This is a genomic window from Actinomadura macra NBRC 14102, from assembly GCF_001552215.1.
Classification (GTDB): Bacteria; Actinomycetota; Actinomycetes; order Streptosporangiales; family Streptosporangiaceae; genus Spirillospora; species Spirillospora macra.
Genome location: NZ_BCQT01000002.1, coordinates 56428 through 283158, shown reverse-complemented (window position 1 = coordinate 283158; position 226731 = coordinate 56428). Strand labels below are relative to the sequence as shown.

General features: G+C 68.8%; 217 protein-coding genes, 5 tRNA genes, 1 other RNA gene and 6 pseudogenes (2 of these 229 cut by a window edge). 119 read left to right on the top strand and 110 right to left on the bottom strand.

All coding sequences use genetic code 11. The annotated features are described in order from the left end of the window. The 3 genes from AMA02S_RS02530 to AMA02S_RS02520 all read left to right on the top strand — a co-directional run. Positions 1–766, top strand: partial view of an amidase family protein gene (locus AMA02S_RS02530; protein WP_067450833.1) — the 3' portion only. The gene continues 644 nt to the left of window position 1, outside the view; 766 of the gene's 1410 nt are visible here — the last part of the coding sequence; the start codon falls outside the window, past its left edge; the stop codon is at positions 764–766. A 38-nt stretch (positions 767–804) separates the two neighbouring features. Continuing rightward, positions 805–1593: an enoyl-CoA hydratase-related protein gene (locus tag AMA02S_RS02525; protein ID WP_067450830.1), complete on the top strand. Its 789-nt coding sequence runs from the start codon at positions 805–807 to the stop codon at positions 1591–1593. Between the two features lie 109 nt (positions 1594–1702). Then, positions 1703–2482 carry an acyltransferase gene (locus AMA02S_RS02520; RefSeq protein WP_067450828.1) on the top strand — a complete coding sequence of 260 codons (780 nt, stop codon included), beginning with the start codon at positions 1703–1705 and terminating at the stop codon, positions 2480–2482. Between the two features lie 115 nt (positions 2483–2597). Here the strand turns inward: AMA02S_RS02520 and AMA02S_RS02515 are convergent, their stop codons facing one another. Continuing rightward, on the bottom strand, positions 2598–4109 hold the full coding sequence (locus AMA02S_RS02515) for a DEAD/DEAH box helicase (protein WP_067450825.1): 1512 nt from the start codon (positions 4107–4109) through the stop codon (positions 2598–2600). A gap of 243 nt (positions 4110–4352) precedes the next feature. After that, entirely contained in the window at positions 4353–4802 is a 450-nt protein-coding gene (locus tag AMA02S_RS02510) for a rhodanese-like domain-containing protein (RefSeq protein WP_067450822.1), read from the bottom strand. 95 nt (positions 4803–4897) lie between these two features. Between AMA02S_RS02510 and AMA02S_RS02505 the strand changes: the two genes are divergently transcribed. Further along, positions 4898–5887 (top strand): helix-turn-helix domain-containing protein, encoded by a 990-nt coding sequence (locus AMA02S_RS02505; protein WP_067450820.1) that lies wholly within the window; start codon positions 4898–4900, stop codon positions 5885–5887. Positions 5888–5933: 46 nt separating this feature from the next. Continuing rightward, entirely contained in the window at positions 5934–6872 is a 939-nt protein-coding gene (locus tag AMA02S_RS02500) for a PrsW family intramembrane metalloprotease (RefSeq protein ID WP_067450817.1), read from the top strand. Here AMA02S_RS02500 and AMA02S_RS02495 read toward each other — a convergent pair. Together AMA02S_RS02495 and AMA02S_RS02490 are read right to left on the bottom strand one after the other, a co-directional pair. Beyond that, positions 6854–7375 carry a protein-tyrosine phosphatase family protein gene (locus tag AMA02S_RS02495; protein WP_067450816.1) on the bottom strand — a complete coding sequence of 174 codons (522 nt, stop codon included), beginning with the start codon at positions 7373–7375 and terminating at the stop codon, positions 6854–6856. The genes AMA02S_RS02500 and AMA02S_RS02495 overlap by 19 nt on opposite strands. A gap of 6 nt (positions 7376–7381) precedes the next feature. Then, positions 7382–7603: a hypothetical protein gene (locus AMA02S_RS02490; RefSeq protein WP_157430330.1), complete on the bottom strand. Its 222-nt coding sequence runs from the start codon at positions 7601–7603 to the stop codon at positions 7382–7384. A gap of 294 nt (positions 7604–7897) precedes the next feature. Between AMA02S_RS02490 and AMA02S_RS02485 the strand changes: the two genes are divergently transcribed. Beyond that, complete coding sequence (locus AMA02S_RS02485; RefSeq protein WP_067450810.1) at positions 7898–8251, top strand: SH3 domain-containing protein; 354 nt, start codon at positions 7898–7900, stop codon at positions 8249–8251. Between the two features lie 141 nt (positions 8252–8392). Here the strand turns inward: AMA02S_RS02485 and AMA02S_RS43220 are convergent, their stop codons facing one another. Next, positions 8393–8671: a mycothiol transferase gene (locus AMA02S_RS43220; protein ID WP_245667314.1), complete on the bottom strand. Its 279-nt coding sequence runs from the start codon at positions 8669–8671 to the stop codon at positions 8393–8395. Here AMA02S_RS43220 and AMA02S_RS44875 point away from each other — a divergent pair. Continuing rightward, a pseudogene (locus AMA02S_RS44875) lies at positions 8553–8996 on the top strand (site-specific integrase); the annotation flags it as partial. The gene AMA02S_RS43220 and the pseudogene AMA02S_RS44875 sit on opposite strands and share 119 nt — an antisense overlap. A 211-nt stretch (positions 8997–9207) precedes the next feature. Here AMA02S_RS44875 and AMA02S_RS02480 read toward each other — a convergent pair. Beyond that, positions 9208–9280, bottom strand: a tRNA-Ala gene (locus tag AMA02S_RS02480). Between the two features lie 683 nt (positions 9281–9963). Between AMA02S_RS02480 and AMA02S_RS02475 the strand changes: the two genes are divergently transcribed. From AMA02S_RS02475 to AMA02S_RS02465, 3 genes are read left to right on the top strand one after another with little or no spacing between them, the layout of a single operon-like run. After that, positions 9964–10203, top strand: coding sequence for a hypothetical protein (locus tag AMA02S_RS02475; protein ID WP_067450807.1), 240 nt, complete (start codon positions 9964–9966; stop codon positions 10201–10203). Then, entirely contained in the window at positions 10191–10898 is a 708-nt protein-coding gene (locus AMA02S_RS02470) for a hypothetical protein (RefSeq protein WP_067450804.1), read from the top strand. Before AMA02S_RS02475 ends, AMA02S_RS02470 begins: the two co-directional genes overlap by 13 nt. Beyond that, the gene (locus AMA02S_RS02465) at positions 10895–11203 is read left to right on the top strand and encodes a hypothetical protein (protein WP_157430329.1); all 309 of its coding nucleotides are present in this window, start codon (positions 10895–10897) and stop codon (positions 11201–11203) included. The genes AMA02S_RS02470 and AMA02S_RS02465 overlap by 4 nt, the downstream gene beginning before the upstream one ends. Positions 11204–11217: 14 nt before the next feature. Here the strand turns inward: AMA02S_RS02465 and AMA02S_RS02460 are convergent, their stop codons facing one another. Both AMA02S_RS02460 and AMA02S_RS43360 read right to left on the bottom strand, forming a co-directional pair. Next, positions 11218–11943 (bottom strand): HAD family hydrolase, encoded by a 726-nt coding sequence (locus tag AMA02S_RS02460; protein WP_218004818.1) that lies wholly within the window; start codon positions 11941–11943, stop codon positions 11218–11220. Between the two features lie 57 nt (positions 11944–12000). Further along, a complete protein-coding gene (locus AMA02S_RS43360) occupies positions 12001–12120 on the bottom strand; it encodes a DLW-39 family protein (RefSeq protein ID WP_211238580.1) in 120 nt (39 codons plus the stop codon). Positions 12121–12352: 232 nt separating this feature from the next. Here AMA02S_RS43360 and AMA02S_RS02455 point away from each other — a divergent pair, with 232 nt between their 5' ends. The 3 genes from AMA02S_RS02455 (at position 12353) to AMA02S_RS02445 (ending at position 15282) form a co-directional block, all read left to right on the top strand. Continuing rightward, positions 12353–12562: a hypothetical protein gene (locus AMA02S_RS02455; protein WP_067450797.1), complete on the top strand. Its 210-nt coding sequence runs from the start codon at positions 12353–12355 to the stop codon at positions 12560–12562. An 18-nt stretch (positions 12563–12580) separates the two neighbouring features. Next, positions 12581–13372 carry an SDR family NAD(P)-dependent oxidoreductase gene (locus tag AMA02S_RS02450; RefSeq protein ID WP_067450794.1) on the top strand — a complete coding sequence of 264 codons (792 nt, stop codon included), beginning with the start codon at positions 12581–12583 and terminating at the stop codon, positions 13370–13372. Between the two features lie 116 nt (positions 13373–13488). Beyond that, the gene (locus tag AMA02S_RS02445) at positions 13489–15282 is read left to right on the top strand and encodes a M64 family metallopeptidase (protein WP_067450792.1); all 1794 of its coding nucleotides are present in this window, start codon (positions 13489–13491) and stop codon (positions 15280–15282) included. Positions 15283–15453: 171 nt separating this feature from the next. On the opposite strand, the gene AMA02S_RS02440 is transcribed toward AMA02S_RS02445, so the two are convergent. The 12 genes and pseudogenes from AMA02S_RS02440 to AMA02S_RS41250 form a co-directional block, all read right to left on the bottom strand. Then, positions 15454–16398, bottom strand: a complete 945-nt coding sequence (locus tag AMA02S_RS02440) for a DMT family transporter (RefSeq protein ID WP_067450789.1) — start codon at positions 16396–16398, stop codon at positions 15454–15456. A 73-nt stretch (positions 16399–16471) separates the two neighbouring features. Continuing rightward, on the bottom strand, positions 16472–17368 hold the full coding sequence (locus AMA02S_RS02435) for a helix-turn-helix transcriptional regulator (protein ID WP_084264452.1): 897 nt from the start codon (positions 17366–17368) through the stop codon (positions 16472–16474). Next, positions 17325–17558 (bottom strand): hypothetical protein, encoded by a 234-nt coding sequence (locus AMA02S_RS02430; protein ID WP_067450783.1) that lies wholly within the window; start codon positions 17556–17558, stop codon positions 17325–17327. The genes AMA02S_RS02435 and AMA02S_RS02430 overlap by 44 nt, the downstream gene beginning before the upstream one ends. An 845-nt stretch (positions 17559–18403) precedes the next feature. Then, positions 18404–18976: a TetR/AcrR family transcriptional regulator gene (locus tag AMA02S_RS02425; RefSeq protein ID WP_067450780.1), complete on the bottom strand. Its 573-nt coding sequence runs from the start codon at positions 18974–18976 to the stop codon at positions 18404–18406. Positions 18977–19063: 87 nt separating this feature from the next. Further along, positions 19064–19651 carry a short chain dehydrogenase gene (locus tag AMA02S_RS02420; protein ID WP_067450777.1) on the bottom strand — a complete coding sequence of 196 codons (588 nt, stop codon included), beginning with the start codon at positions 19649–19651 and terminating at the stop codon, positions 19064–19066. A gap of 10 nt (positions 19652–19661) precedes the next feature. Further along, on the bottom strand, positions 19662–20210 hold the full coding sequence (locus AMA02S_RS02415) for an NAD(P)H-dependent oxidoreductase (protein ID WP_067450774.1): 549 nt from the start codon (positions 20208–20210) through the stop codon (positions 19662–19664). Between the two features lie 246 nt (positions 20211–20456). Next, a pseudogene (locus tag AMA02S_RS02410) lies at positions 20457–21163 on the bottom strand (bleomycin resistance protein). A 71-nt stretch (positions 21164–21234) separates the two neighbouring features. Next, on the bottom strand, positions 21235–21441 hold the full coding sequence (locus tag AMA02S_RS39820) for a hypothetical protein (RefSeq protein ID WP_084264451.1): 207 nt from the start codon (positions 21439–21441) through the stop codon (positions 21235–21237). A 190-nt stretch (positions 21442–21631) separates the two neighbouring features. Next, a complete protein-coding gene (locus tag AMA02S_RS41255; protein ID WP_157430328.1) occupies positions 21632–21817 on the bottom strand; it encodes a hypothetical protein in 186 nt (61 codons plus the stop codon). 14 nt (positions 21818–21831) lie between these two features. Continuing rightward, positions 21832–22071, bottom strand: a complete 240-nt coding sequence (locus AMA02S_RS44870) for a Ca2+-dependent phosphoinositide-specific phospholipase C (protein ID WP_369688368.1) — start codon at positions 22069–22071, stop codon at positions 21832–21834. A 1046-nt stretch (positions 22072–23117) separates the two neighbouring features. Beyond that, positions 23118–23191, bottom strand: a tRNA-Ile gene (locus AMA02S_RS02405). A 163-nt stretch (positions 23192–23354) separates the two neighbouring features. Further along, entirely contained in the window at positions 23355–23771 is a 417-nt protein-coding gene (locus AMA02S_RS41250; RefSeq protein WP_067450771.1) for a DUF3566 domain-containing protein, read from the bottom strand. Between AMA02S_RS41250 and AMA02S_RS02395 the strand changes: the two genes are divergently transcribed. Next, positions 23764–24711: a hypothetical protein gene (locus tag AMA02S_RS02395; RefSeq protein WP_067450768.1), complete on the top strand. Its 948-nt coding sequence runs from the start codon at positions 23764–23766 to the stop codon at positions 24709–24711. The genes AMA02S_RS41250 and AMA02S_RS02395 overlap by 8 nt on opposite strands. A gap of 17 nt (positions 24712–24728) precedes the next feature. Here AMA02S_RS02395 and gyrA read toward each other — a convergent pair whose 3' ends face one another. The 7 genes and pseudogenes from gyrA to dnaA all read right to left on the bottom strand — a co-directional run bounded on the left by gyrA (position 24729) and on the right by dnaA (position 36866). Then, the gene (gene gyrA / locus AMA02S_RS02390; RefSeq protein ID WP_067450765.1) at positions 24729–27245 is read right to left on the bottom strand and encodes a DNA gyrase subunit A; all 2517 of its coding nucleotides are present in this window, start codon (positions 27243–27245) and stop codon (positions 24729–24731) included. 124 nt (positions 27246–27369) lie between these two features. Beyond that, positions 27370–29319: a DNA topoisomerase (ATP-hydrolyzing) subunit B gene (gene gyrB / locus AMA02S_RS02385; RefSeq protein WP_084264447.1), complete on the bottom strand. Its 1950-nt coding sequence runs from the start codon at positions 29317–29319 to the stop codon at positions 27370–27372. A gap of 418 nt (positions 29320–29737) precedes the next feature. Further along, on the bottom strand, positions 29738–30322 hold the full coding sequence (locus tag AMA02S_RS02380; RefSeq protein ID WP_067450759.1) for a DciA family protein: 585 nt from the start codon (positions 30320–30322) through the stop codon (positions 29738–29740). A gap of 30 nt (positions 30323–30352) precedes the next feature. Next, on the bottom strand, positions 30353–31477 hold the full coding sequence (recF, locus tag AMA02S_RS02375) for a DNA replication/repair protein RecF (protein ID WP_067450756.1): 1125 nt from the start codon (positions 31475–31477) through the stop codon (positions 30353–30355). 213 nt (positions 31478–31690) lie between these two features. Next, positions 31691–32656 (bottom strand): annotated as a pseudogene (gene gnd / locus AMA02S_RS02370) (phosphogluconate dehydrogenase (NAD(+)-dependent, decarboxylating)); the annotation flags it as partial. Positions 32657–32733: 77 nt separating this feature from the next. Continuing rightward, positions 32734–33876, bottom strand: coding sequence for a DNA polymerase III subunit beta (dnaN, locus tag AMA02S_RS02365; protein ID WP_067450750.1), 1143 nt, complete (start codon positions 33874–33876; stop codon positions 32734–32736). A 752-nt stretch (positions 33877–34628) separates the two neighbouring features. Further along, a complete protein-coding gene (dnaA, locus tag AMA02S_RS02360; RefSeq protein WP_067450747.1) occupies positions 34629–36866 on the bottom strand; it encodes a chromosomal replication initiator protein DnaA in 2238 nt (745 codons plus the stop codon). Positions 36867–37590: 724 nt separating this feature from the next. Here dnaA and rpmH point away from each other — a divergent pair. From rpmH to AMA02S_RS02335, 5 genes are read left to right on the top strand one after another with little or no spacing between them, the layout of a single operon-like run. Beyond that, the gene (rpmH, locus tag AMA02S_RS02355) at positions 37591–37728 is read left to right on the top strand and encodes a 50S ribosomal protein L34 (protein WP_067450744.1); all 138 of its coding nucleotides are present in this window, start codon (positions 37591–37593) and stop codon (positions 37726–37728) included. Positions 37729–37740: 12 nt separating this feature from the next. After that, positions 37741–38109, top strand: coding sequence for a ribonuclease P protein component (gene rnpA / locus AMA02S_RS02350; protein ID WP_067450738.1), 369 nt, complete (start codon positions 37741–37743; stop codon positions 38107–38109). Further along, positions 38106–38465, top strand: a complete 360-nt coding sequence (gene yidD / locus AMA02S_RS02345) for a membrane protein insertion efficiency factor YidD (RefSeq protein ID WP_067450735.1) — start codon at positions 38106–38108, stop codon at positions 38463–38465. The genes rnpA and yidD overlap by 4 nt, the downstream gene beginning before the upstream one ends. Continuing rightward, entirely contained in the window at positions 38458–39435 is a 978-nt protein-coding gene (yidC, locus tag AMA02S_RS02340; protein ID WP_067450732.1) for a membrane protein insertase YidC, read from the top strand. Before yidD ends, yidC begins: the two co-directional genes overlap by 8 nt. 37 nt (positions 39436–39472) lie before the next feature. Next, positions 39473–39958: a Jag family protein gene (locus AMA02S_RS02335; RefSeq protein WP_067450729.1), complete on the top strand. Its 486-nt coding sequence runs from the start codon at positions 39473–39475 to the stop codon at positions 39956–39958. Between the two features lie 427 nt (positions 39959–40385). Here the strand turns inward: AMA02S_RS02335 and AMA02S_RS02330 are convergent, their stop codons facing one another. Beyond that, positions 40386–40838, bottom strand: coding sequence for an Lrp/AsnC family transcriptional regulator (locus AMA02S_RS02330; protein ID WP_067450726.1), 453 nt, complete (start codon positions 40836–40838; stop codon positions 40386–40388). A gap of 111 nt (positions 40839–40949) precedes the next feature. Here AMA02S_RS02330 and AMA02S_RS43880 point away from each other — a divergent pair. Continuing rightward, a pseudogene (locus AMA02S_RS43880) lies at positions 40950–41207 on the top strand (LysE family transporter); the annotation flags it as partial. An 853-nt stretch (positions 41208–42060) separates the two neighbouring features. After that, positions 42061–43050, top strand: coding sequence for a LysE family transporter (locus AMA02S_RS44585; RefSeq protein WP_084264445.1), 990 nt, complete (start codon positions 42061–42063; stop codon positions 43048–43050). 329 nt (positions 43051–43379) lie between these two features. Here the strand turns inward: AMA02S_RS44585 and AMA02S_RS41245 are convergent, their stop codons facing one another. Next, positions 43380–43823, bottom strand: a complete 444-nt coding sequence (locus AMA02S_RS41245; protein ID WP_067450721.1) for a DUF6458 family protein — start codon at positions 43821–43823, stop codon at positions 43380–43382. A 172-nt stretch (positions 43824–43995) separates the two neighbouring features. On the opposite strand from AMA02S_RS41245, the gene rsmG reads away from it, so the two are divergent. The 3 genes from rsmG (at position 43996) to AMA02S_RS02305 (ending at position 46843) form a co-directional block, all read left to right on the top strand. Further along, positions 43996–44685 (top strand): 16S rRNA (guanine(527)-N(7))-methyltransferase RsmG, encoded by a 690-nt coding sequence (gene rsmG / locus AMA02S_RS02315; protein ID WP_067450718.1) that lies wholly within the window; start codon positions 43996–43998, stop codon positions 44683–44685. A 356-nt stretch (positions 44686–45041) separates the two neighbouring features. After that, on the top strand, positions 45042–45857 hold the full coding sequence (locus AMA02S_RS02310) for a ParA family protein (RefSeq protein ID WP_067451517.1): 816 nt from the start codon (positions 45042–45044) through the stop codon (positions 45855–45857). Then, positions 45854–46843, top strand: a complete 990-nt coding sequence (locus AMA02S_RS02305) for a ParB/RepB/Spo0J family partition protein (RefSeq protein WP_067450715.1) — start codon at positions 45854–45856, stop codon at positions 46841–46843. Before AMA02S_RS02310 ends, AMA02S_RS02305 begins: the two co-directional genes overlap by 4 nt. A 1267-nt stretch (positions 46844–48110) precedes the next feature. On the opposite strand, the gene AMA02S_RS02300 is transcribed toward AMA02S_RS02305, so the two are convergent. Together AMA02S_RS02300 and AMA02S_RS02295 are read right to left on the bottom strand one after the other, a co-directional pair. Next, a complete protein-coding gene (locus tag AMA02S_RS02300; RefSeq protein WP_067450711.1) occupies positions 48111–49049 on the bottom strand; it encodes a D-alanine--D-alanine ligase family protein in 939 nt (312 codons plus the stop codon). A 71-nt stretch (positions 49050–49120) separates the two neighbouring features. Further along, positions 49121–50353, bottom strand: coding sequence for an aminotransferase-like domain-containing protein (locus tag AMA02S_RS02295; RefSeq protein ID WP_067451514.1), 1233 nt, complete (start codon positions 50351–50353; stop codon positions 49121–49123). A gap of 1201 nt (positions 50354–51554) precedes the next feature. On the opposite strand from AMA02S_RS02295, the gene AMA02S_RS02290 reads away from it, so the two are divergent. After that, on the top strand, positions 51555–52172 hold the full coding sequence (locus tag AMA02S_RS02290; protein WP_067450708.1) for a GCN5 family acetyltransferase: 618 nt from the start codon (positions 51555–51557) through the stop codon (positions 52170–52172). Positions 52173–52326: 154 nt separating this feature from the next. Here the strand turns inward: AMA02S_RS02290 and trxB are convergent, their stop codons facing one another. Beyond that, positions 52327–53280 (bottom strand): thioredoxin-disulfide reductase, encoded by a 954-nt coding sequence (trxB, locus tag AMA02S_RS02285; protein ID WP_067450705.1) that lies wholly within the window; start codon positions 53278–53280, stop codon positions 52327–52329. 444 nt (positions 53281–53724) lie between these two features. Here trxB and AMA02S_RS02280 point away from each other — a divergent pair, with 444 nt between their 5' ends. Continuing rightward, positions 53725–54297 carry a dienelactone hydrolase family protein gene (locus AMA02S_RS02280; RefSeq protein WP_067450702.1) on the top strand — a complete coding sequence of 191 codons (573 nt, stop codon included), beginning with the start codon at positions 53725–53727 and terminating at the stop codon, positions 54295–54297. Positions 54298–54737: 440 nt separating this feature from the next. Here AMA02S_RS02280 and AMA02S_RS02275 read toward each other — a convergent pair whose 3' ends face one another. The 6 genes from AMA02S_RS02275 to AMA02S_RS02245 all read right to left on the bottom strand — a co-directional run bounded on the left by AMA02S_RS02275 (position 54738) and on the right by AMA02S_RS02245 (position 64938). Beyond that, entirely contained in the window at positions 54738–55526 is a 789-nt protein-coding gene (locus AMA02S_RS02275; RefSeq protein WP_067450699.1) for an anti-sigma factor family protein, read from the bottom strand. Beyond that, a complete protein-coding gene (gene sigM / locus AMA02S_RS02270) occupies positions 55523–56146 on the bottom strand; it encodes an RNA polymerase sigma factor SigM (RefSeq protein WP_174550924.1) in 624 nt (207 codons plus the stop codon). Before sigM ends, AMA02S_RS02275 begins: the two co-directional genes overlap by 4 nt. Positions 56147–56549: 403 nt before the next feature. Then, positions 56550–58157, bottom strand: a complete 1608-nt coding sequence (locus AMA02S_RS02265) for a protein kinase family protein (protein WP_067450693.1) — start codon at positions 58155–58157, stop codon at positions 56550–56552. Between the two features lie 595 nt (positions 58158–58752). Next, complete coding sequence (gene murJ / locus AMA02S_RS02260; protein WP_067450690.1) at positions 58753–60438, bottom strand: murein biosynthesis integral membrane protein MurJ; 1686 nt, start codon at positions 60436–60438, stop codon at positions 58753–58755. A 46-nt stretch (positions 60439–60484) separates the two neighbouring features. Further along, a complete protein-coding gene (locus AMA02S_RS02255; RefSeq protein WP_067450687.1) occupies positions 60485–63949 on the bottom strand; it encodes a DUF6049 family protein in 3465 nt (1154 codons plus the stop codon). 434 nt (positions 63950–64383) lie between these two features. Next, complete coding sequence (locus tag AMA02S_RS02245) at positions 64384–64938, bottom strand: aminoacyl-tRNA deacylase (RefSeq protein ID WP_067450681.1); 555 nt, start codon at positions 64936–64938, stop codon at positions 64384–64386. 506 nt (positions 64939–65444) lie between these two features. Between AMA02S_RS02245 and AMA02S_RS02240 the strand changes: the two genes are divergently transcribed. Beyond that, entirely contained in the window at positions 65445–67010 is a 1566-nt protein-coding gene (locus AMA02S_RS02240) for a CCA tRNA nucleotidyltransferase (RefSeq protein ID WP_084264441.1), read from the top strand. Then, positions 67007–68320, top strand: a complete 1314-nt coding sequence (locus AMA02S_RS02235) for an adenosylmethionine--8-amino-7-oxononanoate transaminase (protein WP_067450678.1) — start codon at positions 67007–67009, stop codon at positions 68318–68320. The genes AMA02S_RS02240 and AMA02S_RS02235 overlap by 4 nt, the downstream gene beginning before the upstream one ends. 12 nt (positions 68321–68332) lie before the next feature. Here AMA02S_RS02235 and AMA02S_RS02230 read toward each other — a convergent pair whose 3' ends face one another. Both AMA02S_RS02230 and AMA02S_RS02225 read right to left on the bottom strand, forming a co-directional pair. After that, a complete protein-coding gene (locus AMA02S_RS02230; RefSeq protein ID WP_067450675.1) occupies positions 68333–69709 on the bottom strand; it encodes an MFS transporter in 1377 nt (458 codons plus the stop codon). 192 nt (positions 69710–69901) lie between these two features. After that, positions 69902–70354 carry a winged helix-turn-helix transcriptional regulator gene (locus AMA02S_RS02225; protein ID WP_067450672.1) on the bottom strand — a complete coding sequence of 151 codons (453 nt, stop codon included), beginning with the start codon at positions 70352–70354 and terminating at the stop codon, positions 69902–69904. 90 nt (positions 70355–70444) lie between these two features. Here AMA02S_RS02225 and AMA02S_RS02220 point away from each other — a divergent pair, with 90 nt between their 5' ends. Next, the gene (locus AMA02S_RS02220) at positions 70445–71038 is read left to right on the top strand and encodes a dihydrofolate reductase family protein (protein ID WP_067450669.1); all 594 of its coding nucleotides are present in this window, start codon (positions 70445–70447) and stop codon (positions 71036–71038) included. Between the two features lie 164 nt (positions 71039–71202). Then, positions 71203–71583, top strand: coding sequence for a PPOX class F420-dependent oxidoreductase (locus tag AMA02S_RS02215; RefSeq protein ID WP_218004816.1), 381 nt, complete (start codon positions 71203–71205; stop codon positions 71581–71583). A 60-nt stretch (positions 71584–71643) separates the two neighbouring features. Here the strand turns inward: AMA02S_RS02215 and AMA02S_RS02210 are convergent, their stop codons facing one another. The 4 genes from AMA02S_RS02210 to AMA02S_RS02195 all read right to left on the bottom strand — a co-directional run bounded on the left by AMA02S_RS02210 (position 71644) and on the right by AMA02S_RS02195 (position 77583). Continuing rightward, entirely contained in the window at positions 71644–73419 is a 1776-nt protein-coding gene (locus tag AMA02S_RS02210) for an ABC transporter substrate-binding protein (protein WP_084264515.1), read from the bottom strand. 544 nt (positions 73420–73963) lie between these two features. Next, positions 73964–75322 (bottom strand): Pup--protein ligase, encoded by a 1359-nt coding sequence (pafA, locus tag AMA02S_RS02205; RefSeq protein WP_067451504.1) that lies wholly within the window; start codon positions 75320–75322, stop codon positions 73964–73966. A 486-nt stretch (positions 75323–75808) separates the two neighbouring features. Then, complete coding sequence (locus tag AMA02S_RS02200) at positions 75809–76888, bottom strand: inositol-3-phosphate synthase (protein WP_067450666.1); 1080 nt, start codon at positions 76886–76888, stop codon at positions 75809–75811. Between the two features lie 71 nt (positions 76889–76959). After that, positions 76960–77583 carry a PadR family transcriptional regulator gene (locus AMA02S_RS02195; protein WP_067450663.1) on the bottom strand — a complete coding sequence of 208 codons (624 nt, stop codon included), beginning with the start codon at positions 77581–77583 and terminating at the stop codon, positions 76960–76962. A gap of 496 nt (positions 77584–78079) precedes the next feature. Between AMA02S_RS02195 and AMA02S_RS02190 the strand changes: the two genes are divergently transcribed. From AMA02S_RS02190 to AMA02S_RS02165, 6 genes are all read left to right on the top strand, one after another. Beyond that, positions 78080–78442, top strand: coding sequence for a DUF5318 family protein (locus AMA02S_RS02190; protein ID WP_245667313.1), 363 nt, complete (start codon positions 78080–78082; stop codon positions 78440–78442). A 1161-nt stretch (positions 78443–79603) separates the two neighbouring features. After that, positions 79604–79807 (top strand): hypothetical protein, encoded by a 204-nt coding sequence (locus AMA02S_RS42740; RefSeq protein WP_067450657.1) that lies wholly within the window; start codon positions 79604–79606, stop codon positions 79805–79807. 287 nt (positions 79808–80094) lie between these two features. Then, entirely contained in the window at positions 80095–82305 is a 2211-nt protein-coding gene (locus tag AMA02S_RS02180; protein ID WP_067450654.1) for a transglycosylase domain-containing protein, read from the top strand. A gap of 402 nt (positions 82306–82707) precedes the next feature. Next, positions 82708–85077 carry a transglycosylase domain-containing protein gene (locus tag AMA02S_RS02175; protein WP_281181830.1) on the top strand — a complete coding sequence of 790 codons (2370 nt, stop codon included), beginning with the start codon at positions 82708–82710 and terminating at the stop codon, positions 85075–85077. A 139-nt stretch (positions 85078–85216) separates the two neighbouring features. Further along, on the top strand, positions 85217–86662 hold the full coding sequence (locus tag AMA02S_RS02170; protein ID WP_245667312.1) for a glycosyltransferase family 87 protein: 1446 nt from the start codon (positions 85217–85219) through the stop codon (positions 86660–86662). Positions 86663–86870: 208 nt separating this feature from the next. Next, entirely contained in the window at positions 86871–87551 is a 681-nt protein-coding gene (locus AMA02S_RS02165) for a hypothetical protein (protein ID WP_067450648.1), read from the top strand. Positions 87552–87629: 78 nt separating this feature from the next. On the opposite strand, the gene AMA02S_RS02160 is transcribed toward AMA02S_RS02165, so the two are convergent. After that, positions 87630–88118, bottom strand: coding sequence for a hypothetical protein (locus AMA02S_RS02160; protein WP_067450645.1), 489 nt, complete (start codon positions 88116–88118; stop codon positions 87630–87632). A gap of 224 nt (positions 88119–88342) precedes the next feature. On the opposite strand from AMA02S_RS02160, the gene AMA02S_RS02155 reads away from it, so the two are divergent. Further along, positions 88343–88804 (top strand): barstar family protein, encoded by a 462-nt coding sequence (locus tag AMA02S_RS02155; protein WP_067450643.1) that lies wholly within the window; start codon positions 88343–88345, stop codon positions 88802–88804. A gap of 100 nt (positions 88805–88904) precedes the next feature. Here the strand turns inward: AMA02S_RS02155 and AMA02S_RS02150 are convergent, their stop codons facing one another. The 3 genes from AMA02S_RS02150 to AMA02S_RS02140 form a co-directional block, all read right to left on the bottom strand. Continuing rightward, a complete protein-coding gene (locus AMA02S_RS02150; protein WP_067450641.1) occupies positions 88905–89303 on the bottom strand; it encodes a DUF4190 domain-containing protein in 399 nt (132 codons plus the stop codon). Between the two features lie 161 nt (positions 89304–89464). After that, entirely contained in the window at positions 89465–90238 is a 774-nt protein-coding gene (locus AMA02S_RS02145) for a deoxyribonuclease IV (RefSeq protein WP_067450639.1), read from the bottom strand. 45 nt (positions 90239–90283) lie between these two features. Continuing rightward, positions 90284–90583, bottom strand: coding sequence for a hypothetical protein (locus tag AMA02S_RS02140; RefSeq protein ID WP_067450637.1), 300 nt, complete (start codon positions 90581–90583; stop codon positions 90284–90286). Positions 90584–90917: 334 nt separating this feature from the next. Between AMA02S_RS02140 and AMA02S_RS42730 the strand changes: the two genes are divergently transcribed. From AMA02S_RS42730 to AMA02S_RS02115, 6 genes are all read left to right on the top strand, one after another. After that, complete coding sequence (locus AMA02S_RS42730) at positions 90918–91082, top strand: hypothetical protein (RefSeq protein WP_169806760.1); 165 nt, start codon at positions 90918–90920, stop codon at positions 91080–91082. Positions 91083–91305: 223 nt separating this feature from the next. Beyond that, on the top strand, positions 91306–91596 hold the full coding sequence (gene rpsF, locus AMA02S_RS02135) for a 30S ribosomal protein S6 (RefSeq protein ID WP_067450635.1): 291 nt from the start codon (positions 91306–91308) through the stop codon (positions 91594–91596). Between the two features lie 37 nt (positions 91597–91633). Then, positions 91634–92230: a single-stranded DNA-binding protein gene (locus AMA02S_RS02130; protein ID WP_067450633.1), complete on the top strand. Its 597-nt coding sequence runs from the start codon at positions 91634–91636 to the stop codon at positions 92228–92230. Positions 92231–92327: 97 nt separating this feature from the next. Next, a complete protein-coding gene (gene rpsR, locus AMA02S_RS02125; RefSeq protein WP_019631633.1) occupies positions 92328–92564 on the top strand; it encodes a 30S ribosomal protein S18 in 237 nt (78 codons plus the stop codon). A gap of 19 nt (positions 92565–92583) precedes the next feature. After that, complete coding sequence (gene rplI / locus AMA02S_RS02120; RefSeq protein WP_067450631.1) at positions 92584–93030, top strand: 50S ribosomal protein L9; 447 nt, start codon at positions 92584–92586, stop codon at positions 93028–93030. A 249-nt stretch (positions 93031–93279) separates the two neighbouring features. Beyond that, positions 93280–94125: a peptidoglycan recognition protein family protein gene (locus AMA02S_RS02115; protein ID WP_245667311.1), complete on the top strand. Its 846-nt coding sequence runs from the start codon at positions 93280–93282 to the stop codon at positions 94123–94125. Between the two features lie 65 nt (positions 94126–94190). On the opposite strand, the gene AMA02S_RS02110 is transcribed toward AMA02S_RS02115, so the two are convergent. Beyond that, positions 94191–94379 (bottom strand): hypothetical protein, encoded by a 189-nt coding sequence (locus AMA02S_RS02110; RefSeq protein WP_052357975.1) that lies wholly within the window; start codon positions 94377–94379, stop codon positions 94191–94193. Between the two features lie 98 nt (positions 94380–94477). On the opposite strand from AMA02S_RS02110, the gene AMA02S_RS02105 reads away from it, so the two are divergent. Then, a complete protein-coding gene (locus tag AMA02S_RS02105) occupies positions 94478–95047 on the top strand; it encodes a GNAT family N-acetyltransferase (protein ID WP_067451498.1) in 570 nt (189 codons plus the stop codon). Here the strand turns inward: AMA02S_RS02105 and AMA02S_RS02100 are convergent. Further along, positions 95044–96381 carry an MATE family efflux transporter gene (locus AMA02S_RS02100; RefSeq protein ID WP_157430324.1) on the bottom strand — a complete coding sequence of 446 codons (1338 nt, stop codon included), beginning with the start codon at positions 96379–96381 and terminating at the stop codon, positions 95044–95046. The genes AMA02S_RS02105 and AMA02S_RS02100 overlap by 4 nt on opposite strands. Positions 96382–96713: 332 nt before the next feature. Between AMA02S_RS02100 and dnaB the strand changes: the two genes are divergently transcribed. Further along, on the top strand, positions 96714–99251 hold the full coding sequence (gene dnaB, locus AMA02S_RS02095; RefSeq protein ID WP_157430323.1) for a replicative DNA helicase: 2538 nt from the start codon (positions 96714–96716) through the stop codon (positions 99249–99251). Positions 99252–99390: 139 nt separating this feature from the next. Beyond that, a complete protein-coding gene (locus AMA02S_RS02090) occupies positions 99391–99864 on the top strand; it encodes a MarR family winged helix-turn-helix transcriptional regulator (protein ID WP_245667310.1) in 474 nt (157 codons plus the stop codon). 7 nt (positions 99865–99871) lie between these two features. On the opposite strand, the gene AMA02S_RS02085 is transcribed toward AMA02S_RS02090, so the two are convergent. Next, complete coding sequence (locus tag AMA02S_RS02085) at positions 99872–100960, bottom strand: NAD(P)/FAD-dependent oxidoreductase (RefSeq protein ID WP_067450620.1); 1089 nt, start codon at positions 100958–100960, stop codon at positions 99872–99874. Positions 100961–101056: 96 nt separating this feature from the next. After that, positions 101057–101512, bottom strand: a complete 456-nt coding sequence (locus tag AMA02S_RS02080; RefSeq protein WP_067450617.1) for a MarR family winged helix-turn-helix transcriptional regulator — start codon at positions 101510–101512, stop codon at positions 101057–101059. Between the two features lie 92 nt (positions 101513–101604). Between AMA02S_RS02080 and AMA02S_RS02075 the strand changes: the two genes are divergently transcribed. Next, positions 101605–102084 (top strand): nuclear transport factor 2 family protein, encoded by a 480-nt coding sequence (locus tag AMA02S_RS02075; protein WP_067450615.1) that lies wholly within the window; start codon positions 101605–101607, stop codon positions 102082–102084. Next, a complete protein-coding gene (locus AMA02S_RS02070; protein ID WP_067450612.1) occupies positions 102077–103207 on the top strand; it encodes an epoxide hydrolase family protein in 1131 nt (376 codons plus the stop codon). The genes AMA02S_RS02075 and AMA02S_RS02070 overlap by 8 nt, the downstream gene beginning before the upstream one ends. A gap of 66 nt (positions 103208–103273) precedes the next feature. On the opposite strand, the gene AMA02S_RS02065 is transcribed toward AMA02S_RS02070, so the two are convergent. Then, on the bottom strand, positions 103274–104065 hold the full coding sequence (locus AMA02S_RS02065; protein WP_067450609.1) for an alpha/beta fold hydrolase: 792 nt from the start codon (positions 104063–104065) through the stop codon (positions 103274–103276). A 113-nt stretch (positions 104066–104178) separates the two neighbouring features. On the opposite strand from AMA02S_RS02065, the gene AMA02S_RS02060 reads away from it, so the two are divergent. Further along, positions 104179–105027, top strand: a complete 849-nt coding sequence (locus tag AMA02S_RS02060) for a helix-turn-helix transcriptional regulator (RefSeq protein WP_067450605.1) — start codon at positions 104179–104181, stop codon at positions 105025–105027. Here AMA02S_RS02060 and AMA02S_RS02055 read toward each other — a convergent pair. The 3 genes from AMA02S_RS02055 to AMA02S_RS02045 form a co-directional block, all read right to left on the bottom strand. Then, positions 104990–106210, bottom strand: coding sequence for a methyltransferase (locus AMA02S_RS02055; RefSeq protein ID WP_084264437.1), 1221 nt, complete (start codon positions 106208–106210; stop codon positions 104990–104992). The two genes, AMA02S_RS02060 and AMA02S_RS02055, sit on opposite strands and share 38 nt — an antisense overlap. A 131-nt stretch (positions 106211–106341) precedes the next feature. Then, complete coding sequence (locus AMA02S_RS02050; RefSeq protein ID WP_067450602.1) at positions 106342–107208, bottom strand: helix-turn-helix domain-containing protein; 867 nt, start codon at positions 107206–107208, stop codon at positions 106342–106344. Positions 107209–107218: 10 nt separating this feature from the next. Then, positions 107219–107950, bottom strand: coding sequence for a DUF4097 family beta strand repeat-containing protein (locus tag AMA02S_RS02045; protein ID WP_067450599.1), 732 nt, complete (start codon positions 107948–107950; stop codon positions 107219–107221). A 200-nt stretch (positions 107951–108150) separates the two neighbouring features. On the opposite strand from AMA02S_RS02045, the gene AMA02S_RS02040 reads away from it, so the two are divergent. After that, positions 108151–109536 carry an MFS transporter gene (locus AMA02S_RS02040; protein WP_067450596.1) on the top strand — a complete coding sequence of 462 codons (1386 nt, stop codon included), beginning with the start codon at positions 108151–108153 and terminating at the stop codon, positions 109534–109536. A gap of 13 nt (positions 109537–109549) precedes the next feature. After that, complete coding sequence (locus AMA02S_RS02035; RefSeq protein WP_067450593.1) at positions 109550–110341, top strand: SDR family NAD(P)-dependent oxidoreductase; 792 nt, start codon at positions 109550–109552, stop codon at positions 110339–110341. Between the two features lie 95 nt (positions 110342–110436). Here the strand turns inward: AMA02S_RS02035 and AMA02S_RS02030 are convergent, their stop codons facing one another. Next, positions 110437–110799: a nuclear transport factor 2 family protein gene (locus AMA02S_RS02030; RefSeq protein WP_067450590.1), complete on the bottom strand. Its 363-nt coding sequence runs from the start codon at positions 110797–110799 to the stop codon at positions 110437–110439. 223 nt (positions 110800–111022) lie between these two features. On the opposite strand from AMA02S_RS02030, the gene AMA02S_RS02025 reads away from it, so the two are divergent. The 3 genes from AMA02S_RS02025 to dnaN (AMA02S_RS02015) all read left to right on the top strand — a co-directional run bounded on the left by AMA02S_RS02025 (position 111023) and on the right by dnaN (AMA02S_RS02015) (position 114261). Further along, positions 111023–112492 (top strand): AlkA N-terminal domain-containing protein, encoded by a 1470-nt coding sequence (locus tag AMA02S_RS02025; protein ID WP_067450587.1) that lies wholly within the window; start codon positions 111023–111025, stop codon positions 112490–112492. A 14-nt stretch (positions 112493–112506) separates the two neighbouring features. After that, entirely contained in the window at positions 112507–113007 is a 501-nt protein-coding gene (locus tag AMA02S_RS02020; protein ID WP_067450580.1) for a methylated-DNA--[protein]-cysteine S-methyltransferase, read from the top strand. 120 nt (positions 113008–113127) lie between these two features. Then, positions 113128–114261, top strand: coding sequence for a DNA polymerase III subunit beta (dnaN, locus tag AMA02S_RS02015; protein WP_067450576.1), 1134 nt, complete (start codon positions 113128–113130; stop codon positions 114259–114261). Between the two features lie 46 nt (positions 114262–114307). Here dnaN (AMA02S_RS02015) and AMA02S_RS02010 read toward each other — a convergent pair whose 3' ends face one another. After that, positions 114308–114871, bottom strand: coding sequence for a helix-turn-helix domain-containing protein (locus AMA02S_RS02010; RefSeq protein ID WP_067450573.1), 564 nt, complete (start codon positions 114869–114871; stop codon positions 114308–114310). Positions 114872–115057: 186 nt separating this feature from the next. Between AMA02S_RS02010 and AMA02S_RS02005 the strand changes: the two genes are divergently transcribed. Beyond that, complete coding sequence (locus tag AMA02S_RS02005) at positions 115058–115720, top strand: B3/B4 domain-containing protein (protein ID WP_067450570.1); 663 nt, start codon at positions 115058–115060, stop codon at positions 115718–115720. Beyond that, on the top strand, positions 115720–116613 hold the full coding sequence (locus AMA02S_RS02000) for an EamA family transporter (protein ID WP_067450568.1): 894 nt from the start codon (positions 115720–115722) through the stop codon (positions 116611–116613). The genes AMA02S_RS02005 and AMA02S_RS02000 overlap by 1 nt, the downstream gene beginning before the upstream one ends. Positions 116614–116716: 103 nt before the next feature. Here the strand turns inward: AMA02S_RS02000 and AMA02S_RS01995 are convergent. The 5 genes from AMA02S_RS01995 to AMA02S_RS41240 all read right to left on the bottom strand — a co-directional run bounded on the left by AMA02S_RS01995 (position 116717) and on the right by AMA02S_RS41240 (position 118889). Continuing rightward, positions 116717–116801 (bottom strand) — tRNA-Ser (locus AMA02S_RS01995). A 10-nt stretch (positions 116802–116811) separates the two neighbouring features. Continuing rightward, complete coding sequence (gene tadA, locus AMA02S_RS01990; RefSeq protein ID WP_067450565.1) at positions 116812–117249, bottom strand: tRNA adenosine(34) deaminase TadA; 438 nt, start codon at positions 117247–117249, stop codon at positions 116812–116814. Positions 117250–117310: 61 nt separating this feature from the next. Then, positions 117311–117748, bottom strand: coding sequence for a tRNA adenosine deaminase-associated protein (locus AMA02S_RS01985; RefSeq protein ID WP_067451492.1), 438 nt, complete (start codon positions 117746–117748; stop codon positions 117311–117313). A 133-nt stretch (positions 117749–117881) separates the two neighbouring features. Next, positions 117882–118367, bottom strand: coding sequence for a tRNA adenosine deaminase-associated protein (locus AMA02S_RS01980; RefSeq protein ID WP_067450562.1), 486 nt, complete (start codon positions 118365–118367; stop codon positions 117882–117884). A 156-nt stretch (positions 118368–118523) separates the two neighbouring features. Next, positions 118524–118889, bottom strand: a complete 366-nt coding sequence (locus tag AMA02S_RS41240) for a hypothetical protein (RefSeq protein WP_157430322.1) — start codon at positions 118887–118889, stop codon at positions 118524–118526. An 84-nt stretch (positions 118890–118973) separates the two neighbouring features. On the opposite strand from AMA02S_RS41240, the gene upp reads away from it, so the two are divergent. From upp to AMA02S_RS01945, 7 genes are all read left to right on the top strand, one after another. Next, positions 118974–119612 (top strand): uracil phosphoribosyltransferase, encoded by a 639-nt coding sequence (upp, locus tag AMA02S_RS01970; protein WP_067450559.1) that lies wholly within the window; start codon positions 118974–118976, stop codon positions 119610–119612. A 301-nt stretch (positions 119613–119913) separates the two neighbouring features. Beyond that, entirely contained in the window at positions 119914–120174 is a 261-nt protein-coding gene (locus AMA02S_RS01965; protein WP_067450556.1) for a hypothetical protein, read from the top strand. A gap of 74 nt (positions 120175–120248) precedes the next feature. Further along, positions 120249–120407, top strand: coding sequence for a hypothetical protein (locus tag AMA02S_RS41235; RefSeq protein ID WP_157430321.1), 159 nt, complete (start codon positions 120249–120251; stop codon positions 120405–120407). Positions 120408–120414: 7 nt separating this feature from the next. Next, positions 120415–120933: a PH domain-containing protein gene (locus AMA02S_RS01960; RefSeq protein ID WP_067450553.1), complete on the top strand. Its 519-nt coding sequence runs from the start codon at positions 120415–120417 to the stop codon at positions 120931–120933. A 302-nt stretch (positions 120934–121235) separates the two neighbouring features. Continuing rightward, positions 121236–122732 (top strand): helix-turn-helix domain-containing protein, encoded by a 1497-nt coding sequence (locus AMA02S_RS01955; RefSeq protein ID WP_067450550.1) that lies wholly within the window; start codon positions 121236–121238, stop codon positions 122730–122732. A gap of 134 nt (positions 122733–122866) precedes the next feature. Next, entirely contained in the window at positions 122867–123568 is a 702-nt protein-coding gene (locus AMA02S_RS01950) for a FadR/GntR family transcriptional regulator (protein ID WP_067450547.1), read from the top strand. A 197-nt stretch (positions 123569–123765) separates the two neighbouring features. Then, complete coding sequence (locus AMA02S_RS01945) at positions 123766–125070, top strand: CynX/NimT family MFS transporter (protein WP_067450545.1); 1305 nt, start codon at positions 123766–123768, stop codon at positions 125068–125070. Between the two features lie 26 nt (positions 125071–125096). On the opposite strand, the gene AMA02S_RS01940 is transcribed toward AMA02S_RS01945, so the two are convergent. The 3 genes from AMA02S_RS01940 to AMA02S_RS01935 form a co-directional block, all read right to left on the bottom strand. Then, complete coding sequence (locus AMA02S_RS01940) at positions 125097–125408, bottom strand: type II toxin-antitoxin system VapB family antitoxin (RefSeq protein ID WP_067450543.1); 312 nt, start codon at positions 125406–125408, stop codon at positions 125097–125099. A 191-nt stretch (positions 125409–125599) separates the two neighbouring features. Then, positions 125600–125800 (bottom strand): DUF397 domain-containing protein, encoded by a 201-nt coding sequence (locus tag AMA02S_RS39795; RefSeq protein WP_084264436.1) that lies wholly within the window; start codon positions 125798–125800, stop codon positions 125600–125602. Between the two features lie 38 nt (positions 125801–125838). Further along, entirely contained in the window at positions 125839–126684 is an 846-nt protein-coding gene (locus AMA02S_RS01935; RefSeq protein ID WP_067450540.1) for a helix-turn-helix domain-containing protein, read from the bottom strand. 184 nt (positions 126685–126868) lie between these two features. Here AMA02S_RS01935 and AMA02S_RS01930 point away from each other — a divergent pair, with 184 nt between their 5' ends. After that, positions 126869–127624 carry a hypothetical protein gene (locus AMA02S_RS01930; RefSeq protein ID WP_067450536.1) on the top strand — a complete coding sequence of 252 codons (756 nt, stop codon included), beginning with the start codon at positions 126869–126871 and terminating at the stop codon, positions 127622–127624. Positions 127625–127734: 110 nt separating this feature from the next. Beyond that, the gene (locus AMA02S_RS01925; protein WP_067451486.1) at positions 127735–127935 is read left to right on the top strand and encodes a DUF397 domain-containing protein; all 201 of its coding nucleotides are present in this window, start codon (positions 127735–127737) and stop codon (positions 127933–127935) included. Positions 127936–128312: 377 nt separating this feature from the next. Here the strand turns inward: AMA02S_RS01925 and AMA02S_RS01920 are convergent. Both AMA02S_RS01920 and AMA02S_RS01915 read right to left on the bottom strand, forming a co-directional pair. Then, a tRNA-Ser gene (locus AMA02S_RS01920) sits at positions 128313–128397 on the bottom strand. A gap of 10 nt (positions 128398–128407) precedes the next feature. Next, positions 128408–128752: a DUF952 domain-containing protein gene (locus tag AMA02S_RS01915; protein ID WP_067450532.1), complete on the bottom strand. Its 345-nt coding sequence runs from the start codon at positions 128750–128752 to the stop codon at positions 128408–128410. A 264-nt stretch (positions 128753–129016) separates the two neighbouring features. Between AMA02S_RS01915 and AMA02S_RS01910 the strand changes: the two genes are divergently transcribed. Further along, positions 129017–129439, top strand: a complete 423-nt coding sequence (locus AMA02S_RS01910; RefSeq protein WP_084264435.1) for a BP74-related protein — start codon at positions 129017–129019, stop codon at positions 129437–129439. Positions 129440–129458: 19 nt separating this feature from the next. Here AMA02S_RS01910 and AMA02S_RS39790 read toward each other — a convergent pair. The 3 genes and pseudogenes from AMA02S_RS39790 to AMA02S_RS43865 all read right to left on the bottom strand — a co-directional run bounded on the left by AMA02S_RS39790 (position 129459) and on the right by AMA02S_RS43865 (position 132233). Next, positions 129459–130441, bottom strand: a pseudogene (locus AMA02S_RS39790) (IS5 family transposase). Positions 130442–130818: 377 nt separating this feature from the next. Next, positions 130819–131826, bottom strand: a complete 1008-nt coding sequence (locus AMA02S_RS01895) for an alpha/beta fold hydrolase (protein ID WP_067450526.1) — start codon at positions 131824–131826, stop codon at positions 130819–130821. 173 nt (positions 131827–131999) lie between these two features. Further along, positions 132000–132233, bottom strand: coding sequence for a TetR-like C-terminal domain-containing protein (locus AMA02S_RS43865; RefSeq protein WP_245667339.1), 234 nt, complete (start codon positions 132231–132233; stop codon positions 132000–132002). Positions 132234–132466: 233 nt separating this feature from the next. On the opposite strand from AMA02S_RS43865, the gene AMA02S_RS01885 reads away from it, so the two are divergent. The 3 genes from AMA02S_RS01885 to AMA02S_RS01875 all read left to right on the top strand — a co-directional run bounded on the left by AMA02S_RS01885 (position 132467) and on the right by AMA02S_RS01875 (position 135531). Beyond that, positions 132467–132835 carry a DUF4267 domain-containing protein gene (locus AMA02S_RS01885; protein WP_067450523.1) on the top strand — a complete coding sequence of 123 codons (369 nt, stop codon included), beginning with the start codon at positions 132467–132469 and terminating at the stop codon, positions 132833–132835. A gap of 334 nt (positions 132836–133169) precedes the next feature. After that, entirely contained in the window at positions 133170–133769 is a 600-nt protein-coding gene (locus AMA02S_RS01880) for a hypothetical protein (RefSeq protein ID WP_067450520.1), read from the top strand. Between the two features lie 493 nt (positions 133770–134262). Then, on the top strand, positions 134263–135531 hold the full coding sequence (locus AMA02S_RS01875; RefSeq protein ID WP_218004814.1) for a S8 family peptidase: 1269 nt from the start codon (positions 134263–134265) through the stop codon (positions 135529–135531). Positions 135532–135625: 94 nt separating this feature from the next. On the opposite strand, the gene AMA02S_RS01870 is transcribed toward AMA02S_RS01875, so the two are convergent. Then, the gene (locus AMA02S_RS01870) at positions 135626–136171 is read right to left on the bottom strand and encodes an RBBP9/YdeN family alpha/beta hydrolase (protein ID WP_067450514.1); all 546 of its coding nucleotides are present in this window, start codon (positions 136169–136171) and stop codon (positions 135626–135628) included. A 248-nt stretch (positions 136172–136419) separates the two neighbouring features. On the opposite strand from AMA02S_RS01870, the gene AMA02S_RS01865 reads away from it, so the two are divergent. Further along, positions 136420–137334, top strand: a complete 915-nt coding sequence (locus AMA02S_RS01865) for an LLM class flavin-dependent oxidoreductase (RefSeq protein WP_067451479.1) — start codon at positions 136420–136422, stop codon at positions 137332–137334. Positions 137335–137366: 32 nt separating this feature from the next. Here the strand turns inward: AMA02S_RS01865 and AMA02S_RS01860 are convergent, their stop codons facing one another. Further along, positions 137367–139178, bottom strand: coding sequence for a serine/threonine-protein kinase (locus tag AMA02S_RS01860; protein WP_067450511.1), 1812 nt, complete (start codon positions 139176–139178; stop codon positions 137367–137369). Between the two features lie 806 nt (positions 139179–139984). Between AMA02S_RS01860 and AMA02S_RS01855 the strand changes: the two genes are divergently transcribed. Next, positions 139985–140701: a hypothetical protein gene (locus AMA02S_RS01855; protein ID WP_067450508.1), complete on the top strand. Its 717-nt coding sequence runs from the start codon at positions 139985–139987 to the stop codon at positions 140699–140701. 198 nt (positions 140702–140899) lie between these two features. On the opposite strand, the gene AMA02S_RS01850 is transcribed toward AMA02S_RS01855, so the two are convergent. The 3 genes from AMA02S_RS01850 to AMA02S_RS01845 form a co-directional block, all read right to left on the bottom strand. Further along, complete coding sequence (locus AMA02S_RS01850) at positions 140900–141082, bottom strand: DUF397 domain-containing protein (RefSeq protein WP_067450505.1); 183 nt, start codon at positions 141080–141082, stop codon at positions 140900–140902. A 72-nt stretch (positions 141083–141154) separates the two neighbouring features. After that, positions 141155–141337, bottom strand: a complete 183-nt coding sequence (locus tag AMA02S_RS39785; RefSeq protein WP_084264433.1) for a DUF397 domain-containing protein — start codon at positions 141335–141337, stop codon at positions 141155–141157. Continuing rightward, on the bottom strand, positions 141328–141879 hold the full coding sequence (locus tag AMA02S_RS01845) for a DUF5753 domain-containing protein (RefSeq protein ID WP_245667309.1): 552 nt from the start codon (positions 141877–141879) through the stop codon (positions 141328–141330). Before AMA02S_RS01845 ends, AMA02S_RS39785 begins: the two co-directional genes overlap by 10 nt. 411 nt (positions 141880–142290) lie before the next feature. Between AMA02S_RS01845 and AMA02S_RS01840 the strand changes: the two genes are divergently transcribed. From AMA02S_RS01840 to AMA02S_RS01810, 7 genes and pseudogenes are all read left to right on the top strand, one after another. Beyond that, complete coding sequence (locus AMA02S_RS01840; RefSeq protein WP_067450500.1) at positions 142291–142686, top strand: ATP-binding protein; 396 nt, start codon at positions 142291–142293, stop codon at positions 142684–142686. Further along, the gene (locus AMA02S_RS01835; protein ID WP_067450497.1) at positions 142668–143033 is read left to right on the top strand and encodes a hypothetical protein; all 366 of its coding nucleotides are present in this window, start codon (positions 142668–142670) and stop codon (positions 143031–143033) included. The genes AMA02S_RS01840 and AMA02S_RS01835 overlap by 19 nt, the downstream gene beginning before the upstream one ends. Positions 143034–143213: 180 nt before the next feature. After that, positions 143214–143309, top strand: an RNA gene (gene ffs / locus AMA02S_RS01830) — signal recognition particle sRNA small type. A gap of 40 nt (positions 143310–143349) precedes the next feature. Then, complete coding sequence (locus tag AMA02S_RS01825) at positions 143350–145650, top strand: DNA polymerase III subunit gamma and tau (protein ID WP_067450494.1); 2301 nt, start codon at positions 143350–143352, stop codon at positions 145648–145650. 134 nt (positions 145651–145784) lie between these two features. Then, positions 145785–146165 (top strand): annotated as a pseudogene (locus tag AMA02S_RS01820) (YbaB/EbfC family nucleoid-associated protein); the annotation flags it as partial. 194 nt (positions 146166–146359) lie between these two features. Then, positions 146360–146959 (top strand): recombination mediator RecR, encoded by a 600-nt coding sequence (recR, locus tag AMA02S_RS01815; RefSeq protein ID WP_067450491.1) that lies wholly within the window; start codon positions 146360–146362, stop codon positions 146957–146959. Next, positions 146952–147497, top strand: coding sequence for a DUF5063 domain-containing protein (locus AMA02S_RS01810; RefSeq protein ID WP_067450488.1), 546 nt, complete (start codon positions 146952–146954; stop codon positions 147495–147497). The genes recR and AMA02S_RS01810 overlap by 8 nt, the downstream gene beginning before the upstream one ends. Before the next feature lie 172 nt (positions 147498–147669). Here the strand turns inward: AMA02S_RS01810 and AMA02S_RS01805 are convergent, their stop codons facing one another. Both AMA02S_RS01805 and AMA02S_RS01800 read right to left on the bottom strand, forming a co-directional pair. Continuing rightward, complete coding sequence (locus AMA02S_RS01805; protein WP_067450485.1) at positions 147670–147954, bottom strand: hypothetical protein; 285 nt, start codon at positions 147952–147954, stop codon at positions 147670–147672. Between the two features lie 320 nt (positions 147955–148274). Beyond that, positions 148275–148772, bottom strand: coding sequence for a winged helix-turn-helix transcriptional regulator (locus AMA02S_RS01800; protein ID WP_067450483.1), 498 nt, complete (start codon positions 148770–148772; stop codon positions 148275–148277). A gap of 87 nt (positions 148773–148859) precedes the next feature. Here AMA02S_RS01800 and AMA02S_RS01795 point away from each other — a divergent pair, with 87 nt between their 5' ends. Further along, entirely contained in the window at positions 148860–150308 is a 1449-nt protein-coding gene (locus tag AMA02S_RS01795) for an MFS transporter (protein WP_067450480.1), read from the top strand. Between the two features lie 81 nt (positions 150309–150389). Here the strand turns inward: AMA02S_RS01795 and AMA02S_RS01790 are convergent, their stop codons facing one another. From AMA02S_RS01790 to AMA02S_RS01765, 6 genes are all read right to left on the bottom strand, one after another. Then, the gene (locus tag AMA02S_RS01790) at positions 150390–151847 is read right to left on the bottom strand and encodes a cystathionine beta-synthase (RefSeq protein WP_067450477.1); all 1458 of its coding nucleotides are present in this window, start codon (positions 151845–151847) and stop codon (positions 150390–150392) included. Between the two features lie 11 nt (positions 151848–151858). Continuing rightward, entirely contained in the window at positions 151859–153271 is a 1413-nt protein-coding gene (locus AMA02S_RS01785) for an MFS transporter (RefSeq protein WP_067450474.1), read from the bottom strand. Beyond that, entirely contained in the window at positions 153268–154566 is a 1299-nt protein-coding gene (locus AMA02S_RS01780) for an ATP-grasp domain-containing protein (protein WP_067450471.1), read from the bottom strand. The genes AMA02S_RS01785 and AMA02S_RS01780 overlap by 4 nt, the downstream gene beginning before the upstream one ends. 81 nt (positions 154567–154647) lie before the next feature. Next, entirely contained in the window at positions 154648–155886 is a 1239-nt protein-coding gene (locus AMA02S_RS01775; RefSeq protein ID WP_067450467.1) for a hypothetical protein, read from the bottom strand. Positions 155887–155915: 29 nt separating this feature from the next. Next, positions 155916–156947 carry an iron-containing redox enzyme family protein gene (locus AMA02S_RS01770; RefSeq protein WP_067450464.1) on the bottom strand — a complete coding sequence of 344 codons (1032 nt, stop codon included), beginning with the start codon at positions 156945–156947 and terminating at the stop codon, positions 155916–155918. A 4-nt stretch (positions 156948–156951) separates the two neighbouring features. Further along, positions 156952–158307: a hydroxymethylglutaryl-CoA lyase-like TIM-barrel protein gene (locus AMA02S_RS01765; protein WP_067450461.1), complete on the bottom strand. Its 1356-nt coding sequence runs from the start codon at positions 158305–158307 to the stop codon at positions 156952–156954. Between the two features lie 670 nt (positions 158308–158977). On the opposite strand from AMA02S_RS01765, the gene AMA02S_RS01760 reads away from it, so the two are divergent. Together AMA02S_RS01760 and AMA02S_RS01755 are read left to right on the top strand one after the other, a co-directional pair. Then, positions 158978–159829, top strand: a complete 852-nt coding sequence (locus tag AMA02S_RS01760; RefSeq protein WP_067450459.1) for an LLM class flavin-dependent oxidoreductase — start codon at positions 158978–158980, stop codon at positions 159827–159829. 86 nt (positions 159830–159915) lie between these two features. Next, positions 159916–161190 (top strand): aspartate kinase, encoded by a 1275-nt coding sequence (locus AMA02S_RS01755; RefSeq protein WP_067450455.1) that lies wholly within the window; start codon positions 159916–159918, stop codon positions 161188–161190. Between the two features lie 17 nt (positions 161191–161207). Here the strand turns inward: AMA02S_RS01755 and AMA02S_RS01750 are convergent, their stop codons facing one another. Further along, positions 161208–162452, bottom strand: coding sequence for a DUF2637 domain-containing protein (locus tag AMA02S_RS01750; protein ID WP_067450452.1), 1245 nt, complete (start codon positions 162450–162452; stop codon positions 161208–161210). Positions 162453–162730: 278 nt separating this feature from the next. Here AMA02S_RS01750 and AMA02S_RS01745 point away from each other — a divergent pair, with 278 nt between their 5' ends. Together AMA02S_RS01745 and AMA02S_RS01740 are read left to right on the top strand one after the other, a co-directional pair. After that, a complete protein-coding gene (locus AMA02S_RS01745; RefSeq protein WP_067451477.1) occupies positions 162731–163831 on the top strand; it encodes an aspartate-semialdehyde dehydrogenase in 1101 nt (366 codons plus the stop codon). A gap of 88 nt (positions 163832–163919) precedes the next feature. After that, the gene (locus AMA02S_RS01740; RefSeq protein WP_067450449.1) at positions 163920–164588 is read left to right on the top strand and encodes a TetR/AcrR family transcriptional regulator; all 669 of its coding nucleotides are present in this window, start codon (positions 163920–163922) and stop codon (positions 164586–164588) included. Positions 164589–164661: 73 nt separating this feature from the next. Here AMA02S_RS01740 and AMA02S_RS01735 read toward each other — a convergent pair whose 3' ends face one another. From AMA02S_RS01735 to AMA02S_RS01720, 4 genes are all read right to left on the bottom strand, one after another. Beyond that, complete coding sequence (locus AMA02S_RS01735) at positions 164662–165318, bottom strand: hypothetical protein (protein ID WP_157430320.1); 657 nt, start codon at positions 165316–165318, stop codon at positions 164662–164664. A gap of 243 nt (positions 165319–165561) precedes the next feature. Further along, a complete protein-coding gene (locus tag AMA02S_RS01730) occupies positions 165562–167334 on the bottom strand; it encodes a S9 family peptidase (protein WP_067450447.1) in 1773 nt (590 codons plus the stop codon). A gap of 38 nt (positions 167335–167372) precedes the next feature. Then, the gene (locus tag AMA02S_RS01725) at positions 167373–168335 is read right to left on the bottom strand and encodes a serine hydrolase (protein WP_067451471.1); all 963 of its coding nucleotides are present in this window, start codon (positions 168333–168335) and stop codon (positions 167373–167375) included. A 69-nt stretch (positions 168336–168404) separates the two neighbouring features. Then, positions 168405–169166 carry a MerR family transcriptional regulator gene (locus tag AMA02S_RS01720; protein WP_245667308.1) on the bottom strand — a complete coding sequence of 254 codons (762 nt, stop codon included), beginning with the start codon at positions 169164–169166 and terminating at the stop codon, positions 168405–168407. A gap of 163 nt (positions 169167–169329) precedes the next feature. Here AMA02S_RS01720 and AMA02S_RS01715 point away from each other — a divergent pair, with 163 nt between their 5' ends. Next, complete coding sequence (locus AMA02S_RS01715) at positions 169330–169533, top strand: hypothetical protein (protein WP_067450444.1); 204 nt, start codon at positions 169330–169332, stop codon at positions 169531–169533. Positions 169534–169668: 135 nt separating this feature from the next. On the opposite strand, the gene AMA02S_RS41230 is transcribed toward AMA02S_RS01715, so the two are convergent. The 3 genes from AMA02S_RS41230 to AMA02S_RS01705 form a co-directional block, all read right to left on the bottom strand. Continuing rightward, positions 169669–169812 (bottom strand): hypothetical protein, encoded by a 144-nt coding sequence (locus AMA02S_RS41230; protein ID WP_157430319.1) that lies wholly within the window; start codon positions 169810–169812, stop codon positions 169669–169671. A 90-nt stretch (positions 169813–169902) separates the two neighbouring features. Beyond that, positions 169903–170166 (bottom strand): hypothetical protein, encoded by a 264-nt coding sequence (locus tag AMA02S_RS01710; protein WP_067450441.1) that lies wholly within the window; start codon positions 170164–170166, stop codon positions 169903–169905. Between the two features lie 511 nt (positions 170167–170677). Then, a complete protein-coding gene (locus tag AMA02S_RS01705; RefSeq protein ID WP_067450439.1) occupies positions 170678–171511 on the bottom strand; it encodes a DUF5753 domain-containing protein in 834 nt (277 codons plus the stop codon). Between the two features lie 176 nt (positions 171512–171687). Between AMA02S_RS01705 and AMA02S_RS01700 the strand changes: the two genes are divergently transcribed. Next, entirely contained in the window at positions 171688–172674 is a 987-nt protein-coding gene (locus AMA02S_RS01700) for a GlxA family transcriptional regulator (protein ID WP_067450436.1), read from the top strand. A 128-nt stretch (positions 172675–172802) separates the two neighbouring features. Here the strand turns inward: AMA02S_RS01700 and AMA02S_RS01695 are convergent, their stop codons facing one another. Continuing rightward, the gene (locus AMA02S_RS01695) at positions 172803–173381 is read right to left on the bottom strand and encodes a GNAT family N-acetyltransferase (protein WP_067451464.1); all 579 of its coding nucleotides are present in this window, start codon (positions 173379–173381) and stop codon (positions 172803–172805) included. Positions 173382–173912: 531 nt separating this feature from the next. Continuing rightward, the gene (locus AMA02S_RS01690) at positions 173913–175139 is read right to left on the bottom strand and encodes an alpha/beta hydrolase family protein (protein WP_245667306.1); all 1227 of its coding nucleotides are present in this window, start codon (positions 175137–175139) and stop codon (positions 173913–173915) included. Between the two features lie 202 nt (positions 175140–175341). Here AMA02S_RS01690 and AMA02S_RS01685 point away from each other — a divergent pair, with 202 nt between their 5' ends. Continuing rightward, positions 175342–176085, top strand: a complete 744-nt coding sequence (locus AMA02S_RS01685; protein ID WP_067450430.1) for an AraC family transcriptional regulator — start codon at positions 175342–175344, stop codon at positions 176083–176085. Here the strand turns inward: AMA02S_RS01685 and AMA02S_RS01680 are convergent. Then, the gene (locus AMA02S_RS01680) at positions 176070–177494 is read right to left on the bottom strand and encodes a pyridoxal phosphate-dependent decarboxylase family protein (RefSeq protein WP_067450427.1); all 1425 of its coding nucleotides are present in this window, start codon (positions 177492–177494) and stop codon (positions 176070–176072) included. The genes AMA02S_RS01685 and AMA02S_RS01680 overlap by 16 nt on opposite strands. A 396-nt stretch (positions 177495–177890) precedes the next feature. On the opposite strand from AMA02S_RS01680, the gene AMA02S_RS01675 reads away from it, so the two are divergent. From AMA02S_RS01675 to AMA02S_RS01655, 5 genes are all read left to right on the top strand, one after another. Continuing rightward, positions 177891–178406 carry a CHAP domain-containing protein gene (locus AMA02S_RS01675; protein WP_067450423.1) on the top strand — a complete coding sequence of 172 codons (516 nt, stop codon included), beginning with the start codon at positions 177891–177893 and terminating at the stop codon, positions 178404–178406. 1028 nt (positions 178407–179434) lie between these two features. Next, the gene (locus AMA02S_RS01670) at positions 179435–179932 is read left to right on the top strand and encodes a pyridoxamine 5'-phosphate oxidase family protein (RefSeq protein ID WP_067450420.1); all 498 of its coding nucleotides are present in this window, start codon (positions 179435–179437) and stop codon (positions 179930–179932) included. A gap of 30 nt (positions 179933–179962) precedes the next feature. Further along, positions 179963–180370, top strand: a complete 408-nt coding sequence (locus AMA02S_RS01665) for a YciI family protein (protein ID WP_067450417.1) — start codon at positions 179963–179965, stop codon at positions 180368–180370. Further along, positions 180367–181512 (top strand): RNA polymerase sigma factor, encoded by a 1146-nt coding sequence (locus AMA02S_RS01660; RefSeq protein ID WP_067450414.1) that lies wholly within the window; start codon positions 180367–180369, stop codon positions 181510–181512. The genes AMA02S_RS01665 and AMA02S_RS01660 overlap by 4 nt, the downstream gene beginning before the upstream one ends. A gap of 185 nt (positions 181513–181697) precedes the next feature. Next, complete coding sequence (locus AMA02S_RS01655) at positions 181698–182294, top strand: TetR/AcrR family transcriptional regulator (protein WP_067450411.1); 597 nt, start codon at positions 181698–181700, stop codon at positions 182292–182294. 169 nt (positions 182295–182463) lie between these two features. On the opposite strand, the gene AMA02S_RS01650 is transcribed toward AMA02S_RS01655, so the two are convergent. From AMA02S_RS01650 to AMA02S_RS01630, 5 genes are all read right to left on the bottom strand, one after another. Further along, positions 182464–183195, bottom strand: coding sequence for a hypothetical protein (locus tag AMA02S_RS01650; RefSeq protein WP_245667305.1), 732 nt, complete (start codon positions 183193–183195; stop codon positions 182464–182466). A 237-nt stretch (positions 183196–183432) separates the two neighbouring features. Beyond that, positions 183433–184605, bottom strand: coding sequence for an HNH endonuclease signature motif containing protein (locus AMA02S_RS43215; protein ID WP_174550923.1), 1173 nt, complete (start codon positions 184603–184605; stop codon positions 183433–183435). 264 nt (positions 184606–184869) lie between these two features. Continuing rightward, positions 184870–184943: transfer RNA gene (locus tag AMA02S_RS01640), tRNA-Pro, on the bottom strand. A gap of 48 nt (positions 184944–184991) precedes the next feature. Then, positions 184992–185630, bottom strand: a complete 639-nt coding sequence (locus AMA02S_RS01635) for a class I SAM-dependent methyltransferase (protein ID WP_067450403.1) — start codon at positions 185628–185630, stop codon at positions 184992–184994. Next, on the bottom strand, positions 185630–186526 hold the full coding sequence (locus AMA02S_RS01630) for a metallophosphoesterase (RefSeq protein ID WP_067450400.1): 897 nt from the start codon (positions 186524–186526) through the stop codon (positions 185630–185632). The genes AMA02S_RS01635 and AMA02S_RS01630 overlap by 1 nt, the downstream gene beginning before the upstream one ends. Before the next feature lie 93 nt (positions 186527–186619). Here AMA02S_RS01630 and AMA02S_RS01625 point away from each other — a divergent pair, with 93 nt between their 5' ends. Beyond that, on the top strand, positions 186620–187075 hold the full coding sequence (locus tag AMA02S_RS01625; protein WP_067450396.1) for a GatB/YqeY domain-containing protein: 456 nt from the start codon (positions 186620–186622) through the stop codon (positions 187073–187075). Positions 187076–187222: 147 nt separating this feature from the next. Here the strand turns inward: AMA02S_RS01625 and AMA02S_RS01620 are convergent, their stop codons facing one another. Next, a complete protein-coding gene (locus AMA02S_RS01620; RefSeq protein ID WP_084264425.1) occupies positions 187223–189547 on the bottom strand; it encodes a penicillin-binding protein in 2325 nt (774 codons plus the stop codon). 314 nt (positions 189548–189861) lie between these two features. Here AMA02S_RS01620 and AMA02S_RS01615 point away from each other — a divergent pair, with 314 nt between their 5' ends. Next, positions 189862–190173 carry a WhiB family transcriptional regulator gene (locus AMA02S_RS01615; protein WP_067450393.1) on the top strand — a complete coding sequence of 104 codons (312 nt, stop codon included), beginning with the start codon at positions 189862–189864 and terminating at the stop codon, positions 190171–190173. Between the two features lie 634 nt (positions 190174–190807). On the opposite strand, the gene bagB is transcribed toward AMA02S_RS01615, so the two are convergent. Further along, positions 190808–191965 (bottom strand): ATPase BagB, encoded by a 1158-nt coding sequence (gene bagB, locus AMA02S_RS01610; protein WP_067450390.1) that lies wholly within the window; start codon positions 191963–191965, stop codon positions 190808–190810. A gap of 142 nt (positions 191966–192107) precedes the next feature. After that, the gene (gene bagA / locus AMA02S_RS01605; RefSeq protein WP_084264502.1) at positions 192108–193103 is read right to left on the bottom strand and encodes an ATPase BagA; all 996 of its coding nucleotides are present in this window, start codon (positions 193101–193103) and stop codon (positions 192108–192110) included. Between the two features lie 207 nt (positions 193104–193310). Here bagA and AMA02S_RS01600 point away from each other — a divergent pair, with 207 nt between their 5' ends. The 6 genes from AMA02S_RS01600 (at position 193311) to AMA02S_RS01580 (ending at position 197962) form a co-directional block, all read left to right on the top strand. Then, the gene (locus AMA02S_RS01600; protein ID WP_084264424.1) at positions 193311–194414 is read left to right on the top strand and encodes a slipin family protein; all 1104 of its coding nucleotides are present in this window, start codon (positions 193311–193313) and stop codon (positions 194412–194414) included. A gap of 229 nt (positions 194415–194643) precedes the next feature. After that, complete coding sequence (locus AMA02S_RS01595; protein WP_084264423.1) at positions 194644–195213, top strand: MarR family winged helix-turn-helix transcriptional regulator; 570 nt, start codon at positions 194644–194646, stop codon at positions 195211–195213. Between the two features lie 62 nt (positions 195214–195275). Continuing rightward, the gene (sp36, locus tag AMA02S_RS41225) at positions 195276–195434 is read left to right on the top strand and encodes a Sp36 family protein (protein WP_131897152.1); all 159 of its coding nucleotides are present in this window, start codon (positions 195276–195278) and stop codon (positions 195432–195434) included. Between the two features lie 130 nt (positions 195435–195564). Then, positions 195565–196026 (top strand): RidA family protein, encoded by a 462-nt coding sequence (locus AMA02S_RS01590; RefSeq protein ID WP_067450382.1) that lies wholly within the window; start codon positions 195565–195567, stop codon positions 196024–196026. 88 nt (positions 196027–196114) lie between these two features. After that, positions 196115–196960: an NUDIX hydrolase gene (locus AMA02S_RS01585; RefSeq protein WP_067451456.1), complete on the top strand. Its 846-nt coding sequence runs from the start codon at positions 196115–196117 to the stop codon at positions 196958–196960. Positions 196961–197176: 216 nt separating this feature from the next. Then, the gene (locus AMA02S_RS01580) at positions 197177–197962 is read left to right on the top strand and encodes an MBL fold metallo-hydrolase (protein ID WP_245667304.1); all 786 of its coding nucleotides are present in this window, start codon (positions 197177–197179) and stop codon (positions 197960–197962) included. 146 nt (positions 197963–198108) lie between these two features. Here AMA02S_RS01580 and AMA02S_RS01575 read toward each other — a convergent pair whose 3' ends face one another. Further along, on the bottom strand, positions 198109–198795 hold the full coding sequence (locus AMA02S_RS01575) for a Crp/Fnr family transcriptional regulator (RefSeq protein WP_067450375.1): 687 nt from the start codon (positions 198793–198795) through the stop codon (positions 198109–198111). Between the two features lie 145 nt (positions 198796–198940). Here AMA02S_RS01575 and nth point away from each other — a divergent pair, with 145 nt between their 5' ends. From nth to AMA02S_RS01560, 3 genes are all read left to right on the top strand, one after another. Then, a complete protein-coding gene (nth, locus tag AMA02S_RS01570; RefSeq protein ID WP_067450372.1) occupies positions 198941–199663 on the top strand; it encodes an endonuclease III in 723 nt (240 codons plus the stop codon). Positions 199664–199760: 97 nt separating this feature from the next. Beyond that, positions 199761–200420 (top strand): NUDIX hydrolase, encoded by a 660-nt coding sequence (locus AMA02S_RS01565; RefSeq protein WP_439951575.1) that lies wholly within the window; start codon positions 199761–199763, stop codon positions 200418–200420. Between the two features lie 181 nt (positions 200421–200601). Beyond that, a complete protein-coding gene (locus tag AMA02S_RS01560) occupies positions 200602–201798 on the top strand; it encodes a MarP family serine protease (RefSeq protein WP_174550922.1) in 1197 nt (398 codons plus the stop codon). 27 nt (positions 201799–201825) lie between these two features. Here the strand turns inward: AMA02S_RS01560 and AMA02S_RS01555 are convergent, their stop codons facing one another. From AMA02S_RS01555 to acs, 5 genes are all read right to left on the bottom strand, one after another. Then, on the bottom strand, positions 201826–202281 hold the full coding sequence (locus AMA02S_RS01555; RefSeq protein ID WP_067450369.1) for a DUF309 domain-containing protein: 456 nt from the start codon (positions 202279–202281) through the stop codon (positions 201826–201828). A 61-nt stretch (positions 202282–202342) separates the two neighbouring features. Continuing rightward, a complete protein-coding gene (locus AMA02S_RS01550) occupies positions 202343–203266 on the bottom strand; it encodes an alpha/beta fold hydrolase (RefSeq protein ID WP_067450365.1) in 924 nt (307 codons plus the stop codon). Between the two features lie 8 nt (positions 203267–203274). Then, positions 203275–203709, bottom strand: a complete 435-nt coding sequence (locus AMA02S_RS01545) for a phage holin family protein (RefSeq protein ID WP_084264422.1) — start codon at positions 203707–203709, stop codon at positions 203275–203277. 90 nt (positions 203710–203799) lie between these two features. Beyond that, the gene (gene nhaA / locus AMA02S_RS01540; protein ID WP_067450360.1) at positions 203800–205086 is read right to left on the bottom strand and encodes a Na+/H+ antiporter NhaA; all 1287 of its coding nucleotides are present in this window, start codon (positions 205084–205086) and stop codon (positions 203800–203802) included. Between the two features lie 263 nt (positions 205087–205349). Beyond that, positions 205350–207314 (bottom strand): acetate--CoA ligase, encoded by a 1965-nt coding sequence (acs, locus tag AMA02S_RS01535; RefSeq protein ID WP_067450357.1) that lies wholly within the window; start codon positions 207312–207314, stop codon positions 205350–205352. A gap of 218 nt (positions 207315–207532) precedes the next feature. Between acs and AMA02S_RS01530 the strand changes: the two genes are divergently transcribed. From AMA02S_RS01530 to AMA02S_RS01480, 12 genes are all read left to right on the top strand, one after another. Continuing rightward, a complete protein-coding gene (locus AMA02S_RS01530) occupies positions 207533–208324 on the top strand; it encodes a Fic family protein (RefSeq protein WP_067450354.1) in 792 nt (263 codons plus the stop codon). A gap of 35 nt (positions 208325–208359) precedes the next feature. After that, the gene (locus AMA02S_RS01525) at positions 208360–208977 is read left to right on the top strand and encodes a pentapeptide repeat-containing protein (RefSeq protein ID WP_067450351.1); all 618 of its coding nucleotides are present in this window, start codon (positions 208360–208362) and stop codon (positions 208975–208977) included. An 875-nt stretch (positions 208978–209852) separates the two neighbouring features. Beyond that, on the top strand, positions 209853–210932 hold the full coding sequence (ssd, locus tag AMA02S_RS01520) for a septum site-determining protein Ssd (protein WP_067450349.1): 1080 nt from the start codon (positions 209853–209855) through the stop codon (positions 210930–210932). Positions 210933–211014: 82 nt separating this feature from the next. Then, complete coding sequence (locus AMA02S_RS01515; protein WP_067450346.1) at positions 211015–212175, top strand: TadA family conjugal transfer-associated ATPase; 1161 nt, start codon at positions 211015–211017, stop codon at positions 212173–212175. Beyond that, entirely contained in the window at positions 212172–212930 is a 759-nt protein-coding gene (locus AMA02S_RS01510; protein WP_245667303.1) for a type II secretion system F family protein, read from the top strand. The genes AMA02S_RS01515 and AMA02S_RS01510 overlap by 4 nt, the downstream gene beginning before the upstream one ends. A gap of 1442 nt (positions 212931–214372) precedes the next feature. Beyond that, a complete protein-coding gene (locus tag AMA02S_RS01505; RefSeq protein ID WP_067450343.1) occupies positions 214373–214963 on the top strand; it encodes a type II secretion system F family protein in 591 nt (196 codons plus the stop codon). 113 nt (positions 214964–215076) lie between these two features. Continuing rightward, on the top strand, positions 215077–215271 hold the full coding sequence (locus tag AMA02S_RS01500; protein WP_067450340.1) for a DUF4244 domain-containing protein: 195 nt from the start codon (positions 215077–215079) through the stop codon (positions 215269–215271). A 26-nt stretch (positions 215272–215297) separates the two neighbouring features. Further along, positions 215298–215642 carry a TadE family type IV pilus minor pilin gene (locus AMA02S_RS01495; RefSeq protein WP_067450337.1) on the top strand — a complete coding sequence of 115 codons (345 nt, stop codon included), beginning with the start codon at positions 215298–215300 and terminating at the stop codon, positions 215640–215642. Positions 215643–215927: 285 nt separating this feature from the next. After that, positions 215928–216344: an Rv3654c family TadE-like protein gene (locus tag AMA02S_RS44865; protein WP_157430316.1), complete on the top strand. Its 417-nt coding sequence runs from the start codon at positions 215928–215930 to the stop codon at positions 216342–216344. A gap of 275 nt (positions 216345–216619) precedes the next feature. Beyond that, the gene (locus tag AMA02S_RS41220; protein WP_169806757.1) at positions 216620–217816 is read left to right on the top strand and encodes a hypothetical protein; all 1197 of its coding nucleotides are present in this window, start codon (positions 216620–216622) and stop codon (positions 217814–217816) included. Between the two features lie 199 nt (positions 217817–218015). Then, positions 218016–218396 carry a VOC family protein gene (locus AMA02S_RS01485; RefSeq protein ID WP_084264420.1) on the top strand — a complete coding sequence of 127 codons (381 nt, stop codon included), beginning with the start codon at positions 218016–218018 and terminating at the stop codon, positions 218394–218396. A gap of 992 nt (positions 218397–219388) precedes the next feature. Further along, the gene (locus AMA02S_RS01480; protein ID WP_067450330.1) at positions 219389–219757 is read left to right on the top strand and encodes a hypothetical protein; all 369 of its coding nucleotides are present in this window, start codon (positions 219389–219391) and stop codon (positions 219755–219757) included. A 13-nt stretch (positions 219758–219770) separates the two neighbouring features. On the opposite strand, the gene AMA02S_RS01475 is transcribed toward AMA02S_RS01480, so the two are convergent. Continuing rightward, a complete protein-coding gene (locus tag AMA02S_RS01475) occupies positions 219771–222089 on the bottom strand; it encodes a DEAD/DEAH box helicase (RefSeq protein WP_084264419.1) in 2319 nt (772 codons plus the stop codon). A gap of 246 nt (positions 222090–222335) precedes the next feature. On the opposite strand from AMA02S_RS01475, the gene AMA02S_RS01470 reads away from it, so the two are divergent. From AMA02S_RS01470 to AMA02S_RS01455, 5 genes are all read left to right on the top strand, one after another. After that, a complete protein-coding gene (locus AMA02S_RS01470; RefSeq protein ID WP_026402937.1) occupies positions 222336–222689 on the top strand; it encodes an STAS domain-containing protein in 354 nt (117 codons plus the stop codon). 16 nt (positions 222690–222705) lie between these two features. Then, on the top strand, positions 222706–223146 hold the full coding sequence (locus AMA02S_RS01465; RefSeq protein ID WP_067450326.1) for an ATP-binding protein: 441 nt from the start codon (positions 222706–222708) through the stop codon (positions 223144–223146). Positions 223147–223884: 738 nt separating this feature from the next. Next, positions 223885–226332 carry a sodium-translocating pyrophosphatase gene (locus AMA02S_RS01460; RefSeq protein WP_084264418.1) on the top strand — a complete coding sequence of 816 codons (2448 nt, stop codon included), beginning with the start codon at positions 223885–223887 and terminating at the stop codon, positions 226330–226332. Between the two features lie 135 nt (positions 226333–226467). Continuing rightward, a complete protein-coding gene (locus AMA02S_RS41215; protein WP_157430314.1) occupies positions 226468–226641 on the top strand; it encodes a hypothetical protein in 174 nt (57 codons plus the stop codon). Between the two features lie 72 nt (positions 226642–226713). Then, a protein-coding gene (locus AMA02S_RS01455) for a SixA phosphatase family protein (protein WP_157430313.1) crosses the window boundary here: on the top strand, positions 226714–226731 show its beginning. Its footprint extends 450 nt past the window's final position; only the first 18 of its 468 coding nucleotides appear in the window; it begins with the start codon at positions 226714–226716; its stop codon lies beyond the right edge, outside the window.

Below are 226731 nucleotides of genomic sequence, written 5' to 3'. Positions count from 1 at the left end.
GGCGGACGTCCGTCTCATCGACGACATCTGCGCCCCGCTCGGCACCGACCACGGCCCGACCATCGGTCTGGCCGGGCTGCGCATCGGTGTGCCGTCCGGCTACTTCTACGAGGACCTGGACCCGGACGTCGCCACGGCGACCGAACGTGCGCTGGCCGAGCTCGCCGCTCGCGGCGCCGTCCTGGTCGAGCAGGACATTCCCCACATCGGACGGCTCACCGAGTCGGCCGACCTTCCCGTGGTGCTGTACGAGGTGGGCCGGGAGATATCGGCCTATCTCTACCAGCACAAGGCCCCCCTGACGCTGCTCGACATCGTGGACCAGGTCGCCAGTCCCGCCGTCCGGGCGACACTCCAAGCCGTCGCGGCCGAGGACCGGTTCTCCGCGGCCGACTATCGCGCGGTCATCGCCGTCCACCGTCCCGCACTGCAGGCGGCCTACGCCGCCTACTTCGCCGACCACGACGTGAGCGCCATCGTCGTCCCGACCACGCCGCTGCCGGCCCGTCCGCACCAAGCCCCGGGCGAGGACGGCACCGTCGAGCTGAACGGCCGCGGCGTCGACACCTTCCTCACCTACATCCGGAACACGAACCCGTCGAGCATCGCGGGGATCCCGTGCCTGTCGATCCCGTCCGGGATGTCCGCCGACGGCCTGCCGATCGGCCTTGAGATCGTCGGCCCCGCCTCGTCCGACGGGCGTTTGCTGGCCATCGGCGAGGCGATCGAGGGCGCGCTTGCGCCGATCCCCCGTCCTCCGCTCTGACACGGCGGCACCACCCACCACCAGGACTGGACTGACTCATGACCGCAGACGAAGGGACCGTCCACTACGAGCGGCGGGGCAAGCTGGCGCTGATCCGGCTGGACCGGCCGGGCAGTTCCAACGCCATCGATCCCCCGACGCTCCGGGCCCTCGGCGAGGCGTACCACCGAGCCGACAACGACGATTCCGTCGTCACCGTCGTCCTCCACGCCTCGGGCCCCGACTTCTCCGTCGGCCTCGATCCCCAGAGCTTTCTCCCCGTCCTCAAGGACCGGACCTTCAGCACCGACGGCCCCGGCATCGTCAACCCCTTCGGGACGACGACGCGCCTGTCCAAGCCCCTGGTCGTCGCCGTTCAGGGACAGGTCGGCGCCATGGCCCACGAACTCATGCTGGCCGCCGACATCCGGATCGCCGCGGCCGGCACACTCTTCGGCCAAGGCGAGGCCGGCCGGGGCACCACACCCGCCGGAGGCGGCGGAATCCGCATGCCGCTGGAGGTGGGCTGGGCGAACGCCATGCGCTGGATCCTCACCGGTGAGCACTGGACGGCTGAGGAGGCTCTCCGCCTCGGGCTCGTCCAGGAAGTCGTCGCGCCGGGGGAGCAGCTTCCGAAGGCCATCGAGATCGCGGAAAGGATCGCCTCGCATCCTCCGCTCGCACTCCGCGAGACACTCAGGCTCGGCCGCCGGGCGTGGGAGGGCCATGCCCAGCACGTCTACGCCGACCTGCTGCCGACACTCCACCGTTTGCTGGCAACAGAGGACTTCGCGGAACGGCTCAGCGCGCTCCACGAAGGCCGCGAGCCCGTATACGCCGGACGATAGGCCAGGGACGAACAGAGACGAACAAGCCCGGCAGGCTGGGCCCGAAGTGGCCGTACGGCATCCCAACCCTGCGTGTCCGGGCTTCTTACCAACCGGTACGGTGAACGCCATGTCGCCGAAACCGCGCCCATCGCTACGGCAGGTGCTTGCCGCCCGGGTCAAGGATCGGGCGCGCCAGGGCGTGCACACGGCCGTGCACCAAGCCTGGGAGTGGGTCCAGCGGCACGGCGAGATCACTCCGCACACGCACGGCCGTCGCAGGTTCGCCTACCTCGGCGAAGGCGCGTGCATCGGCTTCCCGGTAGGGGCCGTCTACGGCGAGCCGTGGATCTCGATCGGCGACCACACCCTCGTCGGGACGCACGTCACGATCTCCGCCGGGTTCGTCCCGGGGCTCGACCTCGGCCCGGACGTCATCGTGCGGATCGGCGGGAGCTGCTCGATCGGGCGGGGGACCCACATCGTCGGACACCGCTCGATCGAGATCGGCGATCACGTCTTTACCGGACCGAACGTCTACATCACCGACCAGAATCACACCTATGGCGATCTGGACACCCCCATCGGACGGCAGTGGCCGGAGAACAACCCGGTCGTGATCGGCGACGGCTGCTGGATCGGCACCGGCGCGATCATCCTCCCGGGGACCCGCCTCGGCCGGAACGTCGCGGTCGCGGGCGGTGCCGTCGTCCGCGGCGAGTTCCCCGACCACGCGGTCATCGGCGGCGTGCCCGCCAAGGTCCTGCGCAGCCACGACGAGGAGAACGGCTGGCAGCCGCCGCTGCGCACCGGACCCCTGATGTCGCTGGACGAGCTCGCGGCGCTGTCCGTCGACGGGCTGGAGGGCCTCCAGATCCTTCAGGACAAACTTCGCGAAGAGGCCGGCTGACCCCACGCGAGCCGCACCTGGGCCGGACCCGGCCGTGACATGCGGAAGGGCCCGGCCTCACAGCCGAGCCCTTCGCGTCTCCGTCAGCCGGAGCGTCAGTCAGCGGAAGCGTGCGTCAGTTGGAGCGTGCCGTCCAACGGTCGCCGCCCTCACGGCGCTTGCCACCGCCGTACGAGCCGCCACGCCGGTTCCCGTGCGAGGAGCCGCCGGTGCGCGGGCCGCCACCGCGGCGCTCACCACCCGAGTACGAGCCGCGGTGCTCACCGTGCCCGCCCTCAAAGGAGCCGCCCTCGCGACGCTGGCCGCCGTCCTGCCGGTCGAAGGAGCGGGGACCGCGTCCACCGCCGCCGAAGCCGCGGCCGCGCCGCCCGCCCTGCCGGCCCCGGCCGCCCTCGCGGCGGGGACGCTCGGGAATGATCGGGCCCTCGATCGGGATGCCGGACGGCATGCGGGCGCCGGTCAGCTTGACCAGCTCCGCGTCGCCGCTGGTCACCTTGACCCGGGGCGCGTTGATGCCCGCCCGGCGGGTCATGGCGGAGGTGGAGCGGACCTGGTGCGGCAGGACGAGCGTGACGACCGTGCCGCGCTCACCGGCGCGCGCCGTCCGCCCGGCACGGTGCATGTAGTCCTTGTGGTCGGCCGGCGGGTCGACGTGCATGACCAGGCTGACGTCGTCCACGTGGATGCCGCGGGCGGCGACGTCGGTGGCGACGAGCACGCTGATCGTGCCCTCGCGGAACTCGGCGAGCGTGCGGGTGCGCAGGCCCTGGCTCTTGCCTCCGTGCAGGCCCGCGGCGCGGACCCCGACCTGGACGAGCTGCTTGGCGAGCCGGTCGACACCGTGCTTGGTGCGGGCGAACAGGATCGTCCGGCCCTCACGGTTGGCGATCTCGGCGGTGATGGCGCTCTTCTCCTTGGGCGCCACCAGCAGCAGGTGGTGTTCCATCGTGTCGACGGACTCGTCGACCGGGCCGATGGCGTGCGTGACCGGGCCGTCCAGGTACCGCTTGACGAGGACGTCGACGTCCTTGTCCAGGGTGGCGGAGAACAGCAGCCGCTGCCCGCCGGTCTTGGCCTGGTCGAGGATGTCGGTGACATCGGGCAGGAAGCCCATGTCGGCCATGTGGTCGGCCTCGTCCAGCACCGCGATCTCGATGTCGGACAGGTCGCAGGCGCCCTGCCGCATCAGGTCCTTGAGCCGGCCCGGCGTCGCGACCAGGATCTCGACACCGCGACGCAGCGCGTCGATCTGCTTGAACATCGAGGTCTGGCCGATGACGGTCTTGAACCGCAGCCCGACGCCGCGTCCGAGCGGCTCCAGGTTGGTCTGCACCTGCTGGGCCAGCTCGCGGGTCGGCACGAGGATCAGGGCCAGCGGACGCTTGGGCGCGGCCTTGCGGCCCGCCAGCCGGGCGAGCAGCGGGAGGCCGAAGGCGAGGGTCTTGCCAGAGCCGGTCTTGCCCCGGCCGAGGACGTCGCAGCCCGCCATGATGTCGGGGATCGCGGCAGCCTGGATGGGGAACGGGGCCTCGATGCCCTGGCGGGACAGGGCGGACACCAGCGCCGGGGGGAGGCCCAGTTCGGCGAAGGTGGGAACCCGCTCGTCCTCGCCCGGGGTCACGGGCATGTCGGTAGAGGGGTTCTGTGCAGCAGCAGCTGTGGTCACGCAATACCTTCCGAGAGGGGGGCACGTCTCGGGAGGCACCACGATGAGTGATCAGTGGGCTGCAAGGACGAGCCTGACGCCATGGGGGCGTCGAAGAGTGATTCGTTAAGTCTAACGTCGTCCGGGTACCTCCTTATGCCCCGTCCCGGACGTCTCTCTTCAGTTCAGGCCCATCTTCTGCCCCATCCGCCCCTGTTCCCCCGGTCAGCAGTCGCAGGACGCGCCGCTCAAGGGCGCGGTCAGCGGGTCGGGGCAACGCTGCGTGACCATACCATCGCCGGCCTCCACGGGAAAGCCTTCGCGCACCCAGTATTCGAACCCGCCGATCATCTCCTTGACCGGACGGCCCAGCCTCGCGAACTCCAGCGCGGCCCTCGTCGCACCGTTACAGCCCGGCCCCCAGCAGTAGACGATCACCTTCGCGTCGGGCGGCACCACGGTCTCGGCGCGCTCGGCGATCTCCCGTGTCGGCAGGTGAACGGCCCCCACGACATGCCCCTGTTCCCAGCTGTCGAGACTTCGCGAGTCGATGACCACGATGTTCTCCATCCCGGCGGCGAGATCGGCGGCGACGTCGGAGACGTCCGTCTCGAACGACAACCGGGCGGAGAAGTGCCGAACGGCCTCGGACGCGGACTGGCTGGCTGTGGTCATTTTCACTGCTCCCTCGATTCGGACTCCTCGATCCTGCGAGCGGGACACCCTCGACCAACAGTGGCACGATCGCCGCTCATCGATAAGATCACGCCATGTTCGTGGATTCCCCCGCCCGCCGGCATACCGTTTCCGTGCTGGCACTCGACGGCATGGCGCCGTTCGAGCTCGGCTCGGTCGTCGAAGTGTTCGGGCTCCCTCGTCCGGAACTGGACGTCCCCTGGTACGACCTATGGGTCTGCTCGCCCGAACGCGGCCCGATACGGGCGGTCGGCGGGTTCACGATGACCATCGAGCACGACCTCGACGTCTTCGCGTCCGCCGACACGGTGATGGTGGTCGGGGTCCCCGACGTCCTGGAAGCCCCGCCGTCCGAGGTCGTCACGGCACTCCAGCGGGCACGCGGACGCGGCGCGCGGATCGTGTCCATCTGCTCGGGCGCGTTCGCGCTCGCGGCGGCCGGGCTCCTGGACGGACGCGAGGCCACCACCCACTGGCTGTACGCGGACCTGCTCAGGCGCCGCCACCCGAAGATCCGCGTCCGAGCCGATGTGCTGTACGTGGACGGCGACGACGTCCTCACCGGGGCGGGAAGCGCCGCCGGGCTCGACATGTGCCTGCACCTCGTCCGCAAGGACCACGGCGCCCGCATCGCGAACGCGGTGGCGCGACGGCTGGTCGTCCCCCCGCACCGCGAGGGCGGGCAGGCACAGTTCGTGGAGGCGGCGGTGGGCGCCGTCCCCCCGGCGGACGACGCGATCGGGCGGGCCATGACCTGGGCGCTCGCCCACCTCGCCGAGCCGATCACCGTCGCCGTCCTGGCCCGCGAGGCCCACCTCGCGCCCCGCACGTTCATCCGCCACTTCAACCGGCAGACCGGGACGAGCCCGCTCCGCTGGGTGCTCACCCAGCGGATCATGGCGGCGTTGCCGCTGCTGGAGGACGGCGCCGCCCCCATCGAGGAGATCGGCGCAGCGGTCGGCTTCGAGAGCCCGGTCACCTTCCGGCACCACTTCGCCCGCGCCATGAAGACCTCGCCTTCGGCCTACCGGCGGACGTTCAGAGCCTTGGCAGAGCGGCGCTGATTCGGTACCGAGACGCCCGGGTAACGATCATCGGCGAGGAGGACGAATGGTTACATCTAGGGCGCACATGGCCCGCAAGCCGCGCCCCTGGCTCAAGGTCCTGCTGAGCGGACTGGCCCTGTGGGCCGCGACGGTCCTGGTCACCGTCGCGACGGCCAACTCCAACCTGCTGCCGACGATCGTCCTGTTGGGCAGCTTCCTGGTGCCGGTCACCTTCGTCGTCTGGGCCTACGAGCACGGCACCTCTGGGGCGATCACCGTCCCGCTGCTGTTCAGGGGGTTCGTCGTCGGCGGCGTCCTCGGCGTGCTCGGCGCATCCGTGCTGGAACGCTACCTACTGCACCCGTCGCTGTGGATGTACTTCGGTGTCGGGCTCATCGAGGAGGCGGTCAAGATGGCCGCGCTCGTCTTCGTCGCCCGACAGATGCGGGTTCGGACCATGCGGGACGGTCTCGTCCTCGGCGCGACGGTCGGCTTCGGTTTCGCGGCGTTCGAATCCTCCGGATACGCGTTCAACGCGCTGTTCACCGTCCAGGGCATCAGCGTCCGCTCGATGGTGGAGACGGAGATCCTGCGCGGCCTGCTCAGCCCGCTCGGCCACGGGCTCTGGACGGCAATCATCGGCGGCGTGCTGTTCGCCGCGTCCCGCAGCCATTGGCGCCTCACGGGCGGCGTCGTCCTGACCTACCTCGGCGTATCCGTCCTCCACGCCCTCTGGGACTCCATGCACGGCATCGCCATCGCGCTCACCCTCTTCCTGACGGGAACGCCCTGGCAGTACCAGCTCCTCGACCACGGCTACCTGCCCCGCGCCACCAACGCCCAGGGACACCTCATCACGGTGATGAACTGGGCGGGCCTCATCGTGATCTCTGCGGTGGCGCTGCTGTGGCTGCGCGTACTGACGGACCGCTCCCGCGTCACGCCGCGCCCACCCGTCCCGGCGCCCGGCGTACCGGGCGCCTCCTATCCGGGGTCGTCCTGAGAGAGGGCGTCAAGCCCGGCCAGCAACCGCGCCACGTCCAACCCCGTCGTGAGGTAGTCGACGAACACCTGATTGTTCAGCGCCCACTTCGACCTGCGATACCTGATGATGTAGACGGCGTCGTCCGCCGAATAGCCCATCCCCATGAGCCCCTGAGCGACGACCAGACCCGATCGGTTGTAGCCCGACTGGCACCGGACCAGCACCCGCAGTCCCCGCCGCAGCGCCCCCACCGCCGTCTCCGCCAGCTGGCACACCGTCTCCAACTGGTCGGACGAGAGCAGCGCGTCGGGCATGTCCGCACAATGATGCTCAACGTGCCCCGCCGGCCCGTGCCCTTCCCGCCGGTAGAGGCTGATGACCACGTCGAACTCGTCGGTGACGATGGCGGGCGCGCGCTCACCACCCGCGTCCCGGTAGTAGTGACCGCCCATCCACAGCCCGGGGACGATCTCATTCCACGGCGCGTCCGCGTCCGGCGCGCCCCTGCCCCTAGTTCGCACGGACGGCTACCCCCACACGACCGGCGCCCGCCGATCGATCTCCCGCGCCAGCGTCGTGACCATGTCGTCCACCGCCCCCGCTCCGCGCAGCGTGGGGGACACACCCTCACGTGCTGCCATCCTGGACATCCCGCGCGGAACGCCCCGTCCACCCGCGACCATGTCGCGCACCTGCGGCGGGCCGACCGCCTCGGCAACGATCATGCGCCACGCGCCCGCGATCTCCATATCGGGAGTGTAGGCGCGGTACTCGCCCGAACCGCCAGAGAACACCCCGAAGCGCCCTCGATCGTCCAAGACGGCGCGACCCGCCTCCACGGCCGGAACATCCGAGGGCGTGGTCAGCGCCGTTGACCGCACGTCACGAGCCGCTCGTCGCGAACCGGACCAGCACGACGTATTGCCAGGCGCCGGGAAGGGTATCGCTGAAGCCGAACATCGGGCTTCCTGGGACTTTTAGTCAGTTCATCAGAGAAGCTCCGCTTCATTCGGGGGATATTTGTGAAACAACACCGCAAAGCAGTGATCGTCATCATGGCGGCCGTTGCCGCCGGAACCGCCGGCACGTCGACCGCACTGGCGGACTCGGTCCAGCTCAAGTCCGCACAGGTGCCCACAGTGGCCGCGCCTGTCACCGATGCCTACGCCAAGGGAAAGGTGACCTCCCGTAGCCGGCTGACGATTCGCGCCAAGCCCACCACCCATTCGCAGCGCCTCGGTTCACTCCGCCCGGGCCAGGTCGTCGACATCAAATGCTGGGCCTACGGGCAGTCTGTGAAGGGCGTCCGCAAGTGGTACCGGCTGGGAATCAGCACTCCGGAATGGGTTTCGGGCCGCTACATCAAGATCATCAAGGGCAGGGTGCACCACTGCTAATACTGCCGTGACAACCAAGAAACCCAGCTCGGAACGTCAGTCCCGAGCTGGGCTTCTTGGCAGCGATCCCAGGTGACTACTTGACACCCGATCACGACAATGGCAATTCGCCCACTTGAGCCTCCGGCGGTCACATCCCGGTCACTCGCCGGTGAGCCCGTCCACCGACTCCCGAAGAAGATCGGCGTGACCGTTGTGCCGCGCGTACTCCTCGACCAGGTGGAGCAGGATCCAACGCAGACTGGGCCTCCTGCAGTCCGGCCAGCTACGCTCGGCCAGCCTATCCAGCCCACCGTCGGCCCTGGCGAACGCCATCGACTCTCGGTACCGGGCACTCGTCCTGCTGGCGACCTTCGCGAACCTCCGATGGGGCGAGGCTGTTGCACTCCGGCACAAGGACGTGGACCTCAAGGCCGGCACGGTGCGGGTCGAGCGGACACTTGTGGAGGTGACCGGCAAGCCTCTCCACTTCGGGCCTCCTAAGACTGAGGCGGGCGTGCGGACGGCGATTCCGGCAATCGTGCTCCCTGAGCTGAGAGCACACGTCAAGGCGTTCGCTCAAGACGGTGACGAGGGCCTGATCTTCGTCGGAGGCAAAGGGGCGCTGCTACGACGGGCGAACTTCCGTCGCAACTGGATCCGCGCCTTGGACAAGGCTGGATTCGAGGGTGTGCGCTTCCACGATCTCAGGCACACGGGGAACACGCCCGCCGCGATCGCGGGTGCGACGCTTCCGGAACTCAAGGAACGCATGGGTCACGCGAGCGATCGCGCGGCCATGATCTACCTCCACGCCACGGACGAGCGGCACCGGGAGATCGCGGACACCTTGAGTGCGATGGCCAAGGCCGAACTCAGGGGTAAGAAGCGATCGGGCACGCAACGGGCACGGAAGCGGAAGAAGAGATCGAGGGCCCAGCTCGGAACATCGGTTCTGAGCTGGGCTTCTTGGTGGGTGGAGCCTAGGGGATTCGAACCCCTGACACCCGGCTTGCAAAGCCGGTGCTCTACCAACTGAGCTAAGGCCCCTCGGCAACCTGCTGTCTACCTGCGGCGACGTCAGACCGGCACGACCGGTGTCGATCGTACACCGTAGACGGAGCGTAGGCTTTCCGGCCCGGCCCGGCCGCTATTCGTCGTCGGCTCAAATCCGCCGGCTGACCGCCGGGGCTCCTTGCCCTCACGTCCGCCTCAGTGCGGTTCGCAGGCGGGCTACCAGGCGCGGCACGTCCTTGGCTTCATGAGGTCCGCCCGTCGGCGTCGTGGTTCCGGACGGAGAGCAGGGCCGAGGGATCTTTCCCTCGGCCCCGTCTGGACGGCGGGGGCACTTCCACATGCACCCGCCCGTGTTCAGTCCTCGCCCGCCCGTAGCACAGGAACAAGCATCGGACCTTGCCGGGCCGCCTTCAGACGTCCCGCGGATTATTAGATCCGCGGCGGGTCGAAGTCACCACTTCGGAAATCATCGTGCATCATTCATCAACGTTCTTGAACACCTTGACACGACCTTTCTCTTCCGGAATTGAAACCATATGACCAGCCGTCTTATACGGCGGGTCTTTCCGGGATTCACGTGACGCGACGGGCCCGATCGTGCACTATGAGCGCTTGAAGGCCGGTTACAGCAACGCGATCTTCCACTCGCGCGCGCCTTCGATCACGTTCCCGCCCGTAGCACGGTGGTTCAATTCCACAGGCATTGGAGAAAGATCATGACCTCTCTTCGGTCCCTCAGCCCATACGAGGGTGACCCCCACAACGGCGATCCGGGCCGCGACCTGATCTGGCTGGGGGCGGTGGGAATGTTCCTCACCGTTTTCCTGGCGCTGAGCGGCCGGGGTGTGCCGCCGCGGGAGGCCGCGGCAGCCACACTCATGATGGTGGGCGGCGCCGAAGCGCTGCGGCGGCTGATCGGCGGCGAGGGTCCGGGAGGCGCCGGATGGGGAAGGTGAAGGCGCGGACGGTCGAACAGCAGGATTCCGTGGAGTACTGGCGCTTCCAGATCGAGACCCTCACGGAAGCCGCGACCCGAGCCCGCCGCCGTGTCGTCCAGGAGAAGATCCTTCAGACCAAGGCCGAGCTCGGCCTGCTGATCAGCGCGTCGGTGCAGTACGAGCTGGACCGGTTGAGCGGCGCCGACGGGATCGGCGTCATCGCGTCCGTCGCGTCCGTTCCCGTCCAGGAGGTCTGGCGGTTATTGGCCGGCGGCTACCAGCCGGGGCAGGCGGTCTGGGCGCATATCCAGCAGATCCTCATGCTGTGCCGGGCCAGCCAGGCCATCGACAAGATCACCACTGCGCGGCAGCTCTTCAATCGGCTCGCCGAGTTGCACGAGGAGGACGAGTTGCTCGCCCAGCGTCTGCGGGGGCTGGACCATCGGCGGCGCGGCGTCACCCGGGGCCTGGGGCCGCATCGACCCTCCAGGGCGCACCAGACGGACATCTCGGCGCCCTCCCTGCCGTCCGTCGCGTCGCAAACGACGCCCCATGCGGATGAGCGGGACGGTAGTGGTCGGAAGGATGTACGCGAGCCTCACGATGCCCCGTCGCTCGGCTCGCCCTTCGCGGCTCCCGCCGTCATCCCATCCCGGATCTCCCGGGTGCCTGCCTTCCCGAGACCCGAAAGCCCCTGCAGCCGGACCCGATGATGGCGAACACCAAGGCGATGTTCGCCGACACGATGCGCGCCTACCGGATCTGGGCGGGCAACCCGAGTTATCGGGAGTTGGAGCGCCGTAGCGACAAGAAGATCTCCTACTCGACCTTCAGGAACGTGCTGACCAGCGCGACGATGCCCAGCAAACTCGGGCATGTGGAAGCCCTCGTCCGAGCCCTTGGCGGGACGGACGAGGATCTCCAGCGGTGGGCGACCGCCTGGCGGCGGCTCGCCATGGTGCCCGAGGCCAAGAACAGGGAGGCAGGCAGGCGGAACGTCCGCGAACTCCCTCGCTGATCAACGATGCGGGGTCAGCCGTGGTCGGCGGTCAGGGCCTTGTCGAGGGGTGCGGGGGCACCGGCGAGGATGAGGTCGGGGAACGCGGCGACGCTGGGCAGGACGTGGGTGGCGCCGGCGGCGAGCAGGCGGGGCCGGTCATGGGCGCCGGTGAGGACCCCCGCGACGATGGACGCGCCGGAGCGGCGTCCGGTCCGCATGTCGTTCGCGGTGTCGCCGCAGACGGCGATGTGGCGGACGTCGTCGGCGCCGAGCCGGAGTGCGGCGGTCAGGACGAGATCGGGCCAGGGCCGGCCGCGGGCGACGTCCTCGGGGCACAGGGTGAGGTCGGCTCGGTCCCACCAGCCGAGGGTGTCCAGGATGCGGGCCTGGGTGCTGCGGGCGAACCCGGTGAGCAGGCACACGCGGACGCCGGCGCCGCGGATGCGCTCGATGGCGCGGTCGGCGCCGGGTACGGGTCGGAGACCATGCCGGTCGACGAGCTGGTCGTAGGATTGTTGGAACGCCAGGTTCGCGGCCTGGGCGCGGGCCTCGTCGAAGAGCGAGCGGAAGATTTCGATCTTGGAGCCGCCACGCGACTCGCGGACGCGGGCCATGGAGCGCTCGTGCGCCGCCGTACCGGAGGCGATCCCCAGGGCGGCGATCGCCTCGGCGAAGGCGGTCTCGACCAGGTCACCGTCGGCGACAGTGGTCCCGGCGAGATCGAGGCAGGCGATGGTGATCGGCTCTGCTTCGCTCACGCCGGGGCCTCCCTCGAAGTTCGGACGTCCGCTCTCCGCGGGACTATCGCCGGCGTCTCAGCTGTCGGACGACGTGGCCTCGGTCCACAGGTCGAGCTCGGCACGGTCCTGCTGGAGGCGGCGCCAGACGGCGAAGCCACCGAGGGCGACGACAGCAAGGATGAGTAGCTTCTTCACGGTGGGGACCCCTTCACCTCGGTTATGAAGCCAAACCCGGGAATGTGATGGATCACAGTCTGCTCCCCCCAGGCTCTCCGCAGCCTAGCAACCGTTGACGGCCGATCCGCACCAGGTCACCGTTATCGGATTAGACGTCCAATTCGTGGGGTGCGGAGGGTGTCACGCCACCGCCACCTCGTCGGGACGCCGAGATGGCCGGATAATCCGGTGACGACCTTCGGGAGTGCCGATGGCAGAGGACGACTTCGGGCTCTGGGAGCGCGAACTCGATTCCGGCCCGCCGGACGACGAGGCGGCCGGCGGGCGCGGGATGGTGGTGGTGGCGGGCCTGACCGCGACCGGCTGCACCGCGATGATCGCGCTGGGCGAGGTGCCGCTGGGGACGGCGGGGCTGGTGCTGTCGTCGATCATCCTGTTGCTGTGGCGGATCGGGATGTGATCCGTCATCATCTGCGCCATGGAGTTGCGCGGAGCGAACGTCCTGCTGACAGGTGCCTCCGGAGGGATCGGCCAGGCGCTGGCGACGGCGCTCGCGGCGCGCGGCGCGCGGGTCGTGCTGACCGGCCGGCGGGTGGAGGTGCTGGAGCCGCTGGCCGAACGGCTCGGCGGCAGGGTCGTCGCGGCCGACCTGGCCGACCGCGACGCCGTCGAGGGCCTGCTGGACGAAGCGGGCGATGTGGACGTACTCCTCGCGAACGCCGCGCTCCCCGCCTCCGGGCTGCTGTCGAGCTTCTCGATCGGGGAGATCGACCGGGCTCTGGACGTGAACCTGCGCGCGCCGATCGTGATGGCGAAGCTCGCGGGCGAGAGAATGGCCGATCGTGGCCGCGGTCATCTGGTCTTCGTCTCGTCGCTGTCGGGGAAGGCGGCGTCCGGGCAAGCGTCTCTGTACAACGCGACGAAGTTCGGGCTGCGGGGTTTCGCGCTGGCGCTGCGTGAGGACCTGCGTCCGCACGGTGTCGGCGTGTCGACGGTGTTCCCCGGGTTCATCCGGGACGCGGGCATGTTCGCGGACGCGGGCGTCACACTGCCCCGCGGCATCGGCACCCGAACCCCGCGAGACGTGGCGAGAGCGACAATCCGGGCAATCGACAGGAACCTCGCCGAGATCGACGTCGCGCCCCTCGGCCTGCGCCTCGGCGCGCTGCTCAGTGGCACCGCCCCGGCGCTGTCGGCCGCCGTCCAGCGGCGCACCGGCGGCCACAAGGTTTCCGGCAGGCTGGCAGCCGGACAGCGCGACAAGCGTTGACACGGAGGATCATCCCGCGATACACGGGGGTCCCGCTTGATCAGCGGGACGAGCCGGGCACGCCGTCTCCCCGGGCCTACCCCGCCCGCCGTGCGTGCTCGCGAGGAGGTCCGTGCATGTTGAGAGCTCAGGCAGGCGTGATCGGGGTGATGGCCGCGGCCGTCCTGCCCCTGACGGCGGCGCCCGCGCAGGCGGCCCCGCCGGACGCGAAGGTGGTGCCGATCCAGATCACCGGCGACGCGTCCAAGCGCTTCAACCTGGTGATCATGGGTGACGGCTACACGGCGACGGACATGCCGAAGTTCCGCACGCACCTTGCCAAGCATCTGAACGACCTGTGGACGATCGAGCCGTTCAAGTCGTACCGCAGCTACATCAACGTGTACGCGGTCGAGATCCCCTCAGGCGAGTCGGGAGTGAGCTGCGACCCGCAGCTGTCATCGCCGCGCCGCAAGACTCCGTTGAGCATGGCGTTCTGGAGCGGCTGCCGGCAGGACGGCGTCCAGCGCCTCCTCGTCATGGACTCCGACGCGGCCAAGACCTACGCGGACCTCGTGCCCGGGGCGACTCTCGCGAACCGGCAGATCCTTGCCCTTGCCAACAGCGACACCTACGGCGGCGCAGGCGGCACCTACGCGACGGCCTCCGGCGGCAACGCGATGTCGGCGCTCATCGCCCCCCACGAACTCGGCCACTCACTCGGTGGGTTGGACGATGAGTACGACTACTACCAACGTGGCGTACCCGGCGGGACCTACACCGGACCGGAACCCGACTCCATCCACCACACTCTTCACACCGAGCAGGAGATGAAGGCGCAGAAGAAGAAGTGGTGGCGCTGGCTAGGCGAACGCAGTGAATCAGGTGGGACGATCGGTCGCTACGAAGGCGGGCTCTACAACAGCAAGGGCGTGTGGAGGCCGAGCCAGCACTCCATGATGAAGACGCTCGGCTACTACTTCGACCAGGTCTCGCGTGAACGGATGACCGAGCGCATCTCCGCCAAGGTCAACCTCATCCAGACGCAGACCCTCACGGACAAGCCGGTGGGCGCTGACCAGGTTCTGTGGTTGGAGACCATGCATCCGGCCAGTCATCAGCTGTCCGTCACGTGGACGGTCGATGGGAAGACCATCCGTGAGGGTGCCCGTGGTCCCAACCTGGACCTCTCCGAGATCCATCTGAAGAAGGGCACCCACAAGGTCACGGCGACGGTCACCGACCCGACCAGCTTCGTCCGCGACCCCGCCATACGGTCGTCCGCTGCCCTCACCCAGACGCGCACCTGGGATGTGGACACCAGCGTAAAGACACCACCGTCGGACGTGCCCGCCGACTTCTCGTCTACTACGCCCACCGATCAGCCGGTGGGCGCGCAGAGCGTCGTCTATGCCGAGACCACACATCCGGTAAGCACCGTCCCCAGGATCCGGTGGGAGCTTGACGGGCGCCGCGTACGCGGCGGTGAACGCGACATCGATCTGCGGCGCCTCCACCTGTCCGACGGCACGCACCAGCTCGTCGCGCGGATCGGCTCCAACAGCCGCACCTGGACGATCGACGCACACCGACCGACCGTGAAATACGAGCTCTCCAAGGCCACGCAAGCGCGCGCGGGACACACACCCGAGTATGTCTTCGACGGTCCGTTCACCATGCGGCTGACCGGCGCGGACGACCGTCCGGGCGTGGTCGTCTCAGAGTTCCGTGTGGACGGCGACGGCTGGTTCAACTACTTCGGCTGGCCGACCGATTCGGCTGATCCCTGGCGCTTCAGCGACACCGGCACGGTGATCGACAGCCTCACCTACGGCAAGCTCGGCAAGGGCCGGCACACCGTGGAGTACCGCGCGATAGACCCGGCGGGAAACATCGGCGATGCCGACAAGTTCATCGTCACCCTCCGCTGACCTCGTCCCGGCGGGCCGCCGTTCCCCTCACCGGAGACAGGCGGCCCGCCACGGCTGTGCATTAACGGCACCGCGCTCAACACCACCCCGGTCAACACCCCGCCCCGGTCAACACCCCGCCCCGGTCAACACCACCCCGGTCAAGCCAATGGCACTGTGGTCGAAGGCTCGCTATGGGGCTGGTTCGGAGGTGGGCGCGGTCGTCTCGGTCGATGTGCCGGGGGTGGTGGCCGGGGTCTCCGGGACGGCGGCGGGTTCGGCGGGCGCGCGGCGGGCGGTGGCGAGGACCGAGCCGCAGAGGATCAGCGCGAACGAGACGATGATCGTCGTGGTGAGCGGCTCGTCCAGGAAGAGGACGCCGGCGGCGACGGCCACCGCCGGGTTCACATACGTGAAGACCATGGCCCTCGATATGCCGACCTCCCGGATGAGCTCGAAGAACAGCAGGAACGCCAGCGCCGTGCACACCACCCCGAGCCCGGCCAGTGCGGCGAGAACGCGCCCGCTCGGCAGTTCGTCGGGCCACGTCGCGGCCGCCGGGACCACGTAGACGACCGCCGCCAGGGCGAGCGACGAAGCGGCGAGGTGCAGGCTCGGCAGGTCCTGGAGTCGCCGGGTCGCGATGAGCGGCGCCGTCGCGTATCCGAGCGCGACCAGCATGACCTCACCGAGCGCCCACGCGTTGCCGCCGCCGAGGTGCGGTCCGGCGAGGACCCCGACGCCGACCAGCCCGATCAGCAGCCCCGCCCATCGCACCGGGCCGAGACGCTCGGCGTCCCCGGTGAGCCTCGCCAGCAGTACTCCGATGATGGGGACGGCGGCGATCAGCAGGCCGGTCATGGAGCTGGTCAGGCGATGCTCGGCGTCCGACAGCAGCGCCCACGGTCCGAGGATCTCCAGCGCCGCGAACGCCAGCAGCGGACGCCAGTGCCGGCGGACGACGTCGAGGCCCCCCGCGCGTATCGCCAGTGGCAGCAGCAGGACGGCGCCGAGCGCGGTCCGCGCGAAGACGAGCACGGGCACCGAGACGCCCTCGACCGCCACTTTGATCATGAGATAGGGAATCCCCCACAGCACGCTCATCAGCGCGAACAGCACCCAGCCGCGGCGACTCACCACGTCCTCCGTTCGGGTTCTCTCCGCCCTGCCCGGCGGACGGGGCCCGGCCACGACGCGGGCGGGCACCAGCTCAGAGTGCAGGTCGGCGGAGGACGCTGTCTTGAACGCTGTTGCGGTACGCGCCCGGGGTGACGCCGAGGACGCGCCGGAACCAGCGGGTGAGGTGCGCCTGGTCCGCGAACCCGACGAGGGGCGCCGCTTCGGCGGGCCGGTATCCCGTGTCCAGCAACCCCCGCGCGCGCGTCACCCGGTGCTGCGCGAGCCACGCGTACGGCGGCATTCCCATGGCGTCACGGAACGCGCGCAGCAGCTGGTAGCGGGACAGCTCAAGGTCGGCCGCCATCTCGGCGAGCGTCGGCGGGTCGATGAGTTCGTCGGCGAGACGTGTCGCCACCGTCCGGGCGATTCGTCCGGCATCGGCCCGTGCACGCTCGGCGGGGCGCGAACCCTTCACGGCATGCCGCCGGACGAGGGTGCCGAGCACCCCGAGCAGCCGGTTCTCGCCTTCCAAGGGATCCTTGCCGAGCCGCAGCGCGTCATGGGCCAGCCGGAGCGCCGCACCCAGGCGCGGGTCCTCGATGACGGGGTGACGGAAGTGTGCCTCCGTCGATCCCGAAATCCCGCCCAGCAGCTCAATGCTCGGATACAACGCGACGTAGGCGAAGCCATCCGGGCCCGCCGGCCCACCCGTATGTGCCTCTCCGGGCTCGATCACGACGACACTGCCTGCGGCGGAGTACAGCCTCTCGCCGCGGTACCGCATGGTCTCCAGGCCGTCGACGCACACGCCGATGGCGAACTCGTCATGCGTGTGCGGCGCGTAGTGCTGCCGTCCGAAACGCGCGTTCAGCAGGTCGAGCGACGCGCCCTGGATCCCCTCCACCCGCGTCCAGAGGGCCCGATCCCCGTGCGCGGCGGGGCGATCAGGCGGAGAAGATGTGCCGGAGCCGCCATCGGTCCTCGTCACGACCGAGCTCCGCGACGGCCACGCCCTCGGCGCCCGTGACGCGGACCCGGTAGACCCGGCCGTCCTGGGACGACCCGTAGGTCTTGAGTACCTCGTCGACGGCGTAGCGCGACCCACGCCATTCGTACGCGGTGAGCCGTCCGGTCGGGTCCTGCTCGGCCAGGACGGGCTCGTTCAGAAGGTGGCCCATAAGTCCGCGAGCCTAGCACGCATTCGAACTGGTGTTCGCAGGTCGGAGGCCGGTCGACAGCTCTTCCGGGCCCGCTCTCGAAGGCCCTCACACCAGACCCGGCCCATCGTAGGCGGGCCGGGCCGTCCATCCCGGGCGTGGCGCGGCGATGAACGCACTCGACTTCATCCCGACATTGAGTCGCACCGAACTGGCCATGTCCAGACCAACCGAAAACACCACCTCCCTCATCCTCACCCTTGGAGGTTCCCGGCCGTTCTCGTCCTTTCGGACCCTCCAGCGCCCGTCAGCGGGCGCCGGGCACACCTCCGCGACGAAAGAGCCTTCGCACTTATCCACAGGCTGGGGGCAACCCTGCCCACATCCGCCCGACCCCAGGAGCAGGCGGGAAGGCAGGGGGATCCACACGGAAATCCCCAGGCAACAGGGATTTCGACCAGCTCGGCCCCTGCTGGTCTCACACTCGCACACCGTCGAGCGGCCGAGCAGACGATCCACAACCTGTGGATAACTTCGGTGCACAGCCTGGGTATCGCGCCCGAGAACACTGTCCACCATTCTTCCCCAGGCACGCCCTGTCATCGAGTCCGCTTATCCACGTCGTGGAAAAGCTTCTGAGCAGCAACGATGCACCTCACTGCGCCCATCCGTGCACAGCCCGTTCACACCCTGTGGGCAGTGCGCCTCCACAACCCCGCCGCGGCGGTGGACGGCTCGACCCACCGGAAATCCCCATGCGCATCCCCAGGCACATCCTGTGGACAGCTACAGAAGCGCTGATCGCGGAGGGGCACGAGCCGACCAACCGGCGCCACACCGCGAGGGCGCCGGCTCGGGCGCAAGGATCAGAAGGAGCGGTCCACGATGGCGCGCGCCGCCTCGCGGGCGGCCGGGACGATCTCCGGCACCGGCTCCACAGCCGCGGCCGACATCACGCCGTCAAGGAGGATGGTCAGCTGGCGTGCCAGGAGCTCCGGATCAGGGGCACCGGCGGCGGCGGCAAGCTCGCCCACCCAGTCACGGACGGCTCGCTTGTGCTTGACGGTGGCCTCGTGGACGGGCGTGCCGGGCAGCGACTCGCCCGCCGTGTTGATGAACGCGCAGCCCCGGTACCGGCCGTGGTCATCGCTTGCCATCTCGACGGCGTCGTACAGCCCTACCAACTGCTCGCGCGGATCGTCTCCCACGGCGGCCGCCGCCTCGCGCAGCATCGCCTGCCACTTCTCGTCGGCCTGCCGCAGGAACGCCAGGACCAGGTCGTCCTTGGATCGGAAGTGCGCGTAGAGGGTCGCCTTCGCCACGCCCGATTCCGCGATGATGCGATCGATGCCGACGCCGCGGATGCCGTGGGCGTAGAAGAGGTCGGTCGCGCTCCGCATGATCCGGTCGCGGGCCGGCTCGCGCGTCTTCGTGGTCATCGGACGGCTCCTCCCAGCTGCCGCCCATCGTACAGACAGACCTGTCGGTCTGGTCAGCCGCGGAGCACCCTGCTGACCGCGGGCAACTCAGGTGCGCTTCGGGCTGAGAGTCCGGCCTTGGGCACTACCTTCGACCGCCTCGGCGTAGGCGAGCGCGACGTCGGCGGCGGGCGTACCGTCGGCGGCGTCACGGCCCAGGATGTCCAGCGTCTCCGCAACCCAACCGGGGCTGACGACGTTCACCCGGAGTCCGCGCGGCATCTCGATCGCCGCGGCACGCACGAACGCCTCCAGGCCCGCGTTGGTCAGCGCGCCGAACGAGGCGCCACGCATCGGACGATCAAAGACACCGCTGGTCAGCGTGATCGAGCCACCGTCCCGGAGATGGTTCAGTGCCTGCCGTACAAGATGTACCTGCCCCAAGAGCTTGCCTTGCAGACCGGCAGCGACGTCGGTATCCGAGTCCAGTGGGGCGAGCGCCACGCTCGCCGCGCAGCACACGACCGCGTTGATGTCGCGGACGGTCGTGAACAGTGCGTCGATCGATGCCGGGTCGGCCAGATCGACGCGTACCGGGCCCTTCCGGGAGACCTGGACGACCTCGTGCATCTTTCCGAGCAGCCCCACGACCGCGGTGCCGATGGTGCCGGTCGCGCCGATGACGACGATCTTCATGTCGATCCTCCTAAACCAGAGCCGCGGGCCTGAGGCTCGCGGCGGTCAGCAAACGGCGGTAGAGGCGTACCTGCTCGGCGAGTTCCTCATCGGTGATGGACGAGGCGCCGTGCACGATGAACGGCGGCTCGTAGCTCATGCCGGTGAGATTCGCGGTCGCGTCCCATGGCAGCAGCAGGTCGGTCACGGGGAACCGGTTGAGGCCGGCCGGCTGGTAGAGCTTCTCGCCACCTCCCACTGTGGTGGCGAGTCGCAGCCGCTTGCCGTGGAGCGCGTCGCCGCCCGAGCCGTAGGCCCAACCGCGCTCGAAGACCTCGTCCAGCCACTTCTTCAGCAGCGGCGGGACCGAGTACCAGTAGAAGGGGAACTGCAGGATCACCCGATCGTGCTCCGTCAACAGTCGTTGCTCGTACGGCACATCGATGCGGAAGTCCGCATAGGCGGCGTAGAGGTCATGGACGGTGACGTCCGGCAGATCACGGATTCCGGTGGCCAGCGCGGCGTTGACCCGCGAGGCGTCGAGATCGGGGTGGGCTAGGACGACCAGGGTGCGCGTCATGTCACTCCTCGGAGAGATGAGGTAGACAGACAAGTCTGTCTACCAATCCTCCGACACTAGACAGACAGTTCTGTCTAGTCAAGAGCAGTGCGCATCTCGGCCATGTCAACGGACGGCCTGGAGGCTTCACCGAGACAGCCGCCGAACTGGAGAGCAGGCGAGCCGGGGACACCCCCCTGAGGCCACACTCGTCTCGATCCGGAGCAGGCCGGACGAGCACGCCCGTCCTGCACCACATCGCGTGGGCTACGGAGGCGGTTCGGCGAGTCCGGCGGCCAGATCCTCCAAACGGAGGAGTTCGTCTTTCATCTCGGCAGGGTCAGGGAGGGTGATAGTGCGGGCCTGGGCGACCAGGTCGCGTGCGTGTGTCCATTCCTCCAGGTGACAGGCCATGTCAGCGCGCAGGACGAGGGCCCTCAACCGGTCTGATGGAGTGAGCGGCTCGTCGGAGGCGAGCAGATGATCGAGGATTCTCGCGGCCGCCCGGTGGTCTTCCTTCGAGTAGCCCAGGAGTGTTGCCATGTGGAGGGTTCTGGCGACTGGTTCCTTTGAATCGGCAACTCGCCATTAGCGATCGGTTGACCGATGCGGAGCTGAACACCATCGGGGTCGGTGACGAGGAACTGCCGCACCCCGTATGACATGTCCTTCAGGACACTCACCCTGGGCAGGCCGCGCGTCGGGACTCGTCCCAGAGCCTCCTTCAGACCACTACGGAATGATTCGTAGAGCGTGTCGACGTCGGTGGTCATGATGTAGCACATGTGCATGGACGCGGCCGGGTCGTGTTTCTTCCAGCCGTAGAACTGCAGCTCGATGGTTCCGCGGCGGATCGAGAGATACGGGTTCGGACGGGTCTGCCGGCTGGCCTGCTCAAAACCCAGCGCCCGGTAGAACTCCCAGGTCTCGTCGATCGAGCGGCACGGAAAGATCGGAATCGTCGTCTCTCCCACGCCCCCAGAGTAGGCCGCTGTACATGGGTAGTCAAATTTGAATTATCACTCGGGTAGAGCCGACGGGTCGATCAGGCGGGACGGTCAAGCCACACCTGCCGTAGCGATTGATCGGCGAACCCCTGCTGCGACCAGTTCGGCCCCGAGTCCTCGTCTCCCGCTATCGGCGCCTGCGCGGCCACCCCCAGGCGACCGTCCACCTTTCCGCGGACGGGGACGCGTCGTTCACCCGTCCAGCGGCCACCGGACGGGACGATGAGGCATGAGGCGTGGGTCATTCCGGCGATCAGAGCCGCGGCGACGAGCGTCCCATAATGATCTTTATCGTGCGGGTTCCGGACGTGGGGAGATCCATATCCTTGATCCCACCGTCTCGCGGCCTGGTGATCACTAGGGTGGGGCCCACCCTAGCGCTATCCACAGATTGTGGATAAAGGCATAGTGGCGATCGAACAGGCCACCGCTTTCTCACCCTTCAGGTTGGTTGAGCGGCAGGACCGAGATGCGTTCACAGGATTGCACCGTGCCGGATCGGTTCCGGGCAGTTGGGCGACATAGTCGCGGCCACAGCGGGCCGCCATGCCGATCACGGGGAAGGTCGTCCGGCTTGAGGATCTTGCCGTCGCCGATCGCGGCACGGATCTCGGCGTCCAACTTCCATCAGCGGATCATCCCAGCACGGGCTCCGCGGTCCACCGAGCTTCTCCATGGCGGGATCGGCGGACTTGAACTCCGAGCAGCATCGGAAGCGGCACGTGCCCGCGATGAGTATCCGACCAGGCACGGGCCTGCTGTAGGCACGTGCTCAGCGTGGAACATGAGGTGCCGCAGTCGTGATCGGCCCGGGAAAGACGTCCAGCTCGATGCTGCGACGCGCTGGGCCGAGAACTGCGGCGGCAGCGACGCATGCGCGAACGCATTGAGTCGCACCCGGCCCTTGCCAACCCCGCCCACCGCTTGGGCGGAGTGGGTACCGGCGAGCGCGGCCGCAGCACGGTGGTCGTGAGAGCTGTGAGGGCGAGAAGACGGCGTCGTACCAGATCCTCAAGGGAAACGCGGGTCGGGAACGCCTCGGAGTTTGATCCAGTCCATGATCATCGGCTGACGCAGTGCGATGAGTGGCATGAACCGCGGTCGAATAACCCGTCCGTCCCAAGCCTGTGGATAACTCTCGTCCCCAGCTGTGAGCGAAAGGCGTCCCGTCGTTGTCCACTGATCGCCTTCATCGCGCTCTCCAGGGAGAACACCCATTAACGCTGGTCGGGAAGACAGTTTTGGAGTTCGACTTCACCCATCCACAGCCTGTGGACAACGAACTGCACAGCCTTGGGGAAAGCCTCGTCCCCACCTCGTCCCCACCTTGTCCGCAGGGTGGTCCCCAGGATGGCCGATCCTTCCACCGTCATCCACAGCCCACACCGACGCTGCACGGTGACGCCGAGATCGCGGGATCGACGTCGTGGAGGTAGGGCGGAAGTCGCGGCGACGACGTAGCCGATCGTCACCAACGTAGCGACGATGAGCCGCAGCCGACGCGACCGGCCCCGGACGTGGGCTCGTCACCGGGCCGGCCCACATCCGATGGCCCGGTCCGCCGGGCATGACGACCTCCGGCCATGGCCGAACGTCGTCCGTTCGGGCACGACGAGTTTTGACCGTGGCCGAACGTCGTCCGTTGTCCACGGCTCGGGTTCGGTTCGTGACCGGCCGGACAAGGATCGGTGCGCTTCTCCCGCACGTCAGCACCGCACGCACTGGCGATACAGATGACCCGGGGGGGACGGACGGGCGGACGCAGCGAGATCCAGAACCGTTCGAAGCGCAGCGTCCGAGTGGGACAGGGGCTGGTGCGAAAGCGGAAAGACCGGTGACTACAACGACCGATGGTTCACGATGCTCTGGAAAAACATGAACAAAGCCCCCATCGGTGATCCGATGAGGGCTCTGAGCTGGGTGGGCCTAGGAGGACTTGAACCTCCGGCCTCATCCTTATCAGGGATGCGCTCTAACCGACTGAGCTATAGGCCCGTACTGCCGCCCTGGCGACGCAACGAGAGATTACCCCATCTGGTGCGGCAACCGGAAATCGATTAGGGCGGCTGCGACATGCGTTCACGACAAGGATCCACTGGTCAGCACCGCCGGCCCGGGAGCGTCCCCGGACGGCGGCGAGGGACAGTGCGGGGAGGCGCTACTCGGCCTCCTTGAGCGTGACCTCGACGCCGCCCACGAGATCGGCAGCCAGGTTGTAGATGACGGAGCCGACCGTCGAAAGAGCGGTGATGAGCAGGACGTTCAGCGCGCCCACCAGGACCGTGTAGCCGAAGACGCGGAAGAACGAGAACCAGCTGCCGGCGTCGACGCCGCCGGTGGTCTCCCCCTGCTGCTTGGTGAGGCTGTTGATCGTGTCGCTGATCGCGTCGAACACGCCGAGGCCGGCAAGGATCATGTACAGGACGGTGACGGCGACCAGCAGGACGACGAAGCAGACCACCGACATCACGAAGCTGAACTTCATCACCGACCACGGTTCGAGCCTGGCCAGTTGGAGCTGCGCCTTGCGCGCCGGCTTGGCGTTCGCGGGGGTCTTGTCGCCGGATGTGTTCACGGGGGTCGTCGCAGGGGCGGGACGGTCCTTCAGGACAGTTCCGGCAAAGCTCGAAACCCTGGACTTCGCCGATCCCGAGGAGTTGCCGGAGGCCGGGCCCGCCGCGGACGTGTCGCGACGGCCGAACGGCCTGCTCCGCTTCTCGGTGCGGTCCCTGGACACCGAGCCGGACGGCTCGGAGGGCTTCGTCCAGCCCGACGGGCCCCGGGAGGGGACAGGCGAGCCTGTGGACGGCGTCGAGGAGCCTGGGGACGAGCCAGACGAGCCGGGTGAGGCCGGCAGGCCAGAGGAGCCCGGGGAACTGGACGAGGCCGGCAGACCGGACGGGCCCGGGGAACTGGACGGGCTGGACGGGTTTGCGGAGCCTGAGGAGGAGCTGGACGAACCAGGTGTTCCGGCGGAGCCGGATGAACGCGAAGAGCCAGAGGAGCTTGGGGAGCTTGAGGACGTGGCGAAGGAGCCGGACGAGCGGGAGCCGGGAGTGCTCGACGTTCCCGAGGTGCCCTTCGAGGCGTCACCGGACGCCGAGGCGGCCGGTGGACTCGACGGGCTGACCGGCGCGATGGAGTCGTCTGCCCCTCCGGCGCCCAGGACCTCCGTGGAGCCCGACGAGCCCGGAGCAGCCGAGGGAGCCGGTACCTCCGACGACGGTTTCGAGTCGGAGGGAGGCTCGACGGTGTCCTCGACCGGGGCGATCTCGGGCGCGTCGGCGTCCGTCTCGGACTCCTCCCCGACCTTGGCGAGGTCGGTCCTGGTCTCGTCCGCGGAGGTGATGTCGACGGTCGCCTCGTCCCGGCCTGGCTTGGCGGAAGCGGCGGCGACGGTCTTACCTGGTTTGCCGCCGGATCGCCCGGCGGGTCCCTTCCGGCCTGCGCCGGACCCGCCTTTGCTTTTGCCGGGCTCCGTGCTCACGTGTCCTCCTGGCCTACCGGCTCGGTGACGAGGTTGGGCGCGGCATCACTCAACGTCGCTCCCCTCGCCCTCGGCGTCTGCGTCCTCTGCGTCCACCATGGACTCTACGTTCCTCGCGATGGCGACCACGCTGTCCCCGTCGGCGAGATTCATCAGGCGAACGCCCATGGTCTGCCTGCCCGACTGCTTGATCTCCGCTGCAGTGGTGCGGATGACCCCCCCGTTGGACGTCATCGCGAACACCTCGTCGTCCTGGCCGACCATCAGGGCCCCTACCAACCTGCCGCGAGTCTGCACGATCTTAGCGGTGAGGACCCCCTTACCCCCACGACCCTGGCGGGGGTACTGGTCAGCGGCCGTGCGCTTGGCATAGCCACCCTCCGTGGCAATCAGGACATTCTGTGACGAATCCTGCACGACCAGCATGTTGAGCACTTCCTGGTCTTCCTCGAACCGCATGCCGATGACACCGGACGTGGCGCGCCCCATCGGGCGGAGCGATTCGTCGTCGGCGCGGAAGCGGATGGCCTGCGCGCCGGTGGAGACCATCAGCAGGTCGTCCTCGGACGAGACGAGACGGGCCGCGATGACCTCGTCGTCATCGACCAGGTTGATCGCGATGATCCCGCCGGTGCGCGGCGAGTCGAAGTCGCGCAGCGCGGTCTTCTTGACGCGCCCGCGCTTGGTGGCGAGGACGAGGTACGGCGCGACCTCGTAGTCGCGCAGGTCCATGACCTGGGCGATGTGCTCGTCCGGCTGGAAGGCCAGCAGGTTGGCGACGTGCTGGCCACGCGAGTCGCGGCCCGCGTCCGGCAACTCGTACGCCTTGGCGCGGTACACGCGGCCCTTGTTGGTGAAGAACAGGATCCAGTGGTGCGTCGTGGTGACGAAGAACTGGTCGACGATGTCGTCCTGCTTGAGCTGCGCACCGCGGATCCCCTTGCCACCGCGGCGCTGCGCGCGGTACAGGTCCGTCCTGGTGCGCTTGGCGTAGCCGCCGCGGGTGATGGTGACGACGACGTCCTCTTCGGCGATGAGGTCCTCGTACGACACATCGCCGTCGAACGGGATGATCTCGGTGCGCCGGTCGTCGCCGTACTTCTCGACGATCGGGGCGAGCTCATCGCCGACGATCCGGCGCTGCCGCTCAGGCGAGCCGAGGATGTCGTTGTAGTCGGCGATCTCCGCCATGAGCTTGTCGTACTCGTCTGTGATCTGCTGCCGCTCCAGGGCGGCGAGCTTGCGCAGCTGCATGTCGAGGATGGCCTGCGCCTGGATCTCGTCGATCTCCAGCAGGCTCATCAGGCCCCGCTGCGCCTCCTGGGCGGACGGCGACCGCCGGATGAGCGCGATGACCTCGTCGATGCGGTCCAGCGCCTTGAGCAGGGCGCGCAGGATGTGGGCGCGCTCCTCGGCCTTGCGGAGCAGGAACCGGGTGCGGCGGACGATGACGTCGATCTGGTGCGCGACCCAGTACCGGACGAACTGGTCGATGCGCAGGGTGCGCGGCACGCCGTCGACCAGCGCGAGCATGTTCGCGCCGAACGTCTCCTGGAGCTGGGTGTGCTTGTACAGGTTGTTCAAGACGACCTTGGCGACGGCGTCCCGCTTGAGGACGATCACCAGTCGCTGGCCGGTCCGTCCGGACGTCTCGTCGCGGACGTCGGCGACGCCGTCGAGCTTGCCGTCCTTGACCAGTTCAGCGATCTTGAGGGCGAGGTTGTCGGGGTTGACCTGGTACGGCAGCTCGGTGACGACGAGGCAGGTGCGGCCCTGGATCTCCTCGACCTCGACGACGGCCCGCATGGTGATGGAGCCGCGGCCCGTCCGGTACGCCTCCTCGATGCCCTTGCGCCCGACGATGAGGCCGGCGGTCGGGAAGTCGGGCCCCTTGACACGCTCGATCAGCGCTTCGAGGAGTTCCTCGTCGGACGCGCCGTAGTTCGCCAGGAACCACTGGACGCCCTCGGCGACCTCGCGCAGGTTGTGCGGCGGGATGTTGGTGGCCATGCCGACGGCGATGCCGGCCGAGCCGTTCACCAGCAGGTTGGGGTAGCGCGACGGGAGGACGTCGGGCTCCTGCGAGCGGCCGTCGTAGTTGGGGGAGAAGTCGACGGTCTCCTTGTCGATGTCGCGGAGCAGCTCCATCGCCAGGGGCGCCATGCGGCACTCGGTGTACCGCATGGCGGCGGCCGGGTCGTTGCCCCGCGAACCGAAGTTCCCGTTGCCGTCCACGAGCGGGTAGCGCATGGACCAGGGCTGCGCCAGCCGGACGAGGGCGTCGTAGATCGCGGAGTCGCCGTGCGGGTGGTAGTTCCCCATGACGTCGCCGACGACGCGCGCGCACTTGAAGTACCCGCGGTCGGGCCGGTACCCGCCGTCGTACATCGCGTACAGGACGCGGCGGTGCACCGGCTTGAGGCCGTCGCGAACCTCGGGCAGCGCGCGCGCGACGATGACCGACATCGCGTAGTCGAGATAGCTCTTCTGCATCTCGACCTGGATGTCGACCGGTTCGATCCGCTCGCCCGGGTGTCCACCCTCTGTGGTCACGTCCGTCACTCTCAAGACCTCTTCTGCTTGATGGGAAGGAAGTACGGTCGCCTGCGGGAGTCAGGCCGACGGGACCCGGGCCCCGTGCCCGGCCCCGCGCCCGGGCGCCCCACGGCCGGCCCGGGCCCGTACCTCAGATGTCGAGGAAGCGCACGTCCTTGGCGTTGCGCTGGATGAACTCCCGGCGGGGTTCGACCTCCTCGCCCATGAGCACACTGAACAGTTCGTCCGCCTGAGCGGCGTCGTCGAGCTGCACCTGCAGCAGGACCCGGTTGTCGGGGTCCATCGTGGTGTCCCACAGCTCGTTGGCGTTCATCTCGCCGAGACCCTTGAAGCGCTGGATGAGGTCGCGGGGACGGGGGTCGCGCTTGCCGGCCGCGATGCCCGCCTCGATGATCGCGTCCCGCTCCGCGTCGGAGTAGGCGTAGTCGGCCTCCGAGCCCCGCGCGTCCCACTTGATCTTGTAGAGCGGGGGCTGGGACAGGTAGACGTGCCCGGCCTCGATCAGCGGCTTCATGAACCGGAACAGCAGGGTCAGCAGCAGCGTGTTGATGTGGTGGCCGTCGACGTCCGCGTCCGACATCAGGATGATCTTGTGATAGCGCAGCCGGGCGAGATCGAACTCATCGTGCACGCCGGTGCCGAGGGCGGTGATGATCGCCTGCACCTCGTTGTTCTTCAGGATCTTGTCGATCCTGGCCTTCTCCACGTTCAGGATCTTGCCGCGGATCGGAAGGATCGCCTGGAAGTGCGGGTCCCGGCCGCCCTTGGCCGAGCCGCCCGCCGAGTCGCCCTCGACGATGTACAGCTCTGACCTGGACGGGTCGGTGGACTGGCAGTCCGACAGCTTGCCCGGCAGGGACGTCGACTCCAGCAGGCTCTTGCGCCGGGTCAGGTCGCGGGCCTGCCGCGCCGCCACCCGGGCCCGCGCCGCCTGCGACGCCTTGTTGATGATCTCCTTGGCCTCGCCGGGGTTCTCCTCGAACCAGTCGCGCAGGTGCTCGTTGCACGCCTTCTGCACGAACGACTTGGCCTCGGTGTTGCCGAGCTTGGTCTTGGTCTGGCCTTCGAACTGCGGATCGGCCAGCTTGATCGAGATGATCGCGGTGAGACCCTCGCGGACGTCCTCGCCGGTGAGGTTGTCGTCCTTGTCGCGCAGCAGCCCCTTGTCGCGGGCGTAGCGGTTGACGATCGTGGTCAGCGCCGCGCGGAACCCCTCCTCGTGGGTGCCGCCCTCCGCCGTGTTGATCGTGTTGGCGAAGGTGTGGACGGACTCGGCGTAGGACGAGTTCCACTGCATGGCGATCTCCACCGACATGCCGTCGGTGTCGTCGCCGAAGTAGATCACCGACTCGTGCGCGGCGTCCTTGCGCGCGTTGATGTAGCGGACGAAGTCTTCGATGCCGCCCTCGTAGTGGTACTTCACCACATGCGGGGAGCCGTCTTCCTCGTCGGCGCTGTGCTCAGGGCGCTCGTCCTGCAGCGTGATCGACAAACCACGGTTGAGGAACGCCATCTCCTGCATGCGCCGGGAGAGGGTCTCGAAGTTCCACTCAAGGGTCTCAAAGATGTCGGGGTCGGGCCAGAAGGTGATGCGGGTACCGGTCTCGCTGGTCTCCTCACCCTTGCGCAACTCCGTCTCGGGCCCCTGCCAGGTGTACGACTGGCGCCACACGTGACCGTCGACCCGTACCTCGGCCTCCAGCCGGGTGGATAGCGCGTTCACCACCGCGGAGCCGACACCGTGCAGGCCACCGGACACGGCGTAGGACTTGCCGTCGAACTTGCCGCCCGCGTGCAAAGTGGTCAGCACCAGCTCGATGGCGGGCCGCTTCTCCACAGGGTGCTCGCCCACCGGGATGCCGCGGCCGTTGTCGAGCACGCTGACACCGCCGTCCGCCATCAGCGTCACCACGATGTCGTCGGCGTAGCCGGCCAGGGCCTCGTCCACCGCGTTGTCCACGATCTCGTAGACGAGGTGGTGGAGGCCACGCTCACCGGTCGACCCGATGTACATGCCCGGGCGCTTGCGAACGGCCTCAAGCCCTTCAAGAACAGTGATCGAACTAGCGTCGTACGCCAAAGGAGATCCTCCTGCCGGGGATGACGGCCGCCCCGCGCCCGAGGGAGCGCGGTGTGCCCCGTAACACACATAGGGGCGCCCTCGTGCTCTGTACGTGTGCGGTAGAGCCCTGGGCGACCCATGGCGGCGCAGCATCCTGAACCCACAAACATTCTACCGGGTCACGCGGCGAAAAGTGGCACTCACGGGCTCTGTGTGCGCGTGTGGCGGCTTAACGGACCTGGAGATACATCCCCCCATAGCCCCAGGGGGGTTCTCTAGCCTACGGCGCGCTCGCTGCTGAACTCGTCACCTGGTGTCCCGAACAGATGTTCCCACCTGCCACTGACATCCCGTCACACCGAGCAACAACGTTTCGGCTCTGCCAAGTCGTTCCGGACGGCGTGTCAGCCAAAGCCGAGCGGAGCCATCCGCGGGCTCAGCGGACACGCCAGGCACCCTTACGGCGTGGTCCAGAAGAGGGACCGATCACCTTGACCCTGCTGACGGTGCCGTGACCAAGTTCCTCGTTCAGGCGCCGGACGAGCGTGGACGACAGGAGACGCAACTGCGTCGCCCAGGTAGTGGAATCGGCCGCGACGGTCAGCACGCCTTCCTCGAAGTGTTCCGGACGGGTGTGCTCGGCGAGTTCGGGGCCGACGATCCCCGCCCAGTTCCCGAACACGCCCCCCACGGCCGCTCGCTGCTCCCACCCACGCGCGGCCAGGAGTTCACGGATCGCGGTACTGAACAGCTTGGGATCGCCCCCACGTCCGGGCTGCGGGACACGGACGAGTTTCGTCTGCTTGCGCTTACCGCTCTGCCCGGGGAGTGTGCCGCGCTTGAGCGCGTCCGCCTTCGCCTGAGCGAGCGCTTCGCGGGCCAGTTCGATCCCCGACTTGGCCGGTGTCGTCCCTGGTTCTTCTGCCGAGGTCGCAGGGGTCTCGGGGTTCGGGGGGCCGGTTTGGTCGCCGGGATCCCTGGGTTCGGGGGAGTTATGCACATCCTGTGGATCGTCCGGCATTGTGCCCTCTCCTCCCAGGCGGGGACCGGCTCAGTCGCGAACGACCTGACCGTCCGAGACGGTATACGAGCCCCCGGTCAGTTCCGCCGGAACATCCGCCGGAACGGCCGCCGTGATCAGCACCTGCTCGGCCGGCACGACCATCTCCGCGAGACGGCTGCGGCGGCCGACGTCCAGCTCGGCGAACACATCGTCCAAGATCAGGACGGGGTCGTCACCGTCCGCGCGGAGCAGGTCGAACGCGCCGAGCCGGAGTCCGAGCGCGAACGACCACGACTCGCCATGGCTGGCATAGCCGCGAGCGGGCAACTCCCCCAGCCGCAAGACGAGCTCGTCCCGGTGTGGACCCACAAGGCTGACGCCACGCTCAAGTTCCTGCTTACGGGATTCGGCCACAGCCGCGAGCATCTGCTCGGCCAGTTGTCCACGGTCTGTGGACAACTCTTTATCGCTCAAGGAGCTTCTGTAGTGAAGGTCCACAGCGCTACTGGCGGGCGCAAGGGCCGCATACGCGCGCGCGACAAGAGGACGGAGCGCCGCCACCAGATCCAAGCGTGCGGCCAGCAACTCGGAGCCCGTACGGGCAAGGTGGGAGTCCCACACGTCCAGCGTGGCAAGGACTTCGGGACCGGGGGAGCGCCTGTGTGCCGCCGCTGACTTCAGCAGGGCGTTGCGCTGCTTGAGAACGCGATCGTAGTCGGACCTCACGCCTGCGAAACGCGGGGCGCGCGCCGTCAGCAGTTCGTCCATGAACCGCCGTCGCTCCCCCGGATCGCCCTTCACCAGTGTGAGGTCTTCCGGGGCGAACAGGACGGTCCGCAGCATCCCCAGGATCTCGCGCGGCCTGGGGATAGGGGAGCGGTTGAGCCGGGCCCGGTTCGCCTTCCCGGGGTTGATCTCAAGCTCGATCAGAGCCTTGCGGTCGTCCTTCACCACTCCGGCCCGGACGATCGCACGCGGCGCGCCGTACCGGACGAGAGGCGCGTCAGTGGCCGCCCGGTGGCTCCCATGCGTGGCGACGTAGCCGATGGCCTCGACCAGGTTCGTCTTGCCCTGCCCGTTGGGGCCCACGAACGCGGTCACCCCCGGCTCGATCGCGACCTCGGCAGTGGCGTACGAGCGGTAGTCCTGGAGGGAGAGATGGGCGACGTGCACGAAACACGAGCGTAGAGCCTCCCGCCACTCTGTCGTCCCACACACCCCCCGCCCGCACGACCGGCCTTCGCCATCAACGCCGGACGCTCTGGCGGGCAGGGGGATAACTCATCCACGCCTGTGGATAACTCTCGGGATCAGACCGATCAGACCGGGTTCGGTCGGGTCAGACCGGGTCAGGCCGAGGGTCTGGTCTGGTCAGGTCGGGTCGAGTCAGAGAGGAGGAGGCGTCACGTCGGCTCCGGGGGAGTCGGCGCCCTTCGCGGACTCGACCGCGTGGCCGCCGAACTGGTTGCGGAGCGCGGCGACCACCCTCATCGTGGGCGAGTCGTCCTGGCGGGACGCGAAGCGGGCGAAGAGGGACGCGGTGATCGCCGGCAGCGGGACACCGTGGTCGACGGCCGCCTGGACGGTCCAGCGGCCCTCACCCGAGTCGTTGGCGTATCCACGAAGGTCGTCAAGCTCTGGATCGTCGGCCAGCGATCGGTTCAACAGATCCAGCAACCAGGACCGGATGACCGTTCCCTCCTGCCAGCTGTGGAAGGTCTCCGGCACGTTCGTGACGATGTCGCTGGCCTCGATCAGCTCGTACCCCTCGCCGAACGCCTGCATCATCGCGTACTCGATGCCGTTGTGGACCATCTTCACGAAGTGGCCGGCACCGACCTTGCCGGAGTGGACGAACCCGAACTCGCCCTCGGGCTTGAGGGTCTCGAAGATCGGCATCAGCCGCTTCACGTTGTCCTCGTCACCGCCGACCATGAGGGCGTAGCCGTTCTGCAGGCCCCACACGCCGCCGCTGACACCGCAGTCGACGAAGCCGATGCCGGCGGCGGCCAGTTCCTCACCGTGCTTCCGGTCATCCACATAGTGTGAATTACCGCCGTCCACGACGAGGTCTCCCGGTTGGAGGATCTCCCCCAGCTTGTCGATGGTGTCCTGCGTGGGCTTCCCTGCGGGCACCATCACCCACACCACGCGCGGCGGGGACAGCCGTTCGACGAGCTCCTCCAGCGAGGCGACATCGCTGACATCGGGATCGCGGTCATAGCCGACGACCGTGTGGCCGCCCCGGCGCAGCCGCTCGGCCATGTTGCCGCCCATCTTGCCCAGGCCGATGATCCCAAGCTCCATTGCACACTCCCCTGCGTAGCCCTGCCGCCCGTGCGCCGGGTCCCATCTCCCGTCGCGCGGGCGCCCGCGGGGGCGGCTCCCCCGCGGGACGGTCGTCCCCTTGTATGCCCCAGGGACGGTCCTTACCCAGACAACCGCACAGGCATGATCAGATAACGGTAGTTCGGGTTCTCCCCCTCCTGCGGGCGCTTGCCGGTGAGGACAGCGGGCTTGGTCGGGGTGGTGAAGGACAGCCGGGCGACGTCCGAGCCGATCGCCGAGAGCCCGTCGAGCAGGAACCCGGGGTTGAAGGCGATGTCGATGTCCTCGCCCTCCAGCGTCGCCTCCAGGGCCTCCACGGCCTGTGCCTCGTCCCCGGTCCCGGCCTCCAGGACGACCTCGCCCTGGCTGAATGAGAGCCGCACGGGGGTGTTCCGCTCGGCGACGAGGGACACGCGCTTGACGGCCTCGATGAACGGGGCGGTCTGGATCTCGGCCAGGCCCGCGTACTCGCTCGGCAGCAGCGACCGGTACTTGACGAAGTCGCCGTCCAGCAGCCGCGAGGTCGTCCGGCGGCCGCCGCCCTCGAAACCGATCATGCCCTCCCCGGTGCCGCCCGTCCCGCCCAGCGCGATCGAGACCTCGGCGCCCGACGTCAGCGACTTGGCGGTGTCGGCCAGCGTCTTGGCCGGGACGAGCGCGACGGCGGAGAAGTCCGGACGTTCCGGCTTCCAGTGCAGTTCCCGGACGGCCAGCCGGTAGCGGTCGGTGGACGCGAGCGTGACGGTCTCGCCCTCGATCTCCACACGCACGCCGGTCAGCATGGGGATGGTGTCGTCCTTGCCGGCGGCGATGGCGACCTGCGCGACCGCCGCCGCGAACTCGTCACTGCCCACCGCGCCCGCGGCCGGCGGCATCTCCGGCAGGGTCGGGTAGTCCTCCACAGGCATGGTGAGAAGTGTGAACTTCGCGCTGCCGCAACGGAGCATCACCTTCGCCCCGTCCGTCGTCACCTCCACGGGGTGGGGAGGAAGGCTGCGCGAGATCTCGGCGAGCAGGCGGCCGGACACGAGTGCGGTGCCCGCCTCCTCCACGTCGATGTCGGTGGACACCTGGGCGGAGACCTCGTAGTCGAACGCAGAGAGCTTCAGCCGGTCGCTGTGTTCTCCACCCCCGGCGACGATGTGCATGCCCGCGAGCACCGGGACCGGGGGCCGGACCGGGAGCGTGCGCGCCGTCCAGGCGACGGCGTCGGCCAGGGCGTCTCTGTCGATGCGGAACTTCAAGGGGACCCGCCTCCTGCAGGTTTCGGACAAGGGTGAGGTGGAGAAATCTTGATCGGCGCACCCGGGGCACGTTGTCCCCAGGCCCTGACTTGAGATGGATCTTTTCTTAGGTAGAGAACTAGTGCAGTACTAGTCATAGGGGCCGTGGATAGTGTGGATATCACGCATCGTCCCAGGTGAGGGCGCGAATCTCTGTCCACGGGGGGTGTGCATGGCCGGTGGACGGCGCGACGCCGCCTGAGGACGACGAATCTGTCCCCACACGTCATCCTCATGTCTTCCCCCGGTTGTCCACGAGTTCTCCGCAGGTTCTCCCCGCCCGGTGGGGGGCCCGGCGACAATGACGGAAGATCGTCGAACTCGTCCCCAGGCCGTCCCCAGGAAGTCCCCAGGCTGTCCACGAGTTCGTCCCCATGATGCCGGGTGGCCGTCCCCAGTCGTTCCACAATCCGTCCACGAGTCGTCCTCAGGTTGTCCGCAGGTTTTCCCCTGGCTTATCCACGGGGATCCCCAGAGTTATCCCCAGGCTGTGAATTGTGCCCCCCGCGGTCCGTCGCGTTTTCCGGTATTCCTCCTGCTTTTGACGGGCGAAACGAGGTGGAGCGAGGTCGGTCTCGGCTCCCGCGGGTCGTCCACAGCCGCTGCATGGCCACTGCGAGCTTTCCACACCCGTCGGACAGGTGCCCGTGAGCCTTCCACAACCATGTGGGGAACCGTCGACGCCCCGTCGGCGCTTCGCCCCGAGTAGGGCGTCAGCGTTTACGGGCCTGGTGCTTGATGCGTCCCGTCAGCTCCGTCACCTGGTTGTAGATGGCGCGGCGCTCGGCCATCAGCGATCGGATCTTCCGTTCGGCGTGCATGACCGTCGTGTGGTCGCGCCCTCCGAACTGCTGGCCGATCTTGGGGAGGGACAGCTCCGTCAGCTCCCGGCACAGGTACATCGCGATCTGCCGGGCGGTCACCAGCATCCGCGACCGCGAGGGCCCGCATAGGTCCTCGATCGTCGTCCCGAAGTACTCGACCGTCTGCGCCATGATCATCGCAGCGGTGATCTCCGGGCCGGAGTCGTTGGGGATGAGGTCCTTCAGGACGATTTCCGCCAGCTTCATGTCCACCGACTGCCGGTTCAGGCTCGCGAACGCGGTCACCCGGATCAGCGCGCCCTCCAGCTCGCGGATGTTCGTCGCGATCTGCGAGGCGATGAACTCCAGCACGTCGGGTGGCGCGGCCAGCCCCTCCTGGCGGGCCTTCTTCTGCAGGATCGCGATGCGCGTCTCCAACTCGGGCGGCTGCACGTCGGTCGTCAGTCCCCACTCGAATCGGTTGCGGAGCCGGTCCTCCAGCGTCACCAGCTCCTTGGGCGGACGATCGCTGGAGATCACGATCTGCTTGCTCGCGTTGTGGAGCGTGTTGAAGGTGTGGAAGAACTCCTCCTGCGTCTGCTCCTTGCCCTCCAGAAACTGGATGTCGTCGACGAGGAGGATGTCCACATCCCGGTAGCGGCGTCGGAAACCGTCCGCTTTTCCATCCCGGATCGAGTTGATGAAGTCGTTCGTGAACTCTTCAGAGCTCACATAACGGACACGTGCGCCATTGAAGAGGCTCTGCGCGTAATGCCCGATCGCGTGGAGGAGGTGCGTCTTGCCGAGACCGGAGTCCCCGTAGATGAACAGCGGGTTGTACGCCTTGGCCGGCTGCTCCGCGACCGCGACGGCGGCGGCGTGCGCGAACCGGTTCGACGAACCGATGACGAACGTCTCGAACGTGTACTTCGGATTGAGACGCGCGTGCTCGGACGCCCCAGCCCCCTGCCCTCCGCCGGAGGCGCCGGAGCCCCCGCCAGGCCCACCGGGAGCACTGCCGACCGAGCCTGGACCACTGCCACCCGGTAGAGGCCCGCTTCCGCCGGATCCGCCACCGGGCCCAGGGCCTGGGCCTGGGCCGCGTGGATCGCCGGCTTCCTCGTCCCGGTAGCCGCCCTCTCCCCGATACGACTCCTCTGCGCGATACTGATCCGCGGGTCCCGCGCTCTTGTACGGGGCTTCCCCGAGGCCAAGTGGCGGCTCTCCACCGCCCAACTGGGTCTCCGACCCCTGCGGTGGCTGCTCGACTCGTCCGGCTGGCCGGAGTGGGCCGAGCGTCCGGTCGTTCAGATGCGAAGGGGCGTGTGGGGGGCGCCCTGGAAGCTCGCCCCCGTAGCCCTCTGGCCCCGGGCCGTAGCTCTCTGGGCCGTTCCCGTAGTTCTCCGGCCCGCCGTAGCCTTCCGAACCGCCGTAGCCTTCCGAACCGCCGTAGCCCTCGGAACCGCCGTAGCCTTCCGGACCTCCACCTCCGGGCGGACGTCCGCGACCGCCCGGGTATCCCTGGCCGCCACGCCCGTCGAACGGTGCGCCACGCCCCCCGCCGTACGCGGGCGGACGTGGCGCGGGCGGATAGGCACCGCCATGCTCGGCGTCCCGCTGAGGCCATCCACGATCCTCGTCCGCCTGTGGATATCCACCGGCGGACCCGGGGTTGTGGGTAACTCCCGACTGCTGCCTGTACCCCTGATCGTTGTACGGCTGCTCTGGATAGGGCCGGTCACCGTACGGCTGGTCGGTGTAGGAGCGGTCCCGATCGTGGTCCTCATGAGACCGGTCGCTATAAGAAGGTGCAGCTTCGTGCACCGGCGCAGCAAGCGGCTCGTTCCCGCCCGCGCGCGCGCCCCCAGGGCCGGGCCCTGCTCCGCCGGGTGGCTCCGGCTGGACGGTCACCGCGACGCGGATCTCCCGGCCCAGCTCATGCGAAAGCGCCTGCGTAATCAGGTTCCGCAGCCGCGTTTCCAGCGCGTCCTTGGCGAACTCATTCGGCGCCGCGAGAAGCGCGGTGCCCTCTACGAGAGCCAGTGGACGGACCATCGGCAACCATGCGCGGTAGCTAGGAGACAGGTCGCTCTCAGCCAGTGCAGTGAGGGTGCGGGCCCAGACCGATCCGAGATCCTGACCGTCCATGCGCAAGGTTCCCCTCCCCACGACTCCGCTGAACGGAGTACCTGACTGCCCAGCTCTCCCACGGGTTGCGACCCGCCTCGGTGGGCACGGCCGCGACGCGGAAGACTTACTCTCTCACGAGTTGTCCACAGAGTTGTCCACATGCTGTGTATGAGCATGGAGCCCTGTGCAAAGCCCACGGCGCGGGCTCGGACAGCTGAGATCGGATGCTCCCCGTCGGCTCGACGGCCATTGACGGGAGCAGTGACTGGGGGTGGTCCTGGAACGGAGTCTCGAACGATGAACGCCGACATCGGATGCTCAAGAAGGAGCGTCGGCTCGCCGGAGAGACCCTAACCGCTGCCTGCCCGCCCCGCAACACACCCGGCCTTCTCCACACCTCTCAGCCTCCTCCTCCAAGAGCACGAGCCCATGGACCGAAGACAGCGGAATCAGCTGTGGATACCTTGTTTCTTCTCGCCGGGCGGCAAGTCGTCCTATAGCCGCAGGTGAGTCGATCGGATGGTCGTCGTCCGCCGAAACGGCGGCGTCCGCTCCGTTTGACCGCATGCCCAGGTAACCCGTAACGTTCTGAGGTCGAGTCGCATCGACGGAGCTGACGCGTGCCCGCCGGCTGCCCCTCCTGGGAAGCACGGGTGGGCCCCCGCTGCGGGGGACCAGACGCGACCCTCGATGCGAGCTATCGAGCCTTGAAGACGAACCGACCGCAGCACTGGAGCCTCGAGTGAGCAAGCGTACTTTTCAGCCGAACAACCGTCGTCGCCACAAGAAGCACGGCTTCCGGCTGCGCATGCGCACCCGCGCCGGGCGCGCCATCCTCTCCGGGCGGCGCAGCAAGGGCCGCGCCCGCATCGCGGTCTGATCGACCCCTCTCATGCTGCCGTCCGGGCACCGGATGCGGCGGCGGGACGACTTCACGTTGGCCGTCCGGCGCGGTCGCCGCGCCGGACGGCCGAACGTCGTTGTTCACCTGCTTCACCGGGACGAGGACCCCGAAGCGGCCGATCCGCCGCTGGTCGGGTTCATCGTGGCGCGCACGGTCGGAAACGCCGTCGTCCGCAACGCGGTGCGCCGCAGGCTCCGGCACCAGGTGCGCGCGCACCTGGACCGACTCCCAGCGGGTAGCCTGCTCGTAGTGCGCGCCAACCCCGCCGCGGGGAAGGCGCGTCCTGACGAACTGGCCGCGGATCTGGAGTCGGCACTCGACCGGCTGCTGCGGCCCGCGTCCAAGGGGCGAAGATGAGGAGTCGGCAGGGGGACCCGTTCCCCTTCCAGCACACGGCGGGGGCGCCAGGCCCCGCCGCCAGGGTGCTGATCCTCCTCATCCGCGCCTACCGCCGCTTCTTGAGTCCCCTGCTCGGGCAGCAATGCCGCTTCCAGCCCAGTTGCAGCGCCTACGGTCTGGAGGCCCTCCAGACGCACGGCGCGCTGCGCGGAACGTGGCTGACCGTCCGCCGGATCGGCCGGTGCCATCCCTTCCACCCCGGGGGTCACGACCCGGTACCGCCGAAGAAGGCGTCCGCGGCGGCTTCTTCGAACTCCGGCCGCGAGGAGAGCGGCCCCGCCCTAGCAGAGCCCAAGGAGCTGCCCGGTGCTTGATTGGCTGTACGAGATCGTCGCTCAGCTCATTGTGTGGATCCACACTGCGCTGAGCACCGTCGTCCCCAAGGACAGTGGATGGGCCTGGGGCGGCTCGATCATCTTGCTGACCGTCCTGCTGCGGCTGGCCATGGTCCCCCTCTTCGTCAAGCAGATCCATGCCTCGCGCAAGATGCAAGAGCTGAACCCCAAGGTCCAGGCGCTGCGTAAGAAGTACAAGAACGACAAGCAGCGCCTCAACCAGGAGGTCATGAAGCTCTACCAGGAGAACGGCGCGAACCCGCTCTCAGGCTGTCTGCCGCTCCTGGTGCAGATGCCGGTGTTCATCGGCCTCTTCCAGACCCTCAAGCGCATCTCGGACGCCAAGGAGGGCCACGGAGTCTTCGCGCTCAAATGGGAACTCGTCGAGAGCGCCCAGAACGCGAACATCTTCGGCGCCCACATTCCGGACACCTTCCTCAACGCCTGGGGAGCCGACCCCAAGAGCTGGACGGCGATCATCGTCACCGCCATCGCGGTGGTGATCAGCTCCTGCACGACGTTCTTCACCGTCCGCGCCAGCATGAAGCGCCAGCCCGTCACTGACGACGCCAACCCGATGATGCAGGCGCAGAAGATGATGGTCTTCCTCGCTCCCCTCTTCGGCCTCTTCGGACTCGGTTTCCCCCTCGGTGTCCTCATGTACTGGGTCACGTCCAACAGTTGGACGCTCGCCCAGCAGCATTACATTTACAAGAAGTATCCGCCGCTCGAAGCGAACGGTGAGGGAAACGGCACGACGGCCGGTAAGGGCGCTCCCGCCAAGGGCAAGGCCGGTACGAAGAGCACGTCGACCTCGTCCGGGGTCAAGGCGAAGCTCAAGAAGGACACGGCGCCGGCTCCCGAGCCGGAGGACAGCAAGCCCAAGGTCGTCCGGAATCAGCCGACCCGTAAGTCGCGTAGCAAGCGCAGCGGCAGCCAGAAGCGCTAGTTTGAATCCCGAGTCCGTGCCCGATAAGGAGACCCCGTTGAGCCAGACCGACACCACCGAGGTCGACGTCCAGGCGCTCGAACAGGAAGGCGAGATCGCCGCCGACTACATCGAGGGCCTGTTGGACATCGGTGACTATGACGGCGACATCGACATGGACGTCGAGGGCGAGCGCGCGATCGTCGCCGTCGTCGGCGGCTCCCTTGACGAGCTGGTCGGCAAACGCGGTGAGGTCCTGGAGGCGATACAGGAGCTGACCCGGTTGGCCGTCCACCGCCAGACGGGCAACCGCACCCGCCTCATGCTCGACATCGGCGGCTACCGCGAGCGCCGCCGTGCCGAGCTCACCAAACTGGGCACGGATGTCGCCAACGAGGTCAAGCAGGGCGGTCAGCCCAAGCCCATGGCCCCGATGACCCCGTTCGAACGCAAGGTCGTCCACGACGCGATCGCCGCCGCAGGCCTGCGCAGCGAATCCGAAGGTGAAGAGCCCGAGCGGTACGTGGTCGTCTACCCCGCCTGACGAATTCCTGGTTCTGACGCGATAACCCGGCCCCGGTCCCCGAGGCCGGGGCAGAAGGGCCGGCGCCCTGAGACCGCTTCAGGCGTTGCCCACCGACTCGGTCCGGGCCCGCACCGCTACGACAACCACGCAGGGCCGTCCGGCATGACCATCTGATGCCGGCCGGCCGAAGCGGGATCGTCACTGGAGGCACCGGCGTGCCTCCGCGAGCTCACGGTGGCAGACACGCCGTATGTCCCCTGGAGACCGATGTGCGGCCCAGCCCCCCAGCTGATCGTTCGCACCACCACCCCTCCCGCGGCCACACCTCACGTCGGCTACTCCCGCGGCCACACCTCCCGCGCCCGCGGCCTCCTCACCGAACACGAACACGAAGCCTGGTCCCTGGTGGTATCCAGCCCTCGTCCGGTGTCTGTGTCGTGGGTCGTCAGGTGGGGAGCGGGCGATCGTTCACGACGTGCTTCATGACGAGAGTCGAGTTCAGCCGCTGCACACCCGGTAGCGCGGACAGCACGTCGTCCTCCAATTCCTGGTAGGCGGTCAGGTCGGCCGTAACGATGCGCAGCAGGTAGTCGGGGTCTCCGAAGAGCCGCTGAGCCTGGACCACCTCTGGAATCTGTGCGACTGCCCCCTCGAATCCGAGCAAGGTCTCGCGGTCCTCCTGACGCATGGTGACGAACACCAACGCCTGGAACGTCAGACCGAGGGCAGCCGGATTCACCACCGCTCGGTAGCCGCGGATGGTCCCGTCGTGTTCCAGCTCCCTCAGCCGCCGATGGCACGGCGACAGGCTCAGCCCGACCCGCGCCGCCAGCTCCGTGATCGTCAGACGACCATCCTCCTGGAGTACAGCAAGGATCTTCCTGTCGATCGCATCCATGCAGAAGATCCTTCCACAGGTTGCGCGTTATATGGCAGAAGACAGAAACACCTTCGCGCCACTTGAACGTATTCTTCTCCCATCTGCTGTATCAGAGGGGAGGATCTACTCATGGCCGTCAGCTCCCTGCTTGCTTTCTGGACGGTCGCGTTGCTGCTCATCGTTGTGCCGGGGGCGGACTGGGCATTCATCATCAACGCCGGGTTGCGAGGTCGATCGATTCTCCCGGCGGTAAGTGGACTGGTCGTCGGGTACGCCGTGGTCACCCTCGTCGTCGCGGCCGGCGTCGGTGCTCTGGTTGCCGGTTCCCCCACCCTGCTGACCGGGCTCACGGTCATCGGCGGCCTCTACCTGATATGGCACGGAGCAACGACCTTCGCTCATCCGGCTTCTCCCGGCCTCCCCCCGCTCGCCGGCTCACAGCGGATCCGGCGCATCGGGCAGTGCATCGAGATCCTGGGCCCCGTCACCCGCTGGAAAAGCGGAGGCCGGAGCCGATGTCATAGGGCCTGGACATGTCCGAAGCGAAATCGGCACATCCGCGGACGACACGAGGATGGCAGCACGACGTCGCACCCTAACTGCGGCCCCCCGATCGCTCGTTCCCTCATTGCTCCTGGGCGCCACGCGAGCGAGTGCGACTTCTCACGAGGCGTCACGCTCGATGTCGCACTCGACTTTGGGCGCCGCGTCGGCTTCGTTGTCACGCATCTCCAGTGGCGCGGGATCGTGCACAACCTCTGGCTTCATCTCCGCGGCCGACTCCGTTACCGCCGTTCTTCTCCCGATTGCCGGTCCGGCTAGACCTCCCTCCGCAACTCCCCTCGACGCACCACCCAGCGTTGCGTCCGAAGGCTCGCCCAGCGTTGCGTCTGGCGGCTCGCCCAGCGTTGCGTCCGGAGGTCCGCGCAGCATTGCGTCTGGCGGCCCGTCCGCTAGCTCACCTGATGCTTCGTTCAGCAGTCCATCCGGCAACCCGCCCGCAAGTCCATCGGGTGCCTCCCCCCGCCAGATCGCTCAACGTGTGTTCCAGACCTCGTCCGGCGCGCCGTCCAGCGCGCCGTTCGAAGGAGCGTCCTGCGCTGTGGTCGACACCGCGCCCGGCGGTTGGCCCGGCGTGTCACCCGCCGCATCACCCGCCGCTTCGCCTGGCGCGTTTCCTGCCCTGTCGAGCGCGTCGTCCAGTGCCTCCTCTGCGCGACCGCCCGGCCCTGCGGCCGACATGTCGCCTGGTGTTTGTTGGTCTGGGGTGCTCCCCGCTGTCTCGTTTGGGGCGGTGTTCTATCCCTGGTCCGGTGCATCGGTCAGGGCGCTGTTTGGAGATTCACTCGGGACTGGGGCAGGTGTTTCGTCGGCTGGTTGGTCTGGTGTCTCCCCAGCCGCTCCGTTCGGCACCTTGACCGATCCTGCGTCCAGTGGCTCGCTTCCGGGTACACCCGCAGGCTCCATCGACGCTTCGTCGGACGTGCGCGCCGAAGCGCCGGCTGTAGATGCTGAGTTCGGCACTTCACGCGACACATCGACCGGTGGAGCGGCTGTTAGCCCGGCCAGTTCCTCGGACAGGGGGATCGCCGAGCCTCTGTGTGCCACCACTTCGGGCGGCGCTTCGTTCAGCGTTTCGTGGAGTGCTCCTTCTGGTGTGCCAGCTGGTGGCATTCGCGTTGCGCTGTCAGGCGGCATCTCGACTGGTGATCTGGCTGGTGCTCCGTTCGCAATCCCAGACAGCGAGCCGTTTGGTACGCCGGGCACGGCATTGGACGACTCTCCGGTTGGCAGCTCGTTCGACGGGGCAAAGAGCGCATCAGGTGCCCGGCCCGCTGGGGCACAGGCCGGCGCTTCGCCCGGTGTGCGGTCTGACGGCGAGTGCGGTGGGCTGCTGGGTGGTTCCGCCGGGAGATGGGCAAGGGCTGACCGGAGGGCCTTTCTACGCGGGATCGGTGTCAGCGGGCTCAACCCCAAGGGGTTGCTGATCTTCCTCGCCTTGCTTCCTCAGTTCACCGATCCGGACGGCACGTGGCCTGTCGCCATGCAGATCGGTGTACTCGGCTTGGTCTTCATGGGCTCCTGCGCCCTGTTCTACCTATGTCTGGGCACGGTTACCCGAACCGCCCTGCACGCACGACCTGCGGCGGCCCGTCATATCAGCCGCTTGTCTGGGACGGCCATGGTCGGCATCGGCGTCTGGCTGCTTGCCGATCACCTGGTGGGTTGACCTCTAGGCCAGCTGTGACAACAGGGTCGGCGCTTGAGATCGAGGCAGGTTCGCGGTGTCTCGGCGTCTCCCCGGTCGGGACTGCGGACAAGGGCACCGTGGCCGTTGGCTGTAGACAGCGGGAGCCTGTGGCCGGAATCGTCGTGCTCGGTGGCCCGGGGCGAGGTCTTCTGTTTCATGTATCCATGGTCTGACCTGGCGAGGGCTTCGGGAAGTAGAACGGCATTCTGTGGACAGGGCACGAGCAGGGATCCCGCTCCTGGCAGGTGCGGGATCCCTGCGGAGCTCGGTGTGCACCGCCGCCCAAAGCACACCGAGCTGGTCTGCGTCTACCTGCGTTCGCGCGGGGAGCGGCGGGTGTTCGACGCGATGCCTGTGGTGTTCTCCTCTGCCGGGTCTTGGGCGTGTGCAGGATCCTGGGCATAGGCGGGGTCCTGGGCCAGGTGGCCGTGGGGTGTGGCCTCCTCCGCCGGATATTCGATCACCCGCTCAACGCGCTGGGCGGGGCGGCCGCCGGGAGGCGGGTCCTGAATGATGTGCTCCTCCCGGACGACGGTTCCCGGCTCGTCCCCGTATGCCGGGTCGGTCCCGACGATTCGACCGGCGCGGCGCCGGGGGCGGGTGTATTTGAGGGTGAAGCCCATGCTGATCAACCCGACCAGGATCAGGATCCAACCGACCAGGTGAATGTCAACGCCGCTGAGATCGACGCGAAGGGCGAACGCGAGGATCGCACCGAGGGCGATGAACGCGAGACTGACTCCGATTCCCATGTGCCGGAGCTCCTTCCGGGGAGGCGGGTGACACTGGTCCTCCCTCTACCCGGAGGACGCCGAGTATGCAGACGGATACATGGTCCTGGCCGTAGCGCAAGGGTTACATGGTGTTTGGGCTGGGACGTTTCGCGTGTACGCCGTCACCGGTTTTTGTGGAACGATTCGTACGGTGGGGATTGCACGCGAAGTATTCGGTGACGCGCTGCCGGTAGCGGAGCGCTATGCGGCGTTCCTCGCCGACGCCGGGGTCGAGCGAGGTCTGATCGGGCCGCGCGAGGCCGACCGGCTCTGGGAGCGGCACTTGATCAACTGTGCCGTAGTGGCCGAGGCGATCCCGATCGATGCGCAGGTCGTGGACATCGGGTCGGGCGCCGGGCTGCCGGGCGTAGTCCTCGCGATCGTCCGACCCGACCTGAAGGTCACCCTGCTGGAACCGTTGCTGCGACGCACCACGTTCCTCAACGAGTGCGTCGAGATGCTGCGTCTGCCGAACGTCGAGGTCCGTCGGGCAAGGGCGGAGGAGGTGGCCAAGGATTTCTCGATGGACGTGGCCACCGCCAGGGCCGTGGCGCCTCTCGAACGGCTAGCGAAATGGGCGCTTCCGCTGCTTCGTCCCGGCGGGGAACTGCTCGCTCTGAAAGGCGAGCGGGCCGCGACGGAGCTGGAGGAGGCTCGTCCGGTGCTGAAGCGTTTCGGGGTGCGGACCACCGAACTGCTTCAAGTCGGGCGCGGTATGGTCGATCCGCCGACAACGCTCGTCCGTGTGGTCGCCGATCGGGAGGTCGTCCGGGACGGAGCGGTCGGGCGACAACAACGCGCGCCCCGGCGCGCTAAAGGGTCGAGGAAGAGGTCTTCATGAGCACGGGACCAGGGCTGGGTTGGCCTGACCGCGCCGACGAATCCCCCGACGAACAGCCGTCCGGACAGACCGGACCGGGTGAGAGCACGGTTGGGCAAGGCGAACCGGTCCCGGACGAGGCCATCGCCGAAGCGCCGGGGGAGGCGAGCCCAGGCACCGCGCCCTCCGGACACGCGTTGTGGGGTAACACGACGTCCGGTACTGCGGAGAACGTCGGCTATGTGCCGACCCACGCCGGCGCGCAACCGCCGCCGGGTCCGCGCAAGGGACCATCTCAGGGGGAGTCAGAACTCGTGCGCGAGGCGCTCAAGGACGCCAAGGTTTCACATGAAACAGCGACCACCGGACTCAAGGTGATGTCGGGCCGCAGGGACAAGGAGTGGCCTCGGCCGGGCCACTGCCGGATCGTCACCATCGCCAACCAGAAGGGAGGCGTCGGCAAGACCACCAGCTCGGTGAACCTCGCCGCCTCCCTCGCCATGCACGGTGCCCAGGTGCTCGTGGTCGACCTCGACCCGCAGGGGAACGCCTCCACCGCCCTCGGGGTCGAGCACCATGCCGAGATCCCGTCCATCTATGACGTGTTGATCGAGGACATGGCCCTGTCCGACATCGTCGTCCCGGCCCCCGAAATCCCCAACCTCTTCTGTGCGCCGGCAACGCTCAACCTCGCCGGCGCTGAGATCGAACTCGTCTCCAAGGTGGCTCGTGAGTCCCGGCTGCGCCGCGCGCTAGAGGCTTATGAGACCGAAAAATTCGACTATGTGCTGATCGATTGCCCGCCATCCCTCGGTCTGCTCACGGTGAACGCCCTCGTCGGCGGAGATGAGCTGCTCATTCCCATCCAGTGCGAGTACTACGCGCTGGAGGGCCTCGGACAGTTGATCCGCACCGTCGACCTCGTCAAGGCGCACCTCAACCCCAAGCTGAACGTTTCGACGATCCTGCTCACGATGTATGACGCCCGGACCCGCCTCGCCGCCCAGGTTGCCGAGGATGTCCGGAACCACTTCGGTGAAGTCGTCCTCAACACCGTGATCCCCCGCAGCGTGCGGGTCTCGGAGGCGCCGAGCTACGGCCAGTCCGTCATGACCTATGACCCCGGTTCGAGCGGGGCACTCGCCTACAGTGAGGCCGCCTCGGAGATGGCTCACCGGGGAGCGGCCAAGTGAGCCAGCAGCGACGCGGCCTGGGCAAGGGGCTTGGAGCCCTTATCCCCACGGCCCCGCCTCCGCCCACGCCGGAGGAACCGGGCGCCGCGGGGGAGCCGGGATTTCCCGGTGGTCCACACGGTCCCGGGTCGGACGCCGGTCCGGACATGAAACCGGTCGCCGGCGCCCATTTTGCCGAGCTGCCCGTTCGCTCGATCACGGTCAATCCGCGTCAGCCTCGCGCGCACTTCGATGAGCAGGCCCTGGAGGAGCTGGCCGAGTCGATCGGCATCGTCGGTCTGCTCCAGCCGATCGTCGTCCGCAAGTCCGCCGACCTGGGCGAGCACGACTATGAGCTGATCATGGGCGAGCGCCGCTGGCGCGCGTCCCGGATGGCCGGGTTGGACGTCATCCCCGCCATCGTCCGCGAGACCGGTGACAACGATCTACTCCGTGACGCGCTCATGGAGAACCTTCACCGGCAACAGCTGAACCCCCTGGAGGAGGCGGCCGCCTATCAGCAGCTCCTGCAGGATTTCGGTGCCACCCACGAGCAGCTCGCCAGCCGTATCGGACGCTCACGTCCGCACATCACGAACACGCTGCGGCTGCTGAACCTGCCGCCTGCGGTGCAGCGCCGGGTGGCCGCGGGCGTTCTGTCCGCCGGTCATGCGCGCGCACTGCTCTCGCTCGACAGCACTGAGGCACAGGAGCATCTGGCTCAGCGCATCGTCCAGGAGGGACTGTCCGTCCGGGCCCTGGAAGAGCTCATCGCCCTCCGCGAGGTGGACGAGCCGAAGGCACCACGACAGGGCCGTCCTAGGCGGCCTGTCGCACCGGGCCTCAAGGAGATCGCCGACCGGCTCTCTGATCGCTACGAGACGCGGGTCCGGGTCGACATGGGGCGCAACAAGGGCAAGATCGTTGTCGAGTTCGCCACCCTGGAGGACTTGGACCGCATCATCAAGTCGATGGCTCCTGATGAGGGTGTGAGCGAGTCGGACTAGCTCTCCACAGCGCGCGAGCGTCCCGGGCTGTGTGCCTTCGGGGCGCTCTTTCGTCTCTGCCTGCACACCCTGGTGAGCCCGGCGAGCCGGTTCGTCCGGTGTCTGATGGCTCCGTGTGTGTGGGACGCGGGTGGCGTGTGGCCGGTGGCGCAGGGCGCTCTTGGGTTCGTTCAGCCGTCCAGCTCGTCCACCCAGAGGATGTCTCCCCGGATGTTTCACGGGAAACGTGCTCTGTGCCGTCCTGCTGAGGCCATCTATCGATCCTCTCCCCCTTCGATCCTCTCGCCTGCTTGCATCTGGGTGTTGGCCTCGTGGCGCCCGACGCCACTGGCGGCGATACACGCGGTATCCGCGGATCCACGGTGTGATTTTGGATCGGCAAGGCTATCCGCAGTCTCATCGCCAAGCTCGGTCCTCCGAGACCCTCGGCAGTGACTTGGTTTCACGCTTCCTGGGCGCCGAAGCGACCAGGCGGCCCGTCGACTGGTCCACGCTGCGTGCGCCCTCACGTACGTGATGCTTGCCTGGCGGCGGTTGGGGAACGAGCGCATTTTGCTCGTGCGATTCCGGCCAGCGTGACGCGGCCCTCGGCGGTGTAGTCCAGGTCGGTGGGACTCTGGCCCGCTGCCAGCCCGGCGGGTTTTCGAGACAGCGAACGGATGCGGCGACCGAGAGAGGCTCATGCGGTGCGCGCAGTGGCAGAGCGTGGGCGCGTTGACGTTTCGCGTGAAACATCGGGCCCAGCTCTCGCGCGACAACTCGGCCCCCGCATGCCTTGGTGATGCAGGAGTCGTCATCCGTGTTGATCCGCGAACGCCGGCGGCCGGATCGGGCGGCAGCAGTCTCCTTGGTGGTAGGACGAGGTGGTTGCGCGGCCTTGTGTAGACGGGTTGGCTGAGTGTCTCGTTCTGGCGAGGGCGGCGGCGAGGGGTACCGGGGGGCTTGCAGCGGCGACGTTGTTTCGCTGGTGGGGTGCGGCCGGCCGGGTGGTGAGTGGAGCAGGTGCCGGCGGTTGGGTGCTGTTACTGGGGCGACCTCAAGGGTCCAGGTGAATTGCCCCGCCTTGCGGGGTAAAGCCGCGGGGGAGTCTCAGATTGCTAGGCGCTGTCGTGCTCACGTAGGCACGATCTCGGTGAACCAGTTGGTGCCTTGAACGAAGGCCGGTCGACCTGCCGAGGGCATGGTGGTCGATCAATGCGAAGACCTCCGAGTGCGGTGGAGATGGTCGGTCCTCACCCGTCTCGGAGGTCTTCATGGCGGAGCAGCCCTAGAAGCGCGCGAGGATGAGGTCTCGGCAGACCTCGCCGAGGTCGAGACCGGCGACGCTGATGGCTCGGGGGAGAAGGCTTGTCTCCGTCATCCCTGGAGCGACGTTGACCTCGAGGAAATGCACCTCGCCTTCGTCGTCGACGATGAGGTCCGTCCGGGACAGGTCGCGGAGGCCGAGGGCGTGGTGGGCGGTCACGGCGGCGGCGGTGGCGCGTTCGGCCGCTTCGGGGGTGAGGCGCGCGGGGGTGATGAACTCGGTGTCGCCGGCGTCGTAGCGGGCGGTGTAGTCGTACTGTCCGCCTGGCGCGACGATTTCAACGGCGGGGAGGGCGGTGGCTTTGCCTTGGCGCTCGATGACGCTGACCGCGATCTCGGTACCGGGGACGTAGCGCTCGACGAGGGCAGCGTCCCCGTAGGCGAAGCAGCCGACCATGGCGGCGGAAAGCTCGGAGGCATCGTGAACGGCGGAGGCGCCGAGCGCCGAGCCGCCGCGGGTGGGTTTGACGAAGAGAGGCAACCCGAGACTCCGGACGATCTGGTCCAGGACGGACGCGGCGCCGAGGTCGTGGAAGACCTCCTTGGGCAGCGCGACGGAATCCGGGGTCTGGAGTCCCGCGCGCCGGACGACGGACTTGGCGGTCGGTTTGTCCCAGGCGACTCGGCAGGCGTCTGGGCGGGCGCCAACGTAGCGAGTGTCGAGGAGTTCCAGGACGTCGCGGATCGAGCCGTCCTCCCCCGCCGCCCCGTGCAGGACGGGGAAGACCGCGTCCGGGGGATCGTCGGTCAAAGAGTCCAGGAGAGTCGCGTCGGCATCGCGGAGCTCGACGGGGATGTCCAGGGCCCGTAGGGCGTCCGCGACTCGGCGCCCGGAGCGGAGTGAGACCTCGCGCTCGTACGACAGTCCCCCGGCGAGTACGACGACATGCCCGAGTTCCAATGCAGTTGCCCTTCAGACGAAGACGAAAAACGCGCCGGGGAGCCCGGCGCGTTTCACGTGAAACATGGGGTTCAGACGATGTCCGGCCCCGGTGTGTGGACACCGGTGGAGCCGCGCTGAGCCGCTCCACCGAAAGTGTCTCGCAGCTGGATCTCCTGTTCCACCACCGCAGCCAGACGCCGGACACCTTCGCGGATGCGGTGTGGTTCCGGGAAGCAGTAGGACAGCCGCATGTGCTGGCGTCCGCTGCCGTCGGCGTAGAAGCCGGTGCCGGGGACGTAGGCCACCCGGTCGGCGATGGCGCGTGGTGCCATCGCCTTGGAATCGAGCCCTTCGGGGAGCGTCAGCCAGACGAAGAATCCGCCGGCGGGATTCGTCCAGGTGCAGCCGTCGGGCATCAGCTGGTCAAGAGACTCCAACATCGCGTCACGTCGGGCACGGTACAGCTCGCGGAAGTCCTTGATCTGCGCGCGCCACGGCTGGGTGGCCAGATACTCGCGGACGGCGAGCTGTGAGAGGTTCGACGGGCAGAGGATCGCGGACTCGGCGGCCAGGACGAGCTTGGCGCGTATCGCGTGCGGTGCCAGCACCCAGCCCACACGGAGGCCGGAGGCGATGGTCTTGGAGAACGAGCCGAGATAGATGACGCGCTCAGCCTCGTCCGCGCGCAGGGCGCGCATCGGCTCACCATCGAAGCCGAGAAGCCCATAGGGGTTGTCCTCGACGATCAGCACGTCGTACTCGGCGCAGATCTCGAGGATCTGGGCGCGGCGGGCCTGGGTGAGAGTGACGCCCGCGGGGTTCTGGAACGTCGGGACTGTGTAGAGGAATTTGACCCGGCGGCCCTCCTGGCGGAGGCGGGCGAGGGCCTCGCGGAGTGCAGCGGGGATCAGACCTCCTTCGTCCAGGGGAACGTGGACGACATCCGCCTGATAGGCGGCGAAGGTCCCGAGCGCTCCGACGTAGGACGGCGCCTCGGCGAGGATGACGTCTCCTGGATCAATGAAGATCTTGGTGATGAGATCGAGAGCCTGCTGCGCTCCGACGGTGACGACCACATCGTCCGCGGACGCCTGGACTCCTTCGAGAGCCATCACCTCGCAGATGTGCTCGCGCAGCTGCTCGTCACCCTGGGCCGAGCCGTACTGGAGCACCTCCGCGCCCTTGCCCGCGACCAGGTCGCCGATCATCTCGCCGACCGCATCGAGGGGGAGCGCTGAGACATACGGCGCGCCGCCTGCGAGGGACACGACCTCGGGACGGGCGACCATCGCGAACAGAGCCCGAATCTCCGACGGCACCATGCCGGCGGCACGGGCGGCGTAGCGATCGGTGTAGGCATCTGTACGCGAGTGCTGTTCCACGAGGGCACCTCCGAGGTGGACTGGCTTCCATGCAAAATACGGCATCGACTTTCGGACGAGTTCGGGGAACCCCTCTGATGACGCCACACCGTTGCCTGGTGGTTGCGCCGTCGTAGGCGTTCTGTCTCCCGTCCTTCTGGTGGGCGTGCGCCGCACGAGGATCGCTTGGCGCCGGGATGATCGCGCCGCTCCCGAGAATCCTGTGTGCGGAACGGCGCCCGCTGGGGGACCCCCAGAGGCCGTCCCGCCGGCAGGCGGCGGGGTCTAGGTCGCGGTGACACCCAAGTCGCGATGTCTGGGACGTCGTGTTGGCCGGGGATGACGCCGGCGGGAAGCGCAACGACTGTGGAGGTCGTGTCGTCCGGGAAGTCTGATGACGGGGAGGGCCCGCCTTCCGGGGAGCGGCGCCTTCCGGCCGAGGTCGCGTTGTGCAGGACGCTGTAGGCGTGGCTGGGGCGCCGCGCCATCCTAGATCGCTGTGGCTGCTCCCCCGTGACGCACGCCGCCATGGTGAGGATGGCGCCCCTGTGGAGCGGCACGGCGCCGATCCTGGCCATGTGCGACGTCCGACCAGTCGAACCGCAGTAGGGATCATGGGAGTGCTTTCCGAACGTCGCGACGAGTTGGAGGCCGAGATGTCCAGCATCGGTGGTCGCGAGGCGACGTCTCGCGGCCGTGGCGTTCTGGAGGACATGTCGTCCTGGCGGGACTGGTGTCGCGCTGAGGGCCGAGTCGCTCGGAGGGACGCGTCGTGGTGAGGGGCGCGTCATGTCGGGGTGGCATGTCCGGCTGGTGGCCGTGTCGCTCGCGGCATCATGCGGGGGGTGGACGGCACTTCGGCATTCGGGATGGTGTCGTCTGGATCGCCTCGCTGTCATCACATCCCCGGCCGTTGTTGAGGGTGCGGCCCTGGAAGCTCGGCGTGGCGGGCCGGTCCGCCGCGGGCTCGTGCTGCGGGTGGCGTGCCGGGCACGGGTGGGAACTTCCCTGTCCGATACGATGCCCGAGGGACCCGGAATGTTGCCGGGAACTTCTGCGGAGTGGCGCTCCGCCCGAGAAGCCCGTGCAGCGTTCCGCATGAGTGCGGCGTTCCGTGGGCTTTGGCCGGCGAGCGAGGATCGCAACAGGGGGTGCCGACCCGGTGTCGCGTCGTCTCGTCAACATCACGCTGGATAATCTGGGTGATCTACCGCATCGCTGCCGCGGCTGCGTCTTCTGGGAACTGGACCCCGTCAGCCGCGACCGCGCGTTGGAGAGCGGGGACTCCGGCCTGGAGAAGGAGGCGTGGATCTCTTCCACGCTGCTGGAGTGGGGCAGCTGTGGCAAGATCGTTTATGTCGACAATGTCCCGGCGGGCTTCGTGATGTACGCGCCGCCGCTGTACGTCCCGCGGTCGGTGGCGTTCCCGACGAGCCCCGTGAGCGCGGACGCCGTGCTGCTGATGACGGCCCACATCCTGCCGGAGTTCACCGGTGGCGGGCTTGGCCGGATGCTCGTCCAGGGCATCGCGAAGGATCTCACCCGGCGCGCGGTCAAGGCCATCGAGGCGTTCGGTGATCTCAAGGGGGAGGAAGGCGGATGCATGGTGCCCGCCGACTACCTTCTCTCCGTCGGCTTCAAGACCGTCCGCCCGCATCACCGCTACCCGCGGCTGCGGCTGGAGCTCAAGTCCGCCCTGTCGTGGCGTGAGGACGTCGAGGTGGCACTGGAGCGGCTCCTCGGCTCCATGAGTCCGGAAGGTGCACTCCGACCCGTCTAGAGCGATCTGAGCCATTTGTGTGTGTGGCCCGCCTCCGTGTACGGAGGCGGGCCACACGCTTGTCGCGTTCGCCGCGGGATACAAGGCGGTGTTCCTCGCCTGGATGCCGCCACGCCTGTCGATGTCGTGCGGCGGTGCCGTCGGCCTTCGCGGCTCAGGACTGGGCGGGGGTCTCGGCGGCGTCCTGGTCCTGAAGCCAGTGCTCGGCGTCGATCGCGGCGGCGCAGCCACTGCCCGCGGCCGTGATCGCCTGGCGGTAGACATGGTCGACGACGTCACCACAGGCGAACACGCCGGGGATCTTCGTCCTCGTCGTCGGCGAGTCCACGAGCAGGTAGCCGTCGGTGTCGGTCTCCAACTGGCCGGCGAACAGTTCGCTCCGCGGGTCATGCCCGATCGCGATGAAGAGTCCCGTGATCTCCAGCTGGGCCTCCTCGCCGGTCACGGTGTTGCGCGTCTGGACGCCGGTCACGCGATCCTCGCCGTTGATCTCCACGACCTCGCTGTCCCACAAGAACTTGATCTTCTCGTTGGAGAACGCGCGGTCCTGCATGATCTTGGATGCGCGGAGCTCGCTGCGGCGATGGATCACCGTGACCGAGCGGGCGAACTTGGTGAGGAAGATCGCCTCTTCCATCGCGGTGTCGCCGCCGCCGACGACCGCGATGTCCTGCTCGCGGAAGAAGAAACCGTCACAGGTCGCACACCAGGAGACGCCCCGTCCGGACAGCCGCTTCTCATTCTCCAGTCCGAGCTCGCGGTATCCCGAGCCGGTCGCGACGATCACCGACTTGGCGAGATAGGTCTCGTCGCCGACCTTGACGACCTTGGGGTCGGCGGTCAGGTCGACTTCGGTGACATCGTCGGTGATGAGTTCGGCACCGAACCGTTCGGCCTGCTTGCGCAGGTTGTCCATCAGGTCGGGGCCCATGATGCCGTCCGGGAAGCCGGGGAAGTTCTCCACGTCGGTGGTGTTCATCAGTGCACCGCCGGCGGTCACCGATCCCTCGAACACCAGCGGCTTCAGGTCACCGCGGGCCGCGTAGATCGCGGCCGTGTAGCCCGCGGGGCCCGAGCCGATGACGATGACGTTACGGACGTCGCTCACTGTTCTGTGCCTCTCTTCGTTGACCTTCGGCGCCGGACGACTTCCAGTGGCCGCCACGATGTCCACCTACCGCGCTCTCATCCCCAGGGCTGTTCCGGGAGGCGCGGGTCCGGCACGGCCAGGTCTGCCAGTCGCGTCAACCGATCCTAGGCCCCGGGGATTCCCGCCGCCCGCGCCCAGCGCCCTCGCCGCTCACCCAGCCTGCGGCTCGTCCTGGTCCGTCCACGGTCGTCGGTCGTCAGGTTGCGTGCTTTCGCCCCGTATCTCCGCCCGACATGTTCTTGTTTGCTCGTCCCCCGCTAGTCGCCTCCTTCGTCTCCGTTCGGGCGGCTGAACTGTCAGCATGGCCCGTTCGGATGGCTTCCCATCTCCTCGTCGATAGGACGCGGTTCCTCGCTGGCATGCCGGAGATGGCTCGTCACTCCCCAGCTCTAAGCTGTCCGCATGGCTCGGATTCTGCTTCTCCACTCGATGTACGGGCTCCGTCCCGCCGTTCACCAAGCGGCGGACCTCATACGCGGTGCGGGGCACGACGTCCATGTCCCGGACCTCTACGACGGCCGGGTCGTGGACAGCGCGGAGGAGGGCATAGCGATCAAGGACGAGATCGGTCGGGACGAGTTGCTGCGCCGCGCAGTCGCGGCCGCCGCGCCCCTGACCGGTGAGGGTGGGCTCGTGTACGCCGGGTTCTCGCTCGGCGGCGCTCTCGCGCAGAACCTCGCGCTCGCGGACCAGAAGGCCCGCGGACTGCTCCAGATGCACGGCACCTCGGACCTGGCGGACGATGCGTCCGCCGACATCCCGGTGCAACTGCATGTCGCCGATCCCGATACCTACGAGCCCGTTGACTGGGTGAACGCCTGGTATCTGAGGATGCGCAGGGCAGGGACCGATGTCGAGGTCTTCCGGTACCGCGGTGCCGGGCACCTCTTCACCGACCCGGATCTGCCCGATCATGACCCCGAGGCCACCGAACGCGCCTGGACGATCGCCCTGGACTTCCTGGCCGACCTCTGACCGGCACCCTTCCAGCCCCGACACCCATCCCAGCCGTGCACTCCACCTCAGCCCTGGCACCGCTGCAACCACCGGGTCTGTGATCATCGATCCCGGCGCCCACCCCACCCCACGACGGACGGGACCTAGATCCCGCACGCCCGGATCCCGCAGCGAGCGAGAGCCGAGCGAAGCCACAGGTCAGGGGCGACCGAGGACGCCGACGAGTTCGTCCTACTCAGCTCGACCCAGCCCGGCCGAGCCGATGGTCACTCGCGAGGGCGGCGTAGGCACCCGCGCTCCCGTCTACCGGTGCTCCCGCGCTCTCGCGCGGGCGAAGCAGAAGGCCGCCGACGGCATTCCCACGCCGTCCGCGGCCTTCTCTATGAATCAAGCCTCGCTCAGAGGCGGTATTGATCGTGATGTGTTGATCGTGGTGTGCGGGACAATCCCTCGAACGGTCAGGCTGTCTCTTGCTTGAGAAGGTGCGGGTCCTGGGCGGTGCACTCGGGGCTGACCACCCAGACGTTCCAACTGCCCGGCTTGTCGCCGCGCACCGCGATCACCGTGGCCTGCCGACCTTCGAACTTGGCCTGGTCGACGAGGACCGGCGGCTGACCGCGGGTCACGCTGTTGACGCATCCGGCGAGTTGCTGCCCTGGCGGACCGCTGCGCGACTTCAGGGCCTCTCCCTTGCCCATCAGCCGGTCGACCTGGCCGCCCAGGTTTCCCGCCCGGTAGTCGGTGCCGCTGTGAGCGACGGTGTAGGACGGGGCGTTCAGCATGGTTCCCCCGTCGGGTGCCTGCGGAGCCGCGCCCTTCGCCGCTCCGCGTCCCTCACTCGCATCCTGCACGGGGCTCTGCGCGGCGCCCTGGTGATCGCCGCCGCTCGATTCGTCCAAGGCGATCTTGCCGACCATCGCTCCGCCGCCGAGCACGACCACCGCCGCCGCGGCGGCCGACATTATCCGCCAATGCCGCCTTCCGCGCCGTTGCTCCAGGCTCACCACGGTGGCGTTGTTCAGCGACTCCGCCGCGATGGCGGTGTCGATGCGTTCGGCCAGTTCCGCGGGCATGGACGGGACGGGTGCCTCCGCCAGGATCCGGGAGACGTCCACAAGGTCGGCGGATCGGTCCCGGCATTCGGCGCAGGTGTCGAGGTGCGCGTTGACGGAGGCGGCTTGATCGTCTTCGAGTAGCCCCTCGGCCAGATCGGCCAGGACGTCATAGTCAAGATGAGCGGGGTTCATTTGGGCATGCCACCTCCTTCCACACCTCCGACGTTCCTGGGGTCCCGTCGGTTCCGGTGATGGACGAGAAGTGGCGCCAGCCTCGCCCGGCCGCGCGCGCAGCGGCTCTTGATCGTTCCAGGTGGGACTTCCAGGACCTGCGCCGCGTCATCGACCGAGTACCCCATCATGTCGACGAGGATGAGCGCCGCCCGCTGCTCGAACGGCAGGTGCAGGAGGGCGGTGCGGACGTCGAGGGACACGCCGTGCGCGTCGGTCGGGTCGGGCATCTTCGGCGCGACGGCATCGAATGTGGCGTCGTCCCCCATCGGCGTCGCCGGCCGGACGGACTTGCGCCTGATCCTGTCGAGGCAGGCGTTCACCACGATCCGGTGCAGCCAGGTGGTGACGGCCGCGTCGCCGCGGAAGCGTCCGGCCGCCCGGAACGCCGAGAGGCATGCGTCCTGGAGGGCGTCCGCCGCCTCCTCCGGGTCGCCGAGCGTCCGCAGCGCGACGGCCCACATGCGGTCGCGGTGCCGGTGCACCAGCTCGGCGAAAGCGTGCGGGTCCCCCTCCGCGTGGCGCGCGAGGAGCTCCTTGTCGGGTACCTCGTCCACGCGACGCATGCTCACCGACGTCATGAGCGACCGCTTTCTCGTACGGGACGCCCGATCGGTGCCGGACGTCTGCGACCGGCTGCGCCTGCTGGGGTAGACACCACAGGTTCCTGGGGAGAGGGGACATTCTGTTCACAGGCACGATACCGACAAGCGCCACCCCACGTCACAGCTCGCGACCCCCGTCCGTTCCCTTGCCCGGTCGCCGAATGCCCTGCTGTTCCGGACGGCGCCCCCGCCGCCGGTTTATCCACAGAACGACGTTCTACTTCCCGTCCCGGCCCCAATATTTGACCATGAACGTAGCGGGTCCGGCGAGGTTGCGGCACCTCGTCGACGCCAGAGAAGCCCTGCCACGCAAAGCAAGAGCCTTACCAAGACAGGAGACAGCGTCCCGCGCCCGGCAGGAGCCGGGGAAGAGAGGTGATCAGCTTGTGGAACCGTAGACGGCGATCTCGCTGAGCTTGCCCTTGAGGGACGAGGGGAGCTTGGTGAACCAGACCAGCACGTACTGCCCGGAGACCTGCGGGTTCACCGGAACCGTCAGCTCGCCACCAGTGCCCTGCTGCCGGCCGACGGATTTCAGGTCGGTCGCGGACTGCGAATTGCCGATCTTGACCTGAAGGATCCCACCGACCTGGGGAGTGATGATCTTGATGTTGGACACCTTGACCGAGCGGCCCATGTCGAGGAGGACTCCGATGCCCTTTGAGTAGTTACCGAAGTCGGGGTCGGCGTAGCTCTGGGTCTCCCAACTGGTGCTGGACTTGCCATCGATGACGAGGTTGGTGTTCCGGTTGTACGCCTCGTCGTGGTGGTTGCCGATGGGCTTCTCGAAGCCGGTCACGTTCTGAACGTTCAGCTTGACGGTGGCCGGCTTCGGTGGGTTCGACTTCTTGCCCTGGTCGCTGACCCCGGTGTTGCCCGACTTCTCCTTCGAGCCGTTGTCGATCAGCGCCCAGGCTCCAAGGCCGACGATCACTGTTAGCGCCGCCGCGGCGACGCCGAGGAGAGCGCGGTTGGCGGGCCTGCGCGGCAGACCGGTGGTGCCATGGGACGAGGATCCCGGGGGAGGCGGCCCGGTGTTGCGCCGCGAGCGCGCCCGGGGCTCCGGAATCCGTGTGGTGGGCTGGCTGGCCGGCGGCTGATGCGATTGGTGTGGCTGGTGCGGTTGCGTCGCGGGACTCGTCGAATGCATCGGTGGGCGCTTCGGCGCTGGGGCCGCGGGGCGCGGGGCCGGGGCCTGGACATTGCCGAGCCCGGCGAACAGCGGCAGTGGCGTGCGGGGAACACCGCGCAGCGCCTTGGCCAACTCGGCTGGGGTGGCCAGCGCCCCCGCCTCGCCGAGGCCGAGGCAACGGCAGACGATCGCGTCGACCGCGTGGGAGATGCCGGCCTGCACCTGGCGCGGAGCGTGGGGCACGCCTGCGTTCCCGGGAGCGGGCGGTAGGTCGGAGCCCTTGTCGTCGCCCGGCCAGTGGGCTGTGAGCGCGGCGTACAGCATGCGTCCGAGCCCCCGGACGTCCTCACCGGCAGGGTCATCGGAGTAGCGGTCTCCGAGGACGGCATCGGTGGCTATGCCGAGGAGCTTCACCGTGCCGCCGGTCGTCCAGACGAGGTCGCGGGGGGTGAGGCACAGGTGGGCCAAGCCGGCGGCGTGCGCGGCGGCCATGGCTTCAGCGGCCTCATACAGCAAGGTCGCGGCACGGCCCGGCTCCAGCGGAGCCTTCCCGAGCATCTGCTCCAGGGTCTCACCGACGACCCACTCGCTCACGACGTAGGCGCTCTCGCCGCTGTCGTCGGCGTCGAACACCTGGGTGAGGCGCGGGTCGGTCAGGCGGCTGGCGGCGCGGGCCGAGGTGACGACCTCGGCGACGCGGGGGAACTCGGGGTCGAAGGTGCGGACGGCGACGGCCCGGGCGAGGATCTCGTCGATGGCCTTCCAGAGCGAAGAGCCGCCTGAGTCGCTGATGCGCTCTTCAAGCCGGTAGCGGCCGGCGAGTCGTGTGCCGGGCTCGATAACTGACGTGCTCACGGCAACGTCCTGCGCAGGTGGTCAGATCCCATGTTCGTGGCGTGGCAGCTTACGCCTCCGACCCTCCTCTTTGCGTTCCCCAGGGTGTCGCCCCGCAAGCCGTAGTCCCCCACATGGTAGTGGCTACTCGCACAAGTGGCCGCCTTATCGCCGCGCGTCCTGTGTACTTTGCCTCGCTTTACCATCGAGCTTGGAACAGGTAACTTCCTGGACACCCTCTGTAGCGCACCTGACCGTCCGCCTCCTTACGTCAACCTACGACTGTCCGTGCCGGCGTTCTGACAACCTGGCCGGTGCACAACAACGATCCGTGCCCTGCACCGCACCGGCCGCCTGGCATCGAACACCTATTGCCTGACTGTCACCAATACACCATGACAAGTGCAGCTAGGCGGTGAGGCTGGCCGCGTTGAGGTCTGTCATGTCATACCAGGCGATGTGGCTGACGGCGTGGTGATTGTCATGTCCACACCAAGTGGCGAACCCTGGCGACGGAGCGAGTTCTCCCGCGCGTGCCGCGCGGGAGAGCCTGCTGTGATGCGTCCATGGTCGTGCGTTGAGGTTCTGGAGGCGGTGCGGTGTGCTGCGCTGCTGGTCAGCGGCCGGGGATACGTCTGCTGATGGTGGTGATCATGGTTTGGACCTCGCCCACCCGGAGGAGCTTGGCGAAGAACAGGTAGAGGAGTCCGCCTCCGGCGCTGCCCACCACCAGGGCGGCCAGTCCCGGGAGGAGACCCTCGCCGAGCGCCGCGTCCACGATGGCGTGCGCGGCGTAGGCGAACCCGATCAGGGGCCAGAGCGCGATGGCCAGCTTGAGGTAGGTCACGGCGATCCGGCGGCCGTCCATGCCGCCGAGGCGACGGCGGAGGATGGCCCAGCCGACGAGCGCGCCCACGGTCTGGGCCAGAGCGAACCCGGCGGCGATCCCTACGATGATCTTCTCGGTGGGCAGTGCCTTGTAGGCGGTGAACGCCATCGCGATGTTGGTGATGACCACGGACACGCTGATGAAGGCGGGGGTCCGGGTGTCCTGCATGGCGTAGAAGACGCGGAGCATCAGCTGGTAGGCGGCGAACGGGACGAGGGCGATCGCGAACATCTCAAGGACGTTCGCGATCACCTGGGCGTTCGACACGGTGGTCTGGCCGTGGGCGAACAGGACGGTGGTGATCTCTCCGGCGAGCGTTGCCATCAGCGCGGCCGCCGGCAGGATGATCACCGAGCACAGTCGCAGCCCGCTGGAGAAGTCGTCGCGGACCTCGCCCATCCGGTTCGCGGCGGCGTGCTCGCTCATCCGGGGCAGCAACGCGGTGATCACGGAGACGCCGATGATCGCGTACGGGAGCTGGAACAGCTGGTAGGCATTGAAGTAGGGCGTGTAGCCGACGTCGCCGAGGTGTTCCTTGCGTCCGAGCACACCCGCTGCGTTGCTGAGCGAGGTCGTCACCGCGAAGCCGATCTGGGTGATGATGACGTAGCTGAGCGTCCACACGGCCATCCGGCCCATCTGGCCGAGTTCGCCCTTGCGGAAGTCGAGCCGGGGCCGCCAGCGGAACCCTGAACCGCGTAGGGACGGCCATAGCGCGATGGTCTGGAGCGCCATGCCGCCGATGGTGCCGCCCGCCAGCAGCGCGACCTCGCTGTCCGAGATGGAGCCGGGCGTCACCGCCCCGGTGCTGACCAGCAGGAAGGCGGCGGCCGTGCCGCAGATCACGATGTTGTTGAGCACCGGCGCCCACATCGGTGCCCCGAACCGCTTGCGTGTGTTGAGGATCGCGCCGGAGAAGGCGCTGACACCGAGGAAGAAGATCTGTACGGCGAACAGCCGCGCGAACAGCACCGCGAGGTCGCGCTGCGCGCCCTCCATCGCGCCGCCGTAGATCGTGATGAAGACCGGGCCGAGCAGCACCGCGGCGACGGTGATCACTGCGAGGCCCAGGACGGCGAGGGTGAACAGCCGCTGCTCGTAGCGGGCGCCGTAGGCCGCGTCGCGCTCCCGGGCCCGGACGATCAGCGGGACGACCACCGCGGTCAGCACACCGCCGAGCAGCAGGTCGTAGACGATGAAGGGGACCGTGTTCGCGGTGTTGTAGGCGTCCGCCAGCGCGCCGGTGCCGAGGGCCGCGACCAGCATGGCCGTCCGGAGGAAGCCGGTGACGCGGGACGCGAGGGTGCCCACGGCCATGATCGCACCGGAGCGCAGGATGCCGGACGCGCCCCCGGCCCCGCCCCCGGAGTCCGCACCGTCCTCGGGCGGGACGTCTCCGGACGGGAAGTCCACGGCCGTCTTGGCGGCGACTGGTGCTCCGCCTCCGGGGAGCGGGACGTCAATCGCGGTTCTCGCCGCGATGTTTGCCCCTGCGACCGGTTGGCCGCCCATCGGCTGCGGGTTCGGGTACCACTCGGCCGGATTCCCCTGTGCCGGATTCCCCTGTGCTGGGTGTCCCTGTGCTGGATTCCCTTGTACTGGGTGTCCCTGTTGTGGGGGATTCGTCGATTCCTGCCCCGGGAACAGTGGCGTTTGGGCCTGATATCCCTGGCTGGGACGGCCCGGTTCCTGAGGTCCCTGGCCCGGCGGATTCGGGCTCGGAGAGCTCTGAGGCTGTCCCTGGTGCGGGTACCCCTGGCGTTGTGGGCTGTGGCCCGGTGGGCTCTGGCTCGGGGGCTGCCCAGGCGTCGGGTAGGGCGAAGCCGGCTGTCCCTGTTGATTCGGCTGTTGGTTCGGATGCATCTGTGGGCTCGGCTGTGCCGGAGTACGAGGCGGAGCCGGGAAGTTCTGGGTACGACCCGAGGGCTGCTCCTGCGCCGGCTGTCCCGGCGTTGTCGTCCAGCCCGGTCCCGGTGGGTTCTTGCTCGTGCCAGGGTGCCTCTGGTCCTGCTGTTGGTTCGGGAGCGGTGATGAACTCTGGGGCGAGGGGGTCCCCCAGCCCGGCCCAGGGGTCTGGCCGCTGCCCGGAGGCTGACGGCGGGGCCGGTCCTGGGTCGGCGGCAGGCCCTGGTCCGAAGGGGCCGCCCAGTTCTGCCCCGGCGGTCGGTGGCTCTGCCCCCGCTCTGGACGGTCCGGAGGCGGTCCGCCATGGCTTGGCGACGGTGTCCAGCCGGGTCCAGGGGTCTGGGTCGATTGCGGCCGACTCTGGTGCAGGGGACTCTGATCCGAGCTCGGCTGATCCTGTTGTGTCGTTGGCTCCGGGTAGAACTGGTTCTGGAGCGGTGGACGGTTCGGCGGCGTATTCGGCGTTCCAGGGGGTGGGTAGGCCGGGGTCTGTGCTGGCCGGCCCTGGCTGGGGTCCTGTTTCTGATTCTGTGTGCCCGGGTTCGGCGTACCCGACGGGGGCAGCGAGGAGGGACTCTGGCTCGGCCCGCCTTGGTTCGGAGGCTGATTCTGTGTCGGCTGCTGAGCCCGTCCCGGAGGCTGCGTGGGGGGCGTGCCTTGTGGTGGCGGAGGAAATGCCTGGTAGGGACCCTGCCCAGGGTTCGGTGCCGGGGCCTCCGGGCCCGGGGATGCCGGGGCCGGGGAACCCGTTTCCTGGTCCTCCGGGTGTTGCTGGTCCCATTCCGGTCGACCCGTCACCGGCTGCCTCCGCTTTTCGGCGGCGCCTTGCTCTGATGGCCCGCACTCCGACGCCCACGAAGAGTACGGCAAGTCCGCCGCTCGTGATGAGGAGGGCAAGACGCCCGTACCCAGTGGTGCGGACGGTGATGTCCTGGCCGTTGCCGAATCGCTTGCCGCCCGAGTTCGGGATTTCCAGTTGCAGGTGGACGCCGAACTTGCCGTTGCCCGCCGCCTTCGCCGGGATCCATCGCTGCACGAGTTCGCCCGCCCGGAGACTGATTATCTCGTCTTCGGGGTCGAGACGTCCAAGCTGCAGTTTGGTGCTGTTGTCCGAGGTGGCGGTGAGCCGGACCGTGACCGACTGATTGCGCAGCTTGTTCTCGATGGTCACGGGCAGCTTTCCCGAGCTGCCCGCCATATTCACCCGTTTGCTGTTGGGGGTGACGATGCGGACCTTGTTCATCTCGCGTTCGAGCTCGAACGACAGCTCGTCCCTGGCCCGTTTGGCGAGGACGCCCCGCGAGCGCCAGGCCGTCGATTCGGTCCGGAGCAGGGCGCGCTGATAGGAGATCTTGATCGGTTTCGTCATCACGGCCTCGAAAGAGGCGGCGCGCCGGGCGATATTGCGTACCTGGGCGAGGTATGGGGAGCCGAGTTCGTACCGTAGGTAGTCGTCGGAATAGCCGTTGAACACCCGGCCCTGTGGCTGCGCGGACTCGAACCTGCTCAGCTGCGTCGGGCTCGTCCACGCGGACTTGGTGAAGGACAGCAGGTTCTTGGCGAGACCGGGAGCGGGGTTCCAGTGCCGGTCGGGGGCGATGATCACCGTGCGCTGGAGGTTCGGCGTCTCCGCGGCGATCATCGCGGTCTCGGCGAGGAAACGCTGTTCGGTCAGCACCCCGCCGCCCGCGGAGCGCGAGCCCTTGCTGACGATCTCGTTGAGCTTGTCGTCGTAGAGCAGGGCCTTCTTGGTGCCCTGGGTGGACGTGGGGAGCGCCGTGACGGCGTTCGCCGCGGCGCCCTGGACGGGCAACTGGAACTGGTTGCTGCTCATAAGGAAGGATCCGCTCGGCTTCAAGGCGAGCTTGGCGAGCAGGTCGAGCGTTCCGGGGCCGGCCGCGCCCGCCGCGGGCCAGGCGATGTGCGCGTTCGCCGGGCGGCCGAGGGTCTGCGCGGCGATGCCGGTGTTCTTGGGGTCGTAGGCGGTGACGACGTCGCGCGACATCTTGTAGCGGACGAGTGCCAGGACGTCGGGGTCGGCGTACGGGACGGTGAAGTAGGGGTCGCTCTTGGCGGCCTCCTTCAGCGCCGTCAGCCAGGCGGCGGCCGCCGCGCTCTTGCGTTTCTCGGTGGTCTTCCTCGTGCCCGGGGACTTCACCGCGTAGTTCTGACCCGCCATCTGCTGGACGTCGTCCAGAAGGGCGGGGTCGATGCCCCAGGTGATCGGGGTGTTGGTGGCCGCCGCCGCGCCGACGAGTTCGCTGAGCCGTCCGCCGGACGCCATGTCCTTGCTGAGCTGGTCGTCGAGGAAGGTCTGGTCGTCCGCCCGGTGTTGCCGGTCGATCAGGGGCCAGACCCAGCCGACCGCGACCTTCTTGAAGTTGCCGCGGGTCGGGACGAACGTCAGGAAGGTCGTCACGCCGCCGACGACCTGCTGGGCGGAGTTCAGGACCTCGACGCCCACCGGGTAGACGCCGGGGGCGCTGCCGAGGGCCCGCAGTCCGAGGGCCTTGGCGGTGGTCTTGAATCCCCAGTTCTGCTTGCCGCCCGCCGTGGTCGCCCCGGCCAGCGGTACTGGTCGGCCGACTCCGGGCAGCGCGGACGGCTGCCCGGCCGCGACCCGGTCGAGTTCGCTGCGGCTCGTGATCGGCTGCGATCGGTAGCGGAGCCGTATGGTCAGCCCAGGGAGCTGGTGTCCCGAACGGTTCTGGGCCAGGCCGGCGATGTCGATCAGCGAGTTCTCACGGACGGTCTTCGGGGTGACCCTCGTCAGGGCCAGACCCACCTGCGCGCGCGCCGACGCCTGCTGAGCTGAGCTGCCCAAGTCTGGTTGCTCTGGCGCGTCGGGTTGTGCCGGCGTGTTCGGTTGGGTCGCCGTGCCGAGCCGCGCCGTCCCGTTGGGGAGCGCGGAAATCGTGCGCGAGGCAGCCAGCACGGGAGCGGTCCCCGCCGGCGCCGTGGCCGCGATGATGCAGGGCAGCAGGGCGGCCAGCGCGGCCGCGCGTTGGACCGTCCTCACGCCATGTCCGCCCAAGGGCCGTCCGCCTGGACCGCCTCGGGACGGCAGGGTTCGATTTCCCGCACCACGGCCTCGATGGTAGTCCCGACATCGGGCCCGTCAGACCTTCCCGCCCACCTGTGGCATGGATTCTGGTCGTCCGGATGCCGAACCACCTCGCCACCGTGGCGGACGGGACGGATGAGGTCCGCAAGCATCACCGCGCGCTTGACCATGCCATGAGCGCCCGAAGGCGAGAGCGGGGACCCGCTGGGCGCATCCCCGCTTCCGCGTGGCGGCGGGCCGGTGTCGCGGGACGAGCAGGCGGGATGCCGGAAAGATTCGCCATCGGCCGGAGATGTTCGGGTCAGGGGGAGTCTGTTCGGGTATGCGGCTGGCGGAGGCCGATCGGGAGTGAAAGGCGTGCGACACGCGGGTGACCGCCGGGCACCGGGTCAGGCGACGGGGTGACGGAAATCTGGCGTATTCGGACGGCTTGTACGGTCCCTGGCGGAAGGCTGGAACAGGTTCACCGGCTTGGCTTCGCACAGCATGTACAGGGAGCGTCCTCGGATGCCCAGCGCCGTCGACGGCTCGCCTGTCGCCGTGTAGACCACATCGTCGCCAGGAAGATCGTCCACCAGGTGCTGGTCGATGAGCAGGGGCATGGAGTCGGGCAGGAGCAGCGGGCAGACGAGGTCGGCGGCGTACTCGGTGACGGCGTTGATCAGATCGGCGCGCGCCGGGCGCACCAGCCGCGCGCCGGTGGCGAGCCGTACCGCCTCGGCGGACGGCCGTGCTCCCGCCTGGACGATCACACCCGCCAGGAAGCGATGTCCCCTGAAGGCCTCGCCGCAGGAGTAGACGCGTGTCACCAGGCACCGGTCCGCCGGGAGGCCGAGCGCCTTGGGTAACTCGTCGGCGTGGCCCATCGCGATGGGTAGCCGCACGATCTCGTGCGCGGCTTCCCATCCGAGCAGCGCGCGGTGGATGGCGAGGGCGTCTTTCATGATCGGGCTCCTCCCGCGGGACCTTCCCGCTCACCCCCGTGACTGGTTACTTCCCTGTGCCCCCGTGCTGCTTGCTCTGAGATGGATATCCCCACATACCCGAGGTGTTCCACCTAATCCTCATCGTCCGGCTTTGCCGAACCGCGCGGTGTCGCACACGCCGCGGCCGCGGCCTGGCCCGTGCGCGGTCCGTCCAGATCTGTGCCGCGTCCGTCCGGGCCTGTTCCGCGCCTGTCCTTGCGGTCAGCCGCACCCGCGGCGGACCGCGAACCTGCCGGATCCCGCTACCGTTGTCGTACGGGAGGCTCACCGGAGGTCGCGCTGGCGTCATCGGGGTGTCCAGAACGTAACCCGCGGTTCGCGCCATATGAAGAGTCCGCGTCCTCCTTCCGACGGTCTCCGGGCCGCGCGAGGGTACGGGGCGTGCCCCCGCAAGGACTTTCGCGCGCGCCCCCGGGTATCACTAAAAGTCCTTTGTCAGCCTGCTTACCGAGGAAATACGCTCGATGCCCGTGCCCAACCAGAACGTGTCCCCAGAGTCCTCGCCGACGCGGCGGACCGCCATCGCCGAGCTGCTCCGCAAGATCGCACCCATCGCCGACGAGCTCGGCGGCCGGTTCGCGGCGGCCGGGCACGAGCTGGCACTGGTCGGCGGCCCGGTGCGGGACGCGCTGCTGCGCCGTCCGACCAAGGACGTCGATCTCACCACCGACGCGCCGCCCGAGCGGATCCTGGAGATCATTCGCGACTGGGCGGACGCCCTGTGGACGATCGGGATCGAGTTCGGCACGGTCGGGCTCCGCAAGGACGGCGTCGAGCTGGAGATCACCACCTACCGCAGCGAGTCGTATGACCCGAAGTCCCGCAAGCCGGCCGTGTCGTACGGCACCTCGCTGGTGGAGGATCTGCGCCGGCGCGACTTCGCGGTGAACGCCATGGCCGCGCGGCTCCCGGGTTACGAGTTCGTCGACCCGTTCGGTGGCCTCGCCGACCTGCAACGCGAGGTGCTGCGGACGCCCGGCCGCCCCGAGGACTCCTTCAGCGACGACCCGCTGCGGATGCTGCGCGCCGCCCGGTTCGCCTCGCAGCTCGGCTTCACGGTCGCGCCCGACGTCATCCAGGCGATGAAGGACATGGCGGGACGGATCGAGATCGTCTCCGCGGAGCGGGTCCGGGACGAGCTGTCCAAGCTGATCTGCGGCCGGTTCCCGCGGCAGGGGCTGGCGCTGCTCGTCGACACCGGGCTCGCGGAGCACGTCCTGCCCGAGTTGCCGAAGCTGCGGCTGGAGATCGACGAGCATCACCGGCACAAGGACGTCTACGAGCACTCGCTGATCGTTCTGGAGCAGGCGATCGCGCAGGAGGAGGACGGCCCCGACCTCGTCCTGCGGCTCGCGGCGCTGCTCCACGACATCGGCAAGCCGCGCACGCGCCGGTTCGAGTCCGGCGGGCGGGTGTCGTTCCACCACCATGAGGTCGTCGGCGCGAAGATGACCCGCAAGCGGCTGACCGCGCTCCGCTACCCCAAGGACGTCATCGCGGACGTGTCGCGCCTGGTGGAACTGCATCTGCGGTTCCACGGTTACGGCACCGGCGAGTGGACGGACTCGGCCGTCCGCCGCTACGTCCGGGACGCGGGGCCACTGCTCACACGCCTGCACAAGCTCACCCGGGCCGACTGCACCACCCGGAACAAGCGCAAGGCCGAACGGCTCAGGCGGACCTATGACGATCTGGAGGTGCGGATCGACCGGCTCGCCCAGGAGGAGGAGCTGGCCGCGATACGTCCGGAGATCGACGGGAACGAGATCCAGGAGATCCTCGGGATCAAGCCGGGGCCGCTCGTCGGTCGGGCGTACGGGTTCCTGCTGGAACTGCGCCTCGACCAAGGCATGATCGGCAAGGAGGCCGCGGCCGACGAGCTGCGCCGCTGGGCCGTCGGAGAGGGAATCCTCTCACCGGGCGGCAAGGCATCCCTCCCGCCCGAGAGCAGCCGCCCGTCCGAGGGTCGCTCGTCTGGGGGCGAACGCCCCGCCGGGGACGCCCTGACGGCAGAGGATGGTCGACCATGATCCCTCTACAGCTCGGGCGGCTGAGCCCTCACCGGACCGAGCAGATGCTGGAGTTCGACCGCGACCACATCTGGCATCCGTACGCGCCGATACCGGCGTCGGTCCCCGTCCATCCGGTCGTGTCGGCGGACGGCGTCCGGCTGACGCTCGCGGACGGGACCGAGTTGATCGACGGCATGTCGTCCTGGTGGGCCGCCCTCCACGGCTACAACCACCCGAAGCTGAACGCGGCCGTCACCGGGCAGCTCGGCAAGATGGCGCACGTGATGTTCGGTGGCCTCACGCACCCGTCCGCCGTCCGGCTCGCCGAGAAGCTCGTCGAGATCACTCCCGAGCCGCTGACGAAGGTCTTCTTCGCCGATTCGGGCTCGGTCGCGGTCGAGGTCGCGATCAAGATGGCGCTGCAGTACTGGCGTTCGCAGGGACGTCCGGAGCGGCACCGGCTGCTGACCGTCCGCGGCGGCTACCACGGCGACACCTTCGGCGACATGGCCGTCTGCGACCCGGTCAACGGGATGCACCACATCTTCAACGACGTCCTCGCCCGCCACGTGTTCGCGCCGGCTCCCCCGCTCGGCTACGCGGCCGTCCCCGACCAGGCGTATCTGGACGAGCTGTCCGCGATCGCCACCGCCCACGCGGGCGAGCTCGCCGGGATCATCGTCGAGCCGATCGTGCAGGGCGCGGGCGGCATGCGCTTCTACGCCCCCGAGTATCTGAGGGCCCTGCGCGACATCGCCGACGAACACGACATCCTCCTCATCCTGGATGAGATCGCCACCGGCTTCGGCCGGACGGGGGAGCTGTGGGGCTGCGACCACGCCGAGGTCGTCCCGGACATCATGTGCCTCGGCAAGGCGCTGACCGGCGGTTACATGACCATGGCCGTGACGCTGTGCACCGACCGGGTCGCCCATGTGATCACGTCCGGGGAGGCGGGCGTCCTCATGCACGGCCCGACCTACATGGCGAACCCCCTGGCCGCGGCCGTCGCGTCCGCCTCGATCGACCTCCTGCTGTCCCGCGACTGGCGGGACGAGGTGGACGCCATCGAGGCGATCCTCACCAGCGAACTGTCCGATGCGGCGTCGCTGCCCGGTGTCGCCGATGTCCGGGTCCTGGGCGCGATCGGCGTCATCGAGGCCCATGAACCCGTGGACGTGTCGTCCGTCCAGGACGTGGCCATGGCGCATGGCGTCTGGCTCCGCCCGTTCGGGAAGCTGATCTACGCGATGCCGCCGTACGTCTGCACCGAGGACGAGACGACCCATATCGCCGCCGCGATGAACGCCATCGCCGAGTCCCTCTAGATCCTCGGCCGGTCAGCGAGCGGCCGCGACCGGTTCGCGGGCCCGGGACGCGGCGGCGCGGTAGACGATCGCCCCGACCCCGTAGGCGATGATCACACCGATGAGGGCGAGGTGCGCGCGGCCGTCGGGCGGCAGCAGCGCCGCGGCCAGTGCCGCCGAAGCCGCGAATGTCGCGTTGAAGAGCATGTCGTACACGGCGAAGACGCGTCCGCGGTAGGCGTCGTCGATCGACTCCTGGAGCGTCGTGTCGACGCACAGCTTGACGCCCTGCGACACGACCCCGAGGGCGAACGCGCCGGCGGCCCAGGCCGGCTCGGTGTAGGGCAACCCGAAGATGAGCAGGCTCACCGCCGCCGCGCCGAGCAGGCACGCGATCCACCCCGGCTTGCTGATCCGGCGGACCACCGCCGGGGTGATGAGCGCGGCGGCGAAGTACCCGGCGCCCGACACCCCGAGCATCACCGCGAAGGTGGTGAGGCCCTGGTCGGCGTCGTCGCTGAAGTGGTTGCGGCACAGCAGCAACGTCATGATCAGGATGACGCCGTACAGGAGCCGATGGAAGGAGATCGCCCCGAGCGCCAGCGCCGCCTGCCGGCGGTGCAGGATGTGCCAGCCCCCGTCCGCGAGCCCGCTCAGCACCGTCCCGAGCGCTTCCCGGACGTGCGGCGCCGCCTCGGCCGCAGGGGCGTCCCCCACGGCATTGCGGTCCGGGCTGCTGCCGCTCTCCGGCGGGTCGGTGTTCTCGGATGAGGTGGGACTCGCGGCCGGGTAGGGCCCGAGCAGCCGCCGCGGCAGCGTCGTCGCGATGATCCCGGCGGCCAGGAACAGGCCGGCGGCGGACGCGAGGATCAGCGCCGTCCCGTCCGTCCCGCCACCGAAGAGACGCCGCAGCAGGTAGCCGAGCCCGGCGCCGGTGAACGCGATGATCGTCCCCGAGGTCACCGCGAACGCGTTGGCCGTGACGAGATGGTCGCGCCGCACCACGTGCGGAAGCGCCGCGGACAGTGCCGCGAGGAAGAACCGGTTGACGCCGAGCACGATGAGGACGCCGAGGAAGAACACCGCCCCGTCCTCGCCCGCCATGACCAGTCCCGCGACGAACAGCACCAGCACCGCGCGCAGGATCGGCGTCCACAGCAGGATCTGCCGCCGCTGCCAGCGGTCGATGAACACTCCCGCGAACGGGCCGAGCGCCGAATACGGCAGCAGCGTCACCGCGAAGGCCGCCGCGGCCTTGCCCGCCGTCGTCTGCCGTTCCGGAGAGAAGAAGACATAGCCGGCGAGCGCCACCTGGAAGACCCCGTCGGTGAGCTGCGAGGCCAGGCGCGTCGCGTACAGGCGCCGGAAGTTCCGGCCCCGCAGGATCTCCCGCAGTTCCCTAGCCCTCACCCGATCACCTTATGCGCCTTCCGGTCTCCCCAATTCCCGTGCAGGAAGGGACCAACCGGGCCCTTCGGAGCCCAGGACGAGCCACCGGGTGAGGTACGGGCGGCCTTGCGAGTTCGATCAGCGGCAGGGAGTTCACGTCCTGTGACCGTGGTTCTGGTCGGGTATGGCGGGTGCCCTGGACCCCGCCTTCGATCACGTGTCCGCGCCGGGGCCGGGCAGCAGGTCGACGTCGCCCGCGTGCATCGACTCGTCGCAGTGGGCGCAGCGCAGGTCGACGCGGCTGATCTCGCCGCAGGCGTGATGGCGGTAGAGGACCGGCGGGCCGGCGTCGCCCGCGAGCCATTTGTCGCCCCAGCCGGCCATGACCATGAGCAGGTCGACGAGCTCGGCGCCCTTCGCCGTCAGGTGGTACTCGTAGCGCGGTCGCCTGTCGTAGGGACGGCGTTCGAGTACGCCCTGGTCGATGAGGTGGCCGAGCCGCTCGGTCAGCACCTTGCGCGAGATCCCGAGGTCGGCCTGAAGGTGGTCGAACCGCCTCACCCCGGCCCACACGTCACGCAGGATCAGCGGCGACCACGGTTCCCCGATCACGTCGAGGGTGCGCGCGATGGAGCAGGCCATCTCCCCGAAGTTCGTGCGTTGCATGAGGGCAGTCTAGCAATTGGAGTTCCCTTACGGAACTCTGCATGCTACGGTCATGGAGTCTCCTGAAGGAACTCAGAAGGGATCGCAGAGATGAGCAGGGTCTTCAGCGCGATGTCGATCTCGGCGGACGGATACATCACCGGGCGCGACCCCGGCGCAGGCCGAGGGCTCGGCGACGGGGCGACGCTCTTCGACTGGTACACCGGTGGCGATGTCCCCAGCCGGGAGTTCGGCGGCTTCACGCTCAGCGAGTCCAGCGTCCGGGTCTTCGACACCCTCGCCCGCCGGGCCGGCGCCGTCGTTGCCGGCCGCACCACCTATGAGGACTCCGAAGGCTTCGGCGGCGGGAGCCCGCACCCGGCCGCGCCGGTCTTCGTCCTCAGCCACCGCCCGGCGCCGGAGATCACCGACCGCCAGACGTTGATCACGACCGGGATCGAGGACGCGGTCGCGGCAGCCCGGAAGGCCGCCGGCGACAAGGACGTCGCGCTGATGGGCGGCGCCGTCGTGACCGAGGCGCTGAAGGCGGGGCTGGTCGACGAACTGGTGCTCCACCAGGTGCCGGTCCTGCTCGGTGCAGGCCGTCCCTACTTCCGGGAACTGCCAGAGCACGTCCGGTTGCGGCTTGTCGAAGCGGTGCCCGCCCCGGGTGTCACCCACCTGCACTACGAAGTCGAGCGATGATCCTCGCCACCCGCGGCCTCGCGATGGTCGGCGTATACCGGCCCCACTCCGTGCTTCACCGGAACTGAGTCGCCGACTGTGTCGGATGGCTCGCGGCCAACCCCGCAAGAACCCCCGGAACGCTCCGGAACCCTCCAGAACCCCGCAAACTCAAGGAGATGACCATGATGCTCGACTCCGACGTGCGCCGCGTGCTCGATGGCGCCTTGCTCGCCCACGTTGCCAGCGTCCTCCCCGACGGCGCTCCGCACTCCGTTCCGGTCTGGATCGGCACGCACGGCGACCATGTCGCGATCCTCACCGGCCCGGACTCCCGCAAGGCCCGCAACCTGCGGCGCGACCCGCGGATCGCGCTGTCCCTGACACCGGCCGACAACCCGTACCAGCCGGTCATCATCCGTGGCAGGGTCGTCGGGTGGCTTGAGGGAGACGCCGCCTGGGAGATCATCGATCGCATCGCGACGAAGTACATCGGCGGTCCCTACTCGCGCGATGAGGAGCGGGTCATCCTGCTCATCGCGCCCGACCGGCAGAGCGCGGGCTGAGAAGCCCTGTCCGTGGCCTGCGACGTGCAGGTCGCGGGCCGGGACGAGTCCGTGCCCCGATCAGTCTTCGGTCAGCCAGAGGCGGGTGTAGTCGTAGCCGGCCGTGGTCGGGACGAATCTGGCGCCGCGCACGCGGGACGAGCGGAAGATCGTGTGCGCGCGGTTGAGCAGCGGCACGATCGCGGCGTCCTCCATGATCTTCTGATCGGCCAGCTGCCAGAGTTCGGCGGCACGGGACGCGTCGGGTGCCGTGAGCGCCGCGTCGATGAGGCCGTTGACCTGGACGTTGTCGTAGCCCCCATAGTTGGTGGAGTTCGGACCGTAGGTGCGCCCGTCAAAGAGCGGCTGGATCATCGAGCGGCCATTGTTGCCGTACCAGTCGGGCGTCCAGCCGGGAGCGGCGATGTCCCACCGGCCTTCGCTGGCCTTCGCGGGCGTGGCGATCGTGCTGGAGTAGAACGAGCCGCCCGTGTCGGCCGTCAACTCGGTCCTGACGCCGCAGGCGGCAAGGTTCTGCTGGATCGACTGAGTGATCAGCTTGTGCACGCTGTTGGTGCGGTAGGGGAACTTCAGCGTCAGCGCCGCGTGACCCGTCTTGCCGAGAAGCTCGCGGCATTTGGCTGGATCACCCGACTCGCCCGGTGTCGCATAGTGCTTCAACGTCGCATACCCCGCGTTCCCCGGCGGGATCACCGTGTGCAGCGGCTGCGCGACGGACGGACCGCCGACGATCTTGATGAGCGCGCTCCGGTCGACGGCGTACTCCAGTGCGCGCCTGACCTCGCGCTTGCCGAGCGCACCGCCGTTGTTGGGGCTGCGTGTGTTGAACACGAGATACGGGCTGTTGTTCGGAGTGTCCCGGATCGCGAACCGCGGATCGTCACGCAGCCGCGGGATCGCCTGCGTCGGGACGGGCTGGTCCCACGCGAGGTCGGCGGCACCCTGCTCGATCTGCCCCTGGACGGTCTCCGGCGAATCCTGCCCGAGCGTGATCCGGATCTTCTCCACATGCCGCTCGCGGAGCGGATCGGCGTCCTGACGCCACGCCGGGTTCCGAGTGAGCAGATACGACACCCCGGGCTTGTACTCGCTGATCAGGTAGGGGCCGTCGGAGATCGTGTGCTGGCGGAAATCCCGTCCGTCCGGCACATACCGGTCGTACTCCTGTGGTGCGGCCGCGGTGAACGGCAGGGACAGCAGGTTGAGGAAGTCGCTGGCCGGGCGCGCCAGCTTGAACACCAGCGTCTCGTCGTCCTTCGCGCGGACGCCCTCGATGTCCTGCTTCCGCTGATAATCGGCGATGGCACCGGCGTCCTTCGCGTCGACGCCGCCGAAACCCCGGCAGAAGCCGTCCATGCCCTTGATGGTGGAGGTGTAGTACCCCTTGCCCGCCGATGGGGAAGCAGGATTGCAGAGCCGCTCGAAACCACGCACGAAGTCCCGCGCCGTCACCGCGCGCACCGGACGCGTGTTCCACTGCACGCCCTTGCGCAGCCGCACCGTGTACGTGCGTCCGTCCTTGCTGATGTCGCCGTTCTCCCGTGTCGGAAGGCGAGCCGCGACATCCGCCCGCACCGGAACCGTCTCGTTGAAGTCGTTGGACGCGCGAGTCCCGAACAGGGTGCGTGCGTAGATCCGGGCCAAGCCGTACGCGCCGACGCTCGCCACCGACGCGGTGTCGAGATGCTCGACGTCGGACGAGCCGACGATCCGTAGCGTTCCCCCGTCGCGCGGCGGACCGTCCGCCCCCGACGCGGTCTCCCCGCCGCCGCACGCCGTCAGCCCGACCGCGAGCCCGGCGAGTCCCGCCGTCACCTTGATCAAATCGCGTGCCATCACGTCCTCCACTCGGTCCTCGGAAGCGGGCGCGCAATCACTGGCGGTGTCACAGTAGGGCCAGAGCGTGACAAAGAGCCGCTACATCACCGTTTTCCTCTGGGAGCTCTAAAGAAGTAAGGACGCACTGACAGTGGGATGTCCACTGCCCGGGCGCCCTTTTGGCATCTTGTGATCAGGCCCTCAACCTCCCATAACCTTCACCCCGCGACGAGCCCCCACGCGCCCCATCACCCTCCCCGCCCCGCTGCACACTCATCACCTGACCGACCTCGACACCGCGCTCCTCGCTGATGACCACCGCGCACGGGTTGGGGTTGATCAAGGGGATCGTGTTCATGCAGCGGGCCCCTCCGTGAGGGGAGAGTTCGGATGTCACTCAGGCGCTACACGGTGTGACACCTGGCATGGTCGGCGCCATGCCGCGTCCCGCAGCCAGCGGCTTGGCTCTGCGGCCTCGCGCGGTAACTCGGTTGCCGTCCGGTTGCCGTCCGGTTGCCGTCCGGTAGTCGTGTGGTGGCTCCGGCACCCCGTGGTGCGTGCGTCACATGTCGGCGATGAGCTTGTCGACGCGTTCGTCGACGGAGCGGAACGGGTCCTTGCACAGGATGGTGCGCTGGGCCTGGTCGTTCAGCTTCAGGTGGACCCAGTCGACGGTGAAGTCGCGCCGCTTCTCCTGCGCCTTGCGGATGAACTCGCCGCGCAGCCGGGCCCGGGTGGTCTGCGGCGGTACCGACTTGGCCTCGAAGATGTCCAGGTCCCGCGACACACGCTCGACCGAGCCGCGCTTCTCCAGCAGGTAGTACAGGCCGCGGTCGCGGTGCACGTCGTGGTAGGTCAGGTCGAGCTGCGCCACGCGCGGCGAGGACAGCGGCAGGTCGTACTTGCGGCGGTAACGCTCGATGAGCTGGTACTTGGTCACCCAGTCGATCTCCCGGGCCACCAGGTCGAGATCGCCGGTCTCCACCGCGCGCAGGGTCCGCTCCCACAACTCCAGGACGCGCAGCGCCACGGCGTCGCCGCCGCGCCGGTCGATGAAGTCCTTGGCCTTGCCGAAGTACTCCTGCTGGATCTCCAGCGAGCTGGCCTCGCGGCCATTGGCCAACCGGACCTTCCGGCGTCCGGTCGTGTCGTGGCTGACCTCGCGGATCGCCCGGATCGGGTTCTCCAGCGTGAGGTCGCGCATCACCACGCCCGCCTCGATCATCCGCAGCACCAGGTCGGTCGCCCCGACCTTGAGCAGCATCGTCGTCTCGCTCATGTTCGAGTCGCCGACGATCACGTGCAGCCTTCTGAACCGCTCGGCATCACCGTGCGGCTCATCGCGGGTATTGATGATCGGCCGCGACCGGGTCGTCGCCGACGACACGGCCTCCCAGATGTGCTCGGCTCGCTGCGACACGCAGTACACCGCTCCGCGCGGGGTCTGCAGCACCTTGCCGGCGCCGCAGATGATCTGCCGGGTGACCAGGTAGGGGATCAGAACGTCCGCGAGGCGGCCGAACTCGCCTTGGCGACCGATGCAGTAGTTCTCGTGACAGCCGTAGGAGTTGCCGGCCGAGTCGGTGTTGTTCTTGAACAGGTAGATGTCGCCGACGATGCCCTCGTCGCGGAGCCGCCGCTCGGCGTCGACCAGCAGTCCCTCCAGGATCCGCTCGCCCGCCTTGTCGTGTGTCACCAGGTCGACGACGCTGTCGCATTCGGGCGTGGAGTACTCGGGGTGGCTGCCCACGTCCAGGTAGAGCCGCGCGCCGTTGCGCAGGAACACGTTGCTGCTACGGCCCCACGACACCACCTGGCGGAACAGATAACGGGCTACCTCGTCCGGTGACAACCGCCGCTGACCACGGAAGGTGCAGGTGACGCCGTACTCGTTCTCAAGCCCGAAAATACGCCTGTCCACACTCGCGAGCGTATGCGGTTGGAAGCCCGGTTGGTGGTCCTCCAAGCCTCTGTTCACCCGCCGTGCAGCCAGTGCGCCATGGCCTGGCCGAACCTGACGGACTTCGTGCACGGCCCACGACGACGTCCTCACCCGCGTTCACGCGTCACGGCCGCCGGCGGCAGGCCCCCATGCCTGACAATCCCGTTGCGCCGGATCTGATGACCAAGAACCACACGTCCGAACCGGCATTCCCGCTGCCCGCCCACCGGCCCGGGATCTGCCTACCGGTCAGCACTCAGATGGTGGCTCTGGCGTCGGCAGTTCGGCGACTACCGGTCGACGCGGTCGAGACTTCGACGCCGTCACGGTCGAGGCGGGGTGCGGCCCTGTGTCGGCCGGACGGCCGGACGGCGCCGGAGGGGCGGCTGGTCGACGACGATCCTGGAAAGGCCAAGGGCCGCCCTGCCAGGAGGACAGGGCGGCCCTTGGGCGTGTTGTGCTCGGTCAGCGGTCGACGTCGCCGCGAATGAACCTCTCGACGGCTTCGCGGGCCTGATCGTCGTTGTACTGCTCCGGCGGGGACTTCATGAAGTAGGAGCTGGCCGACAGGATCGGGCCGCCGATGCCACGGTCCTTGGCGATCTTCGCGGCGCGGACGGCGTCGATGATCACGCCGGCGGAGTTCGGGGAGTCCCAGACCTCCAGCTTGTACTCCAGGTTGAGGGGCGTGTCGCCGAACGACTTGCCCTCCAGCCGGACGTAGGCCCACTTGCGGTCGTCCAGCCACGGCACGTGGTCGGACGGGCCGATGTGCACGTCCGCCTTGGCCATCTCGTGCGGGATCTGCGAGGTGACCGACTGGGTCTTGGAGATCTTCTTGGACTGCAGGCGCTTACGCTCCAGCATGTTCATGAAGTCCATGTTTCCGCCGAAGTTGAGCTGGTAGGTGCGCAGCAGTTCAACACCGCGGTCCTCGAACAGCTTGGCCATCACGCGGTGCGTGATGGTCGCGCCGACCTGGGACTTGATGTCGTCGCCGACGATCGGGACGCCGGCGTCGGTGAACTTCTGGGCCCATTCGGGATCGCTGGCGATGAAGACCGGCAGCGCGTTCACGAAGGCGACCTTGGCGTCGATCGCGCACTGGGCGTAGAAGCGGTCGGCCTCCTCCGAGCCCACGGGCAGGTAGGACACCAGGACGTCGACCTCGGCGTCCTTCAGCGCCTGGACCACGTCGACCGGGGTGGCGTCGGACTCCTCGACCATGTCGAGGTAGTACTCGCCGAGGCCGTCGAAGGTGTGGCCACGCTGAACGGTGATGCCGGTCGGCGGGACGTCGGCGAACTTGATGGTGTTGTTCTCGCTGGCGTGGATCGCCTCGGACAGGTCCATGCCGACCTTCTTGGCGTCAACGTCGAACGCCGCGACGAACTCGACGTCGCCTACGTGGTAGTCGCCGAACTGGACGTGCATGAGGCCGGGGACTCGCGTCTCGGGGGCCGCGTCCTTGTAGAACTCGACACCCTGGACGAGCGAAGAGGCGCAGTTGCCCACACCCACGATGGCTACGCGCACCGAACCCATCCGGTTGCTCCTTCTCTCTAGCGGAACATGTGGTGTTGCTTCACCCGACCTCGAGGGCGCCGGGCCGCGGCTCAGCGGCCCTTGTCCCGAGGCATGTCCTGATTAGCTTGCGAAGATGACTTTGCTTGTTGTTCTTGCTCAGCCCGCTCGCGTCCGATGAGCTCGTTGAGCCACCTGACCTCGCGTTCGACGGACTCCAGCCCGTGGTTCTGTAGCTCCAGCGTGTAGGAATCGACCCGTTCCCGGGTCCGCGCCAGGGCGGCGCGCACGCTTTCCAGCCGCTCCTCCAGCCGGCTGCGCCGGCCTTCGAGGATCCTTAGCCGGACGTCCGCGCGGGTGTGCGAGAAGAAGGCGAAGTGAACGCCGAACCCCTCGTCCTCCCATGACGCCGGGCCGGCCTCGGTGAGAAGCTGCTGGAGCCGCTCCTTGCCGTCGGCGGTGAGCTTATACACGATCTTTGACCGGCGGCTCTGTAGGGCCAGCGCCGTGTTCGCTTCCTCTGGCCGGTCCTCCATGATCAGCCCGTTGGTGAGGAGCTGCTTGAGGCACGGATAGAGGGAACCGTACGAGAAGGCGCGGAACATGCCCAGCAGGGTGTTGAGCCGCTTACGCAGCTCGTACCCGTGCATCGGGGACTCGTGCAGCAGGCCGAGCACGGCGAGCTCCAGCACGCCCGCGCCCTTCTTGCCCGCCATCCTGGTCCCTCTTCCGCCGAGCTGATGTCTCAATCCGATGTATCGAGCGAATGTATCGGCTCGATACATCGCAAAGATACGTACGCCCACGCCTTCTGGCAAGTCCGCCCTCACACCTCCTGGTCAGCGCCCCTCGACGAGGCCACGGCAGAGGCTTCGGCAACCGTCTGCGACCGCCCGAGCAGGGGGCGTATCCCGGCGTCGCGGGCGTGGCTGATCCGCGGCGCCTGCCACGGCGATCAGCCCCGGGCGGGCTGGACGCTGCTCGGTCCTCCGTTCGGTGCTTGGCGACATCAAAGCGAATGGGGGTCGGTACTTGTGGCCTTGGTGTCACGTTCCTCGCCTGTCTCGTCACACCATGGTGAACACCCAGGTCGGAGCACGGAAGCGGAACTGCATTCTGTGGATAACCCGACCGAGATAATTTACCAGGGCGGATTGAGGGGCTTTACGCTGCTGGCATGTGGGGTCAGGACCACCAGTGAGACCGAGGTCGGTGGTCGACTACGGACTGGCGAAGCGAGCGGCGCTCGCCGAGCTGAGGTCCGGTTCCCTGACCAGGGACGACGCGTGCGATGCCCAGCCCTATCTGCTTCGCGCAGCCAGATACCACGGCGAGCCCACCGATCAACTGTGTCCAGTATGTGGCCGTGAGCGGCTCACTCACGTGACCTATGTGTACGGGGAAGAACTGGGCCGTTACGAAGGGCGCGTGAAGGCCACAGCCGAGCTCGCCCAGATGGATCGCGAATACGGCGAATTCCGGGTGTATGTGGTGGAAGTGTGTCAAAGTTGCGGCTGGAACCATCTGGCCGTGTCCTACGTCCTCGGTCGCGGGGAGCAGAGCCCCGAGCGGTAGACAACGAGGAAGGATTTCGCCGACAGTGCCGTCGGTGAGGGCGTTGACCAGCCGGAACGGAAGGTTCGCCGTGCACTGCGCTCCCCCCGCTCACCAGCCCGCACAGTACCCTTCGGACGGCGCACGAGTCGTTTGTCCCCTGTCGATGAGGTCGCGTGAGTAATCCAAGCCAGCCCCGACCGGAGTCCGGGTCGCAGTGGCCGGGCGGGCAGCAGGTCCCCCGTCTTGGCCGCTCGAGTGATCCGGAGTCGCCGGATGCCCAGAGCGAGGAGAAGCCGGACGGCGGTCCACCACCCCTCGCCGGCGGAACAGCCGCGCCCGGGCCCTTCGGTGCTCCACCCTCCGGCCCCGTGGAGAGCAGCGGTGCGCCGGAGCCGGACGCCACCGCGATCTTTGGTCCTCCCCCGTCCTCGGGCGGAAGCCTCACCCCTGGGCCACAGTCCCCTGGCGTCCCCGCTCACCCATCTGGCACCCCACTGGCCGAGGATCCGCTTAATCCCGGCTTCATGGGCGCACCAGCGGCCCCTCCTACTTCTGGCGGTCCCAGTGCGCAGTCGGGTTCGTTTCCCAGCGGGCAAGGTGAGACGAGCGCGCCGCAGTCCAGCGTCCTGAACGGACCGGCTCCATCGTCGTCCTCCGGCCCCTCCGGCATCGCACCGGGCGGCCCGGGCGTAGACGATGCCCTGGGGAGCTTCGAAACGACTCGAACCGACTTTGGCGGCAACGCCGCGAGTGCGCCCGGTGATGGCGGTGTAGTCGGTGGGCCGACTACGTCGACCAGTTCTGCCGGTCCCGGCATCCCGCATGGGCCCGGCGGCGATGGTGGGAGCGGCGCTGTCCCGTTCTCCTCGCCGAGCGGACCTGGCGCCGGCGCATCGAGTGGACCCCCCGCAGTCGGCGGCCCAGGGCAGGGCGTTGTGCCCAGTGGGCCCGCGTCCAGTGGTCCGGGTGTGGTGGGTGGCCCCGGTGCCGTTGGCGGTGGAACCCCCATGGGCGGGCCCAGCGGGGTTGGGCCTGGTGTGCCGTTCGGCCCTGGCAGGCCCGGGATGGCTGCCGGACCGTCTCCTCTGAGGTCTCCTGAGGGGTCGGGGAGCATCCCGATCAGCGGGCCTGGACATCCGACGGGCGGACCGGGGATGGCCGCGGGGCCCGGCGGTTTCCATGCTCCTGGTGCTCCTGGTGCTCCTGGTGCTCCTGGTGCTCCTGGTGCTCCTGGTGGGTTTGGTGGGTTTGGTCCGGTTGGGATGGGTGGCGGAGCACCTGGCCCCGGACTCGGGATGCCTGGGATGCCTCCTGGACCTGGCCCTGGCCATCGAGCCGCAAGGGCGGGCGGAGCCGGGCTTGCCGGTGGTCTTGGTGCGGTGAAGGGGCGACTTGCCAATCTCGGTGTACCGGGCGTGGTCAAGAAGGCCGGAGGCAGGGGGCTGCGTGGGCCTGCCAAGCACGGTGGGCCGACATTTCCCGGTGGCCCTGGCGGACCAGGCGGACCAGGCGGACCAGGCGGACCAGGCGGACCAGGCGGACCAGGTGGGCCGAGCGGTCCCGGCGGACCGGGAGGGCCTGGAAAGCCTCCGGCGGGGAAGCGAAGCTTTGTCGATCATCTGCGGTCGCGGAGCACGGGATGGCGGCGGTTCGTCCCCTCGTGGAAGTTCGTGGCCGGTGTCTGCGCGCTGGGCTTCATCAGTTTCATCACCCTGATCTGGGTCGCGTACGCGAACACGCCGACCCCGGCCGAGCCCACCGTGGCCGGCGTCGAGGACCAGGCGTCGATCTTCTATTTCACCGACCACACCGAGATCGGACGGATCGGGAAGAAGCGGCAGAGCGTCGAGCTGAAGCAGGTGCCGCCGATCGTCCAGGACGCGGTGCTCGCGGCGGAGAACCGGAGCTTCCGTACCGACCCGGGATTCTCGGTGAAGGGGACGACGCGGGCCGTATGGGCGAACCTGACCGGCGGGTCGGGCGGTGGGTCCACGATCACGCAGCAGCTTGCGAAGAACTACTACTCCGATCCGAACAACCGGACGATGAGCAGGAAGTTCCAGGAGCTGTTCATCTCGTTGAAGCTGGAGGACAAGCACTCCAAGGACGAGATCCTCAAGCTCTACCTGAACACCATCTACTTCGGCCGTGACACCTACGGCATCCAGGCGGCGTCCCGGGAGTACTTCGGGAAGGACGTGTGGGAGCTGAAGGCGAACGAGGCGGCCGTCCTCGGCGGAATCATCCAGAACCCGAACCGGGACCCGGGCGAGAAGGCGAACCGGGCGTGGGTCAACGAGCGGTACCAGTACACGCTCAAGGGCCTGGTCTCGATGAAGAAGCTCAGCGAAGCCGACGCCAACCGGTACATGGCGAAGCTGCCCAAGATCAATGAAGCGGGTACGGGCAACCAGCTCTACAGCGGCCAGCGCGGCTACATGCTGATGCGGGCCAAGGAGGAACTGCGCCGCCTGAAGATCGACAACAAGGAGTTGACGACCAAGGGTCTGCGCGTCTACACGACGTTCGACCGGAAGAAGATGGCGCAGGCCCAGCGAGCAGCGGAGCGGACCGTCCCGCAGGTGAACCCCAAGAAGCTCGCGCGGAAGAAGATCCGTGTGGGGCTGGTGTCGGTGAACTCGGCCAACGGCGAGGTCATCGCGTTCTATGGTGGGCCGAGCTATCTGTCGCAGGCGTTCGACAACGTGTGGTCGGGGTCGGCGCAGGCGGGATCGGCGATGAAGCCGTACGTGCTGGCGACGGCGCTCAAGCAGGGCTACAGCCTGAAGAGCATGGTCGAGGGTAGATCGATGACTCCGATCGATCCGAACGGGAACGTCGTGCCGGAGGGCACGCCGAACGCCACGGTCGTCCCGAACAGCCACAACGAGGGACCGGCGATCGACCTGGTGAAGGCGACGCAGGACTCGGTGAACACCGCGTTCCTCCAGCTCATGGGCAAGGTCGGGATCCAAGAGGTGATCAAGACCGAGACGGACGCGGGCATCGCGTCCGACCTGCTCAAGCCGCACTCCTGCTGCATCAACCTGGCCCTCGGCGTCAACAACATCCGTCCGATCGAGCAGGCGGCCGGATACGCCGCGTTCGCCAACGGTGGGATCTATCACCAGCCGCACGTGATCCGTACGGTCAAGATGACCGACAACAAGACGGTGCGCCTGAAGCCGAAGTACGAGTCCCACCGCGTCTTCGACAGGAAGGTCGCGGCGGACGCGACGTACGCGATGCAGCAGGTCATCAGGGGCGGAACGGCGACGGCGGCGGCGCTGCCCGACGGCCGGGCCGCGGCCGGCAAGACCGGGACCACCGACCGCAACGTCGCGACGTGGTTCGTCGGATACGTGCCGCAGATGTCGACGGCCGTCACGCTCTACAACGACGCGGTCGGGCCGGATGGGAAGAAGAAGTCGCTCATCCTGCCGCAGATCGGTGAGGTCCAGGGTGGGACGATCCCGGCGCGCATCTGGCGGACCTACATGACGAATGCGACGCAGGGGATGAACCCTGAGGCATTCCCACCGCCGGTCTGGGACGGCATCGTGCAGAGGTGGGCCAAGCCGCCGCCCAAGAGAGAGGACGACGGCAAGCCTCCGTGGTGCAATGGCCCGATCGGTCAGTACGACCCACGGTGCCAGGACGATGACGGCGGCGGTCCCGGCGACGGTGACAGGCCGCCGTGCCAGTCGCCGTTCCCCGACGGGAACTGCGATCCGAACAAGCCGCCGAGCAACCCGCCACCACGATGGTGGTGCAGCATCCATCGCGGCGACCCGTCCTGCCGTTTCGGTGGTGGCGGCGGACGCCAGCCACAGGCGGAGGGCAGCGCGCCGCTGCTGCCGCTCACAAGGCCGCCCGAATGAGCGGGACGGCCGCCGGGGAAGGCGGTGTGAGATGAAGCGGGACCTTGCTCCTCCGGCCCCCCTGCCCCCAGGTGCGCAGTACTCTCGGACGACGCACAGCCGTACCCCAGTTGATGAGGTCGTGTGAGCAACCCAAGCCGTTACGGACCGGAATACGGAGAGAGCCCTGGCAGAAGGGGCTCGCCCCGACCCGCCTCGTCGGGCATGCCCGGCGGTGTGCCGCGTGGCGCGCCGGCAGGCTCGCCGACACCCGGCCGGGTGGCGCGTCCGGGGGCGAGACCGGGCGGACGGGGCGCGGGTCCCTCGCGGTCCGGCGCCCCTGGTGGGCCCGGCGCCCCCGCCCCTGGTGGCCCCGGCGGGCCTGGTGCGCCGGGCGCGCGACGCCGCGGAGCGCCGACGGCGGTGCGCAGCGGCCCGGGTGGACCCGGCGGTCCCGGCGGTCCGGGTGGTCCTGGCGGTCCGGGTGGTCCCGGAGGCCCGCGTGGGCGCGGTGGCCCCGGTGGTCCGGGCGGTCCCGGCGGTCCCGGTGACGGTGGTCGGGGACGGCGCGGCAAGCGGTCCGACAAGCCGCGGAAGGTCGGCTGGCGGCGGTACGTCCCGTCCTGGAAGGTCGTGCTCGGCGTCTTCACGGTGCTGGTGCTCGGCATGGCCACGCTGGTCTTCGTCGCCTACGAGAACACCCCGGTCCCGGACGAGGCGCAGCAGGACGCGATCAAGCAGGAGTCGGTGATCACTTATCGGGACGGGTCGGCGCTCGCCCGGATCGGGACGCACCGCGAGAGCCTCCCGCTGGAGAAGATCCCGGAGCATGTGCGGAACGCGGTGCTCGCCGCCGAGGACCGTAACTTCTGGAATGAGCCGGGCATCTCGCCGACGGGAGTCGCCCGCGCGCTGTTCAAGACGGCGACCGGCGGTGACGTCCAGGGCGGTTCGACGATCACCCAGCAGCTCGCCCGCAACTACTACCAGGGGCTGAGCCAGGACCGCACCATCAGCCGCAAGCTCAAGGAGATCCTGATCTCCATCCGGGCGGGGCAGGAGATCGACAAGAAGGAGATCCTGAAGCTCTACCTCAACACCGTCTATTTCGGGCGTAGTGCGTACGGCATCCAGGCGGCCTCCCGCGCCTACTTCCACACGACCGTCGACAAGATCGACGAGTCGCAGGCCGCGATGCTGGCCGCGATGATCCAGCGTCCGACCTACTTCGCGTCCTACGGCCCGGACACCAACCCGGCCAAGAAGGCGCTGATCGAGCGCTGGAACTACGTCCTGGACGGGATGGAGAAGGAGAAGTGGATCGACCCGGGGAAGCGTGCGTCGGCGAAGTTCCCGCAGACGCAGAAGCAGTGGAGTGACGTCAAGGGCGGCCCCCAGGACGGCTACCTGCAGGACCGGGTCATGCGCGAGCTGAAGGTCCTCGGCATCAGCGCGCAGGACGTCGAGACCGGCGGACTGAAGATCACCACCACCTTCGACAAGCAGCTCCAGGACTACACCGCCGCGGCGGTGAACCAGATCAAGAGGGAATCCAGCCTCGGTACGGACATCCACTTCGGGCTCACGGCGATCGACCCGAAGACCGGTGGAGTGGTGGCCTCCTACGGTGGCCGCAGTTACGCGAAGCAGCAGTTCGACGACTCCTTCCAGGGCATCGTGCAGCCGGGTTCGTCGTTCAAGCCGATCGTGCTGGCGACGGCGCTCGACCAGGGCGTCAGCCTCCAGACCACCATGGACGGCAGCTACCGCCGGACGATCGGCGGGGCGACCTTCACCAACGACAGCCGTTCCGAGAACGGTGTGTACAACCTCAAGCAGATGACGGCGATGTCGATCAACACGGCGTACGTCGAGCTGGGGCAGAAGGTCGGGCTCGACAAGGTGGCCGAGATGGCCGTCAAGATGGGCATCCCCAAGAACACCCCGAACCTGAAGAGCGGTTACGCCAGCCTTCCGCTCGGTGTCATCGACGCCAGTTCGGTCACGATGGCCTCGGTCTACTCGACGTTCGCCGCGGAGGGCGTGCACCGCGCGCCGCACGTCATCTCCAAGATCATCGACAAGGACGGCAAGCGGATCAAACTGCCGTGGGACAAGGAGGAGCGGGTCTTCTCCCAGGGCGTTGCCCGGGACGCGACGGCGGCGATGCGCGCGGTGGTCACGTCCGGTACCGGTAAGGGCGCCAGCCTGGGCGTCCGTCCGGTCGCCGGCAAGACGGGCACCACCGACCAGAACAAGTCGGCCTGGTTCGTCGGCTACACGCCGGAGCTCGCGACGTCGGTGGCGATGTGGCGCGAGGACAAGAACCGTAACCGCAAGTCGCTGATCGGTGTCGGCGGCTACAACCAGGTCTACGGTGGTACGGTTCCCGCCGACCTGTTCCAGCGCTTCATGATGAAGGCGCTGGAGGGCAAGGAGATCACGCAGTTCGGCCCGCCTGGCAACGTCGGCGGCATCGCGCCGTGGGCCGCGCCGACGCCGACGCCGACGCCCTCGAACACGCCGACCGTGACGACGTCACCGACGTGCCAGCCGAACACCCCGGGACGGCCGAACAACGGCGGCAGGCCGTGCTCCTCGCAGTCGCCGGGCCCGTCCGAGACGCCGACTTCTCCCGGGCCGGGCGGACAGCCCTGTAACCAGGCGGGTCTTCCGCTCGGCTGCAACCCCAACCTTCCCCCCGAAGGCGACGACATCAGCTGGTGGTGCCAGCAGGGCCACATGAATCACCCCAGGTGCAGGGATCAGGAACCGGGCCCGGACAAACCCTGAGTTCCCCGGTGTCCGTTGGTATGGCCCAGAACCCGCGCGGGTTCTGGGCCATGCCCGTTCTACGGCGTCCTTGTCCCCTGTGGATCTCGTTTCCCGAGCACGCGCGGGCGGTTGTGAGTGACCTTTAGTCTTGCTGTCCATGTCGTCGTCTTCGGAAAGGCTCGGTATGTCCACCGCCGGCACGAGCAGTGAGGCGGCGGACGGACGCGGGCGACTGGCCGGGCTGGCGCCGGTCCTTGCGGGCGTCACGGCCCTGGTGTGCCTTCTGGGCTGGCTACAGAAGCAACCCTGCGCAACGACGAGATTCGACTTCATCCAGACGACGACACGAGCGTGCTACACCGACGTCTACCCGCTCTACTACGTGCGCGGGTTGAACGATGGGAAAGTACCGTACTTCGACACGTTCAACGCCGAGGGCTCCAGCATCCACCATGTGGAGTACCCGGTGCTGAGCGGTGGGTTCATGCAACTCGTCGCCTGGATCGTCCGTCCGTTCGGTTTGGACGGGCGTGGGATGGCCTTTTACAACGTCACCGTCCTCATGCTCGGCCTGCTCGCGGTCGTGGCCGTGTTGGCGACGGCGTACGTGGCTGGTCGGCGATCCCTCCGGGTCGGTCTGATGGTCGCGCTCTCCCCGGCGCTGCTGCTCACCGCGTACATCAACTGGGACCTGCTGGCGGTGGCGCTGTCCGCGCTGGCGCTGGCGGCCTGGTCGGCACGCCGCCCGGCGTTGGCGGGCGCGCTTCTAGGGTTCGCGATAGCGGCGAAGTTCTACCCGCTGCTGTTCCTGGGCCCGCTCGTCCTGCTGTGCGTCCGCGCGGGACAGTGGCGCGCTTTGGGGCGGATGCTCGCCGGCACGGCGGGTGCATGGCTGCTGGTCAATCTGCCCGTCATGCTCTTCGCGTGGGACGGCTGGAAGGAGTTCTACACCTTCAGCCAGAAACGCGGCATCGACTGGGGGTCGATCTTCTTCTTCCTCCAGCACCACGGGATGACCGGGCTTGACGACACGGACCGTCTGAACATGCTTGGCACGGGGACGTTCCTAGTCCTGGCGGTCGGAATCGCTGTTCTGACGCTGACCGCACCGCGACGTCCACGAGTCCCGCAACTGATGTTCCTGGTGTTGGTCGCGTTCATGCTCCCCAACAAGGTCTGGTCACCGCAGTACGTCCTGTGGCTGCTGCCTTTGGCGGTATTGGCCCGTCCTAAGCTGCCGGCGTTCCTGGTCTGGCAGCTCGGCGAGGTCGTGTACTTCTTCGGTATCTGGTGGTACCTGCTGTCGGTGTCCAGCCAGACGCAGGGGGCCGGCCTGGGGGACACTGTCTCCGCTGTGCTGAGCCTGGACGCGCCGGACGGCGGGATCAGCCAGGACGTCTACGGCGTAGCGTTGCTGGCGCGCTTCTCCACCGTCCTGCTGTTGGCGCTGCTGGTGGTGTGGGACATCCTGCGTCCGTCTGGTGACATTGTCAGGACGGATGATGTGGACGACCCTGCCGGTGGTGTGCTGGACGGTGCGCCCGACGTGTTCTCGCTGCGTCGCTGGCGCAATCCCCGTCACGCCGCAGTGCCCGCACTCTGACTGTCTCTGTCATGCGCGGCTAGAAGGGCCCGAAGTGGCCCCGCCGCGCAATGGGTTTCGGCCCTCCTTTGTGAGGTTGATTCATGTTCGCGGGAGTTGTGGCCCCGCAGGTTTGTGAGTTCGGGAACCGCCTCGCCGGTCCCGGCGAAAGTGTCGGAGCGTCACCGCACGCGAGAAGGCGCTGGTGGCATACCCGAGGCCGAGACGGATGCGGGAACCGCGCGACACCTTCCTCTGCCGCCAGGACGTCGGGACGCCCGCACCGGCTCGCGAGTTCGAGGGGCCCCGGGTCGGATTGATCACCTCCGGGCGCGTCAACTCCGCCGGGCCGCGCCCGCATCTCACCCGGTACAGCGTGATCAAGAAGATCGCGCACCGAGTACGGGAGCGGGGACCCATGCGGAAGATCGTGATCACCGGGGTGGCGGCGGCGTTGGCGCTCGGCCTGACGGCCTGCGGCGGCGACGGCGACGGCAACTCCGCGGCGTCGTCGTCGCCCCCGCAGCCCTTGTCGCCCGTCAGCTCCGCGCCCGCGCAGGGCAACGCCACGCCGGGCGCCAGCTCCGCCCCCGGAGCCCCGGGGGGTTCGGGCGCTCCGACGGCCCAGAGGCCCGCGTCCGCGCCTCAGGGCGGCCAGCAGATCAAGTCGGCGACGGGGCGGCTGCGGTATCTGGCACCGGGCAAGTTCACCGTGGGCAACGTCGTCTTCTTCACCGCCAACGACACTGTCCTGTATGTCGCCGGGGGCAAGTGCCCGGATGGCAGCACCCCGCCCGACGTCAGCAAGTGCTCCATAGTCGGGTTCGACAACTGGGCGAAGGCCGCGCCGCACAACGTCACCGTTCGCTTCTCCGGTCAGGCCGCCACCCTCATCCGGGAGACCCAGTAGCGACCAGCAACCCGGCGAGTTCGTTCGGACGCGAAGAGCGTGCACTGCTGCTGCGGTGCACGCTCTTCAGGTATTGGGTCAGGCGACGCGTGTGGGGTCGTCCACAGTAGGGAACGTTCCGTCCTTGTGGGCGCGCCGGACATCCTTGACGTACTCGCGGGAGAACATCGCTGAGAGGGTCGCGATCCCACCCCGGTGGACGCGGATCTCGGCATGCCGCAGTTCACCGGTGATGCGGACGCGCCGCCCTTCGCCGTTGTGGCCCGTCCAGTCCTTGACGCGCCCGCGACCCGTGTAGCGCAGGTCCCAGTGGTCGACGTCGGCGTCCTCGGGCACCAGGATCTTGACCATCGAGTGGTCCAGGGCGACGTCGATCTCGATGTCGCCGTCCTCGATGTGCGGCGAGCGCAGGTCGAGGACGACCGAGCCGCGGCGGACGCGGACCTCGAACCGGCGGGCCTCCGTCCAGCAGCCGAGCTTCTTGATCGAGTTGTAGTGCGCCTGGATGCGGGTGGTGGGCGTGGCGTCGGGGTCGGGGTCGGGGGTGGTGGTCAGCGTGGTGTTCATCTCTGTGTTCCTCTCGGAATCGGGCAACTACCTCGCTCAGAGAGTTGCTCCTTGTAAGAGTCTCTCTAGTTAAGAGATTATTCAGAATAGAGAGAGACGTCAAGCGCCAGAAGACCGGCGTGATGGTCGAACAGGGAGTTCGCGGGCGCCCGCCGGGGAAGGAACGCTGCCGGGGTTCGCCCCACGAGCCCGGAACACGGACGTGCAAGAGTGCAGGAGAAGGCGTGAACGCGGACCAGGCGCTGAACGAACTGCTCGCGGATCGGCTGAAGCCGGGCGTCTATCAGTGCAGGGCGCTTCCGGACGCGGTCGCCGTCACTGACTGGGCGGAACGGGCCGAGTTGGCGGGTTGGCGCGGGTTCCATATCGACGGGCACCGCGTCCGCGACAAGGGTGCGTTCCTGCGGCTGTGCGCCGAGACCTTCCGCTTTCCCTCGTGGTTCGGGGGCAACTGGGACGCTCTAGAGGACTGCCTGACAGACCTGTCGTGGACATCCGCACGCCATGGCCGCGTGGTGCTGTACGAATCGTGGTCCGAACTGGCCGAGGCCGACCCGGAGTCGTTCCGGACGGCTGTGGGTGTCTTCGCGGACGTGGTGGAGGTGTGGCGGGACACCCCCACCCCCATGACGGTCTTCTTGCCGAGCGTGGGAATGGAGGCGGCGGGCGTCCCCCGGCTCGCGTGAGCGGTTGCCGCGCGAGGTGTCAGCCGGCATGCCTCAGCGGGTGTGCCCTGCCCTAGCGGGTGTTCTAGCGGGCAGTGGAGAAGCGGGCGCGCTGGAGACGTCAGTAGGTGGACGTTGAGGGGTCGTTGTTGATGCTCCAGATCGCCGCCCCGTAGATCCCCACGATGACGATCCAGTAGAGCAGGCCGATCACGGCGAAGATGTAGCCCAGGATCAGCCCGGCCGTGGCCATGCCGCCGCCGCCTTCCCCGCTGCGCCTGATCTGCCCCTGCGCGACGTGCCCGAAGATGATGGCGCCCACGGAGAAGACGACCCCGCCGCAGGTCACGACACCGATGATGCCGAGCACCATGGAGGCCACGGCCATGCCGTTGTTGCGGGGCACGACCGGCGGGCCGCCGCCGTAGTAGTGGTGCTGCACGGGCGGTTGCTGCTGGTACTGCTGGCCGTATGGGTCCGACCCGTAGCCGCCGTACGGGTCGTAGGGGGGTTGTGCCATGGACTTCCCGATCGGTTGGCGCGCCCGCTGCCGCCTGTGGTACCGCGCGTGCGCTGAGGGCTGAGGGTTCGGATTATGCCAGTCTGGCCGTGCCTGCGGTTTTACTGCATTCCGCACTTACGCGACGTTAGATGCGCATGGTCGAGCCCCGGTTCCCGACTTCAGGTGGCCAGGTGGGAACGGAGCCAGGCGATGTCGTCGGCATGTCCGGCGCCGGGCGTCTCCACGACCACGGGCGCCGCGGCGGCGCGCACGACGCCGAGGATCAGGTCGGTGTCGATCTGCCCGCTACCGAGGTTGGCGTGCCGGTCGGCGCCCGATCCGAACGTGTCGCGGCTGTCGTTGCAGTGGACGAGGTCGATGCGGCCGGTGATCGCCTTGATCCGGTCGACCGCGTCGATGAGCTCCTCGCCGGCCGCGTGCGCGTGGCAGGTGTCGAGACAGAAACCGAGCTTGTCGTCCAATCCGTCCACCGTCGACAGGACCTCCCACAGTCGGGCGATCCGGTCGAACTTGCGCGCCATGGCGTTGCCGCCGCCCGCGGTGTTCTCGATATAGACCGGGATCGGGCACTCGATCCTCTCGAACACCTTGCGCCAGTTCTCGAACCCCATCTCGGGGTCGTCGTCCTTCAGCACATGACCGCCGTGCACGATCAGTGCCTTCGCGCCGATCGAGGCCGCCGCCTCCAACTGCTGGGTGAGGTTCTTCCGGCTGGGGATGCGGATCCGGTTGTTGGACGTCGCCACGTTGATCGTGTACGGCGCGTGGATGTACACGTCCACGCCGGAACCGTCCAGGGCTTCGACGCCCTCGGGCAGGACGGGCTTCTTCCAGCCCTGCGGATCGCCCAGGAAGAACTGAACGACGTCCGCGCCGATGGCGCGGGCGTTGTCGAGCGGGTTGTTCTGGTCGACGTGGGCTCCGATGCGCATGACATCGAGGTTAGCCGCGCACCACGACATCCCGCGGCCGAGCCGTCAGATCGTGAATCCGCCGTGGCTCAGCGCGAAGGCCCCGCCGATGAACGCGGCCACCATCCCGACGACGTTCAGCCACCGCTCATTGGTCGTGGCGGAGATCAGCTGGGAGTACAGGGCCAGCGGCAGGCCGATCACCGCCGCGACCGCGCCGAAGAAGTGCGTCGCCGGGATCGAGCCCAGGATGAGGGCCGCGACCCCGATCGTGATGGCCGCCACCGCCAGCCCGTTCTCCAACGGGTGGCGTTCGGTGTCGACGCCGACGGCGGCCTGCTCGCCTCCGGCTGCCTCCTGTCGCATCGGACCTCCTCCGGGTCGTGGCGCCGTGCGTCCCGGCCTGGGGATGACGATGTGGCCGGACGGGCCGTGCGCGTAAGAGGGATTCCCAGCACATCCGGAGATCAACCAGCGTGCTCGTGCGGAAATTGTCGGCGCCGGCCGGTAACGTCGAACATGGTTTCGAGAACACGGTCTCGAGGCCGTCCCCGAGGGGAAGCGGGGAGAGCAGGAGGTGCAGCACCGTGAACCGACAGCACCAGCCGGCCATCGCGCGGGGGGTCGGCGGAAACCGCCGGTCAGGCCCGGTATGGCCGCTCGGAAAGGCGCCCGTGAACGGCAGAGCGGAGGCGAGGCGATGAACAGCAGTGAGTTGGGGGTCATCGGTGACGCGGAGCTCGTCGAGGAGTTGTCGTTGCTGACGACCCAGACCGCCCGGATGCGCGCCCGTATGGCCGACATCATGGCGGAACTGGAGCGGCGCCGCTGTGCCAGGCCCGCCCGCCCGACCGTCCGCCGCTGAGTACGCGCCATGACGCCTCGCGAGCCCGCCACAGCTGAGCGTGGCCGCACCGTGGCGGACTGGGGTGAAGTGGCTCGTAAGCTGCTGACAGTTGGTAGCCTGTATCGGTCTCGCGGCAGGTCCGCCCGGCGATCCGGGGCCGGTGCCGTCGCGGGAGACGCAACAACCCTCCTGTCACGGAGAGACCGTGACCGCACCAGTCCAGAGGAGGTAGGGACACAGCATGCGTCGTTACGAACTTATGGCGATCCTCGACCCCGCCATCGACGAGCGCACCGCCAACACGGCACTCGACCCGTTCCTGAAGGTCGTCAAGGACGGCGGCGGCAGCGTGGAGAAGGTCGACGTCTGGGGCCGCCGGCGCCTGGCGTACGACATTCAGAAGAAGTCCGAAGGCATCTACGCGGTGGTCGACCTGTCGGCTGAGCCTGCCACGGTCAAGGAGCTCGACCGTCAGCTCAACCTGAGCGAGTCGATTCTCCGCACCAAGGTCATCCGTCCCGAGGTCCACTGAGCCCGGCTCAGCCCTCACACCAGCCGGAGCGAGCCCCATGGCAGGCGACACCGTAATCACGATCGTCGGGAACCTCGTCGAGGACCCGAATCTGCGCTTCACCCCGAGCGGCCAGGCGGTCGCGTCGTTCCGTATCGCCTCGACTCCGCGGTTCTTCGACCGCCAGTCAAACGATTGGAAGGACGGCGAGGCACTGTTCCTGACCTGCAACGTCTGGCGGCAGGCCGCCGAGAACGTTGCCGAGAGCCTGCAGCGCGGCATGCGGGTGATCGTGCAGGGACGGCTCAAGCAGCGCTCGTACGAGACCCGCGAGGGTGAGAAGCGCACCGTCTTCGAGATCGAGGTCGACGAGGTCGGCCCGTCGCTCCGCAACGCCACCGCGAAGGTCAACAAGACCCAGCGGCAGGGCGGTGGCGGCGGCGGCTTCGGAGGCGGCGGCGGTGGCGGCGGTCAGGGCGGCGGCTTCGGCGGCGGTGGCGGCGGCCAGCAGGGCGGCGGCGGTTTCGGAGGCGCCCAGCAAGGTGGGGGCGGTTTCGGAGGCGGCCAGCAGGGTGGGGGCGGTGCCCCCGCCGAGGACCCCTGGGCCACCGGCGGCGGTGGCGGCGGCGGGTTCTCCGACGACCCGCCGTTCTAACCGTCCGTCCGCTCGACGGGCCGGCCACACACAGCAAGACCAAGACATGTACACGTCCATTCCCGCGTGAGCGGGGCTCTCATAAAGGAGCACCACGATGGCGAAGCCACCTCCCCGCAAGCCCAAGAAGAAGGTTTGCGTTTTCTGCCAGGAGAAGATCTCCTACGTCGACTACAAGGACACCGGGCTGCTGCGGAAGTTCATCTCCGACCGCGGCAAGATCCGTGCCCGGCGGGTGACCGGCAACTGCACCCAGCACCAGCGGGACGTCGCCACGGCGATCAAGAACGCCCGTGAGATGGCGCTGCTGCCGTACACCAGCACCGCGCGCTGAGTCAGGGGGACGACAGATCATGAAGCTCATCCTGACCCAGCAGGTCTCCGGGCTCGGCGAGCCCGGAGACGTCATCGAGGTCCGTGACGGCTACGGCCGCAACTACCTCGTCCCCCGCGGTTTCGCGATCAAGTGGACCCGGGGCGCCGAGAAGGAGATCGACTCGATCAAGAAGGCGCGTTCGGCCCGCGAGATCGCGACCGTCGAGCACGCCAAGGAGGTCGCCGGTCGGCTGCAGGCACTGCGGGTGACGCTGCGCACCCGGACCGGCAGCAACGGCCGCCTGTTCGGTGCGGTCACCGCCGCCGACATCGCCGAGGCGGTCAAGGCCGCCGACGGCCCCGACCTGGACCGCCGCCGCATCGAGATCGGCAATCCGATCAAGACGGTCGGCACCCACCGGGTCAGCGTCCGGCTGCACAGCGACGTCAACGCCACGATCGACGTCAACGTCGTCGAGGACTGACGCTCGTCCGTCCGAACGGCCCTCACGTCCCTTCCGGGATGTGAGGGCCGTTCGTTTTCCGAGCCGAAGGGCAGCCCAGGCGTACGGCCGGGTGGCATGGACACTCGGCGTCCCCCAGCACACCCCGTCAGGTACTGGCTTGACGGTGTTTCTTGTGAAACGTGCGTGAACCGCCCTGAGCTTGGGTGATCGGCGGAGTGACCGCTACGTTCCGTTGCAGAGATCATCGCGGGACGAAGGGGGACGGTGTTGATCGCGCAATCGGGGGACGGCGCGGCCGACCGGGAACGCGACGGCTCGCCGGGCACGCGCCGTCCGCGCGAGGACGGCCCGCACGTGACGCGCCGCTCGCTCATCAGCGGGGTGATGGGCGCGGGCCTGCTGGCCATGGGCTCGTCGGCCGACAACAGCGCCCTGGCAGAGGAGTTCCCCGCGGCCGGCCAGGAGTCGCGCTTCACGGCGGACGCCCCGCGCGTCCACACCCGTGCCGACTGGAAGGCCAGGCCACCGAGGCGGCCCGTGACGGTCCTCGACCGTCCACCGGACCGGATCATCGTCCATCACACGGACACGGCGAACTCCGACGACCGGTCGATCGCGCACGCATACGCTCTGTCGCGATACATCCAGAACTTCCACATGGACAAGCGGAACTGGGACGACACCGGCCAGCAGCTGACCATCGGCCGCGCCGGCCTCGTGATGGAGGGGCGCAACCAGTCGCTGAAGGCCATCAAATCGGGCAGGCATGCGGTCGGCGCGCAGGTGCTGCACCACAACGAGCACACGATCGGGATCGAGAACGAGGGCTCCTACATGCAGAAGGAGGTCCCGGATCTGCTGTGGGGGTCGCTCGTGGAGGTGTGCGTGTGGCTCTGCCGGGCGTACGACCTCGAACCGTCCGGCGCCATCGTGGGGCACCGGGACTACAACAAGACCGCGTGTCCGGGTGACGTCCTGTACGCGCGGCTGCCCGAACTGCGCAGGTCGGTGGCCGAGCGGTTGGCCGGCTCCCCGAAGAGTTCGCAGGTCAAGCCAGAGCCAGAGGTCGAGGACGGGATGCCCTTCTTCCCCCCGTTGGACGACTTCGGCTGAGGCGCCGCCCGTATGCCGCGCTCGTCCAGGCCCGGTCCCCGTGGGCCGGGACTTCGGAACGCAGCCTATGTCTCGGGTGTGGTGTAGCGGGTACGGCGACGGGCGATCTCGGGGTCGATGCCCTCCACCAGCGACCAGATGCCCGCCACGCGTTCCACCAGGGTCTCCGGGGGCAGCCCGGCCAGACCCTCGGCCGCCAGATCGTCGATCGCCTGGGTCAGCCGGGCCATCCGCTCGCCATGCGTGGAACACATGTTCGAATAGTAGCGAGTGTGGCTCCCGGTGCGAACGCCGATCGCCGATTTCCCCGGCCGGTTCTCACCGGTACCCGCCGCATGATGTGATCAAGGACATGAGTTCGTCGAACGCCGTCCTGCTGAGCGGGCACGGCCTCATCCTGCGCGAGTGGGGCGATGACGACCTGGAGGCGATGGCGGAGCTGTTCGACGACCCCGACATCGCCTACTGGACGCCGCTCGTCACCCCGTTCGACGTGCCGGCCGCCCGGAACTACCTCGACCGCGCCCGCCAGGGCCGGGCGCTGGGTGAGCGGGTCCACCTCGCCATCACGACCGACGGCCGCCGGCCCAAGGGCGAGGTCATGCTGAACAAGGTCAGCGGCACGATCGGCTACGGAGTCGGCGCCGCACACCGCGGGCAGCGGCTCGCGTCCAGGGCCGTCCTCCTGATGACCGACTACGCACACCACGTGGCCGGGCTGAGCAAGGTGGGCCTGGAGATCGAGCCGGGCAACGCCGCCAGCACCGCGGTCGCACGTACCGCCGGTTACCACCTGACCGACGCCGCGCCCGTGATCGTCGAGGAGAAAGGGCGCCGCGTCAGCCTGCTCACCTGGACCCACGAGATCGCCCGTGACGCTCGGGGCCGTGCACGCGAGCACGGTGTCGCGGGCGGCGGCTAACGGATGGCGCCGGTCACCATCCAGCGGTCACCGCGGGCCCGAAGGCTGAGGGTGAGCATCCGGGTCAGCATCCAGAGGCCGATGGCGGCCCAGAGACCGGCCAGTCCGGCGTCCATGCGGTACAGCACGAGTGCCGCGGGCAGGAAGGCGGCCGTCGCGACCAGGGTCGTCAGCGCGAGGTACCCACCGTCCCCCGCACCGATCAGAATCCCGTCCAGGACGAACACCACGCCCGCGACCGGTTGCAGGAGCGCGACCAGGATCAGCGAGACGAGCAGCAGGTGCCGGACGTCTTCGTCCGAGGTGAACAGGCCCGGTAGCCAGGGCCGCGCCGCGAGGATCACCAGGCCGAACACGACGCCGCAGGCCACGCCCCAGCCGACCATCCGCCGGGTCACCGCCCGGGTGGCCACGACGTCGGACGCGCCGAGGTACCGTCCGGTGATCGCCTGGCCGGCGATGGCCAGGGCGTCGAGCGCGAAGGCCAGCAACGTCCAGATCTGGAAGCCGACCTGGTACGCGGCGATCTCCGCGTCCCCCATGCGCGCCGCGATCGACGTTCCCACGATGAGGACGATCCGCAGCGCCGCCGTCCGGACGAGCAGCCCGACCCCCGCCGTCGCCGCCGTGCGCAGGCCCCCGGCATCGGGCCGCACCGGGGCGCTGTGACGTCGCGCGGCGCGGAGCACCACCGTCGCGTAGACGGCCGCGCTTGCGGTCTGGGCGAGCACGGTGCCCCAGGCCGAACCGGCGATCCCCCAGTCCAGGACGAGTACGAACACCACATTGAGCAGCAGGTTGACCGAGAAGCCGCCGATCGAGACGAGCAGGGGCGTCCGGGTGTCCTGGAGTCCGCGCAGAACCCCCGTCCCGGCAAGGACGACCAGCATCGACGGGATCCCGAACAGGCTCACGCGCAGATAGGTCTCGGCGTAGGGCGCCACGGACGGGGACGCGCCGAACGCCTCGACGATCGACGGGGTCAGCGGCCACGCGGCGACGATCAGGACGCCGCCGATGGCCAGGGCGAGCCACATCCCGTCGATGCCCTGCCGGACCGCCGCTCGCAGATCGCCGGCGCCGACCTGCCGGGCCACTCCCGCGGTCGTGCCGTACGCGAGGAACACGCACAGGTAGACGAGCGTGGTCAGCGCCTGTCCCGCGACGCCGAGGCCGCCGAGCTGTGCGGTGCCGAGATGCCCGATGATCGCCGAGTCGGACAGCAGGAAGAGGGGTTCGGCGACGAGCGCGCCGAACGCCGGGACGGCGAGCCGCAGGATCTCGCGGTCGTGGACGGTCGCGCGCCGTAGGGGTGAGCCGAGCATATCCGGCATACCCTACCAGTCTGTAAGATTCTACAGAAATTTACCCCTTACATCGGAGGAAGTGGCCGACTTTCTTCACCGCACAGCCGGTGGACGAAGTCTTCGCAGCTCAACGTGCCTCTGCCGAAGTGGCCCGCACGTTATCCCCAGAGTTGTCCACAGGTCGTGCACAACCAAACCGGCGTGTCTGCACAGGGGCTCCACATCCTTGTCCACAGCTCGCTTTGCCCGTGACGGCGCGGGCTCGGGAGAATGTCGGACGCCTCAGGTAAACGTGGGATGGACGGTCGGCGCTGGGGCGGACGGGGACGCCGGCCGGCCGGGACGAAGGGGGTGCGACCGTGAGCGTGACCGATCTCGGACCGCAAGAGCACGAGTTCGAACGCACCCCGCCGAACGACATCACCGCCGAACAGGGTGTCCTCGGCGGCATGCTGCTGTCCCCGGACGCTATCGCCGAGGTCGTCGAGGTGCTGCGCGCCGGGGACTTCTACCGTCCCGCACACCAGATCATCTACGACACCATCCTCGACCTCTACGGTCGCGGTGACCCCGCCGACGCGGTCACCATCGCCGGCGAGCTCACCAAGAACGGTGAGATCGGGCGCATCGGCGGTGCCCCCTACCTGCACACCCTGATCTCCCTGGTGCCCACGGCCGCCAACGCCGGCTACTACGCCAAGATCGTCCACGAGCGCTCGGTGCTCCGCAAGCTCGTCGAGACCGGCACCCGCATCGTCCAGATGGGTTACGCCGCCGACGGGGCGGACGCCGACGAGGTGCTCGACCGCGCCCAGGCGGAGGTCTTCGCCATCGCCGACAAGCGCGCCGGCGAGGACTACGTCCCCCTCAGCGAGATCATGCCCGGTGCCCTCGACGAGATCGAGGCGATCGGCAGCCGCGGCGGTCAGATGGTCGGCTGCCCCACCGGTTTCGCCGACCTCGACGCCCTCACCAACGGCCTGCACCCCGGCCAGATGGTGGTGGTCGCGGCGCGGCCCGCGATGGGCAAGGCGATGGAGATCAGCACACCCCTCCCGACTCCGACGGGGTGGACGACGATGGGCGAGGTCCAGGTCGGGGATCACCTGATCGGGGCCGACGGCCGGCCGACCCGCGTCGTCGCCGCGACCGAGGTGATGGACGGCCGCCCCTGCTACGAGGTCGAGTTCTCCGACGGCGAGGTGATCGTCGCCGACGCGCAGCACCAGTGGCGCACGACGACCCGTGCCGACGGCGGCCGCCATCTCGTCACCCACCGTGAGGTGTTGACCGAGGTCGGGACCGAGTTCAGCGGCGCCCTTCTCACGGTCACCCGGGAGTTGGACCGCCGCGGCGAGGCCGGCACGACCCTCGCGAGGGTGCGCCCTCGCTACGAGTGCGCGAGCCTCCACGGAGGGCTTCTGCATCGTGCGGTCCGTCCCGGGAACGCCGCGACCATCCCGCGGCACCGGCCCGTCAAGACCACCGAGGAGATCGCGGCGACCCTGCGCCACGGCGGCGCCGGAGGCCCCAACCACGCCGTCGACGTGGCCGCGCCGTTCCAGCTCCCCCCCGCGGAACTCCCCATCGATCCCTACGTTCTGGGAGCGTGGCTCGGCGCCGGAGATGACCGGTCCGAAGCGATCACCTGTGTCGACGAGGAGGTCCTCGGCCACATCGAAGCGTCGGGTCAGCCGGTCGAGCGGCGCAGGACCCCGGGGCGGTTCGGCCTCCCCGGTCTGATCGGAATGATCAAGGAGCTGGGGGTGTGGCGAAACGAGCACATCCCGGCCGGCTACCTGCGCGCCTCCGAGGCACAGCGGCGGTCGTTGCTCGCCGGGATGCTCGACACCGGCGGGCAGGTCTCCGAGGCCGGGCGGGTGCGGCTCGCCTTCGTCACCAGGCGTCTCGCCGAGACAGCTCACGAGCTCGTCCTGAGCCTCGGCCACCGCGCGACCATGACGGCCAGACCGGCCCGGGGCCGCACCGGGGAGACCTCGACGTCCTACCAGGTCGACTTCACACCGACCGAGCCGGTGTTCCGGCTCCCGCGCAAGGCGGCCCAGCAGCGTGCGGCCGTTCGCCCGAACGCGGGGCACCCCGTCCGCTACATCGTGGACGTTCGGCCGGTGGAGAGCGTGCCCGTCCGGTGCGTCCAGGTCGACAACGACGACCACATGTACCTGGCCGGGCGCTCGTGCATCCCCACGCACAACTCGACGCTCGCGCTCGACTTCGCCCGCGCGGCCTCGATCAAGCACGGCCTGACGTCGGCGTTCTTCAGCCTGGAGATGGGCCGTAACGAGATCACGATGCGGCTGCTGTCGGCCGAGGCGCGGGTGGCGCTGCACGCGATGCGGTCCGGCACCATGCAGGACGAGGACTGGACGCGGCTGGCGCGGCGGATGAGCGAGGTCGCCGAGGCGCCGCTGTTCATCGACGACTCCCCCAACATGTCGATGATGGAGATCCGCGCCAAGTGCCGCCGGCTCAAGCAGCAGCACGATCTGCGCCTGGTCATCATCGACTATCTGCAGCTGATGAGCTCGGGGAAGCGGGTGGAGAGCCGGCAGGTCGAGGTGTCGGAGTTCTCCCGCTCGCTGAAGCTCCTCGCGAAGGAGCTGGGCGTCCCGGTCATCGCGCTGTCGCAGCTCAACCGAGGTCCCGAGCAGCGCACCGACAAGAAGCCGATGGTGTCCGACCTGCGCGAGTCGGGCAGCATCGAGCAGGACGCGGACATGGTGATCCTGCTGCACCGCGAGGACGCGTACGAGAAGGAGTCCCCGCGTGCGGGGGAGGCCGACCTGATCGTCGCCAAACACCGTAACGGCCCGACCGCGACGGTGACGGTCGCCTTCCAGGGCCACTACAGCCGCTTCGTCGACATGGCCCAGTAGTCCCGGGGCGCCTGCGGCAGGGATTCCGGTGCGGCGGTGACGGTGGTGTCGATTCCGGTTCCGGACAACGGCATTGCCATGTCCTCCAGGTGGTAGTTCGTGTGACGAACTGGGGAGGGTGCTGCCGTATTCTGGAGGGGTGGGCAAGGCTGAGGAGCAAATGGGGGTCGTCTCCGCGCTGGTGCGCGCCTCTTTTCTGGTGGACGCGGTGTACGCCGGGTCGGCTCGGGATCATGGGCTGACCGAACAGCAGGGGCAGTTGCTGTGCGTGCTGATGCCGCAGCCGTACGGGATGAGCGAGCTGGGCGCGATGCTGGGGCTGGCGAAGTCGAGCCTCACCGGCCTGGTCGACCGGAGCGTCCGCAACGGCCTGGTGCGTCGCGAGCCGGACCCGCGCGACGGGAGGGCGGCGCGCGTCGCCCTCACGCGCGAGGGGGCCGCGGTCGTGGCGGAGTTCTACGCCGACACGTGCCGGCGTGTCGAAGGGCTGACCTCGGGACTCACCGATGCCGAGCGCCGCGCGCTCGCGGGGCTGCTCGGCCGGGTGGTGCTCGACAACGACGTTCCGGTCGTCTTCAAGGAAGCGGACGAGGGGGCCGCCGCGGCGGGCTGAGGTCACCTCAGGCGGTGCCGAACAGCTCGGCGAACCGGTCGATGAGCAGGTGGGTGCCCTTGTACTCGGCGACGGTCCGCGCGGGCAGGACGGTGGGGCCGTCGGGAGTCGGGATCTGACCGACGCCGGCGGCGGGGCCGAGCGGGAGAAGGATAGACGGCACGGGGGACGGCCGGTAGACGGCCGCAGGCTCCTCGCCCCGGACCTGGGCGATGATGTTCGCCGCGACGACCTCGGCGTGCTTCATCGCGTGCGCGGCCATCTTGGCCTCGGCGATGTCGGTGATGTCGCCGAGCGCGTAGATGTGGCTGTGTCCGTGGACGTTGAGCTTCTCGGTCACCCGCACCTTTCCTTGGGGTGTGCGGGCTATGGCCTTTCCGTCGCCGAGGTAGTCGCCATTGGCGCTGGCGCCGTGGCAGCGGAACCAGATGTCGGCGGTGAGGTCGCCGCCGGTGGTGCGCACGGTGAAGGTCTCCGCCAGGCCGGGCCTGGTCGGCGGCTCGGTGAGCAGCGTGGTGTCCAGCCGCAGCTCGATGTTCAGGTCGCGAAGCTGCCGGTGCAGGTCGGCGTGCAGTTCCGGCAGGAACCCCGGGAGCACCTGCTCGCCCGGGTCGACGATCGTCACGCGCTTGTCCGGCCACGCCGCCCTGATCTCGCCGGCCAGTTCCAGTCCGACCGGACCGGCGCCGGCGATCAGCACGCGTCCGCCGCCCGCGAGCTCCTTGGACGCGGCGCGGAGCCGCTCCAGCGCCTGGTCTGCGACGTCGGTGTCCATCTTCGCCGGGAACGGGTAGCTGGAACCGGACGCGAGGACGAGGTAGTCGGCGTCGACACGGTCGCCGGAGGCCAGGGTGACGCCGCCGGAGTCCACCGAGGTGGCGCGCCCGCGGACGACCTCGCCGCGGGCCAGCAGCCTGTCGTAGGGGAAGAAGATGTTGCCCGCCCAGTCGGGCCGTACCAGCGCGCGCAGCGCTCCCACCGAGTGGACGAAGGCGTCCTTCGGCTCGATGAGGATGACGTCGGTGTCCCCGTCCAGTGCCTTCGCGGCGGCAGCGCCGCCGTAACCGCCGCCGATGACCGCGACAATACGTCCCATGATGGCTCCCCAGGAGTGTAGTTCGGTCTACGAACCATATTAGTTCGTGGAACGAACTTCAAATGCCGGGAACGGGGCGCCCGAGTCGTTTCGCCTTCAGCGGCTCCGGCCGTGGTGCTCGACGACCCGGGTCAGCAACTCGACGAGGCGGGTCCGCTCCGGTGCGGAGAGCGGAGCGAGCAACTCGTCCTGGACGCTCGCGAGGACGCGGTCAAGCTGCTCCAGGTGGCGGGACCCGGCCGCCGTGATCGTGATGATGTTGCGCCGGCGGTCGGCCGGGTCGGGCGAGCGTTCGATCAGATCCTTGGCGGCGAGTTCGTTGAGGGCGGCGACGACGTCACTGCGGTCGATGCCGGTGTGGCGTCCGAGCGCGGCCTGGCTGGCCGGGCCGTACTCGTCGAGGGCGGCGAGCAGCCGGTAGTGGTAGCCGCGGGCACCCGCCGCGGCGAACCCCTCGCTGACCAGGCGATGGCTGTGCGTGGAGGTCAGGTTGATCAGCCAGCTCGGCGTCCGCAGGAGGCGCGCCGGTTGCGCGGTATCGGCGTCGATCATGTGCCGCAGTCTAGCGACTTGTTGGCGTGACCAACGATCTCCTGTATTGTTGGCCAAGCCAACGTTGGAGTTGCCAACGAATCGGGGAGATCATGGAAGACAACGACCGCAGTGAACTGACCGGCCTGGTCACCCGGCTGGGAGCGTGGCTGGACGAGAAGCGCTTCGACGAGGCACGGAGCGTCCTCACCGAGGACGTCGTGGCCGAGACGGTCGGCGGGACCTCGCGAGGCATCGACGCCGTCACCGCACAAGCCCGCAGGCATCACGAGGTGCCGACCCAGCACCTCATCACCGACCCGCGCATCGACGTCGACGGCGACCACGCCACGATCAAGGCCAACGTGCTCGTCGTCTTCGTCCGGCCGGACGGTCTGGGGGTGTACGGCGAGATCTACGTCCTCGATGCCGTCCGGACGGCGGACGGCTGGCGGATCTCGCACGTGCGGGGCCGGCCGCTCTGGAACACCGAGTTGCCGCACCAAGCCCATTCGGAAACCGGCACACAGGAGACCCGCTCGCAGAAAGCCGGCACGAAGGAGACCCGCACGGGGGAGGCGGCAAATGCCTGAGATCACACCCTTCCGCCTGGACGTCCCGCAGGCCGACCTGGACGATCTCGCCGCACGCCTGGACCGCACTCGCTGGCCGGACGAGCTTCCCGGTGTCGGCTGGGATCACGGCATCCCGCTCGGCCGCGTGAAGGAGCTGGCCGAGCGCTGGCGGACCTCCTACGACTGGCGAGCCCAGGAGGCGAGGCTCAACGCGTTCCCCCAGTTCACGACGGAGATCGACGGGGCGGACATCCATTTCGTCCATGTCCGGTCGCCCGAGCCGGGCGCACTGCCGCTGATCATCACGCACGGGTGGCCCAGCTCGGTCGCGGACTTCCTCGACGTGATCGGCCCGCTCACCGATCCCCGGGCACACGGGGGCGACCCGGCGGATGCGTTCCATGTCGTCGTCCCGTCGCTGCCGGGGTTCACGCTGTCCGGGCCGACACGCGAGGCCGGATGGGACGTGAACCGTATCGCGCGTGCCTGGGCCGAATTGATGGATCGGCTGGGGTACGAGCAATACGGGGTACAGGGCGGCGACTGGGGTTGGCCGATCTCGAACGCGCTCGGTGCCGTGGCCACGGAACGGGTCGTCGGGGTTCACCTCAACTATCTGGGGTCACCGCCACCGCCTGAGGACGTGAGCGCGCTCTCGGCAGAGGACGAGGGAAGGCTACGACGTCAGAAGGAGTATCTGGCCAATCCCGCCGGGTACTGGCAGATGCAGTCCACACGTCCGCAGACCCTCGCGTACGGGTTGATGGACTCGCCTGTCGGCCAGCTCGCCTGGATCGCCGACAAGGTGACGGAGTGGACCGACCCTGCCAGCGGGATCGATGACGATCGCTTGCTCACGACCGTGATGCTCTACTGGCTCACCGGCACGGCGAGTTCGTCGTCAAGGCTCCATAGGGAGAACGCATCGCGGGGTGGTCCTCCGGCGCCGTGTCCGGTCCCGCTTGGCGTCGCGGTGTTCGCGCGTGATCTCGTCCTGCCCGTGCGGCGGCTTGTCGAACGCGCGTACGACGTCGTCCACTGGACGGAGTTCGATCGGGGCGGGCACTTCCCGGCCGTGGAAGTACCCGACCTGCTCACCGGTGATATCCGGGCGTTCTTTCGGCTGGTCGGGACGCGGTGAGCCGGCCGGGACCCGGGGTCGAGGACGAGTAGAGGCAAGGACGAGCAGGGTCAAGGACGAGCAGGGTCAAGGACGAGCCAGGAAGTCCCGGACGAGCTTCAGGAACTCGTCGGTCCGCTCCACCATCGCGACGTGCCCGGTGTCCAGTTCGGCGTACTCGCTGCCGGGGATGGCGGCGAAGAACTCGCGATGGTTCTCGACCGGGATCGTGGCGTCCCGCGTGCAGCCGATCACCAGCGTGGGGGCCTCGATCCTGGGGAGGAGATCCCGGATGTCCAGCCGCCGGACGAGGTCGATCTGGCGCCGCCGTCCGTCCGTCGGGCGCATGAACCCGTGGAACTGCTCGACCGCGTCGTGACCGATCTGGTTCAGGAACGGGCGGCTGTAGGCGAGGAGCGTCGCGAACCGTCCGAACGCGTCGGCGCTGTCCGACAGCAGCAGCCAGGTGCCCATCGCCTGCTGGATGTACTCGTCGCCCGCGTGGGTCAGTCCCGCGACGGGGATCAGCCGCCGGATCAGGTCGGGACGGAGCGCGGCGACGGCCGCGACGGTGGGCGCGCCCAGGGAGAAGCCCATCAGATCCACGGGCGTGCTCCCGGCGTCGCCGGCGCCGACGTCCTCGATGACGGCGATGACCTGCGCGGCGAGCGCCTCGATGGTCACCGGGGCGCCGTCGTCCTCGGCGGGGTCGCTGCCGGCCAGGTCGGGGAGGATCACGGTGTGCCGGTCGCCGAACCGGTCGATCAGCTCGTTCCACATGATCGAGCCGGGGCCGACCCCGTGGACGAGGACGAGCGGGGGACCCGACCCGTCCCGCCGGTAGGTCACACGGGCGTTTCCAACAGTGAGAGTTGTCATGCCCTCGACTCCACCAGCGCGTGGCGAGAATGAGGAGCGGACCGTTCTGGCTAGGACAAGCGATCCCAGGCTGCGGGTTTTGGACAGCCCATCCCGCGACCGATCATAGGGATATGGACCGCAGTGAGCTCGCCGACTTCCTCCGCCGCTCCCGCGAGCGGTTGCGCCCGCAGGAGGTGGGCCTCGTGGCCGGGCCCCGGCGGCGCACCCCGGGGCTGCGCCGCGAGGAGGTGTCGCAGCTCGCCGGGATGTCCGCCGACTACTACATGCGGCTGGAGCAGGCGCGCAGCCCGCAACCGTCGTCCCAGCTTCTCGGCGCGCTCGCCCGCGCGCTCCGGCTGACCGAGGACGAGCGCGACCACCTGTACGTCCTCGCCGGTCACCGGCCGCCCGCCGGGCCGTACGCGGGGGAGCACGTCCGGCCGGGGCTGCTCTACCTGCTGGACCGGCTCCAGGAGACCCCCGCGCAGATCATCGGTGATCTCGGGGACGTGCTGGCGCAGAACGCGATGGCGGAGGCACTTTTCGGTTGCGTCTGCACGGTCGAGGAACCTGACCGCAACATCGTCTGGCGCTGGTTCACCGATCCGTTCGTCCGGAGGGCGTATCCGGAGGACGAGCACGGCGACTACGCCCGCATGCACGTCGCCGACCTGCGCGCCGCCGTCGCACGGCGGGGGAACGACGCGGTGGCGTCCGCCCTGGTCGAGCGGCTGCACGGCGCCAGTGAGGAGTTCACACGGTTGTGGGAGCGGCACGAGGTCGCCGTGCACCGCGGCAGCCGGATGAGGGTCCTGCACCCGGAGGTCGGGATCATCGAGTTCGACGCGGAGGCCCTGCTCACGCCCGCCGAAGATCAGCGGCTGTTCGTGTTCACCCCGCCGCCCGGGACCGCGAGCATCGAGGCGCTGGAGTTGTTGCGCGTCATCGGCCCGGAGACCGCCCACCGGAGCCACGCCTGAGCCGCCACAGCGATGTGACCTCGGTGACGCGGGCGGCATGCAGCGGGTCGTCGGGGTCGGCGGCGCGAGGGTGCGCGGGTGCGGTGTCGAGCCGTCCCACGACCTCCAGGCCGGAGGCGCGGAATGCCTGGAGCAGGTCGTCCCGCGCCCGCAGCCCGAGGTTTTCGGCCAGATCGGAAAGGATCAGCCAGCCTTCCCCATCGGGTTCCAGATGCACAGCGAGCCCGTCCAGGAATCCGTGGAGCATCCGGCTGCCCGGGTCGTAGACGGCGTGTTCCAGCGGTGAGCTGGGTTTTGCGGGAACCCATGGCGGATTGCAGACGATGAGCCCGGCGCGGCCCTCCGGATACAGGTCGGCTTGGACGACCTCCACGCGGTCGGTCACGTCCAAACGGCGGGTGTTTTCGTTGGCACACGCGAGGGCGCGCGGGTCCTGGTCAGTGGCGATGACGCGTTGCACGCCCCGGCGGGCGAGAACGGCCGCCAGCACGCCGGTGCCTGTGCCGATGTCGAATGCGACCGTCGCCGGAGGGAGCGGTGCCTCGGCGACCAAGTCAACGTACTCGCCTCTGACCGGAGAGAACACCCCGTAATGCGGGTGAATCCTGTCCCCGCCTAGCGCGGGTATAGGCACACCCTTCTGCCGCCATTCGTGCGCACCGATCAGCCCCAGAAGCTCGCGCAGGGACGTCACGTACGGCTGGTCGTCAGACCCATACGCTTCTGTGCACGCCTGGACGACGTCCGGTGCCCGCCTCAAGGGGACGATGTGCCCCGGCTCGAACGGGATGAGGAGCATGCCGAGCGTGCGCGCGCGCTGAGCCCGTGCCTGGCGGTACAGGTGGAAAGCTTGAACCTGGGACGGTTCCGCCTTCCTCCTTGGGCGCCTTGGAGGGCGGTCGATCCGACGCGCCAGCGCTTGGAGGAGCTGTCGCGCGTTCTGGAAGTCGCCGCGCCACAGCAACGCGGTCCCCTCGCAGGCCAGGCGGTACGCGTCGTCCGCGCGGGTCTCGTCGCCGGCGATCTCGACACGGCGGGGCGGCGCGGCGCCGCTCTCCGATCGCCACCGGGCACAGTGGTCCGCGCCGTCCTCCTGCCAGCAGACGACTGCCCCGTCGAGGCCTACAGCACCCTCAACGCCGCTGGTGTCGCCCGCGCCGGCGGTGCCTTTACCCCCGTTCACCTCGCCCCTCCGCGTCTCATCCGACGTTCCGCGAGTATCCGATACCTCAGCCTGATCGTATGGCCCGTCCAGCGCGGTACGTCCGTACCGAACTCCCGATGGGCTTTGACCCAGAGACGCGAGAATCGAATTCAGTCGAGATCGAAGCACTCCCGGCTGGAGAGGTGCCGGGACGTCGCGGCGAGCCTGCGGAGCGCCCGCTCGGAAGGCGAACCGGGTTCGGCGGCGTACAGCATCAGGCGGCTCAGGTCGGGGTCGCCGGGCAGGTGCAGGGTCTCGAACGGCAGCATGAGCCGTCCGACGTCCGGATGCCGCAGCCGGGCCTCACCGTGCGTCAGTTCCGTCACATGGTGCGCGGACCACATCCGCCCGAACTCCGGGCTCCGCTCCCGCAGGCAGTCGATCAGCGCCCGCAACCGCGGGTCGCCCGGGTCCTGGCCGGACCGGAACCGCAGGTAGGCGACGTTGCGGCGGGCGACCTTCAGCCAGTTGTCGTCGAGGCGGGCCTTGTAGTCGTCGTTGAGATGGATCTGGTGCGACCAGGTGCGCTCGTCCGCCGGGACGCTCGCCAGGTCCACGAAGACGGCCGAGGTCAGCCGGTTCCAGGCGACCACGTCGGTGTAGTGCCCGACGACATAGGCGGGCGCGTGGTCGATGGCGTCGAGCAGGTGCTGGAGCGGTGGACGCAGGCGCGGCGGGCCCGGGGCGCGGGTCCGCCGCGGCGGGTGGGCGAGGCGGTGCAGGTGGGCGTGCTCGTCGGCGTCCAGACGGAGCGCTCGCGAGATCGCGTCGAGGATCTCGGTGGACACGTTGTCGGCGTTGCCCTGCTCAAGCCGGATGTAGTACGCGACGCTGACTCCGGCGAGCTGGGCAAGTTCCTCCCGGCGCAGCCCAGGGACGCGGCGGCGGCTGCCATAGGCGCGGACACCGACGTCTTCGGGTTGCAGGCGCGCGCGCCGGGACTTGAGGAATTCGCCGAGTTCTCCTGTCTGCGCCATGCCGGTGAGGCTATCCGGCGGGTTTCACCGTGATGTCACCATTGCTGGTGGACACGTCAATGCGGTGCTGACCTGAGGGGTCGTTCGTGAGGTCGATGTCCCTGTCACCGTTGTTGGTGTGCGTGGTCAGCTGGTAGCGCCCCGCTGGGACGGCGATGGTGACGTCCCCGTTGGACGTCTTCGCTCGGACGTCCTGTGGCGTGTCGGGGGTGAGCTTGACGTTCCCGTTGGACGTCTGCGCCTCGATGCGGCCGCCCCTGAGCCCGCGTCCCTCGATCCGGCCGTTGGAGGTCGACGCCTTGATCGGCCCGGTCACCCCGTCCAGGCGGATGGAACCCGAACTGGTTCGCACATCCACCGCGCCCACACGCGTCAGCTTGATCTCACCGCTCGACGTCGTGCCGCTCACCGGGAGCCCCGCCGGAACGTCGACGGTGTAGCTCACCGAGCAGTGCGAACCGCAGCCGTTGAGGACGAGGACGCCGTTCTCGATGCGGTGCGTCGGCCCGTCCGGCCTATCGTCCCGGTACTTGATCTTGCGGTGCAGGGCCAGAGCGCCCGCTCCGCCCCGCAGCCTCACGCTGCCGGAGCCGATGTCCAGCCGGACGGCGGTGATCTTGCCTTTCAGGCCGGGGTCGTCCTCGTAGGTCGAGGCGAACGCCATGCCGCAGGCGCTCAGCGTGGTCCCGGCGACGGCCGCCACGATGACGGCCCCGGTGAGGGTGGAGAGCTGGCGGCGCACGGTTCCTCCTCTGCGAGGCGTTTCGACCCGTCCGAATCTAGGAGCCGGGGGATCGGACGGTCGCCACGCCGGAGCGCCATGTCCGTCCTGGCTCCCAGGTCTCCCCGAACCGCTACCCAGGTCTCCTTAGCCTGCTTCTGCCGGTGGTACGAACGGCCGGGGACTGGGTACCCGTACCCGCCGCGACGATCGTCTCCCCCATGACCGTCATCACCGCCGCCCCCGCCGCCGAGCGGATGTCGTCGCGGCACAAGCTGATCCTGACCCTTCTCCTCGGCGCGCAGTTCATGCTCGCCATCGACTTCTCCATCCTGAACGTGGCCCTGCCCGTCGTCGGCGAGGGACTGGGCTTTGGCCTGGGCGAGCTGCAGTGGATCGCCACCGCGTTCGCGCTGCCCGCCGCCGGTTTCACCCTGTTGTTCGGCCGTGTTGCCGACCTGTTCGGACGGCGCCGGATGCTGCTCGCCGGAATGGCGCTGCTGGCGGCCGGCTCGCTGGTCGGCGGGCTCGCCGCGTCCCCGGCCATGCTGCTGGCCGGCCGCGTGCTCCAGGGGTTGGCCACCGCGATCGCGACCCCGGCCGCGCTGTCGCTGCTCACCACGTCGTTCCCGGAAGGGCCGCTGCGGACGCGGGCGCTCGGGCTCAGCGGTGCGCTGATGTCCGCCGGCTTCACGGTGGGCGCGATCCTCGGCGGCGTCCTCACCGACCTGCTGAGCTGGCGCTGGGCGTTCCTGATCAACGTGCCGGTCGCGGTGGCGATCCTCGCCGTCACGCCCGCGCTGGTCGGCGAGAGTCGGTCGCGGGACGCCGCCCGGCTGGACGTGCCCGGCGCGGTGACCGTCACCGGCGGTCTCCTCGCACTGGTGTACGGCATCACCTCGGCCGGCGCACACGGCTGGGGCGACCCGTTCGCGGCCGGCGCGCTGGCCGCCGCCGCTGTCCTGCTCGTCGCCTTCGGCCTGATCGAACGCCGCTCACCGGCCCCGCTCGCCCCCCTGCACGTCCTGACGAGGCGGACCGTGACCTGGGGCAACGTCGGTGGTTTCATCGCCTTCGCCACCGAGACCTCGCTGGTGTTCCTGATGACCCTCTACCTCCAGCAGGTCCTCGGGTTCTCGCCGCTGACCACCGGCCTCGCGCTCGGCGTGCTCGGAGCCGGGACGTTCGCGGGCGGCGTCGCGGCGCCCCGCATCATGGGACGGCTCGGCGGCCGGGCGACCCTCGCCGCCGGGCTCGTGCTCCAGGCCGCCGCGACCCTGGCGCTGGTCGGGCTCGGTTCCACGCGGGACGGGCTCGCCCTGATGCTCACCGCCACCGCCATCGGCGGATTCGGGAATCTCGTCGCGATCGTCGCGTTCATGGGTCTCGCGACGTCGGGGCTGCCGGACGGCGAGCAGGGCCTCGCGACCGGGCTCGCCACCATGACCCAGCAGGTCGCCATCACCCTCGGCATCCCTGTGATGAGCGCGGTCGCCACCGCGGGCACGTCGTCGGTGCTCGGCGGCGTCCACGCCGCCACGCTGGTCAACGCGCTGGTCGCGCTCGTGGGCGCCGGCCTGGCCGTCCTGTTCCTCCGCCGCTCCTGAAAGGCCCGAACCGATGGATCTTGAACTGTCCGGAAAGGTGTACATCGTCACCGGCGCGTCCGCCGGGATCGGCGAGGCCACCGCCCGCCTCCTCGCGGATGAAGGTGCCCGCGTGGTGGGTGTCGCCCGGAGGCCGGTGGACGAGCCCGAGCGAGCGAACGGCGGGCGCGTGACCGGTGTCGCCGCCGATCTCACCGACCCGTCCGCCGCCCAGCACGTGGTGGACACCGCCCTCGACCGGTACGGTCGCGTCGACGGACTCGTCAACAACGCCGGAGCCCTCGAGTCGCGGATCGGCTTCCTGGACGTCACCGACGACCAGTGGCACGCCACGTTCGAGCTGAACTTCCACGCTGCGGTCCGGATGGCCCGTGCCGCACTGCCCGCTCTGATCGACCAGGGCGCAGGCAGCCTCGTCCACATCGCCAGCGAAGCCGCGCGGTTTCCCGATACGCCCCTGGTCGACTATGCCGCGTCCAAGACGGCGCTCTTGTCGGTGTCCAAGACCCTTGCGGGGGAGTTCGGACGCTGTGGCATTCGCTCCAACATCGTCACCCCTGGCCCCACGCGGACCCGGTTGTGGGACGAGCCGGGCGGGTTCGCCGACCAGCTCGCATCCCAGTTCGGGCTCCCGGTCGAGGAGGCCATCGAGCGGTTCGTCCGCGAGGAGCGGCGGCTGCCCGCCGCCCGCCTCGGGACCCCGCAGGACGTGGCGCGCGTTATCGCCTACCTGCTGTCACCACTGGCCGTGCAGGTCACGGGTGCGGAATGGCCGGTGGACGGCGGCGCGCTCCGCCAGCTCTGACCCAGTCCCGACCTCAGCTCTGACCGCCGGGGCGTGCCGGGCCCCATCCTGCCCGGCACGCCCCGGCCGTCGCCTTTTCCGGCATATCCCGCGGCTCAGGCGGGGACCTTGTCGAGGAACCCGTGGACGCGGTCGAAGCGGCCGTCCGCCGCGAACACCGCCACGTCGAACCCGACCACCATCGCCTCGCCGCCCTCCGGGCCGAGCTCCCAGGTGAAGCGGGCCACGTCATGATGGGCGTCCACCGCGCCCGCCGCACGGAAGACCAGGCCGGGGAACTGCTTCTGCGCGGCGCCGATGAAGGCGTCGATCGCGTCCCGTCCCTCGGCGACCCCGAGGGGGTCGACGTAGACGGGATTCTCGGTCCACAGCTCGTCGATCGCCGCGCGCCGCGCGGCCGGGTCGGTCTCGTTCCAGATGGCCAGGTACCGCTCGACCTGCTGCTGGACGTCGCTCATCTCTGCTCCTATGTATTCCGTCTGGCTTCATCCGGTCTTGTCTGCCCCGGTGCGCCCTACGCTGCCAAGCCCGCGACGTAAGATCGATTACCTGGGACGTCATGCTCCGGCGCGCGAGCAGCCACACCCCTGCGGCGGCATGTCTCCCACCAGGCCGGATGCCGGGACAATGATGTCGGAATTCCGCTAGTGAACTCCCCTGACTATCCGTGATGCTGGAGACATGCACGAAGACGTGGAAAGGTGCGTGCGGGCCGTCCAGTCGAAGGACGCCCGGTTCGACGGATGGTTCTTCACCGGGGTCGTGACCACGGGGATCTACTGCCGTCCGAGTTGCCCGGTCGTGCCGCCGAAGCCGGAGAACATGCGCTTCTACCCGAGCGCCGCCGCCGCACAACAGGCCGGATTCCGGGCCTGCAAGCGCTGCCGCCCCGACACCAGCCCCGGTTCCCCCGAGTGGAACCAGCGGGCGGACGTCGTCGCCCGGGCCATGCGGCTCATCGCCGACGGCGTCGTCGACCGCGAGGGCGTACCGGGCCTCGCGGGACGCCTCGGCTACAGCACCCGTCAGGTGGAGCGCCAGCTCAACGCCGAACTAGGCGCGGGCCCGCTCGCCCTGGCTCGGGCCCAGCGCGCGCAGACGGCACGACTTCTGATCGAAACGACAGCCCTCCCGATGGGGGACGTGGCGTTCGCGGCGGGTTTCGCGAGCATCCGCGCCTTCAACGACACCGTCCGGGAGGTGTTCGCCCTGACACCGAGCCAATTGCGTGATCGCGTCGCCAAGGGCCACCCGCCAGCGGGCTCCGGGTCGCTCTCGCTGCGACTCCCGTTCCGTGCACCGCTCTGCCCCGACAACCTGTTCGGCCATCTCGCCGCCACCGGCGTCCCGGGCGTCGAAGAGTGGCGGGACGGTGCGTTTCGCCGCACCCTGCGGCTACCCCATGGTCCTGGAATCGCCACATTGCGGCCCCAGCCCGACCACGTGGCCTGCACGCTCACCCTGAGCGACCTGCGGGACCTCACCATCGCGATCAGCCGCTGCCGCTGGATGCTGGACCTCGACGCCGACCCCGTCGCGGTGGACGACCTGCTCCGCGCCGACCCGGTGCTCGCCCCGCTGGTCGACAAGGCCCCCGGACGCCGCGTCCCGCGCACGGTGGACGCTCCGGAGTTCGCCGTCCGGGCCGTCCTCGGGCAGCAGGTGTCGGTCGCCGCCGCGCGCACACACGCTGCGCGACTCGTCACCGCCTACGGGGAGCCCATCACCGACCCGGGCGGCGGACTGACCCATCTGTTCCCGACCCCGGCCGCCCTAGCCGACCTTGACCCGGAGACCCTGGCTTTTCCGAAGTCCCGCCGCACGACCTTCACCACCCTCGTCGCATCGCTCGCGAAAGAGGAGATTGACCTCGGCGTAGGAAGCGACTGGGAAGAGGCCCGCGCGCGCTTGGCCGAGCTGCCCGGATTCGGCCCCTGGACCATCGAGACCATCGCGATGCGTGCTCTCGGTGACCCCGACGCGTTCATCCCGGGCGATCTCGGCATCCGCGCCGCCGCCCGCACCCTCGACCTGCCCACGTCCCCCGCCGCACTCACCCGGCGTGCCGCCGAATGGCGCCCCTGGCGCGCCTATGCCGTCCAGTACCTGTGGGCAACGGGCGATCACGCCATCAACCTCCTCCCGGCCTAGAGAGGATCTTCACCATGGAACCGACGCACGCCGTCCTGGACAGCCCCATAGGCCCCCTCACCGCGGTCGTGATCGACGGTGGCCTGTCCGGCCTGTACATGGACAAGCAGCGGCACCGTCCCGCCGAAGAGACCTTCGGTGCCCCCACCGAGAACCGGGAAACCTTCGCCGCCGTCGCCGAGCAACTGGACGCCTACTTCGCGGGCGATCTCACCGAGTTCGATCTGCCGCTGAACATGCGCGGAACGCCTTTTCAGAGCCGTGTCTGGGCCGCGCTCCAAGAGATCCCTTACGGACAGACGATCACCTATGGCGAGCTCGCGGTGGAGATCGGCAAGCCCTCCGCGTCCCGCGCGGTCGGTCTGGCCAACGGAAAGAACCCGATCAGCGTCATCGTCCCCTGCCACCGCGTCGTCGGCTCCACCGGCGACCTCACCGGCTACGGCGGTGGCCTGGAGCGCAAACGCCACCTGCTCGACTTCGAGCGCAAGACCCTCGGCGCCGCCCTTTTCTGAGGGAGTGCCGGTGTTCTCAGCGGGCAGTCGAGGTGGTCGGGAATTGTCGGAGGCTGGGGATAACGTGTTCTGTCAGGGCCGGGAACCCGGCCTTGACAGAATCGCGGAAAGGCAGCCGACGTGGAGCTCCGGGTAGACCGTCAAACGCTCGCCGACGCCGTGGCGTGGGCGGCGCGGACGCTGCCGGCGCGCCCCGCGCTGCCGGTCCTCGCGGGCATGCTCATCGAGGTCACGGCCGACGGAGGGCTGGCCCTGGCGGGCTTCGACTACGAGGTGTCCGCCCGCGCCCGCATCGAGGCCGCCGTGGCGGAGCCGGGCCGTGTCCTCGTCCCCGGACGGCTCCTCGCCGAGATCGTCCGGAACCTTCCTCCACAGCCTGTGGATATCTCCACCAAAGGGTCGGAGGTCGTGGTCCGCTGTGGCCCCGCCGAGTTCGGTCTCCTCACGATGCCCGTCGAGGACTACCCGACCCTGCCCGAGCCGCCCGCCCGCGCCGGTACCGTCCCCGGCGACCTGTTCGCCGCGGCCGTCGCCCAGGTCGTCCCGGCGGCGGGCCGCGACGACACCCTGCCCATGCTCACCGGCGTCAGGATCGACATCGAGGGCGACACGATGTGGCTGGCCTGCACCGACCGCTACCGCATCGCCGCCCGCGAGCTCACCTGGTCCCCGGCCGACCCCGGCTTCACCGCCGGCGTCGTCGTCCCCGCCCGCACCCTCGCCGACACGGCCAAGGCCGTCCGGCAGGGCGCCGAGGTCGCCATCGACCTCGCCGGCACCGGCGACACCCTCATCGGCGTCTCCGGCGGCGACCGCAGCATGACCAGCCGCCTCCTGGACGAGCAGTACATCAACTACAAGGCGCGCCTGGCCGGCACGTGGTCGTCCGTCGCCGAGGTCGAGACCGCGCCCTTCATCGAGGCGATCAAGCGCGCGGCGCTCGTCACCGAGCGCGGGACGCCGATCCGGCTGGCCTTCACCGCGGACGAGGTCCGCATCCGCGCGGCCTCCGGCGATGCCGCCCGCGCCAACGAGAGCCTGTCCGCCCAGCTCAGCGGTGACGACGTCGACCTTGCTTTCAGCCCCCAGTACCTTTTGGACGGCCTTGCCGGAATCGACACCGAGCGCGCACGGCTGGAGTGCACCGGCCCCACCAAGGCCGCCCTCCTCACCGCCATCCCCGACGACGAGAAGTCCGACAAATCCGATACCGGCTACCGCTACCTCGTCATGCCCGTCCGACTCACAGCCTGATACGCCCAGGGTCCGACATCTTCACGACGCCCTGCGGTCGGTTCGGCTACAGATCAAGTACGGCCAGGACGAACCGGACGTCACGGCTGCCGGTGTTCCCGTACGAATGGGGCCGGTCGCCCACGAACACCGCCGCCGTCCCCGCCTGGACCAGGTCCGTGCGGCCGTCCACACCGAGCGTCAGGGTGCCCTCCTCCACGTACACGATCTCCTTGGTGCCGGGGACGTGCGCATCGCTCTCCCGCGTCTCGCCGGGGCGCAGTTCCCAATGCCACAGTTCGAGCGAAGGGCGGGGATCGCTCCCGGCCAGCAACGTTCCCTTGCCCCCGCTCGGCCCCTCCCACAGGACGACGTGCCGGTCGGGCGGGAACAGCCGCACCGGCGGCTCTTGTTCCACCTGGACCAGCCGGGTCAGAGGCACCCCGAGCGCGTCCGAGATCCGGATGAGCGTCCCGAGGTTGGGGTTCCCCCGCCCCTGCTCCAGTCCGACGAGCACGCCCTTGCTGACACCGGCCCGTCCCGCCAGTTCGTCCAGGCTCCATCCGTGGCCCGCCCGGAGCGCCCGGACGGTCCGCGCGACGGCCTCGCCGATCGCCTCCTGTTCGCCCAAGCCATCCCCCTGCGTTCATTTCGCGACATCGCGCTCGTGTGACGGATGAGGTCACTCTCGACCAGAACTTCGCGAAGCCGCCGGGCCGCCGCGAGCGGCGGGCCCAGGAAAGATGGCGAAACCCACAGAGCGGGTCGGTAGGATGACCGCAGAGTTCATTATAGTGACCGCACGAGGGGACTGGACATGTTGGAGCGGATCGCCGTCGATGAGGCCGTACGGGAGTTGCGTCCCGACTTCGCCGTGCTCGTCGTGACCGCGAAGGGGCTGGCGAACGGGCCGAGCGACGAGCAGTCGGCGGGATGGCTGGCCCAGGCCGCCGCGAAGGCCGGCGACGATCCGCACGTGGAGTCCTGGCGCGAGGCGTACCGGGCGTTCGGTGCCAAACCGCAACGCACCCGCCCCTCGGTGGACGCGCTGCTCCGGCGGGCCGACGCGCTCCCGTCCATCAACCGGGTCGTCGACGCCTACAACGCGGTCAGCGTCGAGTACGCGCTGCCGATCGGCGGCGAGGACCTCGACGCCTACCAGGGCCCCGCGCGGCTGGTGCGGGCCACTGGCGACGAGCCGTTCGACGTGATCGCGGGCGGCGAGCCCGCGGTGGAGCACCCGGCGGCGGGCGAGGTCGTCTGGCGCGACGACGCGGGCGTGACGTGCAGGCGCTGGAACTGGCGGCAGTGCGTCCGCACGCGCCTCACCGAGGACACCGAGAACGGGCTCTTCCTGCTCGAACGCCTTGAGCCGTACGGCCTCGACCGGCTCGCCGAGGCCGGTGACGAGCTCGCCGCGCGGCTCCGGGCGATCTCTTCCGAGGTGCGGATCGAGAGCCGCCTGATCGAAGGGCCCTGATGGTCACGGTCCTCGCGCTCGGAGCGGCCCTGGCGTACGGCGTCGCCGACTTTCTCGGCGGCGCGGTCGCCCGCCGCTCCACGGCGCTGAAGGCGCTGGCCTGGTGCGTCCCGATGGGACTCGCGGTCGTCCTGCTGTCGGCGCTGATCACCGGCGGCGACGCCGGGTGGGGCCCGATGGCGTGGGGCTTCGGCGCCGGCCTCGCGGGCGGGACGGGCCTGATCACCTTCTACCGGGCGCTCGCGCGAGGCCCGATGAGCGTGGTCGCGCCGGTGTCCGCGCTGACCGCGGCCGTGCTGCCGGTCGCCGTGGGCACCCTGCGCGGTGAGCGGCTGGACGCGATGGTCCTCGCCGGAGTCCTGCTGTGCGTCGTGGCGATCGGGCTGGTCAGCATGGAGGACGGCGGCGCCGAGGACGCGTCCGGAGCCAAGGGGCCCGCCGCGTCCGGATGGCGGCGCCTCGTGGACTCGGGCCCGGTGATGGCCGGGGTGTCCGGCGCCTGCTTCGGGATCTTCTTCGTCCTGCTGAAGGCCGCCGGGGACGACGGGGGCCTGTGGCCGCTCGTCGCCGCACGTGCCGGCAACCTGGTCGTCGTACTCGTCGCACTGCTGTTCATGGCGCTGCTGCGGGGCGGCGAGGCCGGTCCCCCGGTGTCGGGACGCGCGCTCATCGGCCTGGCACTGCTGTCGGGCGCCCTCGACGCCGGCGCGAACGCGCTCTACTTCGTCGCCGTCCAGAACGGGATGCTCAGCCTCGCGGCCGTCCTCACCTCCCTGTATCCGGCGATCACGGTGCTCCTGGCCCGGATCGCCTACAGCGAACGGCTTCGCGCGGTGCAGCGTATCGGCATGGCGGTCGCGGTGGCCGGCGTCGCACTCGTCACCGTCGGCTGACACTCGTGCGTTTCGGCCGGCATGTGCACCCGGCTGACTCCCGCACTCGGCTGACACCGGCAGCGCGAAGGGCCGCGACGGAGTCGCGGCCCTTGACGGTCGGCGGTGGTGGTGGGATTCGAACCCACGGAAGCTTGCACTTCACACGCTTTCGAGGCGTGCGCCCTCGTCCACTAGGCGACACCACCGCGGGGAAGCCTACCGGACTCTGCGGCGCGCGAAGAACCCGGAGAGCAGCGCGCCGCACTCGTCGGCGAGCACTTCGGCGACGACCTCCGGGCGGTGGTTGAGCCTCCGGTCCCGGACGACGTCCCAAAGGGAACCCACGGCGCCGGCTTTGAGGTCTACGGCACCGTAGGCGATGCGGCCCACGCGCGCTTGCACGGCGGCTCCGGCGCACATCGTGCACGGTTCGAGCGTGACGACCAGGGTGCATCCGGACAGCCGCCAAGCACCGAGGGCGGACGCGGCGCCGCGCATCGCGATGATCTCCGCGTGCCCGGTGGGATCGGCGGCCCGCTCGCGGTCGTTGTGCCCGGTGCCGATGACCTCACCCGATGGGTCCAGGACGACGGCGCCGACCGGGACCTCCCCGGCATCGAACGCCGCCCGCGCCTCCTCCAGCGCCCGCCGCATGGCCGCGGCGAGATGGGGCGGTGTCCCGGGCCCGTCGGCGGGGCCTGCCGCGGGACCGGGCTCAGTCACGGAGGCGGTCGAACTCCTCGCCGAACCCGGCGTGCTCGGCGACCGTCAGCAGCGCGTCGCCCGGCAGCGCCCGCTCCCCGAGGTCGCTGAGCTGCTTGGCGTCGACACCGAGATCGTCCAGCACGGCCGGGTCGCCGCCGGCATCGCCGTCCGGCACCTCGCCGACGAGCTGGCCGAACAGCGAGCCGAGCCCGTCCTCGCGGACGGTCGACACATACGCGCGGGGCTCGTCCTGCCCGTCCAGCCGGACGACCGCGAACCAGTCGTCGTCCTGCTCGATCAGCAGGACGACCGGGTCACCGTAGGACTCGACGGCCGCCTCCCGCATCAGGTCGGCGACATCGTCGACGCCCTGGGCCTCGGCGAGAACGGCCTCGGTCCCGACCCAGCCCTGCGGGGTGCGCGCGAAGACGGCGGCGAAGTACGACACCAGGCCATTGTGACCCACGGGGTTACCCCGATCACAACCCCTGACCGCCGCTTCCGTGCCGGAAGCGGCGGTTCCTGACGGTTCCGGATTCGGGACGGTGCCCGCGAGGGGCTCCAGACGAAGCGGACGGGGGTCAGCCCACAGCGTCGACCGCCCGCTCGAAGGCGGGGGCGAAGCCGATGCGGCCGGCGATGCTGAGGAGCATCTCGTCGGGGTAGAGCTCCAGGTCGCCGGAGATGGCACCGATCTCCATCTCGTCCAGGCCGAGGTCGGCGAAGATCGACATATCACCGACCGGCAGGACCTGGTCGAGTTCCTCGTCGTTGGGGATCGGTATGTCCAGGTATTCCAGGACTTGGCCGGCCAGCGGCCAGTCGACCGAGGCCGTCACGTCCGACAGGAACACCATCACCTCGTCGCCGAGCAGACGGATCGCCACGAAGAAGTCATCGCCGACCGAGACCAGCCCGACCGTGCCGCCGAGGCTCGGCTGCTGGCGCAAGGCGTGGATCAACCCCGCTAGATCCTCGGTGAGCGCCACCGGGAGGATCTCGGCTTCCCAGCGGTCGTCTTCCCGGTACACCACGACGGCAAAGTCCGTCGCGTCAACATCCGTCATTTCCACCCCACCGGCGCGGTTCCTGCCAGGGGCATGGTCGCAGATGCGGCGCGCCCTCGCGTGCCCCACCGCCAAACTGGCCACCGCACCCCGATGTGAGATCGGGAGTCAGCGCCGTTTTCCGGTGTCGCGTGGCAAGAGCCTGCTGGATCCGCGTCAATTGACACGGAACGTGCGCCGGCGCAACGCGGCGTGGATTCGCGCGCGGCGGGAGCGGTGCGGGGTGACGCGCCGGCGCAGCTCACGGGCCTCGGCCAACTCGCGCAGGAAGATCGCGCGACGGCGCAGATGCTCGCGTACCTGCTCGGGGGAGATGTCGCCCCGCGGGCCGGGCCGTGGTTCGGGGCCCGGATCGGCTGTGACTTCGGTCACCGCGGGCGCGGGGAGGTGCGCCAGGGGCTGCTCGGAGGAGGCGGAGGCGGTCCGCCCAGGGGCATCGGGCACGCGGTGTTCAGGCGGATCGGGCGCGGGTTCACGGACCCGCGCCGGGGGTATCGGCTGCTGATCACTCTCGCTGCTCATAACGGCATACTGCCCAGCTCAGGGGCGTCCTATCCTGTTCCGGCGGGGTCTGGCAGTTCTGACCAGGTGGGCTACGGTGAGCGGATGCAGACCCTCGCCGTCGATCATCCGCTCGTCGCGCACAAGCTCACCACCCTGCGCGACGTGCGCACCGACTCGCCGACCTTCCGGCGTCTCACCGACGAGCTGGTGACCCTCCTGGCGTACGAGGCTACCCGCGATGTCCGGGTCGTCGAAGCAGTGGTCGAGACGCCGCTGGTCTCGTCCCAAGGCGTTCAGCTTGCGAGCCCCAAGCCGCTGGTGGTGCCGATCCTGCGTGCGGGCCTTGGGATGCTGGACGGCATGACCCGGCTGCTGCCCACCGCCGAGGTCGGTTTCCTCGGGATGATCCGGGACGAGGGAACGCTCCAGGCCCAGACGTACGCGACCCGCCTTCCGGACGACCTGTCCGGCCGGCAGTGCTACGTCCTGGACCCGATGCTCGCCACGGGCGGGACGCTCGCCGCCGCGGTCAAGCTCCTGTTGGATCGCGGCGCCGACGATGTCACGGCCCTCTGTCTGCTCGCCGCTCCGGAAGGGCTGACGTACTTGGAGCAGGCATTCGAGGGCATCGCGGCGCCCATCCGGGTGGTCACCGCCGCGATCGACTCGCACCTGAACGACCAGGGCTTCATCGTGCCCGGCCTCGGTGACGCCGGAGATCGTCTCTACGGCGTCGTCTGACGCTGCGACGTCCTACCTGTTCGTCCCGCCCATTCGTCCTGGTCGGCCTATGGGTTCTTCCTGCTCGTTTCGTCCTACGAATGGCTCATCCCGGTGACGCTCTGCACACAGTGTGATTCGGCTTGAGCGGTGTGTGATCCGGGCGGGGTGAGGATTCGTCCGTGGGCGGGCCGGCGGATGTTCGTTCCAGATGGCAAGGGGTAATAACGCGCTACGGAACGTCAGTGAGCGTTCCCCTCCGCCGCCCCGGCACAGGGGACCGTTTCGGACCGGGCGGTGTGAGCGAACCCGAGGAAACGTGATGGCTCACCAAGGGGACGGGGACCTGCCGCAGTACGCCGCGATCGGCGAGCGGCTCATCGAGGAGTTCGAAGGGGTGCACGCGGCCGAGACGGTGTCCCGGTGCGTGTCCGCCGCGCGTTACGGGGCCGAGGAGGTCACGGGGTCGGCGCCGTCCGAACTGGTCGAGCGGATCGCGCGCAGGCACCTGGAGGTGCTTGCCACGGTCGCGGCCGAGAAACGGCGCCGGGCGCGCCGTTCCTCTCTCGACAACGCGCCATAGACCTTGCTTTGCCGGTGATGCGGCCTGTGCGAGACTGAACCGGGGTCCGTGGCTCGACGCTCCGGGAGGCTGCCGTGCCCACAAAGAAGTACATGACATGGGCCGCCGCGGCCTTCGTGGCGTACTACGTCATCAGGGAACCAGACCGGCCCGCCCGGTCGGTGGGCAGCGCGGCCGGTGGCCTCGCCTCCGCCGCGGGTTCCCTGTCCACCTTCGTCAGCACGCTCGCCTGAGGCCGGCATGAGGCTCGTGACCCCCGGGGATTCCGCCCCCGCGTCGGTGAACAAGTACCTCCTCCCGCACGAGAACCAGGTCATCACGGTGCGGCGGCACCCCGCCGTCCTGATGGTCCCGGTCGGTCTCGTCCTCGGCGGTCTGATCACCGCCGGCGTGCTGAGCAACACCGTCAAGGACGCACTGGCGTATATCTGGTGGGGCTGGCTGATCCTGCTCGCCTGGTTCGTCTGGCGCGTCGCGGAGTGGTCCGTCGACTACTTCGTGATCACCAACCAGCGGATGCTGCTGACCACGGGGCTCATCACCCGCAAGGTCGCGATGATGCCGCTGGCCAAGGTCACCGACATGAGTTTCAAGCGGACGATCGCCGGGCGCATGCTCGGCTACGGCGAGTTCGTCCTGGAGTCCGCGGGCCAAGACCAGGCGCTCTCGACGGTGGAGTATCTTCCCTACCCCGAGCAGCTCTATCTGGAGGTCTGCGAAATGATCTTCCCCAACAAGAACCCGTCGGCGGACGAGTGACCCTCGTCCGGAGCGGGGCTCCGGTTCTGCTTTGGGGTGGACGTTATCTCGGGTTTCTGCCGATCGTGGGTGGCTCGTCGGATACGGTCGGAGTTGTCAGGCGCCGTGTTCGCCGGACGGGGCACCGGCTCACAGGCCGGCGCGCGGGCTGCGGCGCTCACAGCATCGGTCCAGGGGGGTGGGCAGGTCCCCACAGGCGGTCTCTTCTCTCGCCGCTTCATTACTCTCGATGTGCGATAACCCGCAATGTGCAATCATGTCGGCACCCCAGCCGCCTGATTACTTCCGCTAAGTGAGTCCACATGCCGGGTCCAGGCAACGTCGGCGAACGTGTCCGCAACCTGCGGCTGACCAGACGCTTGTCGCAGGCACAACTCGCCGGTCACGACCTTTCCGACAGCTACATCTCATTGATCGAGTCCGGTAAGCGCACGCCGACGCCGACCGTTCTGCGAATGCTGGCCGAGCGCCTCGGCTGTACGCCGGAGTACCTAGCCGAGGGCGTGGAGCCCGAGCAGCGCGCCCACCTGGAGGTACGCGAACGCCACGCGCACCTCGCGCTGATGGGCGGCGACCCCGTGACCGCCGAGGCGGGCTTCGACGAAGTGATCGCCCGCAGCGACGACCAGGAGCTGACGGCCCGCGCCCGCTGGGGCCGCGCCCGCGCCCTGGAAGAGCTCGGCCGCACCGATCACGCCATCGGGTTGTTCGAGGAGTTGCGCGAGCAGGCCGAACGCGACCCCGGCCGGGCCAGCTGGCTGCCACCGGTGATCGCGCTGGCCCGCTGCTACCACGCGGTCGGCGACCTCGGGCAGGCGGTCGCGCTCGGTGAGCGCGCCATGGAGCGGCTGCGCCGCCTCGGGCTCGGCATCGGCCAGGAGTACACCGAGGCCGGACGGATCCTGCTACTGGCCTACGTGGACCGATCCGCCCCCGTCCGTGCCCACGAGATCGGACGACGCCTCCTCTACCCGGACGTGTCGGGCGACATGCCGTCCACGAGCGCCTGCTACCAGCGGGCCAGCATCCGTGCGCTGGAAGAGGGGACGATCGGCGATTCGCTGTACTTCGCCGATCAAGCCTTGGCCGCACGTACCGACAGCACCCCCGTACAGACACACGCGCGCTTGCACCTAGCCGCCGCCAAGGCGCTACTCAAGGGCGTCATGCCGTTCTCGAAGCCCGCACCGTCCCCGCTTCCGGGTGCTGCGGCCGGCAAGGCCGTCCCCCCGTCTGGGGAATACAACGGGACGGACGCCACGGCGACGGAACGCCCCCGCCCGGAAGTCTCCCCGGAGGCGGCGAGGGAAGCCCTTGACCTTCTCCAAGGGACATCCGTCCTCGAAGGGGCCGAAGCCACCGAGAGCACCATCGCCAGGGCGCGCGCGCTCGTGCTGGTCGGCGAGCTGGACGATGCCGTCGCCACTCTTGAAGGATTCCTCGATACGGGTGTGGCCCTTGCCGCGCCTGACGAGCCACCCCAGGTGGAAGCGCAGCCAGGTGACGACCTCACCGCGCGCACCCAGAAAGCCGTCCTGGCGCGTGTGGTCCTGGCCCGTGCCAGAATCGCCCAAGGGGACCTTTCGGCCGCTCAGGCGGTCCTCAGGGCCGCGTCAGAGCAGCTGAGCACCCTTCCGGCGGGACGTCCGGCGGCACGGCTGTTCCGTGAGATGGGCGAGGTGTACGAACTCGTCCAGGACATGGACAGCGCCGCGAGCGCGTACCGCCGGGCCTTGGAGGCCGCCGGCCTGCACGCCGCGCGCGCTCAGGAGGCCAACTGCGATCTCGGGCGCGTCTGACCGTTCTCCAGGTCTGACACTTCGGTGGGCAACCGTGGGGCCGGAATAGAACACCGGCCCCACGAGTCTTACTATGAAGACATGGGATGACTGGCTGACCGGATGTCCCGCCCGCACCCAACCGAGGGGGACCGTTGACCTTGCGCACCGCCCGCCGCTCGTCGCTGGTCGACCAGGTGATCGACCAGCTCAGGAGCGAGATCGCCGCGGGAGTATGGCCGGTCGGCGGCAAGATCCCCCCGGAGCCGGTGCTGTCGGAGACCCTCGGGGTCGGCCGCAACACCGTGCGTGAGGCCGTTCGTGCCCTCACGCACGCCGGCCTTCTGGACAGCCGCCAGGGGGACGGCACCTACGTCCGCGCCACCAGCGAGTTGTCCAGCGCCGTCCGGCGGCGCCTGGAGACGGCCGAACTCATCGAGATCCTTGAGGTCAGGCGCGGTCTGGAGGTCGAGGCGGCCCGGCTCGCGGCAGCCCGCAGGACGTCCGCGGACATCGCCGCGATCAGCGTGGCCCTCGCGGAGCGGAACGCGGCCTGGGCGGCGGGCGACTACGCCGTCTTCGTCGAGGCGGACCTCACGTTCCACACCGCCGTCGTGGAGGCGACCCACAACCAGGTGCTCACCGACCTCTACCGCGACTTCAGCGCCGCGCTTCGGGCCAGCATCGGCGCCGCCGGGACGCTCCTGGAACACACGGACGTCCCGCACGGCCCCATCGCCGCCGCCATCGAGGCCGGTGACGCCGAGGCGGCCACGGCCGCCACGCACGCGTGTCTGGACCAGATCCTCGCCTCGACGGCGCCGAAATCCGCAACCGGTCCGAATCCGGCCACCTGACGAACGCCACCTGACGAACGCCCCCATTTCCGACTCAATCGGCCACCAGCTCCGCATCGCGACCAATCGACTCCACTCGGCCGGGACGACGAGCCGGCGCCAGACGGCGCCCACTCGATGCGACGGGCCGTCCGGTATCGGCCGCCATCGAAGACCATTCCGTTCAACGTGCCGCACCGGCGCATGACGAAGGCGAAATGAACTCCTCGGCAACGACCCCCGTTTCCCGCGCCACCGCCGCCTGGTCCCTGCTCGGCCTGGTGCTGCTGACGATCAACCTGCGTGCCGCCATCACCGGCATCTCGCCGCTCCTCGGCGACCTGCGCGACGTGCTCGGGCTCTCCGGCGTGCAGGTGAGCGTCCTCACCACGCTCCCGGTGCTGTGCCTGGGCGTTTTCGCCTCGCTGGCCCCGGCCCTCGCGCGCCGGCTGGGCGCGGAGACCGCGATCGCCGGGTCGCTGGTGCTGATCACGCTGGGCATCCTGCTCCGCGTCGTCCCGTCCCCGGTGGCGCTCTACCTTGGAACGATCCTGGCCGGAGCGGGGATCGCCATGGGCAACGTTCTGGTGCCCGCCGTCATCAAGCGGACCTTCCCCGGCCGCGTGGGGTCGCTCACCGGCCTCGCGATGATGCTGATGTCCGCCAGCGGCGCCGTCGCGGCCGGTCTCGCGGTCCCGCTGGACGACGCGGGCGGCTGGCGGCTGGCCCTCGCCATCTGGGCCGTCCCGTCCCTGATCGCCGCCCTGACCTGGGGACCGCTGGCGATCCGCGCACGCCGCCACCCCACCGGCCCGTCTAGCGCGGCACCGGTTGCGACCGAAGGTCCGAGCATGGACGGCGCCGCCGAGGGAACGCTGTTGCGATCGGGCACGGCCTGGTTCGTGGCCGCATTCATGGGGCTGGCATCGCTGATGTTCTACGTCCTGATGTCGTGGCTGCCGGAGATCATGCGCGACTCCGGATACGCGCCCGCGACGGCCGGGATGATGGTCTCGGCCATGATGATCGTGGGGATCCCGCTGGGCTTCTTCGTCCCGGTGTTCGCCGCGCGCCTGCGTGACCAGCGCCTCCTCGTCGCCGCCCTGGCCGCGACGATGGTCGTCGGCATCGTCGGGCTCCTCGTCGCCCCCACCGCCGGCTGGGTGTGGGTCATCACGCTCGGCGTCGGGACGGGCAGCGCGTTCCCGCTCGCCTACACACTGCTGAGCCTGCGTTCACCGAGCCCGTCGATCGCTGCGCGCCTGTCCGGCATGGCCCAGACGAGCGGATATCTCCTGGCGGCGGTCGGACCGCTCGCCGTGGGCGTCTTGCACAGCGCTACGGGCGGCTGGGACGGCTCCCTCGTCCTGTTGCTCGTGCTCGTGGTTCCGGAGCTCGCCTTCGGTCTGCTGGCCGCGCGCCCAGGATTCGTCCGTCCGAGCCACACTCACCCAGAGGGACACATGGAGCGCCTGGTCGAGCCCAAGGAGATCGCAGTCCCAGAACCTGCCCGCACTCGCTGACCCTGCCCGGACCCCTGCGCGGACGATCAGCCGTAAGCCTCCACGGCGTCGAGATCCAGCACGCGGGCGTGCAGGACCAGGCGCTGATGGAGCGCGGCGCGCAGGGCGCGGTGCAGCCCGTCCTCCAGGTAGAGCTCGCCCTTCCAGTGGACGACGTGGGGGAACAGGTCGCCGTAGAACGTGGAGTCCTTGGCCAGGAGGGACTGGAGGTCCAGCTCCCGCTTGGTGCTGACGAGCTGATCGAGACGGACCTGGCGCGGCGGGATCTTGGCCCAGTCCCGGGACGTGAGGCCATGCTCGGGGTACGGCCGTCCGTCACCCACCGCCTTGAAGATCACGTCATGAGTCTACGGTGTCGGCCGGGGTGGCAAGAAGGCACCGCAACTGGCGGGGTCACCTGACTCCGCAACACCGGTAAACCATTTACAACACTGCTCAGTGGAATGGTGAGTAACCACCGGACGAGTCAGGGTGAGCGTCGCCGACGCCTACGGATGCGGCCAGGCCGTGCCGGCCGTGGCGCGGTTCGTCATACCTGGCCCTTCTTTGCCCTGTCGATGAAGGTTTTCCATTCCTCCGTCGCGAACCTCAGAACCCCTGCGCCGGGGGCCTTGGAGTCACGGACGAGAAACGCGTCTCGCCCGTCCTGGGCTATTTCGACGCAGTCGTGGCCATCCCCGCTGTGTCGGCTTTTTCGCCAGGTCGGGCTCAGTGGGGTGGGCGTGGTCAACCTGCGGCTCCGATCCGTGGGTGGTCGCTGCGACCGGTCTAGATCTCGTCGGCCAGCCGGCCGATGAAGGCGAGGGATTCCTCTGGGGAGAGCGCTCCTGCACGGAGTTCCTCGAAGGCGAGATGGTAGCGGTAGACCTCCATCTCGTCCTCCACGTAGACGCTTCCCCTAAGCAGTTCAACATAGACCATGTCGGTCCCCGGATAGGGGAATTTGAGCATGATGAATGAGCCGGTCATGGCGGGATGGGCGCCGGCGGCGAAGGGCATCACCTGAATCACCACGTTCGGCAACTCCGCCAGCATGGTCAGATGCTCCAGTTGGGACTTCATCACGCCGGGACCGCCGACGCGCCGCTGGATCGAGGCCTCGTCCAGGACCACATGGAGATCGACGGGGGCGGGCTCGTGCAGGCGCCGCTGCCGGCGCAGCCGGACGTCCACCCGCCGCTCGACCTTGCCTGGCGCGGGGTTGACCACGGAGCCGATCAGGTCGCGGGCGTAGTCCTCGGTCTGCAGGAGCCCATTGAGGGATTGCCCGCTGTAGCAGCGAAGTGTCTGTGACTCGGCCTCCAGGCCGATATATCCCGCATAGTCGCTGCCGAGGTCGGGGTAGGCGTCCCACCAGCCGCGCTCGTTGGTGTTGCGAGCCATAGCGAGCAACCGCTCGCGCTGCGAGTCGCTGACGTCGTAGAGATCGAGGAGCTTGCGGAGATCGCCGGATCTGACGAGTGTGCTGGCGGTCTCGATCCTGGAGATCTTCGCGCTGGACCAGCCGAGGCCGGCGGCCACCTCCTCGCCGGTCCGGCCCTCGATCTCGCGCAGCCTGCGGAGCTCGCGGGCGAGCTGCCGGGCGCGCACCGATGGGACGCGGCGTTCTGCCATCTGGACCTCCGCCAGAAAGCGGACTGCTACCTTGCAAGTACTCAAGCAATTCTACGTGAAAGCTTGCATGACTCTCTACGTTCGCGCATCCTGAACTCGGGGAGTGGGGCCCTGTGCCCTCAGGAGGCGAGAGCCTTGGTGATTCCAGAAGCGACGCACGCCCGTCCGGTGCGGACATAACCGCGTGGACGGACCGAACGGCACGGCGGTGGGTGAGCCGCGTCCCGAGGAGGGGCGGCTCGGCTACCATTTCCTCGCCGCCGTCGACATCGAGGGGTTCAGCCGGCTCGACACGCTTGAGCAGGTGACCACCCAGCGGGAGCTCAGCGCGGCGCTGAAGGCCGCGGCGACAGCGACCGGCTTCGACCGGGCCCGCTGGACGATCCAGGTCACCGGTGACGGCGAGCTCGCCGTCCTCCCACCCGGAATCGACGGCCCCCGCCTCGTCGCCGACTATCCACGCGAACTCGCCCTGGCGCTGGACGCCGCGAACCTGGCACGGTACCGCCCGGCGTCGCGCCTCCCGTCGGCACCGCGGTTGCGGGTACGGCTGGCCCTGCACCACGGTCCCGTCGCCGACGGCCACCTCGGCCCCGCGGGTTCGGCGCCCATCGTCGTCTCGCGGCTGCTCGACCTCGACGCCCTCCGCGCCGAGCTGCGCCGTCAGGCGGACGAGAACCTCGCCCTCATCGTCTCTCCCGCCCTCTACGACGACGTGATCAAGAGCCGCTTCCGCGGTCTGGACCCGGATGGGTTCTTCCCGGTCGAGCAGACAGTGAAGGGGGTCCGGCACGTCGGCTACATCCGCGGCGCGCAGGATCCCCTCGTACCGTCCGCGCGTCCCCGGGCGGGCCCGGCACGCAGGCCGACCGCTCCCATATTTCTGTCCCGCCGGCGTCCAAGAGGTCAACCGGGCCGGACAATCACCACCCCACAATAAACGCACCACGTCAAGTCTTGCCCGCTGGGCAATCGCGGGATAGAACTCAATTGGGAGAGGTGATACCCCACATGTGCGAGCGCGGCATGATGTGGGGAGAGGGGTGCGGAATGTCAGCTCCTGATTGGTCTCTCGCCGCATGGCGCAAGAGCACCCGAAGTCACGGGAACACCAACTGTGTCGAGGTGGCGGCGTCCGGCGCCGTCATCGGCGTCCGAGACTCCAAGGACGCCACGGGCGCGGTGCTCGGCTTCACCGAGAGCGATTGGCAGACGTTCATCGACACCATCAAAAGGTCCGGGAGACACTGAACCCGAGCCACTCGTGACCCAGCCGGCCGACGCAAGTTCGAATTGTCGCGCACGAACGCGAGAACTCCGCTAGCGATGCGCTGACCGCCATTTCGTCCAGCCGAACGGCGATTCAGCGATGATCGTCGCCACGGGACCTCCACCGCTGGCATGCCCGACACCACGAAGGCCCCGCCCGGCGCGCCACGGCGCGGGGCCTTCGCCGTCCCCGACCACGACACCCCAGCGCTCACCGAGAGTCCCAAGGTTCCCGGTCGAGTTGAGCTCGCAGCAGTCATCAGGGACATCCGTGAGATGTGCAGGCTCGGACGGGGGCGGACACGCAAGAGGTCGGTGCCCGTGGGACACCGACCTCGGATCCTGCCCGGTCAGGCAAGCGGAGGATGCGAGATTCGAACTCGCGAGCGCTTGCACGCAACACGCTTTCCAAGCGTGCGCCCTAGGCCACTAGGCGAATCCTCCACGGCGAAGCCTACCGGTTCTCGGGCACTGACCGGACATCGATAATCGCCGACACCGGGATCGGGCCGTAGACGTGGGGGAAGACCTGGTCGCCGACGGGTTCATACCGGACGGGTGATCCGAGACGCGCGGCGTCGATCACCAGGAGGACCAGGTCCGCACGGTCGATGGTGGTGTAGAAGGCGGCGAGCACGCCGTCCACCTGGGACGTGTCGGACGAGCAGTGGATGAAGCCCTCCTCGTCCAAGGTCCTGCCGAGGGTGGACATGGTGTAGGGGACGCCGGCGTCGCGGGCGGATTCCCAGTGATGCCGTTCGGCGATGTGAAGGAGCGTCTTTTGTGGCGGCGCAGACATAGAGGCAAGCGTAGGCGGAGGCCCTCTAAAGCCGGCCCCGGACGCCTGCGCTGCACGGACTCGCAGGGGGCGGTCGCCCTGAAGTGATGTGGACGGGCCAGAAGCCCCACCCGGTAGAGCCACCTGTACCAGAGATCGGAGTGCTGGCTGGCTCGTTCGGCGATCAAGGAATTTTTAGCGTCGAGGCGCACGGTCATCAGCGGATGGCCGTTGCGCGGGGGACCTGACAGGAACTCCTCCGCTCCCACGTCCATTGGAGGACATGTGAGTCCGAGAACGTTCATCGCCGCCGGAGCCACTGCCCTGGGCCTGCTGATGGGGTCCGCCACCATGGCCGCCGCCGACACCGGCGCGGCGCCGGAGGCCACCGAGTACGTCGCCAAGTTCGAGGTGAGCGGGGAGACCTACAAGGTCCGCCTGGTCGAGCAGGACGACATCGACCAGGCGCGCGCGCTCCTCAACGGTGATCCCGGTGCTCTGACCCCGAACGGGAAGATCCGGTGGGGTGTGGTCGACGTCAACTCGCCCTACCAGTGGTCGATCGACCCGAACGATTTCGGGTTCGCCGAGGTCACGGCCGAGGTCTGTGACGGCAGGCCGTCCTACGTGGACGGGCCGAACTGGGGCGCCGGGTACTTCTGCCCCTGGGACGCGGTCATCGTGTCGCTGGACCCGATCTCGCACTAGGCCGTGTTCGTGGTTGAGATCATGGGAGAGTTGGGAGGCTGCGTAGCCAGATGATGCATCCGTGCAGGTGGAGTCCGGCGAGGTAGCTTTCGGGTGTCTTGTCGTAGCGGGTGGCCAGCCCTCTCCATTGCTTGATCTTGTTGATGCAGCGTTCGACGGTGTTGCGGCCTTTGTAGAGCTCGGCGTCATGGCTGACCGGACGACCGCCTGAACGTCCCTTCCGTTTACGGTTGGCTGCCTGGTCGGCCTTCTCCGGGATCACCGCCTTGATATGGCGGCGGCGCAGGTAGGCGCGGTTGGCGCGGGAGGAGTAGGCCTTGTCGGCGGCCACCGCGCGAGGGCGGGTGCGGGGGCGTCCGACCGGCCCGCGCACCCTGATCTTGTCCAGGACGGGGATGAAACGGGGGCCGTCGGCGGCCTGGCCGGGGGTGAGCAGGATCGACAGCGGACGGCAGCGCAGGTCGGCCGCCAGGTGGACCTTGCTGGTCAGACCGCCTCGGGATCGGCCTAGGCCGGCCGCTTTCAGCCGGGCCCGGCGGCGCTCTCGCTCCCGCTGTGGTTCTGGGTGGTCGTCGGACGACGGGCTCTGCGGTCCGGTTTGTCCCTGTGGCGCAGCCCCCTTTCCTCGGCCGCAGCGAGTTGGAGCTCCTCCAGCCGTCCGGGCTCGACCGCCATCCCGGCGGCGTGGTGGTGGGCGCGGCAGGTCGTGGAGTCCACGCTCACCAGGTCCAGGTCGACCTCGCCACGGGCCGCCGCCGCGCTGATCGCGGCGTTCATCAGATTCTCGAAGACCCCCGCGCTCGCCCAGGCCCGGAACCGGTCGTAGATGGTCGACCAACTGCCGTAGGCGGCGGGCATGTCCCGCCAGGGGCTGCCGGTCCGAAATCTCCACATCACCGCGTTGAACTGGTTGCGCCGGTCGGGGATCGGGCCGGACGCCCCTAACGGCAGGTGCGGCTCGATCATCTCCCATTCGGTATCGGTCACATCACCGCGCATCATGTTCTGGTGGTACAGCCCACTCCCGCACGGGCGTCGCCAAGTCACTCGATCGTGACCAGCAGGACCTGATCCGGACTACGAACAGGCCCTAGCAACGGCCTGACCTGTGCCCTGAAACCGATCTGAACCGACAGGCGCCCCGGGACGGGCAGGGTGGCCGTCCCGGGGCTCGGTGCCCTGTCACCGCGAACGGCGATCGGCTTTGGGCGTCCGGGCCCCTGAGGTTCCGGACGCCCGTGTCCGCGAGCCGCGGACGGGCGGATCATGCCCCCGCGGTCGACCGACGCGCCGGACGACGCGGTCCGTCCCGCCATAGGGGGGACGGGACGGATCGCGCGACCGGATCGACGATTGCCCCGGTATGATCCGCGCGACCGCTACCGGGCCAGGAGTTCGGTCAGGGCGGCATCGATGAACGCCGTGTCCTCGGGGTTGCTGCCGTGGCCGGCGAAGTGGCCCCAGACACCGGGGATCACCCGAAGCTCGGCCTCCGGAATGTGCTGGACGGCCCACGCCTCGTCCTCGGGCGGGAAGTAGAGGTCCTTCTCGCCGGGCATGACCAGCGCGCGGGCCTTGATGGAGGCGAGGGCGGCCTTGGTGTCGCCGTCGAAGCCGGGGGTGCGGCCGACGTCGGCGTTCTGCCACGTCCACAGCATGGTGAGCAGGTTGTTGGCGTCCCGGTCGTCGAGGAAGAAGCCCTCCCAGAAGCCGACGAGGAAGTCTTCAAGTGAGCTGTAGCCGAGCTTTTCGTAGAGGCGGTCCCAGTAGAAGGCTTGGGAGAATCCCCAGCCGGCGTAGACGCGGGCGGCGGCGCGCAGACCGCGGTTGGGTTTGCTGGTATACCAGCCGCCCTCGAACGCGGCGTCGGCGGTGAGCGCGGCTTTCACGCCTTCGAGGAAGACCTGGTTGTGGTAGCTGGTGCGTGACGAGCCGCAGAAGGGGGCGATGCGTTCGACCATCTCCGGGTGGCTGACCGCCCACTGGTAGGTCTGCCCGGCACCCATGGACCAGCCCGTCACCAGGGGCAGGCGTTCGATGCCGAAGTGCTCGGTGACGAGCCGGTGCTGCGCTTCGACGTTGTCGTACATGGTCACGTGCGGGAAGCGGGCCCGGTCGTAGGGAGGCGGGGTGTTGCTGGGCGAACTGGAAAGCCCGTTGCCGAGCATGTTCGGAACGATGATGAAGTAGCGCGCCGGGTCCAGCGCCATGCCGTCGCCGATGAGCCACTCGTTGTCCTGGTGCCGACCGGAGTACCAGGTGGGATAGACGATGGCGTTGCCCTTGTCGGGCGCGAGGATGCCGTAGGTCTCGTAGGTGAGCTGCGCCCCACGCAGGGTCGCGCCGCTCTGCAGGACGAAGTCGCCCAGTTCGAAGCTCGTGGCCATGAAGACCCCCCTTACTTCCAGCTGAAACTATTTCGGACGGAACCAATCGTCAAGAGAGGTGGTCCCGCTCCTGGCGTGCTCAGCCGTCCTGTACCCACCAGAGGGCACGGGTCTCCGATCGGGAAGTTCGGCCAGATCGTCCCGCGGGCATCGCCTTCGTGGTGGGACGGTGGTCAGGCCGCTCGCCTGGTGAAGCGGCGGATCAGCAGTGCCAGCCGCCGGTCGTGATCCGCGGCGGGGAGCCTCCCGCCGCGCAAGAGCGTGACGAGCCCGTGTAGACCGCCCCAGAAGACCTCGGTGAGCAGGTCCGGGTCCTCGTCGCCGGCATGGGGTCGCAGGGCCCCGCGCAGTTCGCCGAAGGCGGCGTGCAGGGCGGCCGGCGCCCCGGGGGGGCAGGTCGACGGCACGGCCGAACATCGCGTCGTACAGTGCGGGACGCCGCCGGGCGAACGCGCTGTAGGCGGCGGCGACTCCGGACAGGCTCTTCTCGGGTGCCGTCGCGGCCTCGCGGGCGGCGTGCAACTCGGCGGACAGGTCGGCGAAGCCCTCCACGGCGACGGCCGCCATGATGGCGTCCTTGCCCTCGAAATGGCTGTAGAGCACGGGCTGGCTGTACTCGACCCGTTCGGCCAGACGCCGGGTGGTCACCGCTTCCCACGGTCTGGCCGTCGTCCTCGCGCTCTTCGTCGTCGTCATCGGCGTCCGATTCCTTGTGCAGCCCCGCGCCGCCGCCGATGGCTACGGCGTGCCCGCCAAGCCCGACGGCGACGCCGCGTACCTGACCATCAAGGGTCTGCGCGACCTCACGTCCGGGGTCATCGGTCTGGCCCTCCTCGCCTTCGTCGGTGCGGACGCCGGAGCCTGGTTCATGCTGGCCGTAGCCCTCACCCCGCTCGGCGACACCCTCATCGTTCTGCGCCATGGCGGTACCAAGGCAGCGGCCTTCGGGATTCATTTCGCGACCGCCGTCATCGTTCTCATCAGCGCCGCCCTGCTGTTCGCCGCCTGACCCGCGCGCATCCTTCCGCTGATCAATCTTATGGCCGGATTCAGTATCAAGAATTGACTCTTTTGATCTAGTAAGGGGCGGATTGACCGGCCATTGCGCTCCTTCAATGGAGCCTTCCGTCAATCCCCGCTTTTAGGGGTACCGACCTGCATCCGGGGCGCCGTAGCGTGAAGTGGACGACGGATCGGGGGATACGGTGGTCCGAAGGAACGGACGCGAAGGATCGCCAAGTCGCCGTTCTTGTCCCCTTTTATCCGGTCGTTGCTTCGCCATCCACAACAGCCACCGGGAGGCATGGGACATGCAATGTCGAATCACTCGCGCATCCAGGACGATGGCGGTCGCCGCATTGGTGAGCGGCTGCCTGGCCGCTGGACCCTCCGTTCACGCCGCCGCAGCGCGCGCCGTCACGTCCGGTCAAGCCCTCCCGGCCACCGCGGCGGCCCCGCCGATCAAGGACTGTGACCCCGGTGGTCTGAACACCGGGGACCAGCAGATCGCCCACCGACTGGACGGGACGCTGCGTCCCGGCGGCGCGATGGGCACCCGCATCACGCCCTACCAGGTGTCATGCGCCCGGATGGTCGTCCGGACGATCAAAGATCTCTGGCGGCTCGAAAGGCGCGCCGCCGTCATCGCGATCACTACGGCGATCGTGGAGAGTCACGTCCAGAACTTGGACGGCGGGACCGGAAGCAGCGTCGGCGTCTTCCAGCAGACCGACATCTGGGGCCCGCGCGAGGACCGGCTCGACGTGGAAAGGTCGACGGACCTCTTCATCGACGCGATGCTGCGGATGTTCCCCGGCGGTGCCTGGAAGAACCGGCCGATCGGCGAGGTGTGCCAGGCGGTCCAGCGCTCTGGCTTCCCGCAACGCTACCAACCGGAAGTGCCCGACGCTGAGAAGATCGTGACCGCTCTGGGGATCTACTGAGCCTGAGAGAGTTTCTGCGGTACCGGGGGATCTGCTTCTCCGCCTTGCCGGATCGGTCTTATGGCGAGAAGCGCACAATCCGGAGCAAAAGGGTGGCCTCTGACGTGGATTGGGTCGACACCCGCCCTGAGGTCGCATCGGCTCGTGTTCCCGCCGCGCGACGGGAACACGAGCCCGATGTGAACCAGCGATGTCCTTGACCCGACGTCGTATTGCCCAGACCACGGTGGAGGTCATATACGAAACTCTGCCAGCCCGTGCCGAGGTACTGTGCCGCGCCATGATGATCAAGCTGATGACCCGCCACCTCACCGGCGAATCCGTCCTCCGGCCGGCGGTGTCCCGAAGGCGGGAAGCGTGGAAAAACTGCCGGACGGAACGCACCTTTTAGGCAGTTTTGCCGGATTGTTCCGCCTTGGCCGGAACCTTATCGTGATGCCCCGGCGGTCCGACCCACGGCCGTCCGCGCCACGAAAGATGGAGGCGAATGAGGATGAGAACGATCCACAAGGACCGAAGACGGTGGAGGGCCTGGCGCCCGGCCGTGACCGCGGTCGCCGTGCTGTTGTGCGTCGGCGGCTTCAGCGGTCCGGTGAGCGCCGCCGAAGGAACCGTGATCAACGCGGAGGCGCCCGGCACGGTCGACGGCCAGTACATCGTGGCCCTGAAAGGCACGACGTCCCTCGCCCACGGCGCGGAGGCCCCGGTGGCCGCCCAGGCGAAGAACCTGGTGAACCGCTACGGCGGCTCCGTCCAGGCCGTCTTCAGTGCAGTGCTGCGCGGCTTCGGCGCCGACATGAGCGCCGAGCAGGCCCGACGGCTGGCCGCGGACCCGGCGGTGCGCTACGTCCAGAAGTCCGTGATGGTCCGTACGGCCGACGGCGACCGGGCCGGGGGCGGCACGCAGTCGAACCCCCCTTCCTGGGGCATAGACCGCGTTGACGGTAAGCAGGACCGCTCGTACACCTATCCGGGCGGCGGTACCGGCGTCACCGTCTACGTCCTGGACACCGGAGTCCGCATCAGCCACAAGACGTTCGAGGGCAGGGCGGTCGACGGTTACGACTTCGTCGACAAGGACACCACCGCGCAGGACTGTCACGGCCACGGCACGCACGTGGCGGGTACCGTCGGCGGCAAGGAGTACGGCGTCGCCAAGGACGTCAAGATCGTCGCGGTACGGGTTCTGGACTGCGACGGGTACTCCCCCGACCGGTACGCCATCCAGGGTCTGGAATGGGTTGCGAAGAACGCCAAGGGGCCGTCCATCGGGAACATGAGCATCGGCTCCGACCCTCCGAACCCCGAGCCGCAGGCATTCCGCGAGGCCACCAGGGCGGCCATCCGCGCGGGCATCCAGTTCTCGATAGCTGCCGGAAATGATTCGCGGAACGGCTGCGACGCGCCCAGCGATGTGTCGGAGGCCGTCACGCTCGGATCGACGGACGAAGGCGACTGGGTGTCCTTCTTCTCCAATTACGGGCGTTGCCTCGACCTGTTCGCGCCAGGAGGTGACATCATCTCGGCCGACAACGAGTCCGACACCGGCTCGGTGGTCCTGGGCGGGACATCGATGGCGACACCGCACGCGGCAGGGGCACTCGCCCTCTACCTGGAGCGCCACCCGACGGCGACACCACTGGAGTCACGGAACGCAGTGGTCAAGGCGGCACAGTCCGGTGTCATCTCCAACCCGGGCAGCGGCTCCCCCAACCTGCTGCTGAACGTCACCTCACTCGCCAAGCTCGCCGGGCGCCGATAGGGCGGTCTCCTCGTCACGATCTCCTCTGGCCCCAGCCAGGAAAGGCGTGACGCCGGTCAACGACAAAGGCGCGAGGGCACGCGCCCGGCACAGGCTAAGCGGCTCCCAAAGCATCGTGACCGAGCAGGTCACTCAGAAGCCGTTCACCTTCGGGCCAAGGGCCGTACCCTCCGCCGACGGTCAGATGTCCGACCTCGCCCGCATCGACGAGACGCGCACCCCAAGCGTCCGCGAACGAAAGCGCGCGCCCAAGCGTCATCCAATGGTCGTTCTGGCTGGCGACCACGACGGACGCGAAGGGGAAGGCCGTGCGGGGAATCGGATCGAATCCCACGATCTCCGCGGTGACGTTGTGTTCCACGTCCGCTGGCGTGACCAGCAACGCGGCGCGCACCGGCCGTGGGGGACGGTCGGCGACCCAGTGCGCCACGGTCAGGCAACCAAGACTGTGTGCGACGAGCACGGGCGGTTCGACACAGCGCGCGATGGCCTCGTCCAGCCGAGCGACCCACCGGTCACGCTCGGCGAGCCGCCAGTCATCTTGGTCCACCCGGACGGATCCCGGTAGCCGCCGCGCCCACAACTCCTGCCAATCCCCAGGATCCGGGCCCAGCCACCCATCCACGAACAAGATCGTCATGTTTCCAGTGTGCGGCAACCCGGTCATCCCGGCGGCCCCGTCCGCAGCTCGACCACTCGCAGAGAAATGCCGGAGGCGTCCGCTCCGCCTTCCATGAGCAGTCGTGCCCGCTCGCTCGCCGAGCTCGCCGGCACGTCCCGACCTGTTCGCGTACTGGCGCTGGATCCGCGTCTCTTCGAACCTGAGTGACAGGGGCCGACCGACGGGAGAGTCTGAGCCATGACAGCTCCCACGCCTTGGAGGTCGTGATGCGTGCAGGAATCGTGGTCGCCGCTCAACCTGGTGTGGAAGACCTCGCTGTCCAAGCGGAGGGCCTGGGTCTGCACAGTTTCTGGGTCAACGACACCCCGATGCTTCACGGCGATCCGTTCGTCACCTTAGCCCTGTGCGCGAAGGCGACCAGGCGCATCAAGCTCGGCATCGGCGTGACCTCACCGGCGCTGCGCTCGGCCCCGGCCGCCGCGAGCGGGCTGGCCAGCCTGAACGCCCTGGCACCGGGCCGGATCATCTGCGGGGTCGGCACCGGGAACACCGGGGCGCACGTGAACACCACCGACCCGATCGAGTTCGTCGTGGCCGCGCTGCTCGGGCCCAAGGCGGCCGCCGTCGCCGGCCGCCGCGGCACCGGCCTGATCTCCTACGGCCTCCTGGACCCCGCCGGCTGGCAAGCGCTACACGACGCCCGCCGCGGCGCCGCCGGAGCACTCGACACCCGTCCGGACTCCTACCTGACCGCCCCCCTGTACGTGCTCGACGCCGACGAGGATCCCCACGGCGACGCGGTCCGGGACGCGACCGGCCACGCCGTCCTGTCGCTGCTGGCCTTCGCCGCCGACACCGCCGCCGACGCGAACGCCTTCGTCGAGCGACTCGGCTCCGAGGAACGCGAGGCCGTGCAGCGGCTCCTCGGCCGGCGCGGCACCACCGCCGCCGCACCCGACCGGCACACCAAGCTCTATTCCAACTACCTCGGACGCATCCCACCGCAGGACCGGGACCTCATCCTGCCGTCGCTGATGAACGCCCTGGCCCTGGTCGGCACCCGGGACGACCTCCTCACCCGCATCGCCACCCTGGAACAGGCCGGCGTCGACGAACTCCTCATCCAGCCGGTGGTCGACCCATCCACCGAGATGGCCCAGCTCGCGAAACTCCTCATGTGAACAGGCCCACCAGATGGCGGCCACGTCATCGTTCAGATGCGGGGTAGCTTGGCGGCGGCGGCCTCGGCGATGTCGCTGGCCACGCGGCATCGTTGATCGGCGTTCCCCCCGGGTATCCCCAGGATCACGATGAGCAGCAGCTCTGTCTTCTCGCTCTTGCTCACGGTGTAACGGCGATGCACCACCCGCACGAGGCACGAGCCAGGCCCGTATCCGTTCGGCTGAACGAAGGCATCATGCCCGCCGAGCCTTGTCGGACGGCCGTCCTCCGCACTCGGTTGAACGTATTGATCGGGGAGGACAAGGAGCCGGTCATGGCTGGTCGTGCTCTTCCAGTCGCATTCCCAGTTGCCGAAGCGGGCAATGGGATGCAGTGCGTCCACGCCGGGGAACCGGGAGAGACCTTCGGCGTCCAGCAACGCGCAGGCGTCCGACCAGAACAGTGACGCGCTCACGGGACGTGTGGTCCGCCGCGGGAGGGGACCGCGCGAGAGCACCGCGACCGCACTCCTGACACCGGTCTCGGCGATCGCGCAGAGGTCGACCGAGCCCTTTGCGTTGAACTCTGCGCCGATGTCCACATACCCGCTGTCGCCGAGCAGCAGTATCCGATGGCACTGGTCGTCCGCGCCCGGCTCATGCCAGACCTTGATTCCGCCCACATCATCGATCCGCCCAGGCGTCTTCATGGGGGGATCGCGACTAATGAGCTCCGCTTTGACGTCCACCTCGCCGCCGTCCCGTGGATACACCAGAACATCGCACCGTGCGAAGCCGCCGTAGGCGGGGTCCAGATTGGTGGAACCGAACCGGGCGAGCTGAGTCTGGTCCTGGAGGGCACAGGGGTCGGCCGTGTGCGGATCACCGAGGATCGACGACGTAACCTTCCTGGTCGTTCGCGGTGTAGCCGCTGGCCCAGATGACGGATCGATGACTATCCAAGCCCCGGCCGCCAGTGTGACCGCGATGACACACGCGACAACGGCGGCCGGGCGCGTAGAGGGCCATCGGCGCGCCGACCGGATCGGCAGAGAACGGACGCGCCGCCGCTTCGAGGACGGGCTCGAAGCGGCGTCAAGCAGTTGACGGGTTGCTGCGGCGTCGGGACGCAGGCGCGGTTCACGCCGCATCAGCGCCGACATCACCGGCGCCAGTTCGCCGCCCCGTTCGGACTTGGCAACGCGGCATTCGGCGGCTTGCCTGAGCATTCCGAACAGGTTGCCCGCCGGACCGTACGGGGATCCGCCCTCAACCGCAGCGAACAACGTGGCACCAAGGGAGAAGACATCAGAGGCCGATGTGGGCTTCGCTCCTCTGGCCACCTCGGGCGCAATGTACGCCGGGGTACCTGCGATCAGAACACCGGTGTCGGTGAACGTCACCTCGCCGTGCATGAACCGTGAGATGCCGAAATCACCGAGCTTGGCCCGGCCGTCCACCGTGACGAGCACGTTGCCGGGCTTGACGTCGCCATGGACGATACCGGCGCCGTGCACCGCCTCCAGCGCCGCCGCGACGTCGGCGCCGAGCCGAGCCGCCCGCTCGGGGGAGAGAACGCCACGGTCGGCCAGGCTGCGCGCGGCCACGTACTCCATGACCAGCCACCACTCGCCGTCCTCCTCGACCACGTCGTACAGCGTGATGACGTGGGGATGGTTCAGACGCGCCAAGATCTTGGCCTCGCGGCGCAGATGCCGGATCCGCTCGGGGTCGCTCTTGCCGTCGACGGGGAGCGCACGTTTGATCGCGACGACCCGGCCCAATGCCTCATCGACCGCCCGCCAGACCGTCCCGCCGCCGCCCGCGCCGACCCGCTGTTCCAATCGGTAGCGACCGGCGAGCACTTGGCCAGATTCCACACGTCCCCCCGCATGATCTAAGAGTTACATGTCACTTACAATCCGCAAACATGAGCACTGTACGGGACGAGGTCGTGACTCTCAGGTGTGTTCGCAAACCTCAGAACGAGCGCGGGGCAATTCCGGCAGAGCCTGCCTTCAACCCCATTCAGCCAGGTGAGGCGGAGTGCCCAGGGCGGTCACAGCACTCCGACCGAACGGCTCTCCGCGTTGCGCGAACGGCAACTCCCTGATCACCGGCTGGAGAAGCCGAGGGACGCGCGGCGAGAGATGGACGGAGAGCCTGCCTTGGTGGATCGTGGCCTCCACCTGCCATGATTCGGACATGTTCATTGTTTCGGTGACCTACACAGCGCCGCTGGACGAGGTCGCCCCCTGGCGGCCAGCTCATGGAGATTGGCTGAAGGACCTTATTTCCACGCGGCGGTTTCTTGTGGCCGGGCGCCAGGTCCCCTGGTCGGCGGTGTGTATATCGCTTCTGACATGTCCGTCGAGGAGCTCAACCACATCCTTGCCACCGACCCTATGTCCTCAACAACGTCGCTGCTCACAGCGTCACCGAGTTCACGCCTTTGCTGGTTGCAACCGGGTTGGAGAGCCTGCAAGGTACGGCCATGTCGTAGATCGCCCCCTCAGCTCAGGGTGGCCGGGTAGTTAAGTGCGGTGGACGAGGGGTTGCTGCGAACGTGGCTGGTGACCGACGCGAGTTCGACGCATTTGCCACCAGTGACTGGAGCTAGGCGGCATCCAATTCAGGAGTTGTCCCGGTGAGATTCAGAGATACTTCTCGTATGCGCAGCCGTGCCATCGTCGTGGTCTCCTGGCTGACGCTGGCGGGCTGTTCCGGGGGTGAGGCCGCCACACCCTCGGCGGGTCCCGCCACGACCGCGTCACCGGCCCCATCGTCCGCCACGTCGGCGCCGACATTCGGGACGACCGCGATTCCGACCGAACCGCTCCGGCTGACCGATGAGATGACCCGGCCTGGGGAGCGACTGCGGTTCGGCGAAAAGGCGATCGTGCCCGTCCGTGACTATTTCCCCCTGCTGAAGACCTACACCGAGGGCGTACTGGGCATCGTCGTGCAGCGCATACGGACGACCCCGGGTTCGAAGGTCCAGGGCAACTTCGACGACGACAGCAGGGCGGTACTGAAGCGCAACACCGCGTACTACGCCAAGATCACTATCACCAACGAGAGCGGCAACGCCTTCTCGCCGGGCACGCCGCGCTTCAACGGCGAGTTCGGCGACTTCGGTCCCGCCATCATCGTGTCCGGCGAGAAGCGGCTGCCGGGCTGCCGAGAAGGGCACCCACCCGATCCCGACGAGTTCGATCGCAAGGGCGCCGAATGGAAGACCTGCTTGCTCGCCGTGTCGTCACGTTCCCGCCCCATGACGCAAGTGCGGTACGATGACCCGCCGTACGGCAAGGAGATTCAGTTCGAACAAGACCCGTCACCGGACTTCAACAAACACTACGGCCTCGGGGCGCTCACCTGGTCCTAGAGACCGTGTCGATTTGCCTGATCAACGTCCCGGACGACAACTTGGCCGGTGACCGAAGCGAGTTCGACGCCACCAGTCCCACTGCGGTGACTGCTCTTGGGCTAGGTGGACAAGTTCAGCTCCATCGTTCTGACCGCACCCTTCGGATGAAGGCTAGTACCTGTTCAGGGGCGAGGGCTTGCGGCTGTTTGCAGGGGGTTAGCGCTTCAGTTCCGCGACGAGGGCTCCGAAGGCTTTGCGTTGGACGATCAGCTTTGGCCCGTCCGGGTCCTGGGAATCGCGAATACCGATGCCCTGGGGAAGAACCGCCAACTCCACACACTCTCCTCCGGTTGAGGTGCTGCGGGCGGCCTTTCGCCAGGTGATGGCGTTCGCGTCCATCGTTACCTGTCCTAACTCGATCAACACTCAAGTTGCGCTGTGGAGGGTGAGGGCTTGGCGTTTCTGGGGGTGTCAGCGCTTGAGAGCAGTCAACAGTGCGGCGAACTCATGGCGTGCGATGGCGAGCTTGGGGCCATGGGGGTTCTTGCTGTCGCGGATGGCGACGGCCCCGGGAGTCGACGCTAGTTCGACGCACTCTCCTCCGTTCGAGGCACTATGCGATGCCTTGCGCCAGCGAAGATCATTCAAGTCCATCGTTCCTTCACCGTTCTACGGATAAGGTCGGCCGACTGGCCGACAGGTAGTGCTAAAGATCGTATCTCTCGGAGCGCGCGACGCACCTCGGAAATGTCTTCGATCTCACCCATCGTGAATCCACGTGCGACGGTCTCCACGTAGGTGACTTCCGTGAGATCTTCCAACGTCGCGCAAGTAAAGGACCCGACGTTGCCGATGTGCTCGCCGCTGATGGGAACCACCTGCACGGTGACCCGGTCTGTGGGCGGCTGCAACAGATGTTCCAACTGCTCCCTCATCACCTCCTGACCACCGACCTCGCGATAGAGGACGCCCTCATCCATCAGGAACGTGCAGTCTGGTGGATCCTCACGGGCGAGGATCTCCTGACGCTTGATCCTCGCTTCGACGGCTTCGTTGTTCCCGTGGAGCAAGGCAGACGCGTAGCCGGGCGTCTGTAGCAGTCCGTGTACGAGCATGGTCTGCCGGTTCTCCAGTGCCATAGCACTGCCCTCTACCGGAACCCAGTCGAACCAGGTGGGCAAGGCGGTGCCCTTCACCAGGTCCTCCCATAGCTCCACGAGGGCACCCCTCCGCGCCAAGCTCGCGGTCCATGGTCTCGGCAAACTCAAGGGTGCAGCGCGTGCGCCCTGTCTCGACCCATGCCGATGTACTGGGGTGTCACTCCCTGCCCGTCGTTGGCACGCTTCGCGGCACTCTCTTGCGACCAGCCCTTGGCTTCCCGGTACTTGCGAAGCCTGCGGCCGTAGGCAAGCAGAGTCGGGCTCACCTTCGCCTTGGTGCGTCGCGCCGACATGACTTCATCGTCCCTCAACCGGCCCTCAACTGGCCAGCAAGTCAAGGGAACTGACCAACACCAACTTGTCAGGCTTCACCTGCACTTTGTGACGCTGTGCATCCAATTGGTGGCTCAATAGGAGCCGATCAACCGGAGACGTTAGGTCGCAGCCATGCCAGCAACATCAGTCGCCCCAGAGGTCCCGCTTCCGCTCGTCCTTGATGCCACTGATCGGGCGCCGGGGTTGGCGCGGCGGTTCCTGGTCGAGCGGTTCCGGGAGTGGGGGATCGCCGACGACAGTGACGGGCGGCTCGTGGTGTGCGAGCTGGTCACGAACAGCTTCCTGCACGGGGAGGGTCCGATCGTCGTGCGGGTCTTTCGCGATGAGCGGGACGGTCGTCCGGTCGTGGAGGTATGGGACGGCGGCCCCGCACGACCGGTGATCCGGCCCGAGAGCCCCGGCGCGACGTCCGGGCGGGGGCTTCGGCTCGTGGCGGAGGTCGTGGAGGCGTGGGGCGTCCGTCCACTCAACGAAGGAGGGAAGGTCACATGGGCGAAGCTTCGCTGACGGGCTGCCGGGTGCGGCGGATGATCCGCCTTCGCTACCTGAAATGGCGCACCGAGTGGCACCGCGAGACCGTCCTGGGGCACCTGGACACGCTCGCTCTCGCGCTGGAGCGGCAAGGGTGGCGGTGTGTGAAGACGTACCACCCCGATCTGATCCCGGTCCGTGTCCCTCTACTGCGGGTCTACGGCGCCGAAATCGCCACGACCCTGTGCGTCATGGCCATGCCCGACGGCCGGTGGGGGTTCCACGAGGCCGCGCGTGGACGCGCCGGGCTCCTGTGCCACTGCGGCGACGTCGCGCAGGCGGTGCAGGTCGTTGACCGGCTTCTCCGGGACCGATCGCGATAGCCACCAGAGGGGGTCGTCTCACGGTGAGGTGGGACGGGCGGACCCTCTCGTTCCCGCCCCCGCCTCCCTCATCCGCCCGGACGGAGGGAGGCGGGGGCCTTCGCTTCTGGCGGGCGCGGTCTTGCGGCGTGGGTGTGTGGTTGCGGCCGATTCTGGGGTGCGGATGCCATAGACTCTGAGGCAGACCCCTCGCATGGCGTCACCCTGTGAACCTCCCCAGGGCCGGAAGGCAGCAAGGATAAGCAGGCTCTGGCGGGTGTGCGGGGGGTCCTTTTCGCTTCTGACGCTCTGCTTCTCGAGGGAGGGCGGACCCCCGATGAGTCTGGCTCTGTACCGCAAGTACCGGCCAGCGACGTTCGCCGAGCTGAAGGGGCAGGAGCACGTCGCCGAGCCCCTGCAGCAGGCGCTGCGCAACGGCCGGATCAACCATGCGTACCTGTTCAGCGGTCCGCGCGGCTGCGGCAAGACGTCCAGCGCCCGTATCCTCGCCCGCTCGCTCAACTGCGAGGAAGGGCCGACTCCCGACCCGTGCGGCAAATGCGACTCGTGTGTCGCGCTCGGCCCGTCGGGGACCGGGCACATCGACGTCATCGAGATCGACGCGGCCTCGCACGGAGGTGTGGACGATGCTCGTGACCTACGCGAACGTGCGTTCTTCGCGCCGGTCTCGGCGCGCTTCAAGGTGTACATCATCGACGAGGCGCACATGGTCACCCGCGAGGGCTTCAACGCGCTGCTGAAGCTCGTCGAGGAGCCTCCGCCGCACCTGAAGTTCGTCTTCGCGACCACCGAGCCGGAGAAGGTCATCGGGACGATCCGGTCCCGAACCCACCACTACCCGTTCCGGCTGATCCCGCCCGGTGTCCTGCAAGAGCTGGTCGAGGAGATCCTGAAGTCCGAGGACGTCCCCTACGAGGCTTCGGCGCTGCCCCTGGCCGTCCGGGCAGGCGCGGGTTCCGCCCGCGACACGCTGTCGATCCTGGACCAGCTCCTCGCCGGGTCGGACGAGCAGGGCATCACCTACACGCGGGCCGTCTCGCTGCTCGGCTACACCGATTCCGCGCTGCTGGACGAGGTGATCGCCGCCTTCGCCGCCAGGGACGGCGCCGCCGTGTTCGCCGCGATCGACCGGGTCGTCGAGAGCGGTCAGGATCCGCGCAGATTCACCGCGGACCTGCTGGAGCGCGTCCGCGACCTGGTGATCCTGTCGAACGTTCCAGAGGCGGGCGGGACGGGGCTGCTGAACGTTCCGACGGACGAGCTGGAACAGATGCGGCGGCAGGCCGCGTCCATGGGACCCGGCGAGCTGACACGCGCGGCGGACCTGCTGCACACCGGGCTGACGGAGATGCGCGGCGCCACGTCCCCGCGGCTGCTGCTGGAACTCATCAGCGCGCGGATCCTCCTGCCAGCGGCCTACGAGGACGAGGCGTCCATGTTCGCTCGCCTCGACCGGCTGGAACGCCAAGCCACCCAGGGCGGTCTCGGCGGCGGCGGTGGCGGTATGGCCCCTGCCTTCCAGCAGGCGCCGCCTGCACCGGCCGCCCCGCCGCCCGCCCCGCCGCCCGTCGCGTCGAGGGCGCCTGCGGCATCGGCCCCGCCCGCTGAGGCCGGGCAGCGGCAAAACACCGCTGCTTCAGGGGGGCAGCAGGAGCAAAGGCCAGCGGAACAACCCCCGCCCGCCCAGGGGGGCGACCCCACTTCCAGTGTCAACCGTCCCGGGGCGTCTTCGGAAGCGGAACGCGGTTCTGTGGATAACCGCTCGGCTGGTGGGCCGGGCGGCGCATCGCGCCAAGCCGCCGCGTCGCCTGCCGCCGCGTCGGCTGCCCCCTCTGCGCACCCTTCCCCCGCCGCGCCGTCTGCCGCCGCACACTCCGCCCCCGCGGCCGCCGCTTCTGCCGCAACCGCCTCCGCCCCTGCCGCCTCTGGCGGAGGGATGGACGTGGCCACCATCCAGCAGTACTGGCCGGACATCGTCGAGGCGGTTAAGCAGAAGAGCCGCGCCACCTGGATGGTGATCATGTCCGGGGTGCGGCCCGTCTCGCTCGAAGGGCGGATCCTGACCCTCTCGTTCGACGCCGAGGGATCTCGGCTCGGCTTCGTCAACGGTAACCGCGACGTGATCCTTCTTGAGGTGTTCAAGGAGCGTCTCGGTGTCGACTGGCGCATCGAGACCGTGGTCGGCGGCGCGCCCCCGGCGGGTGGACGGGGCGGCTCGAACCCCGGAGGCGCACCCCGTGGCGGCGGAGGTGGAGGGCAAGCCTCCCGTTCAGGGCCCGGCGGCGGGTTCGGGACGGCGTCCTCGTCCGGATTCGGGAGCGCGTCCGCCGCCCCCACCTCGCGGCCCCCGACGCCGTCCGCACAGCCCAGCGCGCCGCAGAGCCGGCCATCCGCGCCCAAGCCGGCGCAGTCGGCGGCCAGCCAGGACCCGGGGCCGCTGCCCCCGCCGCCGGACGAGCCTCCGCCACCCCCGGAACCCTCTCCCGTGGACGAGAGCGACGAGGTCGACCCCGAGGGCGACGCCGACGCCGAGGGCAACGAGGCGGAGATGAACGGGATGGCGCTCATCCAGCGCGAGCTGGGCGGACAGATCATCAAAGAGATCGACAACTCCTGAGCGGAGTCGGTGCACCGACTGCCCGGACGTACCGCATCCCGGGCGGAACCCGTAGTCTCGTGAGGACGGACGTCCGGTGATCGGCGGGTCGCCCATACCGAAGGCCCGGCGAGGGCCGGAACAAGGAGAGCACGGTGGAACCCGGTGGTCAGTTGAACATCCAGGAACTGCTCCAGCAGGCCCAGGCCGTCCAGGAGCAGCTCTTCACCGCGCAGCGCGAGCTCGCGGAGGCCGAGGTGAAGGGCACCGCGGGAGGCGGGCTCGTCACCGCGACGGTGAACGGTGAGGGCGAGGTCACGGGTCTGTCGATCGACCCGAAGGCCATCGATCCCGACGACCCGGCCGACACGGCCGAGACGATCGCCGACCTGGTGCTGGCCGCGATCCGTGACGCGTCCCGGGAGGCGCGCGAGCTCCAGCAGGAGAAGATGGGCCCGCTCACCGCGGGCCTCGGTGGTCTCGGCGGCGGCATGCCCGGCATCGGCGGTGGCGAGATGCCGCCCGGAATGCCCGGCGGGCTCCCCGGTGGCTTCCCCGGCCTCGGCGGCGGAACCGGCGGAACCGGTGGTGGCAGCGGTAGCGGTGGGTCCGGCGGAACGGGTGAAGCCGGTGGTGGCGGCGGGTCCGGCACCTGACCGGCCCGGTGGACGGGACGTACCGCGAACCGCCACCGTAGAAGGCAGTCGAACGCGACGAAAGGAAGGGTCCGTTGTACGAAGGGGTGGTTCAGAACCTCATCGACGAGCTGGGCAGGTTGCCCGGCGTCGGCCCCAAGAGCGCGCAGCGGATCGCCTTCCATCTCCTTTCCGCCGACCCTGCCGACGTCGAACGGCTGGGCAAGGCGCTCAAGGAGGTCAAGGACAAGGTCCGCTTCTGCAAGACGTGCGGGAACGTCGCAGAAGAAGAGGAATGCCGGATCTGTCGTGACGTCCGCCGCGACCCGCAGGTGATCTGCGTGGTGGAGGAGTCCAAGGACGTCGTCGCGATCGAGAAGACCCGCGAGTTCCGCGGCCGTTACCACGTGCTGGGCGGCGCGATCAGCCCGATCGAGGGCGTCGGCCCGGACGACCTGCGCATCCGCGAGCTGATGCAGCGCCTCGCGGACGGTACGGTGACCGAATTGATCCTTGCGACCGACCCGAACCTGGAGGGCGAGGCGACCGCCACGTATCTCGCCCGGTTGGTGAAGCCCATGGGCCTCACGGTCACCCGTCTGGCCAGCGGCCTGCCGGTGGGTGGCGACCTTGAATACGCCGACGAGGTGACGTTGGGCCGCGCATTCGAAGGACGGAGGCTGCTCGATGTCTGACACCAACAGCCCGCAGGACTGGAACGTCCTCGCCGAACACGTGGCGCGCCACGTGGACAACTACCTGAACGGGCTGGAGGCGGTCGCGCGGGGCGATGGCGGGACGCACACCGTCCCGCTGCTCCTGCTGGAGGTGTCGCAGGTCATCCTGGCCGGCGCGCAGCTCGGCGCCAGCGCTGACGTGATCCTGCCCGACAACTGGGAGCCCGAGGTCGGCGACGACCCGGACCTCGACGCCGTCCGCCAGGGCCTTGCCGAACGGCTCGCCGCGCTGGACGAGTACGTCGAGGTCTTCGACCCCTACAAGGACACCGAACCCACCGCCTATCGGCTGTCGGACGACCTGGTGGACGTGGCCAGCGATCTTGTCCATGGTCTGCGGCACTACCAGCAGGACCATGCGCTGGAGGCGCTCTGGTGGTGGCAGTACTCGTACTTCAACCACTGGGGCAACCACGCCGGCGCCGCGCTCCGAGCACTGCACGCCGTGGTCGCCAACGCCCGTTTGGACGTCGCCCAGGAAGCCGCCACGGCCTGATCTGAGCGGCCGTTCGATCCACCGGTCAGCTGATCGGGCGCCTGCGGTTCAGGGCGGCAACGGCGGTGCCTGGGACCGGCCGGTCTTCGTGCTCACCACCACCCCGACGACCGAGACGGTGCTGGCGCTGGCCCATCCTCGTCTAGGACGGGCCGCGCCAGCCGGGTTCCGTCTAAGAGGGGGTGGGGCTCGCCGGCGCGCCGAGCGTCCACGCGATCTGTTCGGCCGCCTTCTCGGCGTCCCGGTCGAGCTGACCGCCGTCCGCGCCGGACGTCCACACGTACAGTTCGACGTCCGCGTCCCAGACGATCAGCGCCGTCCGGTTCCGGTAGCCGACGCGCAGGCCGTCCGTGGGTGGCTGGGCGGACACCTGCGGGGCGCGGCGGCGCAGCGCGGCGTAGAGCGAGTCCAGCGGCCCGTACCTGCGGGCGGGTGGCAGCTCATCGAACGGGGGCATCGATTTCTCCTCGGCAGCTCTCGTCTCGGTCGGTGATCCGGCATGCCGGCCGTTTCACCGCGGGCCGCGACGTCCGCCGTCGTCGCGGGAGGCGAGAGCAGCACGGTGACCTGGGCGTACGCCCGGCCAGGTCGTGGCCTGAGCGCGGCTTGATCGCCGGTAGACGAGATGGACCGCAGCGCACCGTCCACCCCCGCCGTTACGTAGACGCTTTCCTCCGCTCCGGGGTGGTCCGCCGAAAACATCGGACGTAAAGCGGGGAGCTCCCCAGATTGTCTCGGATGCGCTGCCCGGCTTCCGGTCCGATCGCCTCCGGCCCGCTATCCGGTGCTGGGGGTCAGGGCCTCGCGGGCGATGGCGTCGCGCTCGGCGGCTTCCTGCTCGGCGGCCTTCTGCTCCGCCGCGATGCGGGTGTCGTAGGCCGCTCGGGCGGCGGCTATCGCGTTCTGGTGCGTTTCCGTCCAGACGACCAGAGAGCGGATCGTCTCGTGCAGGGTCGCGCCCATCGTCGTGAGGGCGTAGTCGACGCGCGGCGGGACGGTCGGGTGGACGGTGCGGCTCACGAGACCGTCGCGCTCCAGGTGCCGCAGCGTGCGGGTGAGCATCCGCTGGCTGATCCCGTCGATCCGGCGGCGCAGTTCGGTGAAGCGCAGCGAGCGCTGGTCGAGCAGCGCGATGACGAGCAGTGACCATTTGTCCGCGATGCGGTCGAGGATCTGCCGGACCTCGCAGTCATTGCGCGTGTCCCACTGGAGGACGTCCTCGTCCTGGGCGGTATCCCCGCAGTAACCGGGGGACTCGAAAGTGCCGTCTTCCATGCCTCATGGTGACCGACGATGCTGCCGGTAACAAGAGGGAACCGGCAGCCATCAGGGAAACCGGCCCTCAATGAGAGGAGTCGGCACATGTCCTCATCCGCGTCCGGCGGACGTGCCTGGGCGTCATTGCTCGTGCTGTGCGGCGCGGTGTTCCTGGAGGGGATCGACGTGGCGATGCTCAACATCGCGCTGCCGTCGATCAGGGCGGACCTGGGGCTGTCGACGGGGATGCTCAGCGGTGTCATCAGCGCCTACGTGCTCGGGTACGGCGGGTTCATGCTGCTGGGCGGGCGCGCCGCCGACCTGCTGGGCCGCCGCCGCGTCTTTCTCACCTGGCTGGTCGTCTTCCTGCTGTTCTCGGGGCTCGGCGGGTTCGCGACGGAGGGCTGGATGCTGCTGATCGCCCGGTTCGTCACCGGGGTCGCCTCGGCGTTCATGGCGCCCGCGGGCCTCGCGCTCGTCACGGCCATGTTCCCGGCCGGGCCCGCGCGGACCAGGGCGCTCGGGCTCTACGCGGGACTGGCCGCCGGCGGTTACTCGCTCGGCCTCGTCGCCGGCGGGCTGCTGACCGCGCTCGGCTGGCGCTGGGTGTTCTTCGCTCCGGTGATCCTCTCGGCGCTCATCCTGGCCGCGGCGATCCCGCTGGTCACGGAGCCGGACGGCGACTATCCGGGCGCCCGGGGCGGGTTCGATCTCGTCGGCGCGTTCAGCATCACCGGTGCGATGCTGCTGCTGGTGTACGGGGTCGTCCGGCTGGAGAGGCCCGGCGACGGAGCCGCGCTCACCGCGGGCGTCCTCACGGGCGGGCTGGCGCTCCTCGCGGCGTTCGTGGTGGTCGAGCGCAGGTCCACGAGCCCGCTCGTTCGGTTCGGCGTCTTCCGGTCGGCCACCCTGGTGCGGACGGACGTGAGCGCGCTGTTGTTCCTCGGCGCGTTCGCGGGGTTCCAGTTCCTGATGACGCTGTACTTCCAGGAACTGCGCGGCTGGACGACCTGGCAGACCGGCCTGGCCATGCTCGTCCTCGCCATCGACACCGTCCTCGCGCCGACCCTCACCCCGCGGTTGGTGCACCGCTACGGCAACGTTCGGGTCCTGTTCGCCGGGCTCGTCCTCGCGGCCATTGCGTACGGGTTGTTCCTGCCGCTCGGCCTGGACTGGGACTACGCCCTCATGCTCCCGATCATGACGCTGCTGGGGGCGGCCTTCACCTTGGCCTACGGGCCGCTGACGATGGCCGCCACCGAGGGCGTCCACGAAAGTGAGCACGGTCTGGCGGGTGGGCTGCTGTACACGGCGATCCAGTTCGGTACGGCGCTCGGGCTGTCGGCGGTGACCGCCGTTCAGGTCGCGGCGCTCGACGGCGGTGCCCTGGGCGACGGCGGGATCGGCGCGCTCCGGGCGGCGCTGGCCGTCCCCTTCGCCGCGGCGCTGCTCGCCGCCCTGGTCACCGCGTTCAGCCTCCGCGCCCGCGTCCTGGAGCCCGTCGCGCCGGTCCAGGCCCCCGCCACCGCCGCTGTTCAGGAGGCGAGCTCTTGATGATGACCTCCCTGGATGGGGCCATGGACCCGAAAGAGAGCAGGTGGCACACCGGGTCGCTCGGCTCTCCCGCGCGGTCGGTCAGTCCGGTGGGTGGCCGGTCGTGTCGCCGGAGGGCTCCGCGGCCGCCAGGTGGGCGAGCAGGTCCTGTGCGGTGATCAGGCCGATGGGCCTTCCGCCGTCGAGGACGAGCGCGGCGCCGTGCTGCTCCAGGAGGGCGGCCGCCTTCCCCACGGCCTCACCTGTTCCGACCATGGGGAAGGGGGACGCCATGTGGTTCTCGATCGGGGCGTCCGGGCTCGCCTCGTCGCGGATGAGGGCGTCGAGCAGGCCGCGCTCGCTGAGGGAGCCCACGACCTCGGCCGCCGCGAGCGGAGGCTCCGCCCGCAGCACCGGGAGCTGGGAGACGTCGTGCTCCCGCATGATCGAGACGGCGGTGCCGATGGTCTGGTGCGGCTGGACGTGGACGAAGCCGGCGAGGCTCCTTCGGCCGAGCGCGGCCTTGCGCGCCAGAACCTCGCCGACGCGGGCCTCCGACGACGCCGGGAACGCCGGGGAGCCCGGGGGTGCGGTCGGGAAACCGTAGGCGGCCATCCAGGCGTCGTCGAAGACCGTGGACAGGTAGCCGCGCCCGCCGTCGGGCAGCAGGACGACGATCACGTCGTCCGGTCCGGCGGTCGCGGCGACCTTGCGCGCCGCGACCACGGCCAGGCCGCCGGAACCCCCGACCAGCAGACCCTCCTCCCTGGCCAGGCGACGCGTGACGGCGAACGCCTCACCGTCGCTGACGGCGAGGATCTCGTCGCAGACGCCGGGGTCGAAGGCAGCCGGCCAGATGTCCTCGCCTACGCCCTCCACCAGGTAGGGCCGTCCGGTTCCGCCGGAGTAAACCGATCCTCGGGGATCGGCGCCGATCACCCGGACGCGCCCCCCGGAGATCTCCTTGAGGAAGCGGCCCGCGCCGGAGATGGTGCCACCTGTTCCGATTCCGGCGACGAAGTGGGTCACCTGGCCATCGGTCTGGGCCCAGATCTCTGGGCCGGTCGACTCGTAGTGCGACAGCGGGTTGTGCGGGTTGGAGTACTGGTCCGGTTTCCACGCACCTGGCGTCTGCCGGACGAGCTGGTCCGACACCGAATAGTAGGACGCGGGATGGTCGGGGGGCACCGAGGTCGGGCAGACGATGACCTCCGCGCCATAGGCGCGCAGGGTGCTGATCCTGTCGGCGGAGACCTTGTCCGGGCAGACGAAGAGGCACCGGTATCCGCGTTCCTGCGCCAGGATCGCCAGGCCGATCCCGGTATTGCCCGATGTCGCCTCGACGATGGTGCCGCCGGGCCGCAGATCCCCGGCGCGTTCGGCGGCGTCGACCATCCGGACGGCGATGCGGTCCTTCACCGACCCGCCCGGATTGAAGTACTCGACCTTCGCGGCGACGAGCGGCGCGTCCTCGGCTGGGCCTTCGACGCCGAGGACCTTGCGCAACCGCAGTAGTGGAGTGTCGCCGACCAATCCGACGAGCGAGTCGAAAACGTGCACCGCGGACCTCCTCAGCGAGTCGTTTCGGACTTCCCTGCCTGGACGCTCTTCTCTGCCTGGACGCTCCTGTTTGCCGGCACGGGCTTCTCTGCCTGCACGGTCGGTGCCGGTCCCGCGGCGGGGCCGACGGCGGGGGCGACCCGGGGCCGCCGATGGGTTCCGCGCACCCGCCGGTGAGCCCCGCGGACCCGCCGCCGTGCGGCCCCTTCCGCGGCGAGGGCGACGCAGCCGACCCCGGCGGCGAGCAGCAGGGCGAGGGTTCCGAAGTCGACCACGTCCGACAGCCCGCCCGTGAGCAGCGTGCAGAGAATCAGGAGCGCGGTCCCCGTCGCGTTGGTGAAACTCGTGAGGGCCACCAGGGAGGACGGGGGGCAGCGCTGGATGATCGTGGCCTGCGCCGTGGTGAAGATGAACTCGAAGACGAACATGTAGGCGAAGTAGAGGAGGTACAGGCCGGTCTTTCCGGGGGCCTGAGGGAGGAGGCCCATCCCGAGAGCGGCCAGAAGAACCCCCATCAGGTTCAGGTACCGGCCCGCGCCCGATCGACTGATGAGCACCGGGACGGCGACGGCCCCCAGGAAGATGGCGCTGCCGCTGACGATCTGGAGCTGCATCACCTCCGCGTCGTCCAAGCGCAGCAAACGGATCGGGATGATGGTGCGCGCCGTGTTGTGGAAGCCCTGCAAGATGCCGATCGCGAGGACGAGATAGATCGCCGCGAGCATCAGTTCCCGCCGGCCTCGCAGGGTCGTCCTGACGGTTCCCCAGACGCCGCCGGGCGCGCCCGGCGGCGCCTTCGGCGCCGAGACGCGCGGCAGCCAGAGGTAGCAGCAGGCCGAGACCACGAACGTCGCCGCGTCGATCGCGGCGGCCGTCGTCACGGACACCCGGGTGGCGAGGAGGGCCCCGAGGACTCCTCCTAGCGCGCCGCCGAGGTAGTAGGAGTTGTTGAAGGTGTAGGAGGCGAGCTTGAGGGCCTCACCCTCGAACAGCTGGCGCGTGTAGACGACGCGGGCGGTCTTCGTGATCGCCTCCAGCAGGCCGCGGAGCAGGAAGCAGGCCAGCAGCGCGACGGCCAACCCCTGCGCGAGCAGGACACCGATCGTCAGGGAGATCGCCGCGCCGCCGAGTTCGGCGGCCACGACCGTGCGCCGCAGCCGGGGCGTCTCGCAGCGGCGCTTCACGGTGTGGACCAGCACGACCGGGAGGATCCACTGGAAGGCGAACACGGCCGAGGCGCCGAGCCCGGACCCGTTCCGCGTCAGCAGTTCCGCCGAGACGGTGAGCAGGAGGAAGAACGTCCCGGTGGCGCTGACGAGCATCGCGCCCCACAGCACCAGGAACACCGGCGAGACGACGACCCGGATCCCGCCGGGGCGTCCGGCCCGCTCACCGGCCTCGGGCCGAGGGCCCCGCCGGTTCATCGCCGCGGCTCGAACGTCGCGATCGGTGGAAGGCGGATCCCCAGCAGGTCGCCGATCTCGGACGTGAGCCGCCCGCACGTGTCCTCGGCGGCACCGGGCGTCCCGGCGACGACACGGACCACTCCGTAGACGTCGAAATTGCCGTCCATCCGGCGAAGCCGCATGCCGGGCGTGATACTCGTCCAGCCCGAATGCAGCCGGGGACGGATGGCCTCGAACCAGTCGGCGGGCAGATCAGCGGATGCGGTGCCGTCCTCGGCCACCGCGAGGAACGAATGGCTGGCGCTGCGGCGCGCGGGAAAGGGAAGCGCCGGCCCGGCGCCTCCGGCGTGCAGGTCGACGAGCGTCTCGAAGAGGCCGTGGTCGGTTGCCGCACGCACGAGGTCGGGAATGGCGCCGCCCGCTATCCGGGGATTCACCTCGACGAGCCGGGGCCCGCGGTCGGTGAGGATGACCTCCACGTGGAAGACACCGAAGTCGAGCCCCAGCGCCTCGCACACCTGGACCGCATAGTCGGCGAGCCGCCGTTCGTCATCGGCGGCAAGGCCGCAGGGCACCGTTGACCCGAGTTCCAGGATCGGATTGTCGAGCCCGGTCTTGCGGCGCACGGTCACCAGCGGTGTGAGAGCGCCGCCGTCGCCGAGGACCTCGACGGAGAACAGCGGGCCGACGGCCATCTCCTCCACGATGAAACGATGGTCGATTTCCTCGGTCACCCCCTTTTCGAGGGAGCCGAAGCGGGTCGCGACCAGGGCGAAGTGTGCCTCGATGTCGGCGAGGGACCGCGCCACGGCCGTCAGTATCTTGCCGAATCCGCCCAGCGGCTTGACAACGACCGGAAAGCCGATGGACGAGGCCGCTTTCGTCGCGTCCGCGACTCCGGTGACCACCGCGGACCGCAGGCTCGGAATATGTCGGTCGCTGAGGATCCGCCTGCACATCCCCTTGTCCTTGGCCGCCTGGATGGCCTGCGGGGACGTTCCCTTGAGCCCGAGCCGCCGAGCCAGTTCGGCCGCGGGCAGGGCACATGTGTGCAGTGTGCTGAGCACGGCGTCGATGCCTTCCACATAGACCCCGGCCGCGCGCAGGGTATCCACCACCGCGCCGATGTCGTGCGGGTCCTCGATCTCGATGCAGCGGTCGGCGAGGCGGCGCGCGTCCCGGCGCTGCTCCGGAGACAGATAGAAGTCGTAGACGGGTGCGTACAGCAGTGTCGTCTTGTGGCCGGACGCCCTCGCGTACTCCAGTGCCTGAAGGCCGGGACCCGTCGTCGCGACGAAGATCAGGTTGCTCAATGCAGGTCCTTAGTCGATGCCAGTCCTTTGTCAGTGCCAGTCCCTTGTCGGTGCCGATCCTTTGTCAGTGCGAGTCCTTGGTCAGTACGAGTCCTTGGTCAGTGCGGGGAGCATGGGCCTGTCGATCCCCGTGCCCCGGGCCGTCAAGTGATCGAGGAGATGGCCGCCGCGACGCGCGTATTGGCTGGTCGGATTCACGCTGTTGTCGTCGTAGGGATAGGGGTCCATGCCCATGACGAACAGCGATGGGTGGACGCCGTTCACCGTGCACAGCCGCCCCCGACCGTCCAGCCGCACGGATCCTCTGGTGTGCAGGCACTCCACCGGACGGCCGCCCCGCGTGAGCCGCGGCAGGTTGCTTCCGTAGCCGGTCGCCTGGATCACCGTGTCGGCCGCTTCGAGGCGGCGCATGTGGTCGGCGGTGTTGCGGGAGACCACGATCCGGACGCCGGGCACCTGCCCGGCCGCCACGGCATGGAACAGTGCCTTGGCGGTGTTGCGAAGTCCTGAATAGCGGTGCACCGTGCCCGTCTCCGGGCAGACGTCACGGCCGAGTACCGGTGTTGCCTCCGCCGCCGTGTGCGGGGTTCGCGCGTACTCCCCCCAGCTCTCGTAGTAGACCTTGACCGGCGACCGCGAGACCAAGGTGATATCGCCGGCAGCCGGTGAGGCGCCCGGTCGGCCGACCATTCTGGCCAGCACCGAGAACGCACTGTGGGAGGCACCGACGATGCACACCGGCTTCGTGCTCTCGCCCAAGGCCACGCAGCGCTCGCGGGCGTCGGGCCGGAGTAGACGGCGTGACGACACGACCTTGTCGCCGAGGGCCGCGAGCTCGTTCCCCGGCCTTTCCCGGATGCCCGTGGCGAGGACGACCGTCTGGGCCTGCAATGTCCGTCCGGAAAGGGTTCGGACATGGACGGGGCCGGACTCGTCCGAGCCGTGGATCGGCAGTTCGATTTCCACGACCACATCCCGCTGGAAGACTCGCCCGGGGGGAAGCATCGCGCGAATCGACCGTCCAGCGCAGGCCAGGGCGTCGGCCAGCAATGCCAGCCGGAACCCCGTGTTCGTGGACCGCAGCCGCTCGATCGGCCCTTCCGTGAGCAGCCCCGCGAAAGGGCCGGCCGGGTCTATCCAGCCGAAGAAGTCCGAGCCGTTGGAGTTGGACTCGATGTCGTAGTCGCGGAAGGCGCCCACACCCAGTTCGCTCCCGGCATCGACGACGGCCAGGTCGAATCCGAACAGGGCCGGGGTCGCCGTCAGCAGGCCGAGTCCCCGCAGCCCGCAGCCGACCATCAGCAGATCGCACGACGGCACGGCCGCGGACCGCGGGGAATCGCCGGCCCTTACGCCATCGGACGGAATTCGTTCCACGCCCGCTCACAGACACCAAGGGCGCCGTCGAGGCGCCGGAGGACACCGATGGCCATGTCCGGCATGAGGTCGGGGCGGTCCTCGGCGATCGGGATGACCACGTTGTCCAGCCACCCCTGCGCGTGCTCGACATCGACGGTCACGTGTTCGCGGAGATAGTGCATCTCCTGGTCGGTCAGCCCGAGCCGCCGCCACCCGTCGATCTGCCGGTCGATCCGGCCGGGGACGACCAGTTCCGTGGCCATCAGCATGCCGACGGCCTGCGGCGCCAGCCGGCGGTCCGTGGAAGCCTGGAAGTACATGTTCGCCAGGCGCAGTTCTTCGAGCCAGAAGCGCTCGACGTCGACGAGATAGGCGTCGGCCGGGACACCGACGCGCTCCATCATCGACAGGCGGAGCCGGCGGTGGGTGGCCTCGACCGCGCCCCGTCCCATCTCGTCCCAGAAATTGCCCGCCAGCTCGATCTTCTCGCCGCCGTGCACGCCGGGAAGCAGGAGCGCGAGGAGGTCACCGAAATGGATGTCGAACGGCGTCTCCTGGTCGATGAACGTGCGCAGCTGGCCGAAGGTGGCGTCCTCCGCCAGGAAGGTGAACAACGGGTGATCGACGCCGGAGGCATGGTTCTTGCACGTCTCCTCGGCCCAGGCGATGAACGGCCTGGCCGAGGCGGGCACGTCGAGTCCGAGGTCGAGATCGGCCAGGTCTCTCGCAAGCCAGGCTTCGCCGGCCTTGCGATGGGCGGCCAGCAGGACCGGGTGCTCGTAGTCGCGCCAGTGCGGCGACCACGGGGGCAGGATCCGGTGCGCGCTGATCTCGTAGAGAAAGCGGTGGAGGTCGAGTTCCGCGGCCGCGTCATCGTGGCCGAACGCTCGGATGATGGCGTCGTCCACACGGTGTTCGAGCTCGCGGCAGGTGGAGAACGCCGGATCCGATCCGAAGGACCGGGCGAGTGCGAGCAGGGTGGTCGAGTCGACGGCGTCGGGCGCGACGGTCGTCTGGGACATGAACTTACTCCCGGTTCGATGTGGTGGATTGTCGGACCCAGTCGATGACCGCGTCCTCGGTGAAGAAGGCGTCGAACAGCGCTCCCCGGTAGGCATCGATCGCGGTGAGCAGATGTTCACGAGCACGGGCACTGCGTGCTTCCCACTCCGTGACCAGCTGGTCGTAGAGCCGTTCGGCGGTGGTGTCGGTGATCTCGATCCCGGAACCCGCGAGCTCGGCCTCGTGCTCGCGCAGGATGCGCGCCATGCCGTCCTGGCCGCTCCGCACGCCGAACATGCGGATCTCCCGGGAACCGACGTCCGCCGGGTCGAGGTCGTCGAAGATCCTGGGCGACCGGTTGAGCAGATCCGTGCGGATCCCGCTCTGCACGGCGTGCGTGACCAGTCCGGTGACGGGTGCGGCCGGGTTTTCGAGTAGACCGTAGGTGCGCTCGGCCAGCCGGCTCAGCCCGTACAGGTCCTCGGTGCGGAATCCGGGCAACTCCACATCGTGGAGCTGGCGGAGCGCCATGACGACCTCGGCCATGGCGGGATGTCCCGCCCTGTTCGCGAAGCCTCCGATGGACACGTCCACGCCTCGGAGCCCCGCGCCCAGACCGACGACGGCGTTGGCCGTGGCCATTCCGAAGTCGTCGTGGAAGTGCCCGAAGAAGCCGGTGTCGGGAAAGGCCGTCACCAAACGCCCCACGAAGGTCCGGGCCTGCTCCGGGGTGCACGTCCCCGCGGTGTCCACGAGCCGGACCTGCCGGATGCCCGCGTCCCTGACGACCTCCACGGCGTCCTGGACGTGGTCCGGGTCCGCCCGGAACGCGTCGAGCAGCCCCGCGATCAAGCCTCCGAGCCGGTCGACCGGACGGAGCTGCGCCAGCTGTTCCTGGTACCACGCCAGGTTGGCCACGCGGCGTTCCCGGTCGGTGACCGCCTCCCACGCGGCCTGATCGAAGGTTTCCCCGTCCTTCTCGCGGACGGTCGGATACAGATGTCTGATCTGCTCGTCGGAGACCGAGTGGATGGCGAGCAGCCAGACGCTGGACAGGTCACGCCCCAGCCCGTCGAGGGCGGCGAGGCTCTGCGTCAGTCTGAGCCCCAGGTGGGAGATGACCACGAATCGCACGGATTTCGGGATGGATCCGTGCCGCTGCTCCTCCAGGAGGGCGTCCAGCAGCGCGATGTTGTGCGGGACGTCCGGGAACATCCCGACCACGAGAGTCCTGATGCCGGCCGAGGCGATGGCTCCCGCCAGCGCGCACTTCGCCTCGATGGTCGCCGAGATCGGGGCCCGCTCGGCGCCCTCGCGCAGCGTCTCGTCGAACAGGTCGATCGAGGTGTCGAATCCACCCCGCCCGTCGCTCCTTGTCATGGGAACTCCAACTATGACGATTCTGTCGAACTCGACAAAGCGGGGGATGCCTGAATGCGCACGGCGTGACCGGGTGCTTCGGCAGATTGGATACTGGCACAAATCTCGTTGAACGGGCAAGCGTCAGATCAATCGACGAAAGTCACCGTTCATCGCTATTTAGTGCGTGCTGACCAGCACGTCTCGGATCTTCCCGCATCCCGGGCTGGCCGGATCCGGACGATGGCTCATCCGAATTTCGGCGCGTGGCGAACCAGTGATCAATTAGAAGAAGTCTTCGCAGGTGAGATGATGTGTAAAGATGTCGATCGCACCGGTGGTCCGCCAATATGATCTCGGCCGATCCGAAGGCTCAACATCGCCGCGGAGCGTCGGCGGAGGGGAATCAGAGATCAACAATGCTCCTATTATCGCAATATGGTGCGTTCCATCGGAAGGGGTCGCGGGACGACGGATAGGCGGTTTCCGAGACTTGCGGTCTCGCTGTTGCCGAGGAGAATCAGGCGCCGTCGAGGGCGATTTCGAGAATGCGTCACGGCGCGACTCCGGGCAGCGACCGCGGGGGCACCGGAGTGCGGAGTGTGACGGCGGGCCGGGTCTCGCGGCAGGCCGCCCCGGGCCCCGACGAAACCCGGTTGCCCGGCCGACCGGCGCGGCGCAGCATGGTGGGGTGCGCTATTCGATCAACATTCCGAACTTCGGCGACTTCGCCGACGCCAGGACGGTCGCGGTGGTCGCCGAAGCGGTGGAGCGGGCGGGCTGGGACGCGCTGTTCATCTGGGATCACGTCGTGCACGACAAGCACAAGCGCCAGACGTTCGGGGATCCCTGGATGCTCCTGACCGCCGCGGCGCTGGCGACGAGCCGGATCAAGCTCGGCACCCTGGTCACACCGGTCGCCCGGCGGCGCCCGCAGCAGCTCGCCCGGCAGGTCGCCACGCTGGACGCGCTCAGCGGCGGGCGCGTGATCTTCAGCGCGGGGCTGGGCGGGCCGGTCGCGGACGAGTACGGCGCCTTCGGGGAGACGACCGACAAGATCGTCCTCGCCGAGCGCCTGGACGAGGGGCTCGACCTCCTCGCCCGCTACTGGTCGGGCGAGCCGGTGACCCACCATGGCCGCCACTACCAGGTCGAGGACGTCGCGCTGCTGCCCGCCACCGTGCAGCGCCCGCGTCCGCCGGTCTGGGTGGCCGGGTTCTGGCCGAACAAGCGCCCGATGCGCCGGGCCGCCCGCTGGGACGGCGCGGTCCCGCTGTTCGGCGACGAGTCGCACGGGCATGCCCCGTCCACCGCAAAGGTCCGCGAGCTGGTCGGCTACGTGGACCGGCACCGCGAGCGCGAAGGCGGCTTCGAGATCGTGGTCGGCGGCGTCAGCGTCCCGTCCGAGGCCGCTGACCTGCTGGGTCCGCTGGCCGACGCCGGTGCCACCTGGTGGGACGAGCGGCAACCCATCGACGGCCCCGACCTCGACAAGCTCGCGCCGGTACTCCGCAGGGTCGATCAGGGCCCGCCCGTTCTGTGAAGAGTTACCTGCCCGTGATCCGGCGCGGGTGCCTCGGTAGACTCATCGGTTGGTACGCCTGACCCCGATCCGAGGAGCGCTCACCCGTGGCTCTTGTCGTGCAGAAGTACGGTGGCTCCTCCGTCGCCGACGCCGAGTGCGTCAAGCGGGTCGCCCAGCGCATCGTCGCAACGAAGAAGGCGGGCAACGACGTGGTCGTCGTGGTGTCCGCCATGGGCGACACGACGGATGACCTCATCGACATGGCCAAGCAGGTCAGCCCGCTGCCGCCGGGCCGCGAGCTGGACATGCTGCTCACCGCCGGTGAGCGGATCTCCATGGCCCTGCTGGCGATGGCCATCGCGAACCTGGGCCACGAGGCCCGCTCGTTCACCGGCTCCCAGGCCGGTGTCATCACCGACGGCTCGCACGGCAGAGCCAAGATCATCGACGTGACGCCCGGACGTATCCGGACGGCGCTGGACGAGGGCTCCATCTGCATCGTCGCCGGCTTCCAGGGCGTCTCCCAGGGCACCAAGGACATCACCACCCTCGGACGCGGCGGGTCCGACACCACCGCCGTGGCCCTCGCCGCCGCGCTGGACGGTGACGTCTGCGAGATCTACTCCGACGTCGACGGCGTGTTCACCGCCGACCCCCGGATCGTCCCCCAGGCCCGCAAGCTCCCGAAGATCTCCTACGAGGAGATGCTGGAGATGGCGGCGAGCGGTGCCAAGATCCTGCACCTGCGCTGCGTGGAGTACGCGCGGCGCTACAACATCCCGATCCACGTGCGGTCCTCGTTCAGCCAGAAGGAAGGCACGTGGGTCGTCGACAGCAGCGACATCGAAGGGCACGACATGGAGCAGGCGATCATCTCCGGGGTCGCGCACGACCGGAGCGAGGCCAAGATCACGGTGGTGGGCGTCCCCGACAAGGTGGGTGAGGCCGCCACGATCTTCACGGTGCTGTCCGAGGCCGAGATCAACATCGACATGATCGTGCAGAACGTGTCGGCGGCGTCCACCGGCCGCACCGACATCTCGTTCACGCTGCCGGCCAGCGACGGGCAGAGCGCGCTCACGGCGCTCAACAAGCTCAAGGAGCGGATCGGCTTCGAGTCGCTGCGCTATGACGACCGGATCGGCAAGGTGTCGCTGATCGGCGCGGGCATGCGCTCGCACCCGGGCGTCACCGCGACCTTCTTCGCCGCCATCGCCGACGCTGGGGTGAACATCGAGATGATCTCCACTTCGGAGATCCGGATCTCGGTGGTCGTCGCCCAGGACGACATCGACACCGCCGTCGCCGGCGCGCACCGCGCGTTCGACCTCGACGCCGACCAGGTCGAGGCCGTCGTCTACGGCGGTACCGGGCGGTAGTTCCCAGGCCGTCGGCGTCAGGGCGCCGGGCGGGTCAGCCGGTTCAGCAGGCGCTGGCCTTGGCGCGGGCTGAGCTGCAATCGCCGTCCCAGCTCGGCGCCGGTGATCCCGGGTTCGGCGGCCAGGATGATCTGTGCGCGCGCTTCCGTGCCCGCGGTCGTCGTGGTGGGGCCGTCTTGCTGCTGAGGTGCCGTGGGTGCACGACCGGGAGGCTGTGCCGGGCGTCCGACAGGAGGGCGCGGTGGCCGGGCGGCGAGGCGTGGTTCACGCCTCTCTACCGCTTGCGCCGCCTGTGCAGCGGGGCGTGTGCCGGCCTTCGCGTCGTTCTGCGGGCTGGGCCGGATGTCGGTTCGTGTGACGGCCGGCGGCGCCGCCTGGGCTTCGAGTGGCGTGGGACTGACTTCCAGGTGTTGACGGGGTGAGGGCTTGGGCATGGCCGCGGGCGTGGTCAGCTCGGTGACCCGGGCCAGCGCCTGGTCCAGCATGACGCCGTCGGACAGCATCCACACCACGTCCGCGGGAGCCTGGCGCTTCCACCCGCGCCCGTAGCGGTCGCGCAGCAGGGCCAGCGCGTGGCGGCGGCGCTGCTCGGCGACGAGGGCGCGCGGGTAGGACGTGATCTGCCACAGCACCATCCGCCGCCACAGGCGGAACGTCGAGAACGGGGCCAGCAGCCAGCGGGCGACCGGGATGCCCTCGCGGACGGTCCCGGCGGCGATCCCCGCGCGGCGCCGGATGGCGTGGCGGACGGCCTCGACGAACGTCACGAACAGCACCGGCATCGCGGCGTGCATCACGACACCGGCCGGGTCGCCGTGCGCCGCCGACACGTTCAGCCATACCGTCGCGCCGGTGAAGGCCATCGCCATCCACCGCAGCGCCGGCATCGGCATGGCCAGCCATTCCAGCAGCAGGGCCACCGAGACGAGGGCCAGGATGCCGAGGTCCACTCCGGCGGGGACGATCCACGCCTGGTCGCCGAACCAGGGCTCGGCAACGTCCCGGACCGAGGCGAAGGAGCCGTAGCCGCCGAGTCCGGCGAGGCCGGCGAAGAACAGGCCGCCCACGGCGGCGAGGATCCGCTGGGCCCAGGTCAACGGCCGCACCGGCGGCGACGCCGGCATCGGCAGCAGCGGGAGCGAGGGCGACGCGAGCGGCGGGTCCGCGAGCGCGAGCGCCGGTGGCATCGGCGATGGCGGCACCGGCAACGGCGGGGCCGGCGGGCCGGAGCCCACGGTCCTGTCCACGTCCACGGCGGTCATCGATGTCCCTTTCCGCGCACCCTGACGGGGTGATTGGCCGGTGATCTCCAAGGGACGGTAGCGCGGCGGCGCCCTTGATTTAGGGCAAAAAACCACGAATGGTGTAAAAGCGCCGGTCAGCGGAGGAGGATCGGCAGAGGCACCGGGACTGAGCCGCATGACGCAGACCGTCCGGCGGGGCGGTGTCACGGTTACCGCGTGGGAACCGGCCGCCCCCGGTGGGAGTTCAGCTTGTGGACGAGCGGACGCGACTCGACGACGAGAGGGTGGGTGCGACCATGGGCTCGACTGCCGGGCCGGCCACCGCCAAGACCAGGAACGACCGGGCGGGCAGGCCCACCCTTGCCGTCGTCGGCGCCACCGGCGCGGTCGGCACGGTGATCCTCGACCTGCTGTCCACCCGCAAGGACGTGTACGGGGAGATCCGGCTGGTCTCCTCGCCCGGTTCGGCCGGGCGGAGCCTGGCCGTGCGCGGCGAGCCCGTCGAGGTGGTCGCGCTCGCGCCGGAGGTCTTCGACGGGGTCGAGGTCGCGATGTTCGTCGTCCCGGACGCGGTGTCCGCGCGGTGGGCGCCGATCGCGGCCGCCCGCGGCGCCGTGGTGGTGGACGACTCGAACGCGTTCCGGATGGCCCCGGACGTGCCGCTCGTCGTCCCCGAGGTGAACCCGGAGCGGGTGCGCGACCGTCCGCACGGCATCGTCGCGAGCCCCGGCTGCACCACGCTGTCGATGATCGTCGCGCTGGGCGCGCTGCACCGCCGGTACGGGCTGCGGGGGCTGGTCGTCTCGTCCTACCAGGCCGCGTCCGGCGCCGGGCAGGACGGCATCGACACCCTGTACGCGCAGATGGAGAAGGTGGGCGGCGACCGTGCGCTCGGCAACCGCGCCGGTGACATCCGCGGCGTCGTCGGCGAGCTCGGACCGTTCCCGGCACCGCTCGCGATGAACGTGGTGCCGTGGGCGGGCTCCCCGCGGGAGGGCGGCTGGAGTTCGGAGGAACTCAAGATCCGCGACGAGGTGCGGAAGGTGCTCGGCGCCCCCGACCTGCGGGTGTCGGCGACGTGCGTGCGCGTTCCGGTGGTGAAGGCGCATTCCCTGTCGGTCCACGCGGTGTTCCGGGAGCGCGTCGACCAGCGGGAGGCGCAGGCGATCCTGGCCGGGTCGCCCGGCGTCGTGCTCTGTGACAACCCCGAGCTGCACGAGTTCCCGACACCCGCGGACGTCGTCGGCACCGACCCGACCTGGGCCGGCCGGGTCCGGCGCTCGCTGGACGACCCGAGGGCCCTCGACCTGTTCCTCTGCGGCGACAACCTGCGCAAGGGGGCGGCGCTCAACACCGCCCAGGTGGCCGAGCTCATCGCCGCGGAACGCACCCCTTGACGACCATCCCGGACACAGCGGTCACACCCGCCGGGGGTGCGGTTCCCGGCATGAGCAACCGGGCGCGCCGGGCTTTAGGCTGGCAGGCGTGACCGAGACGAAGGCCGTGAAGTCCGAGCAGACGCGCGCCCTGATCGTCGTGACCGCGCTGAAGCTGTTCCGTGAGCGCGGCTACGAGGCGACGACGATGCGGGCGATCGCCAAGGAGGCGGGCGTCTCGGTCGGCAACGCCTACTACTACTTCGGCTCCAAGGAGGAGCTGATCCAGGCGTACTACGACGAGCTCCAGGAGGATCACGCCGCCGCCTGCCGCGCCGTCCTCGCCGCCGAGAAGGACTTCGCGCCCCGCCTGCTGGGCGTGCTGAAGGCCCGCGTCGACACGATGGTGCCCTACCACGAGTTCGCCGGAAAGTTCTTCAAGTTCGCCGCCGAGCCGACCAGCCCGCTCAACCCGTTCAGCGCCGAGTCCGGCCCGTCCCGCAACTCCGCCGTCGAGATCTACCGCGAGGTCGTGGACGGCTCCAACCTCAAGATCGACAAGGAGTTCCGCAAGGAACTGCCGGAGCTGCTCTGGCTGTACTCGATGGGCATCGTCTTGTACTGGGTGCACGACAGCTCGCCGGGCTGCCGCAAGACGTACCTTCTCGTCGAGCGGACGGTCCCGCTGGTCAACCGCATGGTGTCGATGTCGCGCATCCCGGGCTTCAAGTCGGTGACGCGCGAGCTCGTCGGCATCATCCGCGACGTCCGCGCCTGACCCCCGCCCGCCGCCCTTCGACCGCTGCGCCGCCCTTCGACCGCTGCGCTGCCTCTTCAGCCGCGGCGGCCCGTCAGCGGTACAGGATGTCCCAGTGGTCGCTCTCGCGGGCGTAGACGGCGCCCGCGGGCGAGCGGTACAGCTTCGCGCCGTCGCTCCGCACCCCCGCCGACGGGTAGCGCGTGATCGCGCGGTCGACGCAGCGGCCCGTCGCGATGTCGAGCTTGTACCCGTTCCCGTGGCTGTACTGCCCTCCCGCGTGGCCGCGCTCGGTGCCCCCGGTGACGGTGATCTCGCAGCCGCTCTCCTCGGCGAAGTCCAGCAGGCCCTTGAGCGAACCCCAGCGGAGGCCCTCGAAGGACGTGCAGGTCGGGATCGTCCGCTCTGAGCATTGGCCGGTCGAGCGCCAGCCGATGCCGTTCCCGCGCAGCACGTAGCCCGCGAACTGCTGCTCCAGCCGTACGGACGCGGGCATGTCCTCGACGCCCGACCGCGGCGGGACCGTCCGGCCGTCCCGTCCGAGCGCCGGCGTGACCGGGCCGGTGCGGGGTGCGGCGGAGGCGGACGGGGTCGAGATGAAGAACATCGTGGCCGCCACGGCGAGGCCCAGCAGGAGGACGGGCAGGCGGACCGCGGGACGGCCTGCCTCGCCGTCGGCCGGTTTTCGGCGGGCGGCGTCCTGCCCGCGCCGGCGTCCGGACACGTCCACCGGTCGCGTTGCGATCGCCACGTCCTGCCGTGGCGTGTCGGCCCGTTCGGGCACAGGAGTGGTGCGAGGCGGCATCCGGTCCCCCCGGTTCGGCTCTCCGGCGCGGAGAGCGACGGTTCGAGCGCGCCGCCGCATCGGACGGTGGCGCCGGGGGGCGCCGGTCGCGTGGACCGGCTCCTGCTCGCTAGCGGCCGTTCGGAGGGATGCCCGTCCTCCGATCTTGTAAACCCGGGGACGGGCCGCCCCGCCCGCCCCCGTCCCAGGTCAGGACATGCCCAGATGCTTCCGGGCGAAATCGATCTCGGCCGCCATCTGGGTGATCCGCTCCTCGACCACCAGCGAGCCGTGCCCGGCGTCGTACCGGTACACCTCGTGCGGCAGGCCCAGCTCGGCGAGCCGCCCGAGGTAGTTGTCGATCTGCCGGATCGGGCATCGCGGGTCGTTCTCCCCGGCCAGCACCAGCACCGGCGCGCCGACCCGCTCCACATAGGTGATCGGGGACGACTCGCGGTACCGGTCGGGGACCTCGTCCGGCGAGCCGCCGAACAGGGAGCGGTCGAACGCCTGGAGGCCCTCCATCTCGTCCTCGTACGCGGCGACGTAGTCCGCGACGGGCACCGCGGCGACCGCGACGGTCCAGTCGCCCGGCTGCGTGCCGATGCCGAGCAGCGTGAGGAAACCGCCCCATGACCCACCGGTCAGGACGAGCCGCCCCGGATCCGCCAGCCCCGACGACACCGCCCAGTCGCGGACGGCCTTGACGTCCTCCAACTCGGTCAGCCCGACGCGGCCCTCGATGGCGTCGCGCCACGCCGAGCCGTACCCGGTCGAACCCCGGTAGTTGACGCGCACGACCGCGAAGCCGTGGTCCACCCACGCCGCGACGGCCGGGGCGAACGAGTCGTCGTCCTGCGCGGTCGGGCCGCCGTGGACGTCGAACACGGTCGGATGGGGGCCGACGCCCTCCGGCCTGCTGACCAGCGCGTGGATCCGGCCGCCCGGACCGTCCACCCACACGTCCTCGACCGGCACCGACGGCGGCGCCACCGGCCCGGGAGGCGTCATCACGATCTCCCCCGACGTCGACCGGATCACCGGCGGGTCGGCGGCCGACGACCAGGAGAACTCGACCGTGCCGTCCGGGCGGACCTCCGCGCCGGCGATCACCCCGCGCGGCGTCTGGATCGGGAGGAGGGCGCCGGTGCCGAGGTCGTAGCGGTACAGCTCGTCCCGCGCCTCGTGCGAGTGGGAGATCAGCAGTGCGGACCCGTCGGGGTACCAGCTCGCACCGACCTCGCCGGGCAGGTCCAGGATGATCTCCTGTTCCGTCCCCGCGACCGGGTCCCAGATCAGCAGTTCGTCCCGGCCGCGCCGTTCGTGTCCGACAAGCATCCGCGCGTCGCCGGCCACCGGCGCGAACCCCGATCCGTAGACGCCCTTGCCCGGCCCGTCCCACAGGTCCGCGACCAGCGTGCCGTCCGGGCGGACGATGCGCAGCGCCATGTGGCGGCTGTCGCCGTGCTCGCTGTGCCCGATCGCCACCAGCCCCTCGTCCCGGGACATCCCCGCGACGTGCGCGTCCTCGGCATGGTGGTAGAGCACCTCGGGCTCTGCGCCGGGCCGGCACAGGTGGACGGTGTTCCCGGCGTCCGTCGTCCGCCCGACGACGGCGAGGCCGCTCGCACCGAGCGCCAGCCCGGACGGGTAGGACGGCGCCAGACCCGGCACGGCGGGGAGGCTCTCGGTGCCGTCCGCGGCGCCGAACGCGACGCGGTTCCAGATGCCGAACTCGTCGCCGTCGGTGTCGGCGAACCACCACACCCACTCGCCGGACGGGTCGACGCCGCCCATCCACGTCCCGTTGGGCCGGTCGGTGACCTGCCTCCGCGCGCCGGATTCGCGATCCCAGGTGTAGATCTCCCACGTCCCGGTGACGTTGGACCGGTAGATGCTGTGGTGCGGGGCATCGCGTGCCCAGTGGGGCAGGCTCACCCGGGCGGCGCGGAACCGCGCCTTCCAGCGCTCTTGGTCGACCATGCCTCCAGTATCTCCGCTCCCAGGAGCCCTCTGCGGCCTCAGCGGTCGGCCGGGACGGAGCCGTCCGACGTCTCCCACGTGTTGTTCGGCGTGCTTTCCGGTGCTATCGACTGAATGCCCGGGTTGAGGGTGCGGTGGACGGTGCGGGCGACGCGCTCGATCGTCTGCACCCCGTAGGCCATGGACGGCGTGTCCCGCGTGAGTACCACGATCATGTAGTCCTCGCCGTGACCGTCGAACGCGCCGATGCTGTGGACGCGCCAGTCGCGCCCGTGGCGTGGCAGCCAGCCGTTCTTCACATGCCATGTGACGTTCGCCGGGTGGCCCGCCGGAGTGCCCCAGCGCTGGGACGCGATGACACTGTTCATCAGCTTCAGCGCGTACGCGCGGGCATGGTCGGGCAGTAGCGCGTTGGACGTGGTGTAGCGGCTGAGCAGCTCGATCTGATCCTGCGCGGTGATCTGCGTCAGCCCCCAGTACCCGGACGGCCCGAGCGTGGTGTGCGTCATCTCGGCCTGCTTCAGGAACCGGCTCATGCGGGTCCGCCCCACCGACCGCCACAGCGTGGACGCGGCGGCGTTGTCGGACCGCGTGATCATCTTGTTGGCCAGGGACTTCTCCGACGTGGTCATCGACCGTTTCCCGTCGGTCACCTTGCGCAGCAGCGCGCCCAGGATGGTCGCCTTGACGACGCTCGCCGAGTCGTAGTGGCTGCCGGCCGCCACCGCGCAGCGGATGCCGCGCTTGCGGTCGTACACGGCGACCGACTCGGTCCCGGTACGCCCGGCGAGCGCGGCCTGGATCTGCGTGCCGAGCTTCTTCGCGACGGCGGGGTTCTCGGCCGAACTGCACGGCGCGGCGGCGACCGGCGACGCCCGCACGCGGGCCGCGGGCAGCAGGGCGCCTGCGGCGAGAACGCCACCGGCGACGAGCGCACCCGCGGCAAGGGTGCTGACAACGGCGGGTGCGGCGAACAGGGGGTGGGAGCGGAATCCTGTCACGCACGCCACGCTAACGATCTCGGGACGGGAAGTCGCGGCCGTGACCGGCAACGGCCCGGCACGGGAACGTCAGGATGTGGCCAGCCGCCCGGGGAACTCGTCGATCACGGCGCGGACCTGCCGGTCCATGGCCCGCGCGAAACCGGCCTCGACCGTGACCTGGGCGCCCGGACGCAGCCGCGCCAGGATCTCGGTGAGCTCACCGAGATCCTGGTCGCCGATGCGGCCGACGACATGCGTCGCGATCAGCCGGACGAACATGGCGGCCAGATCGTCCATGCTGCGCTGGAGTTCCCGCCCGACCGTCAGCACGGCGTCCAGCGGGACCCCGGCGCGGACGAGCGTGGCGGTGGCGTCGAGCTGGCGGCGGCTCCAGTGGGTCACACGGTCGCCGTCCACCTCGATGAGGCCGAGGGCGGCGGCCCGGTTCAGCGCGCCGGCGTCGCCCTCGCCCGGGAACAGCGCCGCCAGCTCGTCCAGCGATATGGTCACCGGGACCTCATGGGACCACGGTGTCGTCACCGCCTTCTCGATGCCGAGCACCGCGCCGATGTCGCGTCCCTGATCCCACGCCGCCAGCAGCTCCCGGATGCCCTCCAGGGTGTGGCCGCGCTCCAGCAGGTTGCCGATCATGCGGAGGCGCGCCAGGTGGTCGTCGGAGTACAGGCCGACGCGGCCCGACCGGCGCGGCGGCGGCAGCAGCTTTCGTTCCTGGTAGTAGCGCAGCGTCCGCGCCGGAACGCCGGCGGCCTTCGCGAGTTCGCCGATGCGGTACTCGCGGATCCCGTCGTCCGGGGTGCCGTCCTGCTTCTCCGCCACCACGTCGCTCACGGCGCCAGCATAGTTCGCGGCCGGGCGCGTCCGCCTGGGCGCGAGGCGGCGCCCAGCCGCACGTAACCTCCGGGGAACGGCGCCGCGATTGTGCACGTCAGACCTGCGTTAACCGCGGCCGGGCTCGTGGACCCCCGCCCAGCCACCAGAAAGAGGAAGATCGATGCCGAAGACCCGTTTCACCCTGCTCGCCGCGGCCGTCCTGGTCGCCGGGCTCGGCCTCACCGGCTGCTCGGAGAAGCGTTGGTGCGAGCATGACGCGACCGACACGAAGGTCAGCGACCGTTTCTGTAAGGACAACACGCCCGGGTACGAGTGGGAGTCGGGCAGCAGCCACAAGAAGACCAGGAAGCCGAAGAAGCACTGATCCGGTGGCGTGCGGCAAGGCGTCGCGGCGACCGGGCGGCACAGCGTTGACTGAGGCCGTTTGTGGCCAAATGAGGCCGTTCCGGTGGGGTGTTGGTGGATACGGCTGTCGATGATCAGATGGCGCGTCGCCCGGCTAGGTGACGCGCCGCGAGTTCATGGCCTTGCGTGGTCGACGCCGGCGCTGCTCGTCCGATGCCTGCGCCGCCTCGGCGGCGATCAGGTCGCTGAGCGAGCGGGGGACGATGTCCTCGCGCCGGTCGGTGAACGGTGAACGCATCGGATCTCCCTTTCCCGTGGAGTCGCTGGGGCGTGCTCTTGGCTCTTGGACGGGCTCTCGGGTGGACGGGTCGCGGCCCCGGCCCGGGTCTCAGGCCGCCGCCGCGTACGCCTTGGACACGGTGCTGAGGGCCCACCGCATCCGGGTGGCGTAGGACTCGGGGTGGTCGCCGGCCTCCTGCGCCACGACGGCGGCGCAGATGGAGCGATCCCCGTCGCAGGCGCAGAGCCACGCGTCGATGGCGGTCCGGACCTGCTCGGCGGACGGGTGGTCCGACTGCTGCAGGCCCGAGCTGAAGAGGATCTGGGCCAGGTCGGAGTTGCTCATCGAGGTGAGGCTCAGCGTGTTCGACATCGTGCGCCTTCTTCCTGCGGAGGGGTCCTCATTTCCCCTTGTTGCTACATACGACTCTGACGGTAGGCGGGATTCATCGCCATCAGGGAAAACCCCCATCCCTGGTGGAATCTTCCCCCTAGGGGACCCGTAGGGTTAACCCCACCCCGGCCGCCGCCCCTACGTGGAGTTCACCAGAACGGAATACTCTATTCTAGAGCGTTCTACCCCACTGACCTGCGGATTCAGAACTTCGCGGCGGCCTTGCGCGCGAGGATGGCGCGGCGTCCACAGAGGGCCGCCGGATCGTCACAGCGGGATACGGATGCCATGTATTCGAGATTAGTCCCAACCTGCAAATCGACGCGCGAGAGCGTCCGGCAACCCCGCGCCACGGGAGGCGCGCCGCCATGGCGAGTCGGCGGGCGCACCGTCCCGTGGGCGGCGGTAGGACGACCGATGGGGTCGGCGGCCCGACCCCACGAACCCGGCAGCTGACACGGATCCGGCGCCCTCTCCGCCCGCGGCCGAATCAGAGCCTTCGTAACAGGTTCGCGAGCAGGGTCCGGCTGGCGTCCGGTGGCAACGCCTCGCCTTCGAGGCGGCGCCAGGTCCGCGCGAACGCTTCCATGTCGGCGGGTTTGTCCAGGTAGAGCGCGGTGGTGAGCAACTCGATGTAGACGACGTCCGGGATGGTGCGTTGGTGGAAGCGCAGCACCGTGAACGCGCGTCCAGCCGAGGTGATGGACGTCCGGCCGGCGGGGACGATCTTCAGCTCGACCGAGGCGGACTCGCTCACCCGCAGCAGATGCTCCAACTGACCCTGGATCAGGCCCTTTCCGCCCACAAAACGCAGCAGCGCCGCCTCGTCCACGACGGCCGTGAGCGTCCGGCGCGGAGAGCGCGCGAACAGCCGCTGGCGCATGAGCCGGACGGCGACCCTGCCGTCGATCTCGGCCCGTGCCGCCCCACCCCGGATCTGGTCGCGGATCGCGAGGCTCGCGCGCGCGTACTCCTCGGTCTGCAAAAGGTCGGGAACCTGGCAGGGATCGTAGGTGCGGATGGAACTGGCAGCCTCCTCCAAGTCCAGATAAGGATGGGCCCAGGACGGGATCAGGTCGCTGTAGCGATGCCACCACCCCCGTGCGTTGGCCTCCCTGGCGAGCCGCAGCAGCGCATTGCGCTCCGCGTCGTCCGTCACCCCGTACAGGATGAGCAGGTCCGCCACGTCCCGTTCCTTGATCGCCGTACGGCCGAGCTCCATCCGACTGATCTTGGAGTGGCTGCCGCGGATGGCGTATCCCGCGTCCTCGCGGGACACTCCCTTGCGCTCGCGGAGTCGGCGCAGCCTCGCACCCAGCAGCATGCGCCTGACCGTCGGCCCCCGGACGTGGGCGGCCGGCCCCCCGTCTCTCAACGCCCCCTCCTCCCTGTGGTGGCACGTGCAGATGCACGTGCATCGGAACAAGCTTCGCATGTTCCGCCGGATTCGGAGCGACATTTCGGTATGGCCAGATCACGCGAGCATGCAAGAATTCGGCCATGCACCGCGTCGTGGTCCTGGCTCTCGAAGGCGTGTACCCGTTCGAGCTGAGCATCCCGATCCGGATCTTCGGATCCGCCGCCTCCGCGACCGGTGAACCGCTCTATGAGGTCCTCACCTGCGGACTCGATGGCAAGCCCGTCCGGACCAAGGCCGACTTCTCCATCTCCGTCGACCACGGCGCCGAGGCGATCGAGACCGCCGACACCCTGATCATCCCGCCGTTCGGCCGCGGCCCCGAAGACGAGATCGACTGGTTTCCGCCACCCCTCGCCGACACCTTCGCGCGCCTGCGCCCGGGGACCCGCATCGTCTCGATCTGCACGGCGTCCTATGCCCTGGCCGCCGCCGGGCTGCTGGACGGCCGCCCGGCGACCACCCACTGGAACCAGGCCGCTGCCTTTCAGCGGATGTATCCCCAGGTCAAGGTCGATCCGGACGTCCTTTTCGTGGACGACGGCGACGTCCTCACCTCCGCCGGCGTCGCCGCAGGAATCGACCTGTGCATGCACATCGTCCGCCGCGACCACGGCAGCGAGGCCGCCAACCGGGTCGCGCGCCAGTGCATCGTCCCCCCGTGGCGCGAGGGCGGGCAGGCGCAGTTCATCGAGCGTCCCATCCCGGAGCCGTCCGCCGCCACCACGTCCGCGACCCGGGAATGGGCGCTCGCGCGGCTGCACCGTCCCCCCACACTGACCGAGCTCGCCGATCACGCCCGGATGAGCGTCCGGACGTTCTCCCGACGATTCCGTGACGAAGTGGGCATGACGCCCGGCCAGTGGCTCACCCAGCAGCGCATCGAACTCGCGCGACGCCTGCTGGAGACCACCGACCTGCCGGTGGACCGCATAGCGGAGGAGGCGGGCTTCGGCACGTCCGCCTCCCTCCGACAGCACCTGGTCGCCACGATCGGTGTGCCGCCGTCCACGTACCGCCACACGTTCCGCGCCGTCCTGACCCCTCCGCTCGAACAGCCCACGAGGTAGGGCCGCCGCCGGCGATGTCTTGAGTCCGAGGCGTACTCATCGTCGGCGGACGCTAACCTCCACAAAGATCGCGCCACGGATGACGGCCGGGCGTCGCCGATCTCACCAAGCTCTGCCAGGACCTCCGGCTACTCCGACGACGAGCACGACCGGGGCGGCTGGGCGGCCAATATATCGCTCGTAATGGCCCACCGCTCGTGATCCATCCACTTGCCGTCGATACAGATGAAGCCGCGCGAGAAGCCTTCCCTGTGAAACTTGAGTCTTCTGACCAAGTTCAGCGAAGCAGTGTTGCCGGGCTGAATATCAGCCTCAATGCGATGCAGTCCTAGATTCTTGAACCCGTAGTCGAGCAATAAACTGACGCCCTCGGTCATGTAACCCAGCCCGACGGTCGACGCGAACGCCCCGTACCCGATGATCCCACGCTGATAAGGATGCCGGACGATCTCGTTGACATTGACGAAACCGACAATGGCGCCGCTGCGCGGAAGGCAGATGACAAAGCCTTCTGCCAGAGTCTGATCAAACCGGCTGAGATACGTGCGGAACTCTTCAGGCGTGCGGGGAACGACGATCCAGGGCCGATGAAGAGCCCTGCTCGCTTCGACGAGCCCGACGAACTCCTCCTGATCAGAGGCAGCCACCCGGCGAAGCGCGACTCTGCCCCCCTGGCGTAGGAATGTGGCCCTCGTCTCCGCTCTCACGGTCACGAAGGTACACCTACATTTCTTTGATCGCCCGGCGACGTGCTTTCACCGCGCGATCCAGGCGGCCAAGCTGCCGGTAACCACTGACCGGTCCCGGCCAATCCCACCGGCGGCCGTCCTCACGGGGTATGGGCGTCCACCCACAGCGATCAAGACCTGACCCACCGGCATCGGCCAGTCACGCGAAGGCACCTTCCCCTCACCCATCCGAAAAACACACAAGCCCGTCCTGAGTGAAATAGGTGGCAGCGCACCACATCACCGCGCCTCACTCCCAACCCCATTAATCTTCGATCTTTGGGGTCAAGGTTGAGCACAAATGAACATTTCCGGAGAATTCTGCCGTGAGCACACCGGTCCGGTTCTTCGCCGCCTGACCTTTGTGTTCATGAGATCAACGGCCTGGGGGCGTCAGGCCCGGTTTTCATCCTCGCCAGTCAGGAGAGGACGACCGGCGTGCATCACTTCACGCGGCTACGGCGCACGACCTTCATGTTCTGCACCGGCACAGGCGCTGCGCTGGCCGGGTCAGGGCACGAACTCGATCTCCGGGAATCGCGGTGACGGCCCGGACAGCAGGTGGTGGTCACGACCCCGTAGGTGGAGGTCGAAGAAGGCGCCGACATAGGCCCGCTGCGCGGTGACGGCCCGGCCGGCGTCGATCGTCCCGATGGACTCGGTCAGCTTGGCGACCACCGCCGGCGGGACCGGAAGGGCCTTGACCAGCTGCTGCGCGAGGGGAGACAGATCTGTATAAGCCTGGTGTCCGGAGTCGCGCAGGAGCAGTTCGCGACGCCAGCCGCGCAGATGCGACCAGAGATCCTCCCAGGATGGATCGTTGTCGCGCCCGTGCCCGGCGCTCGCCATCAGCATGAACGGACGGTCGAGGCCGGTGACGGCGACATCGCCGCTGATACTGCCGTCCAGATCGATACCGGCGCGGATCCGGGCATCCTGGGCCATGGTCTCCGCGGCCGTGTCTCCGCCGAGCGAATGGCCGAACATGCCCGTCCTCGACAGGTCGAGGGAGCCCGGCAGGCCACGGGGCAGCCGGCGATGACCCGCGCCGGCGTCCAACCTCGCGAGTTCGTTGAGCACGAACCTGGTGTCGTCCTGGCGTACCCGCAGCGCCGCGACAATGTCCTTCTCGGTCGGCTTGGCCGGACGTCGGCCTGTCTCAAGCCGGCCACCGGGGAACTCCACGATCTCGGCCTCGTAGGTGTGGTCGATCGTGACGACCACATATCCGCGGCTCGCCAGATCTTCGACCAGCGCGGTGCCCAGTGCGCGCATCGCGCCGTAGCCGGGCGAGAACAGCACGACGGGGTGGCGCCCGCTGAAGGGGGCGTCCCGGTAGGCATGGGTCACCGGAAAATCGACGTCGTCCAGGGGCGTCTGGAGACTGCGGCTGGTCTGCTGCCTGTACAGGGCCAATGCCGCGGGGGTGAGCCAGGCGGCACGCGGACGCCCGGCGGCGTCCCGCGTTGGGTACCACAGACTGATCATGAGCTCGCGCGGTGACCCCGTCGAACTCCACGGGTCCTGACGCGAACGGTCGACCAGATGCAGCGACGTCGTCCCGACGTGGTGCCCACCGGTAGGTCTCGGCAAGGTGAGCTGAATCCGCCCTCCACGCTGCCTTGGCTTCACCCCCGCGGCATAGCGGTCTGCCGCCGCAGTACCGGTGGTGGCGAGCAACAGCGCCGCTGTTCCCCCCGCCGCCAGCACCGACCGACGCGTCGGACCAGGCGTCATCGCACCCATGCTGCCCCCTCATCGAAACCTGAAGATCGTTTTCCGATACTGGCGAAAGGAGGGCGGCGGCAACAGACCTCGAGCCCCATCTCAGGGTTCAATCAGGGACCTCCCTGACTCACTCTGCGGGCTCCCTCGACCTCGCAACGACATGAGAGGATCCGCTACGGGCGAGGTCATCCGGGACGGGGACGGAGGGGCAATGCTCACCTGGGAACGGAACACCATCCGCTCGGATCACCGCTTCCCACGTCACGCGCACAAGAACTGGTCCATCGCGGTCGTGTGCGGCGGCGTCGGCTACATCGACACCGGCGGGACGGTTCACGAGGCACCTCCCGGCATGATCACCGTCCTGCACCCCGGCGAATCGCACCGCAGTTGGGCGCATCCCCGAAAAGGTCTGGACTACGTCGTCATCACCACCGACGAGAAGACGGCCGCCACGCTCTACGGCCGCCGAGCGACGCCGTCCTTCCCCGACCGCGTGATCGACGATCCGATGTGCGCCGGGGCGCTGCTCACCGCGTGCGAGGCGAACGGTCGGCACCCAGGCGACGTGGCGACGGACGTCGCGTCCGCCCTCACCCTGCTCTTCGGTTCACATGCAGAAGACGCGGGTGCGGCGACGAGTCACTCACCCGAGGTGCGCCTTCTGCGCGACTACCTGGACGACCACTACGCCGTCCCGGTGTCGCTGGGGGACATGGCCTCGCTCACCAACGTCAGCCAGGCGACCCTGATCCGGCGCTTCCATGCAGATCTGGGCATGGCACCGCACGAATACCTGGTGTCCCGCCGGATTGACGCGGCCCGCGCGCTCGTCCGATCCGGCCGGCCCCTACCCGAGATCGCCCAGCTGACCGGCTTCGCCGACCAGAGCCATCTACATCGGCATTTCACTCGGATTATCGGAGTGACGCCAGGAAGCTACCGCAGACCCTGAGTAGCGACCGCCTCATCCGCGAGCCGCTCCAGCAAGGCGATCGTCTCCTCGATGTCGCCGACCGTGGTCTCCGGATGGGTGATGCACAGGCGCAGCACCGGCCGTTCGTCGATCTCCGTGGTCAGGACCAGGGCGAAGCCGTCCTCCAACGTGCCGGCAGCGATCCTCCGCGTCACCGAGTCGACGGCTTCGGGCCTGGCATCGGGTACGCGGGGACGGAACGTGAGGATGGCGAGCTGGGCCGGAGTGACGACCTCCCAGCGATCACCCTTGAGAAGCAGATCCTGGGCGTGCTCGGCGAGCGCCATCCCCCGCTCCACGGCTTTCCGGAACTCGTCGAGCCCGAAGGTCTTGAGCGACATCCACAGCTTGAGTGCCCGGAAACCGCGGGTGAGCTGAGGCCCCAGGTCGTAATAGTTCAACGGCCCGGACCCGTGCCGCGTCTCCCGCAAGTATTCAGCGTTCATGCTGAACGCGTCGATAAGGGTCGTCTCATCACGGACGAGAACACAGCCCACCTCATATGGCTGGTACCACCACTTGTGCGGGTCAAGGGCAATGGAGTCCGCACGTCCAAGCCCTTTGAGAAGGTCCCCACCACGGTCGGACAGGACCGCAGCCGCTCCATACGCGCCATCCACATGAAGCCACAAGCCATGGTCAGCGCACAGATCGGCGAGTTCATCGAGCGGATCGACGGCGCCGGTGTTCGTGGTCCCGGCCGTCGCCACGACGCACAAGGGTTGATACCCTCCCCGCCGGTCGCACGCGATCTGTTCCTTCAGCGAGACCAGATCCATTCGATGTGACTCGTCCGTTCCGACGACCCTGAGCTGGTCCGGGCCGAAACCGAGGAAACGCAACCCCTTGCGGATCGAACTGTGGGTCTGGGACGTCACATAGATCAGACCGCCATCATCCGCGGACTCGCTGCGCGCGGCATGCACCGCCACCAGATTGGCCATCGTCCCGCCACTGACGAACAGCCCCCCACCGGTATCGGGAAGCCCGCACAGGGTGCGCAGCCAGTCGATGACGATCCGCTCCATGATGGCCGGCCCCGACCCGACCAGCCACTGCCCGGCGAACACATTCAGCCCCGATGCGATGAAGTCCGCGACGGCGCCCACATATGTACTCGGACCAGGTATGTACGCGAGAAAACGCGGATGGTCGGTGTGCACGATGAATTCACGAACCCGCCCGACGGCCTCCGCCAGGACCTCGATCGGATCACTGGGCCCGTCCGGGAGCCCCACATCGAGCAGCCCCTCGATCCTCTCCCGAACAGGCGGACTACCCACCGGCCGCTCCCGAAGGGTGGCCAGATGCTCGACCACCTCGTCCACCGCGCGATAACCCAGCCGTCGCATCTCCTCGGCAGAGAGCCGCAACGGAGTGTCCACCATCTCCTCCTCCAGGTCGGGTAGACCGCAATGCTCCCGAGCCCCAGACCGAGAAGTCTTGAACAATCCACTCAACACCCCGCCGAGCCGGCCACGTCCACCGCCGCAGCCGTACAGGCAGACAGAGACCTACCGGCCACGGCGCGCACCTAGACGAGCAGCGCCCGCCGGCCAAGCACTGGCCCCGACTACCACGACCCGTTCGCCATGGACGCAGCCCTACCGACTGCTGGCACGGCCAGGCGTCTCACCGGGGCGAAGCTATTGGGTGGTGGCCCGATCGACAGTCCTCCATACCGACGAACGTCACAGAGTGTAGTTGTGATGTAACTTAGTGAATCGACCGTCGATGTCGTGGTTCAGATTCCCACGCATTCACGACCTTGATCAGGGGGGAACATGAGAAAGACCGCACTGCTGACATCCATCGTCGCGCTGTGGGCAATACCGGTCGTTCCCAGTGCCACGGCTCACGCCATCGAGCCCACCGCGGCGGCGCCGGCGACCGCCACGGAAGTGAGCCTGGCTGCCGGTGACGACTACCCTTACCGCAACGGCGACTGGAACAAAGCGGACCGATGGAACTTCTTCCAGCGGGAATGCACGTCCTTCGCTGCCTGGCGGCTGAACCAGCGCGGTGTGCGCTTCCACAACCACTACAAAGGGGTCCACTGGGGTAACGCCAGCAACTGGGACAACGCCGCGAGGAGCGCGAGAATCAAGGTCGACAAGCGCCCGACGGTCGGCTCGATCGCCCAGTGGAACCGCGGCCGGTTCGGTCACGTCGCCTACGTCGCCCGTGTCCGCGCGGGCAAAGTGCTGGTGGAGGAGTACAACCGGCGAGGCACCCACATATACACCCGGCGGGAAATCGGAGTCCGTGAGGTGGAGAACTTCATCCACATAGCCCGCTGACCCGCAGTCCGCAGTTTTCCCGAAATGCCGGTCTACAAGGAGCCTTGGCGCGCGAGTCCACCCTGTACCCGGGCCGACCACCGCCCGCCCTCAAGCCCGAGACCAGTACCGGAGGTCGGGAAGGATCGTCTCGTCGACGGGTCCGGACACCCTGAACTCGGTGATCTTGACGAAGCTCGCCGTTTCGGGTGTCCGGAGGATCGCCACCGTGCGTTGATTTCCATCGAGCAGCAGCCTTCTGCGTCTCCCACCGTGTAGGCCGTGACGCAGACGTCGATCGGGGCGGACCGATCGCGTGTCCGGAAGTGCCGCATAATGTCGTCGATCTTCGCTCGGTAGTGCGCGGAGACGGGAGCGCTACCGTCGCTCAACTCGGCCAGGCCCCATGGGCGCCCGGCCGGATGATCCCATCCCACCTCGCTGCCGTCGCCCGCCCCGGACGGCCACAGCAAGCTGGAGCTGACGAAGCACCACACCCTGACGGCGGTCAGCGCCGAACCGGGGAACCCGCCACCCGACGCGCTGGGCCTGCATCGTGCCATGTTTCGCCGTCGACGACATCGACGTCGTCGCCCGCCTGCGCCCACGGCGCCGACCTCCTCGGCGAGCCGGCTCGGTACGGGGACAGCAACCGGCTCTGTTCCCTCCACGCCCCCGAGAGGAGCACCGTCCTGTCGGGCGAGCTGGTCGGCTAACGGTCCGTCGCGGGCGACCTGCCCCTGTTCCGCAAGGCCGTGCAAGAAGGAACACCGCACCCGTCCGGCGGAGCGGGCGGACGTGGCGCCTCCTGAGGTGGACCGCGGGAACCACCAGGTGATCGGCCTGCGAGCCCACGAGGCGCCATGGATGCCGTCTGGGCAAAGTACGGGCTGGGCCGCCTCGGGAGGGGGCCGCCACACCCTGCGGTGAGACGGCCGGAACCAAGTCGTGGAAATCGGGGCGTCGCGGATGTCGAGAATGCGGCGTCGGCTTCGTCCCTGGGGTACGAGTTGGCCACGACGGCCACATGAACCAGGAGGAGGCCGACCGTGCAACCGGATGAGATCGCGGAGGTGCTGAACCGTCCGATCAGCCAGGAACTGCTAGCCCGGGACGTGACCCGTCTGGCCTACGTCGCCAAGGACGGGACGCCGCGTTCGATCCCGATCGCGTTCACCTGGAACGGCTCCGGGATCGTCATGTGCACCTCGAAGAACGCCCCGAAACTTCCTGCTCTGCGGCACAACCCGGCGGTGGCCCTGACGATCGACACCGAGGTGCATCCGCCGAAGATCCTGCTGATCCGCGGTCAGGCGGAGCTGGAGGTCGTCGACGGTATCCCGGACGAATACCTCCAGATGAACGGCAGCTACGAGATGACGGCCGAGCAACGGGTCCACTGGGAGGCCGAGGTCCGTTCGCTCTACGACGGCATGGTCCGGATCACCGTGATCCCGACCTGGGCGAAACTGATTGACTTCGACACGACCCTCCCCAGCGCGGTCGAGGAACTGATCCGGCAACGAGCCGAACGTCAGCGCAGCTGACCGAGTATCTACGAAACAAGGAGAACCGCCATGAAGTACCTGCTGCTGAAGCACTACCGGGGTGGCCCGGCCCCGGCTGTCGACTTCGGGTCGATGGACCAGTGGACGCCGGAAGAGGTCGACGCGCACGTGCAGTTCATGCGTGACTTCGCGGCCCGTCTGGAGGAGACGGGTGAGTTCGTCGAGACCCAGGCACTGGCGCCCGAAGGGACGTTTGTCCGATACGACGGGGAGGGCCGCCCGCCCGTGACCGATGGTCCGTTCGCCGAGACCAAGGACCTCATCGCCGGCTGGTACGTCATCGACGTGGAGTCCTGGGATCGCGCGGTCGAACTGGCCGCGGAGTTGTCGGCCGCTCCCGGCGCCGGCGGCAAGCCCGTCCACGAGTGGCTTGAGGTCCGGCCGTTCTACGGCGAGTCGCCCACGGTCACGGAGTGAACCAATCGCTACTGCGGGAGCTGGTGCCTGCGGTGATCGGTGTCCTCGTCCGGCGCGGAGCCGACTTCGCGTCGGCCGAGGACGCCGTGCAGGAGGCCCTGATCCGGGCGCTGGACACCTGGCCGGACGACCCACCGCGCGATCCGAAGGCATGGCTCGTCGCGGCCGCATGGCGCAAGTTCCTCGACGCCACCCGCGCCGAGACGTCGCGGCGAGGGCGGGAACTCGCCGTCCAGATCGAGCCTCCTGCCGGTCCGGCGCCGGCCACCGACGACACGCTGCGGTTGTACTTCCTGTGTGCGCATCCCGCCATACCGCCGGCCTCGGCCGTCGCCTTGACGTTGCGCGCGGTCGGTGGCCTGACCACTCGGCAGATCGCGGCGGCCTACCTGGTCCCCGAGGCGACGATGGCGCAGCGGATCAGCCGGGCCAAACGCCGTCTCGCGGGGCAGCCGCTCGACCGGCCCGGCGATCTGGGGACGGTGCTGCGCGTGCTCTACCTGGTCTTCAACGAGGGGTACGGCGGAGATCTCGACCTCGCGGCCGAGGCGATCCGCCTCACCCGCCAACTCGCCGCGTTGACCGACGAGCCCGAGGTCGCGGGACTGCTCGCGCTCATGTTGCTGCACCATGCGCGCCGCGCCTCCCGCACAGGCCTGGGAAATCGCCTGATACCGCTGGGTGAACAGGACCGGTCGCGTTGGGACACCGGCCTGATCACCCAAGGGGTGGCGATCCTGCAAGCGGCGCTGGCCCGCGACCGGCTGGGCGAATACCAGGCACAGGCCGCGATCGCCGCCCTGCACGCCGACGCCCCGACCGCCGCCGAGACCGACTGGACGCAGATCGTGGAGTGGTACGACGAACTGTTGGCCCTCACCGACAGCCCGGTGGTACGGCTCAACCGCGCCGTAGCGGTCGGGGAGGCCGACGGACCAAGGGCCGGCCTGGCGGCGCTGGCCCACGTGAGCCCCGACCTGCCCCGCTACACCGCGGCCACGGCCTACCTGCACGAACGCGCCGGCGACCTCGAACGCGCCGCCGAACTGTATGCCGAAGCCTCCCGCGCCGCCACCAGCCTGCCCGAGCGCGACCACCTCACCCGAGAGGCCGCACGGATCCGGCAACTTCTGCGTCCCTGAGCGTGGCATCGTCAGCTCCGTCTCGCGGCCGACTGCCCACCGGGTGACAGGGCTTGACGTGTCCGTCCGGACAGTCCGTAGCGGCCCGTATTTACTCCTCCTTGGTCTTCAGTCGGCGATGGAGGGATAGAGGACAGTAGGGACCTGACTGAGGCAACGGAAGACTGTTCGGGTGTGATTATTTCATGACTCCCAGGTTCGATATTGACGAGAGAATTCTGGACGCAGCAGAAAAGCTCTTCTCCCAGATCGGCTATGATCTGACGACCGTAAAAATGATCAGCGAGGTCGCCGAAGTGGACCTCGCCGTCCTTGGGCAGACCGAGAAGGAGCAGATCTATCGGCAGGTGTTCGCGAGGCTGCACCACATCGAGACAACGCAGATCGTTGCGGCGATCAAGAAGAGTTCCAACTCGATCGAAGGAATCCACAGTGCGGTGGACGCATTCTTGGATTTCATCGTGGCGCACCCGGAGCTGCCTGCATTGTGGGACCAGCGAGGCCTCGGAGATGCTGCCGACATACACCTCTCTCCACGAGACTACCCTGCGCCATTGATGAAGATCTTGACAACAAATCCGTGGGAGGGGATCGCCGCCGACCTGGATCTACGAATGTTGGCATGGATCATCATCTGGGGTGCCGGCAGGTTTGCGCACAACGGCTTCGTTGACGAGGACGAACAGCGTGTCTTCCCCGACAACCCCGACGCCCTTCGGCGCTTTAGAAATCAAATACACGAAATCGTTGACGCTCTCAATAAAATGGATACCTCTCAGTGAAGCAATCCCCCTGTAAGGCTTGTGCCGCCGCCGAGGGTTACCTGCGCACTCTTCCCGATGGCGCCGAGACCGCCCTAGAAGCGCACGCCAAAACCCGTAACCGCTAAAGCGCTCGATAGAGGGGCGAAGCTGTAACGAGGGCCGGCTACCCGGTCCTCCTAGCTGTCCGTCAGCTCTGCCACGCCGTCGGGGGTGGGCCGAATGCGCGACGACCGGCCCTGACAGCCAGGGTGGCCATGGCAGCGTTGGCGCCACCACCGATCACAGCCCCGATACCGAAAGGTGCCACTCGACCGAGAACGATGATTCCCTGCTTGGTCCCGTACTTGGTGACGAAGTTTTTCCCCAAGATCTTGTTGATCTGACGCAACGTCTCGACCGGCACCTTGGAGACGACCTGACGTCCCCAGTGTTGCCCCGTACGCTCGGCGACCTTGGAGATGGTGGCGGAGCCCGACCCGCCGAGCATGATGCCCATCACGATCGTTCGGCGGCGCTCGAGCTCGTCGATGGGGACTCCGTGGACTTCGGCGATCGAGAGAGCGAAGAGGGCACTCAGCTCAAGGGTTGAGAGAGTCTCGCCTGCCGACAGTGCCAGTGCGACTCCCGTGCCGACTCCAGGCGCGGCTGCAGTCCCTCCAACGGCAGCACCCGTTCCGGTCAAGGCGCTGATGTACATCCGCTCCAGATTGCGGATTACCTCTGCTGGTGTCGCCTCTGGGTTCCGCCGGCGAGCCCGGGCGATGTTCTTGCGCACCAATGGGCTCTGAACTTCGATGGCCTTGTCCAGGAGGCCAAGGATTCGCTGCCCATGCCCGGCTGATGCCGGAACCGGTCCGTCGAGAGCCCCTGTTGCCATGCCTTGAACTCCTTCGGCCATCACGTCCAACTGGGTGCCCACTCAAGCAGCCGAGCAAGGCTTTTGCCAGATGGACCAGGCCGTCAGCCGGAAGAAGGGCCGAAGGCGGCCAGCCCCTCGACCATGATGCCGACCTTTCCAAGGAGCGATCTGGGAACAAGAGCCTCGCTCGAAGGTCGAAGGTTCGTGACAGGGGTGTAGGCCTGATCGGCGGCCCCGTGGCTTGGTGGTGAACAGTTTGCTGACGGTCGCTTCGAATTTGGAGGCCGGCCCGGCAACTCAGGTGCGCGACAACCAAGCGCTGTGTCTCGATCGGGCTTCCAGCCGGAGGAGTTCTGTAAGCTGCTCAGCCGTTCGCCCTCTGGTTTTGATGGCGTGGCAGTTTGGACAGAGAGCAATCATTTGGATCGGGTGGTCACGGCCCCAGATCGCCCGGCCCTGGACATGATCGACCTCGAGAATCGGACCGCCGTTCTTGGTGACGTCTTGCGGCTGACCAGTGCAGGTCGGATTTTCGCAGCGTCCGGCACTTCGAACCAAGACGGCCTTGACTGCGGCTGGCGAGCGTACGGGCTGGTCGCGGGCAGTGTGCCTCATGCGATCGTGGTCGCCACGTGCCTCGGCAGCCTCGATCTCTCCACAGAGGCGCAGGTACGTCTCCAGTGCACTCGTTCCGTGAGGACGCGTCATATTAGTGTCGTCTGCTCGGCGCAGGCCGACTTCCTTCAGCAGTCCGTCAGGGATCCTGCCGTCGAAGAAGAGTCCGTCGAGTGTGTCGACGGCTTCTGCGCGCGTGGAGGGGTCGGATACGACGAGCTCGTAGGCCCAGGCGGTAAGGCCGAATGATGGATGCTGCTCTTCAAGCCAGCTGATCGGTTTGCCGTGTGCTGCTGGGACCGGCCCAACATGGCCTCGTAGTTCCCACAGGTTCGTGCGAGCGAGTGCGATAAGGGGGAACTCCGGCGTCGCCTTCGAGCTGGGCTGGCCGTACTCGCGCATGAGACTGCGTAGCTCAGGGTGGGCGTCTTCCCAGGTAACCAGTCGCGGACGGTGGTGGGCCGCCCGCCCCAGAGCCCAAAGAAGGGTTATGGGCTGGTGTCGAGCGGGGCCGTCCGGGGTGTTGGCGACGCGTAGCGTTCCGAGAAGGGCAAGGAGACGTTGCTGAGGCAAGGGCGGCTCGTCAGTGACCACCTTGAAGTCCAAGTGTTCGAGGAGTCGACCGACCGTTCGTTGCCCACCAGAGAACTGACCGGCAGCTAGAGGACGCCCTGTCACGTAGCGGTATGCCACCCCGATGATGGCCTTGGAGTCGTAGTGGACACCGTCGTGATAGAGGAAGTATTGGCGGGCTCGCTCGAAGCCGTATCGCTCAAGGAAGCGGTCGCGGCCGACGTGATCACACTCGGCCATCGCGTCCAAGACCGCCTCGCGTGTGATCGGCGACAGATCCATACGGGCATGTTATGACCGATATGACTAGTGTCGGGCATTGATCCGCCTTTGGCTTCCCTGAAGCCCAGCAGCATTCAGCTGGGTTCGTCCGGGTTCCTTTGCAGCCGGGACGTGATCCATGGTCGTCGGGCTCCTGTGTGGGAGGGCGTCGCCCTCGCCACTGATGCCGTCGGCGCGATCTGAGGTGTAGCCGTTGCTGTATTTCACTGCTGTACGGCCACGAAAAAGCCCCCTCCCATGATCGGAAGGGGGCTTTCGCCAGCGTCGGGGTGGCGGGATTTGAACCCACGACCTCTTCGTCCCGAACGAAGCGCGCTGCCAAGCTGCGCTACACCCCGGTGGTGGCTGCCCGGGAGTCGTACGTGCCTCCCGGCGCCTAGACCACCTTAGCGGATGGTCGGGGGTGGTGCGTCCTCATTATCGGCCGGCTTGCGGGCGGTGAAGCCGGTCACGGCGCCGCTCGGGGTGAGGTGGACGTCGGTGAGGCCGGCGGACGTGAGCCAGCGGCGCAGGTCGGATCTGGTGCCGGTGGGGCCGAAGAGGTTGAGGCGCCGCAGGGCGGTGATCACGCGGTCGCGTCCGGCGCCTCGGACGATGGTGGTGCCGCGGAGGGTGCCGCCGGGGCGCAGGACGCGGGAGAGCTCGCGGATCGCGTTCTCGGGGTCTGGGAGGCAGTGGAGGCCGTTGTAGGTGACGCAGAGGTCGAAGGTGGACGAGGGGAAGGGGAGCTTGTTGATGTCCGTCTGGACGAGGGCGGCGCCACGGCCCCGGGCTCGGTCGAGCATGGTGCGGGAGAGATCGGCGGCCACGTGGCGGGGGTTGTCCTGGATGGCTATACCGCCACCGCAGGGGATGTCGAGGGTGAGGGCGTCGGGGTCCTGTGCCTCGATGTTCTGTCGGAGGTGGCTGATGTCATAGCCCCAGAGCAGGCGGGCGCCGATGTGGGAGATGGGGCCGTTCTGGACGGCGTAGTCGTACATCGCCGCTGGAAGACGGTCGGTCTTCCAGCGTTCGCGGAGATCCATCAGCGGGGGACGAGGGTGAGGAGGGATGCCTCGGGCGGGCAGCAGAAGCGCATGGGGGCCATCGGGGACGTGCCGAGGCCCGCGGAGACGTGCAGCCAGGAGCCCTGGTGCCGGTGGAGGCCCTTGACGCGGGGACGGTCGATGCCGCAGTTCGTGGCGAGGGCGCCGTAGAAGGGGACACAGACCTGGCCGCCATGGGTATGGCCGGCGAGGAGGAGGTCGTAGCCGTCGGCGGCGAAGCGGTCCAGGTTGCGGGGCTCTGGGGAGTGCATGACCCCCAGGTGGACGTCGGCCTGGGGGTCGACCGGGCCTGCGACCTTGTCGTAGCGGTCGCGGTTGATGTGGGAGTCGTCGATGCCGCCGAACTCGACGTCGAGTTCGCCCACTTTGAGGCGGCCGATGCGGTTGTCGAGGTCGAGCCAGCCGGCGGCCTGGAGGGACGAACCGAGCTCGCGGTACGGAAGGTCGGGTTCGCGGGGGTTGCGCTTGTAGTCGGACTTGCTCGTCCGCCAGATGTAGCGGAGGGGGTTCTTGAAGACGGGCGAGTAAAGGTCGTTGGACCCGTACACGAAGACGCCCGGACGGTCGAGGAGCGGGCCCAGCGCCTCCAGGAAGGGGCCGATCGCGTCGCGGTGCGAGATGGAGTCGCCGGTGTTCACCACCAGATCGGGTTCCAGCGCGTCCAGGGATCGGACCCAGCGGATCAGGCGTGCGCGGCCGGGCGTCAGGTGTGCGTCGGAGATGTGAAGGATCTTCACCGATGGACGGCCGGGCGGCAGCACCGGCACATCGAAGCGGCGGAGGCGGAACCAGTTCCGCTCGATCACCGAGGCGTACCCGAAGGTCGCGGCGCCCGCGCCCAGGAGGCCCAGGGGCACGGCGTAGATCTTTCGCACGGTTCTCCCTTCCCAGGACTCCATGCTTCCAGACACGGGCACCCCACGGTAATGCTGATGAGGCAAGTGGGCTGGGACGGGCATGATGTGACCATGAGTGCCCTGAAGGCGAGACTGGAGACCGATCTGTCGGTCGCGATGAAGGCCCGCGACGAGGTGCGCACCCGCACCCTGCGGATGGCCCTCACCGCGGTGAAGAACGAGGAGGTCGCGGGCAGGCAAGCGCGCGAGCTCTCGGACGACGAGGTCGTCAAGGTGCTCACCCGGGAGGCGAAGAAGCGCCGGGAGGCCGCCACGGCGTTCGGTGACGCGGGACGGGCGGAGCAGGCGCAGGCGGAGCGGGACGAGGGCGCCGTCCTGGAGGAGTACCTGCCGGCGCAGCTGGGCGATGAGGAACTGACCGCGCTGGTGGCGGACGCGATCGCCGCCTCGGGTGCCGCGGGTCCGCGTGCGATGGGCCAGGTCATGAAGGTCGTCAACCCGAAGGTCGCAGGACGTGCCGAGGGCGGACGCGTCGCGGCGGAGGTCAAGCGCCAACTCGCCACCTGATCGTCTTTCCGTGCGGGTGCGTCCGGCCGAGTGTCGGACCGTAGGGCAGCCGAAAAGAGCCCCCTCGGCTTGGTGACTGCGCGGTTCCGCTCTTCATCGACATGACCCCTGGAACGGAGAAGGGCCCGGCAGATGCCGGGCCCTTCTTCAGTTCTCCCAGGGAGGCCAGCCGTCGCCCGGCCGACCCTGCCCGCCGTCCTTCTTGCGGCCGGAGCTCACGTAGAGGATGACGGTGGTTCCCGGCGGGACCTCGGTGCCGGCGTCCGGCGAGGTGGAGACCACCGTGCCCTTCGGCTGGTCGGAGTCGACGGAACCGGAGGCGACCTTGACCTTGAGGTCGGCGTCCCTGAGCTTGGCGCTCGCGGCGGCGACCGTGTCGCCCTTGAGCTTCGGGACGGGGGTGGTGTCACCGAAGTCGCGGGACGGGGTGTTGAAGCTCGGCGCGGGCGTCCCGGCCAGCGCGTTGCGCATGCTCTGCTGCCACATTCCGCCGGGGATGTCAGCGCCGTAGACGCCGTAGACCTTGTACTGCCAGGGACCGCGGAAGTCCCAGTAGGCGGTGGCGGCGGCGAGGGTCGGGGTGAAGCCGGCGAAGACCGCGCAGGTGAACTCCTCGCAGGTGCCGGTCTTCCCGGCGGCCGGACGCCCGATGCCGCGGCCCGCCGCGGTGCCCTTGGTGAGGACGCCCTGGAGGATCGAGTTCACCTTGTCCGCGACCGCCTCGTCCACTGCCTGGTGACAGTCCTGTTTGGGCAGCTTGACCTTCTTGCCGTCAGAGTCGATCACCTCGGTCACCGAGAGCGGCGCGCAGTACCTGCCGCGGGCGGCGAAGCCGGCGTAGGCGGCGGCGAGGTGCACCATGTCGATGTCGTTGGTGCCGAGGACCTGGGACGGGGCCGGGTACAGGGCGTTGCCGTTGCCCTGCTTCATGCCGAACTTCTCGGCCATCTTGACGGCGTTGCAGACGCCGACGCGCTTCTCCAGCTGGGCATAGAAGGTGTTGACCGAGTGCCAGGTCGCCGACTTGAGGTTGAAGTTGCCGGCCTCGCTGTCGCCTGCGTTGGACAACGTCCAGTTGCCGCCGCCGGCCATGTCGTTGTCGTACTTCTTGCCCTGGTAGTTCCCGGTGTACTTGCAGGGCGCGAAGCCGTTGACGCTCGTCGTCTGCGGGGAGTTGATGGTGGTGCTGACCTGGATGCCCTGGTTGAGCGCCGCCGCCAGCGTGAAGACCTTGAACGTCGACCCCGCCGACACTCCGTTGCCGCCGCCGTGCAGGGCGTCCGCCGGAAGGTTGATGGTGGTGCGGCCCTTGCCCGCGCCGAACCGCTTGCTCAGTCCGATGGCGCGGACCTTGCCCGTGCCGGGCTCGACCATCGCCTCGGCGCCGACGCGGTTGCCGCCCGGCGGGACGTGCCCGCGCAGGGACTGGTCGACCGCGCGCTGGTCGTCCATGTCCAGTGTGGTGCGGATCGTGTAGCCGCCGCGGTTGAGCTTGTTGACGACGTCCTGCCGCTGCTTGGGCTTCATCTCCCAGTACTTGCCGTTCGACAGGATGTTGAGCATGTCGTACTTCACGTACTCGCAGAAGTACGGCGCCTTGCTGGACTCACAACCGCCGACCGGGTCGGTGCGGTTCAGCAGGATCGGCTTGGCGGCCTCCTGGTCGGCCTGCGCCTTGGTGATGTGCTTGAGCTCCACCATCCGGTTCAGGACGGTGTCGCGCCGCTTCCGCGCGTCCTTCGGGTTCCGAATGGGGTCGTACGCGGTGGGGTTCTGGGTGATGCCCGCGAGCAGTGCGGCCTCGCCCAGGTTCAGCTTGGACGCCGGCTTGCTGAAGTAGCGCTTGGACGCGGCCTGCACGCCGTAGGCGCCGGCGCTGAAGTAGGCCACATTCATGTAGCCCTCAAGGATCTGGTCCTTGGTCAAGCGCTGCTCGATGTCGAGCGCGTAGCGCAGCTCGCGGAGCTTGCGGGCGACGGTCGGCGCGGTGACCTCGCGGTACTCCTCCTGCGTCTTGGCGCTGTCGACCAGGAGGTTCTTCACGTACTGCTGCGTCAGAGTCGAGCCGCCCTGCGTCTGGTCGGACTCGACGTTGGACGCCAGCGCGCGGATGGTGCCCTTGAGGTCGAGCGCGCCGTGCTCGTAGAAACGCGAGTCCTCGATGTCGACCATCGCCGTCCGCATGATGGGGGCGACCTGGTCGAGGCGGACGGACTCGCGGTACTTGTCGAAGAACGTGGCGACCGGCTTGCCCGCGGCGTCGTACATCACCGTCTTCTCGGACGGTGGTGTCGTCCTGAGCTGACTGTCCATGTCCTCGAAGTTGTTCGCGGCGTCGCGGGCGGTCAGTCCCGCGCTGCCGACGCCGGGCAACGCGATGAACGCGACCAGGACGCCCGCGACGACGCCCGCTCCCAGCAGCCGGACCAGCGTGGAGAGGGCCTTACCTCGATCTGTTTTCGCATCGGGCACGGGATCTAGAGTACGCGGGACGACCAGTGCAATCGGGACAGGTCCCCCCTGGTCGCATCGATCGGCGCCGGTCCGTCCGTTCTGTCCCCGTCGTGACAACCTGCGCCATGTCTGGCGCGTCAACTACAGGTAACTAGTCCGTTCCGGCGGTATGGCCCCGGTGGGCTATATCGAGAATGGGCCCATCGGGGACTGTTGAATCGTCCCTCGCTTCCGTAAGTTCTTCCCCACGGCTTTCGTTTGGCGGCCTGACGTCCGCGCCCGTCCGGCCAAGGAGCGCAAATCGACACAGACCCTAGGGGAGTGGGGCCAAGATGTGGATCACGGATTGGACCGCCCGCGCCGCCTGCCGTAACGCGGATCCGGACGCCCTGTTCGTGCAGGGAGCGGCGCAGAACCGAGCCAAGCTCATCTGTCGCGGCTGCCCCGTGCGCACGGAGTGTCTCGCCGACGCCCTCGACAACAGGATCGAGTTCGGCGTGTGGGGCGGGATGACCGAGCGGGAGCGCCGCGCGCTCCTGCGTCGGCGGCCGGACGTGCAATCGTGGCGCGAGCTGCTGGAGACCGCGAAGGACGAGTACGAGCGGTCGGTGGATGTCGACGAGGAAGAGCTCGTCGCCAGCTGACCCGGTGAGGCGGTCGACCCGTCCGGTGGTCGAATCGTCCAGGTGGTCGGTTTTTACGGTGGTCAGGCCATGCAGTGTCGGCCTAGTCCGGGCTCCGCAGGTGGGGCCGGTCTGGTCGGCTGGTCGACCGTCTTGTTCGAGGTGGGACGTCCGGGCGTGGACATGCTCGGACGGTTCTCCCTGTCCGTGTGCCGCTGCCCAGGCAGCCGCCATGGTCAGGTCTGTCGGCTCCGTCCGGTCGAGATCGAATGCGGCCGGTACGGTCTGCGGAAACGCGGTCGCGGGCCTGCACCGTTCCAGGTGCGGGCCTGCCGCGGTGCCCGGACGATGTCGGTGCCGTTCCAGTGGCTTCGGCGTCCCCGGATCGTCGGACGACCATCGGCTCAACTGGGTATCACGGACAAATTGTCACATGACGGCACATTTCTTGGTCTGACGCCAAGGGCCTTTCCTGCGGCCGGTACTTTGGCGATCAGATGAACATCGTGGCCGTGTCGTGAAGTCTCACCCTGATCAGCGTCAGTGACGCGCATTATCGCAGGTCAACGCTTGACAAGGGTGCTTTGTAGGACTGTTTCGGTGGCATTGCGACGTTACGTGGCGACCGTGACCGGGGGTCTGACGGAACGTGAAATCAGGCGGCAGCGGTTGGGGCGGACGGAGCGGCCAGGTCCTCGCCTACCCGGCGTAGGCCCTCAAGGTCGTGGATGTCTTCGGCTTGCGCCGGCACGGCGGTGACCGGGACGGTCGGGTGCGTGGACGCGAAGTGGTCGCGGAGGCGTTGCTCGCGGGCGGCCAGCTGCATGCGGTCGGTGTGCAGGCGAAGCAGGGCGGCGGTCAGGATGTGCTCGCCGCGCTCCTCCAGTGTCTCGGCCGCGGCCTGGCTGCGGGCCGCGGACGGGCTTTCGGCCGCGGACTCGTGGACGCGGTTGACGACCAGCCCGGCGAGCGGCATGCGTTCCTCGGCGAGCCGTTCCACGAAGTAGGACGCCTCGCGCAGCGCGTCCGGCTCGGGAGCGGCCACGACGAGGAATGCGGTGCCGGGCGTCTGCAGCAACTTGAACGTCTTCTCGGCGCGCTCCCGGAACCCGCCGAACATCGTGTCGAAGGCCGCGACGAAGGTCTGCACGTCCCGGAGCAGCTGGACGCCGAGGATCTTGTTGATGACACCGGTGAACACGCCGAACCCGGCGCTGATGACCTTGACGCCGAAGCGGCCGCCGGTCTTGGCCGGTGCGGCGAGGATCTTCATGAAGCGGCCGTCGAGGAAACGGCCCATCCGTTCGGGTGCGTCCAGGAAGTCCAGCGCGTTCCTCGACGGCGGGGTGTCGACGATGATCAGGTCCCAGGCGCCGGAGCGGTGCAGCTGACCGAGCTTCTCCATGGCCATGTACTCCTGGGTGCCGGAAAGGCTGGAGGACAGCGACTGGTAGAAGGGGTTCGCGAGGATCTGCTTGGCCCGGTCCGGGTCGGCGTGCGCTTCGACGATCTCGTCGAAGGTGCGCTTCATGTCGAGCATCATCGCGTGTAGTTCGCCGTCGCCCTCGACGTCGATCTTGCGCGGGTTGTTGTCGAGTTCGGAGAGGCCCATCGACTGGGCGAGCCGGCGGGCGGGGTCCACCGTCAGGACGACCACGTCGCGTCCCCGCTCGGCGGCCCGGACACCGAGGGCGGCGGCGGTGGTGGTCTTGCCCACTCCGCCGGAGCCGCAGCACACGATGATCTTCGTGCGCGGATCGTCCAGCAGCGCGTCCACGTCCAGGACGGGCGGGGTCTTGCCGGTCGGGCTCATCGGATCGTTTCCCCCGTTCGGGACGCGGCTCCGGCAGGCGTGACCACCACGGAGGCCATGCGCCCGCGCGACGCCGACGGGTCGGCGACGCCGCCTGGCGGGCGGCCCCGTCGAGGGCGTCGGATCATCGGCTCGGAGCGTCTCATGCGGCACCTTGATCGCGGAGAGCGGCGGCCAGATCGTACAGGCCGGCGAGGTCCATGCCGTCGGAGAGGAGGGGCAGCGTGTAGCGGGGCCGGTCGATCGATTCCAGGCGTTCCTTCTCGCGACGTTGCAGGGCCGTGCGGCGAGCGTGCTCGACGGCCTCCGCGGCGAGGACGGCCGCGATGGGCTCGGCGTCGTGTTCGAGGCCGGCCGCCTTGACGCCGCGCAGGATCTCGTCGGTGTCCAGGGTGCCCGCGGCGGCAGCGGCGAGGTCGTCCTCGTCCAGGACGGGAGGATGCTCCATATTGACGATCACTCCGCCGATCGGCAGGCCGACCTCGGTGAGGTCATGTATGCCGTCCATCGTCTCCTGGACGGGCATCTCCTCCAGGAGCGTGACGAAATGCACGGCCGTCTCGGGGCTGCGCAACACCTTCATCACGGTGTCGGCATGGTTCCGGACCGGTCCAACCTTCGCGAGTCCGGATACTTCATCGTTGACGTTCAGGAACTTGGTGATGCGGCCGGTGGGCGGGGCGTCCATGACCACGGCGTCGTAGATGAAGGAGCCGTCCTTCTTCTTGCGCCGGACTGACTCGCTGGTCTTGCCGGTGAGGATCACGTCGCGCAGGCCCGGGGCGATGGTCGTCACGAAGTCGACGATGCCGAGCTTGGACATCGCTTTCCCGGCGCGCTTGAGGCTGTAGAACATTTCGAGGTACTCCATGAGCGCCTCTTCGGTGTCGACGGCCAGGGCGTAGACGTCCCCGCCGTCCGGTGCGACGGCCACCCGGCGCTCCTCGTAGGGCAGGGGTGGACAGTCGAAGAGCTGGGCGATGCCCTGCCGCCCTTCGACCTCGACCAGCAGGACCTTGCGGCCGCCGGCGGCCAGGGCCAGGGCGAGTGCGGCAGCGACGGTCGTCTTGCCGGTGCCGCCCTTGCCGGTGACCACGTGCAGGCGCACGCCGTCCCAGTCGATGTCTCTCGCGCTCACCTGATCGACCATATCGTTCACTCGGCAAGGACTTTAGCGGCCGTCCTCGCTGCTGAAAGTGATCCCTGACACGGTGCCGTCCCAGACCGTGATGGCGTTGTTTCCGGCGTGCTCGCGAGGTTAGCTGGAAATGTGAAACCGGCCTGTGAGCCGGGTGCGTCTGAGCCTCGGGGGGTTCAGGCTGTCCACGCGAGAAAGGTGCCCGTGATGGAAGCGGTGGCCCTAGTCATCTTGCTCATCGTCGTGGTGGGCGGCCTGCTCACCTTGGCGTCGTCCCTTCGCGTCGTGCAGCAGTTCGAGCACGGGATCGTGTTCCGGTTCGGCCAGGTGCAGCGCGGCGGCGAGTTGCGTCCGGGCGCTGTCCGAAGCCCCGGTCTGACCGTGATTTTGCCGATCGCTGAACGAATGCAGAAGGTCAACCAGCAGACGGTCACGATGGGGGTGCCCGCCCAGGAGGGCATCACGCAGGACAACGTGAGCGTCCGGGTCGACGCGGTCGTCTATTTCCGGGTGGTCGACCCGGTGAAGGCGATCGTCAACGTCCAGAACTACGGTTACGCGGTCTCGCAGGTGGCGCAGACGTCGCTGCGGTCCGTCATCGGGCAGGCCGACATGCAGGAGCTGCTCGGCGAGCGCGAGAAGATCAACACCCGGCTGCGCGGGATCATCGACGAGATCACCCAGGATCCGTGGGGGTTGCTGATCGAGCGGGTCGAGATCAAGGACGTGTCGCTGCCCGAGGGCATGAAGCGGTCGATGGCCCGTCAGGCGGAGGCCGAGCGCGAGCGCCGTGCCCGCATCATCACCGCGGACGGCGAGTTCCAGGCGTCCAAGCGTCTCGCGGCGGCCGCGGAGATCATGTCGCAGGACCCGGCCGCCCTCCAGCTGCGCCTGCTGCAGACGGTGGTCGAGGTGTCCGCCGAGAAGAACAGCACGCTGGTCATGCCGCTACCGGTGGAGATCCTCCGCTTCTTCGACCGTGCGGCAGGCGGCGGCTCCGCACCGTCCGGCGAAGGCGGCGAGACCAGGCGGGATCTCGGTGAGCGGCTCGCCAGGGCGGAAGAGGAACTGGCCAAGGCGGCGGAGCAGCCGTCCACGCTGGAGTCCGCCGAGGACGTCCCGCCGGTCATCGGACTGGACGAGCCCAAGCAGCACCATGGCCTGGACAAGGCCGAGCGCCCGCAGGAGGTGTCCGGCCCAGCCGATGACCACCCGCGCGGGATCTCCGGCGGCGAAGACCCAGCCGCTCAAGGGCTCGGTACCGACGGCAAGGACGCGGGTGATCGCGGCAGCACGCCCGAGCAGGACTGAGTCCCCGCAGCCGTCCACGTCGCGGTGGCGTGCTGGCCGGGCGGATCGGGGGATGGCCGCGCCGCAGGCGGAGGGCCCATCGCCGCATCGACACTGCCACCGGCGGCATCTCATCGGGCTCGGCGGCCGGCTGGCCGTCCTGCGCTGACTCGGCCACTCCCGCCTGCTCAGCGACTCCCCGCCCTAGCAGCATGGGGCCGGTTCGCGGCGTGGGGCCTACGATCCGTGCATGGGCCGGAGAGAGGACCTGAACCGTCGCGCCGAACACGGCGCCGCGTCGCGAGCGGGCGAGCCGGTGGAGGCGGGCGAGGCATCGCGCGATCGGACGGACGGGCACGTCGCGCGGTGGTTGCCGATCCTGCCCGACCTCGATCCCGATATCGAGGGGGCCGTGACGCGGATGGCCTTCTTCGTGGAGCACCTGAAACGCGTCCGCGAGCGGTCGCTGGTGGAAGTCGATCTGCAGCGGCACGAGTACGACACGTTGCACGGTCTGGCGGGACGGCACGGGCACGCCACGCCCTCGGAGCTCGCGGCGGATCTGGGCATGGCACCGAACTCGATCACCGGACGGCTGGACGCGCTGGAGCGCCGCGGATTCGTCCGCCGGACGCCGTCGGCCACCGACCGGCGCCGCGTCATCGTCGAGCTGACCGACGAGGGACGGGCGACCTGGCTCCGCGCGATGGGCGGCGTCGGCCACGAGGAGTACCGCACCCTCGGGGCCCTGGACGCCGATGAGCGCCGCACACTGTCCGATCTGCTCCGCCGCATCATGCTCCGCGCCGAGCAGACCTGATCGTCGGACGAGAGGGCGGGTTCGGAACGGCGGGAGGCAGGCAGATCGCTAGGGTGATGGCCATGACGAAGTGGGAGTACGCGACCGTTCCGCTGCTGGTGCATGCGACCAAGCAGATCCTTGACAACTGGGGCCAAGACGGGTGGGAACTCGTCACCGTCCTGCCGGGGCCGAACCCGGAGAACCTTGTGGCGTACTTCAAGCGCGAAGTCCAGTCCTGAACCATCGCGACAGTACCGGCGGACGTGCGAACGTGGCTCGCCGCGGGCGGTGCCCGTCCCGTCGGCGCTGTGCGAAGCTTGATCGGTGGGCGGGCCGTCGGGCCCGCGTCGGCTGTGAGGGGAGTGGCCCATGAGTACGCCCGAGGAGCGGATCGGCGAACTCGGACTCGAACTGCCGGAGGTCGTCGCGCCGCTGGCGTCCTACCTCCCCACGGCGCGGACGGGCTCGCTCGTCTACACGGCCGGACAGGTTCCGATCGTCAAGGGTGAACTGACCTTGACCGGCAAGGTGGGCGTGGACGTCACCGCCGAACAGGCGACCGAGCAGGCCAGGATCTGCGCGCTCAACGCGATCGCCGCCCTGAAGGCGGAAGTGGGAGAGCTGTCCAGGATCGCGCGGATCGTCAAGGTCGTCGGGTTCGTCGCCAGCTCCCCCGACTTTCACGGGCAGCCACAGGTGATCAACGGGGCGAGCGACCTGCTGGGCGAGGTGTTCGGCGACGCGGGCCGGCACGCGAGGAGCGCCGTGGGCGTGGCCGTTCTGCCGCGCGACGCGGTGGTGGAGGTCGAGGTCATCGCCGAGGTCGCCTGAACACCGCCGGGCTTGACGGAATGCCGTTCGGTATGTCCGAATGACACGCCATGAGGATCATGCGGTGCCCGATCACTACCGGACGGCGATGAACGGGCTGAAGCTCCCGGCGGAGCTGCGGACGAGGGTCGAGGATGTCCTCGCCGGACGGGCGGAACCGGCTCCGGCCCGGCACGCGGCGACGGTGGTGGTGCTCCGTGATCATGCAGAGCACGGGCTCCAGGCGTTCATGCTGCGGCGGGTCCGCTCGATGACGTTCGCGCCGGGCGCGTATGTCTTCCCCGGTGGAGCGGTGGATTCGCGCGACGGGGAGGCGGCGCTTGCCTGGTCGGGGCCGTCGCCCGCCGAGTGGGGTGCGGCGTTCAACGCGGACGAGACGCTCGCCCGCGAGCTGGTGTGTGCGGCCGTCCGAGAGACGTTCGAGGAGAGCCTCGTCCTGCTGGCGGGTCCGACGGGATCGTCCGTGGTGGGCGACACGCGAGGGGACGACTGGGAAGCCGACCGTCGGGCTCTCCTGGATCGTTCTCAGTCGTTCGGTGAGTTCCTCGACCGGCGTGGTCTCGTCCTACGCTCTGACTTGCTCAGACCTTGGACGCACTGGGTCACGCCCGCGGTCGAGCCGAAACGCTATGACACGCGGTTCTTCGTTGCAGCGATCCCAGAAGGACAGCGTGCCGGAGATGTCAGCACCGAGGCTGACCAGGTGGCGTGGGTGCGTCCGGCCGAGGCCGCCGAGCGGGGACGCAGAGGGGACTGGTTCATGCTGCCGCCGACCGTGGCGACGCTCTCCGAACTGGCCGCGTTCGAGACGGTCGCGGACGTCCTCGCGGCGCCACGGGAGATCATCGTCTATGAGCCCACGGCGGAGATCATCGACGGTGAGGCGTATCTCGTCCTGCCCGAAGGCATCGAGCAGCACTACGCGCCGGGATGACACCGAGGTGACCCTGTCATGACGTCGCGCCGGAGGATGCCGCTGTCCAGGGCCGCAGTGTCCAGGGTCGTGATGTCCAGAATCGTGATGTCCAGGGCCGTGATGTCCAGGGCCGTGGTGTGGCGGCTCGCTGGCACGTCGGCGTTGCGTCACATGGAGCGCTGGGGCTGGAACCCGGTCCGTCACCCTGATCGAACCTCGGGCAGGATGGGTGAGATGAGCGATATCGACGGGATGGGGACGGAACGGGCCACCTGCGTGCTTGCCCCGAATCCGTCCGCGATGACGCTGGACGGGACGAACACCTGGATCATCGGTGAGCCCGGCGCCGAGGAGGTCGTGGTCGTCGACCCCGGCCCGAAGGACGGCAGGCACCTGCGCCGCGTCGTGGACATCGTCGCGTCCCAGGGACGCCGCGTCGGCCTCGTCCTGCTCACGCACGGCCACCCCGACCACGCCGCCGGCGCCGCGAAGTTCGCGGGCCTCGCCGGGGAACGGGTCAGGGTGCGGGCGCTCGACCCGCGCCACCGGCTGGGCGACGAGGGCCTGTCCGAAGGGGACGTGATCACCACGGGCGGCCTGGAACTGCGGGTCATGGAGACACCCGGCCACACCGACGACTCGCTCACGTTCTGGCTGCCGGCCGACGGAGCCGTCCTGACCGGCGACACCGTCCTCGGGTACGGGACGACCGTCCTGGAGGGCAAGCTCGGTGACTACATGAGTTCCTTGGACCGGCTCCGTACCTTCGCCGCCGATATGGGGGCCGCCACGATCCTGCCCGGCCACGGACCGAAGCTGGACGATCCGCTGGCCGCCCTCGACCACTACATCGACCACCGTCGCGAGCGTCTCGCCCAGGTGGAGGCCGCCGTCGCGGCGGGCGCCTCGACCGCGCGTGAGGTCGTGGAGCGCGTCTACGCCGATGTGGACAAGTCCCTGTGGCCGGCGGCGGAGTGGTCCGTCCAGTCGCAGCTGGACTATCTCAAGACTCGCAACTGACCCCCAAGCGCGCGGGGGCGCGCGGGGGCTGCGGTGCGGTTGTGTGCAGGGGGGCGCTTGGTGCGCTGTGATGCCGGCGTGGGTGCGCCTGTGGTGCCGGCCGCACGATCACGGCGCCGATGGCGTGACCGTGCAGGCCCTTTCGGTCATTTGGAGCGCTTGCGAAGCCGGTCGATGTCGAGGATCACCACGGCCCGCGCCTCGATCCGCAGCCAGTTGCGCTGGGCGAAGTCGGCGAGCGCCTTGTTGACCGTCTCGCGGGACGCGCCGACGAGCTGCGCCAGCTCCTCCTGCGTGAGGTCGTGGTGGACGTGCAGGCCGGCCTCGGACGGCTGCCCGAAGCGTTCGGCGAGGTCGAGCAGCGCCTTGGCGACACGCCCGGGCACGTCCGTGAACACCAGGTCGGCCATCACGTCATTGGTCTTGCGCAGCCGCTGAGCGAGGGCGCGCAGTAGCTGCACGGCCACTTCAGGGTGGCCGGTGAGCCAGGGACGTAGATCGTCGTGGCCGAGCCCGGCGAGCCGGCACTCGGTCACCGCGATGGCGCTGGCGGTCCGGGGGCGGGGATCGAACAGCGACAGCTCGCCGAACATCTCGCTCGGGCCGAGCACGCTCAGCAGGTTCTCCCTGCCGTCCGGCGCCGTCCGGGTCAGTTTGATCTTGCCCTCCAGGACGACGTACAGGCGGTCGCCCGTCTCGCCCTCGTTGAAGAGGGTCTGGCCCCGGGCGAGCCGCACCTCGGTCACATTGGCGCGCAGCGCCTTGGCGCCCTGCTCGTCGAGGGCCTCGAAGAGCGGGGCTCTGCTGAGAACATCCACGTCGCGGTCGGTCACGCTTCTCCTCCTCGAACACCTACATGCATAGTGTGACGTACGTCCCACCGCGTACGTGAAGGTAGGGTCACGGCGCGCCGAAACGCGGGACCGAACACGTACCCTTGCCCACGTGCCTCGCAACGGTAGTCCCGCCCCCGCGGCGGTGCCCCGCCAGCCCACCAGGTCCCGGGACGAGACGCGCCTCGCACTCGTCCGCCGTTCTCGGCGGATCAACCGCGAACTCGCCGCGCTCTATCCCGACGCCCACTGTGAGCTGGACTTCACGAATCCACTTGAGCTGTTGGTCGCCACGATCCTGTCCGCCCAGTGTACGGACCGGCGGGTGAATGCAGTCACACCGGCTCTCTTCGCCCGTTACCGGACCGCCGAGGACTATGCCGCGGCGGACCGCGCGGAGCTGGAGACGATGATCCAGTCGACCGGCTTCTTCCGGGCCAAGGCGAACAACATCATGAAGCTGGGGCACGACCTGAGCGAGCGTTACGGCGGCGAGGTTCCGGGTCGGCTGAAGGACCTCGTCACGCTCCCGGGCGTCGGGCGCAAGACCGCCAACGTCGTCCTCGGGAACGCCTTCGACGTCCCGGGGATCACGGTCGACACCCATTTCGGCCGCCTCGCCCGCCGTTTCGGCTGGACGGACGAGACCGATCCGGTCAAGGTCGAGAAGGAGATCGGGGAGCTGATCCCCCGCAAGGACTGGACGATGCTGTCGCATCGGCTCATCTGGCACGGCCGCCGCATCTGCCATTCACGCCGTCCCGCCTGCGGCGCCTGCCCGATTGCCCGGCTTTGCCCGGCGTTCGGGGAGGGGCCGACCGACGAGGCCACGGCCCGCAAACTGGTGAAGACCGGCCCGTTCTCCTGAACGGAGCCCACATCCGAAGGTACCGCGGCAAGGCGAGAGGTATCCGAACGGATATCTGACTGGGAAGGAACGTGAGCGTATCGGAGTTGGGACAGGCGTGACCGAGACCCCACCCTCGTACCCGCAGTGGCTCGACCGTTTCCGCGCCGAGGCACCGCGGATGTCGGTGCCGCCGCTCTTCGAGCCCCCCCGGGACGCCCGCGCCGCCGCGGTGCTGATCCTCTTCGGGGAGGGGCCGGAGGGGCCGGACGTCCTGCTCACCGAGCGGGCCGCCACCCTCAACAAGCATGCGGGCCAGCCGGCGTTCCCCGGCGGCCGCATCGACCCCGAGGACGACGGCCCCGTCGCGGCGGCATTGCGGGAGGCGTGGGAGGAGGCGGGCGTCGAGCCGTCCGGTGTGGACGTGCTGTGCTCGCTGCCCGAGCTGTACCTGTCGCGCAGTGAGCACCGGGTCACCCCCGTCGCCGGGTGGTGGCGTGAGCCGTCCGAGATCGCTCCCGGGCATCCGGGGGAGGTCGCGATGGTGGCGCGGGTGCCGATCGCCGAGCTGGTCGACCCGGCGAACCGGCTGACGGTCCGGCACCCGTCCGGGCTCAAGCTGGGGCCCGCCTTCCGCGTCCGCGAGATGCTCGTGTGGGGGTTCACCGGGTTGCTGCTCACCGAGGTGCTGGCCGCTGGCGGCTGGGATCTTCCGTGGGACGCGGCGCGCGTCGAGGATCTGCCGCGCGAGGTCCTGGACCTCGCGGCGCGGGACTGAGAACGGGCCTTCGCGGGACGGTCCGCAGGTCAGACGCTTGGGCTCGTCCTGAGCCCGGCGCGGGCCCGTCTCGTGCGCGTTCGGTGGCCGGCTGGCATCCCACCTGACGGCTATCTATGACGTCACAATCTGGTACAGCGAGGGGACGTGCGCGAGGCCCGCGGCCCTATACGGTGAAGCGGTGCTGCACGACCACATACTCGACCTGATCCTGCTCGTGCTCGTCGTGCTGTTCGGAATCTCGGGCTACCGGCAAGGCTTCATCGTCAGCCTGCTGAGCTTCGTCGGGTTCGTCGGCGGCGGGGTCGTGGGAGTGCTGGTCGCGCCGCCGATCGCGGGCACCGCCGTGAACGGTGGGGCGCAGCAGGCGCTGCTCGCCATCGTGATCGCGTTCCTGGCGGCCACGTTCGGGCAGCTGATGGCGTCGTCGGTGGGCGCCGTGCTGCGCAACCGTGTGACCGGGATGAACGCCCGCACCGCCGACACGGTCGGCGGCCCTTTCGTCAGCGCGCTGTCGCTGCTGATCGTCGCCTGGTTCTTCGGCCATCTGGTGGACGAGTCGGAGTTCAAACCCCTGCGCACCCAGGTCAAGGGCTCCACGATCATCAATGGCATCAACGACGTCATGCCCACGGAGGCGCAGGGCTGGTTCTCCTCGTTCGAGGGGTTCGTGCGGAACAGCGAGTTCCCGCAGGTCTTCAACGGCCTCGGCGGCGAGTCGGTGGTGCAGGTGCCGCCGCCGGACGACTCCATCCTCAACACCAGCGCGCTGCGGAACGTCCGGCGCAGCATCGTCAAGGTCGTCAGCACGGCGCCGCAGTGCCAGCGCAGGATCGAGGGCACCGGTTTCGTGTTCGCGCCCGAGCACATCATGACCAACGCGCATGTCGTGGCGGGCGCGCGCGGGTCGTCGGTCGTGCAGTCGTTGAACGGGTCCAACGATCGTGGACGGGTCGTCCTGTACGACCCGAAGCGGGACGTCGCGATCCTGTACGTGCCGGGGCTGGAGGCGCCGCCGCTGAAGTTCGCCGGCTCGGCCCGGGTCCGCGACAACGCGATCATCGCCGGTTTCCCGAAGAACCAGCCGTTCCGGGCGGGTGCCGCGCGGATCCGCGCCCGGCAGACCGCCAAGGGCCCGGACATCTATCACAGTGGTCAGGTCAGCCGCGAGATCTACGCCATCCGCGGGACGGTCGAGCCGGGCAACTCCGGGGGGCCGCTGTTGTCCACGGACGGGCGCGTCTATGGCGTCATCTTCGCCGCCGCCCTGGACACACCATCCACCGGTTATGCCCTCACCGCCGAAGAGGTCGCCGCGGACGCGCGCACTGGCTCGACGCTCACCAACCCCGTCTCGACTCAGAGCTGCTCAGACTGAGCTCAAGGCCGCCCTGTAGCCGACCCTCTAGAAGGGCTTGAGGCGAAGGTCTACAGGGCCCGTGCTAGGACCACTGTCGGCAAGAGCGCGGATCTGCTGCACGATCCCTTGAACATCAAGGCCGTGCGGGGGATCGGTCTTGTACGGCTCCAGTCGATCCGCCGAACGGTTGAGCAGAGCCGTGGCGCCCTTGGTGTTTCCTCGGCGCAGGTGGGTGATGCCTACGGCGACCTGTGCGAGACCGCGCCACAACTCCCGCTCGGCCTCCGGGGCCGCCTTCCAGACCGCTTCGAGGACCTCGTGGGCGTGGAACGGCCTGTCGTCGTCCAGGAGGCGCTGGGCCTCGACGAGTGCTTCTGCCGGCGCCATATCGAGGTCTTCGGGCATCGTCGGGATGCCGGCCGCGCCATGGGGCAGCGGACGACCGTACGCGTCGCGTGGTCGCGCGTTGCGTGGCCGCCCGGACTCGTCCCGATCCCGCATCCCACCACCGTACGCGGAGGCTGACCCACGTTGGCCTACGGGCTGGCTCACCCTTACGGGTCTATCGTTCCGGTTCAGGGTCGGCGAGCCAGCCGAGGAGTTGGGAGTCGAACGCGTGGGGGCGTTCCTCGTGGGGGAAGTGCCCTGCTCCTTCGATGAGCTTCCACCGGTACGGGGCTGCGACGTACCGTCCAGACCCTTGGGCGCTTCCGGGAAGGGTGCAGGTGTCGAGCGCCCCGTGCAACTGGAGGGTCGGCGCTTGGATGGGAGTACGCATGCGGTGCGCGTACCGGATGCCGTCCGGGCGGGGCTGGGAGCGGACCAGCCAGCGGTGATATTCCAGAGCGCAATGCACCGTCCCGGGAATCTGCACCGCGCTCCGGACGAGCCGTTCGGTGCGCTCGTCCGGCCAACCTGGGCCCGACCACTCGTGCAGCAAGCGGCCCACCATGGCCGCGTCGTCGCGGACCAGGCGCCGCTCCGGCCACATGGGCACCTGGAAGCCGAGCGTGTGGCGTGTCGCCCACCCCTGGCCGCGCAGGTCGCCCCGGACGGCCTGCCGCAGCCGCAGCGGATGCGGTGCGCTCACCACGGCCAATCGCTGGACGATCTTGGGGTGGTAGACGGCCATCGTCCAGGCCAGCAGCCCGCCCCAGTCGTGCCCGACCACGATCGCATTGGCCTCGCCCAGGGCGCGGACGAGTCCGGCGGCGTCCCCGGCCAGCGTGACCAGGTCGTATCCGCGCGGTGGCTTGTCGCTGCCGCCGTAGCCGCGCAGGTCCACCGCGGCCGCGCGGTAGCCCGCCGCGGCGAGCGACACCAGTTGCCGGTGCCATGACCACCAGAACTCGGGGAAGCCGTGCAGCAGCAGGACGAGCGGTCCCTCGCCGGCCTCGGCGACGTGGAAGCGCGTCCCGCCCGCGCTGATCGCCCGGTGCGCCCAGGGGCCGTCCACCTCGACCAGCGACGGATCGTGCGCGGCCATGGCGTCGCTCAGCTCTCGAGAGCGGGGGTGTCGTCGGAGTCGCCGCGGTGCCGCAGCATGGTCAGGTCGTCCTTGAGCGTCTTGCGCGTCCGCTTCGCACCGTCGATCTTGCGGATGCGCAGGTACCCGATGCCGATCAGCGCGAGGGCGAGCAGCAGGTAGACGCCGGAGACGATGAGGAACGCCGCCCAGTGCCAGATACCGACCGCGACCAGCCCGTATGCGGCGGCCATGGACAGCAGGATGACGATCAGCCCGCCGATCAGCGCGGCGATGCTGAACATCACGCTGCCGAGCGCGGCCTTCTTGGCGTCGGCCTTCAGCTCCAGCTTGGCCAGGTCCATCTCCGCCCTGACCAGGTTGGAGACGTTGCTGGACGCCAGTGCGACCAGCTCGCCGAGGGATTTCTCCTCGACGCGCTCGCCCGGCAGTGCCTCGGACATATCGCTTTCTCCTTCCAGAGCCCCCCGGCCTCCATGGCTTGCCCAAGCCTGGCAGCTGGGCGGATCGTCCGGCCACCCGGTGTCACGACGTCAGTCCAGGCGCGCGCGCTGACGCACCCTCCTTCGGAAAACGACGGTCGCTGCCGCCGAGGCCAGAACGCTCGCGATCAGGACCGCAGTCGTCACTCTCTCGAATTGTGACGGGTCGGTATAGGCCAAACCGCCGATCAGCAGGGAAACGGTGAAACCGACCCCGGCGAGCATCGCGACTCCCGCGATCTCACGCCAGTGCAGTTCCTCCCCCAGCGTCGCCAGGCCGAGCCGTACGGCCGCCCAGGCGCCGCCAAGGACGCCCACGAACTTACCGATCACCAGACCCGCGATCACGCCGAGGGCCACCCGATCGCCGAACACCGCCCCGAGCGCCGATCCGCTCAACGCCACGCCCGCCGACAGGAACGCGAACACGGGCACGCAGAACCCCGCGGAGAACGGTCTGAGGACGTGGTCTGCGCGCTCGGCGTTCGTGGGCCGCTCGTCCGGTGTCTCGTGGGGGCTGGTCAGCATTCCCATGGCTACACCCGCGACGGTTGCGTGGATCCCACTTCGCTGGACGCAGTACCAGGCGAGGACGGCCAGTGGCACGTACACCCATGGCGAGCGGACGTTCCTGGACTGCAACAGCCCATAGCCCGCTATCAGCGCCACACCCAGCAGGAGTGGACCCCATTCGAGTGCGTCGGTGTAGAAGACCGCGATGATCGCGATGGCGATCAGGTCGTCCACCACGGCGAGGGTCAGCAGGAACGCGCGCAGCGGCGCCGGGCACGCCGTGAACGTCACGGCCAGCACCGCCAGCGCGAACGCGATGTCGGTGGCGGTCGGCACGGCCCAGCCCCGCGCCGCCCCCGGCTCGCCGGCGCTCACGAGCAGGAAGATCAGCGCGGGCGCCACCACCCCGGCGGTCGCCGCGATCACCGGTAGCGCCGCGTCGCGCGCATTGCGCAGCTCGCCGTGTGTCAGCTCCTCGCGCAGCTCCAGCCCGGCGATGAAGAAGAACACCGCCAGGAGCGCGCTGGACGCCCAGTGCTGCACGTCCATATGGCCGATGTGCAGCCAGTGCGGGCTGAAACCGTACTTCTGTAGATCGGCGTATGACGCAGCCCAAGGGGTGTTGGCCCAGACCAGGGCCACCACCGCCGCGACCAGCATGATCACGCCGCCGACCGTTTCGGTGCGCAGTGCCTGCGTGACCTGCCGGCTGTAGCGGACCGTGGGCCGGAAAGGCCAGCGCGCGGCGACGCGGCGTGGGGCGGACGGGCGGGCCCGGCCGTGCGCCGGCTGGTGATCACGGCGTCGCTCGGGCTGGCGCGGCATGAGAACCCCCGGGAAGACGGACGGACGGCTGAGACCAACCCGCGTCCGGCCACGGGGAAGACCCCTGCCGACCAGACTTCCCGGCGCACCTGCCTTCCACCCTACCTGCAAGATCTTGTGAAGATTCCGGCGCGGCGGTAGCACCCCAGCTCAGCCCCTTCGAAGGGGCCGGCCGGCAGGGGGCTGGACATGCGGCGGCCCGCGGCCGGGACGGGAACCGATGTCCCGGCCCGGCCGCGGGCCGCCGCCTCACACCGTGCGGTTCAGTCCTCGGACTTGCTGCTGGGCAGCTTCTCGGAGATGAGATCCATCACCGTGCTGTCCGCCAGCGTGGTGACGTCCCCGATGCTGCGGTTCTCGGCGACGTCGCGCAGCAGCCGGCGCATGATCTTGCCGGAGCGCGTCTTGGGCAGCTCCGGGACGATCATGATCTGGCGGGGCTTGGCGATCGGGCCGAGCGTCTTGGCGACGTGGTCGCGCAGTTCCTTGAGGAAGTCCGCGCCCTCGACGTCGCCCGCGCTGCCGCGCGGAATGACGAACGCCACGATGGCCTGCCCGGTCACCGGGTCGGTCGCGCCCACGACCGCCGACTCGGCCACCTTCGGGTGCGAGACCAGAGCCGACTCCACCTCCGTCGTGGAGATGTTGTGCCCCGACACCAGCATCACGTCGTCGACCCGGCCGAGCAGCCACAGATCGCCGTCGTCGTCCTTCTTCGCGCCGTCCCCCGCGAAGTACAGGCCGTCGAACTTCGACCAGTACGTCTTGACGTATCGCTCGTCGTCGCCCCAGATGGTGCGGAGCATCGACGGCCACGGCTCCTTGACCACGAGGAACCCGCCGCCGCCGTTCGGCACCGCGTTCCCCTGGTCGTCCACCACGTCCGCCACGATTCCCGGTAGCGGACGCATCGCCGCGCCCGGCTTCCCGGCCGTCACCCCCGGAAGCGGGCTGATCATGATGCCGCCGGTCTCCGTCTGCCACCACGTGTCGACCACGGGGGTCTTGCCCGCCCCGATGTGCTCGCGGTACCAGACGTACGCTTCGGGGTTGATCGGCTCACCGACGCTCCCGAGGACGCGCAGGGACGACAGGTCGAACCGGGCAGGGATGTCGTCGCCCCACTTCATGAACGTACGGATCGCCGTGGGCGCCGTGTAGAAGATGGAGACCTTGTACTTCTGGATGACCTCCCACCAGCGGCCCTGGTGCGGCGTGTCCGGCGTGCCCTCGTACAGCACGCTGGTGGCGCCATTGGCGAGCGGGCCGTAAACGATGTAGGAGTGGCCGGTCACCCATCCGATGTCGGCCGAGCACCAGTACACGTCCGTCTCAGGCTTCAGATCGAACACCGCGTGGTGCGTGTAGGCGATCTGGGTCAGGTACCCACCGGTGGTGTGCAGGATCCCCTTCGGCTTACCCGTCGTACCGGACGTGTAGAGGATGTACAGAGGGTGCTCCGAGTCCATGGGCTCGGCAGTGTGCTCCTCGCTCTGCCGCTCCACCACGTCCTGCCACCACACGTCGCGCTCGTTCTCGGCGACCTCCTCACCAGTACGGCGCACGACGAGGACGTTCCCGACAGACGGTGTCTGCGCGACGGCCTCGTCCACGGTCGGCTTCAGGGCGGAGGGCTTGCCGCGCCTGTACCCACCGTCGGCCGTGATGACGAGCTTGGCCTGCGCGTCGTCGATGCGGGTGCGGAGCGCCTCCGCGGAGAAGCCGCCGAACACCACCGAGTGCGTGGCGCCGATGCGCGCGCACGCGAGCATCGAGATCGGCAGCTCGGGGATCATCGGCAGGTAGATCGCGACCCGGTCGCCCTTGCGGATGCCGAGTTCCAGCAGCGCGTTCGCCGCCTTGCTCACCTCGCGCTGCAGGTCGGCGTAGGTGAGCGTCCGGGTGTCACCCGGCTCGCCCTCCCAGTGGAAAGCGATCTTCGCGCCGCGGCCGGCCTCCACATGCCGGTCCACACAGTTGTAGGCGACGTTCAGCTCGCCGCCCACGAACCACTTGGCGAACGGTGGGTTGCTCCAGTCCAGGACCTCGTCCCAGGGCTTGGACCATGCCAGCCGGTCCGCTTGCCGGGCCCAGAAGCCCAGGCGATCCTCGGACGCCTCGTCGTACGCCTCGGCCTTGACGTTCGCCGACTCGGCGAGCTCGGCCGGAGGTGCGAAACGCCGCGTCTCCTGAAGGAGGTTCGACAGTGTCTCTTGGCTCTGGCTCACGCGTACTCCTTGCTAGCTGACGGGGGTCGCCCGGTGTGCCCACTCCACCAGGAAAGGTCGCACCCGCACAAGGTCGCTTCCCACGTGTTGAGCAGGAACGCACCCAGCGCTCATGGCTCCTGACGATGCTATGTGATGCCTGGCACAGGCTCCCGTCCCGGTATGCAAGACGGGCCCGCGTTGCCCGGTTCGTGGTGGCGACAGCATAAAGTCGGGCCGTGACCGATGCCCTTGCCGACGTGGCGAACCTACCCGGCGTGGCCGACGCCGTGGCCGACGCGCGTGCCGCCGTGGACCGCCTGCTGGGCCACCGCGTCCTGCGGCGCCGCAGCGCTGAGGTCTCCACCGAGTCCGCCCTGCGCGGCGCCAGGGCGTCGGCAGTCCTCGAAGGCGCCTCGATCACCCTGGACGAGTTGCGCACCACCGAGCATCCGTCCGACCCGGCCGTGCAAGGTGCCCTGCGGGTGTCGGCGGAACTGGGCACTCTGGCCGAGACATGGCGACAGGCGCCCCGGCAGGTTCTCGCCCGGCTCCACGTGCTCGCGGCCGCGGATGCCGTCGACAGCACAGATCTCGGGCGTCCGCGCATAGGCGACCGGCCTGTGAAGGACATCCTCGGGCTGGACGAGCCGCCGTCCCCGTCCGAAGTGGCGGCGCGCCTGGACGCGCTTAGCGGGCTGCTGACCCAGCCCACCAAGGCACCGGCACTTGTCACCGCCGCTGTCGTGCATGGGGAGTTGCTGACGCTCCGTCCGTTCGGCTGGGGGGACGGGATCGTCGCCCGCGCCGCACAGCGCATCACCCTCGTCGCCCGTGGGCTCGACCCCAAGTCCCTGACCGCCCCTGAAGTCGGCCATGCCGAACTCGCCGGGGAGTACGCCGAGGCGATTCGCGCCTACGCGTCCGGCACGGCCGAGGGCGTGGCCGCCTGGATCGCCCACTGCGCAGCCGCCACCGCCGTTGCAGCCCGTGATTCGCAGGCGATCTGCGAGGCGTTCCTCCGCGGGTGAGGTTCCTTGTCGGTGGGGTACGTCATTGTGTTCCCATGGCCGATCGCAAGCACGCGCGTCCCGCGGCGCCCACCGACACCACCGTCTCTTCCGCCGACTGGGATTCCCGTGATCTGACGGGGGAGCAGCACGAACGCGTCCTGTTCGTGGACGTCGACATGACCGAGGCCAGTGGTGTGGGCGCGGTGTTCACCGACTGCACGTTCCGCGGTGTCCGATTCAACGCCTCCACCCACACCGACTCGGCGTTCGTGAACTGCACCTTCGTCCGGTGTGGCTTTTTCGATGCGACGTTCAGCGGCTGCAAGCTCGTGGGCAGCATGTTCGACGGCTGCACCTATGACTTGCTCAAGGTAAAGGGCGGCGACTGGTCGTTCGTCGGGCTCCCCGGTGCCGACTTGCGCCGCGCGTCGTTCGAGGACGTCCGCATGCGCGAGGCCGATCTCACCGGCGCACGCTGTGCCGGAGCGACGATCCGGGGCGTCGACCTGTCGGGCGCATGGCTGCACAAGGCGGACCTGACTCGCTGTGACCTCCGTGGAAGCGACGTCTCCGCGATCGACCCGTACACCGTCGAACTGAAGCAAGCAGTGATCGACCCGTACCAGGCGGTCGTGATAGCCGCCGCCATGGGTTTGGACGTGCGCGACTGACATAGCGAACGGCGTCCCTCTGCGAGACGCCGTCGCCAGCCACGTCACACCGGGTTACCAAGCGTGCACCTCGTATTCGTCGGAGCGGGTCAAGCCCGTCTCGACGCGCCTCCCGCGGCTGGTCGCGCGTGGGTGCCCGGCTGCCGTGCTCGGACACGTGGTCCGTATGTTTCTGTCTACGCCTCGTTTGCCCAGATGACAACCCCCCATTGGCAAAACGGGCGTGGCAATGGAGGCGCGCCGCGAGACGATCCCGTCGCTGCTCATACCGTCTGTCCGGCGCGGAATATACGATTCCGGGCTATCTCTGCCGCCTTGCCATCCGACATATCGATCACGCAGTGTGATCGTTTCTTTTTGGTTCCGACCCGGAAAGATCTTTAGTTCTGCTGTACGCTCCGACTTCCGTCCCGTTGCGCAAGACGGGGCCGGGCGGGGGCGTTGCGGCGCCTCCGGTTGAGGCGGGTTCGTCCCAACCAGGTGAGAAAAAACGCCACAGCCAGGGCGAGTTTGCTGCTCGACGGAACTCCCGACGACCGGGCAGCATATGTTGTATCCGCCTAGACTGGAGACGGCGAGTTTGCCTCTTCTATAGATCAAACTTGCGCGCGCCCAGCCCGTTCTCCTCCGAGGCTTTCTTGGAAAACGGGCCGGCTCTACCCCCCCGGAGCCGGACCGTTCTGGCGACCCCCGCTCTCCCCCCCCGGCGGGGGTCGCCCAGCCGTGAGACGGCCGGGCGGTGGTATTGCCACCGCCCGGCCGTGAGCTGCGGTGATCATGCGATGCCGGCGGAGTTATCCACAGTTCACGGAACCCCTTTCGCCCGGGTGCGGCGGGGTCGCAAGGTGGAGTCCTCCGGAGGACGAGGGGATCCGATGAACCTTGCCGCGTTGATCGTCACGAACGATCCAGCATTGGCCGACGGCCTGCTCCGACTGGCAGCCGCCGTCGACGCCCACGCCGAGGTCGCTCACGGAACCGACGAGGCCAGAACGGCCTGGACCTGGCCCGCCCTCGTCCTGGTCGGGGCCGACTCGGCGCACGATGTCGCATCGGCCGCCCTTCAGCGTCGCCAAGGCGTCGTGCTGGTCACGAGCGGGGACGCCACCCCGGAGACCTACCGCATGGCGGTCGAGGTCGGCGCCCAAGACGTCGCGATCCTGCCCGATCACGAGGACTGGCTGATCAATGCCTTCGCCACCGCCGGCGAACCGGACAGCAACCTCGGCGCGACGGTCTGCGTCGTCGGCGCCCGGGGCGGCGCCGGAGCCAGCGCCCTCGCCGCCGCCCTCGGGGTGGGCGCCGCGACCACCGGCCTGCGCACCCTCCTCGTGGACGCCGACCCTCTCGGCGGGGGCATCGACCTCCTGCTCGGGCTGGAGGGTCACGAGGGCGTCCGCTGGCACGACCTGGCCGAGCGCCGCGGTCGTCTCAACCCCACCAACCTCCGCGACTCCCTTCCCCGCACCGGCGACCTGTCCGTCCTGTCCTGGCGCCGTGGCGAACCGGTGCCCATTTCAGTAGAGGCGACCGTCGCCCTGCTGGACGCCGCCGTCCGCGGTTTCGACCTCGTCATCACCGACGTCCCGCGCTATCCGGGTGACATCGGCCGCGCCGCCCTGCGCGCCGCCGATGTCACCTACCTGCTCGTCCCCGCTGAGGTCCGCGCGACCGTCGCCGCCGACGGTGTCTCGTCCATCCTCCGCCGCGACACCGCCGACCTTCGCGTCATCGTCCAAGGCCCGGCACCGGGCGGCCTGACCCCCGGGATGGTCGCCCAGGCTCTGGGCATCCCACCCGCCGGCACCTTCGAGCGCGACCGCCGTCTCCCCACCGCCATGGACGAGGGCACCCTCCCCCGCGTATGCCGCCGAGGTCCCCTCGCCGACGTCAGCGCCCGCATCCTCGCCGACCTCTCGCTCCATCCCTACACCGACAGGGAAGAGGCCGCCTGATGCGCACGAGAACAGCACGGCACCAAGCCCCGCCCCAACCACGAACCCGTGCCAGCGGGTCCCAAGCTCACGGAGGTGTGAGATGACGCGGCTCTCCGATGCCGTACGTGACCGTCTTGCGGACACGGGAGATGAGCCCACGGCCGGACGGGTCGCGGCGGCGCTGCGCGCCGAGGAACGGATGCTCGGGGACCGCGAGATCCTGACTCTGGCCGAGGAGATGCGTGCCGAGTTCGTCGGAGCCGGGCCACTGGAGCCGCTGTTACGTTCCCCGGATGTCACGGACGTTCTGGTGAACGGGCCGAACGAGGTCTGGGTGGATGCGGGAGGCGGCCTGGTCCGCGCTTCCCTGCGTTTCCAGGACGAGGCCACCCTCCGCCGTCTCGCCCAACGACTCACCGCCGCCGCAGGACGTCGCCTCGATGACGCTTCCCCCTACGCCGATGCGCGGCTTCCCGGGGGAGTCCGGCTGCACGCCGTCCTTCCACCTGTCGCAGCGTCCGGCACCTGCCTCTCGCTACGCCTCCCCCGGCGACGCGCCTTCACCCTCGACGAACTGATCCAAACCGGCACCGTCCCACCGGAAGGCGCGGCGCTGTTGGCGGCTCTCATCAAGACCCGCGCCGCGTTCCTCATCACGGGCGGGACAGGCACTGGCAAGACCACCCTGCTCAGCAGCCTGCTCAGCCTGGCCGACCCCGCCGAACGGCTCCTCCTGGTGGAGGACTCCGCCGAACTAAGGCCAGATCATCCCCATGTGGTCCGTCTGGAGGCCCGTCCACCGAATGTTGAGGGCGCGGGAGGAGTCACCTTGAACGACCTCGTCCGCCAAGCGTTGCGCATGCGCCCCGACCGTCTGGTCGTCGGAGAGGTACGCGGGTCAGAGGTGGGCGTGCTCCTGCAGGCGCTGAACACCGGCCACGAAGGAGGATGCGGGACGCTCCACGCCAACACGGCCGCGGACGTTCCGGCCCGTCTGGAGGCGCTGGCCTGTGCCGCCGGGCTCAGCCGTGAGGCCGTGCACAGCCAACTCGCCGCCGCCCTCGACATCGTCGTCCACCTCGTCCGGGAACCGGGCGGCGGCCGCCGACGCGTGGCGGAGATATGCCTGCTGCGCCGGGCCGCCGACGGCCTGGTCGGAGTGGTCCCCGCCGTGGCGTTCACCGCGGACGGCGAGATGATCGCGGCCGCCGGCGAGCACGCCCTCGCAACCCGCCTGCCAGGCCACTGGAGGACTCCATGATCAACGCGACCGGCTTCGTGGTGCTCTTCTCCTCAGCCTCTGTATGGATGCTCCTGTCGCCGTCCCCTACCGCCCAGCGCCTTGACCGCCTGTTCGCCCCGACGAAACCACCGGCCAGGACCACCCTCAAAACCACGATCGAGGACTTCAGAGAACGCAGGAGCCGCCCTCAACGCTGGCGCACCGCGGTGATCGAACTCTGCGACGGCATGGCGGCCGAGCTCGCCGCCGGCCGCACACCGCACGAAGCCTTCAGAATCACTGCCATCGTCCTCGACCCGCACATGTCCACGACACTCCTGAACGCCCCGCGCCCGCCACCAGATATGGACATACCCGCTCACCTGGAGGTCCTGGCGGCACGGCCAGGCGCCGAGGGGCTCCGCCTCTTGGCGGCCTGCTGGCGCATCGGCTCCGAACGCGGCGGCACCTTGGCCACAGTCCTGGACGGACTGGCCGCCGCTCTCCGCGATGAGGAAGCCCAGCGCCAAGACGTGGCCGTCCAACTGGCCGGCCCACGCGCCACCGCACGGCTCCTGGCGGCGCTGCCTTTGCTCGGCGTCGGGATGGCCGCAGCTCTGGGCGCGCATCCGGTGACCTTCCTCTGCGGCTCCCTCCCTGGCCTCGCCTGCCTGTTCACCGGCGTGGCCCTGAACGCAACGGGTCTCTGGTGGACACGTCACCTGGCCAGATCGGCCGAAGTTCCCACACGTCCTCCAAGAAAGGCAGCCAAAGCAGGCCAGACTCGCTCCTAGGTTGTGATTAAGTCCCGCCCCAGAGAAACCCGCCCGGCGGCTCACCCCTCGACCATGCACCCGTGACCAGGACCGTGTTCATCGCAGCCCAGCCCGGGGCCTCGCCTGGCGGTTGGCTTCTCGACCGTGGCAGTAAGAACGGGGCCGTGTTTACCGCAAGCCTTGCCCGGAGACTCGCCAGGCGGTTCACCCCTGGGCCGTGGCCAGGTGGTTCACCCCTGGGCCGTGCTGTGCGGGCGGGCTGTGTTCATTGCAGCCCGGTCCGGGGCTCGCCTGGTGGCTCATTCCGCGACCGTGCTCGTGCGACCGCGACATCGCTTCACGATCTGGCCTGCGCGGCTCGCATCCGGCTCTGCCCAGCGTGGTAGCGCGCCCGCGTGATGCTTGAGGCCACTGAGACAGCCCAGGTGTGTTTCGTGTGGGGCTGATTGCATCGAGCGAGGGCATTCTCGACCGGTTGGACGATGATGCGGGCGAGATCCCAGGCCAGCGGTGTCACCCTCGCCAAGGGCCGGTCAGAGAGCAAACCGCAGGCGAGACCTCTGGCCCGCTGGAACACGGTCTGAACCTGACTGACCACGGAACTTCGAGGCAAGCCGCCGACTACTCACCCGGGAGCAGCTTGGACACGTCCACCAAACGCGGCTCCCGAAATCACTTACCTCAGCGCATTCAGCAAGGTATTACTGACCGCCCGTGACGGTCGCATATTGAAGTCGGGGAGATGCAGAAAGTATTCGATTCTTGTATCCCAGGACGAGCACGCGTCGTGCGTCCACAAGACAGGCCGGACGGACGAGTCCCTGGAGCGGCGAGGCGGGACGAATTCAAAGCAGCTGAGTAGGGCGCCGTTCCCAGGACGGCCCTACGACGGAATGCCATGTCGGTCGGAAGCCGACGTGGTCGGGAGGGATAAACCCGCCGGAGGTGAGCGGTGTGGGAGTCGACCGATGGACGAGAGGGGCACAAGGCTCCGTGCCCCGAACGACTTCGTCCGTCATGTCTCACGTGTCCGCCGGTCGCCTCTCACTCACCGGTTCCAGCTCACCAGTTTTGGAGATGCGATGACAGTGCTCGTGACTGTTCTGTGTGCCGCCGTGGCGGGCTTCCTCGCGCCGAAGGGAGTCGGTGCCGCCACGCGGCGGCTGGTCGATCAACTGCCCCGGGCGTCGTCGAGCCATGCAGCTTCCCGAAGACCACCCAGGCGGTGGCGCGTAGGGCAGGCCGAGTGCTGCCGGGCCCATGAAGGACGGTTACGAGCCTGCCCGCACACCGCGCAAGGTCAGGAGCGGCGCTCCACAGAGAACAGGTGCGCTGCTGATCAAGTGGGTCAGAGGGCAGGCGGTGGGAGGGCGGCGGCTTCTGGTCGCCCCGGTAGGGGCGGCTCGGTGACAGGTGTTGCCAGGTGCCACCAGAAGGAGGCTGAGCGACGTGACCGCCTGATGCGGCGTGCCGCATCAGGAGCGGCAGGTCTGCTGTGCATCGTGGTGTTCGGCGGCCCGCTCGGGGTCGTGGTCGGCGTCCTCGTCGGCCTGGCGGTCTGGCACTCGTTCAGTCGGCTGGGGAACGCTGAACGTAAGCGGGAACAGGCACGGCTCGTCGCCGACCTGCCCGTGGCCGTGGACCTCCTCGCCGCCTGCCTTCGAGGCGGAACACCTTGGCATGACGCGGTCGACGCGGTCGCTGACGCCGTCGGTGGCCCGCTCGGGGACGAGTTGCGTGGCGTCGCCGTCCAGATCAGGCTCGGTGCCGATCCGACCGAGGCGTGGTTGGCGCTGGCGAAGGAGCCGGTGCTGGCGCCGCTGGCGCGCGCCGCGATCCGCGGAGTGTCCAGCGGAGCCGCGCTCGCCCCGTCCCTTGGGCGCCTCGCCCGAGACCAACGAAGAGTCGCGCAGACGGCTGCCGCCGCACAGGCACGCGCCGCGGGCATACGTGCGCTCGCTCCGCTGGGCCTGTGCTTCCTGCCCGCCTTCGTGCTCCTCGGAGTGGTGCCGGCGATCGCCGGGATCGCCTCGACGATCCTCCTTCCTTAACGCTGCGGAGGTTATCCACAGAATGACGTTCGCCTGTTGTTGGGGGACGCAGCACCGCAGGCTTGCGTATGGACGCGTCCAGACGTCCGTGAACAGGCAAGGAAGGAGGCGTCATGCAGGTGATAGACGCGGTGGTGCAGCGATGGCGCAGGACGGACCGAGAAGAAGGCATGTCCACTGCGGAGTACGCGGTCGGCACCATCGCCGCGGCGGCGTTCGCCAGTCTGCTCTTCAAGATCGTCACGAGTTCGGAGGTGAGGACCATGCTGACAGGAGTGATCAAAAGGGCCCTCCAACTCGCGAGCTGAGTGATCGCGCCGAGCGCGAGCGGGGGATGGCGACGGTTGAGATAGCCATGGCACTGCCGGGCCTGGTCCTGATCATGGCGCTGGCGCTATGGGGGGTGAGGGTCGCGTCCGTCCAGCTCACCTGTACGGACGCTGCTCGGAGCGGTGCGCGAGCGGGTGCACGAGGGGAGTCCCTGTCCGCTGTGCGTGACCTGGTCGTGAGAGCCGTACCCGCCGGGGCGACGGTAAGGGTGTGGCGCAATGCGGCGACGGTGCAGGTCGATGTCTCCGCCGAGGTCCAAGCGCCCGCAGCGGCCGGACTACCTCCTTTGATCGTCCAGGCTCACGCCGTCGCTGCGACCGAGCCGGGCGTCCCAGAGGCCGAGGGCTGACAGTCGCGTCTTCGGCGGTCACCAACCGCCGAAGACGCGCCCTTGCAGGCGTCGATGCTGCTCCCGCGGACAAGAACTGGCCCCTCGCGTGTTCGCGATGCTTCCCGGCCGACGGTGCAACGGCGATGGGGGAGGAACTCGTCGTGGTGGCTGGGCTGGCGGATGAGAGCTGAGCCGGTGCTGGAGCAACCGAGTTGTCGTGAAGGGGGGCTGCGCGTTCGGGGGCGACCGGTATTGCGGCTAGGGAGGTACGGAGCAATCGGTACGAGTCACTGAGGGGGTGTGATGCGGAAGTGGTCGCAGGCCGGAGAGCGGGATCGAGGTGCTGGAACGCTGTGGGTGTTGGCCTTCACCGCGATCATCTGGTTGGGCGGAGTGACCGCGATGGCCATCGGCGGAGTACGGGCGGCGCGGCACCGGGGGGACGCTGCCGCTGATCTCGCGGCGCTGGCGGGCGCGGCGCGGGTGCCGGACGGGGCCGGAGTCGCGTGTGCCAGCGCCCGAAGCATCGCGGCCGAGTCCGGGGCTCGGCTGATGCGGTGCGCGATCGAGGGACGGGTGATTGACGTCTCGGTGACGTTGACAGTGAGAGTGCCTCTTGGGATCGATGCTGTCCGTGTCGTATCCCGGGCTAGGGCTGGTCCCGTCGGACAGGAGAGCGTAGCCTGGCGCAGCACCACTCGTTGCACTGAGTGTCAATAGGGTCGAGAGGGGTGTGGGCAGCACGGACGTGGCTCTGGAGTCGCTTTGTCATCGAGTTGTGACTTTTGCTACCGGCTAGTACGTTACGCTGCCCTAAGCCCACGGTGAACACTCGACACGGTGGCCGCAATGGCCCCTCCTCCTCAAATCGCCCACGGTAGGAACTGGTGGGACGAAGCGGGAACGCGACTGTCGGCACGTTGTTCGATGAAGGGATTGAGGACGTGATCATCGTTCGCAGGATCGGTGCAGTCGCCCTCGCGACTCCCCTTGCGATGAGCTTCCCGGTTCTCACCGCGCTTCCCGCGCAGGCTGCCACGACCAGCGTTCTGGCCCCTGCCAATGGGGCGGTCATCACCAGCGGTTCCACAGTGACGGCCAGAGCCCATTTCGACTTCGCGCTCAGGATGCAGTTGCGCGTCGACGCCCCCGGAACCGGCGACAGGGTCCTCAAGGAGAGCGGCTGGGCAGGCGATATGTCTGCGTCCGTCCAACTGCCCAGGAACGGCAAGTACAGGGTCTATCTGAAGGGCTTGCCGACCGGTCACGTCTACGACTCCAATCTCTTCACCGTTCGTATCCCGCCCGCCGCTCCCAGCGGTGTGTCCGCGCGGGTCTCGAGCAGCAAGCTCATCGTGAAGTGGAACCTCGGTCTTGAGGAAGACCTGAACGGCTACGCGCTGTCGGGGTCCGGAGTCAGTTCCAAGTCGGGCTCCGTCGGCTCCCTCTGCTCGGGGACGAGCTGCTCCGCCAGCCTGCCGTTGACCCGGTCGAACGGTCCCGTCTCGGTGGGAATCCGAGCGAAGCGCTCCAACGGGGACGGCGGCTCTGTGTACTCGGGCACGGCCTCGGCCAGTGCAATGGTGAGCAGTGGAAGTACTGGTTCGCTGCCGTCCGGGTCAGCGCCGTCACTCCCTGGTGGTGCCGCGTCACCTAGCGGCAGTACTCCGCTGACACCGTTCAACAACGAGTCGCCGGTCACGTTGCCTTCGGTGCAACCCGATGGTGCGACGCCTGGCTTCACCTACCCCACGCCGCAGATCGCCGGGTCACCGAGGGCCCAGAACGTCGCGGGGACCGACCGTCTGCAGTGGGGCAAGAGCGTCGGCATCGCACTCGTCCTGCTGATCGTTGCGGCGCACCTCGGCACCTGGACACGCCACATGCGCGTTGCTCAAGCAGGGACGAGCAATTTCGGCATGGCGGCCCGCATCGCACGTAGTGGAAGCGGCCGCAAGCGGGTCAGCAAGGCGCGCCAGAAGATCGCGCGCGCCGAAGCCCTCGCCAAGACGGTGCCGGTGAAGCCGGTCGAGGCCAAGCCGCCCGCGTCCAAGCCCGGCGGGAAGGCCGGCCGTCGGCCCGCGACTCTCGGCAAGGGCTCCGGTGGCGTCAGCGTGCGGATCGCCGCGCCCGCCTCCGAGGAACCGGGCAGCGGGAGCCGGCACACCGGGCGCGGCCGTCGTCGCAAGTGATCTGGTCAACCGATTGAACCGATACGCCTCCCGAGAGGGCGAGCGGGTGGTCGAGCAACGGTCATGCCCGGCCGCCTCGTCAGGGTCCGAGATCTTTCGCCCGTGCTGGCCTCGTTTGGTACGGTCGCCGGGTTGTTTTCGCTGTTGGGAGCCATGAGGGTTTGCGAGTGGCCTTCCCAACCCCAGGGAGGTTGCGTTAATGGCATGTCGTATCAGTGAGCTCGTGCTCGGTTGCCGCGATCCTGAGGTGCTGACGCGGTTCTGGTGCGAGGTCCTGGACTTCGTCGTGCTCAGTCGCGAGGACGATGGCTCGGTGGAGATCGGGCCGCGCGAAGGGTTCGGTGGCCCGCAGCCGACGATCATCCTCAGCCGCAGGGACGAGCCGGAGAAGGGGAAATCCCGGCTGCACATCGATGTCAACGCCACTGACCGCGACCAGGACGCCGAGCTCGAACGTCTTTTGCAACTCGGCGCTCGCCCAGCCGACATCGGTCAGACGGGGCAGGAGCAGTGGCATGTCCTTACCGACCCCGAGGGCAACGAGTTCTGCCTGCTCAAGGCCCGTCTCAAGCCACTCTGAAACTCTTCGAGACTCTTCGGTCACGCCTCGACAACAGGTACTCCGGGTCTACTGCGCAGTCCGGTGTGGCGGGCTTGTTGTGATTGTGAAGCATCTGAGGGCTTCGGCTGAGGGCTCGCCGATCAAGAAGAACCTGAACACCGCCGACCTCATGGGCACCCTCGCGGTGACGAGGCGGCTTGACCTGATCGATGAGCGGTTGGCGTGGCCGGAACCGCTGTTGTCTTTGCCCCCACGATCGGCTCGGCCGTCGGTGTCGACGAAACGGCATCTCATTGACGGGATCGGGCGGTGGGCGCGGTGCGGTTTGCCCTGGCGGATCGGCTGGGAAGTCAGTGGCCTCAATGAGCGCCCGGGCGCACCAGCACGTCGGTGAGCGCCCGCCGACGCCCCAGCCAGCAGTAAAGCCGCCCGGTGGCCTGTCGATCGAACCCGAAGGCCACGGCCCATCGACGTCCCGCGCACCGGCGCAGGCCGTGGTCGTCACCTCCTCCCTGCTGTGTACTGCGCTCTACGCGTTGCGGATTTGCGTACTTCTCCACGCGATCGTGGTGCTCCGTGCGTCGCCGTCTCGCTATACGTCCTGCTGTTCGTCGTCTGTGTTGTCTGGTCGCTCACGCTGTTGCCTGTTGCGTGTTACCTGTTGCCCGCCCGGGGTGATGGGTCCGCGGCCGGTGGCCTATGAGCCCGTAGGCCGGCGGCTGGTTGCCCGGATGCCGTTGCCTGTTGGCCGTTGGGTTGACTGTGGCCCTTGTCTGCGGGCCCCGGCGGCCTGTTGGCCGTGGGCCGTTGGCCCGGGCTCTGTTGCTGTGCAGGTAGAGGGGCGATTGTTGTTTGTGGTCCCTTGTTGGGGTGCGGGGTAGTGGCTGACGGGTTCGGGGGAATGGGCGGGGATGGCGGGTGGCGACTGGTATGTCCACGGTCTAGGCTGCCTTGCCAGTCGGATCCCCGGATCCCCGGATCGCCCGGCAAATGGAGAGGAGAGCCTCCACATGATCTTCCTGGGGTTGGTCATCGCGCTCGCCGCTGTTGTGGTGGGGACGGCTGTCGTGCTGGACAACACGGGCGGGGCCCAGTTGACGGTGTTCGGCGACAGTGTGCCGGGGGTTACTGACCAGTGGCATATCTTCATGGCCGGTGCCGTGGTGGCCATCGTCTTCATGGCCGGGACCGGTGTGGCGGCGCTCGGGTTCAAGCGGGCGATGAGCATGCGCCGGGAGTTGAGGGACCTGCGGGACGAGCATCAGGAGTCGTTGCAGACGCTGGAGTTGGAGAGGCGCAAGCTGCAGCAGGCACTCGCGCAGGCGCGGCGTGGGCTTGATGAGCCGTCGGTCCCCGCTCAGCGGGTCGCCCCGAGCTAGGCACCCTGGGGCGTCACGTTCCGGTGTTCGGGGCCTCGGCCAGGAGGACTGCCAACAAGTCCAAGGCGCCGTGTTTGTCCAGCGGGTCGTTGCCGTTGCCGCATTTGGGTGACTGGATGCAGGACGGGCAGCCCGACTCGCATTCGCAGGAGGCGATGGCGTCTCGGGTCGCGCGGAGCCATTCGGACGCGTCCGCGTAGCCGCGTTCGGCGAAACCGGCGCCGCCCTCGTGGCCGTCGTAGACGAAGACGGTGAGCAGACCGGTGTCGGGGTGGACGGCGGTGGAGACGCCGCCTATGTCCCAACGGTCGCAGGTGGCGAAGAGGGGGAGCAGACCGATCGAGGCGTGCTCGGCGGCGTGGGCGGCGCCGGCGAGGTCGAGGTCGCCGAGGGCGTCGATCTGGGTCTCGGAGAGCGTCCACCAGACCGCGCGGGTGCGGAGGGTGCGGGGTGGAAGGTCCAGGGGTTTCTCGCCGAGCATCTCGCCGGTCTGTAGGCGCCGCATCTGGTAGGCGACCACCTGGCGGGTGACCTCGACCGTGCCGAAGCGGAGGGTGGCCTCGCCCCAGGAGGTGGAGCGGAGCCGTTCGGCGATGGTGATGTCGGTGACGTCGCGGGCGGTGGTGGAGTAGTCGGGTTCCGCCGGTTCGACGAGGGCGACGGAGTCGTCCAGGTCGAGGGTCTGGACGACGAACGAGTCGCCTTGGTGGATGTAGACGGCGCCCTCGTGGACGGTGGTGTGGGCGGACGCCTCGTCCACGGTCCCGAGCAGGCGTCCGGTCATGGCCTCGACGACCTGGATGGGAGCGCCGCCCGCGCCGCGGATGTCGGCGAGGTCGGCGGCCCTGTCGCGGCGCGTCCAGTACCAGCCCGCCGGACGGCGCCGGAGGAACCCGCGGCGGACGAGATCGGGCAGGAGATCGGCGGTCGCCGGGCCGAAGAGGGGGAGGTCGTCCTCGGTGAGGGGCATCTCGGACGCGGCGGAGCACAGGTGGGGTTCGAGGACGTACGGGTTGTCGGGGTCCAGGACGGTGGCCTCGACCGGTGTCCCGAAGATCGCCTCGGGGTGGTGGACGAGGAAGGTGTCGAGGGGGTCGTCCCGGGCGACGAGGACGGAGAGCGCGGCCTGTCCGGAGCGTCCGGCGCGGCCTGCCTGTTGCCAGAGGGACGCGCGGGTGCCGGGCCAGCCGCAGACGAGGACGGCGTCGAGACCGGAGACGTCCACGCCGAGTTCGAGTGCGTTGGTGCTGGCCAGGCCGACGAGATCGCGGGAGCGCAGGGCGGCTTCGAGGGCGCGGCGCTCTTCGGGGAGGTAGCCCGCGCGGTAGGCGGCGATCTGGTCGGCGAGGTCGGGGGAGACCTCGTGCAGCGCGCGCTTGGCGCCGAGCGCCACCGACTCGGCGCCGCGGCGGGACCTGACGAAGGCGAGGGTCTGGACGCCCTCGACGACGAGGTCGGCGAGGAGATCGCCCGCCTCGGCGGTGGCCGTCCGGCGGACGGGGGCGCCGTGCTCGCCGCGCAGCTCGGTGAGCGGCGGTTCCCACAGGGCGAACGTGGCCGGGCCGCGAGGGGAGGCGTCGTCATCGACGGCGACCACGTCCAGCCCGGTGAGGCGGGACGCGGTGGTCGCCGGTTCGGACGTGGTGGCCGAGGCGAGGATGAAGGCCGGGTCGGCGTGGTAGCGCGCGCAGAGGCGGCGCAGGCGGCGCAGGACGTGGGCGACGTGCGATCCGAAGACGCCTCGGTATCCGTGCGCCTCATCGATGATCACGTACCGCAGGCGGCGCAGGAAAGAGGACCAGCGCGCGTGGGCGGGCAGGATCGACCGGTGCAGCATGTCCGGATTGGTGAGGACGTAGTTGGCGTGCTGGCGGACCCATGTCCGCTCGTCCCGGGGGGTGTCACCGTCGTAGGTCGCGGCACGTATGCGGGTGAGACGGAGCGCGCGGAGTGCGCGGAGCTGGTCCGCGGCGAGGGCCTTGGTGGGCGACAGGTAGAGGATCGTCCCCTCGCGGTGGTGATTCTCCTCCCCTGCGTAGATCGCGGCGACGGAAGGCAGCAGGTAGGCAAGGGATTTGCCGGAAGCGGTCCCTGTGGCGATGATCACAGAGCGTCCGGTCCACGCGTGTTCGGCCGCGTCGGCCTGGTGCTTCCAGGGGGCCTCGATGCCCTGCGCGGCGAGCCGTTCGACGAGCAGCGGCGGCGCCCACTCCGGCCATGCCGCGCGGCGGCCCTCACGTGCGGGAACGTTCTCCACGTGGGTGATGCGGTCGCGGCGCGTGGGGTCGGCGAGCAGCCTGTCGAGGGGGGTGCGGGATCTCTGGGCGGCCATCAGGTTTTCAGTTTGCCAGCCGGGGCAAAACAACGGGAACGCCCCGACGCCGGAGCGCCCGTCCCCCTGCCCTGACCCGTTAGATCAGCAGGTCAGACGGGATGGCGCGAACTTTCGCCCGAGTGGGCGATAACGTGCGTGTACGGCGCCGGAGCGTGGTTGAATCACGGCTAAGTCTCGCTGACCGAACGCCGCTCCGGCGTGGAAAAGCGAGATCAGATTGTGCTGCACGGCGCTGGAGGATTTGTGGACCTGAAGGTGAACGACTACACCACTGACGATGGCCTCACCGTCATCAACGTGGAGGGCGAGATCGACGTCTACACGGCGCCGAAGCTTCGCGAGAAGCTCATCGACCTGGTCAACAAGGGGAAGTTTCACCTGCTCGTGGACATGGAGAAGGTAGAGTTCCTCGACTCGACCGGGCTCGGTGTCCTGGTCGGTGGGCTGAAGCGGGTGCGCGCCCACGACGGCTCCCTGGAACTGGTGTGCACCCAGGAGCGCATCCTCAAGATCTTCCGTATCACGGGGTTGACCAAGGTCTTCGGCATTCACGACTCGATCGCCGATGCCGAGGAGAAGCGCAAGGGCGCCAAGTAGTCGGCCGGAAGCAGAGATGGCGACCGTTGAACTGTCCTTCAGTGCGCTGCCCGTCCATGTCCGGACCGCCCGACTGATCGTGACCGCCGTGGCCCGTCGTAGTGGCGTCGCCGAGACGCTGCTCGACGAGGTCAGGCTTGCGGTGGGGGAGGCGTGCTCGCGCGCCGTGGAGGCGCACCGCCGGCACTGCCCGGACGAGCCGGTACGGCTCGAGCTGAGCGGCGCCGACGGCCGCTTCGAGGTCACGGTGAACGACACCGTTCCCGGTGACGACGCGGCGGGCGGCATCCCCTCGATCGAGGACGCGGAGGAGTACGAGTACGGCCTCGGAGAGGCCACCGCGGAGCTGGGACTGGCCGTCATCGCCGGGCTCGCCGACGACGTGGAGATCGAAGCCACGCCCAAGGGGGTCCAGATACGGATGAGCTGGCCGGCCGAAGCCGAGGCGACGATCTGACCCGCGCCCCGTCCAGACGCGACCGAAGGCCCCGCCCACCGGCGGGGCCTTTGTCATGCCCGGCTTGAGCCGTCGGACTCTGCGGCGCGGAGCGCGCCGCTTCCGGCCACGCCGTGGACGTGTGCGTGGGTGGGGTGTTGCCGGGCGCCTGGGGTGGTCGTTCGGAGGGGGCCGGACGGAGACGGCGGTTCTCGGGTGTTCCCGGTGATCGAGGCATCGCGGGTAATCGGGTTCCGGGGCGAGGATGCGCGGCTGGACGGGACCCTCGCGGTGGGCTGAGGGCGTGTCCTGGTGGTGGACGAACGGGCGGAGAACCCGGGTGCGGGCGGCGTCGGCGGGTGTGGGATCTTCTTGTGGTTGATCTCGATCTGACTTGATTTGGGTCTAGACATTTTCTGTGTTAATGCCTAGCTTAAATAGCGGACGCCGAGGGACCGGGTGCGGCACCCGGCGGTGTCGATCTGTCAAGCTATCCGCTAGGTAAGAAGATGCTGACTTGCGCTGACCTGCGGTAACAATCACCCACAGCACTTAAAGGTCAATTTCCGGCGTAACGCACATTGCTTTTCCGTGACATCTTTGTAAGGGATGTCGCGGCCTTCTCATTCGCGTGCGGCCTGCGTAGACTCCCGGCACCCGCGCTGCCGTGCGAGGCGTTCGAAGTCATGACTCGCGGGGTACGCGGTAAAGATCGTCTTTTGACGGTCGAGAGCGCAACGCCCCTGTCGAGGAGGACGGATGTCTGGGCTTTCCCTGTCAAGCCCGGCCAGCGCAGAAGTGGATCTCGGCGGCGGCGACCTCACCCTGGTCGTCGTCGTCGCCGTGATCGCACTGTTGGCACTGGCCGTCGCCGCAGGTCTGGTACGCGATGTGCTGGCCGCGGGTCAGGGCACCGAGAAGATGCAGGAGATCGCGCGGGCGATCCAGGTGGGCGCGAGTGCCTACCTGAAACGCCAGTTCCGCACGGTCGGCGTCTTCGTGGTGCTCATCCCGCTTGTTCTGCTGCTACTGCCGGCCGACTCGACGTCCGAACGAATAGGACGGTCGGTCTTCTTCGTCATCGGTGCGATCTTCTCGGCCGTCACCGGGTTCACCGGCATGTGGCTGGCGGTCCGGGGGAACGTCCGGGTCGCCGCCGCCGCCCGCGAGGCGGGCGGCGAGAAGACGGCGATGCGCATCGCCTTCCGCACCGGCGGCGTCGCCGGGATGTTCACCGTCGGGCTCGGGTTGTTCGGTGCGGCGGTCGTCGTCCTCGCCTACAAGGGGGACGCGCCGAAGGTGCTGGAGGGCTTCGGTTTCGGCGCCGCGCTGCTGGCGATGTTCATGCGTGTCGGCGGTGGCATCTTCACCAAGGCCGCCGACGTCGGCGCCGACCTCGTCGGCAAGGTCGAGCAGGGCATCCCCGAGGACGACCCGCGCAACGCCGCGACCATCGCCGACAACGTCGGTGACAACGTCGGCGACTGCGCCGGGATGGCCGCGGACCTGTTCGAGTCGTACGCGGTGATGCTTGTCGCGGCGCTCATCCTGGGCACCGCGGCGTTCGGTACCGAGGGCCTGGTGTTCCCGCTGATCGTGCCGATGATCGGCGTGGTCACCGCGGTGATCGGGATCTTCGCCGTCACACCCCGCGATGGCGACCGTTCCGGCATGTCCGCCATCAACCGGGGATTCTTCATCTCGGCGATCATCTCCGCGGTGCTGGTGGCCATCGCCGCCTTCGCCTACCTGCCGTCGTCGTTCGCGGACCTGTCCGGCGTCACCGACCCCGAGATCCGGGCGCTGGACGCCGATCCGCGCTGGGTGGCACTCGGCGCAGTGATCATCGGGATCGTGCTGGCCAGCGCGATCCAGCTGCTCACGGGCTACTTCACCGAGACCAACCGCAAGCCCGTCCAGGAGGTCACCGGCAGCGCCCGGACCGGCCCGGCGACCGTCATCCTCTCCGGCATCTCGCTCGGCCTGGAGTCGGCCGTCTACACCGCGCTGGTGATCTGCGCGGCGGTGTACGGGGCGTTCCTGCTCGGGTTCGGCAACACCACCGTCGCGCTGTTCGCGGTGGCGATGGCCGGTACCGGGCTGCTCACCACCGTCGGTGTGATCGTCTCGATGGACACCTTCGGGCCCGTCTCCGACAACGCGCAGGGCATCGCCGAGATGTCCGGCGACGTCCAGGGCGAGGCCGCGGGCGTGCTGGAGCGGCTGGACGCGGTCGGCAACACCACCAAGGCGATCACCAAGGGCATCGCCATCGCGACGGCGGTGCTGGCGGCGACCGCGTTGTTCGGCTCGTTCCGGACGACGGTCGTGTCGGCGCTCGCCGACGCCTCGGCGGACGCCAGGGACGCGCTCGGCGACTTCAAGGTGTTCAGCCTGTCGATCGACAACCCGAACGTGCTGATCGGGCTGATCATCGGCGCGGCCGTGGTGTTCCTGTTCTCCGGGCTGGCGATCATGGCGGTCGGCCGGGCGGCGGGACGGGTCGTGGTGGAGGTGCGCGAGCAGTTCCGCACCAAGCCCGGGATCATGAACTTCACCGAGAAGCCCGACTACGACCGGGTCGTGGACATCTGCACCCGGGACGCGCAGCGCGAGCTCGCCACTCCCGGACTGCTGGCGATCATGACACCGATCGCGGTCGGCTTCGCGCTCGGGTACGCGCCGCTCGGCGCGTTCCTGGGCGGCGCCATCGCGGCCGGCGTGCTGATGGCGGTGTTCCTCTCCAACTCCGGTGGTGCCTGGGACAACGCCAAGAAGCTCGTCGAGGAGGGCCATCTCGGCGGCAAGGGCAGCGAGGCGCACGAGGCCACGGTGATCGGTGACACGGTCGGTGACCCCTTCAAGGACACCGCCGGCCCGGCGATCAACCCGCTCATCAAGGTGATGAACCTGGTCGCACTGCTCATCGCGGACGCGGTCGTCACCTACGCGGGCAACACCCCGCTGCGCATCGGCGTGACGGTCGTGTCCGTCGGCATCGTGGTGGCCGCGATCACCGTCTCCAAGCGGCGCGCCGACCCGATCGCCGAGCAGGCCGCCGACGAGGCCGGGTCGTCCGGTTCCGTCGGGGGCGGGACGGCCGGGGGCGGTGCGGTCGAGGCACCGGAGGAGGCGACGGTGGCCGCCGAGACCGGCGGCGCCGAGGCCGAACCTGCCGGCGAGGGTTCGACGGCGAAGAAGGGCTGACCGTTCGGGCACCGGCCGGCGACGGCCGGTGCCCGTCCAGACCCTGGGGCCGGTGGCTTTCCGAGCCGCCGGCCCTTTCGCGTGCCGTCCTCCGGGGGCGCGTACGGGACGCGCGGGGGTGGTCGTACGCTGTACGTGGACAGGCGGGACGGCCCCGAATGCGGCCGGACGCAGAAGATCGGGAGGTGCGCGGTGGCGAGCGGCGGAAAGCCGACGATGTCCGGGCCCAAGGGCTTCGCGCTCGTGCTCGGCGGGATGCTCGGCATCATGCTCGTGCTCTGGACCCTGGCGGCGCTCGTAGCACCGTGATCCGCGTCGCTCGTGGCGACATGGTGTGAGCCGCCGGCCGAGTCCTCGGGCCGGGATTGAATAAAATAAGCCATGCCCACGCTCATCGTG

Coding starts and splice junctions, on each gene's coding strand:
- AMA02S_RS02525 (WP_067450830.1), top strand. CDS start 805: ATGACCGCAGACGAAGGGACCGTCCACTACGAGCGGCGGGGCAAGCTG.
- AMA02S_RS02520 (WP_067450828.1), top strand. CDS start 1,703: ATGTCGCCGAAACCGCGCCCATCGCTACGGCAGGTGCTTGCCGCCCGG.
- AMA02S_RS02515 (WP_067450825.1), bottom strand. CDS start 4,109: ATGCCCGTGACCCCGGGCGAGGACGAGCGGGTTCCCACCTTCGCCGAA.
- AMA02S_RS02510 (WP_067450822.1), bottom strand. CDS start 4,802: ATGACCACAGCCAGCCAGTCCGCGTCCGAGGCCGTTCGGCACTTCTCC.
- AMA02S_RS02505 (WP_067450820.1), top strand. CDS start 4,898: ATGTTCGTGGATTCCCCCGCCCGCCGGCATACCGTTTCCGTGCTGGCA.
- AMA02S_RS02500 (WP_067450817.1), top strand. CDS start 5,934: ATGGTTACATCTAGGGCGCACATGGCCCGCAAGCCGCGCCCCTGGCTC.
- AMA02S_RS02490 (WP_157430330.1), bottom strand. CDS start 7,603: ATGGAGATCGCGGGCGCGTGGCGCATGATCGTTGCCGAGGCGGTCGGC.
- AMA02S_RS02475 (WP_067450807.1), top strand. CDS start 9,964: ATGACCTCTCTTCGGTCCCTCAGCCCATACGAGGGTGACCCCCACAAC.
- AMA02S_RS02470 (WP_067450804.1), top strand. CDS start 10,191: ATGGGGAAGGTGAAGGCGCGGACGGTCGAACAGCAGGATTCCGTGGAG.
- AMA02S_RS02465 (WP_157430329.1), top strand. CDS start 10,895: ATGATGGCGAACACCAAGGCGATGTTCGCCGACACGATGCGCGCCTAC.
- AMA02S_RS02455 (WP_067450797.1), top strand. CDS start 12,353: ATGGCAGAGGACGACTTCGGGCTCTGGGAGCGCGAACTCGATTCCGGC.
- AMA02S_RS02450 (WP_067450794.1), top strand. CDS start 12,581: ATGGAGTTGCGCGGAGCGAACGTCCTGCTGACAGGTGCCTCCGGAGGG.
- AMA02S_RS02445 (WP_067450792.1), top strand. CDS start 13,489: ATGTTGAGAGCTCAGGCAGGCGTGATCGGGGTGATGGCCGCGGCCGTC.
- AMA02S_RS02430 (WP_067450783.1), bottom strand. CDS start 17,558: ATGGGCCACCTTCTGAACGAGCCCGTCCTGGCCGAGCAGGACCCGACC.
- AMA02S_RS02425 (WP_067450780.1), bottom strand. CDS start 18,976: ATGACCACGAAGACGCGCGAGCCGGCCCGCGACCGGATCATGCGGAGC.
- AMA02S_RS02420 (WP_067450777.1), bottom strand. CDS start 19,651: ATGAAGATCGTCGTCATCGGCGCGACCGGCACCATCGGCACCGCGGTC.
- AMA02S_RS02415 (WP_067450774.1), bottom strand. CDS start 20,210: ATGACGCGCACCCTGGTCGTCCTAGCCCACCCCGATCTCGACGCCTCG.
- AMA02S_RS39820 (WP_084264451.1), bottom strand. CDS start 21,441: ATGACCCACGCCTCATGCCTCATCGTCCCGTCCGGTGGCCGCTGGACG.
- AMA02S_RS44870 (WP_369688368.1), bottom strand. CDS start 22,071: ATGCGTCGCTGCCGCCGCAGTTCTCGGCCCAGCGCGTCGCAGCATCGA.
- AMA02S_RS02380 (WP_067450759.1), bottom strand. CDS start 30,322: ATGCCGGACGATCCACAGGATGTGCATAACTCCCCCGAACCCAGGGAT.
- dnaA (WP_067450747.1), bottom strand. CDS start 36,866: ATGGACGGTCAGGATCTCGGATCGGTCTGGGCCCGCACCCTCACTGCA.
- rnpA (WP_067450738.1), top strand. CDS start 37,741: ATGCTGCCGTCCGGGCACCGGATGCGGCGGCGGGACGACTTCACGTTG.
- yidD (WP_067450735.1), top strand. CDS start 38,106: ATGAGGAGTCGGCAGGGGGACCCGTTCCCCTTCCAGCACACGGCGGGG.
- AMA02S_RS02330 (WP_067450726.1), bottom strand. CDS start 40,838: ATGGATGCGATCGACAGGAAGATCCTTGCTGTACTCCAGGAGGATGGT.
- AMA02S_RS44585 (WP_084264445.1), top strand. CDS start 42,061: ATGTCGCCTGGTGTTTGTTGGTCTGGGGTGCTCCCCGCTGTCTCGTTT.
- AMA02S_RS41245 (WP_067450721.1), bottom strand. CDS start 43,823: ATGGGAATCGGAGTCAGTCTCGCGTTCATCGCCCTCGGTGCGATCCTC.
- AMA02S_RS02310 (WP_067451517.1), top strand. CDS start 45,042: ATGTCGGGCCGCAGGGACAAGGAGTGGCCTCGGCCGGGCCACTGCCGG.
- AMA02S_RS02295 (WP_067451514.1), bottom strand. CDS start 50,353: ATGGTGCCGTCGGAGATTCGGGCTCTGTTCGCGATGGTCGCCCGTCCC.
- AMA02S_RS02280 (WP_067450702.1), top strand. CDS start 53,725: ATGGCTCGGATTCTGCTTCTCCACTCGATGTACGGGCTCCGTCCCGCC.
- AMA02S_RS02275 (WP_067450699.1), bottom strand. CDS start 55,526: ATGAACCCCGCTCATCTTGACTATGACGTCCTGGCCGATCTGGCCGAG.
- sigM (WP_174550924.1), bottom strand. CDS start 56,146: ATGACGTCGGTGAGCATGCGTCGCGTGGACGAGGTACCCGACAAGGAG.
- AMA02S_RS02245 (WP_067450681.1), bottom strand. CDS start 64,938: ATGAAAGACGCCCTCGCCATCCACCGCGCGCTGCTCGGATGGGAAGCC.
- AMA02S_RS02240 (WP_084264441.1), top strand. CDS start 65,445: ATGCCCGTGCCCAACCAGAACGTGTCCCCAGAGTCCTCGCCGACGCGG.
- AMA02S_RS02235 (WP_067450678.1), top strand. CDS start 67,007: ATGATCCCTCTACAGCTCGGGCGGCTGAGCCCTCACCGGACCGAGCAG.
- AMA02S_RS02225 (WP_067450672.1), bottom strand. CDS start 70,354: ATGCAACGCACGAACTTCGGGGAGATGGCCTGCTCCATCGCGCGCACC.
- AMA02S_RS02220 (WP_067450669.1), top strand. CDS start 70,445: ATGAGCAGGGTCTTCAGCGCGATGTCGATCTCGGCGGACGGATACATC.
- AMA02S_RS02215 (WP_218004816.1), top strand. CDS start 71,203: ATGATGCTCGACTCCGACGTGCGCCGCGTGCTCGATGGCGCCTTGCTC.
- AMA02S_RS02210 (WP_084264515.1), bottom strand. CDS start 73,419: ATGGCACGCGATTTGATCAAGGTGACGGCGGGACTCGCCGGGCTCGCG.
- AMA02S_RS02200 (WP_067450666.1), bottom strand. CDS start 76,888: ATGGGTTCGGTGCGCGTAGCCATCGTGGGTGTGGGCAACTGCGCCTCT.
- AMA02S_RS02195 (WP_067450663.1), bottom strand. CDS start 77,583: ATGGCGGGCAAGAAGGGCGCGGGCGTGCTGGAGCTCGCCGTGCTCGGC.
- AMA02S_RS42740 (WP_067450657.1), top strand. CDS start 79,604: ATGCTCCTGGTGCTCCTGGTGCTCCTGGTGCTCCTGGTGCTCCTGGTG.
- AMA02S_RS02170 (WP_245667312.1), top strand. CDS start 85,217: ATGTCGTCGTCTTCGGAAAGGCTCGGTATGTCCACCGCCGGCACGAGC.
- AMA02S_RS02165 (WP_067450648.1), top strand. CDS start 86,871: ATGCGGGAACCGCGCGACACCTTCCTCTGCCGCCAGGACGTCGGGACG.
- AMA02S_RS02160 (WP_067450645.1), bottom strand. CDS start 88,118: ATGAACACCACGCTGACCACCACCCCCGACCCCGACCCCGACGCCACG.
- AMA02S_RS02150 (WP_067450641.1), bottom strand. CDS start 89,303: ATGGCACAACCCCCCTACGACCCGTACGGCGGCTACGGGTCGGACCCA.
- AMA02S_RS02145 (WP_067450639.1), bottom strand. CDS start 90,238: ATGCGCATCGGAGCCCACGTCGACCAGAACAACCCGCTCGACAACGCC.
- AMA02S_RS02140 (WP_067450637.1), bottom strand. CDS start 90,583: ATGCGACAGGAGGCAGCCGGAGGCGAGCAGGCCGCCGTCGGCGTCGAC.
- AMA02S_RS42730 (WP_169806760.1), top strand. CDS start 90,918: ATGAACAGCAGTGAGTTGGGGGTCATCGGTGACGCGGAGCTCGTCGAG.
- rpsF (WP_067450635.1), top strand. CDS start 91,306: ATGCGTCGTTACGAACTTATGGCGATCCTCGACCCCGCCATCGACGAG.
- AMA02S_RS02130 (WP_067450633.1), top strand. CDS start 91,634: ATGGCAGGCGACACCGTAATCACGATCGTCGGGAACCTCGTCGAGGAC.
- rpsR (WP_019631633.1), top strand. CDS start 92,328: ATGGCGAAGCCACCTCCCCGCAAGCCCAAGAAGAAGGTTTGCGTTTTC.
- rplI (WP_067450631.1), top strand. CDS start 92,584: ATGAAGCTCATCCTGACCCAGCAGGTCTCCGGGCTCGGCGAGCCCGGA.
- AMA02S_RS02110 (WP_052357975.1), bottom strand. CDS start 94,379: ATGTGTTCCACGCATGGCGAGCGGATGGCCCGGCTGACCCAGGCGATC.
- AMA02S_RS02105 (WP_067451498.1), top strand. CDS start 94,478: ATGAGTTCGTCGAACGCCGTCCTGCTGAGCGGGCACGGCCTCATCCTG.
- AMA02S_RS02100 (WP_157430324.1), bottom strand. CDS start 96,381: ATGCCGGATATGCTCGGCTCACCCCTACGGCGCGCGACCGTCCACGAC.
- AMA02S_RS02085 (WP_067450620.1), bottom strand. CDS start 100,960: ATGGGACGTATTGTCGCGGTCATCGGCGGCGGTTACGGCGGCGCTGCC.
- AMA02S_RS02080 (WP_067450617.1), bottom strand. CDS start 101,512: ATGATCGACGCCGATACCGCGCAACCGGCGCGCCTCCTGCGGACGCCG.
- AMA02S_RS02075 (WP_067450615.1), top strand. CDS start 101,605: ATGGAAGACAACGACCGCAGTGAACTGACCGGCCTGGTCACCCGGCTG.
- AMA02S_RS02070 (WP_067450612.1), top strand. CDS start 102,077: ATGCCTGAGATCACACCCTTCCGCCTGGACGTCCCGCAGGCCGACCTG.
- AMA02S_RS02065 (WP_067450609.1), bottom strand. CDS start 104,065: ATGACAACTCTCACTGTTGGAAACGCCCGTGTGACCTACCGGCGGGAC.
- AMA02S_RS02060 (WP_067450605.1), top strand. CDS start 104,179: ATGGACCGCAGTGAGCTCGCCGACTTCCTCCGCCGCTCCCGCGAGCGG.
- AMA02S_RS02050 (WP_067450602.1), bottom strand. CDS start 107,208: ATGGCGCAGACAGGAGAACTCGGCGAATTCCTCAAGTCCCGGCGCGCG.
- AMA02S_RS02040 (WP_067450596.1), top strand. CDS start 108,151: ATGACCGTCATCACCGCCGCCCCCGCCGCCGAGCGGATGTCGTCGCGG.
- AMA02S_RS02035 (WP_067450593.1), top strand. CDS start 109,550: ATGGATCTTGAACTGTCCGGAAAGGTGTACATCGTCACCGGCGCGTCC.
- AMA02S_RS02030 (WP_067450590.1), bottom strand. CDS start 110,799: ATGAGCGACGTCCAGCAGCAGGTCGAGCGGTACCTGGCCATCTGGAAC.
- AMA02S_RS02025 (WP_067450587.1), top strand. CDS start 111,023: ATGCACGAAGACGTGGAAAGGTGCGTGCGGGCCGTCCAGTCGAAGGAC.
- AMA02S_RS02020 (WP_067450580.1), top strand. CDS start 112,507: ATGGAACCGACGCACGCCGTCCTGGACAGCCCCATAGGCCCCCTCACC.
- AMA02S_RS02005 (WP_067450570.1), top strand. CDS start 115,058: ATGTTGGAGCGGATCGCCGTCGATGAGGCCGTACGGGAGTTGCGTCCC.
- AMA02S_RS02000 (WP_067450568.1), top strand. CDS start 115,720: ATGGTCACGGTCCTCGCGCTCGGAGCGGCCCTGGCGTACGGCGTCGCC.
- tadA (WP_067450565.1), bottom strand. CDS start 117,249: ATGCGGCGGGCGCTGGAGGAGGCGCGGGCGGCGTTCGATGCCGGGGAG.
- AMA02S_RS01980 (WP_067450562.1), bottom strand. CDS start 118,367: ATGACGGATGTTGACGCGACGGACTTTGCCGTCGTGGTGTACCGGGAA.
- AMA02S_RS41240 (WP_157430322.1), bottom strand. CDS start 118,889: ATGAGCAGCGAGAGTGATCAGCAGCCGATACCCCCGGCGCGGGTCCGT.
- upp (WP_067450559.1), top strand. CDS start 118,974: ATGCAGACCCTCGCCGTCGATCATCCGCTCGTCGCGCACAAGCTCACC.
- AMA02S_RS01965 (WP_067450556.1), top strand. CDS start 119,914: ATGGCTCACCAAGGGGACGGGGACCTGCCGCAGTACGCCGCGATCGGC.
- AMA02S_RS01960 (WP_067450553.1), top strand. CDS start 120,415: ATGAGGCTCGTGACCCCCGGGGATTCCGCCCCCGCGTCGGTGAACAAG.
- AMA02S_RS01955 (WP_067450550.1), top strand. CDS start 121,236: ATGCCGGGTCCAGGCAACGTCGGCGAACGTGTCCGCAACCTGCGGCTG.
- AMA02S_RS01945 (WP_067450545.1), top strand. CDS start 123,766: ATGAACTCCTCGGCAACGACCCCCGTTTCCCGCGCCACCGCCGCCTGG.
- AMA02S_RS01935 (WP_067450540.1), bottom strand. CDS start 126,684: ATGGCAGAACGCCGCGTCCCATCGGTGCGCGCCCGGCAGCTCGCCCGC.
- AMA02S_RS01925 (WP_067451486.1), top strand. CDS start 127,735: ATGTCAGCTCCTGATTGGTCTCTCGCCGCATGGCGCAAGAGCACCCGA.
- AMA02S_RS01915 (WP_067450532.1), bottom strand. CDS start 128,752: ATGTCTGCGCCGCCACAAAAGACGCTCCTTCACATCGCCGAACGGCAT.
- AMA02S_RS01895 (WP_067450526.1), bottom strand. CDS start 131,826: ATGGCCACGAGCTTCGAACTGGGCGACTTCGTCCTGCAGAGCGGCGCG.
- AMA02S_RS01880 (WP_067450520.1), top strand. CDS start 133,170: ATGGCGGTCGCCGCATTGGTGAGCGGCTGCCTGGCCGCTGGACCCTCC.
- AMA02S_RS01875 (WP_218004814.1), top strand. CDS start 134,263: ATGAGAACGATCCACAAGGACCGAAGACGGTGGAGGGCCTGGCGCCCG.
- AMA02S_RS01870 (WP_067450514.1), bottom strand. CDS start 136,171: ATGACGATCTTGTTCGTGGATGGGTGGCTGGGCCCGGATCCTGGGGAT.
- AMA02S_RS01865 (WP_067451479.1), top strand. CDS start 136,420: ATGCGTGCAGGAATCGTGGTCGCCGCTCAACCTGGTGTGGAAGACCTC.
- AMA02S_RS01855 (WP_067450508.1), top strand. CDS start 139,985: ATGCGCAGCCGTGCCATCGTCGTGGTCTCCTGGCTGACGCTGGCGGGC.
- AMA02S_RS01850 (WP_067450505.1), bottom strand. CDS start 141,082: ATGGACGCGAACGCCATCACCTGGCGAAAGGCCGCCCGCAGCACCTCA.
- AMA02S_RS39785 (WP_084264433.1), bottom strand. CDS start 141,337: ATGGACTTGAATGATCTTCGCTGGCGCAAGGCATCGCATAGTGCCTCG.
- AMA02S_RS01840 (WP_067450500.1), top strand. CDS start 142,291: ATGCCAGCAACATCAGTCGCCCCAGAGGTCCCGCTTCCGCTCGTCCTT.
- AMA02S_RS01835 (WP_067450497.1), top strand. CDS start 142,668: ATGGGCGAAGCTTCGCTGACGGGCTGCCGGGTGCGGCGGATGATCCGC.
- AMA02S_RS01825 (WP_067450494.1), top strand. CDS start 143,350: ATGAGTCTGGCTCTGTACCGCAAGTACCGGCCAGCGACGTTCGCCGAG.
- AMA02S_RS01810 (WP_067450488.1), top strand. CDS start 146,952: ATGTCTGACACCAACAGCCCGCAGGACTGGAACGTCCTCGCCGAACAC.
- AMA02S_RS01805 (WP_067450485.1), bottom strand. CDS start 147,954: ATGCCCCCGTTCGATGAGCTGCCACCCGCCCGCAGGTACGGGCCGCTG.
- AMA02S_RS01800 (WP_067450483.1), bottom strand. CDS start 148,772: ATGGAAGACGGCACTTTCGAGTCCCCCGGTTACTGCGGGGATACCGCC.
- AMA02S_RS01795 (WP_067450480.1), top strand. CDS start 148,860: ATGTCCTCATCCGCGTCCGGCGGACGTGCCTGGGCGTCATTGCTCGTG.
- AMA02S_RS01785 (WP_067450474.1), bottom strand. CDS start 153,271: ATGAACCGGCGGGGCCCTCGGCCCGAGGCCGGTGAGCGGGCCGGACGC.
- AMA02S_RS01770 (WP_067450464.1), bottom strand. CDS start 156,947: ATGTCCCAGACGACCGTCGCGCCCGACGCCGTCGACTCGACCACCCTG.
- AMA02S_RS01765 (WP_067450461.1), bottom strand. CDS start 158,307: ATGACAAGGAGCGACGGGCGGGGTGGATTCGACACCTCGATCGACCTG.
- AMA02S_RS01750 (WP_067450452.1), bottom strand. CDS start 162,452: ATGACCGCCGTGGACGTGGACAGGACCGTGGGCTCCGGCCCGCCGGCC.
- AMA02S_RS01745 (WP_067451477.1), top strand. CDS start 162,731: ATGGGCTCGACTGCCGGGCCGGCCACCGCCAAGACCAGGAACGACCGG.
- AMA02S_RS01730 (WP_067450447.1), bottom strand. CDS start 167,334: ATGGTCGACCAAGAGCGCTGGAAGGCGCGGTTCCGCGCCGCCCGGGTG.
- AMA02S_RS01715 (WP_067450444.1), top strand. CDS start 169,330: ATGCCGAAGACCCGTTTCACCCTGCTCGCCGCGGCCGTCCTGGTCGCC.
- AMA02S_RS41230 (WP_157430319.1), bottom strand. CDS start 169,812: ATGCGTTCACCGTTCACCGACCGGCGCGAGGACATCGTCCCCCGCTCG.
- AMA02S_RS01710 (WP_067450441.1), bottom strand. CDS start 170,166: ATGTCGAACACGCTGAGCCTCACCTCGATGAGCAACTCCGACCTGGCC.
- AMA02S_RS01705 (WP_067450439.1), bottom strand. CDS start 171,511: ATGCTGCTGGGTGCGAGGCTGCGCCGACTCCGCGAGCGCAAGGGAGTG.
- AMA02S_RS01700 (WP_067450436.1), top strand. CDS start 171,688: ATGCACCGCGTCGTGGTCCTGGCTCTCGAAGGCGTGTACCCGTTCGAG.
- AMA02S_RS01690 (WP_245667306.1), bottom strand. CDS start 175,139: ATGACGCCTGGTCCGACGCGTCGGTCGGTGCTGGCGGCGGGGGGAACA.
- AMA02S_RS01685 (WP_067450430.1), top strand. CDS start 175,342: ATGCTCACCTGGGAACGGAACACCATCCGCTCGGATCACCGCTTCCCA.
- AMA02S_RS01680 (WP_067450427.1), bottom strand. CDS start 177,494: ATGGTGGACACTCCGTTGCGGCTCTCTGCCGAGGAGATGCGACGGCTG.
- AMA02S_RS01675 (WP_067450423.1), top strand. CDS start 177,891: ATGAGAAAGACCGCACTGCTGACATCCATCGTCGCGCTGTGGGCAATA.
- AMA02S_RS01665 (WP_067450417.1), top strand. CDS start 179,963: ATGAAGTACCTGCTGCTGAAGCACTACCGGGGTGGCCCGGCCCCGGCT.
- AMA02S_RS01655 (WP_067450411.1), top strand. CDS start 181,698: ATGACTCCCAGGTTCGATATTGACGAGAGAATTCTGGACGCAGCAGAA.
- AMA02S_RS43215 (WP_174550923.1), bottom strand. CDS start 184,605: ATGGATCTGTCGCCGATCACACGCGAGGCGGTCTTGGACGCGATGGCC.
- AMA02S_RS01635 (WP_067450403.1), bottom strand. CDS start 185,630: ATGGATCTCCGCGAACGCTGGAAGACCGACCGTCTTCCAGCGGCGATG.
- AMA02S_RS01625 (WP_067450396.1), top strand. CDS start 186,620: ATGAGTGCCCTGAAGGCGAGACTGGAGACCGATCTGTCGGTCGCGATG.
- AMA02S_RS01615 (WP_067450393.1), top strand. CDS start 189,862: ATGTGGATCACGGATTGGACCGCCCGCGCCGCCTGCCGTAACGCGGAT.
- bagB (WP_067450390.1), bottom strand. CDS start 191,965: ATGAGCCCGACCGGCAAGACCCCGCCCGTCCTGGACGTGGACGCGCTG.
- AMA02S_RS01600 (WP_084264424.1), top strand. CDS start 193,311: ATGGAAGCGGTGGCCCTAGTCATCTTGCTCATCGTCGTGGTGGGCGGC.
- AMA02S_RS01595 (WP_084264423.1), top strand. CDS start 194,644: ATGGGCCGGAGAGAGGACCTGAACCGTCGCGCCGAACACGGCGCCGCG.
- sp36 (WP_131897152.1), top strand. CDS start 195,276: ATGACGAAGTGGGAGTACGCGACCGTTCCGCTGCTGGTGCATGCGACC.
- AMA02S_RS01590 (WP_067450382.1), top strand. CDS start 195,565: ATGAGTACGCCCGAGGAGCGGATCGGCGAACTCGGACTCGAACTGCCG.
- AMA02S_RS01585 (WP_067451456.1), top strand. CDS start 196,115: ATGAACGGGCTGAAGCTCCCGGCGGAGCTGCGGACGAGGGTCGAGGAT.
- AMA02S_RS01580 (WP_245667304.1), top strand. CDS start 197,177: ATGAGCGATATCGACGGGATGGGGACGGAACGGGCCACCTGCGTGCTT.
- AMA02S_RS01555 (WP_067450369.1), bottom strand. CDS start 202,281: ATGCGGGATCGGGACGAGTCCGGGCGGCCACGCAACGCGCGACCACGC.
- AMA02S_RS01550 (WP_067450365.1), bottom strand. CDS start 203,266: ATGGCCGCGCACGATCCGTCGCTGGTCGAGGTGGACGGCCCCTGGGCG.
- AMA02S_RS01545 (WP_084264422.1), bottom strand. CDS start 203,709: ATGTCCGAGGCACTGCCGGGCGAGCGCGTCGAGGAGAAATCCCTCGGC.
- nhaA (WP_067450360.1), bottom strand. CDS start 205,086: ATGCCGCGCCAGCCCGAGCGACGCCGTGATCACCAGCCGGCGCACGGC.
- AMA02S_RS01525 (WP_067450351.1), top strand. CDS start 208,360: ATGGCCGATCGCAAGCACGCGCGTCCCGCGGCGCCCACCGACACCACC.
- ssd (WP_067450349.1), top strand. CDS start 209,853: ATGAACCTTGCCGCGTTGATCGTCACGAACGATCCAGCATTGGCCGAC.
- AMA02S_RS01515 (WP_067450346.1), top strand. CDS start 211,015: ATGACGCGGCTCTCCGATGCCGTACGTGACCGTCTTGCGGACACGGGA.
- AMA02S_RS01510 (WP_245667303.1), top strand. CDS start 212,172: ATGATCAACGCGACCGGCTTCGTGGTGCTCTTCTCCTCAGCCTCTGTA.
- AMA02S_RS01505 (WP_067450343.1), top strand. CDS start 214,373: ATGCGGCGTGCCGCATCAGGAGCGGCAGGTCTGCTGTGCATCGTGGTG.
- AMA02S_RS01500 (WP_067450340.1), top strand. CDS start 215,077: ATGCAGGTGATAGACGCGGTGGTGCAGCGATGGCGCAGGACGGACCGA.
- AMA02S_RS01495 (WP_067450337.1), top strand. CDS start 215,298: ATGGCGACGGTTGAGATAGCCATGGCACTGCCGGGCCTGGTCCTGATC.
- AMA02S_RS44865 (WP_157430316.1), top strand. CDS start 215,928: ATGCGGAAGTGGTCGCAGGCCGGAGAGCGGGATCGAGGTGCTGGAACG.
- AMA02S_RS41220 (WP_169806757.1), top strand. CDS start 216,620: ATGAGCTTCCCGGTTCTCACCGCGCTTCCCGCGCAGGCTGCCACGACC.
- AMA02S_RS01485 (WP_084264420.1), top strand. CDS start 218,016: ATGGCATGTCGTATCAGTGAGCTCGTGCTCGGTTGCCGCGATCCTGAG.
- AMA02S_RS01480 (WP_067450330.1), top strand. CDS start 219,389: ATGATCTTCCTGGGGTTGGTCATCGCGCTCGCCGCTGTTGTGGTGGGG.
- AMA02S_RS01475 (WP_084264419.1), bottom strand. CDS start 222,089: ATGGCCGCCCAGAGATCCCGCACCCCCCTCGACAGGCTGCTCGCCGAC.
- AMA02S_RS01465 (WP_067450326.1), top strand. CDS start 222,706: ATGGCGACCGTTGAACTGTCCTTCAGTGCGCTGCCCGTCCATGTCCGG.
- AMA02S_RS01460 (WP_084264418.1), top strand. CDS start 223,885: ATGTCTGGGCTTTCCCTGTCAAGCCCGGCCAGCGCAGAAGTGGATCTC.